We start from the raw sequence: 230,686 nt of genomic DNA, 5'->3' as shown, positions 1-230,686 counted from the left end.
CTTCGGGAATGTTCTCGTTGATAAAATGCTCAACCATACCTTCCTCGACTTGCTGCAGCATTGCACGAAGCTCAAGTGAATAATGCTTAACCGGAGTTTTGATATCTCCAATGAAGATCTCGCCGTAATCATGGCTGCTGGTGATCTCGTAAAGCTTTTTCCAATCGATGGCTACGCCGTTCTGCTCTTCAATATCCGCGAGCGTCTTGGCGTATTGCACGACTTTCCATGAATGTGCGGACACGCTGTGTTCCTCAAACTTGAATTTGCCTGGCGTTCGGATAATGCGTTCTAGATCATTGAGCGATCTGAAGTACGTGTGTATTCCCATATAAGCGATCATCCTTTGGTCGTTAGATATGTTAAGGCATGGTTCGACTATACGACTTCTATGTAAACGGGGGATTAACGCTGAGGTTGTGAAAGGTAAAAGGTCGTTAGGTAAATAAAGCCATGATATAAAAGACAAGTCGTCAAAGCTATCGTAAAAACATCACGTAAAAGCATAAAACATAACGTAAAAAACCATGCCCTCTGAGAGTCCAGAAAATGCATGGTGTATAGCATGAGTCATTGACGGGTTTTCTTTCTCACAGGTGAGACGAACCAATAGGCCATTCCGACAAACAAAGCGCCTCCTACGATGTTGCCGAGTGTGACTGGGATCATGTTATGGAACCAACCTGCCAGCGTGATGGTATCCGGATGGTTGGGTAACAACCAAGACAAGGAGAGTAATGTCATATTGGCAACGCTATGCTCATATCCACTGGCGATAAATGCATACAGACACCACCAGATCAGTACAAGCTTGGCAATGTCCTCTTTTGTGCGTGAAGACATCCAAATGGCTAGACAGACGAGCCAGTTACAGAGAATGCCGCGGAAGAATAGCTCAGTAACGGGGGCTGCCATCTTCTTAGCAGAAACGGCAAAGAGCAGATGCTCTGGTGTAGCTGTCTTGAACAAACCACTGCCTACAATGAGCAGACTCAGAATTACCGCGCCGATCAGATTGCCGAGGAAGACAAGTCCCCAGTTCTTCATCGTGTCTTTCACGGTAGTGCGACCTGCTAACGTACTCATGGTAAAAAACATATTGTTACCCGTAAACAGCTCCGATCCTGCAAAAATGACAAGGGTGAGCGCAAGCCCGAAGGACATGCCCATCAGGATCATTTGAAAAGGTGATTGCGTCGCCAGAAGCGGTGCACCGATACTGAAGATTAGAATAATACCAAGGCCTACGTATGCACCAGCCATCAAGGCAGATACCATATAACGTGCTAGGCCTGAATTCATTTGATCTCTTTTTTTGACCGCGGCTTCAATAATTCCTTCAACATTAGGTGTGTACATGTCGGTTTCCCCCATACTTAAGCATCAATCCCATGTGTTACCTGGACTGCAGCTATACTGCAATCCAGACCGTTCCATTTTCCACTTTAACCGAGTACATCTGAACCTGTCCTTGGTCGGGAGCTTGCACTAGACCTGTGCTAAGATCGATTTTCCAATCGTACAGCGGATCATAGAGATAATGACCTGAGACGATTCCTTCAGCAAGTGGCCCGCCTTTTGGATGAGGATTTCGATTATCAGCTGCGAAGATGGTGCCATCTGAGGCAAGAAATACAGCGAGCTGTTTGCCTTGAATCTCAACGACTCTACCAATGCGAGGTAGAAATTCATCTATCGTTCCGGCAGGGTAATAGGTACCGGCTGGTTTAGTTGTCATATTGAACTCTCCTTATCTGTAATGGTTTATCCTGCATGCTACGGACGAGCAGTTACTTCAATACCGTGAAATAGTTTGTTCTCACCTTGCTCATTTCGAATCGCCTTTTGCCAAGGTTCTTCCACGTGTCCAAGTGCGAATTCAATTCGTTCCATTAGCGCTTTACGTTCTTGAATATCGTCAACCACAACTGCACGTATCGATTCCAGACCCACACGTTCTACCCATTCCGAAGTCCGTTCAAGGTAGTTGGCAGTCTCCCGATAATGTTGCATGATGGCGCCGCACAGCTCGATCAATTCTTCGTCCGTTTTCACTTTGCAGAGGGAGTCCGCAAGTCTAGCTTTGATCCCGCCGTTACCGCCGATGAATATTTCCCAACCGCCGTCGTTTCCGACGATACCGATATCTTTCGTACATGCTTCTGCACAGTTACGTGGGCAGCCGTTCACGGCGTATTTGAATTTAGCAGGTAAGTCTAAGCGTTCGAATTTGCGTTCTATTAGGGCACCCATAGCCATCGAATCCTGTGTACCGAAGCGGCAGAACTGTGAGCCTACACATGTTTTGACGGTACGAAGTGATTTGGCATAAGCATAACCTGAAGGCATATCGAGCTCAGCCCATACGTTTTGCAAATCTTCTTTTTTGACACCAATCAAGTCTAGACGCTGTCCTCCAGTCACTTTAACGGCTTTTACATCGTATTTGACCGATACATCAGCGATACGTTTCAAGTCTTCAGGTGTTGTAACCCCACCATACATCCGTGGCACAACGGTATAGGTTCCGTCTTTTTGAATATTGGCGTTCATCCGTTCGTTGACGAAGCGGGATTCTTTCTCATCCTCATGTGTATCCGGTGCAATCATACCCAAGTAATAGTTGATTGCAGGACGGCATTTCGAGCAGCCCTCAGGCTGAGTCCATCCCAATACGTTCATCACTTCTTTGGTCGTTTGCAGACCTTTCTGTCTGATCTCCGCTACGATCTCATCACGGCTTAGGGAAGTACATCCGCAAATGCCCTGTTTGGCACCCGTTGTGAAATTATCACCAAGTACATATTGCAAGATTTGTTCAACGACCGGTTTACATCCACCACAAGAGCGAGTAGCCCCTGTACAAGCTTTGATTTCATCCACCGTTGTAAGGCCTTGATTCGTGATGACGTCCACAATGGTTCCTTTGGTTACTCCGTTACATCCGCAGACGATTTCATCTTCTGGCATCGTTTCAACAGAGGTTGTTTTTTTATGACCACCGCAGCCTGTGCCCATCAGGGAAGCATACAGATCATCGGTCATCTCCGTTTGTTGCTTGATCAGTTTTTGCAGCTCCGCTGAATCGGTGATGTCACCAAACAATACAGCGCCGACCATCACATTATCGCGAAGTAGAATTTTTTTGTACGTGCGTTTCCATTCGTCTTTGTGAGAGATAACGGTGTGCTCAGGACCATCGATAAACTCACCTGTCGAAAATACATCTACGCCCGAAATTTTCAATTTCGTGGATACTACAGAACCTTCATAAGGTGCAGTTTCAACACCGCATATATGTTTAGCCAGAATCATACCTTGTTCGAATAATGGAGCGACGAGGCCGTAACACACACCGCGATGCTCTGTACATTCTCCGACGGAATACACATTTTCAAGAGAAGTTTGCATGTAGTCGTCAACAATGATGCCTCGATTGACTTCCATGCCACTCTCGCGAGCAACAGTGATATTCGGTTTGATACCGACAGCCATAACAACAAAATCAACATCCAGTACCGATTCATCTGCAAAACGAATACCTTCAACACGCTCGCCGCCAAGCAATTCGGATGTCTGTGCGCCCATTTTGAATTGGATGCCTTGGCGCTCAAGTTCAGCCTTTAACATGGCAGAAGCTGTGGAATCTAGTTGACGTTCCATGAGATCCTGCATTAAGTGAACAACGGTAACCTCCATGCCGAGCTGAACCAGTCCTTTAGCTGCTTCTAGACCGAGCAATCCGCCACCAATGACAGCTGCTTTTTTGTAATTCTTCGCTGCATCCAGCATTGTATTACAGTCAGCGATATCCCGGAATCCAACAACGCCTTGTTTATCGTGTCCAGGCACAGGAAGAATAAAGGAATTGGAGCCTGTTGCAATGATGACCTTGTCATAAGGGACGCGCGAACCGTCTGTAGTCACCACTTCGCGTGTATTCGAATCGATTTTGGATACCGTTGTACCCATATGCAGCGTTATGCCGTATTCTTCATACCAATGCAGGTCATTGAGTACAATATCATCCAACGTTTTGCTGCCCTCCAGCACGTAGGACAACATAATGCGGTTATAGTTAGGGTAGGGTTCTGTACCAATAACTGTGATATCGAAGCGGGAGCTTAATTTTAAAATTTGCTCAACCGTACTAATTCCTGCCATGCCGTTACCGATGACGACCAGTTTTTCTTTATTTCCGTTCATGTGTATAAGCCTCCTTGGATAGACTGTACATTACTAACATTTTTAGTGGTTTATATTTTAATCATACAGATGATTGGCATCATCTAATGTGATAAATTTCACAAATAACGATAAACTCCTCACAAAATAAAAACTGTGGTCCCAGTCACAGAATTCAAAATTAATTTTGAAAATAAATAAGGATATACGAACTATTGTTCTCATTTTGAAATCAGTGTAATATCAGAAGTGGGTCAGTTATGTTCCCTATTTCGTCGAAAGGAAGTTTTTGCATCATGATGGGAAGATCCCACCTTATTATTGGAACAGGGGTATCACTTTCTGTTCTTCAATTCACAGGCCTGCCTGTAACAGCTCCAGCAGTAACGGTGGCGCTGATCGGTTCACTGTTGCCTGACATCGATGAACCCAACTCGCTATTGGTTTCGAAGGCTCTGCCAAACAGTCTCATTAGGCTGCTACAGACGATTTTGTTACCAACGGCGGTGTTTGTGTACTTCTATGTTCAGAGTCAACCTTGGAATCTGTTACTTGCTATCTTGATTGGTATGGTGTCATTTTTACCTTCAAGATCACTCCGTAAAGTGTTAATGTTTGCGATTGGCTTGGGGCTGGTTTTCTATGGTCATGTATTTGCACCTTGGAACTGGATTGCAGGTAGTTTGCTGATGTTATGTACAACGCTGACACACAGGGGACTAACGCATACAGTGTATGGAACTGCGGTGTGGGCAGGACTGCTGTATACTACGACTGCGCAACTGCAACCGGAGATCTGGATCGCTGGGGGTACAGCCTATGCTATGCATCTACTTGCTGATTCATTAACGAATCGGGGAATTCGTCCACTACCGCCACTTAAGTGGCGTATACGTGCGAATTTAATGAGTACCGGAACCAAGCATGGAGCCGTCGTTGAGAATGTGTGCATTGTACTTACGCTCATACTTGCCTGGATTGCATTTTCACCCCTATTTCTCTAACGATCCCAATAACGCCAGTCTGTACAATGAGGCTCAGACTGGCGTTTGTAGGGATACATATGATTTTTGTCCTGCATGCTAGGGTGGGGCTGTCGCCGACTCAGGCTTGGGAAGGGGCATCGGTTAGGCTATCAATATCTGAGGAACCATATACGAATAAAACAACAAGAATGACAATGATAATTAGCTCGGCGAATCCATTTCCATCGAAGTCAGACATGATCTCAACCTCATTTCTTGGTGTTAGGAATTGATTCTTTGTTGAAATGCCCGAATAACATCATTTAACGTCATATCGCCACCGATCTCATCTAGAAACTGCACAAGTTTGTCTTGATTCGATGGTGTAATCTGTTGTAGCGTTTTATATTGCCCGACCAATTCAACGACAAGTGTAGCTTCGCGAAACAACGTAACCGCATCCACTCTGAGCTTCCCGCTCACCAGTAATGCTGCCACAATAAGCTCCAGATTTCTTCCTTTAAGATTACCGCCAAGTAGGGAGTTGGCAGCATTCTCTTTTTTGGAGCCCTTATTAGACTTTCCATTCTTTCTTACTGCCATAGAAGCTCCCCCGCCGCTTGGTGTTTGATTCTTCTTCCGTTCTTGTATCTTATGTGTAATTTCCTATAATGTTCGACCTATTAATCTATCCTTTTTGACCACGCAATATTGGTGAAAACGTAAAAAAGAGACATCCCGACATAGTCAGGACATCTCTTGATATAAAGCGTACGTTCAGATGTTAAGCATTATTGATAATTGTATTCATCGTGGAGCGATCCAGCCCTTTGACAAGCTTCACAATCAATTCTTTCGCTGCATCATAGTCATCTGTATGGATGATGGAGGAAGAAGTGTGAATGTAACGAGCGCAGATTCCAATAACGGTGGAAGGGACACCAATACCGCTCAGATGAACCTGTCCTGCATCTGTTCCGCCCGGTGAGATGAAGTATTGCATCTTAATCTGGTTGGAGGATGCTGTATCCTGTACATACTCAACCATACCCCGGTGGGTGAACATGCCTGGATCAAAAATACGCAGCAATGCTCCTTGTCCAATGTGCCCAAAGGATTGCTTGTCTCCTGTCATATCATTGGCTGCACTGCAGTCGAGTGCGAAGAAGATATCAGGCTCAATGAGATTTGCAGCGGTACGTGCGCCGCGAAGACCCAATTCCTCTTGAACGGTTGCTCCGGAATATAGAATATTAGGCAATTTTTCTTTATGAAGTGCCTGAACGAGTTCCAGTGCAAGTCCAACGCCATAACGGTTATCCCACGCCTTAGCCATGATTTTCTTCGGATTCGCCATGGGTGTAAATTCACAAATAGGTACAATTTGCATGCCCGGATGGATGCCCCATGACTCGGCTTCCGCCCGGTTATCTGCACCAATATCCAGGTACATTGTGTTCAGATCCACCGGCTTGCTGCGCTGGGACTCATCCAATAGATGTGTAGGTGTAGAGCCTACAACCCCAGTGATTCGGCGCTCAGGTGTGATGATCTGAAGTCGTTGTGACAATACAGCCTGGCTCCACCATCCACCCAGTGGACGGAATTTAATCATACCGGTTTCTGTAATGCCAGTCGTCATGAAGCCTACTTCATCAAAATGCCCAGCAACCATTACTTTAGGGCCTGATTCATCCCCGCGTAATACACCAAACAGACTACCCAAGCGATCCTGAACAAATTCATCCGTGTAAGCGGAAAGCTGATCTTTCATCCAACCGCGAAGCTCACGTTCAAACCCCGAAGCAGAAGGGAATTCGGTCAGTGTGCGAAACATATCCATTGTTTTTTCATTCATATGTGGACAACTCCTCTGTTCTTATGTAGTTCAAGTCTCAGCAGAACGGCTGCTGGACATGAAATCCTGTTCATATCAGGATCAATTATTAACCACCGGTCATAACCAGTATGAACCTTGCGCACGTAATTGTCCATGTTTACGTCACGTATATCAGGCATATTGAGTTCTGATTTTCACTGCATATTTGTATGAAATCCGCACAAGCCCTGATCCACCGAATAGCTGTTTGAATAGGAATACATAGATAGGAATGGTTTACCTCTTAGGGAAACCACATCTCTTGTTCTATACGTTTGAGCAATAGGAAGGAGTTGCATACAACTAGATGAAGCCACCTGATGAAGGTAATGAAGCAGTTCTTTTCATCGTCTTATTTATTTTACTCGTTATCATCCTGCTTTATTTGTAAGAGCATGATTGTATACATTCAAGGAAGGCATAGAGGGAAAGCTTTATTAGAATGCAGTTTAGTTTGTAGCCCTATGAATAGAAATGATCCGGCGCTTATATCAGCAAATTCAAATCGTTAACACACTGGAAACATATGCTGCATTTCGCCGGATACATAACCTTCTGAACATTGACAAACAATGTATCTAGGATTACACACGTCCAACCATTGCATACAGGAATGAATTCGCGTTCTCATTCCATTTCGAAGGAGGTTCTGTACATTGCCAGCTCAGACGAAAGGAACCGGCAGCAAAAAATCACCATCACTGTCCATAAGTGAACAAGAATATAAAAAGGTAGCCAAAAAGCATGAACCCGCACGTCCTCTTGTGGCCAACTGTATCAAAGCGTTTTTTGTTGGTGGATTTATCTGCCTGATTGGACAGGCTATTCAAGAAGCTTTCATGGCGGGATTTGATATGACGTCAAAGGAAGCAGCAAGTCCCACCGTAGCGGTGATGATCTTTATTTCGGTCGTGCTCACTTGTCTTGGCGTATACGATAAAATCGCACAATGGGCAGGGGCAGGTACAGCAGTTCCGGTTACAGGTTTTGCCAACTCCATGTGTTCTGCGGCACTGGAGCATAGGGCGGAAGGGTTGGTACTTGGTGTAGGTGCAAATATGTTTAAACTGGCTGGCTCCGTTATCGTGTTTGGTGTAGTCGCAGCATTTATTATCGGGATCGTGTACGCCTTTCTCGGATATGGGGGAGGACATCTATGAAGCGATTAGGACGTCAAACCTGGAAATTTGAAAATCGTCCACGTATTGTCGGCAGGGCTGCTGTTGTGGGGCCTGACGAAGGACAAGGACCGCTCGCCTCTGACTTTGACTACGTATACGACAATCTGGAGATTGGCGAGAAAACATGGGAGAAGGGGGAGCGCAAGCTATTAGAGCAGGCGACTCAACTAGCGTTGATCAATGCGAATATTACCAAAGAAGAGCTTCAGTTTTTCATTGGTGGAGATCTCATGAACCAGATCATCAGTAGTTCGTTCTCGGCTCGTAAGCTAGGAGCACCCTTCCTCGGTGTATTTGGTGCATGCTCCACCTCGATGGAAAGTCTGGCACTGGCTTCTCTCATTGTAGATTCTGGTGGCGGTGACTACGTTCTTGCAGGGACGGTCAGTCACAACTGTACCGTAGAGAAGCAGTTTCGTTATCCGACCGAGTATGGGTCACAGAAGCCGCCTTATGCACAGTATACCGTCACAGGTGCAGGCTGCGGAGTTGTATCGCGTACAGGCGAAGGGCCTGTCATTACACATGCAACGATCGGTCGTGTTATGGATTTGGGCATTAAAGACCCATTTAACATGGGAGCAGCTATGGCACCTGCGGCTGCGGATACGTTGGTTTCCCATTTCCGTGATACAGGGCTTGAGCCGGGTTATTACGATCTTATTGTTACGGGAGATCTTGCTTCGGTCGGACTACCGATCACCAAAGAACTTTTGCATAAAGAAGGCATTCCAATGGAACAAACGGTGTTTAACGACTGTGGATTGATGATCTACGACCGTAAGAAGCAGCCTCAGGTTGTGGCAGGGGGAAGTGGCTGTGGCTGCTCCGCATCTGTAACCTATGGGCATATTCTAAACCGGATGCAAAAGGGCGATTTAAAACGTGTTCTGGTGGTAGCTACGGGAGCTTTATTGTCACCGCTGTCTTACCAGCAGGGCGAGAGTATTCCTTGTATTGCACATGCCGTTTCCATCGAGAAGGAGGGATAAAAATGCAATTTCTGTGGGCATTTATCGTTGGCGGCTTAATCTGTGTCATTGGACAGCTTCTTATGGATGGGGTCAAACTGACACCAGCACATACGATGAGTACGTTGGTAGTTGCAGGCGCTGTGGCTGATGCCTTTGGTCTCTATGATCCACTGGTGAAATTTGCGGGTGCAGGTGCTTCCATTCCCATTACGAGTTTTGGTAATTCCTTAGTCCATGGAGCATTAACCGAACTGGAGAAAGAAGGCTGGCTTGGTGTAATTACTGGTATCTTCGATCTAACTGCAGCAGGGATTTCCGCAGCGATTATCTTCTCATTTCTTGCGGCACTTGTTGTTCGTCCAAAAGGCTGATCGTTGTAGTGGTACAGGGGCAGTGTGGGCAGATAGAAGAAAAGAATTTCCAAAGAGGCTTCGGATAACTCTTATCCGGGTCTCTTTTTGTCGTATTCATGCGTGAATAGCGGTGAATCGGACGGCTGGAAACAAATTGTGATTCTCTTCGAGTGTACTCGCGCCCATGGATCATGTACAATAAAAGGAAATCTGTATGCTTTTTTAGGAGGTTAGACATATGCCTGTGCGCAAAGAGTCGATCCAAATCATTTCAGCAGTCCGTTCTAATCTAGAATCTTGCATAATGGGGAAATCCTTTGAAATTCAACTTCTGCTCACAGCTTTGCTTGCAGGCGGCCACGTTTTAATTGAAGACGTACCGGGAACAGGCAAGACACAACTGATCAAAGCCTTATCCAAATCGATGCGCGGCGAATACCGACGTATTCAATGTAATCCAGATATTTTACCGAGTGACATTACAGGTGTATCCGTGTTCCACCCACGTGATGAGCGCTTTTACTTCCGTCCAGGGCCAGTCATGACGAACATATTGCTGGCAGACGAGATTAACCGAGCTACAACGAAGACTCAATCGGCATTGCTTGAGGTTATGGAAGAACGCAGTGTAACGGTAGACGGAGATACGTACGATTTGCCACATCCGTTTATGCTCTGTGCTACGCAGAACCCGATTGATTTTGAAGGAACATATACATTGCCGGAGGCACAACTTGACCGGTTTATGTTGAAAATAAGCCTTGGTTATCCAGATAAGGATATCGAGAAAACACTGCTGAAGCAGCATCAGTCGGGTCAACCGGTTGACCGACTCGAGTCGGTGACTCACATGGATCAGATCTCTGCGATCCAGCAGGAGATCAAGGAAGTATTCATTGGTGATCCAGTGATGGATTATTTGCTGGATGTTGTTCGTACCACACGCTCCCATCCATCCGTATTGCTAGGTGCCAGCCCGCGGGCGGCCATTTCATTTATGTCAGCGGTAAAAGCCTTCGCCTTCTTACAGGAACGGGACTATGTGCTTCCGGATGATGTGAAGACGATGGCGCCATATGTCATCTCTCATCGGATTGTGCTACGTCCTGAGGCGAGACTGGATAGCATGAGTTCTGAAGCCGTTCTGAACTCTGTACTTCAGCAGATACGTGTGCCCGTTTCTATGGGGCAATAGTTTATGAAGCCGCTTTTGAGTACCATCAAAAGAGGGATACGGCACCCCCGCGTTTGGAGCATCGCGGCGGTGTGGATGTGCTGCCTTGCATATGTTCTATTTCAAGGTGGTAAGACATCCATCATGTTATTATCAATGGTTACCCTGCTCTGTCTGTACCTTGCCATTGCTGGTTTTAGTGGTGTAAGACGCGCTAAGGGAGCCAGGGCACTGTCATCAGGTCAGGATCATGAAGAATTGCTACATGCAGGCGATCAGGTTCAAGTTCAGCTTCGAGTGAACATTCCAGGATTTCTGCCACTTCCTTATGTGGTCGTGCGCGAGATGTTACATCGCCACAATGGTGAATCATGGTCGTTCCGTGAGAGCCTAATTCCCAATATGAGGGGCGTTGGTGAACTGTCGTTTCAGACACCGCCGCTCGAACGTGGAAAATATGTGTTTTCCGAAACGGAATGTTCAAGTGAAGATATTTTTGGACTGATTGAGCATCGCGGGACGTTTAAGGCCAAGGGTGAATTTCGAGTGTTACCACGAACTGTGTTTATCCCCTACTGGCAGTTATATGATCGCAAATCACGATTATCTGGGCCACAGACAGCACAGACACGCTCACGCCGAGAAACAACCCAGATTAATGGTGTCCGCGACTATGTATACGGGGATCGTCTCTCTCGCATTCATTGGAATGCCACAGCGAAGACCGGTTCATGGAAATCGAAAGAGTTTGAGCACGAATCTGTGCCCAAAACCGTTCTGGTTATCGATGCACTGGCAGCTAGCTATGAACAGAGTGAAACATTTGAATTAGCGGTGTCCACTGCAGCATCTTTATTGGAATATGGTTCAAGAGAGCGGATGGGGATGGGATTGATGACCTTGTCTGATAAGAACACATTCCTCGCACCTAGCGAAAGTCTCATTGACCGTCAGAAGATGATGCATCATCTGGTGGACGTTCAATACAACGGGCAGGATCGTCGCTTGCTTCCGGGTGTAGAGAAGCTTGGGCGTCAGTTGCCGCAAGGAGCTTATTTCGTTTTGATTTCACCTCAGAAGGATGAGAAGGCATTAGAATTGTTAAGATGGGCGGATACCCGGGGGATGACACCTTGTCATGTCGTGATCGATCCCCAAGGCTCTCGTCAGAGCGCAGAGTGGTCTGCCATGCTGCGTGGTAGAGGTACAAGATCCTTCACGGTTGCCCATCTTCAGGAGCTCCCAACGGTTATGGGGGGAGGTTCCGCATGAATACAACAGGCAAACAACTAGCATCTGGCAAAAGATCGTGGTATCAAGCCGCATCGCTACTATGGATCTTTCTGATCGCGATGCAGTGGCTGTCGTTTACCAAGGAATCATGGTATAACGAGACGACCTCTTTGGTATTGTGGACGCTGGCAGCTATGAGTGTACTTGAAGTGATTTTGCCATTTAAGCTTATCTATCGCACGATCATTAAAGCGATTGTTCTTATTTATATTTTGCATAAAACCTTAATTGATTACTCTGTGTATATTCCTTATGGTCCGTTTACGGAACGGATGGAGCAATTTATCTATAACTCTAATCCATATATCTGGTTTTCCCTATGTGCCTGGGTCATGCTTGAAGCTGCGTTACGCTTAGTAAACACAACTCGGCGCATTCTAGTATTCTTGGGTATTAATATTGTATCCATGGGTATTCTGGATTCCTTCACTCAGATTTCCCTATGGATTGAGGTTGCTTGGGTGATGTTTGCAGGAATGGGTTGGTTAGTATGTCAGCACTTCCGGAACTTTCAAGTTTATTATCCACAAGGCTGGAAGCGTCTCATTCGGTATCCATACAAAATCATTGCCAATATCGCCATCATTTTTTCTCTTATTATTGTAGCAAGTGTGAACATGCCGGAAGTACCGCCTACGCTGACAGATCCATATACAGCATGGCGTAACTATACCGGAACTTCGACCAGTCAGGCCGGCAATGGAACACTCGATATTCCAAATTCAACAGAGTCTGGATATAGTCGTGAAGATAATCAACTTGGCGGTGGTTTTAACTTTGACTACACACCTGTGATGTCTGTACAGACCAATGAGCGTAGTTACTGGCGTGGTGAGACTCGTGAAGAGTACACCGGAACAGGCTGGGATGACCGTAGACGGGCTTCGACTGAAGAGGTGCAGCCTGGCGAAACGTTGCAGAATGATGATGCAGGTAGTGGGAATACGAAACAAGTGACGCAAAAAGTAACGATGCTGAACGATACGGTTTATCCGATTATGTTTGGAGCGTACTCCATTGCAGAGGTCACTTCCATTGATGGACAGACGGAGTCTAATCGAATGCTCTGGAATCCAGAGCAGGCTGAGTTGCTGTTGATGACAAATCGACAACAACCTCAGTATCCCAAAACGTATACAGTCGTATCTGAAGCGCCAGTGGTTGTAGAGGATGAGCTTCGTACAAAATCTTTTGACGATCTGTACGGAAGTAATCCAGCCGACGATATGTATTTACAGTTGCCGTCCCGTTTCCCGGATCGAGTCACGGACTTAGCAAACGAAATTACGGCTTCTGCAAATACTCCGTATGAAAAAGTAGCATTACTGCAAAACTATTTACAAACCAATTTTGAATACACCAATAATCCGGACTTATCCCGGAAAGTGAGCAGTGACTTTGTCGAAGGATTCCTATTCGATGTAATGGAAGGTTACTGCGATTACTTCTCCACAGCTCTAGTTATGATGGCGCGTTCTGAAGGGATTCCGGCTCGTTGGGTTAAAGGTTATGCACCAGGACAATTGTCTCTCAACTCAGACATGCAGGCACCTCGTCAACCTGGCTCTGAGATTGAGACCACCTATACAGTAACCAATGCAGATGCTCACTCTTGGGCTGAAGTTTACTTTGGTGAGTATGGATGGATTCCAGTTGAAGCGACACCAGGCTTCGATATGCCTTTGTTAACAGAGGCACCTGATGTGCAGCCGGTTGACGAGCCTGAAGAGCAGCCAGAAGAAGAGCCGGTGCAAGAAGAAGAACAGACACCTGTATCTGAGCAAGCGACATCTGGTGTACCAACATTCGTCATTTGGATGGCTGTAGCCATCCTGATCGCATGGGTTGCCTACATGTTCTGGCGGAACCGCTTCTCTCTTCGTTTCTTGTTACTTCGTCTACGAACAGGCGAGCCGCTTACACCAGAGCAGAAGGTTGTAGCTGAAACGGAACGCTGGATTCGTTATGTGAAACGCAAAGGCTTAACCCGTAGTGGGGATGAAACGCTGCGTGAATCAGTTAACCGCTGGAGCCAGTCTGTACCAGCATCTGCAGCCACGCTGCATGAACTGTTAACATGGTTTGAACGCACGCGTTATAGTCCAGCATCTGTAACTTCAGATGATTGGAAGGCAGTGTATGAGACAGCCTTGAAGCTACGGAAGGAACTCAAAGCGGAACGGGCGTAATTATCGCCTGTCCCGTTTTTCCTTTTTTCCAGCGCATCAAGCGTTGTATGCATTTTCAGGAAAGACGGATTTGTGATATAGTGTGTCGTATGAAACTGAGGTGACTTCTTTGTTTAAAATGTTAATGCCCAAGCTGCGAGTAGACACAGTTTTTGACATTAATCTGGAAGAGCTGTACGCTCAAGGCTATCGTGGAATAATAACTGATCTCGACAATACGCTTGTTGGAGCTAAAGCCCCTGATGCAACGCCAGAATTGATTGAATGGTTTGCACGTGTGAAAAAGGCAGGCTTCAAGCTGATGATTGTGTCCAATAACAATTTGAATCGTGTATCCTTGTTTGCTACGCCACTGGATATCCAGTTTGTGCACAGTGCACGCAAACCATCGAATGCACCGTTTCGTAGAGCAATGAAAATGATGGAGTTAACTCCAGATAAAACGATTGTGGTAGGTGATCAGATGTTAACTGATGTATATGGAGGTAACCGGCTAGGGCTTCATACCGTGCTGGTATTACCCATCTCCATCGGTGATGAAGGATTCATGACCCGCTTCAATCGACGCGTGGAACGGATTGCTCTAACGAGTTTACGCAAGAAAGGCTTATGGCTTGAGGAGGAAAATAAGAAATGACAGACACGCATAACGGCAATCTTGCCGTAAGATGCAGCGGATGCGGGGTGCATCTGCAAACAGAAGATCAGGATAAACCCGGATTTATCCCTGAGAAGGCGCTGGATCGCGAACCGGTAATATGCCAGCGTTGTTTCCGTATCAAAAATTATAATGAATCGTCATCAGTCACCGTTGACCAAGACGAGTTCTTAGCATTGCTGAGCCAGATCGGGGATAAGGATGCACTTGTCATCCATATCGTTGATTTGTTTGACTTTGACGGTAGCGTGATCTCTGGCCTACAACGTTTTGTCGGTAACAATCCGGTATTACTTGTAGTAAACAAAACGGACTTGCTACCTAAAGTAACAAACTGGAATAAGGTTCGCAACTGGGTGCAAAAACAAGCTAAGGAGCAGGGACTGCGCACTGTAGATGTGTTGCTCGTTAGCGCTAAGCAAAATCAAGGCTTCGAACGTCTCCTTGAATTGGTAAGCACTTATCGTGAAGATCGTGACGTTTACGTGGTCGGGGGCACTAATGTGGGTAAATCTACATTGATTAACCGACTGATTCGTGACTACAGTGATCTGGAACAAGAACTGACAACATCCCGTTATCCAGGAACAACACTGGATATGGTGAACATTCCATTAGAAGATGGAAAGTTCATTATTGATACACCAGGGATCGTGTATCCATGGCGTTTCAGTGAGATCGTATCTCGCAAAGACTTAGCTGCAATTATGCCGGACAAGCCGCTTAAGCCTGCCGTGTATCAATTGAATGCAGGTCAAGCGCTGTTCTTTGGCGGTATGGCTCGTTTCGACTTTGTAGAGGGTGAACGTCAATCCTTTACATGTTTTATCAGCACAGCGTTGAATATTCACCGGACGAAGCTAGAACGCGCGGATGAATTGTACCGTGATCATCTTGGAGAATTGCTTACCCCGCCAACACGCGAAGGTGCTTCGGAGATGCCAGAATGGACTCGTCATGAATTCCGCATCAAACGTGGAAGTCAATCCGATATCTTTATCTCCGGTCTAGGCTGGGTTAAAGTGAACGGAGACAATGGGGCTCTCGTAGCTGTTCATGTACCTAAAGGTATCCGAGTACTCGTTCGTCCTTCTCTGATCTAACCAGGTCAGTAACATTTTCATCAGATCGGAGGTGGACGCGTTGTCTGAACAAAAGAAAACCACGACTTCACTTCCAGCGTTGCTGGGTGTTATGGGTGATCCTATTGCTCATTCCAAGTCTCCAGCTATGCAGAATGCAGCTTTAAAGGCTGCAGAAGTGAATGGAATCTATATGCCACTCCATGTTCATCCCGAACAATTGCAGGCAGCGGTTAGAGGCATTGTTGCTCTGGGGTATCGCGGTGTGAATGTCACCATTCCTCATAAGGAGCATGTTATGTCTTATCTGGATGAGATCGATGAGAGTGCACGGTTGATTGGTGCAGTGAATACCATTGTCAATAAGGACGGAAAGCTGATAGGCTATAATACGGATGGCATTGGTTATGTACGGTCACTTAAGGAAGAAGCTGTGCCTGACCTTGCAGGCAAACGGATCGCTGTGCTAGGTGCAGGAGGAGCTGCTAGAGGAGTCATATATGCGCTGGCTCTAGAGAAGCCTGAACGCATTCATATATTGAATCGTACAGCTGAGCGAGCCGTCGAACTCGCTTCGGATCTGCGGGCACATGGTTTAGGTGAGATTACAGGCAGTGGAATGGAGGAAGCGGCGGTTGTGCTTGCTTCCGCTGATATTGTCATTAATACAACGGCTGCTGGTATGCATCCCCACGTGGATGATGTTCCGGTGGATCCTACACTGATTCGTGTAGACGCAGCCGTAAGTGATCTCATCTATAATCCACTGGAGACACGTCTGCTGCGTGAATCACGCCTACGTGGATGTACAGTGCATGGTGGTCTGGGGATGTTTGTATACCAGGGCGCAGTGGCTTTTGAACATTGGTTCGGTATCCAGGCTCCTGTGGAGACAATGAGACAAGCGGTACTAGACAGCTTCGATAAGTAACAAGCAAAATTAAGTGAATAATAAATAATGACATTAAAATATAATTGAACAGCTAAGCCTGACAGAGATCTTCTGTCACATGTCTGCGCTGAGCATAAGGAGTATGGAATATTCATGTTAACAGGTAAACAAAAACGCTTTTTGCGTTCACAAGCACATCATCTAACCCCGGTGTTTCAGATCGGTAAAGGTGGCACAAACGATCATCTGTTCCGTCACATTGAAGATGCGATCGAAAAACGCGAGTTGATGAAAGTTCAAATTTTGAACAACAATCTAGATGATAAAAACGAAATCGCGGCAGAACTTGTTCGTGAGACTGGCAGTGAGCTAGTACAAGTGATTGGTAGCACGATTGTCCTGTATAAGGAATCACGCGACAACAAACAAATCGAACTTCCTTAGGACGGTGACATCATGAAGATTGGTATCATAGGTGGGACATTTGATCCAATCCATATGGGACATCTGTTGGCCGCTGAAGCTGCGAGGGATTCCCATGCACTGGATGAAATCTGGTTCATGCCCTCCCATGTTCCACCACACAAGCGTGGAGCCGGGGCTTCGGGGCAGCAACGTCTGGATATGACGGAAGCGGCGATCCAAGATGTACAGCAATATGAGATGCTGGATATTGAAATGGAGCTTGGTGGCGTATCTTATACGATCGACACGATGAAGGAGCTATGGAGTCGTTATCCAGAGCATGATTTTTACTTTATTATTGGTGCGGATATGGTGAACTATCTACCCAAATGGGAACAGATCGAGGAGCTTGCAGCACGCTTGACCTTTATCGGAGTAGGCAGACCTGGCTTTCAGCTTCATCTGGATGATTTACCCGATGAGCTGCAAGACAAAGTATTGCTGGCAGAGATGCCGCTCGTCGACATATCATCCACTGCCGTACGTAAACGTCTTGCGAAGGGACAATCGGTACGTTTCATGATTCCTGTTGCAGTTCATGAATATATTGTAAGGAGCGGTTTATATGGCACTAAGCCGTGAGGAACTCATCCAAGCTGTTTCGGGTCAAATGCCTGAGAAACGTTGGAAGCATACACTTGGCGTGATGCAATCTGCCGTAGTTTTGGCTGAAAAATATGGTGCAGATCCCGTAAAGGCGGATCTAGCCGCCATATTGCACGATGTTGCCAAGTACTGGCCTGTATCCGAGATGGAAGCAGTCATCCGTGACAATGGATTAAACGAAGACCTGTTGCAGCATGACAAGCAGCTCTGGCACTCAGAGGTGGGTGCTTTTGTAGCACAGCGGGATTACGGAATTGATGATCTGGAGATCATTAATGCTATTCGTTGGCATACCTCTGGGAGAGTGGGCATGAGTCTACTGGATAAAGTGGTATGTCTTGCGGATTATATTGAGCCGGGAAGAGATTTTCCGGGTGTGGATCGCATCCGTGAACAGGCTGAACACAGTCTGGAGGAAGGGTTAATTGCTGGTTTTGACTCAACGATTAGCTTGCTGTTATCACAGCGGAGAGTGATTTACCCTTTAACCATGTTTGCACGTAATGATCTGATTACACAATTATAAACTATGGAGGTTGGTTCATGACATTATCATCGAAAGAACTAATGAATATGGCGGTTACAGCCGCAGACGATAAAAAGGCATCCAACATTGTAGCACTGGATCTGGTGGGGATTTCACTGGTAGCGGACTATTTTGTGATCTGCCACGGTAACTCGGATACGCAGGTACAATCTATTGCAACAGAGATTCGTAAACAGGCTCACGCCGCAGGTGTAACGATTAAAGGTATTGAGGGTATGGATTCGGCACGCTGGGTTTTGATGGATCTAGGGGACGTGGTTGTTCATATCTTCCACCGCGATGAGCGTGAATATTACAACATCGAACGTTTATGGTCGGATGCTAAAGTGGTGGAAACAGTATGAGTTTGATTGCAGGAACTGTTGTCTCTTTGCGGGTTGAACGTGAAGTATCTCCGTTTGGCTACTTTTTGACGACTGGATCGGAAGATGTACTGCTTCACTATACAGAGCTGACACGTGATATCAAAATCGATGAGACGCTGGAAGTCTTTATCTTCTTCGATACGGAAGATCGTCTTGCTGCGACGATGAAGAAGCCTTATCTTACTCTTGGGGAAATGGCACGACTTGTTGTGGCTGACATACATCCACGGCTCGGTTGTTTTCTAGAAATGGGTCTGGGTCGGCAACTACTGCTTCCTATCCGTGAATTGCCTGAATTAGAAGAACTGCGTCCACATGTTGGGGACGAGGTTTTTGTTATCATGGAGCATGATAAGCAAGGTCGTCTTCGTGCGAAATTGGCTGGAGAACGTGAACTTGCACCGTTAGCCTTCCATGCACCGACATCATGGCTCAATGAATGGGTCGAAGCGACGGTGTACAAGCCATTGCAAATGGGTACTTTTGTGCTTGTGGAAGGTGGTGTGCTTGGTTTTGGTGCCATTGGCATGATCCATTCCTCCGAGCGTACCCACTTGTTGCGTCTCGGCGAGAAAGTGAAATGCCGGGTAACGCTGGTTCGTGAGGATGGACGTGTGAACCTGGCAACGTCTCTTCGCAAAGAGGTAGGTCGTAACGAGGATGCTGACAAGCTGCTCGCGTTTATGAAAGAGCGTCCAACAGGTGGTATGCCTTATTCGGATGCGACGCCACCGGATATTATTAAACAGCGTTTTGGCATCAGCAAATCCGCCTTCAAGCGTGCTCTAGGTAAGCTAATGAAAGATGGACTGGTGACCCAGAAAGAAAACTGGACCTATCTTACAGATGCTGCTTCGCAAGCTTCTGCTCCAGATTCGGACAAGAACTAGTAACGTTATTAACGTTGAACTTAAGCTAAACGAAGACTCATGTGAGTCCAATGTAAAAGCAGGGCAAGGCTGGGTGAACACCGGACGCCCCTGCTTTTTTCGTTTATAACAAATTTATATAAGCTCAACTAATTCTTTACACGAGAACGGAGAAGACAGAAATAACGTGAAGGAGCGAAGCGTTCGCCTGAAAGCTTTCTGAAAGAAAGCTGCATCGGAAGCATAAGCTATCCCCGGATTTTCCCTTTGGAAAAGGGAATCAAAAAAATCTGGGGATAACAGCGATCGGAAGGTTGTTCTGTCATCGGAGTGGCAAGTGTAAATATTTTTGAGTTATATAATAAAATGAATTGAAAGTGCGGTGCCTGACATGTCTTACCGTAAATTTGCCTATGTTTACGATGAATTAATGGAAGATATGCCTTATCCGGACTGGATAAGGTTCGCGAGAACAGCCTGGGAGCGGCACGGGATGCCCAAAAGCGTAGCAGAACTTGGTTGTGGTACAGGTTCGATTACGATACCCTTGGTTAACTCAGGATTCGAGGTGACAGGAATCGACCTGTCGGCGGATATGTTATCTGTGGCTCGCAGTAAGATGGAAGCTACTCCCCAAGGGCATCGTTTGTACCGTGAAGGCAGTGTACGGTGGGTACAGCAGGATATGTGCGAATGGAGAGTACCTGAGCCTGTAGACTCGGTTATCTCATTCTGTGACTGTATTAACTATTTGCTGGAACAGGACGATGTCATCCGCACCTTCCAACGAACGTACGAAATGATGAAGCCAGGAGGAACATTCCTGTTCGATGTGCATCATCCTAATACATTCATTCGATATGAAGAAGAACAGCCTTTTGTACTGGACGAACGCTCGATATCCTATATCTGGACAAGTGCGTTAGACTCGGAACGATGTGAGATCGAACATCATCTCAGCATTTTCTCGCGTGTTGATGATGGGGGTAAGGATCTCTATCAGAGGTTTGAAGAGGTGCATGTGCAGCGTGCATACGATCCGGAGTGGATGAAGCTGGAGTTACGGAAGGCGGGATTCCGTGATGTCAGCGTGTACGCAGATTTTGAATGGGAAGAAGCAGGGGAAGGCGCGCAGCGTCTGTTCTATGTTGCTATCAAATAATTAGTCTTGTTCATCGCCCTTGCATATTCTGAGGGCGTTTTTTTATTTTGATCAGAATAGGAGTATTGAAACGTGATCTAAGCTATTGCCAGTTAAGTGTGAGGGAGCCATAATAACACTAATAGAAAGCGTTTTCCTTTTTTGATAAGATGACGAACTTAAGAAGGACAGGTGATTATGGGGTGGAAAGTAAATACAAAACAAAGCTAACTTCAGAACAGTTAGAACGGATAGTAACCCAAACATTAAATAGTCGACTATCTGAATATCAGGAAATGAATGAAGGCTGGGCGAACCAGGCATATCGGATCCTGTTAAAAGATGGGCAGACGGTGGTGCTCAAAATAGCCCCTACGGATAAATCTAATCTGATGCGTTGTGAACAAGGGTTAATGAAGACTGAAGTCGAGGCGCTGCGCCTTGTGTCAGAGCTAACGGATGTACCAGTTCCCCGTGTACTTGCGTATGATGACTCGCTAACTCTTGCTCCCTCAGAATATTTTATTATGGAGCATATGACAGGTAAGCCGTATAACCAAGTGAAAGAGCACTGTAGTGTTGAAGAACAGGAAGCGATTGAGGAACAGATTGGGCGTTACAATCGAAGATTGAATGGAATCAAAGGCGAACAATTTGGTTATTTCTCAACGGGAAGACAACGTTATTCCACATGGAAAGAAGCTTTCCTACAACTGATGGATGATGTATTAATCGATGGGAAAAAGGCAGGGATTACGTTTTCGATGTCTTACGAGGAGTTGGAGCGTTTGATTCAGGCCAGAGCTGATGTCCTCGATGATGTACTAGAACCTGTGTTTATTAGCTGGGATCTGTGGGATGGCAATGTGCTGGTGGAGAAAGGACGAATTACCGCCATTATTGATTTTGAGCGATCACTCTGGGCAGATCCATTGATGGAGCATTATTTTAGTCATTTTAATTACACGACTGGCTTCTTGAAGGGTTACGGTACATCCATTACAACACCAAGTGAACGAAGCAGAAGAGCGTTATATGATCTGTATTTTGATCTATTACTTCGCATCGAATGTGCATACCGGCAGTTTGATGATCATAAACATATTCAGTGGACGATTCATAATCTGGAAGAAAGCATTGAACGCTTTCGGTTAGGCTGAGGTCTGTCATTGACTTTGGCGGTACTTTTTTATATAATGTTTCCGATATTGTATACATATTTCGATGATAAGGATCAGTAATGAATTCTGTACATGACAGAGAGTCGGCGGTTGGTGCAAGCCGATTGACAGTATTTCATGAACTCGCCTTGGAGAAATGCGGTGATTACACCATTCGATACTTAACCGATGTCTATTCGGTGGTTGCAGGAATGGAAATCCGCATCGGTTAACCGCCGTTACAGGTTTAAAGGGAGTGGATGACGAAGCACGTTCATCCGCTAACTAGGGTGGTACCACGGGAATTCAACCTCTCGTCCCTAGCGCTGCAAACGCTACGGGATGCTGAGGTTTTTTTGTTGTAATTTATGTGAATCAACCAGAGGAGGAACAATAGATGAGTGAGAATCACCAGCCGAAGCACGGCTATCAGCCGCAAGTGATGGAGAAAAGTTGGCAGCAATTTTGGGATGAGAATAAAACGTTCAAAACAGGCGAGGACCCGGCTAAACCGAAGTTCTATGCATTGGATATGTTCCCATATCCATCAGGCGCGGGACTGCACGTAGGTCACCCGGAAGGATATACAGCAACGGATATCGTTTCTCGTTACAAACGTATGCGTGGATACAATGTTTTGCATCCGATGGGTTGGGACGCTTTTGGTTTGCCTGCTGAGCAGCATGCACTTGATACGGGTGAACACCCACGTGAAATCACATTCCGTAACATTGACAACTTCCGTCGTCAAATTAAATCCCTTGGTTTCTCCTATGACTGGGATCGGGAGATCAGCACTACGGATCCGGATTATTACAAATGGACGCAATGGATCTTCATCCAGTTGTACAACAAAGGCCTCGCTTACGTTGACGAAGTGCCTGTAAACTGGTGCGAAGCATTGGGTACAGTACTGGCTAATGAAGAGGTCATTGACGGTAAAAGTGAGCGCGGTAATCACCCTGTTGTCCGTAAACCGATGCGTCAATGGGTATTGAAAATTACTGAATATGCTGAGCGTCTTCTGGAAGACCTAGAAGAGCTGGATTGGTCTGAGAGCATTAAGGATATGCAACGCAACTGGATTGGTAAATCCACAGGAGCAGAAGTGGTGTTTGCCATCGAGGGACGTGAGGAAGTAATCAAGGTATTCACGACTCGTGCGGACACTTTGTTTGGAGCTAGTTATGCTGTACTGGCACCGGAACATGAGCTGGTAGAAGCCATTGTGACTGCAGAACAACGCGAAGCAATCAAAGCTTATCAGGAGCAAGCTGGACGTAAGAGTGACCTGGAGCGTACGGATTTGGCCAAAGACAAAACAGGTGTATTCACAGGGGCTTATGCCATCAATCCAGTAAATGGAGCGAAGGTGCCTATTTGGATCGCTGATTATGTTCTGGCTGGTTATGGTACAGGTGCAATTATGGCGGTTCCTGGGCATGATGCACGTGACTGGGAATTTGCGAAGCAATTCGGACTGGATATCATTGAAGTTGTCGCTGGTGGGGATGTGACCAAAGAAGCGTATTCCGGAGACGGACCACACGTTAACTCTGATTTCTTGAATGGTCTGAATAACGAAGAAGCGATTGCGAAGATGATTGCATGGCTGGAAGACAACGGTAAAGGTGAAGGCAAAACGACATATCGTCTGCGTGACTGGTTGTTCAGTCGTCAACGTTACTGGGGAGAGCCGATTCCAATTCTGCACCTGGAAGATGGAACGATGAAAACCGTACCAGAGGATCAGCTTCCATTGTTGCTGCCAGATATCGATCAGATCAAGCCTTCGGGTACAGGGGAATCACCACTGGCGAATGTAACAGAGTGGGTGAATACGGTTGACCCTGAAACGGGAATGAAAGCACGTCGTGAGACAAACACGATGCCACAATGGGCGGGAAGCTGCTGGTATTACCTGCGCTTTATCGATCCACATAACGACAAGGAACTGATCTCTCAGGAGAAACAACAACAATGGCTGCCTGTCGATCTGTATATCGGGGGAGCAGAGCACGCTGTGCTTCACTTGCTGTATGCACGTTTCTGGCATAAAGTATTGTACGATCTGGGCGTAGTTCAAACCAAAGAGCCATTCCATAAACTCGTGAACCAAGGTATGATTCTGGGAACTAATAATGAGAAAATGAGTAAATCTCGTGGTAATGTTATTAATCCAGATGAAATTGTAAATGAATTCGGTGCAGATACTCTGCGTTTGTATGAGATGTTCATGGGGCCACTGGAAGCAACAAAACCGTGGAATGCTAACGGGGTTGAAGGCATGTACCGCTTCCTGTCACGTGTATGGCGTCTCTTCATCAACGAGGATACAGGCGCAATTAGTGATAAAATTACAGCGGATGGCGGTACAGAAGAATTCAAGCGTACTGCTCACAAAACAATTAAGAAGGTTACAGATGATCTGGAACATCTGCGCTTCAACACAGCGATCAGTCAGTTGATGATCTTCATCAACGATGCATACAAAGCAGATACGCTGCCACGTGAATCGATGGAAAACTTCGTGCAATTACTGTCACCACTTGCGCCGCATATGGCGGAAGAGCTGTGGAGCCGCTTAGGTCATGAAGGTGGAATTAGTTACGTAGCTTGGCCTGAATATGACGAAGCTATGACGGTAGACGCTGAGGTGGAGATTGTCGTTCAAGTGAATGGCAAAATTGTAACACGGGCAACTATTGCGAAGGATTTGGATGCACAGGGCATGCAAGACTTCACAATGGAGCTTGCATCTGTGAAGCAGGCTCTGGAAGGCAAGACCATTCGTAAGGTCATTGCCGTTCCAGGCAAACTGGTTAATATTGTTGCCGGTTAATCTCACTGGCTTGGAATAGTTCATTAAGCTTTACCAAATCTTCATCATATTTGTCGTGGGTGGTGTGAATGAGGCTATCAAACACACCGTCCAGACTAATCTTGAGTAGTGCCAAAGCTTGGGCAGTGATGCCACCGGGAACAGCAACTCGAGCTTGAAGTTCTTGAGGCGTATACCCTCCTTCAGTGAGAAGTTTACCTGTTCCAAGGAGCATCTCGCCTGCAAGAGCGCATGCATCTGCTCGTTTGATCCCTGTAAGCTTGACGGCACTCTCAATCCACTGTTCCAAAAAGAACGATATGAATGCAGGTCCGCAACTGGAAAAGTCGGATGTTATGCGTGTGCAAGCTTCATCCACTTGGTAAGGTTTGCTGAAATGACTCAGCAAGCCTTCCAACACAGTGCGATCTTCAGGTGTCATTCGTTCACCGTGTATACATAATGACGCTCCGCTGCCGACCTGATGTGTGACGCTTGGGATAACTTTGGAGACTTTGCAAGGAAGTGAAGATTCCAGATGACGCAGCTGCACGGGACTAGTGATCGAGACAATCATATGATTGGGATTCACGACGGGCAGGATCTCGTCAATAACATGTTTGAATTCCAGCGGCTTCACACAGAGGAAGATAATGTTGCTTCGGATAACGGTTTCCCGATTACTCTGTGATTCGTGCAGACCGGGATAACGGAGGGATAACTGACGCACTTTGGAAGGGGTACGATTGCTTGCGGCGATCTGCCGCGGCTCCAATGCTCCGGATTGGATCAGGGCATAGATCAGCAGGCTTCCCATGCTGCCGGTTCCGATAAATCCAACCTTCATTGTTTCAGGCCTCCTTTCATGCTTTACGGTACTGGCGTAGTTCGTTCCTTCTAGTCTATGCAGCATAACTTGTTTGACATGACATGAAAAAAGGAATATGTAGTTTGTAGTCCATTTATAGACGGTTCGGAAGCACCGCCCGTGTTCAAAATTGATCTATTTTGATAACAGGGAGAGGTGTAGACGAATGAGATGGAAACAAGGATGGATTATTGGTGCTGCGGTAATTGGAACAATACTTATATTATGGTCAGGCAAAAGTGAACAGCCGCCTTCTGGCTGGGAACCGATGCAGTTCGCCGCCCAAACGCCGACACTCAAACAGGAGCCTACTGTTGTAGAGTCGGCTGTTTTGGGTCAAAATAGTGAGTTGTCAACGCAAGCTGTAGTAGAACAAGCCACACCAGTCAATGCGGGGGTGAATCCTGCTGGAGGCAGTGAGGTTTCTTCTACGGTGCAGGGGAAGGTGTCAGAGGAGAAGAGTCCAGACGTGGTTAATACGGAATCTGCTACGTCTGCAGCTGTCGCGAATACTTCAAATGAAATAGAAATGAAGCCTGAGCAGCAGGTTGCAAGTCCACCAGAGCAACAGGTTGTCGATAATGGTAAGATTGATATCAATTCAGCACCTGTCTCTAAACTCACCGAGCTTCCAGGCATTGGAGAGAAGAAGGCGCAGGCCATCGTTGATTATCGAAACACACATGGGCCGTTTGCAAGAGTTAGTGATCTGACTAAAGTAAAAGGAATAGGTATGAAAATGCTGGAGAAGATGGCTCCTTATGTGCAGATTCGCTAATTTAGATTATTTCAATCGGGAGAGGATGCAAATATGAGTACAACAGATGTACGCAAAGACTGGGATACTTACTTCATGGATATTGCTTATATGGTCTCTACCCGCTCCCGCTGTTCGCGTCGGCATGTAGGTGCAGTGCTTGTCCAAGGGAAAAAACTGCTCGGAACAGCATACAACGGGGCACCTATGGGCGTACCTGATTGTTCAGAAGCAGGATGCATGATATCCGAAGAGTATGAACTGGTTGTGACAGATGGTCAAGAAGAAATGGTCAAGAAGCAACGGTGTATTCGCACCATTCATGCGGAGCAAAATTTGCTTCTGTTTACGGATCGAATCGATCGGGAGGGCTCTTCTGTTTATGTGACGGATGAACCTTGCTGGACCTGCTCTAACATGCTTGCGAACAGTGGCATTACAGAAATTGTTTTCCATCGCCCGTATCCTAAGGATACCGGTAAAGTAACACGTATGATGGCGCAAAAAGGGATCACATTCCGCAAGCTGGAGCAATATCAGCCTCCGCGTGAGACGATGATGACAATTAGTGATTAAACGGTTAGGCATGGGAAGGATTTAAAGACTTCGTTGTACTATCGTCTCTGTCACTAGGCATGTGTATTGTAATGTGTTATCACTTAACTAAATTACGCTTTAGATCGAGGAAGAACCTCCGGTTAGCTACGTTAGCTACCGGGGGTTTTTTTGCTTCTAGAGGTTGTTCAAAAAAGTTCACTTTTAATTGCTTTAGATAAGTTTCTGCAAAAAACGATAAGGGGGGATTAGGATGAAAGGTAGGCCGTTATTGCTATTTACAGTCTGTTGGTTATGCGGAAGTGTAGCGGGATGTGCATTATCAGGATGGACACTTATGTGGGGGTTGGTGGGAGTGCTGGCATGTATGCCTCTCCTTTTTCACTGGATGGATATTCGTGGCTGGACTCGTCTATTACTTGTTGCATCGCTTCTAGGTGGTCTTGCCCACTGGGAATGGAATGATCTGCGTAATGTCAGCGCCTTGCCGGAGATCACTGGAAGGAGTCATCAGGAGCTTGATGGATATGTAGTGAAGCTAGAAGGTACAATAGCGTCAGCTGTTCGTGTGGATGGAGATCGGGCCGATTTTGAGTTGTTACTTTCGACAATATATCCAGAATCAGACCCGTTATCTGGCACCGAAGAAAGGGCAGATCCGAAGCAAACGCAGATGCATGACGTAGGTGAGCGTTTGATGGTACAAGTCAAACTAGCTGAGGAAGAAGAGCAGGACATAGCGATGGCGTGGAGCCGCGGGGATACCATGATATTGACTGGCTCGTTCACAAGCCCGGGAGAAGCCCGGAATTATGGTGGCTTTGACTATCGTAATTATTTGCGGACACAGGAGATCCATTGGTTGTTTAAGGTCAAAGGTGCCAGCTCAATCACTACCATGCAGCCTGAGGGCTGGAGCCGTATTGATATTTTTCGTTGGAATGACAGGATCAGACACCAGTTAGGTACCGCATTAGAGGTATTATTTCCCGAACCTCATGCTGGATATATGAAGGGGTTAATCATAGGTATGGCTAAGGACATTGATCCGGATACATATGGTCACTTCTCACAGCTTGGGCTTACCCATATCTTAGCGATATCAGGCACACATGTTGCCGTGTATGTTGGTTCATTGTTATTTCTGATGTCTTGGCTGCGGTTAACTAGGGAAACGTCACTCACAATTGTGTTATTTCTTATCCCTGCATATGTCATGTTATCTGGTGGTTCGCCTTCAGTCATTCGTGCAGGCATTATGTCCATGCTTGGTTTATATATGGCTAGGCGAGGCTTGGCTAGAGATGGGTTGCAGATGATCAGTGCCGCAGCATTATTAATGATGTGGTGGAATCCATATTTTTTACTGAGTGTCAGCTTCCAGCTTTCTTTTCTAGTCACCGCTGGCTTAATGATCTACATGCCCTTTATTAACCGTCTGTTTAGAAAATTACCGAAAGCACTGGCTGCGACAGCCTCGGTGACTGTTACAGCGCAGCTCATTTCTTTTCCAGTGACCATATTGTATTTCAATCAGTTTTCAATATTGTCGTTTGTAGCAAATTTCCTCTTTGTCTCTCTCATAAGCGCTGTAGTCTTGCCCCTTGGGGCGGTTGCATTGCTGTTATCTATGATATGGCTACCTCTAGCCAAACCGTTCGCTTGGCTGGTGATCCTCCTAAATAAACTGACCTTTACAGGCATTGAATGGTTGAATAGTTTGCCTGGTTTTGTACTCATCTGGGCTACGCCTACCTGGCTGTGGGTTGGAGTCTATTACGGAGTTTTGTATGCACTATTACGGATATGGTTTCAAGGGAATGGTCAAGAAGCTCAATGGAGCAGTCATGTTGATGAAGAGACGAAACCTTTGAAGAGGGAAGATGCAGCATGGGCGACATCTAGGATGAATGGGAGACTTGCCTTCAAGTCCTCTCTTTTCCCATCGAATCAGAATCATATAGCGCAAGCAAAGCACAAGGGTTCGATGACAACACTCAGCGCAAGTATTGCCTGGCCAGAGTATACAAGTGCATTTCGGGCTAGAGGAGCGGGAGACGGTTCAGGAAAACAACGATCTGTTTATCAACGATGGTTATGCGGGTTGCTTGCGATTACTTTGATTGCAGGGTTATGGTGGGCCTATCAGACTCCACAACCTTCGCGGACGGGTGTAGTACAGTTTCTCGATATTGGTCAGGGGGATAGCACGTTAATTACAACGCCTGAGGGCAAGCATATTTTGGTTGATGGTGGGGGTACAGTTAGCTTCGGCAAACCTGATCAATCGTGGAAAACTCGGCGTGATCCCTATGAAGTTGGGGCCAAGGTGGTGGTACCCTTGCTGAAAAAACGAGGCATCCATCGGCTGGATGCCGTTATCGTGACCCATGCCGATCAGGATCATGCTGGGGGATTACAAGCTGTACTCGAACAGATTCCAGTAGAACGTTTTATGTTTAATGGCACAACAAGTGGTAAGAGCAATTTTGATAAACTACTGGATACAGCTATTGAGCGTAATATACCGTTATATGCCATTCGGCAAGGGCTGTCTTACGTAGCAGATAAGGAGACTACTTTACATTTTATTAATCCAGATCTGGATGTACTGCATACGGGAGCTAGGGAGGGTCTCCCTGTATCTGAGCATCAAAATCATGATTCGGTTGTCTTTTTATTAGATATGGCAGGGGCTTCGATGTTGTTCACAGGTGATATGGATGCAGCTGCCGAGCAAAATTTGCTCTACATGATTCAGGATGGATCGCTTGCTACCCAGTTTGAAAGACAGAATGTAAAAGGTGAAATTGTTAATAATGATGTTCCTCTGGAGCTTATGAAAATGATTTCGAGCAACAAAACGATGGGGAAAGTCACTGGTGATACAGAAGAGACGGCAGCAAAGGAGGGGGATGAGTCGATTTCCATTGACGTCCTGAAGGTGGCTCATCACGGTAGTAAAACGTCGTCAACCGAAGCATGGCTTCAATATTGGAATGCCAAAACCGCTGTAGTTTCTGCTGGAGTCAACAATACCTATGGGCATCCGAATGCGGGTGTGCTTGAGCGTCTTGAAGACACAGGGTCAGATATTTATCGAACAGATCTCATGGGTGAAATTCAGATGCGGGTGAAGGATGGGGAGATTAAGATACGCCATAAGTTAGAGCCGGAGAATTTGGGGGAATGATAAAAAGTTTGTTTTATGCATAGTGAGCGACGATAGAGAATAGGTCAAAATAAGCAAAAAATAAAGCCCGGCTTTCCGGTATCCGAGCTGGATACGGGAAGCGGGCTTTATTACATGGGCATGAGAATGAAAAGGATTATTCAACACCGTCTTTAAAATGTTTGTTCCAGTGCTTATCACCTTTATGCAGAAGGTCTTCTACTGTTTTCTCAAGCGTAAGCAGAAGCTGCTCACGAACATCAAGTACGGTTTCTCTGTACAAGCGTTCTTCCGATCCGACAATTTTATCGCCGTATAACGCTTGTGCAGCAGTGTATTTCCGATGTTCCTCTACCAAGGTATCAATGGATTCCAGTGCATGTTCTACAAAATGAGAAATGCTTTGATATTCCTTAGGCATTTGTTCTTTTAACAATTGAATTTTCGCTAGAGCTGGCATGCTCATCACCTCGTATTATGAATGTAAATTTACAATACACCATTTTCATGAAAATTGCATTAAAAAGAGCTTAAATTTGTACAAAATTCGACTTTTTTTATTTTTTGCTTCTGAAAGCCTGTTTGCTATAATATATGCTATTGCTCATCGATTGAATCGTGTAAGTACTGGAATAGCTTTTTACTGCTGTGATGACGCTTTATGCAATTTCTGTTATTCTAAGAGAAGATTTTGGGCGGCCCTAATACATAAGCCGTTATTTTATGGTGCCAATAAAAAAATACTTAACTTTGCAACAATTTTATTGATGGTCACGTCTGTAAGGTTGCAGGGAGAGGGGGATCCTTTGTGGTAGAGCCGGAACTCATCAGAGCCGCTCAATCGGGCGATCGCGACGCTCTAATTACCCTATTGCGGAACATTGAACAGCATGTTTTTCGATCCGCATTTTACATTTTAAATAATGAACAAGACGCTTTGGATGCTGCTCAGGAAGCGTTGATCCGAATTTACACCAAGATTAATTCATATGAAGAAAAAGCACAATTCAAAACATGGGTTCAACGCATTGTAACGAATATCTGTATTGATAAATTTAGAAGAACCAAGCCTTCTGTCTCGATTGACGAGCATGAGATGGTTTTTCAAGATAATCAAAATGTAGAATTTGAAGTCATGTCCACGTATGTGGCAAAAGATATTCAGGAGGCGATCAACAAGCTTCCAGAGCATCATCGAACCGTGATTGTTCTAAGATACTTACAGGATTTATCGTATAACGAAATTGCGGATTGTCTTGATCTTCCGTTGAATACGGTGAAATCTTATTTATTCCGAGCTAGACAACAATTGCAAAATCTATTACAGGAGTATCAGAAAGGTGGTGTGACAGGATGAAATGTGATGAGGTGGTGGAATGGATGCACCGGTATCTGGATCATGATCTGGGTGAGGTGGAGACCGAGCAGTTGCTACAACATGTGGCCAAGTGCCCGGAGTGCGCCGAGAATTTTAGCTTGCTCAGAGCTTTGTCCAGAGAACTGGAAGATTTACCCCAAGTAACCCCAAAGTTTAGTTTAGTGGATGCAATTATGCCTCAATTAGATGCGATCGACGAAGCGCGGAGGGAACAGAGCAGTACAATGCAAGAAATGAGTCCTGTCCCTGCTGCATTTGAAAATTTACAACGATCAAGTGAGCGGAAAGTTAAACCCTCATGGTTTAATTCTATGGTTGGTCGAATGTCTATGGGGGCAGCGGCAGCAGTCTTCGTATTAGGCGTAGCTATATTGGGCTATAAGCCTGAGAAAATTGAAAATGCAGAGTCAATGATGGGTGCAGGGAGTGCTCAAGAAAGCGGTAATGAGGATCAGAATGCTTTGAGAATGGAAATTAGCAACGAGGATTCCGCTGCTCCTACAGAAGGAGATAACAGTACAATGTCAGGGCTGTCCAAAGATCAGCCTGATACGCAGCCTGATACACAAGAATCTACTACGACAGTAACTCCTGAGGAGAATGAGTCGGAGAACGTGCAGGAAACTCAACCACAGGAAGATGTAACACCGAAACAGCCTTCGGCTGATGCTGGGGCAAAAGTCGATGCGCCGAAAGAAACACCTTCTGCGTCAACTCCTTCAGAGAATCAGGGGAATGCTAATCAAGTACAACCTGATCAACAAAAGAGTGTAGATCCGGGAAGTGCTGATGCTCCTCAAGGACGTTCAGATGATGGCGCTGGAACTGAGCCTGAAACTGGAGAGTCAGAGTCTTTTTCAACGCAAGATGTAGTGCCGCATGTAAATAATGACGAACCAGCAACGGGGATGGTCGCTCCTAATGCAGATCAGAGCCCTGAGCAGTCGACAGAAGGTAACAATGGATTGGTTGCTCCAGATCGTGGGTTTGCTGCTGCGGTGACTCCTCCTGCAACAGAGTGGAAGTCTCCGAATGGTTCTTATCTGGTCATACAGATCGGCAACCAGCTTAGTATCTATTCTAAATCTGCCAGTGATTCTGACGTTCTGAATCTAGTAGAACAACGTGATCTGGAAGGAACATTGAAATCGGCTAGCTGGTCCAAGGATAGCACTGTATTCAATTATGAGACAGAGAAGGATGGAGCAGCACTGAAAAAATCATTTAATGTAGTTCCAGCAGCAGACAGCGAGAATTCCGGGAAATAATCGTACCATGTTATGGTTATCAACTGTCCATGGAAGAACATTCTAGTTGCATCCGAATATAATGGAAGTAAACCACGTCCTATATCAGTTATAACAACTGACGTCGTATGACCGCGCATCAGCCTCTACTAGTTATGTGTTCAAAAAGGGCGATTTTCAGTACCGAGAAGATTGGATGAAGCTAGAAATGGAGTAGCGGAGCGTAGGCAACCTACGTGAGCAACGGACATTTCGGTTGAATTCTATGTTCGACGCTGAGATGCCGTTAGGCATCCTTCGTAATCAAAAGCGAACTTTTTTGAACAGCCTCTTCTAGAGTGGTTGGTGCTGCGTTTATATAGATGTAGGACTAAGGGGTCTTCATCCACATGGTGGATTGAAGGCCCCTTTGTTGTCTGTCACGTTTTCTGGTAGGATAAGAGGGATAAGGAGGCACCGTGATGGATGTGAAGAGTGCAACAAAAGCAATACGAAGTGGGGATACGGCTCCGATATATGTGCTGTACGGAACGGAGAAATACCAGATACAGCAATTTACGGATATGTTGAAGGAACAGGTTATTGAGGAGGAGCATCGAGATTTTGCGATTGTACCTTATGATCTCTCGGAGACGCCTGTAGAAGTTGTTATTGAAGAAGCGGAGACGGTTCCTTTCCTTGTGCCACGTAAACTAATTATTGTTAGAGATGCGAATCTGTTTACAGCCGGTAAGGATTCCAAAATTGAGCATCAAGTTGATCGCTTGCTGACATACATGGATAATCCTGCGGATTACAGTACAATCGTATTTTTAGCCCAAGGGGATAAGCTGGACGAGCGCAAAAAGTTAGTGAAAGCTGCGAAGAAGCAAGCCATTGTGCTTTCGTTTGCTCCACTTAGTGGGGAAGAGTTGTTGAACTGGATTGTGAAGCTGGCTAAACAACGTGAGGTTACCTTTGAGCCTGGAGCTCCAGATATTCTGGTTAGTTTTGCTGGAACAGGTCTACAGACGTTATCTGCTGAAGTAGACAAGCTCTGCCTTTTTGCTGGAAACGGTGGCATGATTAGACGTGCGGATATCGAATCGTTGGTTGCACGTAGCACGGAGCAGAATGTATTTGCTCTAGTGGAGGAATTGGCGAATCTAAGGCTTGAGAAGGCGTTATCTCTATTCTATGAGTTGTTGAAACAGCGTGAAGAGCCTATCAAAATTGCGGCATTGATCGCTAGACAGTTCCGAATCATGATTCAAGTGAAGGAGCTTGGGCAACAGAGCTATTCACAGCAGCAGATTGCAAGCCAGCTTGGACTTCACCCCTATGCAGTCAAAATTGCTGGGGAGCAGGCACGTAAATTTCAACCTGAACGTTTACGACTGATTTTAAGCCATCTGAGTGAGCTAGATTATCAAATGAAAACAGGCGCTGTAGACAAAGTGCTTGGTCTGGAGTTGTTTTTGTTAAAACTTGGTGCCTAAGAAATGTTGCGTGATGTGGTGTAATGTTAATCATTATTGCGAATCATTCATTAGGGCAAATGGACAAAAGCGGCTCTCATTCCGTTGATCATTGATCAACCGAGTGAGAGCCGCTTTTTGTTCTGATAGTACTCAACCGACCACATAGCTAAAAAATCCTGAAAGCACATGCTGTTCAGGATTTTTCCATTGGATCGTATAAGTAACGCTTCTTACGCTTGTGCGGAAAGAGCGTTCAGTTTTTTCGCCAAGCGAGACTTTTTGCGAGCTGCAGCATTTTTATGAACCAGACCTTTAGTTACAGCCTTGTCCAGCTTTTTGGAAGCAGCTTGAATTGCAGCTTTAGCAGTATCAACTTCGTTGCTTACCAGGGCAGCATCAGCAGCTTTAACAGCTGTACGAAGTGCAGATTTCTGGGAAGCATTGAGTGCGCGGCGCTTGTCGCTCGTTTTTACGCGTTTAACAGCGGATTTGATGTTTGGCATTACATTCACCTCCTGTAAGGCATTTGCATGAATACAAACGTTTCACAACTTAAAATATTCTAGCATGATGGCATGCAAATTGCAACAGAAATTCCTATCATATTCGGGCATGTTGCATAAAGTATCCCTTTTTCCCACACAATATGCTCAAATGCGGTAAGGGAGGCAAGAACGGATGACACTTGATTTACAAAACTATACAGTACGAACTGATTTGGCGATTGATTCAAAGGAAATGGTTCAAGGTGAACAAAAGCAAACGATCCCAGGTCTGCAAGAAGATGTAGAGACCAAAGAAGGAATTACGATTACGCGGATTGATGTTCTGAACGATGCTGCGGCACAAGCCATTGGACGTGTGAAGGGACATTACGTTACGTTGGAGGTTCCAGCCCTTCGCAATGGAGATACCGAACTACAGGAGCGTGTTGCTGCGGAGTTCACTCGAGAAATGGAAGACTTTATGACCAAAGCAGGCATTAACAAAGACTCCAAGATCTTAATTGTGGGATTGGGAAATTTAAATGTGACGCCTGATGCACTTGGCCCGTTAGTCGTGGAGAATCTCATGGTTACCCGTCAATATTTTGAATTAGTACCTGATCAGGTAGCACCAGGCTATCGAGAAGTGAGTGCTATTGCTCCAGGGGTACTCGGAACTACGGGGATTGAATCGAGTGATATCGTACAAGGTATCGTGGATCGAACCAAGCCTGATGCGATTATTGCAATTGATTCTCTTGCTTCCCGTTCATTAGAACGTGTCAACACGACGATACAAGTTGCAGATATAGGGATTCACCCAGGTTCTGGAATTGGGAATAAGCGGCGTGGCTTAACGAAGGATATTCTGGGTGTGCCTTGTATTGCAATTGGTGTCCCTACGGTATGTTATGCATCAACGATTGTGAATAACGCAATTGAAATGATGCGGAACCATTTCCGCCAGGAGACGGATCAAACGAAACAAATCATGGGCATGCTTGACGACATCAGTGAGCATGAGCGCCTCAGTTTGGTCAAAGAAATATTGGAACCACTGGGTCATGATCTGATCGTAACCCCTAAAGAGATTGATGAGTTTATAGAAGACATCGCTAATGTCATTGCAACAGGGCTGAATGCAGCACTACATGATGCTGTAAATCCTGACAATGTAGCCGCCTATACACATTAAATTGAAACTGGTGAAATTGGGTTTTGGTTTTATAAAAGTTAATCATTTTTAGCTACCTCCTATCTCCTCCTGGAAAAAGCAACCTCCAAGCCCTATTTAGAAGAGAGTCCGAATCTATCGGACTTTCTTTTTTTTGGAGATTGCCCTCTTCTAGTTCTATCAATTCTAACTAGCTCATAGAGTTGAAGTATAAGAGTTGTCCAGCAGGGAAGGAGACAGAGGCATGAACAAAATATTGGCCTGGAATATTGGTAAATGGAGAAAAAGATTTCTGCATGTACTGGCCATGGGTCGTACATTGCTGTTGCTTATGATTATATCGGTTCTATTTTTTATAGTACTCGGTCTAGGAGGAATGGCAGAGAAGCAATTGAATAACTCGCCTGTTTCTTCAATGAAAGGATTCGCCAGTACCGTGTCTAGTCGTTTTTTTGTAGATATGCTTGGTATGGAAGTACCACACTTAACTCAAAAGGAACAAACTTCTGCGTTTTCAGGTGAGAATTTAACTACGTTTGTTTTTCAACTGCTCACCAATGTTAATCCTCAGGATCCCAAAAGCTTAATTGCTAGAGAAATGCCAGGAATGGGTTCGAATCAGCCAGTGTTGCTTCGACCAGGCTCGGGCAATGAAAAGGCAGAAGCGCCAGAGGATTATCAACCCGGTCCCGGATTAACGGACACAGCTTCAACGAACGGTGGGAAAAGTGAGGGAGAACTGCATACTCCACCAGGGCAGGATGATACGAACTCACCAGATACGGACGAACCTGAAGATCCTGCAGATTCTAAAGATCCAGAAGGTCAGGAAGATTCGCCTACGAAGGAGCCTGAGAATAAGCCCAATCCTGTATCTGATAAAAAGACGGTTCTCATCTATCACTCTCATCCACGAGAAGGATACAATCCATTATTAGGAACCAAGAGTGATAATCCTTCTTCCGGTAAATCCACAGGTAATGTATTTCAAGTCGGGAGCTATTTAACAGATAGTTTGGAAAAGCTAGGAATAGGGGTCGAACATGCCAAAGACGATTACCCAACGAAGGTCAAGGATTACAACTGGAATTATTCCTATAAGTATTCACGCCAGACGGTAAAAGCTGCACTTGCCCAAAATGATGATCTTACCTATCTCATTGATATCCACAGGGATTCACAGCGCCATAATAAAACAACAACAACGATTGAAGGTCTTGGATATGCAAAAGTCTACTTTATCATTGGGCATGAAAATCCAAACTGGGAGAAAAATGAAGCCTTTGCGGCTAAGATTCACAAGAAGCTTGAGGCCAAGTATCCTGGGGTCTCTCGTGGGGTCTGGGGGAAAACTGGAGGAGGAGCGAACAATGGTGAATACAACCAGACGCTGTCTCCAAACAGTATCCTTATTGAAATCGGAGGCATCGATAATACGGCAGCTGAATTGGAGCGAACCTCTAAAATATTAGCTGATATGATTGCCGAAGTGTATTGGCAAGATCAGAAGGTAGATAAGGCAAGTGCGGAAACAAAAACACAAGGTGGTTAGCATTTAGTCAACGGAGAACATTTTAAATCATGTATCGAGGGGGCGAAGGGTGTGTCCAGATTCGGGAGAAAGCTGCTATCGGTTGCTGTTCTGATGTTACTGGGAATTCTGTTTGGGATGCAGCTGGCAGGCAGTAACTTTCAGCTTGGTGGAAATGATCAGCAGGAAAGTCCTACACTGGTAAAGTCAGAGCCAGTATCCGTCGCAGTTGAATCTGAGCCAGAGCAGCCTGTGGAGCAGGTCGAAAAAAAGGAACCGCCGGTTGTACCTGTCCAATCGCCGAGTCAGGTATTAGGAGCAGAACAGAGCCAAGCACCGGTTGATGTTCTTGCTGATAAAACGGCGGGCCTTCTACAAAACCTTTCTCATAGTGGAATTAAATGGGTGGTTTCCCTGTTTAGTGGCGTTGCTGAATAAAAAGCAATACATTCAAGGCAAAATATACCCTTGGCAGTTCTTCGTAGTGATAAATTATGATAAAGTTGAAACATCATGGGATTGATGCACCCTGCATCAACTGTTATAATGAAGTGATTGACACTAGGCTGTTTCTGGGGGTAAGGAATGACTGACATTCGGGCAAGACAACGTAAAATTCGTAACTTTTCAATTATTGCACATATAGATCACGGCAAATCAACACTTGCGGACCGGATCTTGGAGTACACAGGTGCGCTTACATCGCGTGAGATGCAGGAGCAAGTGCTGGATCAGATGGATCTTGAACGTGAACGTGGAATTACGATTAAACTGCAAGCTGTGGCTCTGACGTACAAAGCAGACGATGGTGAAGAGTATCTATTGAACCTGATTGACACGCCAGGACACGTAGACTTCACATATGAAGTATCACGGAGTTTGGCTGCTTGTGAAGGCGCATTATTGGTAGTGGATGCGGCTCAGGGGATTGAAGCGCAGACACTGGCTAACGTTTATCTAGCATTGGACAACAATCTTGAAATTTTACCAGTTATCAACAAAATCGATCTACCAAGCGCTGATCCTGATCGTGTAAAGCAGGAAGTAGAAGACGTGATTGGACTGGACACAAGTAATGCAGTGCTGGCTTCCGCCAAGGCTGGGATTGGTATCAAGGAGATCCTTGAACAAGTGGTACAGAGCGTACCTGCACCTGCGGGTGACCCGGATCAACCACTGAAAGCGCTGATTTTTGACTCGCACTATGATCCGTACAAAGGTGTAATCGTATACGTACGTGTTGTGGATGGTAAGATCAAATCCGGTTCGAAGATCAAAATGATGGCAACAGACAAGACATTTGAGGTTATCGAAGTGGGTGCCTTCAAACCACGCATGACCATTGTGGACGAGCTAAACGTGGGTGACGTTGGATTTATCGTAGCAGGTATCCGGCACGTAGGAGATACGCAGGTCGGGGATACAGTAACCGATGCCAAAAAGCCAACGGCAGAGCCTTTGCCGGGTTATCGCAAAATTAATCCAATGGTATACTGCGGTCTGTATCCGATTGAAACATCGGATTACGTGGATCTGCGTGAGGCATTGGAGAAATTGCAGTTAAATGATGCTTCACTGAGCTTTGAGCCAGAGACATCCAGTGCACTTGGATTCGGATTCCGTTGCGGATTCCTCGGATTGTTACACATGGACGTTATCCAGGAGCGGATTGAGCGTGAGTTCAACATTCCGTTGATCACTACTGCACCAAGCGTAATCTATCATGTCACTCTGACCAATGGTGAGATGATTCAGATCGACAATCCATCTAACTACCCTGAGGTAGGACGGATTGATTATGTTGAGGAACCATATGTTAAAGCAGCCATTATCGTACCGAATGATTATGTAGGTACCATTATGGAATTGTGCCAAAACAAACGTGGCGAATACGTTAATATGGAGTACTTGGACACTACGCGGGTTACGATTACGTATGAAATCCCATTGTCCGAGATTGTGTATGACTTCTTCGATCAATTAAAATCAAGCACTAAAGGTTACGCATCCTTCGACTATGAGTTGTCTGGTTATCGTCAGTCTAATCTGGCGAAAATGGATATTTTGCTCAATGGAGAACAGGTCGATGCTCTGTCCTTCATCGTTCACCGTGACCGTGCATATAACCGCGGCCGCATTATCTGTGAGAAGCTGCGTGAGCTGATTCCACGGCAAATGTTCGAGGTGCCGATTCAAGCATCCGTTGGAACGAAGGTAGTGGCGCGTGAAACGGTAAAAGCAATGCGTAAAAACGTACTTGCTAAGTGTTATGGTGGTGACATCTCGCGGAAACGGAAACTGCTTGAGAAGCAGAAGGAAGGTAAGAAGCGGATGAAGCAGGTTGGTAACGTTGAGGTACCACAAGAAGCGTTCATGGCAGTATTGAAAATTGATGATTAATAATTCAATTTCGGGTACAACACAGAATGTGTGTATCGAAATTGAATTGTAAGATAAGACGTTTGCTTGCAAACGTCATGTGAATAACGAAGTTTTGAGGTACAACGCTGAATGTATGTATTAAATTTGAATGATAATAGAGTATAGATTGAACTGACACCTACGAGTAAATTCAATTTATATAATGAAGCTGAGAGGGGAAGCCGGATGGCTTTCCTTTTTTCAAATAGAGGGGGACTTACCCATGACATTGACATCACAAAGCCGGAAAACAGGTTCACCCCAAGCGGTGTATCTTCACATTCCCTTTTGCACGAATAAATGTTTTTACTGTGATTTTAACTCCTACGTTCTGAAGGATCAGCCTGTCATGCAGTATTTAGAAGCATTGGAACGGGAAATGGAGCATACCGTTAAGGCGAATCCGCCGGGCGAGATTAAAACTATATTTGTAGGTGGGGGCACACCGACAGCCTTGAAGCCTGATGAAATGGCTTACTTCCTTCGTTCCGTCAAAACGTATTTCCCCAATTGGGCAGACGATATTGAGTTCTCAATGGAAGCGAACCCGGGCACTACAGATGCGGAGAAGCTTGCTGCGATGAAAGAAGGCGGCGTTAACCGTGTCAGCTTTGGTGTGCAGGCTTTCCAAAATGACCTACTCACTGGCATTGGTCGTATTCATAACACAGATGATGTATATCGTAGCTTGGAGAATGCGCGTAAAGCAGGATTGAGCAACTTGTCCATCGATCTAATGTTTGGTTTGCCAAACCAGACGGTAGAGATGTTGAATGAGAGTATCGACAGAGCGCTGGAGCTGGATCTGCCGCATTATTCAATCTACAGCTTGAAAGTGGAAGAGAACACTCTTTTCCATACACTGTATCAGAAAAATCAATTGCCGCTACCGCATGAAGATGATGAATTGCAGATGTATCTTCTATTAATGAGCCGAATGAAAGAAGCGGGCTATGAACAGTATGAGATTAGTAACTTTGCTAAACCTGGCTTCGAGAGTCGTCACAATATTACCTACTGGCGCAATGAGGATTATTATGGACTTGGAGCAGGTGCACATGGATACGTAGGACGCGAACGGCATATGAATATTAAAGGAATAAATCCGTATGTTGAAGCTGCCAAAACGGGACTGCCGCGTTTAGATCATTTTGAGATCAGTCGTCCAGAAGCGATGGAGGATTATCTCATGGTTGGACTCAGAATGCTGGAGGGTGCCTCGGCCTCTCGTTTCAGTGAGCAATTTGGTGAATCCATTGAAGAGGTGTTCGCAAAACCATTGGGCAAAATGTTAAACGCAGGATTACTTGAGCGGACGCCAGACGGCTTCCGGCTGAGCGAGCAGGGTATCCTGTTCGGAAACGACGTTTTTGCCGAGTTTATTGGCTCTATATCGCTAAATTCGTAGCTTGAAATTCTATACGCTCTGTTGTATATTTATTCATATTGATTTGACAGAGCGTGTAATTTAACAACTACGAAGTTGGCTTTCCTTCGGAAAGCTTGGTAATAGGAGGAGAGCAGAATGTCGGTAATATGCAGAAAAGCCGTGCCGGAAGATGTTGAACCGCTATATGAAATGATTAAGGGATACGCAGAGCGTGGGATCATGCTTCCGCGATCAAGGGAAGTACTGCATAGGCAACTGGAACACTTTGTCGTCGCTGAAGTGGATGGAGAGGTCGTGGGATGTGGGTCGCTTTGCCGTTTGGGCAACGATCTGGTGGAGGTTAGATCCCTTGGTATCTCAGAAGGACACAAAGGACTGGGAATAGGTTCCCGGTTGCTGGATCGACTGGTGGAAGAAGCTCAGAATCAGAAAATTCCTAAAGTGATGGCACTCACATATGAAGTTTCTTTCTTTGAGAAAAATGGCTTTGCCATTGTAGATAAAGAGATTTTTCCTGAAAAAGTATGGACGGACTGCGTGCACTGCAGCAAACAAAATTGCTGCGACGAGATTGCAGTATTGAAAGAACTAGAAATTTCCGCCTGATGCATAATGGGTCGCATGAACAGAGTCTTGAGTGAACAACTCTACTCACATGCGATCCTTTTTCATGCATATTATGTATAATGAATGTTGAGTGTTATGACTGACGGAGAATGGTCTATACTATTAGAGATATCGCATAATTTCTATCTTCTTCGTTCTAAACGTGTTCTAAAAAACATGTCAGATTGAACATACGTAACAAATTGATGAGCATCGTTATGAAACTGACTTGACAATGTTCATGTCAGTTTGGTATTTTTGTATTACCGCTTAGCACTCATCTAACCTGAGTGCTAACGACATGGGACATTGCAGTCAGAAGGAGGGATACTCACCATGTTAACAGAGCGTCAACGTATGATACTGAACGCTATAGTGGATGACTATATCCGTTCAGCTGAGCCCGTAGGGTCCCGAAGCATCTCCAAACGAGGAGATGTTGGATACAGTCCAGCGACGATCCGTAATGAGATGGCGGATCTTGAGGATATGGGATTTTTGGAACAGCCGCATACATCTGCTGGACGAATTCCTTCCCACAAGGGCTACCGATATTATGTAGATCATCTGGTTCCGTGGAATCAAGTGGAGCCTCAAGAATTGGACGATCTGAAGTCATTTTTTGCTGAGAAGTTAAACGTGATGGAACAGGTCATACAGCATGCATCAGTCATATTGTCACACATGACAAATTATACTTCGATCTTGTTGGGACCGGAAGTATTCCACACCTCGCTTCGCCATTTCCAACTGCTTCCGCTCAATGAACGGGAAGCTGTGGCGATTATTGTAACGAATACAGGCCAAGTCGAGAACAAAACTGTACAGATTCCACCAGAAATCTCGGTTGCCGAGATGGAGAATGTGGTACGTCTGTTAAATACCAAATTGGTCGGTGTACCTATTTATAAACTCAAATCACGTCTTTATACAGAGCTTGGGCAAGAGATGGAACGACATATTAATCGCTATGAAGAAGTAATGCAGGTGCTTAATAGCGCTTTTGATAATGAGCACGACAATCGTCTGTTCCTTAGCGGTGCTACAAATATGTTAACTCAACCTGAGTTTAAAGATGTTGAAAAGGTTAAAGATATTCTTGACCTGTTAGATGAGACACCAACACTGATGAAGTTAATGATGCCCGTGCCGGGTGGATCTGGGATTCAGGTACGGATTGGTACCGAGAATGATCATGAAGCCTTTGCCAATTGCAGCCTGATTACAGCATCCTACTCATTGGATGGAGAGGCCTTAGGTTCCATTGGTATACTGGGACCGACGCGAATGGATTACGCACGTGTCATTCATATATTAAATACACTCTCTCGTGACTTGACTTCGATGTTAACGCATCGTTTCAAATAAGGATTGTGTGGGTTATCTCGCATGATGCTTATCTGAACGGGAAATAAACCATTTCATTCTTATAAGGAGGTGAACATCTTGAAAGAGGAGCAATCATTCGCAGCAGAAGAACAGGAAACAACAGCGGCTGAAAGCCAGGAGCCTGTTAACGAAGCAGGTGCTGCAGAAGCACAGGCTGAGGAGATGGTAGATCAAGAGCAAGGTGAGATCGCACGTTTGACGGCAGAAGCTGAGGAACATCAGCAACGTTTGGTCCGTGCGCAAGCTGATTTTGACAACTTCCGTCGCCGCACTCAAAAGGAAAAAGAAGAACTAGCGAAATACGCTTCGATGAAGCTGATCACCGAACTCGTACCGGTTATCGACAATTTCGAGCGTGCTATGGCGACTGTACCTGAAGGTACAGAAAGTGAATCTTTTTCCAAAGGCATTCAAATGATCTTCCGCCAGTTGGAGTCCGTGTTGAACAACGAAGGTCTGACTGCAATGGAGACGGTAGGACAACCGTTCAATCCTGAATTCCACCAAGCGATCATGCAAGTGGAAAGTGACGAGTATGAAGAAGGTACCGTTGTTGAGGAAGTCCAAAAAGGCTATATGCTAAAAGATAAAGTGCTTCGTCCAGCTATGGTTAAGGTAAGCTCATAATTCCTCTTTGTGAGGGTATGATGCCCGCGAAGCTTCATATAGAGGTTTGCACACATAGAGCAAGAAAATAAATCATAATACAGCGAAGGATCGAAGGATTCTTCTCAATTGTCGAAGGAGGAAATTTTCCGATGAGCAAAGTAATCGGTATTGACTTAGGAACAACTAACTCATGCGTAGCGGTTATGGAAGGCGGCGAGGCTGTCGTAATTCCAAACCCAGAAGGCGCACGTACAACGCCATCCGTGGTAGGTTTCAAAAAAGATGGTGAGCGCGTTGTAGGTGAGACTGCAAAACGCCAAGCAATTACGAATCCAGATCGTACGATCATCTCGATCAAACGTCATATGGGTACTTCCCACAAAGAAACAATCGATAGCAAAGATTATTCTCCACAAGAGATCTCTGCAATCATCCTGCAAAAACTAAAAACTGATGCTGAAGCTTACCTGGGTCAAACGGTAACTCAAGCGGTTATCACAGTTCCAGCTTACTTCAATGACAGTCAGCGTCAAGCAACGAAAGATGCTGGTAAAATTGCTGGTTTGGAAGTTCTGCGTATCGTCAACGAACCAACAGCAGCAGCTCTGGCATATGGTATGGAGAAATCCGAAGATCAAACGATCCTCGTATATGACCTTGGTGGCGGTACGTTCGACGTATCCATCCTTGAACTCGGCGATGGCTTCTTTGAAGTTAAAGCAACTAGTGGTGACAACCAACTAGGTGGAGATGACTTCGACCAAGTCATCATTGATTACCTCGTAAGTGAATTCAAGAAAGATCAAGGTATTGATCTGAGCAAAGATAAAGCAGCGGTTCAACGTTTGAAAGATGCAGCGGAAAAAGCGAAAAAAGAACTTTCCGGCGTATTGACTACAACGATCTCTCTGCCGTTCATTACAGTGGCTGACGGCGTTCCTCAGCACTTGGAGCTTAACCTGAGCCGTGCGAAATTCGAAGAGATCTCTGCAAGCCTTGTTGAGCGTACACTTGAGCCGACTCGTCGTGCATTAAGTGATGCAGGCATGACTGCTAACGATATTGACAAGATCGTATTGGTTGGTGGTTCAACACGTATTCCAGCAGTACAAGAAGCAATCAAAAAACTGACAGGTAAAGAGCCTCACAAAGGCGTTAACCCGGATGAAGTTGTAGCTTTGGGTGCTGCTGTACAAGCGGGTGTACTGACAGGTGATGTGAAAGACGTCGTATTGCTCGACGTAACTCCATTGTCCCTGGGTATCGAAACTGCAGGTGGGGTGTTCACTAAAATGATCGAACGCAACACAACGATCCCTACAAGTAAATCTCAAGTGTTCTCCACTTATGCAGACAATCAACCTAGCGTTGAGATCCACGTCCTGCAAGGTGAGCGTGAGATGGCAGCAGGTAACAAATCCCTTGGACGCTTCATGTTGGGAGATATCCCACCAGCTCCACGTGGTGTTCCACAAATCGAAGTTAGCTTCGATATTGATGCCAACGGTATCGTTAACGTATCTGCAACAGATAAAGGTACAAACAAAACACAAAAAATCACAATCACTTCTTCCAGCGGTTTGAGCGATGCTGAAGTTGAGCAAATGATGAAAGATGCTGAGCTGCACGCTGAAGAAGATAAAAAACGTAAAGAACTCGTTGAAGCCAAAAACAGTGCAGACCAACTGATCTACTCTGTGGACAAAACGATTAAAGATCTTGGTGAGAAAGCTGACGCTGGTGAAGTTGAAAAAGCTAACGCTGCAAAAGAAAAATTGCAAGGTGTAGTAGCTACGGACAACTTGGAAGACATCAAAGCAGCTACAGAAGAACTGACAGAGATTGTTCAACAACTGTCCGTAAAACTGTATGAGCAAGCACAAGCACAAGAACAAGCGGATCAAGGTGCTGAAGAGCAACAAGGTTCTGCTAAACGTGATAACGTTGTTGACGCGGATTACGAAGTTGTAGACGAAGATAAAAAGCAAAACTAATTCGCGCATGTAGGCGAATGAACATCGGTGACGTTCGGATTAAAGGGAAAGTCATAGCCGGGGCTCCCGTGCTTTGACTTTCCTTTTGTCACGATGTGCGATATGGTGAATGTTATGGGGGTGGAAGAGTGGCTGAAAAACGTGATTATTATGAGGTTCTCGGCGTTGGCAAAAATGCAAGCGACGAGGAGATCAAAAAGGCATACCGTAAGCTTGCACGTCAGTATCACCCTGACGTAAACAAAGCGGATGATGCGGAAGCCAAGTTCAAAGAAGTGAAAGAAGCTTATGATGTTGTCAGTGACAGTCAGAAACGTGCACAGTATGACCAATATGGGCATATTGATCCGAATCAAGGTGGATTCGGTGGTGGCGGCGATTTTGGTGGCGGTGGATTTGGCGATATCTTCGATATGTTCTTTGGCGGTGGTGGTGGCGGACGACGTGATCCTAATGCACCGCAACGTGGGAACGATCTGCAATACACCATGACCATTGAGTTCAAAGAGGCTGTCTTTGGTAAAGAAACGGATATTACAATTCCGCGTACTGAAGGCTGTGACACTTGTCACGGTTCAGGTGCTAAACCAGGAACAAAACCAGAAACATGTACAGTCTGCAAAGGTAGTGGACAACAGGAAGTTGTTCAGAACACTCCATTTGGTCGTATGGTGAATCGCCGTGCATGCTCGAACTGTAGTGGTACAGGACAAATTATTAAAGAAAAATGTACAACGTGCAGTGGTAGCGGTAAAGTGCGCAAGCAACGCAAAATCCATGTTCGCATTCCAGCGGGCGTAGATGATGGTGCACAACTGCGTATGACAGGTGAAGGTGAAGGCGGTCTGCGTGGTGGCCCAGCGGGAGACTTGTATATTGTTATTCGTGTGAAATCACATGATTTCTTCGAACGCGAAGGAGACGATATTTACTGCGAGATTCCACTGACGTTTGCTCAGGCAGCATTGGGAGACGAGATTGAGATTCCAACGTTGACTGAAAAAGTGAAATTGAAAATTCCAGCAGGTACGCAAACCGGAACTTATTTCCGTCTTAAAGGCAAAGGGGTTCCACGCCTGCGCGGTATGGGTCAAGGGGATCAACATGTGAAGGTGGTTGTTGTTACACCTAGCAAGCTGAATGACGAGCAGAAAGATCTGTTACGCCAAATCGCTGCCCTAGATGGAGAACAAACCCACGAACATGAGCAATCCTTCTTTGATCGAGTAAAACGCGCATTCCGTGGTGACTAATAGATGGATGTTATCCAACAATTCGGTGTAAGGCATTAGCCGGAAAGATTCGCATATGTAGTTTGTTACAGTTATTGTAAATATAAAAGGACATCATTGCTGTTATTCGGCATGGTGTCCTTTTTTGTGCATAAATGGAGAAGCAATGCGGCAGACTAGCATAGCGAGAACGATAAGGGATAACCCATATACGAAAACTAGGGAAGCAGGTGTGACCAGATGAGTGAGAAAAACATTTTGGCGTACTTCCATAGCCCAGAGCAAGCAGAAGGCGCTGCCAAAAAATTGGAGGCGTTACGTGTGGAGGACCTGTCGATCAATCGTTTCAGCCGTTATGCAGGTGTAGGGCCGAGTGGAGCATCATACACACCAGGAGTTTCTGGTAGTTACTCTTCTTGGGTGCCTGGAGCGATGGGCATGAATGTAACTGCTGGAATTATGGCTGCTGCAGATCCTGCCGCAAGTGGGATGAGTGATGGCGGACAAGAAGGCCCAACAGGTAGGGATGTCTTGCTCACTGTAGTCGTAGATGAATCAGTACATCACCGCGCTTTATCGATTATCGAGCAAGCTGGTGGCATGATCTAGTTAGACCTCATCCATAATAGAGCACTGATATTAAAGGAGGAACATAACATGGCAGAACATGAACGCCCAGGCAAAATTTTGACGAAGACCGAGAAAATGAAACGATTGCAATCTGCAAAAAATGAAGATGTGGAATTTAGTAGTGAGGCAGCCGATCATGAAGACGTAGAGGCATTGCGTCGTAGTGAGGCAGCTGATCGTCGTCAAGGAAGAGAGCTGCATGACTGAAGACGTTCGCTCAACAGTAAGGATTGAGGCAGTCTTTACGAGTTGGTCTGACGCTGAATCTGCACGGAGAGCTCTCGAACTATTACACCCCAATCAATTGCGTATTGAGAGTCTTCCTCTGCAATCTGATAAACCGATTGCCAAACAGGATGAGGAGGGAGAATTCTCTCCCACGGCGGTGATTGGTGGATTTAGCGGAGAACTTAACGTTCTTTCGCTAATTAGCGATGATCCGGAAATGCTATCCAATGGTCAGGTATATGATATGCCTGAGACTACATCGACAGGGCAACCCAAACAAGGTATTTTATTGACCGTGTCGGTGACTAACGATTCGTTTCCACAGGCTGCCGAGATGATTACACAAAACGGTGGGCGTTTTTATTAACAAATGTAATAGAATAAGCCATTAGAACAGGATGCTCTAGCAATTGCTACGAGATCCTGTTTTTTTATTTCCATTAAGAAGTTGTGTAGATCCGTTAGTTATAGATGATGAGATATTAGCGGCGCCTCAACCGGCTATTCGAACAGGTACTTTTAATTACTGCATTTTGTATTCTGACTCGCTTGTGTAGTACAATGATGGGGATGTTTGAAAAATGAGGAGGAAAAATTACGTATGTTATGGCATGAACTAACAATACATACTACCGAAGAAGCGGTGGAGATGATTTCGAATTTTTTGCATGAAGCAGGTGCTGGAGGGGTTTCAATTGAAGAGTCCGGTACTTTAAATAAAAAGCGTGATGCACCCTATGGTGAGTGGTATGAGTTTCCTTTGAATGATATCCCTGAAGGTTTTGCTGAGATCAAAGGGTATTTTTCCGAAGACACAGACATGGAAGCATTACAGGCAGAAGTGCGCCCGAGAATTGAGCAACTTGCTGAATTCGATATTAATGTGGGTGACGTGCGTTATGAGACAAGAACGGTTGATGAGAACGACTGGGCAGATGCTTGGAAAAAGTATTTTAAACCTGTGCGTGTGTCAGAACGTTTGACAATTAAACCGACATGGGAGGAGTATACTCCAGAGAGCCCAGACGAAAAAATTATCGAGCTTGATCCAGGCATGGCTTTTGGTACAGGAACTCACCCAACAACTTCACTTTGTCTACGTACACTGGAAACGGTGATTCAAGGCGGGGAAGAAGTCATTGATGTCGGAACAGGTTCAGGTATTCTTGCTATTGGCGCGGTACAACTTGGGGCGAAGCATGTTCTAGCTTTAGATTTGGATCCAGTAGCTGTATCCAGCGCGAAGGAAAATGCACATCTGAACGGGCTTGATGACCGTATCACCGTGAAGGAAAGTGATTTGCTGTCTGTTCTGGGTAGTGAAGACCCAACACTAGGTGTAAAACTTCCAGTCAAAATCATTGTAGCTAATATTCTTGCTGAGATCATTATGCTGTTTGTGGATGATGTCTACAATGCTCTTGAATCAGGAGGCGTTTATATTGCATCAGGTATCTGGAAAAATAAAGAGCAGTTAGTTCATGATGGACTCATAGCTGCTGGGTTTGAAATAAGTGCCGTTCACCGTGATGAGGACTGGCTGGCGTACGTAGCTAGGAAGAGGTAACAGATGGATTTTCTAAATTCGCTCTTTCGTTACCCACTAGATCAGTTACCGTTTTTCTTGTTAACGATTCTAATTGCTTTTACTGTTCATGAATTTGCACATGCGTACTTTGCCAATAAATTTGGAGATCCAACAGCGAAACTGTTAGGGAGAGTAACGCTTAATCCGGTTGTGCATTTTGATCTATTGGGCGTATTAATGCTACTGATCGCTGGTTTTGGTTGGGCTCGGCCTGTACCCGTGAATCGAGCCAACTTCGATAAACCGCGGAGAATGAGTTTGATTGTCTCCTTGGCAGGCCCTTTGAGTAATTTGTTACTTGCGATCATAGGAACCATCGTATTTGCTACGCTTGTGGGTACTGGTGTTATGCACAACATTGAAAATGAACGATTGTATACAGCGATTGCAACCTTCTTCTTCATGTTCAACCTCACGAACTTTTTCCTGTTTTTATTCAACCTGATTCCATTACCACCTTTGGACGGTTATCGGGTTCTGGAAGAGTTATTACCGCCCTCCATTAGTCGCAAGTTACAGGGTGTGGAGCAATGGTCTATTTTTATCTTCTTGCTTATTCTTATCGTGCCCCCGTTACGGGATGTAACGATTAATCCGTTATATATGTTGGCATACAGTATGTATGACGATTTTGGAAATCTAATTAAGGGTCTATTTTAGAGACCTTTTGAACTCGCATTTCTAGCAAACGAGTGATAACGTTTTGGACTGAAATACTGGTCAGAAGGACATAAAAGTTGTATGATCATCTGTGGCGTATGGATTCACGCCTGCTTGTGAGCAGGGTGAATTCCATTCATAACAGGATAGAATGGTGGACAGACCTATGCAGCGTTATTTTGTATCTGAAGAACAATTCCAAGAGCGTTCGGTTGTGATCACAGGGGATGATGCGCGACATATCAGTAAGGTTATGCGTGGCAAACCTGGTGATAAACTGATTGTCAGTGACGGACGTACCAGAGAAGCTCTGGTGGAGATTGAAGGCATAGAAGCCGGTGAAGTGACAGCGAATATTGTGCAGTCTCTGGAGATGGATCATGAGGCTCGTATTCGTGTAACGGTAGCTCAAAGTTTGCCTAAAGGTGACAAGATGGAAACGGTCATTCAGCGATGTACTGAGATCGGAGCGGTAGCGTTTGTTCCTTTTCTCTCGGAGCGGACGATCGTGCAATATGATGCCAAGAAGGAAAGTAAACGACTAGAGCGATGGGGGAAGATTGCCAAGGAAGCTGCTGAACAGAGCCATCGCAACCGTATTCCGTCCATTGAGCAGCCGCTTTCCTGGAAAGGGCTGTTGTCTTCTTTTGAGGGATATGATCTGGTATGCTATTGTTATGAAAAAGAAAACGGCAAGCAACTGCGCGATGCGCTTAAACCGTTCGTAGAAAAGCTTGCGCCTGATGAGACGGCTAATGTGTTGATCGTGGTAGGCCCAGAAGGCGGGTTCTCAGAGAAGGAAACACTGGAAGCTGATCAGGCTGGCGCCGTATCGGTTGGACTGGGGAAACGGATTTTGCGTGCAGAGACGGCTGGAATGGCCGCGCTGACTTGTGTTTTATACGAATCTGGAGAAATGGGGGGAATGTAATTATGCCATCCGTGGCGTTTTACACCTTAGGCTGCAAAGTTAACTTTTATGATACAGAAGCAATCTGGCAACTGTTCAAGAACGAAGGATACGATCAAGTGGACTTTGATGAACAGACGGCCGATGTATACTTAATTAATACTTGTACAGTGACGAATACGGGTGACAAGAAAAGCCGTCAAATTATTCGTCGTGCCATTCGTCGGAATCCGGATGCCATAGTGGCAGTAACTGGCTGTTACGCTCAGACCTCTCCTGCCGAGATTCTAGATATTCCAGGAGTAGACCTGGTTATCGGAACACAAGATCGGGATAAAATTTTGCCATATGTTAGAGAAATTCAGGAATCACGTGAGCCGGTAAACGCTGTACGCAACATTATGAAGACACGTGTGTTTGAAGAAATGGATGTGCCTGATTTTGCTGATCGTACTCGTGCTTTCCTGAAAATTCAGGATGGATGTAATAACTTCTGCACATTCTGTATCATTCCGTGGTCGCGTGGTCTGTCTCGTAGCCGGGAATCAAACAGTATTGTTCAACAGGCGCATCAATTGGTGCATGCGGGGTACAAAGAAATTGTGCTTACAGGTATCCATACTGGTGGATATGGTGACGACATGGAAAATTACGACTTAACCGATCTGCTCTGGGATCTGGATAAAGTCGAAGGCCTGGAACGTATTCGTATTAGCTCCATTGAAGCTAGCCAGATCGATGATCGTATGCTGGATGTGATTAAACGTTCGGATAAATTGGTTCGTCACTTCCATATTCCGCTGCAAGCAGGTGACGATGCAGTATTGAAACGGATGCGCCGTAAATATACAACCGAAGAGTTCTACAATAAAATGCTCCGCATTCGTGAAGCAATGCCGGATGTAGCCATTACGACAGATGTTATTGTGGGCTTCCCGGGTGAAACGGATGAGATGTTCCGTAACGGCTATGAACTGATGAAGAAGATCGGTTTTTCCGAAATGCACGTATTCCCTTATTCTAAACGTACCGGAACGCCGGCAGCACGTATGGAAGATCAGGTGGATGAAGAAGTGAAAAATGCTCGTGTACATGAATTGATCGATCTGTCTGAACAGATGCAGCTGGCTTATGCACAGCAATTCGTGGGACAAGTATTGGATGTTATTCCTGAAGGAGAAGCCAAAGGTCGTGAAGGCAGTGGTAAACTCCAAGGATACAGCGATAATTACATTCAATTGGTATTTGATGGTTCTCAGGATATGATTGGTAAAGTATGCCGCGTGAAGCTCACTGAAGCTGGCGTCAATGAGAGCCAGGCTACGTTGGTTCGTGTATTGGAAGATCAACCGAAGTCTGCGGCGATGTAATCGAGATGACAAAACAAGGATTTCATTTCCTTGGGGAACGTACCCGGGCGATGAAATCCTTCTTTTGCAATAAAGTGGCTAAAAAGTTGTAAACAGACCATAAGCATTCCGTGATTGGGGGAGAACAAAATGAACAAAAAAGAAATTTCAGCAGGTGGCGTTGTTTATCGCAAAGACGATGACGGAAAACTACAGATCCAATTAATTGTGGATCGTTACGGGAAAACGACATTGGCTAAGGGCAAAATGGAACCAGGCGAAACGATCGAGCAGACAGCGCTGCGCGAGATATTAGAAGAGACAGGCATGGTTGGACGAATTGTTGAACCTGTCGATGTTATCGCCTATACGTACCAACATGCAGAGTTCGGTCCGGTAGACAAGGAAGTTCACTATTATTTAGTGGAGGCAGAGAGCGGCGATATGCAGCCTCAGATTGAAGAAATTAAAGGCGTAGATTGGTATACACCTGAGGAAGCATGGTCAAGACAGGAAAGTAACGGCTATGACAACAATGACAGCATTCTACGTGACGCACTGAGCAAACTGGGCATTAACGTTTAAAAAGACGAAGGAGCAGTCCTGAGGAATCGGATGAAGCTAGTAATGGATTCGCTGGACTTTTTAAATAACCATTACTTGTGACGCATCTTTAATTATGGTTGTGAGCACTATGCCACGGGTGATTTCGCCGAAGGGGCGGTAACCGGTGGTTTTTTGTGCCAGATTGGTAAATAACATAAGGGTAGAGCTAATAGGGAGCAGATGACGTTAAACAAAGTCTGTGCATGGGCGATCTGTGCTCCGTGATCCGCGGACAGCCAAGCTGAAGCTGCATGAAGCTGATCAATGAGTGGCATGAAAAGTAGTGCACCTGCCACGTTTAATATGACATGCGCGGCTGCGACGAATTTGCCTGCGGATGCTCCACCAGCGGCAGCAAGAACGGCTGTGATGCATGTGCCCACATTGGAGCCGATCACAATGGCAATGCCAATCTCTACGGGCAACACACCTGTTGCGGCAAGTGTTATAGCCATGCTGATGACAGCTGCACTGCTGTGAATTAGTGCTGTCAGACAGGCTCCTGCAAGGAATCCCCACCATAGGCTATCCGCGGAGCGATCCAAAAACCATTGGAATACACCCATGCTTCGTAGTGGAACTGCAATGGATTGCATGACCTGAATGCCTGTCATGACGAGTGCGAATCCTGCTGCTGCCAAAAAACTGCATTGTATTTGGAAAAGCGTTAGCTTGGTTTCTTCGGAAGCCGCCCGATTGCGTTCTGCAAGGACAACAAAAGTAGCCCAGCCAAGCAGGGAAAGAACGAGTAGAGGTAGTGCAGCGCGTCCAATCTGCAATCCAACAAGTTCGGTGGTTAAACAGGTCCCGATATTTGTACCTAAAATAATCCCAAGCGTGCGCCCATAGGTGATGATTCTTGCATTGGCAAGACCAATGGTGAGCACGGTAACAGCGGTACTGCTCTGAAGCAGTGCAGTTGCGCCTGCACTGAAAGCCATCCCTTTCCAGGGGGCAGAAGTGGCGCGATTAAGCCACCCGGCGAGCATAGGTCCAGCCATGCGCTGTAGCGACATTTCCATGACCTTCATGCCAGCAAAGAAGATAACAAGCCCATATAATAAAGGAAACACAACTTCTCTGAACATCCGTAACCTCATTCCTTCCTGCATTGCTCTTACCTTCATCTTATGAGGAAGGAAGGACAACCATGACAAGCATGAGAAATTACAGTGTGAAGAGATCAAAAGACCAAGTCGCTGGTAGCAATATTTTAGTGGTTTGCTACGGCACAGCTATTCCAAAGATACGGAGTCCGTACAATCGGAGCGAAACAGACGAAAAGGTACTAAAATAAGCGAAGCGAGCGCCTTTTCTTTATCAGTTCCCTTTTAAAAAAGGGGAACTGATAAAGAAAACAGCCATCAGTCAAGGGTCTACCCATACGTACCGCCATATTCAAAAGATACGGAGATATGTGCAAACGGAGCGGAGGGGACGGAATCGGATCTGAAGAAGCGAAGCGCTCGCCTAAAAGCTTTCTATAAGAAAGCTACATCGGAAGCATAAGCTTATCCCCGGATTTTCCCTTTTGAGAAAGGGAATTCAAAAAATCTGGGGATAACAGCGATCGAAAGACCGATCCGTCCCCGGAGCGTCTCCCTTTGCACTAAACCTATCTTTTCAACAACTAACTAATAAGGAAGTGGATTTACCTTGCCATCGGTTACCCTAGAACGCAGTCGCAAAAAGCGGCTGGAACATGCACATCCATGGATCTTTAACAATGAAATTGCCTCAGTTGACGGAAATCCAGAGCCTGGAGATCTAGTTAATGTATTAAATCATCAAGGTCGCTACCTGGCGACAGGGTATTACAATCCTGCATCACAAATTACCGTACGGGTTGTATCCTACCAACCATTAGATTTTGCTCAGATGGATACGGCGTTCTTTACAGCACGTTTCCAGGATTGCTTACGCCATCGTGAACGTTTCATCCAAGACGGAGAAGCGTATCGCTTGGTTTATGGTGAAGCGGACTTTTTACCTGGGTTGATCGTTGACCGCTTCGGCAGCGTACTTGTGGTACAGCTATTGACACTCGGGATGGATCGTTGTCGTGAGGCGATTGTCCAAGCTCTGATTGAAGTGATGCAGCCTGAAGGCATTTACGAGCGGAGCGATGTGTCTATTCGTGAGCTAGAAGGCTTGGAGCAGACCAAAGGTCATCTTTATGGAGAGTGCCCACGTCATGTGACTGTAACAGAGAACGGTTTGCTCATTAAAGTAGATATCGTGGAAGGTCAGAAAACAGGCTATTTCTTCGATCAGCGTGAGAACCGTGCAGCGATCGAACCCTTAATGAAGGGCTGGGGCTACAAAAGCGGTATCCGTCTTGAACAAGTGGAGCAGGATGGAAGTGAACAATGGTTGCCTGTTAACAAAAGTGGTAAAGTTGTAACATTCCCTTACTGGGATGGTGCGACGGTACTGGAGTGTTTCTCTCATACAGGCAGCTTCACGTTGAATGCTTGTAAGTATGGAGCGAAGAAAGTAACTTGTCTGGACATTTCAGAGCATGCGATCGAAAGTGCTAGAACGAATGTGGAGTTGAACGGATTCACTGATCGAGTTGAATTTGTCGTAGCGGATGCTTTCCAATACCTGCGTGAACAGGTTAAAGGACTTGAAGATCGGAATGTCCGTGCACGTGCAGGCGAGCAAAAAGTAGACACTTCCAAAGCAATCGCTGCTGGCGGAGGTAAATCGTTTGACGTGGTTATCCTTGACCCACCGGCGTTTGCCAAAACGAAATCAGCAGTCAAAGGTGCATGCCGTGGATACAAGGACATCAATCTTCATGGTATGAAACTCGTCAATGAGGGTGGATATCTTGTAACGGCGAGCTGTTCATATCACATGCGTCCAGACCTTTTCCTCGAAACCATCGCAGATGCGGCTGAAGATGCTGGCAAAGTACTTCGCCTCATTGAGTGGAAGGCAGCAGGCAAGGATCATCCACAGATTTTGGGTGTAGATGAAGGACACTATCTAAAATTTGCGATCTTCGAGGTTCGCAGTAAAACAAAGTAATGTAGTCAGTCACATGAGCATTTAAACGACCAATTATTTTGTATCAACAATCATATCAACATCAAGTTGGAGGTCTGCAGTTATATAGCTGTAGGCCTTTTTGTTATGCTTATGGAGATGTTTCCGATGCTGCCGAATAGTGGCAAACGTATGTTCCGAACCGAGTCAGGTATGGTATACTGAGAATTAAAATCTTGTTCGTGATGATTTGGAGGATTAGACATGTCCGTACGCTTCGTTATTGGCCGGGCAGGCAGTGGCAAGAGTGCCCTGGTTACCCGGGAAATTACTACCCTGCTTCAACAGGAGCCACAGGGGAATCCCCTTATTTTACTAGTACCTGAACAGAGTTCATTCCGTACAGAGCAAGCACTCGTCTCTTCTGGCATGATCAAAGGATCTATGCGCGCTGAAGTGCTTGGTTTCCGAAGACTAGCTTACCGTGTCATGCAGGAGGCTGGTGGTTCGGCGCGTATTCCAATCGGTGCTGAAGGTAAGAAGATGCTGCTCTATAAAGTACTGCAACGGCGTAAGGAAGAGTTGAAATTATTTGGTGCTTCAAGCAGCCAATTAGGCTTTATTAGTCATCTGAACAACCTATATGGTGAATTTAAACGTTATGAGCTTGATCCTGCATCGCTGGGAGACGGAGTTTCCATGTGGAATGCCTCTTCGTCAGCACCGATATTGGGAGATAAGCTTCATGATCTGCTTTTAATATATCGTGATTATGAACAGGAATTAACGGATCTCTACATTGATGATGAAGATACGCTTAGCGAATTGACTGAACGGTTATCTGAAGGCACGATGCTGCAAGATTCTCAGATTTGGATTGATGGATTTCAGGGATTCACTCCACAGGAACTGAGTGTGATTGGAAGACTGATGTTGCAGTCTTCTAATGTTACGATTGCATTGACGTTAGATCGCCCATACGAGCATGGTGCACTTCCTAACGATTTGGATCTGTTCTATCCCACAGCGAGTGCTTATGCACGTCTCAAAGGTATGGCTGATGATTTAGATGTGCCAAGCGAAACGTTGATTCTTCAGCCAGAGGTTGCTCCAAGATATGAAGGAAGCCCGGGATTAGCGCATTTGGAAGCGGGGTTCGATCGTAGAGTTCGCTGGAGAAGTGACGGGCGCGATTCTGGTATTAAGTTGTACGCAGCCGAGAACCGTCGTGCAGAACTGGAAGGTGCGCTACGGGAAATGAGACGTTTGGCTCAAGATGAGGGTGCTCGTTACCGTGAGATGGCTGTGTTGGTTCGTCAGTTAGATGCTTATGCAGATATTGCCGAGCCGTTGTTCCGAGATTATAACATCCCTGTCTTCTTGGATCGCAGACGAAGTGAGCTGCATCATCCGCTCGCAGAGTTTATTCGTTCAGCACTGGATGTTGTTCGTCGTCGCTGGCGATACGAAGATGTGTTTCGTTGTGTCAAAACAGATCTCCTCCTGCCTCGTGATGGTTCAGTGAGCCGTGAGGACATGGATCAACTCGAGAATTACATCCTAGCTTGTGGTATTCACGGATACCGCTGGACAGACGGCAAACCTTGGAAGTATGTGCCTAGCTTGTCGCTGGAGGACAACGGTCAGGATAATCGGAGCCGCGGACGTGAACAAATGTTATCGTTGATGGAAAAGTGCCGCACGGTTATTACAGATCCAATGGGTGCTTTTGAGAAGCGAATGAGCAAGGCAAAGACAGCCAAGGAACAGTGTGCTGCATTATACCATTTACTTGAAGATGCGGAGATTCCATGGAAGCTGGAGTCGATGTCCACCGAGGCCACCGCTCAAGGTGATCCGGAACGTTCACGCGAGCATCGACAAATGTGGGGAGCCGTTCTAGATCTGCTTGATCAGATGGTCGATATGATGGGAGCCGAGCGACTGGACTTGGATTTGTTTGCTGGATTAATTGAGACAGGACTAACGGAGCTTAAATTGGGTCTGGTTCCACCTGCATTGGATCAGGTGTTGGTTGGTTCGATGGATCGGACGCGTCTGCAGGATATCAAGTATGTATTTATTCTTGGGGCAGTGGATGGAGAACTACCGGCTGTACCTCAAGAGGATGGTGTATTGACTGAGCAGGAGCGACTTTTGTTAACAGAAAGAGGTCTGCCTCTGGGACCTGGAGCAACCAGACAAATGCTGGACGAGCGTTTTCTGATCTATACAGCCTTAACATCAGCTAGTGACCAACTGTGGCTAAGTTACCCTGTCGCGGATGATGAAGGGAAGTCGCTGCTTCCTTCGGAGATTGTAAGACATGTGCGGAACATGTTTGGCAAACAGGAGCAGCCTCTTCTGACTGAACCTCAGGGATCAGTAGCTTTACAGAATCATTGGGCCTATGTTCGTCATCCGGAACAGAGCTTATCTACGTTAATTGGACAATTGCGCAGATGGCGCCGCGGTGAGGACATTCCAGAATTATGGTGGGCAGTGTATAACTGGCATGCTTCGCAAGAGCGCAGCAAACCGCTATTGAATCGCTTGCTGGGATCCGTCTTTTATCGCAACCGGGCGTTACCGCTTCGTACATCCACAAGTCGGAGATTGTATGGTACGGAAGTTCGCACAAGTGTCTCCAGGATGGAACGGTTTGTAGCATGCCCATTCTCTCACTTTGCTTCTCATGGATTACGCTTGAAGGATCGCCAGCTTTACCGTCTTCAAGCGCCAGATATCGGTCAATTATTTCATGCTGCACTCAGTCAGTTGGCGATGCGCTTGCGTGAAGAAAATCGTAGCTGGGGGAGTTTATCGCCAGAGCAATGCCGACACGAGGCAGAGCAGACGGTGGAGCAGATTGCTCCACAGCTTCAAGGAGAAATTTTGCTTAGCACCAAACGGTATGGTTACATTTTCCGGAAGTTGAAGGAGATTGTCAGCAGAGCTTCCGTTATTCTGGGAGAACAGTCTAGACGAGGAAGTTATGAACCGATCGGGCTGGAGCTTGATTTTGGACCAGGCAAGCCTTTGCCGCCGTTACGTTTTGAGCTGGAAAATGGCTGTGTGATGGAGATTGTCGGTCGAATTGACCGTGTAGATGTTGCTGAAGGGGAAAATGGACTTCTACTACGAGTCATAGACTATAAGTCAAGTCAGACGGATCTCAAACTACACGAAGTGTATTATGGTCTATCACTACAGATGCTTACGTATCTGGAAGTGTTGCTTAGTGCGGCTGAAGAGTGGCTTGGTGAATCTGCCATGCCGGGCGGCACGCTGTATTTCCATGTGCATAATCCGCTACTGCAATCTTCCAATGGCATGACCTCGGAGCAAGCAGGACAAGAGCTGCTGAAACGCTTCAAAATGAAAGGACTATTGCTCGCAGACCGAGATAACATTGCTCAAATGGATCATACCCTGGAAAAAGGGTATTCTGCGATTATTCCTGTTGCACTGAAAGCAGATGGTAGTTTTTACAGCAGTGCAGCTGTAGCTACACCCGATCAATGGGACACATTACTTGCAACAGTACGAAACAACATTCGAGAGATTGGTACACGGATTACGGACGGGGACGTGGGCATCGAGCCTTATCGTATCCAACAGGAAGTCGCATGTACTTTCTGTCCGTATAAGCCAGTCTGTCAGTTTGATGAGAATATAGAAGGTAATGAATATAATCTGTTATCCAAACCAGGCAAACAGCAAATATGGGAGTTGTTATCCCACAACAAGGGAGGGGAAACGTTATGACGAATATGCCAAAACCAGAAGGTAGCTTCTGGAGTGATGACCAGTGGAGTGCAATCTCGCAGAGTGGAGAAGACATTCTAGTTGCCGCCGCTGCGGGATCGGGTAAAACGGCTGTATTGGTCGAACGGATTATTCGCAAAATTGCCGACCCTTCTCAGGGATTCAGCGTAGATCGTTTGCTTGTAGCAACATTTACAAAAGCAGCCGCGGCCGAGATGAAGCAACGTATACGGGAAGCATTGGAACGTGCGCTGGAAGATCAGCCTGGAGAAGAGCATCTGCGTAAGCAGCTTTCGCTTCTTGGACGTGCGTCCATCACGACACTGCATTCATTTTGTATGGAGGTCATACGGCGTTATTATCAGCAGATTCCGCTGAATCCTGCCTTCCGGATATTGAATGAAAATGAAGCTGAAATGATGCGGCAAGAACTGCTGGAACAGCTTTTCGAAGAAAAATATGGGGAGCAGGATGAAGGCAGTACATTCCGCAAATTAGTGGATTGGTTCAGTGGCGAGCGGAACGATGATGCCATGCATCGGCTCGTACAACGGCTGTATGACTTTTCTCGCAGTCATTCTTGGCCAGATCACTGGCTGGCAGAAATGGCGTCTGCTTTTCAGGTGGAGAGTGTAGAAGCACTTGGACGTACGGTCTGGGTACAGAGTATTTTACGTGATGCCTCACTTACGTTAAGTGGTGCCGCTGGGGTGTTGCGCCAAGGGATTGAAATTGCTATGCAGCCAGAAGGGCCGGCACCTTATGCGGATACGCTCAAGGAAGATCTGGTGATGGTAGAGGAGCTCCGTTCTGCCGTTCAGATCATGCCATGGGACAAGTTGCCAGACGTCTTTCAATCAGCGGCATTTGGCAAGCTCAAGCCTTGTAAGAAAGATCAGACAGACCCGGGGCTTCAAGAGCAAGTTAAGGAGCTGCGCGAAGCAGCCAAGAAAGCAGTAACGGATCTGAAAGGATCATTGTTCGGGAGAACTGCTTTTTCATTCTGGCAGGAATTAGAGCAAGCCGCACCACTTATGAACGAGTTATCTAAACTCGTCAGTGAGTTTGGAGCACGATACCAACAGGCGAAGCAGGAACGTGGACAGGTCGATTTTAGTGATCTGGAACATTACTGTCTTCAAATTTTGCGTCATGAGGATTCTACACCAGCTGTGTCCATGCCTTCAGATGCAGCGATGGAATTCCGTGCACGTTTTGATGAAGTGTTACTGGATGAATATCAGGATACCAATACAGTACAGGAAGATATCGTAAGACTAATTTCTAGAGAAAATCCTGGTAACCGATTTATGGTTGGTGATGTAAAACAGAGTATTTATCGTTTTCGTCTGGCCGAGCCGGGACTGTTCCTTAACAAATATCGTCAATATGCTTCAAGTGCTGAACTGGATCAGGACGAAGACTTCGGCGAGCGCACGGGCAGACGTATTGATCTAGCACGTAACTTTCGAAGCCGTGAAGAAGTTGTTCATTCGGTCAATATGCTCTTCCGGCAGATTATGAACGAAGGTGTGGCGGAGATTGCGTATGATGAACGAGCCCAGCTTGCTTATGGAGCATCATTCCCGTCAGAGACGGAAAGAGATGAGGCGTATACACCTGAGGTCATATTAATTGATCGTCAAGGTGGTGGGCCTGATCTGTCTGAAAGCACAGAGGAGCAGGGAGATACACTGGCTACTGCTGAACTGGAGAGTGCTGAGTTAGAGACTGCTCAACTGGAAGCACGTGCAATGGCTAGACGTATTCGAGAGATTGTGGGCGACACAGATCAGCCTGCATTGCAGGTGTATGATAAAGCGCTGAAAACGATGAGACCGGCAAGGTACGGTGACATTGTCATTTTGCTGCGTTCTGCTCAGATGTGGGCACCGCTTATGATCGAAGAGTTTAGACAACAGGGCATTCCTGCTGGTGGTGAGCAGAGCAAAGGGTATTTTCAGGCAATAGAAGTGGAAGTGATGTTGTCCCTGCTTCAGATTGTTGATAACCCAAGACAGGACATTCCTCTTGCTGCGGTACTTCGGTCACCGATTGTTGGTCTAGACGAAGAGGAACTGGCACAGATTCGTCTCGGGGATAAAACTCAATCCTTCTATGATGCTGTAGTTTTGGCTACAGGAGATATAGATCATTCAGGGCATGACCACAGCTTAGATCAGCAACGCATGCAAGTAAATGGTGATGATCAAGCCGTTCAGATGAATTGGCCCGAAGCGTGGACAGAGCTGGAGCAGGCACGACGAGAGACGGCGGTTACTGCTGAGTTAGATCGTGTAGAAGATATGGCACAATCCAGCAGTGATGTTGATGCGGCTCACTGGGCGGGACTGGTCAATCTTGTAAGTGATAAGGACAATGTCGTTCAGCCTGACGAGGGTGTAACATTACAGCAAAAATTGATTCAGTTTGCACGTCAATTGAAGCAATGGCGATTGGAGGCCCGTCAAGGCAGTCTGAGCGAATTAATCTGGCGGATCTACCGGGAGACGGGGTACTTGGACTGGGTAGGTGGTCTCCCCGGTGGCATGCAGCGTCAGAGCAATCTTAAGGCGTTATATGACCGGGCGCGTCAATATGAGGAAGCAACGGCCAATCGAGGTTTGTTCCGCTTTTTGACCTATGTCTCTAGACTGCGTGAGAACGGTGGAGATTTAGGAACAGTCGGCGGTGCTGCTGAGCAAGACAACGAAGTAAGGATTATGACCATTCATCGAAGTAAAGGACTGGAATTCCCAGTAGTCTTTGTGGCGGGTTTATCCAAAATGTTCAATCAGCAGGATCTGAACGCACCTTTTCTCATGCATAAGGAGCTTGGATTCGGCCCAAGGTTTGTGGATCAAGAGAATCGTGTTGCGTACCCGACACTTGCCAATCTAGCGATCCGCCGCCGGGCTCAATTTGAGCTGTTAGCCGAGGAGATGAGAGTGCTGTATGTGGCACTCACACGTCCAAAGGAGAAAATGATACTCATTGGAACAGTGAAGGATGTTGCCAAGAAGGCAGCCGCTTGGTCACAGGTGAAGGACAGTTCGGAGTTGTTATTGCCAGACTACTTACTTGCAGCAGGACGTAATTATTTGGACTGGATCGGCCCGTCCCTCATTCGTCACCCAGCAGCGGCTTCCCTTCGTGAATTGGCTGGAGGAAGTGATTCCTATTCATCTTGCTTAATGGACGACGAGTCGCGCTGGAATATCACCGTGGTTTCTGCAGATCAGGTTTCGCGGGACATGGTTCTTGGGCATCTCAAGGACGAGGAAGAAGCGATATCAGAAGTTCGGAAGGAACGAATTGCTGCGTTGCAAGCAGTACAGCCTGTTCAGTTACGTATTTCTGAAGAGAGAAGCGATGAAGCTGCTGACTTGTTAGAATTAGCTCAGCAAGTTAACGGTGATGGTGATGAAGTTACTGAAGATGGGCATGCAGATGTCTCGCTTATGGAGCAAGTCAATCAACGATTATCCTGGGCATATCCACACACAGCGGCAACGCAGGTTGCGGCAAGCACATCCGTGTCTGAACTCAAGACATTGCTCGCCAAGCAGGAATACCAGCCGCTACAAGTGATGGAAGAGATGGAAAGAAGGCTGGAAAGTAACACTTTGCCTACAGATGATGCGCCCGATGAGAAGTTGAATCCAGTAGTACAGCTTGATAATCGTAGAAGCCATGATTCAGATTCGTCCTTCAAATTGCATCTGCGTCGTCCTAAATTCATGGAAGAGAAAAAACTAACAGGTGCAGAAAGAGGAACCGTGTACCATACATTGATGCAGCATCTTCCTATGGATGGAACAGGGGTTGATGTCGAGGTTGTAGAAAACACGCTTGCGCGCTTGCTGCAACTGCAGATTGTGCTACCTCATCAGGCAGAGGTCGTTGATGCTATGCAACTCGTTGCTTTTTTTGATACTGAGCCTGGATTGGAACTTGTGCGCGCAGACTGGGTAAAACGGGAGATTCCATTTATTTACGGATTGCCTGCACATCATTCTCCTGCTGAGTGGTTGCGAGATATAACGCCACATGAGGGGATGCAGACAGTAGATGAAGGCGAAGGACTCCAGGCATCACTGGTAGATGAGACGGTATTGGTTCAAGGGATCATAGACTGCCTCTATGAGGTGGAGGGCAAACTTGTGCTGCTCGATTATAAAACGGATCGTGTCTGGAATGAAGCACAAGGGTTAAACGATTTAACTGCAAACTATCGTTTCCAGCTAGAGTTATATAGCCAGGCAATTGAAGATATTTTGGGACGTAAGGTTGACCACCGGTGGCTCTATTTCTTTGATGGTGGACATGCTGTGAAATGTTAGGATAGGGATTCATTTAATATAGCTTTAGCTACCTTAATTAGGACGAGATATAGTTCAGAACGGTTAATTTTGTCTATATCTCGTTACATATATCATGTTTAGTGAGTTATGAGATGGATTCATGGGCAGTACTTTGAAATGTTCTTGGAGAGGGGATGAACGGACAATGCGTATTTTGCATACAGGAGACTGGCACTTGGGGAAAACACTCGAAGGTCGGAGCCGTCTGCGGGAACAGGAAGACTTTATTGATGAGCTTGTGAAACTAGCAGACGATCAGCAGGCAGATGCTATTCTAATGGCTGGCGATGTGTATGATTCAGTAAACCCTCCAGCTTCTGCGGAGCAATTATTCTATGAAGCAGCCGCAAGGCTTACCGAGCGGGGCAGACCACTTGTGGTCATTGCGGGAAACCATGATCAGCCCGAACGGGTTGCATCGGTAACTCCGCTTGTGAATAGACAGGGTATCACCCTTGTAGGAATGCCTACTGCTGAAGCGGTGACCTTTCATGCAAAGCGTACAGGTGAGACGGCAAACATTGCGGCATTACCTTATCCATCTGAAGCTAGATTGAACGAACTACTGACAACAGATGGGGATGAGAATGTACTTCGTCAAGCGTACAGCCGGCGTGTAGGGATGCTGATGCAGCATTTGGCGGCATCATTCCAACCAGATACAGTGAATCTAGCCATGAGTCATATCTATGTGCTTGGCGGCGTAGAAAGTGATTCCGAACGTCCAATTCAGGTTGGTGGTGCCTACACTGTAGATCCTTCAGCGCTGTCTATAGGTGCCCAATATACAGCACTTGGACATCTGCATCGTGCACAGGCGGTAAAGGGAGACGGTATTATTCGTTATAGCGGTTCGCCATTAGCCTACAGTTTCTCAGAAGCTGGACAGAGTAAATCGGTGACGATGGTGGATCTAGCACCTGGTGGTGTTCCACATGTGGAAGAAGTGCTTCTAACCTGTGGTCGTCCCCTTGTTCGCTGGAAGGCGCGAGGAGGGCTTGCTGAGGTGCATCGTTGGTTAGAGGAAGGACGAGATGCTCAGGCCTTTGTGGATATGGAAGTATGGCTAGAGGATGCGATGTCTTTAAAAGAGATACAGCAGCTTCGAAGATCCCATGACGGTATTATTCACATCCGTCCGGTGTATCCCGAGATGGCTGCTGCGGGTCTGTTAGAGCAACGCTCTGAGCTGCCTGTGCATGAATTGTTCCGAAAGTTCTATCAGCGGCAGACCGGTGGGGCAGAGCCTGAAGAGAAGCTTGTACAGCTATTCTTGGAGCTTGTCGATGAGGACGAGCCAGGTGTTCGTGAGGAGGCTGAGGCAAAATGAAGCCGATTTCGTTAAAAGTGGCTGGTCTACAGAGTTATCGTGACACGCAGGAGATTGATTTTACCGTGCTGACAGAGACAGGGTTGTTCGGTATTTTTGGACCTACGGGAAGTGGGAAATCCTCGTTGCTTGACGCCATTACACTAGCGATGTACGGAAAAGTAGAACGTGCGGTGAATGGTACGCAGGGAATTATGAACCATGCCGAGGATGCATTATCGGTTGCATTTACGTTTGAATTATCATCTGCGGAAGGTACGCGTAGATTCCGCGTAGAGCGGCGGTTCAAGCGAAATAATGAAGTATCTGTAAGCAATACGGTTAGTAAATTTATTGAGACCATTGACGGGGAAGATCACGTACTTGCGGATAAGTTAGCCGAGGTTAACCGCTCTGTAGAGGATGTAATTGGGCTCAAAATGGATGATTTTACGCGTGCGGTTGTGCTTCCACAAGGGAAATTTGCCGAATTCCTGTCTCTGAAAGGCAGTGAGCGACGCCAGATGCTGCAGCGGCTTTTCCATCTAGAGAAATACGGAGACCAGCTTGCCATCAAGTTGAGCAGGCGAGTGAAGAATAATGATATGGTTCATCAGTCCCTAGTTGCGGAGCAGCAAGGGTTAGGCAATGCAAGTAAGGAGACTCTTGAAGAGACGGCTCGGCTTCTTGAAGAGACAGTTCGTGCTGCAGCTTTGTCCCGTAAAGCGTTAGAAAAGGCCACGGAGGAAGCCGAACAGCTGGGCAAAATTCGTGAATGGAGTCATGAACGTCAATCTCGCTTAGAGGAACAGCGTAAGTTAAAAGCACAGGATGCACACATTGTTGCAGGTGAAGAACGGTTGAAACAGGCTAGTGCAGCAGATGTGATCTTACCTGCATTACAAACGATGCGTGAAGCTATGGCAGAGCAGCAGTTGCGCCAGCAGGTATCTGAGACTGCACATCAGCAAGCGATAGAACATGAGAAGCAGTCTGTACTTGAAGCGGAAAAGGCAGAGGCTACCCGAGTCCAACTGTCTGAGGAAGAGCCCAAATTAATACTGCGCCTGGAGCAATTGGAACAGGCAAAAGAACTGCAAAAGGAACGTGACGGGCTTAGAGAGGATGCTTCACGTCTGAAGTATTTACTTGAGCAAGGTCAAGCAGAGCAGACGGTTGTGGGTCAACAATTGGAAAAAGAGCAAGAGTTGCAGCAGCGTGGACGTAAACGGCGAGAAGAATTACAGGAGAGCCTGAAGCCCAACGAAGTCAAAGCCGATGAGCGGAGACAGCTACAGTCTGCGTTAGAGCTTCAGCACCGGATGGACACGGTAGCAGAGCAGTTACGTCAGAACAAGGTGGAACTGGAGGCGAGCCAGCAATCAGCTATACAGGGAGCCAATAAGCTGCAGGCGAGCACTGAAGAGGAAAGCCGCCTGAGCATACAGCGTGAGCAATTAATTCAACAGGCGGCTGCAGGTCTTGAAGCCTTGCTTGCATGCGAGCAGGACATCGGACGCGAGCAGAGCATGCTGGCTGGGGCGGAGGAACAGCTTCGAGGCACGATGCGTGAGCAGGAGCTGCATCGGCTATCCTCCGCCTTGCGCGCCGAGCTGAAGGGCGGCGAGCCTTGCCCGGTGTGCGGCTCCGCACACCACCCGCTCCCGGCTGCGCCGGCGGGAGAAGGTCCGCACGCAGACGATGCGGACCTGGAACTGCTGCGCAGCCTGCACGCGGAGCTGCAGGAGCTGCGCTTTGGGCTGCGCCAGCAGCTGCACGAACGTCGCAGCCTGCTGACGCAGCTTGGCGCTGCGGCCGGCGAAGCTCCGTCCGCAGCCGAGGCCGCGCCTGCGGCAGCGGAGCCCGAGCCCGCCGCGTCGCCCGTGAACGGGCGCTCCTCGGCGGACTGGGCAGCGCGTACCGCCGCGCTGCGCGAAGCCGCGCGGGCGCTGGCTGACGCTGCAGCGCCGCTGCAAGCGGAGGCCGCTGCGTTGCAGCAGGCGTCCGTAAGCGCACAGCAGCGCCGCATGGAGGCGGCGGCTGCGCAGGAAGCCGGCCGTGCCGGGCTCGCCCAGGCGGAGCGCAAGCTGGCCGAGAGCGAGGCTGCAGCGACAGCGCTGCGCGATCGCTGGGCCGTGGAACTGCCTGACATCGCCCCAGAACAGGCCAAGGCCTTATATCAGGCGATGCAGGAGCGTGATGCACGCGCCGAGGACATCAAGGAACGTCTGAACAAAAGCGTGACGTTCCTTGAAGAGAAGCAAGAGATCGTTCAATCACTTCAGCGCAAGCTGGTCGAATTGGATAAACAATTAATCCAGTGGCAGACAGAGTGGCAGGGCAACAGCAAACAACTTGCCGAGAAGGAAGACCGGTTACGGCAATGGGTTGGTGAACAACGAGTAGAAGACCTAATTGCTGCTGCGCAGGCTCAGCTGAATCGTTTAAGAACATCTGCAACCGAGGCAGCACAGCGTTTCAAGGAAGCCGATGGCCTGAAACAAGATTCTGCGAAGAAAGATGTTATCGCTCATCAAGCCGCTGTCTCTGCTGGCGAGCATCTGCAGCAAGCGCAAGAGCGCTGGAAGCAACTGCTGGATCAATCACCATTTACTTCGGAGGAAGTTGTTATACAGGCAGCCATTGCTTCCGAGGAGGCAGAACGACTGGCTGCGGCCATCCAACAGCACCGCGAACAGGAACGTGAGCTGGCATCGCAGTTACGAGAACTGGAGCAGAAACTTGCGGGAGCTGAGGTGACCGAGGAACAGTGGATGGCTTGCACGGAACAGTTACGGCTGAGACGGGCTGAGGATGAAGCGGCACTGAGTGCCAAAGCTCGGACTGAGCGGGACTTGGAAGATGTTCAACAGCGTCACGTACGCTGGACTGAACTGGAGAACCAACGAGTGGACGTTAGTCGAGAAGGCGAGCTGCTGAGTAAGCTACAAGCTGCTTTCCGCGGGAATGCATTCGTAGAATACATTGCTGAAGAGCAATTGATGCAGGTTAGCCAGGCAGCATCCCAGCGATTACGCTTCTTGACCAAACAGAGATATTCGCTTGAAGTCGATTCAGGTGGTGGGTTTGTCATATGTGATGATGCCAATGGAGGGGTGAAACGCCCAGTGTCCACCTTGTCGGGCGGTGAGACCTTCCTAACCTCTCTGTCGCTAGCATTGGCGTTGTCTGCACAGATTCAGCTTCGAGGACAGTACCCACTGCAATTCTTTTTCCTGGATGAAGGGTTCGGCACACTTGATCCTGAACTGTTAGACACGGTCATAACCTCACTGGAGAAATTGCATGACGATCGTCTAGCCGTTGGTGTCATTAGCCACGTACCTGAACTGCGGGCACGTCTAGCACGTAAGTTGGTTGTCATTCCGGCAAGTGAGGCTGGTGGCGGCTCTCGAGTTGTTCTGGAGACATTGTAGATATAAATCTATGCCTGAATTCATTTAATCACAAAGTGAGTTACATCACAGATACAGGTTCATCGCATTGTTATACTACAGTTAAGCCGACAAACTTGATGTAAGTACCCCGGCGGACGTTTGATCAGGAATGATCCTGAATAGACGTCCGCAAGCAGTGACTTCCTTTAGGAAGCTACACACGGGGTGCTTCTTTTTTTTTACCTGTTATTGCAGTGTCAATTCGCCCAGAGCTGAATACGATGAAAGGGTGATGATGAGCAATGATCAGGGAGGCGTTAAGAAGTGGAAAAGGTGGAAGCGAAGAAAATCTGTAAAGAGCACATGCATCGGTACGTATGTGTGCAGATGCAGGATGGCAGTCACTATGACGGGATTATGGAAAATGTGGATGATGAAATGATCTATTTGGCTGTTCCTGTTGGACCAGAAGCAGCGATGCACCATGCGAACTGGGCACCTAATGCAATGCCTGGAGCGAACTATCCATTAGCACATGCGCGTGGATTTTACCCAGGTTACGGTTATCCTACGCCATATCCTTATTATGGCTACGGACGTAGACGATTTAATCGGCTTGTACTCCCGCTGTTTGCCCTTACTGCATTGACCTTGTTACCGTACTATTAAGACCAGAAGTTAGTATAGATCTGCGGCAAAGTTACTTTTCATATATTTGAAGGGTTCGTTCTAATTGAACACATAGATGATATAGTGTGTGCATTGCGCTAATAGATGCCTCGAATGGATCAGTACTTACGTCCTTATCTTAAGGAGTGCTACATCTGGCAGTTGAGGAATCCAACATTATTGATTAGCCAAAAAACTACAAAATCATGCCTCACAGAAGGTTTGCTTCTGAAAAGGCATGATTTCTTTAATATCCTTTATAAACCGGATTCACTTAATGCAGAAGTCAGATCCTCGATTAAATCTTGGGCATCCTCAATGCCAATCGAAATACGTATCAACCCATCCGTAATCCCCAATTCTTGCCTACGTTCATATGGGATGGAAGCATGTGTCATCCGAGCAGGAACAGAAATTAAACTTTCAACCGCGCCTAGACTTTCAGCCAATGTGAAATAACGGACTTTACTTAATACTTCATCGACCTTTGCGGAACCACCTACGTCAAAAGATACCATCCCGCCAAACCCTCTTGCCTGGGTGGAAGCGAGAGTATGCTGCGGATGATCGGACAAGCCAGGATAATAAACCTTGCTCACGACTGGATGTTGGTTTAGAAAAGCCACAATTTGCTCGGTATTGCGTTCCTGTGCCTCCATCCGCAACCCTAATGTTTTGAGTCCACGCATCAATAACCACGAATCCATCGGTCCTAAGACTGCGCCAATTGCGTTTTGTATGAAATGAAGTTCTTCACCGAGCTGTTCACTGTTCACGACCGCAAGCCCGGCAACGACATCACTATGGCCGCCGATATATTTTGTTGCTGAATGTAACACAATATCCGCGCCCAGAACGAGAGGAGTTTGCCAATACGGTGTACTGAAGGTGTTATCCACGATGAATAATAGTTCGTTAGCTTTAGACCATTTTGCAACGGCAGCAATATCAGTCACCTTAAGTAGAGGGTTCGTTGGTGTCTCAACATAAATAGCCTTTGTATTCGATTGAAGAGCTTGTTCCAGTGCTTGCAGTGAGGTTGTATCCACGAAGGTAGATTCAATACCTAGACGATGGAGCACTTTGGTGAAAATGCGATATGTCCCACCGTACACGTCATCGGTTAGAATAACGTGGTCGCCACTTTTCAACAGAGACATTACGGCATGAATGGCAGCCATTCCTGAACTGAAAGCGAAGCCCCGAACGCCATCTTCCAGCTCTTTAATCACTTCTTCCAATGCATGACGAGTCGGATTGCCTGTGCGTGAATATTCATAGCCTTTATGCACACCAACAGCTTCTTGTTCATACGTGCTTACTTGATAGATCGGCACACTCACGGCTCCCGTATGAGGATCACCAACAATGCCAGCATGGATTAACTTTGTTTTTGGTCTCATATTATTATCCTCCATTATAGATGTTTTGGCTCAAATAACGCTCACTGCTATCTGGGAATATCACCACAATGTTACTTCCAGGCGCGGCATGATGGGCTTCATTTAATGCAGCTTGCATCGCTGCTCCAGACGAACTTCCTACCAACAAACCTTCCAAGATTGCCAGATCTTTAACCCGAGCAAAGGCATCCTCATCTGAGATGGTATGGATAGCATCAAAATAACTCACGTCCATGAATGAAGATAATGTTTCGACTCCGATGCCCTCTGTGCGATGTGATCCTGGTGAACCACCAGCAAGGATTGAGCCTTCGGGCTCTACAATGCAGGTCTTAATGGAAGGATTCTGTTCCTTTAAGAAGCGTGAGCCGCCCATAAAAGTCCCGCCAGACCCAGCTCCGGCGACATATATATCTACGTTCCCGTTCAGATCACGCCAAATCTCAGGACCCAAATGTTCATAATGTGCTCTAGGATTATCCGCATTAGAGAACTGACCAGGAATGTAGGAACCCGGTATCTCGGTTGCTAGTGTTTCTGCTTTGCGTATAGCGCCTGTCATTCCATCTGATGTAGGTGTGTTGATGACGGTAGCGCCTAGTGCACGCATCAATTGCTGTTTCTCCACACTGAACTTCTCGGGAACGGTGAAAATAACGTTTAAGTTCAGCCCTATGGCTGCCATGGCGAGACCTATGCCCGTATTACCCGCGGTAGCTTCAATGATTGTTCCACCTGGCTTAACATCTCCCCGTGCCAAGGCTTGCTCCAACAAATACTTGCCGATCCGGTCTTTCACACTGCCTCCAGGATTTATGAATTCCAACTTGGCATACAAGCGAACACCTTGAGGTAAGGGATAACGAGATAATTCAAGTAAAGGCGTATTGCCTATAAGTTCTTGTACATGTTGATAAACAGTCAAATTAACCAATCTCCTTTTGCGCTCTCATTAACCATATATACTTATTCAAATGGGAGAAGTTTGTTCTAAAACCAAGTTTCGATAATATGCGTTCTAAATAACCTTAGTGCTTGTATAGTACTCCATTCGTAGCTCGGCATATATGGGACTGCTTGTTCCTTCTCTGCTCATTAATGCGATATCCTCCTTGGTAACGTCCAGATAATAACAACTATATCAATGGGAGTTATATACTATAAAAATGTTAATTAAAATAAAAATATGGAATTTTATGGCTCTAAAACAGTATTCCTGCATCTCAGTACTTGAGTGATTAACGAAAGTTTATATACTTTGATTCGCTGCAAAGATAAAACATAAATTCACCTTGGCTATGATTGGATCGTTATTTTAAGTTGTTCTTAAATCCCCATAATTGTCCTTGAAATTGGACGTTGCGTAGCACATCCGGTATGATAGGAAGGTATACATAATTACTGTTTAAAGGAGGGTATGAACAATGGATTGCTTGTTTTGCAAAATTGTAGAGGGCAGCATTCCCTCCAACAAAGTGCTGGAGAATGACCATGTTGTCGTCTTCCATGACATACAGCCTGCTGCGCCAACACATGTGTTAGTGATTCCTAAGAAACATATTGCTTCCATGAATGAAGTGACGGCAGAGGATCTGCCTTTAATTGGACAAGTTCATTTGGCTGCACAGGAAGCTGCAAAACGCTTAGGCGTTGACGAGTCTGGTTACAGACTAATTAATAACTGTGGCCAGGATGGCGAGCAAACGGTGCATCACTTGCATTATCATCTGCTTGGAGGCACAAGACTCGGAGCTTTGACTAGCCTATCTGATTCGCACAAATAAACAGTTGAAGTGCTGAAAATCAACGTTATTTTTTGGCACTATTGAACAATGTAAGGCATCTTGCTTGTTTAAATTAAATGATCATTTTACGTTGAGGTTGACACGTTTATTACCTTTCGCCTATAATGAAAGGTGATGAACCGTGTTATTGCTCTTGGACGGTCTGGTCGGAGGGAGGGAAAACTGGTGTCTGAAACTAAAGTTCGCAAAAACGAGACTATTGATGCTGCACTTCGTCGCTTTAAACGTTCCATCGCTAAAGATGGCGTCTTGGCTGAGGTGAAGAAACGTAAGCATTATGAGAAGCCAAGCGTGAAGCGCAAGAAAAAGTCCGAGGCTGCTCGTAAGAGAAAGTTTTAGGAGGATTTTAACTACATGAATCTTAGCGAACGATTGAACGAAGATATGAAGCAAGCGATGAGGAGCAAGGACAAGTTCAAGCTCTCCACCATTCGGTTGATTCGTTCGACGATCAAGAATCTTGAAATAGATTTGAAAAGAGATTTGGATGACAACGAAGTGCTTGATATCCTAAGTCGTGAAATCAAACAGCGCAAAGATGCCCTCCAAGAATTTGAAAAATTGGGCCGTGAAGACCTCGCGGCAAATGCAAAAGCGGAAATTGATATAATCGGTCAATACCTTCCCGAACAGCTTACCGAAGAAGAAATTAAAGTTATTGTACAGCAGACCATCCAGGAAACCGGTGCTTCTTCGAAAGCCGAGATGGGGAAAGTTATGGCGGCCCTTATGCCGAAAGTCAAAGGCAAAGCGGACGGCAAGCTGGTTAACCAAGCAGTTCAACAATTTCTGCAATAAAGCAATCAATAAACACTTCCTGACTTGTCAGGGAGTGTTTTTTCCTTTGTTAAGATCTCTTAGTGAATGCTATGAGCGAGCATAGAAGTTTTTCGAAGCAGGAATGGGTTTGTGTTTTGACATGGACAGGTGGACAAAACGTGAATAAATACATCACATTTTTTCTTTAAATTGGATTTTTGGCATGAAAATGGATTATGAATGTTGCAATTGTTGCAAGATTCAAATATAATTTTAAGATTTTGAAACGAAATGCTGATTTGTACGTAATAACAACCATAAGCTGGACAGTATAACGATATTGGAAAAGGGGGGATTATTGGTGAAGGGAAAGCACCGGAAGATGCTTACAGGGCCATTCATGCTCTTAATGCTGCTGACGCTGTTGCTTCCTGTTTGGATTGGATCGCCTTCAGCACATGCGGCTGAGAAGAGCGGCGCCGTATACATTATTCCGGTTGATAAACCAATCGAGCAGGGGCTTGGCAAATTTATGGAGCGTGGCTTCAAAGAAGCTGAGAACATGAACGCAGGCCTGATCGTACTGGACATTAATACGCCGGGAGGACGTGTTGATACTGCCGAGGCACTGGGAATTTTGATTAAAGATAGCCCAATTGAGACCTTAGCTTTTGTGCGTGGTGACGCTGCTTCTGCAGGGAGCTTTTTGGCTTTGAATGCGGATAAGATCGTAATGTCGCCAGGTAGCATGATTGGTGCGGCAGCGATGGTGGACAGTACAGGTAAACATGTAGATGATCCAAAACTCGTTGCCTTCTGGAAAAGCAAAATGCAAGGAGCGGCCGAAAAAAGTGGTCGCGATGGCAAAATTGCTGCTGGAATGACGGATGTTAATATGGTGGTGGAAATGCCAGAGATTAATAAAACCAAGCAAAAAGGTGAAATTATTGCACTCTCGGCAGAAGAAGCGTTAAAAGTTGGATATGCAGACCATATTAGTAACACTCCAGAAGAGGCAGCTACCTGGTTAGGATACAGTCAGGATGATGTGTTCAAGGTGGAAAGAACCACAGCTGAGAACATCTCTACATTCCTTACGAACCCAGTGGTTATGACTGTGCTCTTGTTCCTCGGTATTGCAGGGGTGATCATCGAATTAATCGTTCCTGGTTTCGGGGTACCTGGTATTGTTGGTATCGTATGTTTTGTACTTTATTTCTCCGGAAACTATATTGCTGGTTTTGCCGGAGCAGAGACATGGGTATTATTTACTGTTGGTCTCATCATGATGATTCTTGAGATGTTTATACCGAGTTTCGGTATACTGGGTATTCTCGGATCTATCGCACTCGTTGCCGGTGTTGTGCGAGCAGCGTACGACACAAGCGATGCGTTTGTATCACTCGGTATCGCCTTTGGAGCAGCGCTCGTAGTTATCGCGATCGTTGTCATTCTGTTTAAGGATAAGGGCATATGGAATCGATTCATATTGAGTGAGAAGCTGTCTGCTGATCGTGGGTTCTCATCAGCGACAGAACGCAAGGAACTGATTGGAATGCAAGGAATCAGTCTTACTCCGCTGCGTCCGTCTGGAACCGCTATGCTGAATGGGGAACGGGTCGATGTTGTATCAGATGGTGATTTTATTCCAATCGATACACCGATCATCGTCATTAAGGCAGAAGGTACTCGAATTGTAGTGCAACAATCTCTGCCTGTGTAACCTTTTTCCATTGCCGGAGCCGATGAGGTCTTCGGCAAAGTACATATCCATTCTGTGAGGCTGTTGCCAGAGTGGGGAACAAAATAAACAGCGGAGTTAAGCTGGGTTTGTTATGCTGTATGATGGTACAAAATTAAAAATGCAAATGGAGGAATTTTGACTATGGAACCAACCTTGATTACGGTTTTGCTCGTTGCGGTAGTTGCGATTATCGTACTTAGCGTATTCTTCAGCTTTTTCCCGGTAATGCTCTGGATCTCAGCGATTGCATCCGGTGTGCGTGTCGGAATTATTACACTGGTAGCTATGAGACTGAGACGTGTAACACCTAGTCGGATCGTAAACCCGTTGATCAAAGCAACAAAGGCGGGACTTGGATTGAATATCAACCAATTGGAAAGTCACTTCCTTGCTGGTGGTAACGTAGACCGCGTTGTTAATGCTTTGATTGCTGCACAACGTGCAAACATTCCATTGGAGTTTGAACGTGCTGCTGCAATCGACCTTGCAGGTCGTGACGTATTGCAAGCCGTGCAAATGAGCGTTAACCCTCGTGTAATCGAGACACCAATTGTATCCGCTGTAGCAAAAGATGGTATCGAAGTTAAAGTTAGAGCGCGTGTTACGGTTCGTGCAAACATTGATCGCCTCGTGGGTGGTGCTGGTGAAGAGACAATCATTGCCCGTGTCGGCGAAGGTATCGTAAGTACGAACGGTTCTTCCAATTCCCACAAAGACGTATTGGAAAATCCGGATCTGATCTCTCGTACGGTATTGTCTAAAGGTTTGGATGCAGGTACGGCTTTTGAAATCCTGTCCATTGATATCGCGGACGTAGATGTAGGTAAAAATATTGGTGCATTCTTGCAAACGGAACAAGCAGAGGCAGATAAGCGTATTGCCCAAGCAAAAGCCGAAGAGCGTCGTGCAATGGCCGTAGCCCAAGAGCAAGAGATGAAAGCGCGCGTTGTAGAGATGAGAGCACGTGTAGTTGAATCCGAATCCCAAGTACCTTTGGCAATGTCCGAAGCGCTTCGTAGTGGTAAAATCGGTGTTATGGACTACATGAACCTGAAAAATATTGAAGCAGACACTCAAATGCGTAACACATTAGGAAAACCTGGTGAAGGCTCCAATTCCAATGATCAGGGTGATTCCAAAAACGGAAGATAGGCGGTGAATGCACATGAGCCTATTAGATTGGGTATTTGACAATCTGTACATTGTAGCGGTTGTTGGCTTTATGCTATTTTCATTCCTCGGGAAAGCCGCCAAATCGGTTGATCCGAACAAAAAGCGTCCGAGCAACGGGATGCCTACCTTTGGTGGTAGTGGTGACTCTGATCAAAATGGACGTTCTTCTGAGGATACAAAAACGCAACCCCAAGGGTCTTCTAATCATGGAGACACTCGTTATGATGAGCAATACGATGATCGTTATGATGATAGAAGGTATGATGAGGAAACGTATGATGATCGCTATGAACCCATGTACTCTGAGCCTGCGCCAAGTTCTAGGCAATCTGACGAATATGGCGGCCAGAGTACAGTAAGTGCGATGAGTAGTTCACTTGAAGAGCAGATGAAGCAGATGGAACAGCAACAACGTGTAATTCAAGAACGTTTGAATCGTATTTCATCAGCGAATACTCCGGTTGTCTCTGATTCTAGTTGGGATGAAACCACAAACGAATCTGGGCAGTCTATGCTTCGCAGGGAAGATATTCGTACGGGTGTTTTATGGGCTGAAGTATTGGGTTCCCCACGTTCGAAACAACCGTTTGGGACTCGAGGTAAGCTGTAATAATTTCTAAATGAATGAGGAAAAGGGTCGTCTCTGGTGAGTGTTTGAGCCAGATGACGGCTCTTTTTTTGTTTTTATAATTCTTTTATCCGTTTCTAACTCAACCTTTACCATAGTTCTCATATATTCAGGCTTAACCGCATAAGTTGAATTGTAGAGGAAGGGGGAAGACCTTCAAATGACTCGAATTAGTCGCAAGCTGCGCAGATGGACTAGTGAGGTGCTAGATCTGCCGCAGGATGTGCTTTATGATATGCCACGGTTAACCCTGATTGGCAATAAGCAATTGTATATAGAGAATCATCGAGGTGTCATCCATTTTACACCGGATCGCATCGTTCTTGCTCTATCCCAAGGTGAACTGGAGATTAGAGGGGCTGAGCTGATGATCCGTAATATCTTACCAGATGAGGTGGCTGTGGAAGGCACGATTCTAGATATTCATATGAATGGAGCGGAGGGGAACGGATGAAGCAGCCCAGTCTGTACAAACTGCGTGGAGCGGTCCGAATCACGGTTACTGGGGGAGACATTGAGGGGTTAATTAACTTGCTGGCAGTGCAGGGACTGGAAGTTTGGAACCTGCGTGCCAGGGATGGACGACGGGCAGATATGAACATTTTGCTGCCTGATTTCTTCAAGTTGCGTCCGTTACTGAAACGGACAGGCTGCAAGGTGAAGGTGACTCATCGTAGAGGATTCCCGTTTTTTGTTGCCCGACTATTGAAAAGGAAGTTTTTCCTTGGTGGAATGTTATTTTTTATCGCAGCTTTGTTTGCGTTAACGTCTATGGTCTGGAATGTAGAAGTGAAGGGCAATGTGAAGATTCCAGAAGACGAGATTCTTGCGGCTGCCCAAAAAGAGGGGTTATATCCTTTTCAGTGGTCATTTCGTCTTCCCAGCCAGGACAAGCTCTCTAGACAGCTTGCGTTGACGCTGCCAGATGTAACTTGGGTTGGGGTAACCAAGGAAGGCACGAATGTCACCATTCAAGTTGTAGAGTCAGCACAACCGAAGCGAGAGCCTTTAATGAACCCTAGACATCTAATAAGTAAGTCCGACGCGGTGGTCACTCAGATTTACGCGGAGCAGGGGCGGCCGGTTGTACAGGAAAACATGCGTGTGAAAAAAGGACAAGTGTTGATCTCAGGTATACTAGGAGATGAAGAAAATACGGAAAACGTAGTGGCGAAAGGTGACATTCGCGGTTTAGTGTGGCGTGAATATCAAGTTGAAGTGCCACTTATACAAAAGCTCAATACGATGACTGGTGAGAGCAAAGAGAGATTTTACATCGTGCTAGGGAAATGGGCAGTACAGCTATGGGGGTATGGTAAGGTTCCTTTTAACTCATATGAAACATCCAGCAACCATGATCCGCTCACTTGGCGCTCCTTTACTCTTCCTATGGGGTGGTTAACGGAGACAGATAGGGAAACCCGTGCACATGAAGTACAGCAGAGTGTAGAATGGGCGAAAAGCAAAGGATTGGAAGGGGCTAGAAACGATATTATCGCTAAAAATGGGAAAGAAACTAAAATTATAAGTGAAAAAATTTTGCATGAGAAGAAAGAGAATGGTAAAGTTTATATGAAAGTATTATTTGAAGTAGAAGAAAGTATTGCGGAAGAACTTCCGCTAGTCCATAGTCAAGGAGAATGAGGCTATTTGTCAGAACAAACACGCAGCATACGAATCTCCCTCCAAAGTGCGGGAGAGGGTCAATCTCTGTTTGGACCCCAAGATATTTTTCTGAAATTAATTGAAGCTGAGATTCCTGCTCAGATCTCATCCCGTGAAGCGGAGATCGTGATCTTCGGGAATGCACAGAACGTAGAATCGCTAGAACAGTTATTTGATGTGTTATTGCAATTGGTACGTAATGGATATGTGTTAACTGAGAGGGATGTTAAATACGCGATTGAGCTAGCTAAAGAACTGCGTGCAGACCAGCTTCTTGACCTGTTCAAGGGTGAGATTACAACGACCTATCGAGGGAAGCCGATCCGGGTAAAAACGATTGGACAGAAGCACTATGTAACTTCGATTAAGAAACGGGACGTTGTATTTGGTATTGGTCCTGCAGGTACAGGTAAAACCTATCTGGCAGTCGTGCTCGCTGTGGCAGCGCTCAAGGAAGGTAGTGTAAAGCGGATTGTGCTTACAAGACCTGCGGTTGAGGCTGGTGAAAGTCTAGGCTTCCTCCCGGGTGATTTGCAAGAGAAGGTAGATCCTTACTTACGTCCACTGTATGATGCACTATATGATGTGATGGGACAAGAGCAGACAGCAAAAGCGCTAGAGCGAGGGTTGATAGAAATTGCACCTTTGGCATACATGCGTGGACGTACGCTTGATGATTCATTCATTATTTTGGATGAAGCCCAGAACACGACGCCTGAACAAATGAAAATGTTTTTGACCCGTCTTGGTTTTGGCTCCAAAATGGTCATTACCGGCGATGTTACACAAATTGATTTACCCCGCGGCAAGAAATCCGGATTAGTGGAAGCGAAAACGATACTGACTGAAGTGGAAGAAATCGGATTTGTGTTCTTTGCAGAGCAAGATGTTGTAAGACACTCTCTCGTTCAGAAAATTATCGTTGCATACAACCACGCCGCAGAAAATCAAGAATAGAAAGGGATTGTCTAAGGTGACCTCTAAGGAACTGTCAAAAGGCAAATCTTTTCAGAATAGAGCTACAGGATGGAAGTATAGCGTGTGGGCACGCTATCTTCTGTTTTTGTTTCTGGTGATTCTCTTCTTCGTGAGCCTAGCTCCCAAGCTGCTTCCTGAGCGGTACGATATTCAGGAAGGGACACGGAGTGAAGTGGATATTGCTGCACCTATGCAGATTCCGAACAATAAAGCTACGCTAAAAGCGCAAGAAGAAGCCGCTGAACGTGTGCAGCCTATTTATCAAATTGTTCAGATGCGCAATGAGAATCTAATGACGACATTACTTGATCGTATTGACCGATTGAATCAGGATGATCAGATATCAAGTCAAGATAAGATTGACATTTACCGGGAAGAAATTCCGCAGCGTCAGAAGGATTTTGTGTCCAATTTTATCAACAATAACCGGAAGTCAGGTACATACTCCGAAACGTTACTGGAAGAAATCAGAAATGTAGTACAGGAGCAAAGCTACCGGATCCCGGAAGAGACATATATCAAAATATCTCGTCTCACGTCGGATGATATTCAGGAGATGAAATCTGTTGCCAGGGATATTGTCTCTAGACTGATGACGGATCAGATCAGTGATGCAACAACGGCTCGTGCGAAAGTCGCCGAGATGGTTAGTGTCAGCTCGCTTAGCAAACGTACACAGCGTGAAGTTGTGCAGGAGCTAGGACGACTTGTTCTGACGTCCAATCGTTTCTACGATGAAGAGGGCACAAAAGAAGCGAAGGTACAGGCTCGTGAGAACACGCAAACCGTGTTTATCAAGCAAGGAGACACTCTAGTAGCCAAAGGAGAAATAATCACCCCAGAGATGTATGCACTGCTGGATGAGAATGATTTGTTGAAAAATGAAGTGAATTATTGGCCGCAACTTGGATTGCTCATGCTGTCCTGTCTGTTATCAGCGGCGATTCTCATGTATATTCAGCAATGTAGCGGCACACATTTTAAATACAACAATGCACAGCTGCTAATGCTTGTCCTTATATTCATCATTACGATTGTAGTTATGCATGTGACCGCATTCATCCAGACAAACGAACAGTCGTATGTAGGATTCCTTGCACCGGTTGCTGTGGGTGCGATGTTGATTGCTTTGCTACTGGATACTTCGCTTGCTTTTGTATGTTCCATAATCATTGGCATGCTCTCAAGTATCATTCTTAATACGCATCAGGGTCAGATTTTTGACTTCGAATTTGGCTTCTTCGCTGTATTGGTTTCCTTTGTTGCTATTTTTGCAACCCATAAGGCGAGTCAGCGCTCAACGATCTTAAAGGGTGCTATTATGGTCTGTCTCTTTGGCTCCATTGCTGTTTTCACACTCGCTTTAATCGACACAGGTGACTGGAACCGCACAACGACATTATATGGTGTAGGTTTCGCCTTTGCTGGTGGTGTGTTAACCGCTATACTTGTCATTGGACTTATGCCATTCTTTGAAACATCGTTTGGCATCTTGTCTGCTCTCAAACTTGTGGAACTATCCAATCCAAACCATCCGTTGTTACGCAAGCTGTTGACGGAGACGCCAGGTACGTATCATCACAGCGTCATGGTGGGTAATCTGTCAGAGGCTGCGGCGGAAGCGATTGGAGCTAACGGACTGCTCTGTCGTGTCGGATCGTATTATCATGATATCGGGAAGACGAAGCGACCTATTTATTTTATTGAAAACCAAAATAATATGGAGAATCCTCATGATTCCATTGATCCAAAGCTGAGTAAGTCGATCATCGTTGCTCATGCTAGAGATGGAGTGGAAATGCAAAAGGATTATAAGCTACCCAGACCGATTCGCGATATAGCGGAACAGCATCATGGGACAACATTCCTGCACTTCTTCTACCATAAGGCGTTACGACAGGCTGAAGAAGCGGGGATCGAACCTGATTTTACGGAAGAGGATTTCCGTTATCCAGGGCCGAAAGCTCAATCTAAAGAGTCTGCCATTGTTGGTATAGCAGATAGTGTGGAAGCGGCTGTTCGTTCGCTGCGTAAGCCAACGGTTGAGCAAGTGGAGTCCATGATTGAGAAGATTATCAAAGGTAGATTGGACGATCATCAGTTTAATGATTGCGATCTAACAATGCGGGAACTTGATATTGTTGCCAAAACTTTGAAAGAAACGGTAATGGGCATTTTCCACTCCCGGATCGAATATCCAGAGGAAATGAAGAAACCAAAACCTACTTCACCCGAAGCAGGTTGATTGAATAAAACCTCTAATAATCAGTAGACAGGAGTTATGAAAGAATGAGTCTTAACCTGGCATGGAATAATGAACAACAGGATAAAGAAATTACAGAGCCTATGATTGCGATGCTGGAGCAATTGCTCAACCTTGCAGGGGAAGCCGAAGGTGTTGCTGAAGGAGAAGTAGCTCTGACATTTGTAGATGATGAACAGATCCATGAATTGAACCGGGATTATCGTGGTATCGACCGTCCAACAGATGTATTGTCATTCGCGATGAATGAGACTGTGGATGAAGAACTGGATATCATTTATGAACTCGACGAAGATGAGGAAATGGAAGAAATGCCAGATGTACTCGGCGACATTATCATCTCTGTTCCGCGTACGATTCTGCAAAGTGAAGAGTACGGGCATTCCTTTGAACGCGAACTAGGCTTTCTGTTTGTCCACGGATTTTTACACCTGCTAGGCTATGACCATCAGGATGAGGCTAGTGAGGCTGAGATGATGGGTAAGCAGGAAGCTGTATTGGCTCAGGCCGGGTTGACACGATAATGAAGCGGCGCTCCTGGGGTCTGGTGTTCCGCAATGCAGCGGAAGGAATTGCATACGGCTTCCGAACTCAGAGGAATGTAAGAGTCCATACAGGAGTAGCTCTCATCATGTGTGCAGCTGGATTTTTTTTCGGGATTTCCAGAACAGATTGGCTGTTTGTTTTGACGGCCATTTTTTTGGTACTGGTGACCGAATTAATGAACACGGCTGTAGAAGCTGCGGTTGATCTCGCACATCCGGATATTCACCCGCTTGCCAAAGCGGCGAAGGACACCGCGGCTGGAGCAGTACTTCTGGCTGCGGTATTCGCTGTCATTATTGGGTGTGTTGTATTCTTTAAACCGGTACTGAACTGGTTAGGATTGTATTAATTTTTTAAATGTAGTTGAATTTAATTTATAGAGCCTAGCTTTATATGACCTAAGGGAGAGAATGTAGTATGGATAACGGACTGCTGATGCAGGAAGCGATTAAGGCGCGTACCAAAGCGTACATCCCTTATTCGCATTTCGGTGTAGGCGCGGCATTACTTGATCATGAAGGTAATGTGCATCACGGATGTAATATTGAAAATGCTGCGTATACACCTGGCAACTGTGCTGAAAGAACAGCTTTGTTTAGTGCGATTGCAGGTGGCCAGCAGCCGCGGAGCTTCAAAGCCATTGCTATTGTAGGTGACACGGATGACCCGATTGCGCCATGTGGAGTATGTCGTCAAGTAATGTTCGAATTGTGCGAACCAGACATGAAGGTTATTCTTGGAAACATGAAAGGTGACCTGCGCGAGACTACGGTTGCAGAATTGATTCCATATGCTTTTGGACCGTCTGATCTAAATTCGTCTCAAAAATAAACTATTACATTCCAGGCCTAGGCGCCTGAGGAGGAACATATGAAAAAACAAGCATTTAAATCCGGATTTGTAGCCATCGTTGGACGCCCCAATGTAGGCAAATCGACGTTAATGAATCAAGTTATTGGTCAAAAGATTGCTATTATGTCGGACAAGCCGCAAACGACACGTAATAAAATTCATGGTGTATATACTTCTGAGCATCAACAGATCGTTTTTCTAGACACACCTGGTATCCATAAGCGTCAGTCTAAACTAGGTGATTACATGAATCAGACTGCACTGAACACACTTCACGAGGTTGAAGCTGCGCTATTCCTGATTGATGCTTCTGAGGGCATGGGTGGAGGCGATCGTTACATTGCAGAACAATTGAAAAATGTGCGCACTCCAATCATTTTGGTGATGAACAAAATAGATAAAGTTGAACCTGAAGCATTACTTCCTTTGATTGAGGAATATCGTAAACTTCACGATTTTGCTGAGATTGTTCCTGTATCCGCTAAGCTTGGCAATAATGTGAATACATTGCTGGAGCAGATCAGTAAATACTTGCCAGAAGGTCCGCAATACTACCCTGAGGATCAGGTGACAGATCACCCAGAGCAATTCGTTTGCGCTGAGCTGATTCGGGAGAAAATTCTGCAAATGACTCGTGAAGAAGTGCCGCACTCCATTGCGGTAACGATTGAAGACATGAAAGTGCAGGATAATGGCGTTGTCTACATTTCGGCAGTTATTTTTGTAGAACGTGATTCACAAAAAGGGATTATTATCGGCAAGCAAGGCGCCTTGCTCAAAGAAGTCGGTAAACGTGCTAGGCAGGACATTCAAAACCTGTTAGGCTCCAAAATTTTTATGGAACTGTGGGTAAAGGTGAAAAAGGACTGGAGAAATCAGGATCGTGTGTTGCGTGACCTTGGTTTCGGTCGTGAGTAATCATCTGAGAGGTATCCAGTAATTGCAACGCATAGTTTACCTTGCAAGACTCCATCCTATCTTCTAGATGCACACGTCATTTCCGAAGAGAGGATGAAATTCCGATGCGAGATTTTTCGTGGAAGGTTTTTGCGATGACGGGGGATGTAGAATCCTACTTACTGTACGCTGAGGCATGCAGCTCATTGGAGCAAGAGTCGGATCAGGCAGGGGAAGTGATTGAAGATGAAGAAGCCGAGCATTGATTGGCGGATTCAAGAATGGTTAGGTGACGAGGCATGCTATACAGGGTGGAAGGGATTGTCATCCGCAGCATGGACTATGGCGAGGGAAACAAAATTATTACGCTTTGCACCGAAAGCGGCGGAAAAGTAGGTGTACTTGTCCGTGGTGCCAAAAAGCCCAAAAGTCGACATGCTGCACTTGTGCAGCCGTTTACGTTCGGTCAGTACGTTTACTTTCGGAACACGGGTTTGGGAAACTTGAATGCAGGCGAAATTATTGAGTCATACCATGAGCTGCGTGAGGATCTGGTCAAAGCTGCATATGCGTCTTATGCTTGTGAGCTGCTTGATCGCGTGCTACAGGATGAGGAGACAGGTACCTTCTGGTTTAAACAACTAAAAGCCTGTCTCCAAGCATTAAAGGAAGATAAGGATCCAGTCGTCATGACTAGTTTATATGAAATGAAAATTTTGCAATCGGCTGGTTATGGGCCTGCACTGGATGATTGTATCTCTTGTGGTCAGGAACGACCGGATGAGCAATTGTTCGTGAGTCCTAGACTTGGGGGCGTATTATGCCGTGCATGTAAGCATTTTGATCCGTCTGCCATGTCAGTAAGCCCTAAGGCGCTGAAATTGCTGAGATTGTTCGCACAGTTTGATCTGCAACGGCTGGGTAACATATCTGTAAGCGAAGGAACCCGAGCTGAGATCAAAAAAATCATGCGCGCGTTTATGGATCACCAATTAGGTTTGAATTTGAAGTCCCGTTCTTTTCTTGATCAAATGGAGAAGTACGGGATTTGAGTTGTTTGTAGAAGTGATGAAATACAACTTGACTTCATTCTTATTTTTATATATGATGGACTATAATTTCTCTTTTGGAGACATGCATTGAACGAGAGAGTAGTAGACAGAATTTTATAATTTATGATTTAGGGCATTAGCTCTAATATCATAATAGAGCGAGCCGGGGATGGTGGAAGCCTGGATGAATTGGTCTATGAAAGGGCACTCGGGAGCATGAATGGACACGGAAAAGTGGGCTTAGGTTTAGCAGGTTATCCTGTATTCCTTGAGCCAAGTAGGGTGGAACCGCGGGAATAGCTCTCGTCCCTACGTCTGGACAACAGGCGTAGGACGGGGGCTTTTTATTGTCTAAACCGTTCTAGGCTTGCCAACAAACCATTGAAAAGGAGCATGATTATGAATTTTCAGCAGATGATTTTAACGCTGCAACAATTCTGGGCTGAGCACAACTGCATTATTGTCCAGCCGTATGATACGGAAAAAGGGGCAGGTACGATGAACCCAATGACCTTTTTGCGTTCGCTTGGACCTGAGCCGTGGAAAGTAGCTTATGTGGAGCCTTCCCGTCGCCCATCGGATGGACGTTACGGTGAAAATCCAAACCGTCTGTATCAGCATCATCAATTCCAAGTCATTATCAAACCTTCTCCAGACAATATTCAAGAGATCTATTTGGAGAGCTTGAAACGTCTAGGTATTGATCCGCTCAAACATGATATTCGGTTTGTTGAAGACAACTGGGAGAATCCGTCTCTTGGTTGCGCAGGTTTAGGTTGGGAAGTATGGCTGGATGGTATGGAGATCACCCAATTTACGTATTTCCAACAGGTAGGCGGAATCGAGACGAATCCGGTTGCTGTTGAGATTACGTATGGTATGGAGCGTCTTGCTTCTTACATTCAAGATAAAGAAAATGTGTTTGATCTGGAATGGGTTGAAGGCATTACCTATGGTGATGTATTCCGTCAACCAGAATTCGAGCATTCTAAATATACATTTGAAGTATCAGATGTGAAAATGTTATTTACGCTTTTCAACATGCATGAAGAAGAAGCGAATAAAGCAATGGCACAAAACTTGGTATTCCCTGCATATGACTATGTGCTGAAATGTTCGCATACGTTCAATCTGCTGGATGCTCGAGGCGCAATCAGTGTAACAGAACGTACAGGTTACATCACACGTGTTCGTAATCTAGCTCGGCAAGTGGCTGCCACATACATGGAAGAGCGTGAGAAGCTTGGCTTCCCGCTGATTAAGAAAGGGGGAGCTGAGCATGTCTAAGGATCTATTATTTGAAATTGGTCTTGAAGAAGTTCCAGCTCGTTTCATGTGCGGTGCAATTGAGCAGCTGCAGGAGCGCGTTGTGAAATGGTTGGACGCATCTCGTATCTCTTACGGTGAAGTGAATGCCTATGCAACGCCACGCAGATTGGCAGTATTGATTCAAGGAGTAGCTGAGAAGCAAGAGGACGTGGAGGAAGAAGTCAAAGGTCCTTCGCGTAAAATTGCACTGGACGAGAGCGGCAACTGGAGCAAAGCAGCTTTAGGATTCGCTCGTAGCCAGGGTGTAGACCCAGAACAATTCACGTTTAAGGAACTTAGTGGCGTGGAGTACATCTATGCAACGAAGAGCAGTAAAGGGGTAGAAACCTCCTCTGTAATCGGTGAAGGCCTGTTGTCTATCCTGCATGCGATGACGTTCCCTAAATTCATGCGCTGGGCTTCCTACGATTTCAAGTTTGTCCGTCCAATTCGTTGGATTGTTGCTTTGTTCGGTAGCGAAGTCATTGAGCTTGAAGTAGCGGGTGTGCAGTCTGGAAATGTTACTCGTGGACATCGCTTCTTGGGCAAGGATACCGTAATCAGCAGTGCTTCTTCTTACGTAGAGACTCTTCGTTCTGAGCATGTCATTGTAGACATTGCTGAACGTGAACAGATGATTGTCTCCCAAATCGAAGCGCTCGCTGCTGAAAAAAAATGGAGTATTGGCATCAAAGAAGATCTTCTTGAAGAAGTACTGTTCTTGGTTGAGACGCCAACCGTGCTGTTTGGTACATTCGACTCTTCATTCTTGAATATTCCTCAGGATGTTCTGATTACATCTATGAGAGAGCACCAACGTTACTTCCCTGTGCTTGACAGTGAGGGACAATTGCTGCCGTATTTCGTTACGGTTCGCAATGGTGGTGCGGATTCACTTGAGATCATTGCCAAAGGAAACGAAAAAGTATTGCGTGCAAGACTTTCGGATGCAAAATTCTTCTATGAAGAAGATCAAAAGCTAGAGATCAAAGATGCACTATCTAAGCTCGAAACGATCGTGTTCCAAGAAGAGCTAGGTACTGTTGGTGATAAAGTTCGCCGTATTCGCAAAATTGCAGATGCTCTGGCATCTAAGCTTCAGGTGTCGAATGCTGTAGCAGAATCGGTTAGCCGTGCTGCGGATATCTGCAAATTCGATCTCGTTACCCTGATGGTTGGTGAGTTCCCAGAATTGCAAGGTGTCATGGGTGAGGATTACGCACGCAAAGCTAACGAAAAAGAAGATGTGGCCAAAGCCGTATTTGAACACTATCAGCCACGTTTTGCTGGAGATCAATCCCCGGCTTCCCTGATTGGTGCGATTGTGAGCGCTGCGGACAAAATGGACACGATTGTAGGTTGTTTCTCCATCAACATCATTCCTACAGGTTCACAAGATCCGTACGCACTTCGTCGTCAGGCTGCAGGAATCGTGCAGATTTTGCTTGATCATCAGCTTCCATTGACATTGTCAGACGTATTCGGAGTTGCACTTGAAGTACACGCTCAGATGAACCTGTTGAAACGTGCAGACGAAGAAGTACGTAAAGACTTGCAGGACTTCTTCGGACTTCGTGTGAAAAAATTGCTGTCCGAGACGGTAAGATACGACGTAGTTGATGCAGTGATCTCTTCTGGCTTCGATGATATTAGTGCTATTGTTCCTAAGGGTGAAGCGTTGATGGCGGCTGTTCAAACCGGAGATGCATTCAAAACAACGGTCGAATCGTTCAACCGTGTGGGGAATTTGGCTGCCAAAGCATCTAATGCTTCCGTACATCCTGAATTGTTCGTAGAAGAAGGAGAGCGCCAGCTGCATGAAGCTTGGAGCAAAACGAGCGAAGAGTACAACCAAGCGTTGTCTAAACATGCGACTGCTGAGGCACTTGCGATTGCTTCTGGATGGAAAGAGGCAATTACCATATTCTTCGATTCCGTTATGGTAATGTCCGAAGATGAAGCGATTCGAGCTAACCGTTTGGCGCTACTTGCCACGATTGATCGTGACCTGAAACAATTCGCTGATTTCTCTAAATTAGTGTGGTAATTCTTCTTCTGACCGCTTAGACCAAGTGGTTCAGAGACAAAGCGCAATTTCAGTATTAAAGCGGGATATAACAGGGTATAAATATACGGAACGGGTTGTGAAATTTATTTTAGACACCTGTTCCGTATTTTAGCCTTTGAATTACGTTGACTCGTCAGAAGGATTTCGCCTAACTAAGGTCGTATATAACAATATGCAGTTTATTTTGTGCATTTTGCATCTAGACATGATGACAACATGCGAACTTTATGAAGCTGGGTGGTCTGGGATTGAGTGAGTTGAATGTACGCCACATTGTTGTGGATGGCGATGCTTGCCCGGTTAAGGCCGAGATTGCGGAAACGGCTCGCCGTTTCAAAATCCCTGTGCTGCTGGTTTCTTCTTTTGACCATCTGCTTCAAGGTGGAGAAGGGGTACGAACGGTGCAGGTAGATCGTAGTGACCAAAGCGCTGACCTATATATTGCTAATCATATTAAGCCTTGCGATGTGGTCATTACACAGGATTATGGTTTGGCTGCGCTCGCTTTAGGCAAGCGTTGTTATGTTTTATCATTTCGTGGTCGTGAGTTTAACGATCGTGACATTGATTTCATGCTTGATTCCCGCCACACTGCGGCTAAAGCACGAAAAAGAGGTCACTATGGGAAAGGGCCAAAGCCTTTCACAGAGCAGGATCGTGAAATATTTCAACATAAACTGACAAAACTTTTAAAAGATTTGCAGGAGAATGTGTAAGTTTATCGAATTATATTTACGTGCTAAAGAGATGAAGGTGGCCAGAGATGAGTACCGGACAAGGCAGTATACCCGAAAGTATTATTGAATCGGTGTTACAGCAGAATGATATTGTCGATACGGTGAGCCGATTTGTGCATCTGACCAAACAGGGGAAATATATGAAAGGCCTCTGCCCTTTTCATTCTGAGAAGACGCCTTCGTTTACAGTTACACCAGAGAAACAAATTTTCTATTGCTACGGCTGCGGCACGGGTGGAAATGCCATCAAATTTAGGATGGAAATCGAAGGGTTATCCTTTCCCGAGGCTGTTAAGACGATGGCAGAAGAAAGCCATATTTCTATGGGTGACTGGCAAGGGCGTGAATCTGCTCATGTGAATCCGGAGACTGAGCGTCTGCTGGAGGCATACGAGCTTACCGCGAAGCTGTATCACTTCTTATTGAAAAATACAGAGCATGGCAAAGTGGCTATGGATTATTTACGCTCACGGGGCTTCAATGACAAGCTGATTGACCATTTCCAGATTGGTTATGCACCTAATCGCTGGGATACCGTGGTTCAATTTTTGGAGAAACGCAATTTTCCGCTTGAAGAGATGGAGAAGGGTGGTCTTCTGTCACAGAGAAACGAAGGTCAAGGTTATGTCGATCGATTCCGTGACAGAGTCATGTTCCCGATTAATGGCAGGAGCGGTAAGCCAATTGCATTTGCGGGTCGCATTTTGGGAGACGGACAGCCTAAGTATCTTAACTCTCCGGAAACCCGGTTGTTTAACAAAAGTCGAGTGCTCTACAATCTGCATCATGCCAAGAATGCAATTCGTAAACAAAGGCAAGCCATACTATTCGAAGGATACGGTGACGTTATCTCCGCTTGGGATCAAGACATCCAGAACGGTATAGCAGCTATGGGAACCGCACTTACCGAGAATCAGGCTTTAATGCTGAAAGGCATGTGCGATGAGGTTATTATCTGTTATGACGGCGATCGAGCTGGACAGGCTGCGGCGCTCAAAAACTTCCCTATTCTTGAGGAAGCAGGGCTGCAAGTTAAGGTAGCACTCATTCCCGAAGGGCTTGACCCGGATGATTTCATCCGCAAGCATGGTGGCGAACGATTCCGGAATCAGATTATAGATGGTGCCGTAACGACAACAAAATTTAAGCTTATAAACCTTAAGAAAAACCATATACTGCTAGAAGGTGGCGGACAAATCGCTTATTCAAAGGAAGCCGTGAAACTCATTGCGCCTTTGCCTTCCCCAACAGAACGGGAAGTTTACCTTCGTGAGCTTGCTGCAGAAGTCGACGTTTCGTTTGAAACATTGAAGCAGGAGTGCAACGAAGAGCGAGAAGCCATGAAAAATAACGAGCAGTTTGGGGATAATAATTCGAAAAGGTGGAATAATGGTAGGCAACAAAATAGGCAGGTGCCTACACCTAATCTGTTGCCAGCTTATCACGCTGCTGAGCGTAAGCTACTCGCCTGGATGCTTCAGGACGACGAGGCTGCACAGTACGTTAACGAGCATCTTGGTGAAGCTTTTAACTTGGATGATCATGCAGCTATTGCTGCTTATCTATATGCCTACTATGCGCAAGGCAAACCGCCGGATACGAGCCGCTTCATGTCTTCGCTGCAGGATGACCGCCTTGAGAAGACAGTCAGTTCAATCTCGATGATGGATGGTCCTGGTGAATGGAGTGTTCAAGTACTCGACGATTGCATCAGAGAAGTGCTGAAGTATCCGCGTAAGAAAGAGTACGACTTGAAGAAAGAAGAAATGATTGCTGCAGAGCGTGCAGGTGATTCAGTACGTGCGGCACAAATTGCAATTGAAATGATTGCCCTAGAGAGACAGTGAACGTCTGAGTATTGGATGTTTCTAGGGAGGAGGGAGTCGAATTATGGCGAATGATCAGCATACTGAACTAGAGACAGAATTGACGCTGGATCAGGTTAAAGATCAATTGATTGAATCAGGTAAGAAAAGAGCTTCGCTAAATTACAAGGAAATTATTGAAAAACTCTCCCCGTTTGAGCAGGATGTAGAGCAAATGGATGAGTTCTATGAGCAATTGAGCGATCTCGGCATTGATGTTGTTAACGAGAATAACGAAGAGGTAACACTTCGTCCGAGCGAGGATTCGGAAAACAACAACAGAGAAGAGGGCGATGAGTTCCACTTTGATGATGATCTGAGCTTGCCTCCAGGCATCAAAATCAATGACCCTGTCCGTATGTATCTCAAAGAAATTGGTCGTGTCCCGCTATTGTCCGCAGACGATGAGGTAGAACTCGCTAAACGGATTGAGAATGGGGACGAGGAAGCGAAGCGTCGTTTGGCTGAAGCCAACTTGCGACTCGTTGTCAGCATAGCTAAACGTTATGTTGGACGCGGCATGTTGTTCCTCGATCTGATTCAAGAAGGTAACATGGGTCTGATCAAAGCGGTTGAGAAGTTCGACCACAAAAAAGGTTACAAGTTCAGTACGTACGCGACATGGTGGATTCGCCAAGCGATTACTCGTGCCATTGCTGACCAGGCACGGACAATTCGTATCCCTGTACACATGGTAGAAACGATTAATAAGCTGATCCGGGTATCCCGTCAGCTACTGCAAGAGCTTGGGCGTGAACCAACACCAGAAGAGATCGCTGCTGAAATGGATCTGAGTGTTGAGAAAGTGCGTGAAATTACGAAGATTGCACAAGAACCGGTTTCCCTTGAAACACCAATCGGTGAGGAAGATGATTCCCATCTGGGTGACTTCATCGAGGATCAGGAGGCATTGGCTCCTGCTGATGCTGCCGCGTATGAACTGTTGAAAGAGCAACTTGAGGATGTTCTGGATACATTGACTGAACGGGAAGAAAATGTACTACGTCTACGCTTCGGTCTCGATGATGGACGGACGAGAACACTCGAAGAAGTCGGCAAAGTATTTGGCGTTACGCGTGAGCGGATTCGTCAGATCGAAGCCAAAGCTCTTCGTAAGTTGCGTCACCCGAGTCGCAGTAAACGACTCAAGGATTTCCTCGAATAACAACCTTTGGGAGACTTTCCGCAAGACGCTAACGCGGCTGCGGGGTCTCCTTTATTTTTAAATTGAACGTCTTAATTTCTTGGTTTTGGTAATTCATCCTTGAAATGTTTGATTGGATTTTATTTTATCGCTTTTCGTTGTTCAATGCAAATCAATAAATTAAATGAATGGTGTAGGTGTGTCATGAAACTTTCGAATCGTTTAGAGCAAATACATGTACAAATTCCGAAGGGAAGCCGTTTAGCGGATATTGGTTCAGACCATGCGTTGTTACCTGTAGCAGCTGTTCGCAGTGGTAACGTTATCAGCGCAATAGCTGGTGAAGTAAATCCTGGACCTTATGAAGCAGCGCGGAAACAAGTGAGTGATGCAGGTCTGCAAGAGAAAATTACGGTGCGTCGCGGGGACGGTCTTGATGTAATCGAGCCCGATGAAGTGGACGTGATTACAATTGCTGGTATGGGCGGAGCATTAATTGCGTCTATTCTGGATCGCGGTCTGTCCAAGTTAGAAGGGGTTAGCCTGCTTGTGCTGCAACCCAACGTAGGCGAGGATATCTTGAGACGTTGGCTTCTAGCTCACAACTGGGTGGTCGTGGCGGAGAAACTGCTCGAGGAAGATGGGAAGGTCTACGAAATTATCACGGCTATGCCACAAGCGAGTAGTCCTATTGCGAATGAAGAAGTATACAAGCCTCGTCCCCTCATAAATGGTGTAGAGTTGACAGAGGAAATTTTGCTTCGCATGGGACCATATCTGGTCGATCAACCAACAGACGTATTTTTCGCCAAATGGGAAAGTGAAATCGTTAAGCTACAGGGCGTAGTACAGTCGATCATGAAATCCGATCAAGAATCTGCTCGAGAGAAGGCTGCGGATGTTGAACGACTGATTGCGAATTTGAAGGAGGTATTGGCATGTTTGCCAAAGGTCAAACTGTAATTCAATTGATGGAGCAGCTGGCTCCCAAACATTTAGCTGTACCTGATGACCGGATCGGTCTGCAGCTGGGAAGTCTACAAAAGGAAATTAAACACGTTCTTGTTGCATTGGATGTCACTGATGAAGTGGTCGAGGAAGCGATTCGCTTAGGTGCCAATCTCATAATTGCGCATCATGCCATTATATTCCGTCCAGTCAAATCACTAACAACAGATACACCTATGGGAAAACTGTACGAAAAGCTGATTAAGCATGACATTGCTGTGTACATCAGTCATACGAACCTAGACGTAGCAGAGGGTGGTATGAACGATTGGATGGCAGAAGCGATCGGAATCGATAGCAGAGAGTCATTGGAAGATGTACATACGGATCATCTTTTCAAGCTGGCGGTATTCGTTCCTCGTACACATCATGAACAAGTGTTGAATGCTATTCTAGAAGCTGGTGCTGGCAGCATTGGACAGTATAACAAGTGTAGCTTCAATACGGAAGGCACAGGTACATTTGTACCTGGAGAAGGCACGCAGCCTTTTATTGGTACACAGGGGCAGATGGAACGTGTAGAGGAAATGCGCATCGAGACGATTGTGCCACAAAGTCTGCGCAGTCAAGTTATACAAGCGATGTTGAAGGCACATCCATATGAAGAAGTGGCATACGATCTATACCCTATGGATTTAAAAGGGCGCACGCTTGGTCTGGGGCGCTTAGGACCACTCAAACAATCAATGACACTCGGTGAGCTGGTTGACGTCGTGAAGGCCCAACTGAACGTGTCTCACGTCCGAGTGGTAGGAGACTTGAACCGTAAAGTGAAAAAAGCAGCTGTTCTTGGTGGCTCAGGGAGCCGTTATACACTTACGGCACGTTTCAAAGGAGCAGATGTCATCGTAACTGGGGATATTGATTATCATACGGCTCACGATGCGTTAATGGCAGGCATGTGTATCATTGATGTTGGACATAATGCCGAGAAAATTATGAAGCCAAAAACAGCCGATTGGCTGCGGGAGCGCTTAGACCATAAACGTTATGAAACACAGGTAACAGCATCGGAGGTAAATACAGAAGTATTCCGTTTCCTCTAAACGTGCCTGTTCCCAATGCTTCCATTAATATTAAGCTTGTTTGTAAACTGAAATCCTTGTATACTATGTAATGTTGTTTCGGAAAGCTTGACAGACAATCGCTGGTGGCCTTGTTGCCACGAGAGGAAAGTCCGGGCTCCACAGGGCAGGATGCTGGATAACGTCCAGTCAGCGCGAGTTGAAGGATAGTGCCACAGAAATGGACCGCCGATGGCCGGATTTTCCGGCACAGGCAAGGATGGAACCGAGGTGTAAGAGACCCCGAGGAACGCTGGTGACTTCGTTCCTGGTAAACCCCATCTGGAGCAAGACCTAATGGGACACAGTCGACTCTTTGGAGGAGGCAGCCTTAGCCCGAGGTGTGTCTAGGTTGGTCGCTTGAGCTGTACAGCAATGTATGGCCTAGATAGATGATTGTCGCTTGTGGTGGGAGGGTAGTTCCCGTATGAACCACGAAGAGCACAGAACCCGGCTTACGGTAAGCTTTCCTAACTACAACAACAGCTAGTCATTTGGAATTCATTCATGTGAATGGTAATTCTCATGATGAACATAGCATAATTTTAGTGTTATAAACAGAGATGGCGTCAGAATCCGATCTATACGGAATCTGACGCCATATTTATTTGCTATTGATAAAGTAAGCAATAATCGCAGTTATATTGCAATATAACTGCGATTATCAAAAATTACATGGTCACTGTAGCATCGGATTGTACTGAAGCATGCCAGCGTTTAATGGCGCGATCCATACGTTCTACAGCCTCAGGGAGTAGTTCTGGATCGGTGTGGGTAAAGTTAATCCGCATCCGGTTCAACTCAGGCGTGCCTGCGTAGAAGGAATCACCAGGAACGATACATACTTTTTCCTGAATGCCGTAAGTGAACAGATTGCTGGCAGACATCGATTCAGGTAATTCGAGCCAGAGGAACATTCCCCCTTGTGGTGAATTCCACGAGATGCCTTCCCATGCCTTTTTCGTCATCAGCTCAGTCATTTTCTCCATGCGCTGTTTATAATCAGCGGAAATTCCACGAATGTGCTCATCGAGATCAAACGTCTCCATCAGGGCATGAAGCGCTCTTTGGTCAATACTGCTAGAGTGCAGATCCGCACCCTGTTTAGCTCTTGCTGCGATTTTAACAATATCCGGTGCAGCCAGGATCCAGCCTGTACGAAGTCCAGGAGCAACCGTTTTGGAGAAGGTACTGGTATAGATCACGTTGGAAGGTCCTTCATAAGCAGCGTCCAATTCAGTAAGTGCGGGCGCGTCCAGCTCTTCCGGATTAAAACGAATTTCGCCATACGGGTCATCTTCCAGAATCAGGACGCCGTATTTCCGGCAAAGATCCACCGCTTTCTGACGTCTTTCACGGCTCCACACTTTACCCGAAGGATTGGAGAAGGTTGGGTTGATGTAGACCAATTTTGGACGATGCAATTGAAGCAGTTCTTCTAATGATTCAGGTAGCATTCCTTCGTCATCACAGCTTACACCGTGCGATATCGCCTGGTAGGAATGAATCACTTGAAGCGCAGCCAGATAGGTTGGTGATTCAACGAGTACGCAATCACCTGGATCAAGCAGGATGCGACATACAAGGTCAATGGATTGCTGAGATCCTGTAGTCAGCAGCATATGATCTGGAGAAGCAGGTATGCCTTTGGATTCGAGGCGCTCCGCGATTTTGGCGCGAAGTGGACGATATCCTTCCGTTTCTGCATATTGAAGAGCGGATGCTCCGGACGCAAATACTTTTTCATAAGCGACACGAATCGCTTCCAGAGGGAATGATGATTGTGCGGGTAAACCTCCAGCTAATGAAATCATGCCCGGAGCCTGCGCTGCTTGCAACATGTCGCGAACGACAGAGGACGGTGTGTTTAGTGCCATTTTAGACCAAGGGATATTCATTGTGTTCTCATCTCCTGTTATTCACTGTTATAGAGGTGCTTCATAAAGTTCGTTTTGCAGCTTTTTCCATCGTCTTCGTACTAAAAACGAACCTTTGAACACGAACTTATAGTAATGTTATATTCTATAATAGACCGAAACTGTATAACAGTAAAATGTAGATCATAACAGTTGGGAGGACGGGAACAATGCATATCGAACTGAAGCGGGGAAGTCGTACCAAATTGTACATACAGATTGCACTTACTCTTGCAGATCGTATCCGATCTGGGCTTATTGAACCAGGAACCCGTCTGCCATCCGTCCGAAAGCTTACCTCAGACCTTGGTGTAAGTTTAGTGACGGTGTCCAAAGCATATGCGGAGCTTGAAGCGATTCAATTAATTACGTGTTCTCAAGGCAAAGGTTGTTATGTGCGGGGAGTGCAGGAGTCCGAGAGAAGCGAAAATATAGATAAGATGTATCCAGTGCAAGGAAACGGGGAGAAAAATACACCGTGGAACTGGCAGATGGCATTGGTTGATTATTTGCCTCGGGCTCAGCTTTGGCGACACTTCGACACTTCTCCACAAGTGCGTTATGAGCTCCATATGTCTGCTATTCAGCCTGAATTGTTGCCTACACGAGAGATTATTGAGAGTGCTTATCGTCTCTCCTCAGATCATCCGGAACGGATGGCTGCGTATGGTTCTTTCCAAGGAGACCGTGAGCTTCGCCAGACGTTTGCAGATCATTTTGCAGAGAGAGGTTCGCAGGTGATGCCTGAGCGCATGTTAATTACTAGCGGCACGCAACAGGGAATTGATTTGGTGGCTCGGACGTTTGTGGGGCCTGGTGATGTGGTTTACATGGAAGCCCCGACGTATACGGGAGCCATCGATGTATTTACGAGCAGAGGCGCCAAAATTATTACCGTACCGATGGATGACGAGGGGATGCGCATCGATCTGTTGACCCGGTTATGCGATACCCATCCGCCGAAGTTAATCTATACCATTCCAACGTTTCATAATCCCACAGGTATCACGCTGAGTGCTCAAAGGCGAGCACAGTTGCTGAATTTGGCTCAGAGCTACCATTGCCTCATTCTGGAGGATGATCCGTTCTCTGATCTTTATTTCCGCGACCCGCCTCCAGCCTCCATTAAGTCAATGGATTCAACCGGGCATGTCGTATACCTCAAAACGTTCAGTAAAGTATTATCACCAGGCTGCCGTGTGGCCTGTGCTATCGCAGATGGAAGTGTTCTTACGCGGCTGGTGGCTGCGAAATCTACTGCAGATCTAGGCAGTCCTCTGTTAACTCAAAAAGCGTTGCAATCCTTCATTCAGCATCAGTATAGCGCGTATATCCGCCAGCTTCGAGATGAGCTGTACACTAGATTGAGCGCAGCATCGGCTGTCTTAGAAGCGCATGCACCACCAGGGATGTTCTGGGTCTTACCGGACGGAGGGTTGAACCTGTGGCTGCAAATGCCCGATGGTATAGATATGCGTGAACTACATAGACACGCGCTGGCTGCAGGCGTTTCCTTTTTGCCTGGTTCAGCTTGTTATGTGGGGGAACCAGACACTTCAAATTTGCGAATTTGTTTTACGGTGACGGACATGGAACGATTGTGTGAAGGTCTGCGTGTCTTATGTAATGTGATCGCAAACGAAGCCCTACTTAAGGGAGGGGCGGCTGCGGACAGGCTCCCGCTTATTTAATTTCTCAAAAATGGACATACATCCAATCCACTTTCGTCCTAATGCAATACGTTATAGTATCACTTGAAAGGGAGTTGGTTTTGAAATGAACCATTTCTGTCCACCGGTTTGCCCGATTGTCTGTGATCCTATCCAGGTTGTGCAAGACTACTACATTCCACAAATCGTACCTGTAATTCATCCGATTGAAGTTATCAAGAAGCACCACTGTGTGCCAATCCCTCACCATATGTACCCAGTCGTTATAAGAGAAGAAGAAACAGGTTATGTATCCAGCCACAACGGCAAGAAAAAATCCGCCAAAAAATCAAGCAAATCCCGTACAACTTCACGTAAACGTTAAGCGCAGCCTAAGCCCCCGGGAATGATAATTTGATACGATATCAAAAAGCAGCATACGCCCGGGGGCGCAGCTGCTTTTGTTGTTGTCGAACATAAATAACCACTACTTCGTATATTTCTTCATCGTATTGTCCATTTGCTGTCTCACATGTTGTGGCCAAAATTGCAGAGGAGCACTATTGCTCGAAGCGGCTTGAAGCGCTTTGTAGACATCCACTTGACCGTATCCATAATATTTATCGTGCCCAGGATCGCCGAGATCGATCACGCTCTGACGCATGAGATCCATCACTTCAGTATTCGTTAAGTCAGGGTTGATCGAACGAATTAATCCTGCAAGTGCGGCCACGTGGGGACTGGCCATGGATGTTCCCGACAAAGCAGCATACTGGTTGTCAGGATAGGTGCTCGCAATGCTGGTGCCTGGTGCCATAACATCAACGTAGTCACCATAGTTGGAGTAGGAAGCTTTATTCATATCAGGGTCAGTAGCAGATACGGCGAATACTTCGGGATAGGCAGCCGGATATCCAGGACGTTCTGTATTATCGTTGCCTGTAGCGGCTATCAATACAATATCGCGGTCAAACGCATATTTGATTGCATCATGAAGAAACTGAGCATCTGCATAGTTTCCCAAGCTCATGTTAATGACCTTGGCTCCATGGTCTGCTGCCCAGATAATCCCTTCAGCAACAGCATAAGTCGTGCCTGAACCCGAGCTATCCAAAACTTTTACTGGGAGTACATTATTGTACCAGCTCATTCCTGCTACACCCTCATTGTTGTTAACAATCGCCCCGATAATTCCAGCAACGTGCGTACCATGACCGACATCATCTAGAGGTTCGCTAGTAGGGTCGATCACATTGTATCCCTTAAGCAGCTTTCCTTTGAGATCAGGGTGATTGATGTCTACCCCAGTATCCACCACGGCAACAATAACATCCTTGTTCCCTTTTGAAATATTCCACCCGCGGTTGGTTTCAATTGCAGGCAGGTTCCATTGGTAATCGCTAAACAAAATATCATTAGGAACGGTGACCTCAGTCGAATTGTCCTTTTCAGTCAGTGTCTCATTGGTTAAATACATGTAGTGGGGCTCTATATAAAGTGGATTCCATTTGCGCTCAAAATAGGAATGCAGTTGTTCATAATTCATATGTTCTGAACGGAAAACATACGTGTATCCCAATTTGCGAGCAGACTGTGTTCGCAAGTCAGATTTAATGATACGCATGTCACGTTCGCCCGGCTCCTGTCGGAAACGAATTACGATTTCATTTTCATAAAAATGGCTGGCATTTGCGTTATCATGTCCTGTTTTGACCGTAATTTCGTTTAAGGTATCTGGATGTACCGATTCAATTTTGAACTTGCCTTCCCGAGGGTAAGGAATCATACGCAGATTTTTACGTTGATGCTGTTCTACCGCGTTAAGCACGTTTTGGCTGAATAAGGCGATGACAGCTTGCTTGCCATCCTTGGAAGGCTGACCTAACACAAAATACTTTTCTTTACCCATGGCAAATGAAGAAGACTCGAAGCTTTGACGTTTCATAACGGCTTTTTTGGCTAGGCTAAGAGAATGATCGAAGCGTTGTTGCTCCAATTTACTTCCTTTTGGCAGGTCTTGGCCGAACCGATGGCGCTGTGAACCTGATTTATTGTCCATGAACATGAGAGAATGGATGTGTTTGTGAGATTGTTGAAGGTCTTGCACATACTTACGCAATTCTGAATCTGACATGCTGGAGGTTTTCTCTAACATGGTGCTTAGATGCTGTTTCGCATCCATTCGGGTGAGGAGATCCGTAGCTTTCACGTCTTGAACTTTCAGGCGCTGTTTATTCCCTTGCTCCACGTGAGGAGCATCAGGTAATGCACTATGCTCTGGCAGCGTGCGATTGGATGTTGGTAGTAGCAGGGTTAGAGCAAGCGTTCCTACACCTGCGGCAATAACCCAGTTAATCCATTTTGGTTTAGACATCGAGATGATAACCTCCTCTGTAATTGGGACAATAATCTGAACCGTGCTCAGGCCTCATCGTTGTCCGTGCATAGTTCTATCGTTAGGAAAAGCAGATATTTTTATGCAGATCTAGACTATGCGTAGCATTTTGCAATTAAGATCGTCGAACACTTGTAGAGACCGGTTGGATTATGGGATACCGCTCGTCAGCTTTTTATGGTAGGATAGTACCTGAGAATTGAAGGTCAGGTGAAATTCACCGCCCGACCTACCTATATGTAAGGACTTATTTAAGGGGGAGCTACCTTTATGTCAGCAGCCAATGTACAGAAAATTTGTGAGTCAACTAGGGAAAAGTTAAAACCTGCTATCGACCGGATTGAACAATTTTTGAACGAAAATGCTTTGCCTGAACTGGATCAGAATCAGACGGAAGAATCAACTACGTTCTACAAAGGATTTCTTTCGGATCTCCGTCATCTGCTTGTTTTTTCTGAAGTTTCTTACGAAAAACTTGGCGTTGTGCTGCGTCGTGCTAATTTCGATGTCGATTTTGCGGAAAAGGCGCTTTATAATACGTACCACCAAAGTGTAAATAGCTTTTTCTATCCCAAAAATGAATGTTACTCTGAAGACGGTAGATATGCTTACACAGGGCAAGATGCAATTCGTTTCCGTGACAAGCCTATCCGTGCAGTGCGTGACGTCATTCTTGAGATTTCCAAAACGTATGAAGAATTGCGCGACGACTTGGCTTTCTATGAGAGTGATTATTTGACTCAGCGTCGGATGCAGAATCAACGTAACCACGCCTAAGCGTAGACTACATGTAGACTAACTATATCAATGAATGAAACCGCCGATTTTGGCGGTTTTTTTGCGTTCTCACTATATAGCTGCGAGAGGGGAATTCATGTCATCATCTGACATTTAGAACGGGAATAGCTGATTATTACCGTGGAGACAATAGGTGCGAGGTGATAAATAATGAGTCAAGAAAAGCCAATCGTTAAATGCAGTGTCTCTAACTGTAACTACTGGGGCGAGAATAACTTCTGTCAGGCGGATGCCATCATGATTGATATCGATCAGCATGCTACCCGCCGCCTACATGAGGAATTCGCTGGAGAGACGTTTGATTCCGATCATCACGATCATGCACGAACATCTTCTGCCACATGCTGTCACACATTCAAACCCAAATGAGCAGTCATTCCCATTCTTAATGGAGGTGCTTAGTAATGAAAAATGATTATAAAGATCTTCTGCTTAAGCGCTCTGAATCTGAGGACAAGAAGTCTCGTGAACGCGTTGATTATCCAAGACGTGAACATCGAGAAGAATACGGTGCTGAGGTTGCTCCTCCAACGGCTGTGCGTACTGAGCGTTCTGAACGTCCAGTAAGTACGCAGGAGAATCATGAGGCAGATGCAGTGATGGAGTCCACAGGCAGGGTTGCAGGTTATGTTGGATTGGCCTCAGGAATCGCATCATTATTCATGTGGTCTATCGTGCTTGGACCCGTCGCGGCTGTACTCGGTTATTATGCTTTTGTAAATGGCCGTAAAACGGCAGGTGCGTGGTCTATGGGTCTAGGTATTGTAGCTACACTCAGTTATTTCTTCATGATTCCTTTCGCGCGGTAAGAGCGGAGGGTTATGCTTCTTGCAGCTTCTTGAACGAACACAGTACTTTAATATGATGACCTTTTCCGTTCCCTATTCGGGGAATGGAGAAGGTTTTTTTCGTCTATGTGCAAAAGAGAGCATTTATGCGTTTATTTTTTTGAAAATGATGGCAGATTCATGTAAAACGATGTAGAATAAAGGCAGAATCTAGTTTTAAATTACGGGAGTGGATATACACATGCAGATTGATCCCAATGGGTCACGGCAGTTGCTTGAACTGCAATTGTCCAACGTTGCCAATCCATCAAGCGGGTCAGCCGGAGCGGCCAATTCATCTGTAGATTTTGCTAATATGATGGACGGGCTATTAGGCACTGGAAACCGTGGAACAAGCAGTAGCGATGCATCTTCAGCATCTCTTGGTTTGTCCAAACGATCCAATGACGGGTTATTATGGTTACAATTGGGCAGCCAGTACAGTTCAGATTCGGGTACACTTTTAACTGCCTCCACAAGCAGCAGTCCATCCGTATCTCTTTCATCTCTGTTGGATGCAGTGTCAACGAATGGGGAAGAGACTGTGCCTACCGATTATGATTCCTTAATTGCGGCAGCGAGTGCCAAGTATGGCGTTCCTGAGTCGTTAATCAAGGCAGTTATCGATACAGAATCCAATTTTAATCCAAACGTTGTTTCCTCAGCAGGAGCCAAAGGCTTAATGCAATTGATGGACGGAACGGCTGCTGGCCTCGGAGTAAGCAATTCATTCGACCCTGCGCAGAATATTGATGGGGGAACGAAGTATCTTTCTCTTCAGCTTCAACGTTTTGGTGGAGAAGTGAAGATGGCTCTCGCCGCGTACAATGCAGGACCTGGACGTGTATCACGCTTGGGCGTATCCAATGACACTGAACTGATGAATGCACTGAAGCTTCTGCCTACCGAGACGCAAGCTTATATCTCAAAGGTAGAGAAAGCACAAGCGAAATATACGTTGTAACTTTGAATGAAATGCATATACAGTGAGTCCAGCCAAAAGATCAATTCAGGAACTTGAAGGGGCGTTTTTACCTGTTTCTGTTTGGTCTTTTTGTGTTGGAGCGGTATCGTGTTACAATGCTCACTGTACAATCATGAAGTTTGAATGCACATGATAAGGAGGTTTAACCTCGTTTTGAAATATTTTGATTATGCAGCGACGACGCCTCCAGATCCAGATGTCGTAAGAACCATAACTGAAGTGATGGAGGCTCAGTATGGTAATCCTTCATCCATCCATGGTTATGGTGAGCGGGCACACCAACTATTACGGCGAGCAAGAGCTGGTTGTGCTACAGCAATCGGGGTTAAGCCTGACGAGATCATTTTCACCTCGGGTGCAACGGAAAGCAACAATCTCGCGCTTAAGGGGGCGGCATTACGCTACCAATCACGAGGCAAACACATCATTACCACGGCTACCGAACATGCATCAGTGTATGAGAGCGTCCTCCAATTGCAACAGTGGGGATGGGATGTCACATGGATTCCTGTGGACTCACTTGGGAGGGTTACCGCACAGCAGGTTATCGAAGCGTTAAGACCGGATACTGTCCTTGTAAGCTTAATGCATGTCAACAATGAGACAGGTGCTATTCACCCGATTGCTGAGATCGGTAAACGTCTCAAGAGAGAAGCTCCCCGTGTTTTGTTTCATGTAGACGGTGTGCAGGGCGTTGGCAAGCTGGAGGCTAAGCCTGCTTCCTGGTACGCTGACCTGTATAGCTTATCTGCTCATAAATTTCGCGGCCCTAAAGGAGCTGGACTCTTGTACGTGCGTAGTGGGATTGAACTGACTCCACTATTATCCGGGGGTTCACAGGAAAACGGGATGAGAGCAGGGACGGAAAATGTAGCATTGCTCGTAGGTATGGCGAAGGCGATACGTCTTGCTGTAGAGCGTCAACCTCAATTTGCTGAACGCGTGACGGTGTATCGTGACCAGATCATGGCGTTTATTAAGGAAATTCCGGGTCTAGTGCTGAATAGCGATCAACAGGGAGCACCTCATATTATTCATTTCTCATATCCTGGCATGAAAGCCGAAGTGGTGCTTCATACATTGGAGCAGCTCGGGGTTACGGTATCGACCCAGTCAGCATGTTCTTCCCGTTCTGCTGAACCAAGTCGTGTACTGCTTGCGATGGGCAAAGATTCGGCTTGTGCAGCTGGAGGATTACGCATTAGTCTTGGTGATGAACATACAGAAGAAGATGTAACCCTGCTGAAGCAGGCTATACATCAGATGATGGCGCAATTGCGCCCGTTGGAAAGGCGGATGTAAAGTCAGATGAAATACGATATGTTACTTCTCCGTTTTGGAGAATTTATGTTAAAAGGAAAAAATCGTGCACGTTTCGAGAAAACGATCATTACTCAAGTGCGTTCCTTGCTCAAGCCTTACCCTAGTGCGAGTTTGCGAAAAGAGTTTGGTCGCCTGTATGTAGATCTTGGTAATGAATCTTATACAGATCTGATCCAGGTATTAAAAAGGGTTTTCGGCGTGATGTCGATTAGTCCTGTTAAAGTGACTCCTTCTGAGCGGGATGCCATTGTGGAGACTTCGGTTGCTTTTATGGAGGAGAGAAAGCACGAGTTCGAAGGCGGTATGACTTTCAAAGTAAATGCTCGCCGTGTATGGAAAGAGTTCCCGCACTCCTCGCATGAGATGAACCATATGGTGGGATCGCCCATTCTCAGAACCTTTCAGGATCTTAGCGTGGATGTGCGTGAGCCGGATATCGAGCTGCGTGTAGAGATTCGTGAGCAGGGCACTTATATTTTCAATGAGGTAATCCCTGCTGTAGGAGGATTCCCTTTAGGTACAAACGGAAAAGCTATGCTTCTGTTGTCCGGTGGTATCGATAGTCCTGTAGCGGCTTGGTCTTCGATGCGTCGTGGACTCGAAGTAGAATGTGTACACTTCTACAGCTATCCATTCACAAGTCAGCGTGCCAAGGAGAAAGTTATTGACCTTGCCCGTGCACTCGCAGATCATGCGGGAACGATTAAGCTGCATCTTGTTCCTTTTACCGAGATACAAACGGCATTCACGCAGCTCGGACAGGACAACTTAATCATTACGCTAATGCGGCGCTCTATGTTGCGGATTGCAACCAAACTGGCTGAACGTGAACGGGCGCTTGCATTGATTACAGGCGATAGCCTAGGTCAGGTGGCCAGTCAGACACTTCCAAGCATGAACGTAATTGGACGTGCAACGGATCTGCCGTTGCTGCGACCGCTAGTTATGATGGACAAACAAGAAATTATTACGTTGTCCAAGCAAATTGGAACGTACGATATCTCCATTTTGCCTTATGAGGACTGCTGTACCCTGTTTGTGCCAAAATCGCCAACGACGAATCCTAATCTCCGCATTGTGGATAAAATTGAGGCAACGATGAGTCATCTGACTGCATGGGTCGACGAAGCTGTAGCACAGACCGAAACGATTGTGTTACATGCAGGTGAACCTGTCACTGGAGCAAGTTCTATTGATGACTCTGAAATCAAAGAAGACTGGTTTTAATCAACGAGTCATTTAATCTTCATAGTGACCTCAAGTGGATGGAAAGACATAACAAGGAATATGTTTACCCGCATCTTAAAATATGACAAAGTTAAACAGAAAAAGGACTGGTCGACATTAATCGACCAATCCTTTTTTTTGAAAATAATAGCATTTAAAGTTTTCAGCAGAGCTGAGCAATTCGATTATCGCAATCCTTTTTACGAATAGGAGCGCTCATGCTTTTTGACTGCTTTGTCATGACTTACTCGTTTTCGATAACCTGCCAATACGATGCCGGCAACGACAAGAACGATGAACAATATTCGCAGTGCCGGATGCTCAGTGAAGAAAGGCACAAGCTGATGTTCCTCCGTGATCATGTTGGTAGCCGTGTAACCTAAGACAATCGCGCCAAGATAGATAATCCATGGAAAACGATTAATCAGCTTAATGAACAGCGTACTGCCCCACACGATAATAGGTACGCTAATCAGAAGTCCAAGGATAACGAGTAGGAGATGCTGCTCGGCTGCGCCCGCGACAGCAATGACATTATCCAGTCCCATGGCCGCATCGGCAATCACGATAGTGCGAACTGCAACCCATAATGAGTTACCTGCCTTAATATCGCTGTGCTCTTCTCCTTGATCTGCTAACAATTTATAGGCAATCCAGACGAGAAGCACGCCTCCAGCTAGGAGCAACCAAGGCACTTTAAGGAGCCAGAGTACAACAACGGTTGCTACAATTCGTATGAGGAGTGCACCTGCTGTTCCGTAAAGAATCGCTTTTTTCTGCACTGAGGGATGAAGATTACGTGCAGCTAAACCAATGACGATGGCATTGTCCCCAGCTAACATGAGATCAATAAATACAATTTTAACTAAAGCAATCCAAAAAACAGCGCTAAATATGTCCATTTGCTGTCACTCCTTCATTTACATGCCTGTCTAAAATAAGCTTGTTCAATCGATAAGAATAGCATGGACAACTTTGACATACAAGTTAGAGTGGGGGGATGATTATGGATACTTTATGGCTGTTGACTGAAATATTAATGATCAATCTGGTTTTGAGTGGAGATAATGCGGTTGTTATTGCGCTTGCTAGTAAGGATCTACCTGTGAGGCAGCGTAAGCAAGCCGTTTGGTGGGGGGCATTTGGAGCGGTAGTATTACGCTGTGTATTGACCTTTGCCGCCGTTTTATTATTGGGGATTCCGTTTATCCAAGCAGCAGGTGGACTGATGTTATTCTGGATTGCCATGAAGCTTTTGCTTCAAAATGAGGATACTGTACATATTCGTGAAGCAAAGACGACGTGGAAAGCGATTCAAACGATTCTGATCGCCGATTTTGTCATGAGTTTAGATAATGTTCTAGCTATTGCTGCATTAGCCAAAGGTGATCTAGCGCTTATTGTTATTGGTATTGCCATTAGTATTCCTATCGTCGTATGGGGAAGTGGTCTGATCGTTGGATTGTTGAAGCGATACCCAATCTTGGTGTTTGTGGGTTCTGGAATTTTAGCTTTTACCGCGGGTGAAATGGTTATGAATGATCCAAAGCTTGGGCAATGGTTAACCGGGTTGACAGCCGAAGCACATATGCTGCTCCCAGCAGCCATGGCTTGTCTGGTTCTTGCTGTTGGAGGAGCAAGCAAGTTTGTAAGGCGGAACATTTAATATACTTTCTGAAGAGAGAAACATCTCATCTCCAAAAGAAGTCCAAGCCGCTCGGTTAGAGCGGTTTTTTTGTTGAGTTTGGTTTGCTTAAGAAGGTTACTGAGAAGAATAGGAAGTGTATCCCTATCATCGGATGACATCGAGATCCAAGAATATGGAGTAGCAGCAGCGTATGACATAAAGGATAGTGTTTTGCCGAAACTTCAGCTACACTAGATACCATAGATGCATGTCTGGCATCGCGAAAAAGACTGTATGTTAGCCAGGCGAGGTACATAGCCAAATGGGATAAGAGGTGACTTGCAGAAGTGAGAATGAGAAATGAAAAAGCCATCGGAATTTTTATAGTTGTTGCAGGTGTGATTATTTTGCTCGGTAAGTTAGGGGTGTTTGGATTCATTGGGCGCCATTTCTGGCCGTTGTTGATCCTTCTGCCGGGTATTGCTCTTCATGCGCTGTATTATGCACGACTCTCGCCTTCATGGTCACTGGTTCCTGCGGGAATTCTTACGGTATACGGCGTGTTGTTCGGCATAACGAACACATGGGGAGCGGGACTGATGACAAGCTTGTGGCCGGTTCTTTTGTTAGGTGTAGCTGTAGGTTTATTGGAATTCGGACTAGCTGAACGTCGAAGACCTCAATATGTGTTACCTGGCGGAATGATTATAGGAGCTGTAGCTGTCATATTGCTCGGATTTACCTTGCTGCAGACGGGAATCATCTATGTACTTGCTGTTCTGTTAATCTTAGGTGGAGTCTGGTTATTACTAGGACGGGGACGTCGCGGTACGGGCTGGTAATAATCTCAGTGCTACTTTCAAGCGAAATATCTTGATTTTTACCTATGATAAACTATAATATAAGGGATATAGACATGCGTCGGGTTATCACCGACGCTTATTTTGTGAGTAACCTGCGATTTTGCGGGAAGTTTAGTAGATAAGATAAGAATTGAAATTGGAAAGGATATGGATACAAACCATGCATTCAAGAGAACACATTCGCAATATTGCGATTATTGCCCACGTCGACCACGGGAAAACGACACTCGTCGACAAGTTGCTCCAGCAATCCGGTACATTCCGTGATCACGAGACGGTACAGGAGCGCGCAATGGACTCCAACGATTTGGAGCGTGAACGCGGTATTACGATTTTGGCCAAAAACACGGCTATAACTTATAAAGATTTCCTGATCAACATTGTAGATACACCTGGTCACGCCGACTTCGGTGGTGAAGTAGAACGTATCATGAAAATGGTTGACGGCGTATTGCTCGTTGTTGATGCTTATGAGGGCTGTATGCCACAAACGAAGTTCGTACTTCGTAAAGCACTTGAGCACAACCTGACTCCAATCGTTATTGTAAACAAAATTGACCGTCCAGCGGCTCGTCCGGCTGAGGTTATTGATGAAGTACTTGACCTGTTCATCGAACTGGGTGCCAACGATCAACAACTTGAATTCCCTGTCGTATATGCTTCCGCATTGAACGGAACATCCAGCATGGAAGACGATCCTGCCAAACAAGATGACAACATGATGGCAATCTACGATACCATCGTAAGTCATATCCCTCATCCAACAGAGAACGTTGAAGAGCCACTGCAATTCCTCGTTACGCTGATGGACTACAATGAATACCTCGGACGTATCGCTATCGGTCGTGTAAACCGCGGCGTGATTCGTCAAGGCCAATCCGTTACTGTTATTATGCGTGATGGCAAAAGCAAAACAGCTCGTATCGAGAAACTGTTTGGTTTCCAAGGTCTGAAACGTGTTGAGACAGAGGAAGCTGGAGCAGGTGACATCGTTGCGATCGCGGGTATTAAGGATATCAACATCGGTGAAACGATTGCTGACCCGAACAACCCTGAAGCTTTGCCGGTTCTGAAAATTGATGAGCCAACACTGCAAATGACATTCCTCGTAAACAACAGTCCATTCGCAGGCCGTGAAGGTAAATGGGTAACTTCCCGTAAACTGCGCGAGCGTTTGTTGAAAGAATTGGAAACTGACGTATCCCTTCGTGTTGAAGAAACAGAGAGCCCAGATGCATTTATCGTTTCCGGACGTGGTGAGCTTCACTTGGGTATCCTGATTGAAAATATGCGTCGTGAAGGTTATGAGCTTCAAGTATCCAAACCAGAAGTTATCATCAAAGAAATTGATGGTAAGAAAATGGAACCACTTGAGCGCTTGTTGATTGATATCCCTGAAGAAAGCATGGGTTCCGTAATGGAGAGCCTGGGCGCACGTAAAGCAGAGATGGTTAACATGGTCAACAATGGTAGCGGTCAAGTTCGTCTGGAGTTCCTGATCCCTGCACGTGGTTTGATTGGATACAGCACCAACTTCCTGACATTGACTCGTGGTTATGGCGTAATGAATCATGCATTTGACAGCTACGCTCCAGTAGTATCCGGTCAAGTGGGTGGACGTCACCAAGGTGTACTGATCTCAACTGAAACGGGTACATCTACGTTCTATGGAATGATGGGTGTTGAAGATCGTGGTACGCTCTTCCTTGAGCCAGGAACAGAAATTTACGAAGGTATGATCGTTGGTGAGCATACTCGAGACAATGATATCGTTGTCAACATTTGCAAAGAAAAACAACTGACTAACGTTCGTTCTTCTGGTAAAGATGATACGGTTAAAATTAAAACACCAATTATCTTCTCGTTGGAACAGGCGCTTGAATATCTGAATGAAGATGAATATTGTGAGATCACACCGAAATCTATTCGTCTTCGTAAAAAGCTTTTGAACAAATCCGAGCGTGAGCGTTCAGAAAAACAACGCAAAATGGCTCAAAATAACGCTTAATCTTAACTAACAAAAAAATAATATGTATAAGTTAACGTTTGATGATGTAAACCGCACTGTCATACGTTTGAGTTCAAACCGCTCAAAGTAGTGTAGGATCGGAATCGATTCTGTAGAAGCGAAGCGTTCGCCTTTGTCTCCGGGTTTTAACCTTTGAAGAATTATTCAGGAAATCCGGAGACAACAGCGATCGAAAGAACGATCCGAATCCGGAACGGTCTCATACGACGGTTTTGTAATCAACTTGGAAGTGTTGTTTCATCAACCAGTTTACTTATACAAGCATGATCACGAAAGGAGCTGGCTGTGCATGCAAGCATGGTTTGCGTCAAACCCGATCGTAGCCTATATCGTCATCTTTGTGCTAATAACTTACGTATACAACAAGGTGTTTCGGGTACGTCAGAAGTTACCACTCGTTAAGGAAATTTTCCTCTATCTGTTGATGGCGATGGGCACATTCATGCTTCTTATTTTTCAGATCGATAAGCTTCCCATCATTCAATGTTTGCTGGTAGCGGTTGGTTTGATGTTGTTAGTACGAGTGCGCTATTTTATTGAAGGTCGTCAAAAGAAAAAAGCGGAAGCTTCCGCACGAAACTCATAAATGTTGTCTTGTACAAACCATCCGTTTTCCCTCGGGAAAGCGGTTGTCTTTTATTTAGACAAAAAAACAGATGTGATAAAGGTGTTGAAGATATGAATTCGAACGGCTTACCTCCACGGAGACAGGCACCGACGAAATCCAGTACTTCTGGATCGAAGAATAGCAAGGGTCAACCTAAGAAAAAGAAAAAAGGGTTGCGAGCATTTGCGAAGATCGTACTCAGTTTGTTCGTCATCGGCATATTGGTGGGGGCTGGATATATCTACTGGGTGTACAACCAAGTAGCTGATACAGGTATTGATAAACCGGTACCTGCAGGGATGTCGGCTAAAACCAAACCGATTACGATGCTACTTTTAGGTACGGATAATCGTCCTGAGACAGGAACCTATCTTTCCGATGTAGTGATGGTGGCTTCCATGAATCCGGAGACCAAAACGGCAACGATTGTGTCGCTACCACGCGATACACGAATTACATTGGATGGATATAAATCGAATAAATTGAACTCATATTATCCAAGATTTAAGGCACAGGAAAAAACCTCCGGTAAAAAAGCGGAAGATCAGATGAAAGAAATGATGGGCAAGTATCTTGGTGTGGACATCAATTATACAACCGTCTTGAATTTCCAAGCCTTCCGTGATGCCGTCAATGCGGTTGGCGGGGTAGATGTAACTGTTGACAAAAATATGTGTTACCGAGATAAAGCAGATGGTACAGATATTAATCTCATAGCAGGCCCACAGCATCTCGATGGTAAAGAGGCGCTTGACTTCGTTCGTTACCGTAAATCGAATTGTGATCCCAAAACACAAGAATCCAACGATTTTGACCGAAATAAACGCCAAAACCAAGTGTTGAATTCCATGTTAGATCAGATGAAGTCACTAGGTGGTGTTACCAAAATCGGTAAGGTCATTGGGGCAGTGGATGACAATATGACCACAGATGTGGAATCAGAACAAATGAAAAATTTCATTTCCACGTATTGGGATATATCTAAATCGGATGTACACTATACTCCAGTGACAGGTGAGTGGAGAAGTCCATATGTATATATCAACGAGACAGAGCTAGCGAATGCGAAGCAAGCTCTGCAGGATACGTTATCCGGTAAAGTGACTGCGTCTCCAGCAGCAGAATAACTCTCATTCTTTGGGGATTGGAAGCAAGCTTAGCGGTATGCTATAATGACTTAAGCAGTGAAGCAAGTCTTGCCTAAAGAAGATTAGGGGGCTGGTTGAATGTCCGAAGCCGTCACACAATTAACTGAATCTCTTTTGCAACAGTTCAAACATGAGACATTTGTCCTCCTGAACACCGTTGATTTGGAATTCGGAGGCCCTACATCTACTGCGATTTCATGGATTTATGCAGAGAATGCTTCGACTCTTCGTGTTGCACTGGATCATCGTTCACGTCTCGTGAAGAATATGATGCATAATCCATTAATAACGGTCACTGTATTTGGAGAAGAGATGGTATATGCCATTAACGGTCGTGCTTCGGTACGCCAAGATCCACTACAGGATGTTCCATTTAATATGTGCTGTTTCGACATTTCAATTGAAGCTGTGCGAAATGCGTTGTTTTATGGAGCTCAGCTATCCTCTGTGCCTCAATATGTCAAAATATACGATCAGCGTGCTGCTGAAAAATTAGATGAGCAGGTCTTTGCTGCGATGAAAAAAGCCTAGTGAGAAATCACTGGGCTTTTTGTTGTCTTTTGTCTGTAGAATGTTGTTGCTGCTGTTGTTGCATTTGAGGTTCCTGCTCATTTTGTTCGTCGGGATTTTGTCGAACCTGAACATCTTTTGGCAGCTGCGGGATGATTCGTCCCACCATATCAGCAAGCTCTGAGGCAAAACCGGAGATCGGGTGTCCTTGACGGATATGCTCACCAATTTCTTTGATTCGTTCAGTGACATCGGCATCTGCCGTAACAATAGAATCTACACCTTCAGGGTCTTTACGAAGAGCCTCGGCAACAGCGTATTTAATGGTTCCAACGCGTGCACGCTCAAGCTCGCCATCAACATCGATACCAACCACTGCAGTATTACCTAGAATGACACAATTGGCATCCTCTACACCTTCCACTTGCTTAGCGAGTGCTTTGAGGTGATGAATTCGTTGATCATTAGGCATCCGGCCTGTTTGTGCATCATCTACGATGTTTGTATCATGGACTTCACCTGTATTTTCAGGGATTTCTTCCAATCCTGAAGGGTTATTAAGATCATCTTGTGCGTCCAGCATATGAGATCCTCTCTGCCCGTCTTGCTGAGTTGTAACATTGCCTCCATAACCTCTAGCATGCTGACCTTGCTGCTGCGAAGCGTTATGCGAAGTACTGTTACAGCCTGTAAGTATAAAGATCAGAAGCAGCGTGCATATCCCAAATTTCATAAATGTTCATCCTTTCCTGGAGTTTTTCAGAATGGTTGACAATTATTTTGTCCTAGTCGAATACATTTATGTATGGGAGCATGATTGTCCATGCCGCTGCTGAAAGATCGCACTTATCCATGCCTTTAACGACGCCGCTTTGGAGGGGATTGAATGAAAAAGATTTTTGTATTGGATACCAACGTGCTTCTGCATGACCCCAATGCCATATTTGCCTTTGAGGAACATGAGGTAATCATTCCCGCGGTTGTACTGGAGGAGATCGACTCCAAGAAAAGAAATGCCGATGAAATAGGCCGCAATGCCCGCAACGTATCAAGGCTGCTTGATGGACTACGTGAGTTAGGGCATCTGCATAGTGGTGTGCCTCTTGCCAATGGAGGGAACCTAAAAGTTGAGTTAAATCATCGCAGTTTCGTAAAGGTACAGGAGATGTTTGGTGAAGTATCCAATGATAATCGTATTTTGGCTGTCGCTGTGAATTATCAGATTGAAGAAAATGAAAAAGAGGTCGCAGAACGACAGGTCGTTCTGGTCAGTAAAGATGTCCTTGTTCGGATCAAAGCTGATGTACTTGGTTTGGTTACACAAGATTACTTATCAGATCGGACAGCAGGGCTGAGTGAACTGTATCCGGGTTATACTGCCTTGAAGGTGCACCCATCCGTTATTGATGAGTTCTACACCTATCGCTTTCTCCCGATCAAGCCATTACAACTATCCTATTCACTCTATCCTAATGAATTTGTCATTCTCAAAGATGAGATGGGTACGAATAAATCAGCGTTACTCAAGGTAAATACAGAAGGAACCAAGCTTGAGCCGCTTTTCCTTAGTAATGATAATGTGTGGGGAATTAGTGCACGTAACGCACAACAACGTATGGCTCTTGAACTGCTGCTGAATGATGATATCCCTCTTGTGACGATAACGGGAAAAGCGGGAACAGGCAAAACGTTACTGGCACTTGCGGCAGGATTGTTAAAAGTGGAAGATGATCATAAATATAAAAAGCTATTGATTGCTCGTCCTGTAGTTCCAATGGGAAAAGATATCGGTTATCTACCTGGTGAGAAAGAAGAGAAGCTACGCCCGTGGATGCAACCGATCTATGATAATCTGGAGTTTCTGTTTGATACCAAAAAAGCAGGCGATATTGATAAAATCCTAATGGGTCTAGGTAGTATTCAGGTCGAAGCACTCACGTATATCCGCGGACGCTCCATCCCAGGACAATTCATTATCATTGATGAAGCGCAGAACCTCTCCCGTCATGAAGTGAAGACGATTGTATCAAGGGTTGGTGAAGGCAGTAAAATCATTCTGATGGGCGACCCTGAGCAGATTGACCATCCTTATCTGGATTCTGCGAGTAATGGTCTAACGTACATCGTAGAGAGATTCAAACAAGAAGGAATTAGCGGACACATCATGCTCGAAAAAGGAGAACGATCCAAGCTTGCACAATTAGCTGCAGACTTGTTGTGATTCATGGGAATAGCAGGGATATTTCCCGGAAAATGTTTCTAGCATAACCGGCTCAATAGAGCCGGTTTTTTATTGCGAAAAAACCGAACATCACATAATGTTCAGAACTCGATATGCTCAAATTATGCAAAAGTTAGAAAAACAGTTTTTAGGCAGATTAGGACAAGAGCCCTATGAATTTGTTACAATGGACATCGCAGGAAATAATTAGAAAGTAAGGAGGAGAGGTAATGAAGCGGAGACATCAGATCGTATTGTTTGCAGTGTTGCTGCTTTCGTTAACTATACTTTCTCCAAGCTTTGACTTTGGTGGCTCACAATCAAGTGAAGAGGGTAACCCGGATCGTACTACATTTCCAAACCAAACATCCCGTGGAGAAGATCAACATGCACCTGTGGAAATTGTTGTTTCCATGACTCCAGAGGAGTTTCTTATATTTCAAACAATTGCTAATCAAGTTGCGGATTCCTCTAGCGTAAAAATTCAGTTACGTAATTTGGAGCAGAACACATTCGAAAGTGTGCTTGAATCTGAGTTTGCGGTTGGAGATAGTGGAGATGTTATTCTGCTAGAGGGTACCGAGATTCAGAATTATGCCAAAAGAGGATACTTGTATCCCTTAAATGGGACTACGTTGTCCAAGTCACTTGGAGAAACAGTCATTCCTTTGCGGGAAATGACTGAATGGAATGGCTACCAATGGGCAATGCCGTTTGATTTTGATACTTACGTGCTTGCGGCTCGTTCTGCATTTCTTACTAAAGCTGGTTTAGATACATTGCCACAACGGGAAGATCAGTGGATTAAGCTAATACAGCAGGCAAGTAACGCGGGGACGAAACTGTTATCAATCGACAGCGATGATATCTACGCAACGAGTGCATGGTTGAATCATTTCGAGCCTGGTCTTGCAATGGACGGCATGATGAATGGGGAACAAGGTAGTCTTTTAGAGGGAGATTACCAACAGGAGTTACAGTTAATAGAACAGATTCAACCATACCTGCAATTGAACGCGGAGAGTGCTGGATTTTCAGAGGCATTTCAACAAAATATAGTTCCGATGACGGTCATATCACTATCCAGACTTCTACAAGAGAACAAGACAATAGTGGATGACAAGGGTTCATTTAACCGGATAGCGCTTACAGCTCTGCTGCCAGTAAAATCGCGAAGCTTTGTCATTACAACCGGCTCTTCTGAGACCGACGGAGCCAGTCGATGGATTGAAGGCATGACATCCGCCTCTGTGCAATTGGAATGGTTCCAACGAGCGCGTTATTTGCCAGCTAAACAAGATCAGGTGAATGTCCAGTCTGGCAAATTGGCTTCTCTTTTTGGGAAAATGGACATTAAAGCTTTATTGGCTACAAAGACTGTACCTTCCGAAACTGAGATAACGTATGTGCCAACGGGAAAGCTTCAACAGAAGATAAAGCAATTTATCCAAGGTCAGATCTCAGCGATCCAGTACATGAATAGTATTGTTGAAATACGAGATTTATCAAAATGAAATAGCTAATTTCACTTCCAGCACACCTTCACTTGTAGATACCTCTGTCGCTTTTACGAAAGATAGAATCTTCTGTGGATAAAACCCGAGATCGAATTCCTTTTCCAGCATCCGGCGTGTTGTATCAGGCAACTCCAATTGGTTAAATAACAGCTTGTCAACATGGAATCGAATGGAATTCTGAGGCTCGTTCTCCACCGTATAATGACCTTCAATGCTTAACTCCAATTGATCACGTTTACCCGATGCTGTGATTCGATCTTCTTCAAATTGAAATGCAAAATCATTAAAAATAGGATTCTGCTCTCGCAAAAATTGATTAAGCTCATTCTGTCCAATTCGAATCGTGTATGTTGTTCCCGTTGTAGAAATTCCACCATTCTGATTTTGAATAAAGTCGGGTAGATTTTGCATGGCTGATGCCAAAGCTTTGAAATACCGTTTAACCTCGTATATACCGATATTCTCCCAATAGATTGTAAGTTCGTTCATTAGCTTCTGAATGGCATCTGCATTTCCGCTAGCTGCTACTTGCCCATCCACTTCTTTTTGTAATGTGATTACACGCTCCCGTTGATTCTGCAAATTAGATTTTAGTTCATCGAGCTCTTGAGCCGTTTGAGCAATGCGAGTTGACGTTTGCTGCATGCTTCTATACCTCTCCTGAAACTTATCCAACACAGCCTGGTCTCTGCCAATAATAATCTGATAGTAATCATAAAGAATAAATAGATCTTTGAATGATCTGGCACCAAGGACGGTCATGAGGAGGCTGTCACGTTCACCTGTATAATAGGATCGTACAACCGAACCTGCCCGTTCTTGTTGAATATGTATTTGTTCCTTTTGCTCCTGAAGCTGACTCGTCAACGTAAGTTGCTGCTGATCCAATTCATTCTGTCTTTGTGTGATCCGTTCAATCTCATGGTCGATCTCAACGATGGACAAGCTTTTTTGCAATATCTCACGTGTTTCCTCAGGAGAGGGCTCGGCATAAACGGAAGTCGATGAAAGTTGGACAAAAAGTAGGATGGATACGAGTAGAGCAATGATGTTATACCGACGTTTCACCAATATCATTCTCCTTTCCTTAGTCATATCTATTGTACAGGCTTCTCTCTTTCAAACAATATATGAAACAAACCTGTGAAATATCCTTAGTGGTTACATAACGCGATAAACCATACTTCAATCATCAGATTCATCATAGATTTTGAACGACAAAAAAAGCAATCCGGAGTAAACTGGATCGCTTTTTTGCTGTTGGCGGATTAGAGCGGCAAATCCATTTGGAATACGGTCCAGTAACTGAACCCCGTAAAGGTAACGATCATATAACCCCAGAAGAGCAATATGTACGTTCTTTCGGTAAATTTCAGATATCCCAAAATGACGAAAAACGCAGTCTGCAAGAAAAAAAGCAAGGCCATCTCGACCAAATTCCCTGCAAAAGCCATCAGGCCAATCGTGAGTGTGAAGAACCCGAGTACTCGAAACATGCGTGCCACGGTAAGTCCTCCTCTCTATGTACGATCATAGATTGTCTACACAACATTATACCGGGAAAGGAAAAAGGTGTAAACAGAATTGGATATGAAAGCGAATTCTTTTTTTTGCCCTAAAGCGCACAATTATGCTTTCTTTTACACATGTGACGTATGAGTGCACTTAAATGTGGAAATACATTTTAGTATGAAATCAATTCTATGAACTCTATGAGAGGCATAAGAATGAATGAAGCAGCTTTTATACCTCATTCACAAGCCGAGAGATCGGTAAGGTGAACGGTTATTTTAGGATGTTGTTAGGAGGGTATTATAGCATGACTGCAGTGAGACAGGATGCTTGGAGTACAGAGGACGATTTGATTTTGGCTGAGGTTACATTACGTCATATTCGGGATGGAAGCACGCAGCTCGCTGCATTTGAAGAAGTAGGCGATAAAATTGGCAGAACGTCTGCCGCTTGCGGATTTCGCTGGAACAGTTTTGTCCGGAAAAAGTATGAATCTGCGATCAGCAATGCCAAAGCACAACGCCAAAAACGTAGTTATCTTAGAAAACAACCTGCATTGCTTGGTCCACAAGTGGCGGCACTCTCTACATTAGAAACGGAAGAAAGCTTGTATAAGTCAGATGGAATCTTGGAAGAGACTCTCTCCATCGATGCTGTGATCCGTTTTTTACGTCAATGGAGAGGAACAGTGCAAGAAAATGGACGTCAGCTTAAAATGCTGGAAAAAGAATTGCGAGAAAAAGAAGACGAACTTCACGAGCTTCGTTGTGAGAATGATCGTTTATCGAAGCAAGTAAATGAAGTTCAAACCGATTACCGTGTAGTGAACGACGATTACAAGGCATTGATTCAGATTATGGATCGTGCAAGAAGACTTGCATTTTTGTCAGAAGAAGAAGAAGAGCTCAAAACACGGTTTAAAATGGATGCTAACGGAAATTTGGAGCGAATTGAGTAGTACAGATCCGTGCTTAATCTTCGATATAGGAATGAACCCGTCACATTTCCGTTAGATACGGCAGCGTGCACGGGTTTTTTGTTTAATCGTTTTGTTCTATGATATATAGATCTAATCTAAGGTATGATAATGGCGAGAGGAGGGTGTCGTATGATTATTGACATTATAGGCGCAGGATCACTTGGATTATTGTACGGAAGTAAACTGCAGGCTGCTGGTCACCAGGTACGTTATTGGACTCGAACTTCTGAGCAAGCATCCAACATGAAGAGGCTTGGTTTGCAAATTACAGAGCCTAACGAAGCAGAAGCACTGAGCATAAGCGGAGCTGATATTCAGGCCCATTGCATTAAGAAGTTGGCCGAAACATGGGCACATTCACCTGGGAGTTGGTTACTCCTGATGGTGAAGCAGACGGCAATGGATGATATTATCCATGACATTAAGTCTATAAGTAAGGAACCACTCAATATCATATGTTTCCAAAATGGGATTGGACATGTGGCAAAATTACAAAAAGCTATGCAAAGAGCTACTATACATAGCGCAATCACTACAGAAGGAGCCAAAAGAGTAGGTAACGAGGTAATCCGTGCAGGTGAAGGACAGACTTGGATTGGTCTAAGTGAGGAGGCTTCACCGCGTCATATAGGACATGCAGGAGAGAATGGACTAATAAGTTTGGTGCACACTATACAACAGGCAGGATTTGACTGTACAGTGTCGAATCAAATCGATAAGCTGATATACAGGAAGTTGATTATCAATGCAGTCATTAACCCACTTACGGCAGTCTGGCGAGTACCGAACGGCGAATTACTTCTAAATAAAGAACGCACCACGATTATGCGCCAGCTATATGATGAGGCAATCACAATATACAGAGCAAGCGGAATTACGGCGGATGCAGATCTGTGGGAACAACTGTTGAACGTATGCCAGACGACAGCTTCGAATACCTCTTCTATGCTTGCGGATGTTCTGGAAGGACGTCGTACTGAGATTGACTCCATCAATGGGCAAGTCGTAAATTTGGCGCATCAGTGTGGACTGACTGCTCCGTTGCATGAAACATTGCTGCATTTAATCAAAGCTATGCATCCGGAAGGAGTGAATTGATGAGCTTTTTTATCACGTTGAGTATACTGCCCTTCTTTCCTTTCATTATTGTATATTGGGTTATGTATGCTTGGAAAAAGGATAAACGGGTTGCGGTTCGAAAAGCTATGGATGTTACAACGCTATTTCTAATTTTCTCTGTATCTGCGTTATTCAACTTAACATTCGAGATGAATTTTGGTTTTTATTTGACGCTTATTTTCATACTAATAGCACTTGGATTGGTAGGAGGGGCGCAAAATCGACTAAAAGGTAAGGTCGATGGGGGACGAATGTTCCGGGCAGTTTGGCGTATGGCATTTGTAATGATGAGTTTTGGTTATGTTTTGTTTACTATATTTGGACTATTTAGATATTTCATGAAACAGATGTGAGGTTACATAACGCAAAAGGGTTAAAAAATGTGTCGATTTTGTCGAAAAATGAAAAAAACATTACTTTCTGAAAAAGTAATGTAGATTTTTTTGACCGGTGGTTGTATAATCTATAAACATAAACCACATCAATTTAGGGGGAAAGTGTTAGATGAAAAGGAAAAGTCTATTAGTCCTTTTGACGCTGATCTTGGCGTTCGGTACCGTACTTGCAGCGTGCGGATCGAAAAATGAAGGCACAGGTAACAACACCGATACTGGTTCTGCAAGCGAAAGTAATGGTCTTGCAAAAGATCAAGTGCTGAAAATCAACCTGACAGCTGAACCTCCTACGTTGGACCCGGCTCAAGCAAAAGACAGCCAAACCAACACAGTTTTGAAATTCTTGTATGAAGGTCTTGTACGCATCGATGCTGATGGTAAAGAACAAGCTGGCGTTGCAACTGACTGGAAAATTTCCGAAGATGGTTTGAAATATGTTTTCAACCTGAACCCGGAAGCAAAATGGAGCAACGGTGATGCAATCACTGCTGAAGACTTTGTTCGTTCTTGGGAGCGTGCATTGAAACCAGAAACTGCTTCTCCTTACGCTTACCAATTGTACTACATCAAAGGCGCTGAAGGTTACAACCGCAGCTCTGATGAAACATTCGAAGGTACTAAAGTTACAGACTTCGCACAAGTAGGTGTTAAAGCAACAGACGAGCATACGCTTGAAGTTACTTTGGAAAACCCTACACCTTACTTCTTGGGTCTGACAGCATTCTATACGTACTACCCAGTACACCAGTCTGCTGATACAAATGACAAATTCTTCACAGACTACAAAAACATGATCGTTAACGGACCATTCACTATGGATACGTACGCTAAAGGTCAAAAAATCGTAGTTAAGAAAAACGATGGCTACCATGCAGCATCTGATATTAAATTGACACAAATCGATATGTCCCTGACAAGCAGCAGTGCTTCTGAACTGCAAGCTTACAAATCCGGACAATTGGATTACACAGGTGCACCTAACGGTGAAATTCCAACTGACCAAATTCCTTCTGTGAAAGCAGAATTGCCAGATGAGTTCAAAGCTACTGGTATTGCAAGTACGTACTACTATCAATTTAACGTAAATGAAGCTCCATTTAACAACGTTAAAATCCGTAAAGCTTTTGCAATGTCGATCGACCGTCAACCAATCGTTGACAAAGTAACACAAGGTGGACAAATTCCAGCATTCGGTTTCGTACCTCCAGGTATCCGCGGTGAAAACGGCGAATTCCGTGATGAGCACAAAGATGACTACTTCACTGAAAATGTAGAAGAAGCTAAAAAATTGCTTGAAGAAGGTATGAAAGAAGAAGGTTACACTACGTTGCCTGCAGTTACTTTGATCTACAACACAAGTGACAACCATGCGAAAATCGCTTTGGCTATCGCTGATATGTGGAAGAAAAACCTTGGTGTTGATGTGAAAACTGAAAACCAAGAGTGGGGCGTATTCCTTGAGAACCGTCAAAATCAAAACTTCCAAGTCGCACGTGCAGGTTGGTCTGCAGACTATAATGACCCGTACAACTTCTTGGAAATGTGGACTACTGGAAACACAAACAACGATTCCAAGTTCAGCAATGCTCAGTATGACAAAGATGTAAAAGACACTGTAAAATCTGCTGATGCAGCTGCTCGTATGGCTGCTTTCGCTGACGCTGAAAAAATCCTGGTTCAAGATGAAATGGCTGTAATGCCAATCTACTACTACACTAACGTATCTTTGACTAAGCCTTACCTGAAAGGCGTACAACTTGATTTCAGTGGAGCAATTGACTTCACTCGTGCATATCTGGAAGAGAAATAAGTTGTTCTGAAGTCTATATGATTACTTCGGGATATATATGTGGAATTCCATATATATCCCGATTTTTTTGTATGTGAACTGATTTTCCTTATAATTCTTGAAATTTCCGATAAATGGATTGGACTTTATTGTTGTCTAATTCTACAATCGATTTGTATACAAAATATTGTTTTTGGAGGTGTGCAAGGGTTGGTTAAGTACGTGCTGAAAAAACTGTTATTTATGCTGCTATCGCTTTTCATACTCGCATCAGCAACCTTCTTCCTAATGAAGGCCATTCCGGGTGACCCTTTTACATCCGAGAAAAAAGTAACGCCTGAAATTCGGGCACTACTAGAAGTGAAGTATGGATTAGACAAGCCTATGTTTGTTCAATACTTGAAGTACATGGGTGGTATCATTCAAGGGGATTTCGGGGTTTCTATGAAATACCTGAACCAAGAAGTAAGCGACATGATTACTCAAACGTTTACAGCGTCACTTAAACTGGGTGTTTTTGCAATTATTATCTCAGTTATAGTGGGTGTACTGCTTGGTCTAATCGCAGCAGTATATCACCGTAAACTCATTGATGATGTCACGATGGTGCTTGCTGTTATTGGGATCGCGGTACCAAGCTTCTTGTTAGCGTCCCTATTGCAATACATTTTTGCATCCAAACTCGGATGGTTTAACGTAATGGGCTTCGACGGACCACTCGACTATGTGCTCCCGGTTGCAGCTCTATCTGCATCTCCGATTGCCTTTATCGCACGTTTGACACGCTCAAGCATGCTGGAAGTTCTTCATGCTGATTACATCAAAACAGCAAAAGCTAAAGGTCTGAAATGGCCTGCAATTATGTTCAGACACGTTGTACGTAACGGTATTCTCCCGGTCGTAACTTATGTAGGTCCAATGACAGCGAATATCATTACAGGTTCTGTTGTAATTGAGCAAATCTTTAACATTGGTGGTATTGGTAAAGTATTCGTAGAAAGTATCACAAACCGTGATTACACAATGATCATGGGGATTACGATCTTCTATGGTATTCTCCTGATGTTAGCACGTTTCTTCACAGATATTGCATACGTGCTAATTGATCCTAGAATTAAGCTGGAAAGCCGGAAGGGGGCATAACGTTGTCTGGCACGAACAATAAAAAAAATGAAACGGCTAACACTGACCTGAACAGTCAGGCAGCGGTTAAGTCGCAAGAAAGCATATCTCTTTTTAAAGATGCTATGTATAGACTTGCAGCCAATAAAGCCGCAATGATTAGTCTAGGTATCTTAATTCTTGTCGTGATTTTCTCTATAATTGGTCCAACTTCGTTGTTTACTCAGTATAACTATTATTCCAATGATCTGATGAATTCCAACTCAGCACCGAGTGCGGAGCACTGGTTCGGAACGGACGAGCTTGGTCGTGACGTTTGGGTAAGAACTTGGGTCGGCGCACGTGTATCCCTTACTGTAGGTTTGGCAGCAGCCTTGATTGACCTTATTATCGGTGTTATTTATGGGGCGATCATGGGCTTCTACGGTGGACGTGTAGATGGAATTATGAACAAGTTTTCCGAAATTCTTTATTCCTTGCCGTACATGCTGGTAGTAATCCTGTTGTTGGTTGTATTGGAGCCAAGTTTGACTACCATTATCATTGCACTCACCATTACGGGCTGGATCAGTATGTCATGGATTGTCCGTGGAGAGATTATGCAACTCAAGAACAGAGACTTTATTCTCGCGGCACGTTCCATGGGTGCAAGTACTACTCGTCAATTGTTCCGTCATTTGCTGCCTAATGCAATCGGGCCAATTCTCGTAACATTGACGTTGTCTATTCCAAATGCGATCTTCGCCGAAGCTTTCTTGAGCTTCCTCGGACTAGGTGTATCTGCACCGAGATCTTCACTAGGTTCAATGATTAATGATGCATTGACAGGTTGGACACTGTTCCCATGGCGGATGTGGTTCCCAGCAGGTTTGATGGTTATGACGATGTTAGCATTTAACTTGCTCGGTGATGGTCTACGCGATGCACTTGATCCGAAATTACGTAAATAGAAATAGGAGGTGGGAATAATGGAGCCGATTTTAACTGTCAAAGATTTGAGCGTGTCCTTTACGACACGTTCTGGAGAATTTGATGCCGTTAAAAATGTAAGTTTTGAACTTGGCAAAGGAGAGACGTTGGGAATCGTTGGTGAATCGGGTAGTGGTAAGAGTGTTACCGCTCAAACGATCATGAAGTTGATTCCCTCCCCGCCTTCGAAGGTCAAAAGTGGAGAAATTACTTTTCACGGGCAAAGCCTATTAAATAAAACAGACAAACAAATGGAAGCCATTCGTGGTAAAGATATCGGTATGATCTTCCAAGATCCAATGACTTCATTGAATCCTACAATTAAAATAGGTAAACAGATCACTGAAGTTCTGCGTAAGCACCAGAATATGTCCAAGAAAGAAGCACAAAAACGCGCCCTGGAAATGTTGGAGCTCGTGGGAATCAAAAATGCGGATATTCGTATGAACCATTATCCACACCAATTCTCTGGTGGTATGCGTCAACGTGCGATGATCGCGATTGCGCTGGCGTGCCGTCCATCTCTTCTCATCGCGGATGAGCCAACAACAGCACTCGACGTTACGATTCAGGCGCAAATTCTGGATGTTATGAAGGATATGCAGCAAAAACTCGGAACATCGATCATGCTGATTACCCATGACCTTGGTGTAGTTGCTGGTATGTGTGACCGTGTCGTTGTTATGAAGGAAGGCGAAGTGGTTGAGACAGGAACAACTGCCGAAATCTTTAGCAATCCTCAACATCCATACACGATCAAGTTGCTGAACGCTCTACCACGCTTGGATGAGCCTAAGAAAGAAAAACCTGCACCGGCTGGTATTATCAAAGGTGCCAACAAGCCGCTAGTTCAAGTGAAGAACTTGAAACAATACTTCAATTTGGGTAAAGGTAACATTCTTAAGGCGGTTAATGATGTTAGCTTTGATATTTTTGAAGGCGAAACACTTGGTGTTGTAGGCGAATCTGGTTGTGGTAAATCTACAACAGGTCGTACTATTCTGCGCCTTTATGAACCAACTGGCGGAAATGTTAACTTTAACGGAACAGATATCTACAAGCTGTCTCCACGTAAGATGAAAGAAATGCGTAAAGACATGCAGATGATCTTCCAAGATCCTTATGCATCCTTGAACCCTCGTTTTAACGTTATGGATATTATTGGTGAATCCCTAGATATCCACGGTTTGGCTTCCAGCCGGGCTGAGCGTAAGAAACGGGTTGAAGAGTTGCTTGATCTGGTAGGCTTGAATCCTAGCCATGCGCTTCGTTACCCACATGAATTCTCTGGTGGTCAAAGACAACGGATCGGGATTGCCCGTGCCTTGGCTGTAGACCCTAAATTCATCATCTGTGACGAGCCACTGTCAGCATTGGATGTATCGATCCAAGCGCAAGTCGTTAAACTGTTGGAAGAGCTCCAACAACGTCTTGGCTTGACGTATCTCTTTATTGCGCATGACTTGTCTATGGTTAAACATATCAGTGACCGCGTAGCGGTTATGTATATGGGTAAAGTGGTTGAGCTTGCTGAAAGTGAAGAGCTCTACGCTAATCCGATCCATCCTTATACGAAAACGTTGCTGTCAGCAATTCCGGTACCTGATCCGGAAGTTGAAGCAAACAAACGTCGTATTTTGTTGCCGGATGAGCAAGCTGGCCCAATCCAGAATGCAGGTAATGGCCCTGTAAACGATCCTTATAACCTGGAAAATGCTCAATTAATTGAAGTTTCCAAAGGTCATTGGGTTTCAGAGCCTTACGTATAAACCAATCGTAACTGGACTTATCTATGTATCTTAAACCGTCGACTTGTTCGGCGGTTTTTTTGTAGTTTTTGTGACTTTCTTTTGACGAAGAGGCATTGGATTCGGTACAATCAAGAAAGGCTTTGAAGCAGAATAGGAGGCAGACCTCATGAAAGGTGTTACAGAGGCGCTCCGCAGCGGATCACGGCTTGCAGAAGACTACATCTGTTCACGTGATGCTGCGCGTGGCCTTTATGAGTATGACATTCACTGGGAATCTGAACTGGATAGACGTGCCGGATGGCTCGACCAATCGGAAGACACACGTATTAACCGTCAGGACTTAGTAGAATATCTACGTATATATAATAAGCGATTAAACCCTGATGATGCTGTGCAACGATCACTCGATCGTTTAGCTGACGAGAATGCGCTGGTAGTCACAGGGGGTCAGCAGAGTGGATTGTTGACAGGACCCTTGTTCGTTATTTACAAAGCAGCCACTGTAGTAGCAGCTGCGCGTGAAGCTGAGACTAGATTACAGCGCCCGGTTGTACCCGTCTTCTGGATTGCGGGAGAAGATCATGACTGGGATGAGGTTAACCACACCTATTTACCGGATACCCAAGGCGATATCGTGAAGCTGAAGCTGCATGGACGCTTTGAAGGGCGTGATTCGGTCAGTAACGTGAAGGTTGACACAGAACAATGGATGGCTTCAATTGAGCAGGTAGAGCATCTATTACCTGACACGGTACATAAACCGAGCTTAATGAAACTGCTCGTTGATATCCATAACTCAAGTTCCAACCTTAGTGACGCTTTTGCTCGATTGATCGCTGCGTTGTTTGGCAAAAGTGGACTTATCCTGATGGATGCTGCTTCGCCGGATCTTCGCCAATTAGAGCAACCCGTTTTTGAACGGATCATCCGTGAAAATGATATATTGCGTGAGGCTTATCTTCACGGAGCTTCATTAGTGAAAGAAGCAGGCTACGACATGCCAGCAGAAGTAGCAGACGACGGTGCCAACTTGTTTTACATTCATGGAGGAGCACGCCTGTTGTTGCTTTTGAAGGACGGTCTATACACGGATCGGAAAGGTCTGGTTTCCTTCTCAGAAGAACGCTTGTTACAAGAACTGGCGGAACACCCCGAAAGATTCAGTAATAACGTACTTACCCGTCCGTTAATGCAGGATTCGATTCTGCCTGTTGTCGCTGTTATTTTGGGGCAAGGTGAGATCTCCTATTGGGGTTTGACACGCACTGCATTTACACAGTTTGGTCTTCAGATGCCGATTCTGTTACCACGTTTGTCATTTACCATCCTTGAGGATGTTCATCAGAAACATATGAATCAGTACGGGCTTTCTTTCCAAGATGTGCAATACCATCTCGAAGAAAAACGTGATCAGTGGCTTGCTGGTCAAGAGACGTTTCAGGTAGAGGAACAATTCAGCCAGGCTAGTCAGGCGATTGCTGATATCTATCGTCCTTTGCTTGACCAAATTACTGCAATTCATCCCGGTTTGGATCGAATCTGTGATACGAATTTAAGAAAAATCAACGAACAAATTCAGTATTTGCAAAACCAGACGAACAAAGCGATTTCACTTAAACATCAGGTTGGGCTTAGACATTGGAATGGCATACAAAATGCTCTGTTCCCAATGAATAAACCACAAGAACGCGTACATAATGCGCTCTATTATCTGAACCGCTACGGAACCGAGTGGATTGAAGAATTGATTCAAGATCAGCGTGAATTCCGGGGGCAACATCAAGTGATCTCACTGTAACGCTCTTTATAATAGAAGGAATATAAACTAAGGAGGATCTGTAATGACAACACCCGCTTTGCAAAATAGTATTGTGAAAGACATGGGGCTTGCTCCAGAAGGACATTTGAAAATTGATTGGGTCGAGGCACATATGCCTGTGCTCAACCGGATTCGTCGTCAATTTGAGCAGGACCTTCCATTTAAAGGACTAAAAGTTGCGATCTGCTTGCACCTTGAAGCCAAAACGGCTTATCTTGCTAAAGTCATTCAGGCTGGTGGGGCAGAAGTGACGATTACCCACAGTAACCCATTGTCCACGCAGGATGATGTGTGCGCCGCTCTTGTTGAAGACGGTGTAACGGTATATGCAAAATACAATCCAGAGCCTGCGGAGTTCAAACAACTTCAACTTCGCGCTCTTGAAGTGAAGCCTGATCTCATCATAGATGATGGTGGCGACTTTGCTACGATTATTGCATCAGAACGTCCTGACCTTGCTGCCACGATTCGTGGTGGTGCAGAGGAAACGACAACAGGTATTATCCGTTTGAAAGCATTGGCGAAAGAAGGTCAATTGCAATTCCCGATGGTTGCAGTTAATGACGCTTATTGCAAATACTTGTTCGATAACCGCTATGGCACGGGTCAGTCTGCATTTGATGGAATTATCCGTACGACCAACCTGGTCGTTGCAGGCAAGAACGTCGTGGTTGCAGGTTATGGCTGGTGTGGAAAAGGTGTAGCTATGCGTGCCAAAGGGCTCGGAGCGAATGTTATCGTAACCGAGATTGACCCAATCAAAGCAGTAGAAGCGCACATGGATGGGTTCCGCGTGATGACAATGGTGGAAGCAGCTAAGATTGGTGATTTCTTCATCGCAGTTACAGGAAACAAAGACGTAATCACAGGTGAGCATTATGATGTAATGAAAGATGGTGCAATCCTAAGTAATGCAGGTCACTTTGACGTCGAAGTGAATAAGCCTGAGCTTGCTAAACGTTCCGAGTCTATTCGCACGGTTCGTCGTAACATTGAAGAATATCGCTTCAAAGATGGACGTAAGATGTACTTGTTAGCAGAAGGTCGTCTTGTGAACTTGGGAGCGGCTGATGGCCATCCGGCTGAGATCATGGATACTACGTTCGCACTTCAAGCGCTCGGTTTGCGCTATGTGAGTGAAAACTATGCAAGTCTTGGGAAAAATGTGGTTAATGTACCGTATGAAATCGATCAACAAGTGGCTAGCTATAAGCTTGAAAGCCTTGATATTACGATTGATTCACTCTCCGCGGAGCAAGAAAAATATCTGGACAGCTGGAAATTCTAGACGTTTCCCAGTAATTACAAGCTGAATAACTGATTCAAACGGTCTACAATAGTGTATTGATGATATGGCTCATAATCGGGTAAATATTCATTTGCCCGTAGAAGGAAACGTCTTTGATCCTGAGTTGCAGGGTCAGAGGCGTTTTTTTACTTGCTGAAATTAAAAAAAATCAAGCAAGTAAGAAGGGTTTTGATTTTTTAGTGCGAATCTATTATGCTTAGGTGGTGGAAAGTGGGGCAAAGTGGGAGAAACGGGTGAGGAGTGAGTGGGCCAATGTTTATGGGGGAGTTCCAACATAGCATTGATGATAAAGGGCGGGTTATTATCCCTGCCAAATTCCGCGAATCTCTAGGATCGTCTTTCGTTGTCACACGGGGGTTGGATCAATGTCTTTTCGTGTACCCTATGGAAGAGTGGGGGGTCATGGAACAGAAACTCAAAGCACTACCTTTAATGAAGTCAGATGCGCGTGCATTTACTCGATTTTTTTTCTCTGGTGCGACTGAATGTGATTTAGACAAACAGGGTAGGGTAAATTTGCCGGGCAATCTAAGGGAATATGCCAAACTAGACAAAGATTGTGTTGTAATTGGTGTATCGAACCGGGTAGAGATCTGGAGCAAAGACATCTGGGAGAATTATTTTAATCAATCAGAAGAAGTATTCAACGACATTGCCGAAAAGCTAGTCGATTTTAATTTTGATTTATAAAGTCAGGAGGGGTGCAGGTTGTTTCACCACATAACCGTACTCAAAGAAGAGGCAACAGAGGGATTAAACATCAAGCAGGACGGTATATACGTGGACTGCACTTTAGGCGGTGGCGGACATAGTGCCGTAATTGCTTCCAAGCTTGGTCCAGGGGGACGTCTGATCGCACTGGATCAGGATGATTGGGCTTTGGATAATGCACGTGAGAAGTTAGCTGCTTATGGAGACCGTATAACGTTGGTCAAAACCAACTTCCGTGATTTGGAACAAGTTCTAAAGGAACTGGACATTCCACAGAAGGATGGCGTACCACAGGTCGATGGTATTTTGTACGATTTAGGTGTATCCTCACCGCAGTTTGATGAAGGAGAACGTGGATTTAGTTACAATCATGATGCTCCACTCGATATGAGAATGGATCAGGATGCATTTTTGACTGCCAAAGAAATCGTAAATGAGTGGCCAGAGAATGAAATTGCTCAGATCCTATATCGTTATGGTGAAGAGAAGTTCTCAAGAAGAATCGCACGTGTCATTGTAGATAAGCGAAGTCAATCGCCTATTGAAACTACAGGTGAGCTTGTCGAGTTAATCAAGGAAGGGATCCCTGCGGCGGCTCGTCGTACCGGTGGACACCCTGCTAAGAGAAGTTTTCAGGCTCTACGAATTGCAGTTAACGATGAGTTAGGTGCATTTGAGGAAGGCTTGCATCAGGCCGTTCGATGCCTAGCACCAGGTGGACGTGTATCTGTCATAACCTTTCACTCGCTTGAAGATAGGATATGCAAACAGATTTTTAGCAGTTATCTGGAGAAGTGTACATGCCCTCCCGATTTCCCTTTATGCGTGTGTGGCGGTAAGGGAACGTTGCGTTTAGTCAACAGGAAGCCTATGATTCCGACGGAATCAGAATTAGCTGAAAATTCCCGTGCACGCTCAGCCAAACTGCGCGTAGCAGAGAAATTGTAAACTTAAAGAGTGAAGGAGGAGCCTATGCATGGCATATACACGTGGTAATCTGGCTGTAAAAGAAAAAGCGTCTCAACAGCGTGTGACCCAGCAACGGTACAAAGAAACTACGAAAGTAGTGACGCGTCGTACCGGACTTCCCGCACGTGAAAAATTTCTATACTTACTCACTTTGTTGGCAGTAATCGTTGTAGGCGGTTTAATGATGTCACGTTATGCTCAGATCTATGATCTGAACAAACAAGCACAATCAACGTTATCCGAGGTAAGAGAAGCTGAGAAAACGATTGCTGATTTACAAGTGGAACGTGAGAAATTAAACAATTTGGTAATCGAACATGCACGTGAACTTGGTTACGTTGAAGCGACGGACAAAAACGTAATTTATGTACCACGTTCAACCAACGCAGGATCTTCTTCGGATACAGCAAAGTAAGTAAAGAGGTGTACCGATGGTAAAAAGAATAAAAATGCGCACGCTACTTATAGGGGGATGTATTACCCTCTTTTTTCTTGTACTGGTGATTCGAATCTTCTTCATTCAAATTGTGAATAAAGAATTCTGGACAGAGGAAGCTTCCGGATTGATTGAACGTGAACAGACAATTAAAGCCAGTCGAGGTTCGATAACAGATCGAAACGGTAATGTACTGGCAACGGATGCGCCTGCATACACCGTATCTGTAAACCCTCTACTGATTAATGAGCTGGGTATTGAGGATGAAGTTACAAGTAGACTCTCTTCTATACTAGGTAAAAATGAAAGTGAAATGCGTGCGATCGTCACAGCGAAGAAACCAGATAATGGCGGATTCTATGCCCAACGTGAAGTGCGCAGTGAGGGGTACAAGATTGGACCTGACCTCCAAGCGAAAGTAAATGAGTTTCGGGAAGAGTTGCAGGAAAAGTATAAGGCAAGAAATGCTATTGTAATGACACAGGAATCGAAGCGCTATTATCCAGAGGAGACACTTGCTTCACATCTGCTAGGTTATATGAATCGTGATGGAAAAGCGGTCAATGGGCTCGAAGTGTCTTATGATGATGTATTGACAGGTACTGACGGGCATTTGAATTACCAAAAGGATGCCAAAGGAATTAAACTTCCGGGCTCTGAGGACACGTATCTGCCACCGAAGAATGGTAAAACGTTGAAACTTACGATTGATGATACGATTCAATATTATATTGAAGATGCCATGAAAGAAGCTGTGGCTAAATACAATCCGCTGAGTATGACTGTCATTGCAGCAGATCCTAATACGATGGAAATCTTAGGTATGGCTAACTGGCCAACCTTTAACCCGAATACGTATGGTGAAACACCGGATCAGAAGAACTTTATCAACCATGCGACGCAATCCATCTATGAGCCAGGTTCCACGTTCAAGATTGTTACTTTAGCAGGCGCAGTTGAAGAGAAGTTATTCGATCCGAATGCGACCTTTGAATCGAAACGGGTTTATATTGGCGGTTATCCGATCAGTGATAATGGTCATGCATATGGCTGGATTTCATATTTGGAGGGTGTAAAACGCTCAAGTAACATTGCGTTTGTTAACCTCGGTTATAACATGCTGGGCGGTGATCGGTTACGTCACTACATTGACCAGTTTGGCTTCGGTAAGAAGACGGGGATTGATCTTCCAAGTGAGTCGGCTTCACCAATTAAACCACTGGTGTATAAGTCAGAGATTGCAACGGCTGCTTATGGTCATGGTCTTGTACAAGTTACACCAATCCAACAGGTGGCAGCTATTTCAGCGATTGCCAACGGTGGGAAACTACTGACACCTCATCTGGTTAAAGAGATCATTAATCCGAATGATGGAACGACAGAGGTTATTAAACCGAAGGAAGTTCGTCAAGTTATTTCGAAAGAGTCTTCCAAACTTGTGAGTGGTTATTTAGAACAGGTTGTGGCAGACCAAACGATTGGTACAGGACGTAACGCCTATATCGAAGGATATCGAGTAGCTGGTAAAACAGGTACAGCAAGAAAATGGGATGGCAAGGAATATAGCAAATCCAAGGACGTCGTTTCCTTCATTGGTTTCGCTCCTGTGAACAATCCCAAAATCGCGATGTTGGTTCTTATTGACCAACCAAGCGGTGCTAACATTGGAGGCGGAACTGCTGCCGCTCCGGTATTCAAGAAAATTGTTAGCCAAACCCTTCAATATTGGGGAATTCCCAAAGAAACAGTTTCAACGGGGAACAGTAAAACTAAAGCCGCTCCTGTCATTCAATCCAAGGCTCCTGATCTGATTGGCAAAACAGCGAAGCAAGCTAGAAGTCAATTGCTGAATGCTGGTATTGCCTATGAAACATTAGGTCAAGGCGAGAATGTAATTCGTCAGTATCCAGCTGCTGGTTCTTTAATGAATCCTGGACAACGCATCTACCTGCTGACGGAAGAAAGCAGTAAGATGAAGATTCCGGATCTGAAGGGTTCTTCTCTCCGAGATGCACTTGAAGTTCTCTCTTTAATTAAAGTAGGTGTAACCGTTAAGGGAGAAGGCTTTGTGGTGAAACAGACGGAGCAGGTATCAGGTGAACAGCGTACAGTTCAGTTGGTACTTCAAACGGCCAAGGCGGCTGTCACGGGTATTGCAGATGATGCTCCTGATTCTTCGGACGCGGCAGTCGATAAGAATGCCGAAGATTCAAAATCAGATGCTACTGGGCAGGGCGAAGAGGCGAATCAGTCCAATCAGAACGATGCATCTTCAAGTGACACCGAATCGTCCGAAGGTAAGCAAACGGACAGTTCACTTCCATAACGCGATAGCATTTAAAATAGAGCTTGTTCTAACCCCTGGTTGTCCCGAATATTCATGAATGTAAGGAAGGTCATGATTTTGGGACGAGTGGGGGGATCTTTTTCGTGAAGGGATCAAGTGTAAATTTACGGCGCAGGCTGTTATGGAGTTTAGTTGTTTTAATCTTTTTGTTTTCGGCTCTGGTTATACGACTGGCTTATGTACAACTCGGGAAGGGACCAGAATTGTCGGCTAAGGCGGAGGAATCGTGGCGTCGGAATATTCCATATTCGGCAAAACGGGGAGAGATTCTGGATCGGAATGGAACCTCGCTTGCTTATAATGTGACGAGCCCAACTATTATGGCTATTCCTGCCCAGGTGAAGGAAGCAGAGGTCACCGCAAAAGCACTCGCTCCACTGCTAGGCATGACGGAAGAGAAAGTGCTGGCAACCATCAAGAAAAGAGAACTCATTGTCAGACTACAGCCCGGCGGCCGCAAAATTACGATGGATAAAGCTCAACGCATCCGTGATTTGAAGCTTCCGGGTATCGTTGTTGCAGAAGACAATAAACGCTTTTATCCTTATGGTGATTTGGCTGCTCATATTCTTGGGTTTACTGGGATCGACAATCAAGGTTTAACTGGGGTAGAGAAAAAGTATGATGATAAGCTCAATGGCTTGAACGGCAGCGTGTCCTACTTGTCCGATGCGGCCGGAAGGCTAATGCCGGGCTCATCTGAGAAGTATGTGGAACCGAGGGACGGGCTGAATCTGGAGTTGACGATTGATAAATCCATTCAGTCAATCATGGAGCGAGAGTTAGATCAGGCAATGGTCAAGTTTCAAGCAAACTCCGCACTTGCCATAGCGATGAATCCCAAAACGGGTGAAGTGTTAGGGATGGCAAGTAGACCAGGATATGAGCCTGCTGACTATCAACAGTATCCTGCTGAGATTTATAACCGCAATCTGCCAATCTGGATGACATATGAACCAGGTTCAACGTTTAAGATCATCACATTAGCAGCAGCGCTGGAAGAGAAGAAAGTGAATCTGCAGCAGGATCAGTTTTTTGATCCAGGCTATGTAGAGGTTGGCGGTGCAAGGTTACGCTGTTGGAAGAAGGGTGGGCATGGGAGTCAGACATTCTTACAGGTTGTCGAGAACTCTTGTAACCCGGGATTCGTAGCTTTGGGTCAAAAGTTAGGGAAGGAATCTCTTTTCTCGTATATTAAAAACTTTGGATTCGGAACCAAAACGGGCATCGATCTTAGTGGTGAAGCGAGTGGTATTCTATTCAAGCTCTCACGCGTAGGGCCTGTAGAGCTGGCAACTACTGCATTTGGTCAAGGTGTATCCGTGACACCGATCCAGCAAGTTGCAGCAGTCTCTGCTGCAATTAATGGCGGTAAGCTCTACAAGCCTTATGTTACCAAGGCGTGGGTTCACCCTGAGACAGGTGAAGTGATAGAGGAAGCCAAGCCAGAGCTAGTGCGACAAGTCATTTCGGAGAACACGTCCAAACAAGTGCGTGAAGCATTAGAGAGTGTTGTGGCAAAAGGTACTGGTCGGCCAGCTTTTATTGATGGCTATCGTGTAGGTGGTAAAACAGGAACGGCGCAGAAGGTTATAAATGGTCGTTATTCTTCGAGTGAACATATTGTATCATTCATTGGCTTCGCCCCAGCTGATGACCCACAGATTGTTGTGTACACTGCGGTAGATAATCCTAAGGGGATTCAATTTGGTGGTGTCGTCGCGGCGCCGATCGTACAGAATATTTTGGAGGATGCGCTTCACTATATGAAGGTTCCTGTGCGTAAGGATCAAGTTGCCAAAGAATATAAATATGGTGAAACAAAAATCGTGACCGTACCTGATCTAACAGGCGCGACCGTTGAAGACTTGTATGAGGATCTGAACATGAACTTCATGCTCGCGAAGTCCGGCAGCGGAAAATATGTAATTAATCAAGCACCCAAGCCTGGAGCACGTGTTGATCAAGGTTCAACGATACGAATTTATATGGGCGATGTCCTCAACGATGCTCATAATCATTCAGCAGAAGAAGGTCAGGAGCCTTGAGTCTCAATCAAGGCCTGACCGCAACAAAATTGATCGAGATGCGTTTCATTAATTGGTTATAATGACGATAGTATAATAAAGACATATACAGAAGTAGTAAACTTTGAGAAGTGAGGTTATCCATGTGCTCTTAAAACAACTTGCATCAAAACTTATAACTGCTCGTCTGAATGGTGAACCCAATACAGAGTGCTTAAACTTGCAGACAGATTCTCGTCAGGTGCAACCGGGAGATCTGTTTATCTGTCTTCCGGGACATACCGTGGATGGGCATGAATATGCAGAGAAGGCTGTACAGGCAGGAGCTGTAGCTCTAGTTGTGGAACGTCTACTCGATCTACCTGTACCACAGCTTCTTGTGAGAGATAGCCGAGTAGCGATGGCTGTGCTTGCTGATTTCTTTTTTGACTCGCCAAGTCAAAAGATGAATATGATTGGAGTAACAGGAACGAATGGTAAAACAACGACCACGTACTTGATCGAAAAAATCATGAGCGACTATGGGCAAAATACAGGATTGATTGGTACGATCCAAATGCGTTATGCCGGTCGTACTTATCCAATGTCAGGCACAACACCTGAAGCACTTGATTTGCAGCGGAGTTTGAATGATATGGTACAATCGGGTACGCAGTGCTGCGTCATGGAGGTCTCTTCTCATGCTCTTGAACAGGGGCGTGTAAAAGGGACAGAATTCCGCACAGCGGTGTTTACCAATTTGACACAGGATCATCTAGATTACCATCATTCCATGGAAGAATATCGCGCAGCGAAAGGTTTGTTCTTTGCCCGCCTAGGCAATGGTTATGCCGAAGAAGCTTCCAAACGGAAATTTGCGGTCATTAACGCGGATGATCCGGCAGCGGCTTATTTCATTTCTGTTACGGCGGCTGAAGTGATTACATATGGTATGGGCGACAATGCAGACGTACGTGCATCCCAAATTTCGATTACTTCTCAGGGTACAGCATTCCATGTGGATACATTTGCAGGCAGCACGGACATTTCGCTACGTATGGTTGGTAAATTCAATGTGTATAATGCTATGGCTGCAATTGCTGCAGCACTCATTGAGGGCATTCCTCTTGAAGAAATTAAACGTAGCCTGGAGACTGTGCCAGGGGTAGATGGACGTGTAGAGGCAGTTGATGAGGGACAACCGTTTGCAGTCATTGTCGACTACGCACATACACCGGATGGACTGGAGAATGTGTTAAGAACCGTCAAAGAATTTGCTGAAGGACGTGTAATCTGCGTATTTGGCTGTGGGGGCGACCGGGATCGTACGAAACGGCCGTTGATGGGCAAAATTGCTGCTGAATATAGCGACATCGTTTTTGTTACTTCTGATAATCCACGGACAGAAGATCCTGACCTGATTCTTAAAGACATTGAGCAAGGGCTGATTGAGGAATCCGTTCCTGCGGATCGCTATGTTATGATTGTTGATCGACGTCAGGCTATTCATGAGGCTATTGAAATGGCAAGCCCAGCCGATGTAGTATTGATTGCGGGCAAGGGACATGAAACCTACCAGATTATCGGCACAACCAAAACCGATTTTGATGATCGAATCGTAGCCAAAGAAGCGATAAGGGGCAAATCCAATTGATAAAAAGAACATTGGCACAATTGGCGGAGATGTGCGGAGGAACGTTGTGTGACGCTGCCGCATATGGTGAGACGCTTGTAGAAGGCGTATATACAGACTCACGTAAGCGAGCGGTCGGCAGCTTGTTTATTCCGCTTGTGGGTGAGAGGTTTGACGGGCACGAATTTGTGCCAACCTGTTTAGAGACAGGAGCTGCAGCAGCGCTATGGCAAAAGGATCATGGGGCTGCTCCTCAAGGAGCGATCATCCTTGTTGAAGACACGCTGCTCGCACTACAGGCGCTTGCTTCAGCTTACCTGAACGAGAGTCGTGCATCCGTTGTAGGCATTACCGGCAGTAATGGTAAAACCACAACAAAAGATATTGTGGATGCGGTTCTGTCTACGACCTATAAAGTACACAAAACGCAAGGTAACTTTAATAATCATATCGGTTTGCCTTTAACTGTTCTATCCATGAACGAGGACACCGAAATTATTATTTTGGAAATGGGCATGAGCGGACGGGGAGAAATTGAGGTACTATCCAAGATCGCCCAGCCTGATGTGGCAATCATTACGAATATCGGAGAATCTCATCTTCTTCAGTTGGGATCTCGTTTGGAGATTGCTAGAGCCAAAGTTGAAATTGCGGCAGGTATGAAGTCGAGCGGTGTGTTGATCTACAACGGAGACGAGCCGTTGATTGCTCAAGTGCTGGCTGAACCATCAACGATACAGCCAAATAACATGCAGCGAGTTACATTTGGACTTCAAACCGATAACGATGATTATCCAACAGGCATCATGAATGCTCCGAGTGGCGTTGTGTTTACGAGTAAACAATCGGGAGAAGCAGCCTATACGCTTCCACTGCTAGGTACTCATAATGTGGTGAATTGTCTGGCAGCTCTTGCTGTCGCGCGTCACTTCGAAGTGAAATCGGAGCAGATTGCTGAGGGGTTATCTCGATTAAAGCTCACAGGTATGCGTATTGAGGTACTCCAGTCCTCCAGTGGACTCACGATACTTAACGATGCCTATAACGCTAGTCCAACCTCGATGAAAGCAGCGGTGGACGTTCTTGAAGGTTTACGAGGATATCGTTTCAAAGTCGCTGTACTAGGAGATATGCTTGAACTAGGACCACAAGAGAAAGAGCTTCACTATGGCATTGGTGCGTATGTGACTCCAGATAAGATGGATATGGTACTGACATATGGCTCGCTTGCTGCAAGTATCGCTGAAGGGGCTAAGCAGCATATGCCGGCGGAAGCCGTTCTAGCTTTTGATAATAAAGAGGAACTGACCCGTTACCTTATGGAGAAGCTCCAGCCAAGAGATGTTGTCTTGTTCAAAGCTTCCCGGGGGATGAAACTTGAGGACGTGGTCGAAGCACTAAAAATAGCACCATTACAGAAATGAAGTAGACTAGAGGGGTGAACCCATGGATTTCCAGGTATTACTGTTAACAATCGGCGTTTCATTTATTCTGGCGGTGATTGCCGCACCGCTCCTGATTCCATTGCTGCGTCGTATGAAATTCGGGCAGCAGGTAAGGGAGGATGGCCCACAGAGCCATCTCAAAAAAAGCGGAACACCTACAATGGGCGGAGTCGTGATTTTGCTCGCGTTCACATTGGCATTTTTGAAATTTTCAGCAGTTAAGAATACAGACTTTTATGTCCTGCTTGTAGCTACACTGGGCTTTGGTCTGATTGGATTCTTAGATGATTACATCAAAATCGTATTTAAACGTTCGCTTGGACTGACAGCTAGACAAAAAATGCTTGGTCAGTTGTTCTTCAGTGCAGTGATGTGTTACTTGTTAATTCAAAATGGACACAGCACGGCGATCTCTATCCCAGGGACATCGGTTTCCTTCGATTGGACCGGATGGTTCTATTATCCGTTTGTAGTGTTCATGATGCTGGCGATCACCAATGCGGTTAACTTTACCGATGGACTAGATGGGTTGTTATCCGGAATTAGCGCCATAGCTTTCGGAGCATTCGCCATTGTTGCAATGCAAGCCACTTCAATGCCTGCTGCGGTGTGTGCGGCTGCTATGATTGGTGCTGTACTTGGTTTTCTTGTATACAACGCACATCCTGCTAAAGTATTTATGGGAGATACCGGTTCTCTTGGGATCGGTGGAGCCATTGGTGCAGTAGCTATTGTAACCAAGACAGAACTGCTTTTCGTCATTATCGGCGGTGTGTTCGTGATTGAGATTCTATCTGTTGTTATTCAGGTGATATCTTTCAAGACACGAGGCAAACGTGTGTTCAAAATGAGTCCCATTCATCACCACTTTGAATTAAGTGGATGGTCTGAATGGAGAGTTGTTATTACCTTTTGGGCGGTAGGCGCAATTCTGGCCGCTCTTGGACTTTATCTCAACAAGGGGTTGTAGATCATGAACCATCCTGAATCGTATCGCGGACAACAAGTTGTAGTACTAGGACTTGCCAAGAGTGGTGTGCAGGTAGCTAAAGTACTGCATCACGTTGGGGCAATCGTCACAGTGAATGATAAAAAAGAAAGACAACAGTGTCCCGAAGCATCCGAATTGGAGGCTTTGGGAATTTCTGTTGTATGCGGAGGGCATCCGGATGATCTGATTCACAGCGAGGTGAAGCTAGTGGTCAAGAATCCTGGGATTCCTTATCAAGCCCCACCAGTTCAGCAAGCACTGAATTTAGGTATTGAGGTCGTGACAGAAGTTGAGGTTGCCTATCACTTGTGTGCTGCTCCGATGATTGGAATTACAGGCTCCAATGGGAAAACCACCACGACAACATGGGTAGGTAAGATGCTTCAGCACGCGGGCTTGCAGCCTATCGTTGCTGGCAATATCGGAACCCCGCTTTCCGAGGCAGCGCAACAAGCCACTGCCGATAATTGGATGGTCGTGGAGCTCAGTAGCTTCCAACTCAAAGGTACCACCGATTTCCGTCCGCGGATTGCTAGTCTACTCAATGTAGCCGAGACTCACCTGGACTACCATGGGGATATGGATGATTATGTGGCTTCCAAAGCCAAATTGTTCTCCAATCAGCAATCGGATGATATCGCCATTCTGAACTGGGATGATCCGGTATGTCGTGGACTTGTACCCTACATCAAGAGCAAACTGCTTCCTTTCTCCATGACCGAGACGCTAGAAGTAGGTGTATATGCTGAACCTCCTTATGTGGATGGCGAAGAGGATGATGTGAAGCGTCAAGTGATCTATGCGGATGAGCAAGGTAATCGTCATGTGATTGTTGATGTGGAGAACATCGGTATTCCCGGCAGATTCAATGTAGAGAACGCGCTGGCAGCTGTAGCTATAGCGGTATCCGCTGGAGCCGATCCTGCTGTGCTTGCAGCTCCTCTTACGGAGTTCAAGGGAGTGGAACATCGACTGGAATATGTATTGCAGCATGACGGTGCTACATACTTCAATAACTCCAAAGCAACCAATTCCAAAGCTACGGTTATGGCGCTGAATTCTTTTAAAGAGCCCGTTGTTCTTATAGCGGGGGGACTCGATCGGGGTTCAGATATGATGGAGCTCTTACCACTTTTCCAGGAACGAGTAAAGGCAGTTGTTGCACTCGGTGAGAATCGTGCAAAAATCGCTCATGTAGCTGAATTGGCTGGGTTAAAGCAAATTAAGGTCGTCGATAATGAGGAGGACGCTGCCAAGACGTTAACCGCTGCAGTGCAGGAAGCATCTCGCCTTGCGGCTCCAGGTGATGTAGTTCTTTTGTCACCAGCATGCGCAAGTTGGGACATGTTTGCATCCTATGAAGAGCGGGGACGCATTTTTAAAGAGGCGGCGCATAACTTGTAAGTAGGGGGGTGGAAAAGCCCCTACTTCCATGCAAGGGGTGGCCTCCTGATGAAACAGTCGCGACCGGCGCCAGATCTCTGGCTCCTGATTTGTATTATGGCATTGCTTGCCATCGGCATTATTATGGTATACAGTGCAGGTTCGGTGCTTGCTTTCCACGACTATGGGGATTCGTTTTACTTTGCCAAAAGACAACTTCTGTTCGCAGGACTTGGACTTGCCGCTATGTTGGTAACGGCAAATGTGGATTACCGTGTTTGGAGAAAGTATGCGAAGCCGATTTTGATTGCCTGTTTTATTATGCTGATTGCTGTACTGATTCCGGGCATTGGTGTTGTTCGCGGTGGAGCGCGGAGCTGGCTTGGCATTGGTTCGTTCGGTATTCAGCCTTCCGAATTTATGAAGCTAGGCATGATATTATTTTTGGCACACTGGCTTAGTAAAGACCCTGGGAAAATCAAGACCTTCACTACCGGTTTGTTACCACCGCTTGGATTGATGGGGTTGGCATTTGGGATTATTATGCTGCAGCCCGATTTGGGGACAGGCACAGTTATGATGGGTGCATCCATGTTAATTGTGTTTACGGCAGGTGCACGCATGAAACATTTAATGTTCCTTGCTCTCGGTGGTGTGGCTGGATTCGCGGCATTGATCGCGGCGGCACCTTACCGTTTGAAACGGATTACAGCCTTTCTAGATCCATGGTCTGACCCACTGGGCGCAGGTTATCAGATTATTCAATCGTTATATGCGATTGGGCCAGGGGGACTCGCGGGTCTTGGATTAGGTATGAGCCGTCAGAAGTACAGTTATGTGCCTGAGCCACAAACGGACTTTATTTTTTCTATTTTGGCCGAGGAGTTAGGCTTTATCGGTGGATTAATTGTTTTGCTTTTATTTCTAGTATTAGTCTGGAGAGGTATGCGTGTAGCAATGACTGTTCCTGATGCTTTTGGCAGCTTGCTCGGTGTAGGGATTGTAGGTATGGTTGCTGTTCAGGTGATCATTAACATCGGTGTTGTTATTGGGCTCATGCCTGTTACAGGGATTACACTACCATTAATCAGTTATGGTGGGTCGTCTCTAACACTCATGCTTACTGCTCTAGGCATTTTATTAAACTTATCCCGTTATGCGAGGTGAATACGATGCGAGTCGTTCTAAGCGGCGGCGGTACGGGTGGACATATCTATCCGGCTGTTGCCATAGCAAGGCAATTGGAGGCGGAGAATCCCGACTCGACATTTTTATATATTGGAGGAACCCGAGGTTTGGAAAGCAAACTGGTGCCTCAAGAAAATATTCCGTTTCAATCCATCGACATTACAGGTTTCCGTAGGAAACTGTCGATTGACAACTTGAAGACCGTCATGCGATTTATTCAAGGTGTAAGCAAATCCAAAAAAATGCTCAAGGAATTTAAGCCTGATGTCGTTATTGGTACGGGTGGATATGTATGCGGCCCAGTCGTTTACGCTGCGGCCAAGCTAGGCATTCCATGTATTGTTCACGAACAGAATGCCATTCCAGGTCTGACTAACAAGTTCCTCACACGTTATGTGGATACCGTAGCGGTTAGCTTTGAAGGTGCTGAAAAAGCATTCTCTGGCGCTAAACGAGTTATCTATACAGGTAATCCGCGTGCAACGACAGTTGCTAAGGCAAGCCGTAACCGCGGTTTTGCTACGTTAGGTGTTCCGATGGATAGTCGCGTTGTCCTTGTTGTAGGGGGCAGTCGCGGAGCCAAGGCAATCAATAAAGCAATGGTAGATATGGCGCCTAGGTTAGCTGAGCTGGATGATGTTCATGTCGTATACGTAACGGGCGATACCTATTTCGATGAAACAAGAGAAGCGATCCGAAGTTCACTCGGCACGATGCCTAATCATCTGCATGTATTGCCTTATGTACACAATATGCCAGAAGTGCTTGCTTGTACTTCCCTGATTGTGAATCGTGCAGGGGCGTCATTCCTTGCGGAAATTACGTCACTTGGCATTCCATCTATTCTTATCCCTTCGCCGAATGTAACGAACAATCATCAGGAAGCGAATGCTCGTACGCTTGAAGGTGGAGGAGCATCAATAACGATGTTGGAAAGGGATCTAACGGGTCTAAAACTCTATGAAACGATTGCTGGCATCATGAATGATGAAGGAGCTCGCAGGAAGATGGCTGCAGCATCCAAACAGCTTGGCAAACCCGATGCAGCCGAGGTGCTTGTGAATGAAATTCGGCGACTCGCTGTGCACCGCTAAAGTGTGTTCTGGGCGATTGTCACATACCTGCCGGGACTGACATAAGATACCGTATAAATCGTGACAATCGTTCCACAGCGTCGTAGCCCAGCCTGTTGAAACAGCAGCAGGCTTGCTCATCGGTTCGAAGTAAAGGAGGTTTTCAACATGCAGCAGTGGATATCGGTACTATCCCAGAATAATGTCGGCAAAGTTCTTGAAAACGAGCCGCTCGCAAAATATACGACATGGAAAATCGGCGGTTCTGCGGATGCGCTAGTCATACCGGAAAATAAAGAGCAGATGGTCAATCTAATTCAGTTGTTACAGAAGCATCAGATCCCGTGGATGCAACTTGGACGTGGATCAAACATGCTAGTATCTGACAAAGGAATACGCGGTGTTGTCGTGAAACCAGGAGAGGGCTTTGACTTTGCGGAATTTCACGAAGATGGTGTAACAGCCGGAGCTGCATTTTCTTTTGTTAAACTGAGTGTGATGGCTGCCAAAAAAGAATTTACCGGTTTGGAATTTGGTAGCGGCATTCCTGGAACTGTTGGTGGAGCTGTGTATATGAACGCGGGAGCCCATGGATCGGATGTGTCACGGATATTTCAATCCGCTGAGATTGTGCTGGAGACAGGGGAATTGGTACGTTACAGCAAGGAGGACATGAACTTTGCCTACCGCCACTCTGTATTGCATGATCAGAGAGGTATTGTACTTGAGGCTACGTTTGCTCTACAGCAAGGCGAGCGCAAGGTGATTTCGGAAGCGATGGCAGCCTATAAGGATCGCAGACGGCGCACACAGCCACTGCAGATGGCTTGTGCAGGTAGTGTTTTCCGGAATCCACCTGGTGATTATGCAGCTCGCTTGATTGAAGCAGCAGGGCTAAAGGGTAAGACACAGGGAGGCGCACAGGTATCCACCATGCATGCCAATTTCATTGTTAATACCGGCCAAGCAACAGCAGAGGACGTCATCACCCTTATGCAGCAGATTCAGAGCACTATATCATCTCAAAACGGTATTGACCTGGTACCGGAAGTCTTCGTAGTGGGTGAGCGGTAAACCCCGGAGGTGATACATTGGACAAATTGGTGATTGAAGGCGGGAAACCCCTCTCAGGATCCATACGCATCCATGGAGCAAAAAATGCCGCTTTACCGATAATGGCCGCAAGTTTGTTGGCAGATGGGGAAGTCACCCTGCATAACGTACCACACTTGCTGGACATTGAAGTAATGCTGTATATCCTGGAACGGCTTGGATGCACGTGTCGGCATGAACAGGGAACAGTGACGATTAATACGTCGTCCATTCAGTCTTATGATGTGCCTGAGGAGCTTATGAAACAGATGCGCTCTTCCATTTTCTTAATGGGACCACTGCTCGCTAAATTCGGGCAAGTATCCGTGTATCAGCCTGGTGGCTGTGCGATTGGAGAACGTAAGATTGATCTTCACCTCCGGGGCCTGGAAGCGCTCGGAGCAACAATCGAGGAACAGGATCAACAGATCATCTGTCGTGGTCGTTCGTTGGTTGGAACGGATATTCATCTGGATTTCCCGAGTGTGGGAGCCACGGAGAATATTATGATGGCAGCTGTGGTAGCTAAGGGCACAACAACCATTTTTAATGCAGCACGTGAACCTGAAATTCAGGATTTGCAGCACTTTCTGAATGCTATGGGTGCGAGTATCATAGGTGCCGGAACAGATACCATTACGATTAATGGTGTGGAAAAGCTGGTACCATGCTCATACGAAATTATTCCTGATCGCATCGTGGCTGGAACGGTGATGATCGCAGCCGCAGCTACGCGAGGGAATGTAACGCTTACACACTGCAATCCGGCACATCTTACTTCTCTTATACATGTGTTGAAGCGCACTGGTGTTCAAATTACAGTATGCAATGATATAATGACGGTGAGCTGTATGAGCCGTCCAAAATCAGTAGATCGAATTGTAACTTCACCTTATCCTTCGTTCCCCACAGACCTGCAGTCGCAAATTATGGTTCTGCTTAGTCTAGCGGATGGTTTTAGTGTAATGAAGGAGACCGTGTTTGAAGGTCGATTTAAACATGTGGATGAGCTGAATGTAATGGGAGCCGACATATCGGTGGATCTAAATGCAGCCTTTATACGTGGTGTTCCCCGTTTATATGGAGCCACAGTGGAAGCAACCGATTTGCGCGCAGGTGCGGCTTTGGTTATTGCTGGTTTAGCAGCACAAGGCAAGACGGTTGTAGAGCAAGTTCATCACATTGACAGAGGGTATGATTGTATCGAAAAGTTGTTCCAGAGTCTCGGAGCTTCCGTTGAAAGACAATCTCCCGTTTCGAAACAGCTCGATTTTGCCAATTAACGTCCTTTGAGTCCCCTTCTTCAAGGGAAGGGGGCCGAAGGCTTTGTGGAGCGCGATCTATGCCAAAAAGTCAAATTCCGGTTCTCAAAAAGAATCGGCCTAAACGAAACACAAGCCGTAAAATTGTATTTATTTTGTTACTTCTTTTTGTTGCATTACTTGCAGTATTGTTCTTTCGCTCTTCAATGAGCCGGATTTCGGAGATTGAGATCACGGGTAATGTGTACACATCAACTTCGGAATTGTTGGAGAAGAGTGGTCTGAAGGTGGGCGAACAATTTTTTGGGACAAGCTCGTCAGAGATCATTGAACAACTGAAGACAGATAAGGCGATTTCCAATGTGACAGTGGACAAGCAATTCCCTGGCACAATTCATATCAAGGTCGAAGAATATTCTACGGTTGCATATGAACTTGCCGCGGACGGAGCACTTAAAGCGATACTTGCCAGTGGAACAAGCTTGATTGTTCCACCTAACATTGGAGTTGCTGTAGAGAAACCTATTCTGACGCAGTGGAAGACAGACGATCCGCTCAAGGCCAAATTGAGTGAAGTCTTAGCTATCATTCCCAATGAGCTTACGACGGACATCTCGGAGATCATTCCGAATCCGACGCCCTCATTTCCGGATCAGATTAGGATCTATACAAAATCGCAGTTTGAAGTGATTACAACGGTGTCTATGTTGCCGGATAAGGTGGAATACCTTAATCAGGTTATTGAGACGGAACGACCAGGAAAGATAACGATGTTGGAGGCCGATACCTATGTACCTTTTATCGCCGACAACCCTGAGGATGATGTTGAACCAGGAGCAAGTCCCTGATTCCGGATCGTTGGGCTTGAAAAGAATTTAAAATGCCTACGGAGTCGGGGTTTGCCCACGTCTAACCTGTGAAAGTTGTTCTTTCTGAGATGAAGAAAAAATGATACACTTGAACTTATGGCACTAGAGTTGCCTCCTTCTTTTTTCTTCAAGGTTTTATGTCTCGCAACCAGATCTTGGCACCCAAAAAAATTGTAGAAAAAAGAGGGAAAGCCTAAAGTGTGTTGAATATGTTTTAAGAGTGTTTAAACCCGAACGTATTTTACTATTGGAGTCAGGAGGTGCCACAGACTTGAGTAACAATGACATCATTGTTAGTTTGGACATCGGTACATCCAAAATTCGCGCTATTATTGGGGAAATTAATAATGGAACCTTTAATATTATTGGAGTTGGATCTGCCGACTCGGAAGGAATTCGCAAAGGTGTAATCGTAGATATCGATCAGACCGTGCAGTCGATTCGCAATGCTGTGGATCATGCTGAGCGTATGGTAGGTATTCAAATATCCGAAGTATATGTTGGAATCTCGGGAAATCATATCGGGCTGATGAGCAGTCACGGCGTCGTGGCAGTATCTAATGAGGATCGTGAAATCGGAGAAGAAGACATGGAGCGGGTGTTGAAAGCAGCCGAAGTTATTGCGGTTCCACCGGAACGGGAAATTATTGATGTTGTCGCCAAGCAGTACGTTGTTGATGGCTTGGAAGGCATACAAGATCCCCGTGGTATGATTGGTGTTCGTCTGGAAGTGGAGGCGACCATCATTACGGGTGCAAAAACCGCGATACATAATCTTTTGCGCTGCGTAGAGAAAGCGGGTCTGAAAGTAAGTGATTTGGTACTCATGTCACTTGGTGCAGGACAATTGGCTTTATCTAAAGATGAAAAAGCAATGGGATCTGTGCTTGTTGATGTTGGAGCAGGTGCTACAACGATTGCTATCTTTGAAGAGGATAGCCTTGTGGCAACTTCAACGTTACCAATTGGCGGTGAGTTCGTAACGAATGATATCGCTTATGGTTTGCGTACTCTAACGGATCAAGCTGAAAAGGTGAAGCTGAAATATGGCTGTGCTTGGCTGGATGATGCTGCTGCGGATGTCATGTTCAAAGTGACACGAATCGGTAGCAATGTGGATAAAGAATTCTCGCAAGAGGATTTGGCAGCCATTATCGAACCAAGAGTTCAGGAAATATTCCAGATGATCTCTCAAGAAGTGAAGCGACTTGGTTACACGGAGCTTCCTGGAGGTTATATACTAACGGGAGGAACCGTCTCCATGCCAGGTGTTCTGCAGGTAGCTCAGCATGAGCTTGCTGCATCGGTGCGAGTAGCCGTTCCGGATTATATCGGTGTACGTGACCCAGGCTTCACTAGTGGGGTTGGGATTCTGCACAATGTAATCCGTAGTTTGCGTCTTCGTCCATCGAGTAGCAACGGCGGTGGCAGCAACAATAATAACAATAACAACAAGAAACCGACCAACCGTGTTAAGCCGAATACGTCTCCGGAATCGGAGCAAAAACCGGGTTTGTTCGAACGGCTGAAAAATATGTTCAGCGAATTTATATAACAGGTTGAATCTTTTTCATACTTATTGAAGCCGTCTGAATGCGCTGAAACTAACATAAACGCTTTCGTTCGTCGATATATGAAATTGATTCGGTTCAATCAAAAATTGGACGAGCCATCCATGCACATTGAGGGGGAGATGGAATAATATGTTGGAATTTGATTTCGAGATGGAGAGCTTGGCTCAAATAAAGGTCATCGGGGTAGGCGGCGGCGGAAGCAATGCTGTGAACCGAATGATCGAAAATGGTGTACAAGGTGTGGAATTTATAACGGTAAATACAGATGCTCAAGCATTGCATTTGGCTAAATCCGAACATAAATTGCAAATTGGTGACAAACTAACACGTGGTCTTGGCGCAGGTGCTAATCCCGATGTTGGTAAAAAGGCAGCGGAAGAGTCCCGCGACCTGATCATGAATACGCTCAAAGGTGCAGACATGGTATTTGTTACAGCCGGTATGGGCGGTGGTACAGGTACAGGAGCGGCTCCAGTTATCGCTGAGATCGCTAAAGAATGTGGTGCACTTACAGTCGGCGTAGTAACACGCCCGTTTACTTTTGAAGGACGTAAACGTTCTAGCCATGCAGAGCAAGGCATTGAAGCTCTGAAGGAAAAAGTAGATACGTTGATCGTTATTCCTAATGATCGTTTGCTTGAGATTGTAGACAAAAAGACACCAATGTTGGAAGCATTCCGTCAAGCAGATAACGTATTGCGTCAAGCGGTACAAGGTATTTCTGACCTGATCGCTGTTCCGGGTCTAATCAACCTTGACTTTGCTGACGTCAAAACGATTATGCATGAACGCGGATCTGCGCTGATGGGTATCGGTGAATCTACTGGTGAAAATCGTGCGGCTGAAGCAGCTCGTAAAGCGATCATGAGTCCTTTGCTTGAAACGTCTATTGAAGGTGCTCGTGGTGTAATCATGAATATCACAGGTGGCATTAACCTGTCGCTATATGAAGTTAACGAAGCAGCAGAAATCGTCACATCTGCTTCCGATCCGGAAGTAAACATGATCTTCGGTGCTATCATTGATGAGAACCTGAAGGAAGAGATCAAAGTTACGGTGATTGCTACTGGCTTTGAAGATAAGCCTGTATCGCCGCCACCTGCTCGCAAAACTGCTCCAGCTAGTGAACCTACGGATAACCGTGCGCCTAATCTGCGTCCGTTCGGCAATCAGCCAAGCGGTGATCAGTTGGACATTCCGACATTTTTACGCAATCGTTCACGTAATACAAATAACGACTAAGCAACATATAGTTTGTAATCTAAACCCGGTTCTCCTTCATGGAGTTCCGGGTTTTTTATATTTTTTTGCACCCTGTATACATAGCTTGAGCTAGACCATAGAGCAATCAAATTAACTGTATCATACGGTAATGAACAAATTCTGAACAATCCGAAGCGTAATCCGACAAAAATAGTTGAGCCCATCCCCCCATGATTAGACAGACTTTGAAGAGGGGGCTGCGTATACTTGTGAATATCCTGATAGGTGTATAGCGGTGCATTATATCGAATTCTGATATGGATGTAGGCAGGTGAAGAGTTGGTTGTTTATGTGGATCTTATCTTTTTGACGAACTTGTGTATTGACGGTGCACTCATTGGTCTTACGGCATGGATGCGCAGCATCAAGTTAGTGTGGTGGAGATGGCTACTGTCAGCAGTGGTGGGTGCGCTATATGTGGTTATGATGTTTGTGCCAGAGCTTGAGTTCATGTTCACCTTTCTGATCAAGTTCGGCTTATCACTGGTGATGCTCAGCATCGCATTTGGCTTTAAAGGTCTTCAGACTTTTGTACGAACCTTGGGTACCTTCTACGTCATTAATTTTGTGGCTGCTGGAGGCATTCTAGGTATGCACTATATGTTACAGAATTCAGGTGAGATATTTAATGGGATCTGGTTTACCACCTCTGGCGGGATGTCCTTTGATCTGAAAATTGCGTTTTGGTTTACATTTATCGTATTCTTTACAGTTTTATTTCTATTCAAAGTTGTTCAGAACTCCAAACGTAAAACAGATCGTATGACCACCTATTTAGGCAGAGTCGAGGTTGTGATTGACGAGGTGAGCATTACTTGTACAGGCCTTGTGGATACCGGTAATCAGCTGACTGATCCTCTTTCCCGCTTACCGGTCATGGTAATGGAAGTCTCGTTGTGGCAAGACCTGTTGCCTGAGGCTTGGAAAGGTAGGTTGAAGGATGAGACACCGGACAACCTTATTATGGAACTGGATCAAGAGCAGTTTCGTTGGCAAGATCGTTTAAGGCTTGTCCCATTTCGCGGGATTAACAAAGGAACTGCCTTTATGCTCGCGATAAGACCTGATCTCGTTCGAGTGAGTTTGGGTGAAATATGCTATGAAACAACGAAGGTATTGGTAGGTCTGGATGGCGGCGTATTGTCTTCAGAGGGCAAATATCGTGCTGTGATTCATCCTGAACTCGTGTCAGAAGCTGTTAGCACACAGTCTACGGCTCTCACTGTGGGAGCAACAGAAAAGCCGCTGAATGTGGTATAGGAGGGACGAACATGCTTGTAAAATGGAAATTGGTAGCTCAGTTGCAATACTATCGTGTGTTGTTTTTGTTCGGTCTGAAGAGTGAAGAGATTTATTATATCGGTGGAAGTGAAGCGCTGCCACCTCCATTAACCCGTGAAGAAGAGGAATTCTTACTTCAAAAGTTATCCTCAGGAGACGCTGCAATTCGAGCGATGCTAATTGAACGCAATCTGCGATTGGTCGTTTACATTGCCCGCAAATTTGAGAATACGGGCATTAACATTGAAGACTTGGTCTCCATCGGAGCCATTGGACTTATTAAAGCGGTGAACACATTTGATCCGGAAAAGAAAATTAAACTGGCAACCTATGCATCACGTTGTATTGAAAATGAAATTTTAATGTACTTACGGCGTAATAGTAAGATTCGCACAGAAGTTTCTTTTGACGAACCACTCAACATCGATTGGGATGGGAATGAACTATTATTATCCGATGTACTCGGTACTGAGAACGATACAATCTATCGAAATATTGAAGAGCAAGTAGATCGTAAGCTGCTGCACAAAGCATTGGAAAAATTAACGGATCGTGAACGAATGATTATGGAGCTTCGTTTTGGGTTGACCGATGGGGAAGAAAAGACACAAAAAGATGTTGCAGATTTACTCGGAATCTCGCAATCCTACATCTCTCGTCTCGAAAAAAGAATCATTAAAAGACTCCGCAAAGAGTTTAATAAAATGGTCTAAATAGAGTGAAATGCAAAGTTGGGTATTAATGGCAAGGTTGCCAAGGACGAATAAAAAAGCCTGCCCCGGAGATAATGTACATTAATGTTTCTCCTTGGGAGGTAAATCACGATGACCCGAAACAAAGTCGAGATTTGTGGCGTGGACACCGCAAAATTGCCTGTTCTCACCAACACTGAAATGAGGGAGTTATTTCACTCTCTTCAGCAACATCACGATCGCTCAGCAAGAGAAAAATTAGTGAATGGCAACCTGCGTCTAGTACTTAGCGTCATTCAGCGCTTTAACAATCGAGGGGAGTTTGTCGATGATCTGTTCCAGGTTGGATGTATTGGCCTGATGAAAGCCATTGATAATTTTGACTTATCCCAAAATGTTAAATTTTCAACGTATGCGGTTCCGATGATTATTGGGGAAATCCGTAGATACTTGCGCGACAATAACCCGATTCGGGTATCTCGCTCCTTGCGGGACATTGCTTATAAAGCACTTCAGGTTCGTGACAGCCTGACGAATAAAAATTCCCGTGAACCGACGATATTCGAAATTTCTGAAGCACTGAATGTGCCGAAGGAAGATGTCGTGTTTGCACTAGATGCCATTCAAGACCCGGTTTCACTCTTTGAACCGATTTATCATGATGGTGGAGATCCGATCTATGTGATGGATCAGATCAGTGACGATAAAAACAAGGATGTATCATGGATTGAAGAGATTGCTCTTCGAGAAGCGATGCATCGTCTTGGGCAGCGTGAGAAAATGATATTGTCCATGCGGTTTTTTGAAGGGAAAACGCAAATGGAAGTGGCTGATGAGATCGGCATTTCTCAAGCGCAGGTATCGCGTCTAGAGAAGTCGGCCATACAACAAATGCAAAAGCATGTTAAATCGTAATATGGATTAGAGCCAAGAAGGCGATCAGAGGAAAAAAAACCTAGGATCGCCTTTTTGCTTTGATCCGAGATATAGGACATTTTTCGCAGCAGGCACATATAATTATATATAAGTGCGTGTTCAAAAAGGGTGGTTTTCAGTACCGAGAAGATGGGATGAAGGTAGAAATGGAGTAGCGGAGCGTAGGAAAAACTACGTGAGCAACGGACATTTCGGCAGAATTCCATATTCGACGTTAAGATGCCACAGGGCACCCTTTGTAATCAAAAGCGGACTTTTTGAACAACCCCTATAAGTGATGGTGGGCAAAGGCGGGAGGAAGCCGAATGAAGGGAAATACAGGAGAATCCGTATCAAGAGGTGTGAAGATCTCTGATTTTCAAACAAAGGAAGTTATTAATATTACCGATGGTAAGCGGTTAGGTCAGATAAGTGACTTGGAGCTGGATCTTAAGCAGGGGCGTATTGAAGCCATTGTGGTGCCGGGGTATAGCCGCTTCATGGGGTTATTTGGGGGTGGAACTGATCTGATTATCCCATGGAGAAATATTGTGAAGATTGGCTCGGATGTTATTTTGGTCAAAATGGATGAGGTGAAGGAAACGGTTCTGGATGATCGTGACCGGGAAGCGCGGATGTACGATGAACAGCAGGGGCGTACACAACGTGAAGAACGAATTGAGCGGTTAGAGCGTAGCCAGCGGCGAACGATATAGTCAAGACAGAATGCGCTACATTTGGTAAACTGGAAGTTGTGAGGTGAGAAGATGGAACCTTTTATTTTAGATCGAAATTATACAGAACAAGATATAAAGCAGGCAGGACAAACAGATACTGAACCGAGGTTGTTACATCTGGAGCCGTGGAGACGGCAATTTAGTCAGATGACTGCAGGATTTACTACGAGGCAGGGAGGCGTTGGTATTGCTCATTATGCCAGTCTGAATTGTGCCTATCATGTGGGAGATAACGCAGACGATGTTCTTCATAATCGGAAGCTTGTTGCTGAACAACTCGGCTTCTCGGTAGATGCATGGACTTGCGGAGAACAGGTACATGGCAAACATGTAGAGGTAGTCACCGCCGAGGATCGAGGCAGAGGTTTGAAAGATCGACAGTCTGCTATTCAGGATGTCGATGGATTGGTTACGAATGTACCAGGTGTGTTGTTAACGTCATTTTATGCAGACTGCGTACCTCTTTATTTCTATGATCCTGTTCAACAAGCGGTTGGGCTTGCCCATGCGGGGTGGAAGGGTACTCTTGCTGGGATTGCTCAGTCGATGGTAGAAACAATGGAAAAGACTTATGGAAGTCGCAGCCAAGACATTCGATGCGCCATTGGGCCTTCTATTGGGGACTGTTGTTATGAAGTGGACGAAAACGTTATGCAGCATGTACGGGTTTGGCTAGATGATGCTACGGGTAATGATGAATACAAGGAATCTGCTCCTAATCGCATCTATCGACCTGCCAATCATGGTAAAACGATGTTAAACTTGAAAGAATGTAATCGACACATTATGATGAAAGCAGGAATATTGCCGGATCATATCGAATGTACAAGTTGGTGTACAAGCTGCCACACGGAACTGTTTTTTTCTTATCGCAAAGAAAATGGAACAACCGGGAGAATGGCGAGTTGGATTGGGCTGGAAGAGAGGTGACCTCTGTGTCATTGGGGGAGCGTATACAACAGGTAAATCAGAAGATTGAAGACGCGTGTCAGCGCAGTAACCGTGTACGTGAGGAAGTGAACGTAATTGCAGTTACCAAATACGTCTCGCTTGAAACGACGGGAGCAGTGTTGCAGCATGGTCTTGAGCATATTGGAGAAAACCGCTGGCAGGATGCGCAGGCAAAATGGGAGGCTTTTGGCCAACAAGGCACATGGCATTTTATTGGTCACCTGCAGACGAACAAAGTGAAGGACGTTATTGGAAAATTCCGCTACATACACTCCCTGGATCGTTTATCCCTAGCGAAAGAGCTAGATAAAAAGGCGGCTGCACTGGGTATCCAGGTGGAGACGTTTCTACAAGTTAACATTTCGGGTGAAGAGAGCAAGTATGGATTACAGCCCGAACAGGCACAACCATTTTTACGTGAGATCAGTTCATTTAGCAACCTAAAAGTTGTCGGGCTAATGACGATGGCGCCTCATGAGGAAAACCCTGAGCTTACCCGTCCTGTATTCCGTGGACTTCGTGAGCTTAGAGACGACTTAAATGGACAAGCCTTGACCTCAGAACCAATAACCCAGCTCTCTATGGGCATGTCTAATGATTTTGAAGTAGCCATTGAAGAAGGGGCAACATGGGTTCGGCTGGGTTCAATTCTTGTAGGAAAAGAGGAGGGTTCACGATGGGCGTAATGAATAAATTCATGAATTTCCTAGGGCTCCAGGAAGAAGAAGAGATTGTGGAGCGTGAACGTTTGGCAGCGCAAGAGGAAACTGAGGCAGAACATCAAGAAAATGAAACCTCCAGTCTGGATAAACGTAGAAACCAAAGGGGGAATAATGTCGTGAGCATTCATTCCCAGAAAAATGTTAAAGTTGTCCTTTATGAACCGCGTTCATATGACGAAGCTCAAGAGATCGCCGATCATCTTCGTTCCCATCGCACGGTTGTTGTTAACTTACAGCGAGTGCGTCAGGATCAGGCATTACGCGTGATCGATTTTTTGAGTGGTACAGTATATGCCCTGGGCGGCGGAATTTCTAAAATTGGCGGCAACATTTTTCTCTGTACGCCAGATACAGTTGAAATTCAGGGAGCAATTTCGGAAATACTGGCTGACAGCGAGCAAGATTATAACAGAATGAGGTGAGCCGTTTTTGAGTCCGATGATTTTTAGTTTGTTGGATACACTGTTTAACATTTATTATTGGATGATTATTGCGTATATTCTGATGTCCTGGCTACCTAACGCTAGAGAGAGTTTCATCGGTGAGATGTTGGGTAAATTTGTAGAGCCATACTTAAGTCCGTTTAGAAGGTTTATACCTCCTCTATTCGGGACATTGGATATCTCTCCAATCGTAGCGCTCTTTACGCTGACGTTAGTTCGTATGGGGCTATTCACAATTTTGGGCTATTTATTGTAGGCAGGGTGAGCACAGATGAGTGGTGAAATTTACGAGCATTTTAGTCATGACGAGCGAGACTTTGTGGATAAAGCCTCCGATTGGATAGAACGTGCAGGTAAGTATCATGATATGAAGCTTACTGATTTTCTTGATCCAAGACAGGTTTTTATTTTGCAAACGCTTGTGAATCGCCGTGATGATGTACAGATTCGTTTGGACGGTGGTTATGAAACGGCTGAACGTAAACGCGCGTTGATCGCACCTGACTATCGTTATCTGGATGATGAAGACATGGGTATGCAGGTGATGAGTATCACATCGGATGACCAGAAGATTAGTGAGCTAGAGCATGGGGACTATATGGGTGCCCTGCTCGGGCTTGGGATGAAGCGGGGTAAGATTGGAGATATCCAAGTGCTGGATGACGGATGCCACACTGTAGTGGCTGCGGAGACCGGCGCTTTTTTATCGCTTCAATTGAATCAGGTGCACCGTGTACATGTCTTCACAGAATTGTTGCCGATCGATCAGATGAAATGGTCAGAGAGCAAGCTGGACACGATGGACATCACGGTCGCTTCGCTGCGTCTGGATGGAATCTGTGCAGATGTTTATCGTTTAAGTCGCAGTAAAGTCCTGGTGCCTATTAAGGCAGGGCGTTGCCGTGTGAACTGGAAGGTGGAAGAGGATCCTTCCAAGTCATTGAAGGCTGGCGATGTGGTCTCGATCCAAGGCTTTGGCCGTTTCAAGGTGATGGAGCAGGATGGTATGACCAAAAAAGGACGCTGTCGCGTAAAAATCGGCAAATTTGCCTAGATGTGTTGCAGGAAAACAAGCTTTCTTGTCGAAATGTTTAAAATAAAGGTGTAAAAAACATTCGATGTTTCCGATATACATTGGAGTGCAAAGGGTTATCCTAACCGATACAGATCACAAGGTGGTCTAGCCGTATACTCGTATAGATCTCTAGGGGACTCTGCATACGGATTTTTGGGTTGAACCCATATGCTGCAAACCTTCTCAAGGGAAGGAACTTTTACAGGAGGTGGACAGCATGCCATTAACGCCGCTGGACATACATAACAAGGAATTTTCCCGACGCTTGCGTGGGTATGACGAGGATGAAGTCAATGAGTTCCTGGATCAAGTCATCAAAGATTATGAAGGCGTCATTCGCGAAAACAAAGAACTGAGCAATCAGTTGCTGTCCGTTCAGGAGAAACTGGATCATTTTGCAACAATTGAGGAAACGCTCAGCAAAACAATTATTATCGCGCAGGAAGCTGCCGATGATGTGAAGAATAACGCGAAGAAGGAAGCACAGTTGATCGTGAAGGAAGCAGAGAAAAATGCGGACCGCATCGTCAACGAATCTTTGGCTAAATCGCGTAAAATTGCTTTAGAAGTTGAAGAGCTCAAGAAGCAAGCTTCCATCTATCGTGCTCGTTTCCGTACACTTGTTGAAGCACAGCTTGAATTGTTGTCTCAAGATGGTTGGGAAGCGCTGGAGAGCCGGGAGCAGGAAGTCCGTGATCGGGAGCGGGAAATGAAGGAAATTTATTAGTCCACGTGCCTGGTTGACTTTTGTCTGCAAAGAGGCTATAACTATATTCATAATGAATAGTGATTCCATGACGGGTTCAGTACGTTATGATCTCATCCCTCAGAGAGTTGGCATATCGGTGCAAGCCAATGGATGAGTTATAGCCGAATATCTCCCCGGAGAAGTGACGCTGAAGCGGTGACTATGCCGTGCGTAAGCGAAACCGTGAGCCGAACGTTATATCGGCACCCTGCTGAAGTTAGCGGGGCATAAGCGCTGTTGATGACAGAGCATACCCAATTTTATTGGATGTGGTTTGTGATGAACAGAATTAGGGTGGTAACGCGAGCACAACCTCGTCCCTTTCCAGGGATGAGGTTTTTTTGTGTCTAAAAAAAGGCGAACGTCCATGAGCCCCGTAGGGAGCTCAAGGAGAGAGCCAGCGCCGTCCGAGCGAAGCGGACGGCAAAGGGGTTCGCTAAGGCGAACGTCCATGAGCCCCGAAGGGAGCTCAAGGAGAGAGCCACTCGCCGTCCGAGCGAAGCGGACGGCACAGGGGTTCGCTAAGGCGAACGTCCATGAGCCCCGTAGGGAGCTCAAGGAGAGAGCCACTCGCCGTCCGAGCGAAGCGGACGGCAACCGAACCCACGCAGTGAGGCTCTGCGGCGTTCACGCAGGGAACGAGCCGCATTAGAGCTGCCGCAGCGCACGAACACACATCCCATAGCGCCGTAGACTCTCCCAAGACAAACCCATCCCGGGTGTCCAGAGGGCGGAGCGCCTATGGGGTCCCCCTTGGCAAGGGGGATTTAGGGGGATTGAAACGCTTTTGTGGACGGTCCACAATTTAACAGCTGAAAGGAAGATGATCATCATGCAACGAGTTGATGTCAAAGAAAAAGCGCGGGCTAGAGAGCTACGCATGTTAAACAAATGGAAAACAGAGAACACATTCCAGAAATCGATTGAGAATCGTGAAGGTAAGCCCAACTTTGTATTTTACGAAGGACCACCAACAGCCAATGGTAAGCCGCATATTGGGCACGTATTGGGTCGGGTCATCAAGGACTTTGTGGGACGTTACAACACGATGAAAGGGTACCGTGTCGTTCGTAAAGCAGGTTGGGATACACACGGTCTTCCAGTTGAATTGGGTGTACAGAAGAAACTGGGTATCTCTCACAAATGGGAGATCGAGGATTACGGTGTCGAGAAATTCATCAATGAATGTAAGGCCAGCGTATTTGAATATGAACAGCAATGGCGTGACCTGACAGAAGGAATCGGTTATTGGACAGATATGGATCATCCATATATCACGCTGGATAACAACTACATCGAGAGTGTATGGAACATCTTGGCGACAATCCATGAGAAGGGGCTGCTCTACCGCGGTCACCGCGTTAGTCCGTATTGCCCATCTTGTCAAACAACGCTTAGTTCTCACGAAGTTGCACAGGGATACAAGGATGTTAAAGATCTAAGTGCTACAGCGAAATTTAAGCTGGATGACAGTGGTGAATTTGTCCTTGCTTGGACAACAACGCCTTGGACACTTCCTTCTCACGTTGCACTTGCGGTGAATCCGGATATGGACTACTCCCGTGTGCGTCAGGATAACGAAGTATATATCTTGGCGACCAACCTTGTAGAAAAAGTAATGAAGGACTCCAAAGGGGAGTATGAAGTGATCGGAGCATTGAAGGGTTCTGATCTGGTTGGTCAAACCTATAGCCCTCCGTTCAACTACGTACAGGCTGAGAAAGCAAACATTGTCCTTGGAGCAAGCTTCGTAACAGATGCAAGCGGTACGGGTATCGTACACATGGCCCCTGCACATGGTGAGGATGACTACCGTGTATGCCGTGAGAATGGAATCAGCTTCGTGAACATGGTGGATCTTGAAGGTAAGTTTGTAGCAGAGGTTACAGACTTTGCCGGACGTTTCGTGAAGGACTGCGATATTGATATCGTACGTTATCTGTCAGAGAATGGGCGTTTGTTTAGCAAAGAAAAATATGAGCACAGCTATCCATTCTGCTGGCGTTGTGATACACCACTTCTGTACTATGCAATGGACAGTTGGTTTATCCAAACGACAGCGATCAAGGATCAACTCATCGCAAACAACAGTGATGTAGAATGGTATCCAGGTCACGTTCGTGAAGGCCGTTTCGGTAAGTTCCTGGAAGATCTGGTGGACTGGAACATCAGCCGTGATCGTTATTGGGGAACTCCGCTCAACATCTGGGTATGTGAAGAGACGGGAGAACAATTCGCTCCACATAGCATCGCTGAATTACGTGCTCGTGCGGTAGGGGACGTGCCTGAGAATTTGGAGTTGCATAAGCCGTATGTAGACGATGTAAAGGTGTTGAGCTCTTGTGGTAAATACGAGATGACACGTACACCAGAAGTCATCGACGTTTGGTTTGACAGTGGATCGATGCCGTTTGCTCAACAACATTATCCGTTTGAAAATAAAGAAACCTTTGAACAGCAATACCCAGCAGATATGATCTGTGAAGGTATCGACCAAACTCGTGGCTGGTTCTACAGTTTGCTGGCGGTTTCTACACTTCTGACAGGCAAAGCGCCTTACAAAGCGGTTATGGCAACAGGCCACGTATTGGATGAGAGTGGACAGAAAATGTCCAAATCCAAAGGTAATGTCATCGACCCATGGGAAGTTATCGAAGAATATGGTACAGATGCATTCCGCTGGGCATTGTTGTCTGACAGTGCACCATGGAATAGCAAACGTTTCTCCAAAGGGATTGTCGGTGAAGCTAAATCCAAAATGGTGGATACACTTGTCAACACACACGCATTCCTAACGTTGTATGCCACGATTGATGGATTTGATCCACAGGAGCATCCGTTCAAGCTCTCTTCACACAAGCTGGATCGTTGGATTTTGTCCAGACTGAACAGCCTGATCCTAGTTGTAGAAAAAGCGCTCGCTGTGAATGATTACTTGAATTCTTCCAAAGCGATCGAAGCGTTTGTGGATGAGCTGAGCAACTGGTACATCCGTCGTTCCCGTGACCGGTTCTGGGGAGCTGGATTAACAGAAGATAAACTGGATGCCTATCGTACACTTACTGAAGTGCTCGTGACTACAGCGAAGCTGGTGGCTCCATTTACACCGATGCTGGCAGAGGATATCTATCTGAACCTGACTACGGGTGAGAGTGTGCATATGGAGGATTATCCGGTAGCTCAAGAGGCATGGATTGATCTGAAGCTGGAACAGGATATGGAAACAGCACGCCGGGTCGTTGAATTGGCTCGTAACGTACGTAACGAAACAGGCATCAAGACACGTCAGCCATTGTCCGAGTTGATCGTATCACTAGATAAAGGCTTCGACTTGGATAGTTATGAAGAGATCATCAAGGAAGAGATCAATGTGAAGGCAATCCGTACAGAGAATGATGATGCGGAATTCGTTGACTTCTCATTGAAACTGAACTTGAAAGTCGCAGGGAAGAAGTATGGTAAAAATGTTGGATTCCTGCAGAATTTCTTCAAAGGCATGTCCGCTGACGAAACTCGCAAAGTTGTTACGGAAGGTGTACTGAATGTGGTTTCTCCAGAAGGAGAAGAGCTGCAAGTGACTCAAGAGGAACTGCTGGTAGATAAGCATGCCAAATCAGGTTTTGCTTCTGCGTCTGGTTATGGTTTGACGGTAGCGCTCAATACGGAAATCACAACAGAGCTGGAACAAGAGGGCTGGGTTCGTGAAGTGGTTCGTGCTGTTCAGGATACTCGGAAGAAGCTGGATCTACCGATTGAGAAAAGAGTCCGTTTGACACTGGACGTAGATGCGGAGCTTCAAGTAGCCATCCAGGCATTTGATGATGTACTGCGTGAGAATGTCCTCGTAACTGAAGTTACATTTGCTAAAGTGGATAACATGGTACAGATCGAAGCTGGTGGCAAAACGTTCGGTGTTTATATCGAGGCGTAATGTCCTGATCTGAAGCTTGAGTACAGGTTGAATGAGTCATGATCTCAGTTACGATGGAGTAGCCCCATTTTAAATGGGATAGAATATACCTTAAAGCGCATGTTCAAAAAGGACGGTTTTCAGTACCGAGAAGATGGGATGAAGCTAGAAATGGAGTAGCGGAGCGTAGGCAGAACTACGTGAGCAACGGACATTTCGGCTGAATTCCATCTTCGACGCAGAGATGCTCTTAGGCATCTTTCGTAATTAAAAGCGGACTTTTTGAACAACCTATTAAAGACAAAACGAGCCTTAGATGCAAGGATAAAAATCCCTGTATCTTGGCTCGTTTGGTTTTTCGGCAAATGGGCAATGATTGCTATTGTGCAGTCACTCTATTCTAAAGGACTGAGCGAAACATGAACGATAACGAGAAACAAGGTGCTTCACCTTTGTCAGCAACGAACGATGCAGATGATAAAATCGGAGAGCTTCATACGTTAACCAATCGAATTGCTAATGAGCTCGAACGGTCACGTATTGCTCAATATACAGAGCTGTTGAACCGACCGTGGAAATTAATCGGACTTAACCTGTTATCTGGAACTGCCCGGGGTGTAGGAATTGCCATTGGCTTTACCTTTTTTGCAGCAACCATCATTTATGTGTTACAGGTACTGGGAGCACTTAATCTACCTATTGTAGGTGATTACATTGCGGATATCGTCAGAATCGTACAACGCCAGCTCGAACTGAACTGAGCACCTATTAAAAGAGGGTAGAAGTCAGTACAGATCGTCCGAAGATGAGTCAGGCTCTAGAAGGTCATCGCCTTCTCGATTTTCTAGATACTGTCGATATTGCCGATTACGGACGATGGACACGTCATGACCATAGATGTCGGTTGCAACAAAGCTCTCGTAGGCTTCAACACAACCTTCAATCTCATCCGTGGCCTCGATTGCCATGACGTCATAACTATCAATGTCTCGTCCTTCAGCCATCGCCGGTGAATTAGAGCTTCCCCAGCTTTCAACGATCTGCCAAGCATCTTCTCCATCGAAGCCATTTTGATCATCTCGTTCATCCAAGCTGGTTCGGCCAAAAGCAGGAGCAAGAAATTCCTCCTCCACCGGTCGATTCTCAGAAACAACGGTCTCGGGTTGATGTTTTTTGCAGTATTTGGTGTAAGGAACTGCCTGCATGCGTTCAAAATTAATGGGTTGCTGACAGACAGCGCATATGCCGTAATGTCCCTCTTGAATGGCATGAAGAGCAGAATCAATTCGTTCCAATTGGAACTCATCGTGCTCCAGCAAGGAAATATCTTTTTCACGGTCGTACATTTCGGTAGCTAGATCACCGGGATGATTATCGATTGGCGATAATTCACCTGTCTGAAATCGCATTGAATCACCCAGACCATAATGTTCGTTCTGCTTGAGCCTGTGCTCAATATCCTGCTTCTCGGTAATAAGCTGAGATTGAAGGGATTGTAGTTGTTTGGCTGTAAAATGTGACATCATGTTCCCCCTTTCTGCTCCATGCATAAGCCGGATGTGGACTCTACTGTAGGATGTACCATTGCGTGCGGGAATACAGAAGGGAATTGTTATCGTTTTTACCAACCGATTTGCAGCACAGCGCGCCCGTGGACGATTTCTAAACAGCTGTGCTACAATGAACAAGTCTGGCGTTAAGCCTGGTATCGTTTGGAAAAGACAAGATCGGAGTGACAAACAAACGTGGTGTATTATATCCTCGCTTTTATCGTATTTTTGGTGGATCAGGGAACAAAATTCTTAATTGCAACTCGGATGGAACTAAGAGAAGAAATCCCAGTGATCGGCAATTTCTTTGTCATCACATCACATCGCAACTCGGGTGCAGCCTTTGGCATATTACAGGATCAACGTTGGTTCTTTATTGTCGTTACTTTGGTTGTCGTTGTTGCATTGGTCTGGTATTTGCAAAAGGTAAAGGATACCCCGCACAAATTGCTGCCTATAGCGCTTAGTTTAGTGCTTGGTGGAGCAATTGGAAACTTCCTTGATCGCGCATTAACCGGAGAGGTTGTCGATTTTATCCAGCTTAATTTTGGAACGTATACGTTCCCTATCTTTAATATCGCTGACTCGGCAATCTGTATTGGTGTAGCACTGATCATCATCGAAACCTTGCTTGAGGGACGTCGAGAGAAAGCTGCTGCACAGACTGAAAGGAATGAACAACATGAGTAATTTACACAAGGAAGAACACAATAACGAGAACACATCAACTGAGGAACTGCGTATGAATGTTGATGATGAGATCACGAACGATGAACGTATGGAATGGATCATTTCTCTTGAGCATAAGAAGGAACGAATCGACAAATATATTACTGAATCTATAGATAATGTATCGCGTTCTCAAGTACAGCTATGGATATCAGAGGGAAATGTTACTGTGAATGGCGCTGTGGTCAAAGCAAATACGAAATTAGCAGAAGGTGATCTTGTTGTACTGCAGATCCCTGAGCCGAAAGCAGTAGAGATCATTCCAGAAGATATTCCACTTGAAGTTGTATACGAGGATAGTGACGTTATCGTCATTAACAAACCTCGGGGGCTTGTTGTACATCCCGCACCTGGACATACATCGGGTACGCTCGTGAACGCGCTGATGCATCATTGCAAAGACTTGTCCGGGATTAACGGAGAACTGCGTCCAGGCATTGTGCATCGTATCGATAAGGATACATCGGGTCTACTCATGGCTGCCAAAAATGATCGGGCGCATGCCTCATTAGCTGCACAGCTTAAGGATCATAGCGTCAATAGACGGTATATCGCGCTTGTTCATGGCCACTTAAGCCATGATCAGGGTACAATTGATGCACCCATTGGACGAGACACCAATGACCGTAAAATGTTTACGGTAACAGAGCGAAACAGTAAGCATGCTGTTACTCATTTCAACGTGACGGAGCGGATCAACGACTATACCTTGTTGGAACTGAAGCTGGAGACAGGACGAACCCATCAGATTCGTGTGCATCTGAAATTTATCGGACATCCACTTGTTGGAGATCCGGTATATGGACGAAACAAAGGCATCAAAATGCAAGGACAGGCCTTACATGCTGCGATCTTGGGTTTTGTTCATCCGACCACAGGAGAGTATCTGGAGTTCTCTGCTCCGATCCCGCAGGATATGGAAGATGTTCTCTCCTCACTACGTAGCCGCTGACTTCTCGTGAAAGTACAAATGTTCAGATACTTTGTCCATGGCTAAGCCTCCGCAAATGCTTCATATTAAAGTGTAGAAATTTGCGTCAAACGAGGAGATGAACACGTAATGAGTATCGATAAATATCAAGAAACGTACATTCAAACTAATTTTGCCGACCGCATTGGCGGCTCCAACTATGGTAAAGACACAAACATTTATAAATTCGAGAAAATTAAGCGCGCTAAAGCGTCAGCCAAAAAGGATTTCCCTGATGTAGAGCTGATTGACCTTGGTGTAGGCGAGCCTGATGAAATGGCAGATGCAGGTATCGTAGCTGCACTGGCGCAAGAAGCTTCCAAACCGGAGAACCGTGGTTATGCTGACAATGGTATTCCTGAATTCAAGGAAGCTGCTGCAGCTTACCTGAAGAACGTATTTAACGTGGATGGTATTGATGCAGATACGGAAATTGTGCATTCTATCGGTTCGAAGCCAGCACTGGCAATGATGCCTTCTTGCTTCATTAACCCAGGCGATGTAACGATTATGACGGTGCCAGGATATCCAGTAATGGGTACGCACACGAAATATCTTGGTGGAGAAGTGTTCAACATTCAGTTGACGAAAGAAAATAACTTCTTGCCTGATCTGACAGCGATTCCTGAAGACATCGCCAATCGTGCAAAATTGCTTTATCTGAACTACCCAAATAACCCAACGGGTGCAAGTGCAACGGTAGAGTTCTTCACCGAGGTTGTTGAATGGGCGAAGAAATACAATGTAGTGGTTGTCCATGATGCTCCTTATGCAGCCCTTACGTATGATGGCAAAAAACCATTCAGCTTCTTGTCTGTACCTGGTGCAAAAGACGTTGGGGTTGAACTGCATTCCTTGTCTAAGTCCTACAATATGACAGGCTGGAGAATTGGTTTCGTAGCAGGTAATCCGCTTGTTGTCAAAGCATTCAGTGATATTAAAGACAACAACGATTCCGGTCAATTCATTGCGATCCAGAAGGCTGCTGCTTATGGATTGAATCACCCGGAAATCACTGAAAAAATTGCAGAGAAGTATTCCCGTCGTCATGACATGCTTGTTGCTGCATTGAACGAACTGGGCTTCCAGGCTGAAAAACCTAAAGGTTCATTCTTCCTTTATGTTGAAGCGCCAAAAGGTGTAGTTGGTGGACGTCGCTTTGAGTCTGGGGAAGATTTCTCCCAATTCTTGATCCGCGAAAAATTGATTTCTTCTGTACCTTGGGATGATGCAGGTAATTTCGTTCGTTTCTCCGTTACTTTTGTAGCGCAAGGAGAAGAGGAAGAGAAACGTGTTATTGCTGAAATCAAACGCCGCCTGAGCGATGTACAGTTTGAATTTTAATTGTAACTTTTAATTCAACACAAACATTTGTATGAATAAGATAGATCACAGAAGAGACCGGTAACGGTCTCTTTTTTGTGTTTTAGGATAAATTTCCCTTTACAAAAATATACAAGCAACATATTATAAAGTCTTTACGTTGTTTTTAAAGACAGAAGTTGTTATTGAAGGGAGTTATGGAAATTGTTATCTTCACGTACAAACACAGTGTCTAGTTCTGTAGGAACTGGCAACACGCTATCGGGATTATTACGATTGTTAAGGCCTAAACAATGGACTAAAAATGGATTATTATTTGCAGCATTACTGTTTTCTTTTGAAGAAATTCGCACCGAAACGGTTCTAACGACGATACTTGGTTTTATTTTATTTAGTCTGGTTGCAGGCTGCGTTTATATTCTGAATGATTATGTGGACAGAGAAAGGGATCAGCAACATCCGGTGAAGAAATTTCGCCCTCTTGCCTCAGGGCAGGTGAATCCGACGCATGCCCTTCTATTTGGTGCCTTGCTGTTGATTGGCTCAGTAGGAACAGCATTTGTGGTCAACTCGATATTCGGCGTATTGTGTATCGTGTACTTTATATTGAATGTATCTTATTCATTTGTGCTGAAACATCTTGTGATATTGGATATGATGACCATTGCTGCTGGCTTTGTGTTACGGGCAATTGCAGGTGGAGTGTTAATTCATGTTCCTTTTACACCATGGTTTCTAATCTGTACGCTGTTACTTTCGCTTTTTCTGGCCATTGGGAAACGGAGAAACGAACTTACTTTGCTTGAAGGCAATACTGGCTCCCATCGCAAGGTTCTTGATAACTATTCGATTACCTTGTTGGATCAGTTTAATACTATTGTTACAACAGCAACCATTATCAGTTACTCGTTATTTACATTTACGTCGGATCGAACAATACACCTCATGTGGACGATTCCTTTAGTTATTTATGGTATGTTCCGTTACCTGTATTTGATTCATATGAAGAACCAGGGTGGTTCACCGGATCGGGTATTATTTGAGGACAAGCCTATACTTATTACCGTGATACTGTATGTGATTAGCGTAATCTGCATTTTTGCTATTTTCGAATAAGGCGTTTGTGATTTCTAGAGCGTAAGGGGGATCAAAGTGAGAAGTACAAAAATTGCGATATTTGATATTGATAAAACGATTATACGTACCGATTCCATGTTTCAATTCGTGCATTATGGTGTTCGGCGTTACCCAGAACAATCGTGGAGATTACCTGTGATTGCTCTACACACACTGATGTTTAAGGCAGGGCTTATGAGTGTTGAACGAGTCAAACGCTCGTATTTTAAAGGGATTGAACGTATGACGGAAGCAGATCTAAGTCATTTTTTTGACTCCAAATTGCGGAAAGCCATCTTTGCTGAAGCCAGTGTGGAGATGCAACATCGCAAGGAGGCGGGGTATCATGTTTTGCTCGTTACAGCATCTCCACATGCGTACATGAAGTATTTTGAGAACTTCCCTTGGGTCGATCACGTAATTGGAACAGAACTTGTTCGCCATGATCAAGGATATACGTGTATCGTTGAAGGCTTGAATTGCAAAGGTGAGGAGAAGGTACGACGTATACAAGCATATCTCGATCAGAAGGGCATGGTCATTGACTACGATCAGTCCTGCGCTTACTCAGATTCCTTGTCTGATATGCCGGTGATGCAGCTCGTGGCACAGCGGTATTTTATCAACAGACATGTGCCGGAGACGGAGGCGTTATCGTGGGGGAAATAAGAAGTCGCCATACGGGAAAACTGCTAATGCTTATCTCTGCTTTTCTTACAGCGACAGGTCAACTGTTCTGGAAATGGGGACTGACGGACTGGTTTTTCTTGGGTGCCGGCTTCCTATGTTACGGATTGGGTGCAATTTTGATGATCAAAGCCTTCGCGTTGGAAAAGTTGTCAGTTGCTTATCCCTTGATGTGTGCCAGTTACATTTTTGCACTGATCTATGGATATTTCCTACTTGGTGAGGATATTACCGTCCAAAAGCTGGCAGCCGTTGTATTGCTCGGAATTGGGGTGACATTGACTAGTGTTGATCGATAGCTGGATGATTGTTGTGCTCATTGTGATGACGTTATGCGGGGCGATGGGGGGAGCAGGATTGAAAGCCTATGCGACCAGCCGCAGACGAATACATGTATTGATGGGACTCGGCTTCTATGGTACAGGAGCACTGCTTAATATTTTATTATTGAAGTTTCTGCCACTGACGGTGGTATTACCTGCCAATGCACTCACCTATGTGTGGACGCTGTTCATCGCTCGATTTGCATTTAAGGAAAATGTCGGCAGACTGCGCTGGCTAGGCGTCATTTGCATCATGGGTGGGTTATGTTTTCTCGTACTGTAGTCCGGGCGAGGCTACTCTACCTACAGCTTGGTCTTAAGTTCATAACATGTTTGTAATCAAAGAAATTGGATGTGAGTGCATGAAATTTTCTGAATACATATTTTACAATCGCAAAACGAATTGGGCAGCACTATACTTGTTCGTTGGTTTTGCCCTTTTTTACGGTGTCATGAATCTGGCATACGTAAGTTATATTTCGGAAAATGCAGATCGCTTGGCAGTCTACTCGCCATTCAGTACACATCTTTTTCCGCTTAATTTATTCAATTTCGATCCATCGATGTATTACGGAACCAATAGCTCATCTATCATTCATCCGCTAATTTCGTTTATGGCTCTTGCTCTGGGCGCTGGAGCGCAGTTGTTAGGTGGCAATGGATTCTTTCTCGTCCTGCAATCCTTTATAAATGCTGCTTCTGTTGTATTGGTATTTGTTTTTCTAAGTAAGAAAGACAGAACGATCACGATACCGTTACTTTTTGCGCTTTTATTTGGTTTTAGTTCATATCTGATGTTCACGGCTTTAATTCCTGATTCCTACCCATATGTGCAATTTGTAATCTTGTTATCTGTGGTATATCTGCAATATTCTCGGGAACAGAATGAAGTTCGTGTTGTACCTCATGCTGTTCTGGCCACTGTGAATTTTGGGTTAACATCAACCAATATTGTTCCATTTGCTGCTGCATTATTTGGCAATATGCGAACGTGGAGAAGTAAGGCTGGATGGACAAAATTTATCGGCATTATGTTATTGGCAGGTGCCTTGATTGTAATATTTACCGTTATTCAATATGTATCCCTCGGTGGACGAAGCTGGGTAACCAATTGGCTGCTGGGTATTCAAAACGGAGGAACGAGTTATGCAACACCTTTTCAGTTCGCCGTTCACTGGAAAGCACTGAATTTATTAACCATTAATCCGATCTTAACGCCAAAAGTTATTTTGCTTGACCCGAGTATGGTTGCGTTTGTCACGGATCTCACACGATCCAACCCAATATATGTGCAAATTACAGGTGTGTTCATCTTGCTTATTGCTCTTACCGGAGCAATCAAAGGTATTCGGGAACGTGAAGTCTGGACACTGCTTCCTTATGTTATATTTGCGTTTTTGCTTCATATTGTCGTTGGTTTTGGACTCGCTGTATTCCAATATGACATGTATCTGTATGCTGGGCATTATTTGTTTGCTTTCTTCCTATTAGGTGGAGGATTTGTTACTGGTTTACGTCAGGGAACGGGAAAAAAAGTGCTGGTTGGTTTATTGATCGTAAGTATACTCATAACAGCAGGCAATAATATATATCGTCATGTTGAGACACTCACAACCATTAAACAGTCCTACGAGCAATTAGGGAAGAAGGCTGTTGTTGAGTAGCAGAGTTGGAATTAATCCGTCGATTGTTCTACTCGTGATAACAAATAATGATGTGCCTATTCATGAAAAAATATCTTATCGTAATGGTTCATTAAATACATTCACGAAACCTTTTATAACCCTTTACCGCATTATTAATGTGGGAAAAGGGTTATTTTGGTGTACAGCCTTGAATAATTACCTATGGATAAATATACAGATTTATTGTATAATTATGAATGACGAATGAAATGTAGTGTGCATGGATGTTTTTCAGCCCTAATGCTGATTCTAAGAGAATCACAGCAGAGGAATTTCGCCTGTTATGGTGAGGTGTTGACAGGGGGTTGTCTTTCTGTCATAATTCATGAAGATAAAACGACCTGATGGATAATAGCACCCTGTGAGGTACTGCCAGATGGACGTCATGAATAGCACCTTTAAATCAGTCCCGTGAGACTGGCAAGGTAACGTGAACGATACATCGTTTATTTGCTGCGGCAAATGAGATGATGCATCCCCGAGAGTAAACTTTCTTCAGCGTAGACTGAAGTTTGGAGACTCCTTGCCATTAAACACGGCAAGGAGTCTTTTTTGTTCTCCTCGTCACGGGGCCATGATCTGAAAGGAATCCTGAGGAGGCTGAACGCATGAGCACAGAAACACATGTCATTATGGATGAAACGGCGATCCGTCGCGCTTTAACAAGGATTGCCCATGAGATATTGGAGAAAAACAAAGGCATTGACGGATGCGTACTTATTGGAATTCGAACGCGGGGTGTGTATCTTGCGGAACGAATTGCAGCCAAGATCGAAGAGATCGAAGGTACGCCAATCCCCTGGGGAGAACTGGATGTAACCCCTTATCGTGATGACCGCCTTGATGTAGCTGGCGAGACACGGAAGGAACTTTTGATTATGACACCTGAATCACTTTCCATTCATAACAAAAAAGTGATTTTGTTCGATGATGTGCTGTATACCGGCAGAACGATTCGCGCAGCAATGGACGCTCTGATGGATTGCGGAAGACCGCAAAACATTCAACTGGCCGTTCTTGCGGATCGCGGTCACCGCGAGCTTCCGATTCGCCCTGATTTTATCGGCAAAAATGTACCGACTTCCAAATCAGAGGAGATCGAGGTTGCACTCATGGAGACGGATGGACAGGACGAAGTCAAAATCATTCAGAACCGGGGGGAGCAAGCATGATGATTACACAACCAGCATTGAAAGATCGCAGCCTGTTAGGACTTAAAGAATTAAGTCGTGGAGAGATAGAATCAATCCTAAACAGAGCGGCTCACTGGGAAGCTCAACAAGAGAAACTTGTCCCTGTTCTAGAATCACGATTTGTCGCTAACATGTTCTTCGAGAACAGCACACGCACTCGTTTCTCCTTCGAAATGGCAGAGAAACGACTAGGTGCTCAAGTGCTGAACTTTACTGCGGCGGCGTCTAGTGTAGAGAAAGGCGAGTCCATCTACGATACGGTGCGAACCCTCGAATCCATGGGCATTGATGCAGGGGTTATTCGCTTGAAGCCATCAGGAGTTCTGCAACAGTTGGCGCAAAAAGTGAATGTGCCGCTGGTGAACGCGGGAGACGGCAATAACGAGCACCCGACACAGGCTTTGTTGGATCTGTACACGATGCGCAAAGCGTTCGGTGAGCTAAAAGGTCTGCGTGTTTCCATCATCGGAGACATTAAGCATAGCCGGGTCGCTCGATCCAACCTGTGGGCGTTGCAGAAGTTTGGTGCAGATGTACGCTTCTGTGCTCCAGAAACGATGCAGGCACCTGAACTTGCAGAGCATGCTCCATATGTAGAGCTGCCAGATGCTTTGGATGCGGATGTAGTCATGATGCTTCGGGTTCAACTCGAACGTCACAAGCAAGGAATTATTACCTCGGCAGAGGATTATCGCGAACACTACGGATTGACGGAAGAACGGGCGGCAAGCCTTAAACCAAGTACCATCATTATGCATCCAGCACCTGTAAACCGTAACGTCGAAATTGACGACGCGGTTGTCGAAAGTGCGGCATCGCGGATTTTCCCGCAAATGGCAAATGGAGTTCCAATCCGCATGGCGGTTATGGAACGTGCGATGAAGCTGTAGCAACGTTGGGCTCAAGGGCATAGGCTTACGGATGAGAGTTCTTATAGAGCAATAAGAGGGTAAACGATAAACCAAATCATCCGGCTTCTAGGAAGTCGGACAGAACCGAAGCGGAGGGCAATCATGGTACAGATTATTAAAAATGCAAATGTCTTGAATCAAAAAGGGGAACTTGAACGGAAAAGCATCATTATAGATGAAGGAAAGATTCAAGCTATCGCTGGAGTGGAAGACGAGGCCGTACAACTTGCAGAAAAGTCAGCTGAGCGTATAACGGACGCTTCAGGCAAACTGGTTATCCCAGGGCTGATTGACATGCATGTGCATCTGCGCGAACCGGGATTCGAGCACAAAGAGACGATTGAAACAGGCGCGCGGTCAGCGGCACAAGGCGGTTTTACTACGATTGCATGTATGCCAAATACTAGACCTGTAACCGACAATCCGGATACCGTGAAGCTGGTACTGGATAAAGCGAAGGAAGCTGATCTGGTTAAAGTACTGCCGTATGCGGCGATCACTAAAAATGAACTTGGCCGTGAGCTTACCGATTTTGCCGCACTGAAAGAAGCGGGTGCGATTGGATTCACGGATGACGGAGTAGGCGTACAAAATGCTCAAATGATGAAGGACGCGATGACTCTTGCAGCAAGTATGGATATGCCGGTTATTGCCCACTGTGAAGATGATTCATTAGTTGTGGGTCGCTATGTGACCGAAGGGGAATTCTCCAAACGTCACGGTATCAAAGGTATCCCGAATGAATCTGAAGCGATTCATGTTGGGCGGGACATCCTGCTAGCCGAAGCAACGGGAGTTCACTACCATGTATGCCATGTCAGCACAGAACAATCGGTTCGCTTGATCCGCTTGGCGAAGTCCATTGGGATCAAGGTAACTGCTGAGGTATGTCCGCACCATCTGCTCTTATCTGATGAAGATATTCCGGGGATGGATTCTAACTGGAAAATGAACCCACCGCTACGCTCACCACGCGATGTGCAGGCTTGCATTGAAGGCTTGCAGGACGGAACGCTGGATATGATCGTAACGGATCATGCACCGCATAGCGAAGAAGAGAAAGCAAAAGGAATGGAACTTGCACCATTCGGAATCGTCGGTTTCGAAACAGCTTTCCCACTTCTCTACACGAAGTTTGTGGAGACAGGAATCTGGACACTCGACTTCCTGGTTAAACGAATGACTGCTGATCCAGCACGAGTATTCCGACTGGATACAGGTAAGCTTGAAGAGGGCGCTCCAGCCGATATCACGATGATTGATCTGAATCAAGAAAAAGCAGTTGATCCATCTACATTTGCCACTAAGGGAAGAAACACACCATTTACAGGATGGAAGCTAAAAGGCTGGCCTGTGCAAACGTGGGTAGATGGCAAAAGCGTATGGAATAACACGGTACAACAGTAAATTGGTAAATTACTAACTCGAGGCAGCTATGCCGAGAGTCCAATATAAGAAACAACCACGTTGAATGCAGACTTTTGAACTTGGACGCTGAAGTAACTGCGGAGCGGGCAGAAAGAACCCGAAGAAGCAGAGCGCTCGCCTTTATCACCGGATTACATCAATTGAAAAATTGATAAAAAGTAATCCGGGGATAACAGCGTTCGCAGGGCTTTCTGTCCGTGGAGCCGCTCAAACTTAAGCTAAGTTCAACCTAAATGACATTCAACGTTGATAAACACAGAGGAGTGAGATGGGATGGCACAGGCGAGATTATTGTTGGAAGACGGCACACTGTTCACTGGTAAAGCGTTCGGAGCTGAAGGTGAAACAACGGGTGAGGTCGTTTTTAATACGGGAATTACAGGCTACCAAGAGGTGCTTTCGGATCCTTCTTATTGCGGTCAAATCGTAACCATGACGTATCCGTTAATCGGTAACTACGGAATTACACGTGATGACTTTGAGTCGATTCGTCCATTTGTACACGGCTTTGTGGTACGTCGCCATGAGCCAACGCCAAGTAACTGGCGTGCAGAGTACAGCGTAGACAATCTGCTCAAAGAATACGGCATTGTAGGTATCAGCGAAATTGATACACGCATGTTGACTCGCCGGATTCGCCACCATGGCACGATGAAGGGAATTCTCACAACAGGATCGAAACCTGTGGAAGAACTGCTGGAGATGATGGGCGATACAACAATCGCTGAGCTGCGTAACCAAGTTCCACTGACATCGACTCCTCATGTGTACAATAGCCCCGGAACGGCTGAACGCATTGTGTTGGTAGATTACGGTGCAAAAACAGGGATCTTGCGCGAACTTAGCAAACGTAACTGTGACGTAGTTGTTGTTCCTCATGATGTAACTGCAGACGAGATTCGTCGCTTGAACCCAGACGGCATCCAGTTGTCTAACGGCCCTGGGGATCCAAAAGATGTACCTCACGCAGTCAAAATGATCAGTGAGTTGCTCGGCGAATATCCGATCTTCGGCATCTGCCTTGGTCACCAACTCTTTGCGCTTGCAGCAGGAGCAGACACAGAGAAACTGAAATTCGGACACCGCGGCGGAAACCATCCGGTGAAAGAGCTTGAAAGTGGGCGTTGCTTCATCACTTCTCAGAACCATGGTTACACGGTAAATGAGGATTCTGTGAAGAACACAGATCTGGAAGTAACACATATCAATAATAACGATAAGACCATTGAAGGTCTGAAACATAAAACATTCCCAGCGTTTTCGGTACAGTACCACCCGGAAGCAGCGCCAGGACCTTACGATAACAGCTATCTGTTCGATCGTTTCATCGAGATGATTCGTGAGCACAAAATCACTAACCCACCACAGCCACGTCAAGCCGTATTGGCAGCTGCAGTGAAAGGAGCACAATAACATGCCGATTAACAAAGACCTCAAAAAAATCCTGGTGATTGGTTCCGGACCAATCGTCATCGGTCAAGCGGCCGAGTTCGACTATGCCGGTACGCAAGCTTGCCAGGCGTTGAAAGAAGAAGGTGTGGAAGTTGTCCTCATCAACAGCAACCCTGCAACGATCATGACCGATACAAACATGGCTGACAAAGTATATATCGAACCAATCACATTGGATTTCGTAACTCAAATCATCCGTCAAGAGCGTCCAGATGGATTGTTGCCAACACTGGGTGGTCAAACTGGTTTGAACATGGCGGTAGAACTTGCGCGTGCAGGTGTACTGGAACGTGAGAACGTGAAATTGCTGGGTACACAGCTAACTTCGATCGAAAAAGCAGAAGACCGGGACTTGTTCCGTGACCTGATGCGTGAACTGGAGCAGCCTGTACCTGAGAGTGTAATTGTAACAACACTGGAAGAATCGCTGGATTTTTCCAATGAGATTGGCTATCCGATCATTGTTCGTCCTGCCTACACTCTGGGTGGAACAGGCGGCGGAATCTGTGCAAATGAAGAAGAATTGCGCGAAACAGTAGCAGCAGGTCTTCGTTACAGTCCAATCGGGCAATGTTTGGTTGAGAAAAGCATTGCTGGCATGAAAGAAGTCGAGTATGAAGTTATGCGAGACAAAAACGATAACTGTATCGTAGTCTGCAACATGGAAAACTTTGACCCAGTTGGCGTTCATACAGGCGACAGTATCGTAGTGGCACCAAGTCAAACGTTGTCTGATCGTGAATACCAAATGCTGCGTTCGGCTTCCTTGAAAATCATCCGTGCCCTCAACATCGAAGGTGGATGTAACGTACAATTCGCTCTGGATCCACACAGCTTCCAATACTATGTTATCGAAGTTAATCCACGGGTAAGCCGTTCATCCGCGCTTGCTTCCAAAGCAACGGGCTATCCAATTGCCAAAATGGCTGCCAAAATTGCTATGGGATACACATTGGATGAGATCGTAAACCCGGTAACAGGTCAAACTTACGCTTGTTTTGAGCCTACACTCGATTACATCGTAAGCAAGATTCCTCGTTGGCCGTTCGACAAGTTTACATCAGCTAACCGGAAGCTTGGTACACAGATGAAAGCAACGGGCGAAGTTATGGCGATTGGACGGACGTTTGAAGAATCCATTCATAAAGCTGTTCGCTCCCTCGAAATCGGCGTACACCGTCTCTATTTGAAAGAGGCAGAAACGCTTGATGAAGCAACGCTGAACGAGCGTCTGATCAAAGCGGACGATGAGCGTATGTTCTTGATTGCTGAGGCGTTCCGCAGAGGATATACTCTGCAACAACTTCAAGATTTGACGAAGATTGACTGGTGGTTCTTGGACAAAATTGAAGGTCTAATTAAATTCGAGGATACTATTCGTGAAGAGTCCGAACTATCATCCGAAACGTTATACCAAGCGAAACGCCTTGGATTTACGGATCGTGCGATTGCTGAATTGCGTGCTCAGGGTCAACCTGGAGGCACATTGACAACAGAAGCAGAGGTTAGAGCGCGCCGTGAAGAAGAAAACCTTCGTCCGGTATACAAAATGGTAGATACATGTGCGGCCGAGTTCGAAGCAACAACGCCTTACTATTACTCGACTTACGAAACAGAGAATGAAGTCCTTCCTTCGGACAAGAAAAAAGTAGTTGTACTTGGTTCCGGTCCAATCCGGATTGGTCAAGGGATTGAGTTTGACTATTCCACAGTACATGCGGTGTGGGCTCTGCAAAAAGCGGGCTACGAAGCAGTTATTATCAATAACAACCCGGAGACGGTGTCTACGGACTTTAATACATCAGATCGTCTGTACTTCGAGCCACTGTTCTTCGAGGATGTTATGAACGTAATCGAACAAGAACAGCCAGTGGGCGTAATCGTACAGTTTGGTGGCCAAACGGCAATCAATCTCGCAGCACCACTGCGTAATGCAGGTGTAACCATCCTGGGTACGGATCTTGAAAGCATCGATGAAGCGGAAGACCGTAAGAAGTTCGAGCGCCTGCTCTCTCGTCTAGAGATTGCACAGCCGAAAGGTAAAACAGTTACTTCAGTGGATGATGCAGTAGAAACAGCTCAAGGTCTGGGATATCCAGTACTCGTTCGTCCTTCGTACGTGCTTGGTGGTCGAGCAATGGAGATTGTATACTCCGATGCTGAATTGCTGACATATATGGAGCAAGCGGTTAAGATCAATCCAGAGCATCCGGTACTAATTGACCGTTATATGTTGGGTAAAGAGGTAGAGGTAGACGCGATCTGTGATGGTGAAACGGTTCTCGTTCCAGGAATCATGGAGCATATCGAACGCGCAGGGGTACACTCTGGTGACTCCATCGCGGTTTATCCGCCACAACACCTGTCCCAAGATCTGAAAGAGAAGATTGTAGAAATTACAATCAAAATTGCGAAAGAATTGAAAACCATTGGCCTGGTCAACATCCAGTTTGTCATCCATGATGGCCAAGTGTATGTCATTGAGGTGAATCCACGTTCATCCCGTACGGTACCGTTCTTGAGCAAAGTAACGAACATTCCGATGGCTAACTTGGCAACACAAGCTATTCTTGGTGTGAAACTGAAAGACTTGGGTTATGTGGATGGTCTCTGGCCTGAAACAGATCATGTATCGGTTAAGGTTCCAGTGTTCTCCTTCGCGAAGCTGCGTCGTGTAGAACCAACGCTTGGTCCTGAGATGAAATCTACAGGTGAAGTCATGGGCCGTGATCCGAATTATGCCAAAGCGTTGTTCAAAGGTCTCATCGGAGCAGGTATGAAAATTCCGGCTACGGGAGCCATTGTAGTTACTGTAGCGGACAAAGACAAAGATGAAGCAGTGCCTTTGCTCGAAGGCTTCTACAGATTGGGTTACAAAATTATGGCTACAGGCGGAACAGCGGCAGCTCTCGAAGCAGCCAACATTCCGGTAACGAGAGTAAACAAATTAAGCGAAGGTTCACCAAACATTTTGGATATGATCCGCAGTGGTGAAGCGAACTTCGTGTTCAACACATTGACCAAAGGTAAAACACCACAGCGTGACGGATTCAGAATCCGCCGTGAAGCGGTAGAGAACGGTATTGTGTGCATGACTTCATTGGATACGATTAGTGCCCTGCTGAAAATGCTGGAAACAATTAACTTCTCTTCTGAGGCTATGCCAGCCTTTGTAAACTAAAAGTGCGAGTTCAAAAAGGATGGGTCTCAGTACCAAGAAGAAGCGGACTTTTTGAACAACCTCTAATAAGACGATTTGTCACTGATGAAGGACATCAGTCAACCTCTGGGTTGGCGGGATGTCCTTTATATCGGGCAAAAACAACAAAAATAAGCCTTACAGGCAGAGGAGTTGCTGCGAAATGAACCATCCTGATTTCAACCAAATGGCAGGACGTTTAATGGTTGCACTGGACTATCCTGGAGCGGAGCAAGCTAAGGAACTTGTACAGGCGCTTGAGGGAATTCCCTGCTACCTCAAAGTTGGTATGCAGTTGTTCTACGCAGCAGGACCAGACTTCATTCGAGAGTTGAAGGCCAAAGGATACTCCGTATTCCTTGATGTCAAAATGCACGACATTCCGAATACTGTGCGTGGAGGTGCGGAGAGCATCACTCGTCTTGGGGTGGATATGTTCAACGTTCACGCTGCCGGAGGAACGGCCATGATGCGAGCAGCTCGTGAAGGTGCAGAAGCTGCACTGTTGGCTGACGCTTCGCTAACTAGACCAGAGATCATTGCGGTTACGCAGCTTACCAGTACAAGCCAAGAAACGATGAACACGGAAATCGGCATTGACGGCTCAGTGGAAGCGACGGTTGTCCGTTATGCCAGTCTCGCCCATGAATCAGGGTTAGATGGTGTTGTAGCTTCTCCTTTGGAAGTACCAGCGATTCGAGCGGCGTGTGGAAGTGAGTTTCACACCGTCACTCCGGGTATTCGCCCAGCAGGAAGCGGTCTCGGAGATCAGACACGTGTGTTGACTCCTGGAGAAGCGATTGCTAGAGGTAGTCATTATATCGTCGTAGGAAGACCGATTACAGCTGCCTCGAATCCGCGTGAAGCGGCAGAGGCTATTTTGAAGGAGATGTTAAACGCATGATTACACTTAATGAGATTCCGAATCATATTGCTTCCCAATTGTTGAAAATCAAAGCGGTAGCACTGCGTCCGCAGCAACCTTTTACATGGACGTCTGGCATCAAATCACCAATCTATTGTGATAACCGTCTGACGATGTCCTATCCCGAGATTCGGGAGGACATCGCTGAAGCTTTTGCAACGATCATTCGTGAACAGTATCCAGAAGCAGAAGTGATTGCCGGAACAGCTACAGCAGGTATTCCTCACGCTGCATGGGTAGCCCAGAAGCTGAACCTGCCAATGGCCTACATTCGTGATAAAGCCAAAGGACATGGTAAAGAAAACCTGATTGAAGGTCTGATCCAGGAAGGGCAGAAGGTCGTAGTCATCGAAGATCTGATCTCAACAGGCGGAAGCTCCATTAAAGCTGCACAAGCTGTACAAGCCGCTGGCGCAACACCGCTCGCCGTGCTCGCTATTTTCAGCTACCAGTTGGATAAGGGTATAAAAGCCTTTGAGGAAGCAGGGATTCCACTGCAAACTCTGTCCAATTATACAGCATTGATGGATGTGGCTTTGGCTCAAGGAACGATTCAAGAAAGTGACTTTGCCTTGCTTAAATCTTGGCGTGAAGATCCTTCTTCATTTGGTAAATAATATCATACAGGCATAAATATGCAGTCCTTGCATGAACGGTATCAAAATTGTAACGATTGTTGATGTACAGGCAAATTCCACCGTTTAGTATGAAGCATCCCGCACTTTGGGGTGCTTTTTTGTTGTTCTCTATAGAATATTAACTTTTTCTCCGGAACGTTGTAAAAAGCTTGTAACTTTTAGTTGTGATTCGTCGTTTATAATGCAGTGTAGTATGGAATAGATTTCTAGTTTTAGAGTCTTAATGAAATGAGCGGAATGTAAAGAGAGGATGAGTGTGATTGCTGGCATGAAGAAGTTATTTTCCAAAATTAAATCTGCCAAAAGTCAGCCAGGGGATAAGCATGATATTGAGGGAGGAGAGCAGCCGGAGTCTGCCCAGCAGCAGGATCAAACATACATAAGCGAAGCGAAGATTCCGGTGGGGGAGAACCTCTCAGATGAGACTCTCACTGAACAGAACGAATCTAGCTCCGACGAACTGGCAGTTGCTGCTCAAGACAAGAAGCCGAAACCTGTGAAGAAGCGGGATCTGTTGCCTCCATATGATGGACCCGTGCTGGAAGTACGTAATGTGCATCGTAGTTTTCAGACAGGTAGCCGAATTATACATGTGCTCAAAGGCATTGACATGGAAGTTAACCCACAGCAGCTTGTGATGTTAAAAGGTCGTTCTGGCTCTGGTAAAACAACACTTCTTAATATGCTTGGTGGGCTGGATCAGCCTTCTAGCGGTGATATCCTATTCTCCGGGCAGCCTCTGCAGGATTGGGGTGACAGGCGACGGACAGCGTTACGGCGTAGGGAAATCGGATTTATTTTTCAGGCGTATGCCCTTATGCCGTTATTATCTGCTTGGGAAAATGTAGAGCTGTCGCTAAGAATGGCAGATGTGCCTCGCTCGGAATGGAAAGAACGAGTAGGTCATTGTTTGGATCTAGTTGGTCTGACCAAACGGGTGAAGCACAGACCATTTGAGATGTCCGGGGGGGAGCAGCAGCGGGTCGCGATTGCTAAAGCGATTGCACATCGGCCGAGATTGTTGCTTGCGGATGAGCCGACAGCTGAACTGGATTCCAAGATGGGTGCACAGGTTATGGCTGTATTTCGCAATATTATTGAAGTAGAACAAGTAACGATATGTATGACTACACACGATCCTACAATTCTGGAGGTTGCGGACCATGTTTATGAAATGGCGGACGGCAGATTTATTAAGTAAAGCTGCCGCTACGAAGAAGGGGAAACGTGCAGCGCTTATCGTGCTGAGTGCGATAGTTGTTGCAACGATGTCGGGATGTTCTTTGTTACCGGCAGAGACAGAGGAGGAAGTACTTCCGCCAATTACACCGCCAACGATCTCCAAAAAGCCGGAATATGAAGTCCGGACCGAGACACTGGAGAAGAAAGTAAGCGGTAGCGGTAAAATGATGAGTCAGAGGGAAGAAAAGGTGTATTTTACGCTGGACGGTATGCATGTGAAAGAGCTGAATGTGAAACTAGGGGATAAAGTCAAAAAGGGTCAGCTCCTTGCTGTGCTTGATGTGGAGAGCGTGGAGAAGGAAATTCGGGCGAAGAACCTTCAGATTCGCAAAGCTGAGGTACAGATGAAAGAAACGCTGCGTAAGCGGGATGAGATGGATCCAGTGGAATTCGAAGAAGCGACGATTGCTTTTGAAGAGCTGCGTCAGGAATTGGCTGATCTGGAGGAGCAGTTGGGGAAAGCGACTCTAACAGCTCCATTCGGGGGAACAGTCATTGCCGTTCAGGTGGAAAAGGGTGCTGCTGTCAAGGCGTATGATCCGATTGCCACGATTGCTGATACTTCGAATCTCGTCGTTGCAGCTACGTTTGCCAAAGAAGATCTTGAGAAATTCTCTGTAGGCATGAAAGCAGACGTTGATATTAATGGCGCAGGTAAGGTCTCTGGAGTTATTAAAGTTATGCCAACTGCGCAATCTTCAGACAGCGGAAGTGGTAGTGGGGGAAGTTCAGGAGACGCCAATACACCTCCGGCAAAAGAATCACTTGATCAATATGTGATCGTTTCCTTGGCGAAAATGCCTAAGGGCGTTGAACGCGGTACACCGCTTACAGTATCCATTGTAACGCAGCGTACCAAGGACGCAGTTGTTATTCCAGTGTCGGCTCTTCGTTCCATTGGATCAAGAACCTATGTCCAGGTTGTAGAGAACGATGGCAGCAAACGAGAAGTGGATGTTGAGGTTGGCCAGCAGACGTCTACAGATGTAGAGATTCTGAAAGGTCTTACCGTTGGACAGAAAGTAGTGGGTCGCTAATGGGGCTGCCATTGCTTCGGCTGCTGTTCCGCAAAATGTGGAACACTCGCTGGATGACTTTCAGCACATTGATTGGATTAATCGTGGCGGTTGCGTTCACCGTCAGTATTCCGATGTATGCCGACGGTGCGCTGAAGCGAGTTGTAGCCCAAACCTTACAGGACAATAGCGAAGGTTTGCCAGCAGGTTCATTGCTGATGAGTTACCAGGCTCCTGGTGGAGTGAAGACAGATACACTTGGTTTGGAAGAAGTGGATCGGTATATCCGTGAGGATGTGCCGCGTGATATTGGTTTTCCCTTCCATACCTATGTGAACTCTCGTTCTATCCGCAGTACGGAGGTTAATCCAGAGGATCCAACGAAGGTAGATGCAAGCCGGGTCCGTAGCATGAGTCTGGGAACGATGTCTGGCTTGGATTCGCAGGTCAGCTATTCGACAGGACTTAAGCCTGGTAACCAGGTGAAGGATGGGATCATTGAAGCGGTAATGCTGGAAGAGGGCATGTATCGAAACGATCTACACATTGGAGATATTATTGAATATCCCGTGTACAGTGGTTTGGACATTACGCTCCGCGTGAAGATTACGGGTGCCTTCACAGCAGACGATACAAGCAGTCCGTATTGGGTGCAGGGATTCGATAGCATGATGAATGGACTTTACATCGATGAATCCGTATTTAATGACGTTTTGCTCAAGGAAAAAGGAATTCCGCTTCAGAACTCACGATGGTATTATGCGTTTGATCTGAAAGACATTCAGACCAGCCAGATCTCGGGGCTTTCTTCTGTGCTGGAGAGACTTGATATTGATCTGTATCAACGGTTAAAGGATACAAAGGTAGATATCACCTTTGGTGATTTGCTGAAGCAGTTCCGCAGTCAGAGCCTACAGTTGCAGACGATGCTGTTCACTCTTGCGGCACCCATGATTGCAATGGTCTTTTACTTTATTGCAATGAATGCAAGACAATCGCTCCAGAAGCAGGAAAGTGACATTGCTGTTCTTCGCAGTCGTGGTGCTTCAGCAAAGCAGATTTTCTCTTTATATCTGTTAGAGGGAATATTCCTTGGCGCTATTGCCTTAATTGTAGGTCCATTGCTGGGCTGGTTTATGGCGAAGAGTATTGGTTCGGCAAGTGGTTTCCTCTCCTTCGTAGATCGGAAGTCAATCCCGATTGGTGTATCGAAGGAAGCGATTCTCTTAGGACTTGTGGCCGTCCTTGTGGCAATCATTGCGTCTCTAATTCCTGCGATTACGTATGCGCGCGCTACGATTGTGTCAGCGAAGAGAAGGCAGGCGCGGACGGATCGTGCCCCAGTCTGGCAGCGCTGGTTCCTTGATGTTGTTCTGCTTGGGCTTGCCGGATATGGATATTATCTGTTTTATGAACGACAGATGTTGACCTTCCAGACGGGCATGACCACAGATCAACTGCAAGTGCAACCGTTTTTATTCTTTGTGCCTGCACTTGCCATTTTTGCGCTGGGTCTGTTCTTCCTACGGATATTCCCGTGGATCTTGAAGCTGATTCAGTGGATGGGTAAGAAATTTTTACCGGTTCCACTATATCTGACGCTGACGCAACTCTCGCGCTCGTCGTCTTCCTATTATCCGTTGATGATATTGCTCGTTCTGACCTTGGGACTTGGCGTATATAATTCTGCCGCAGCCAGAACCATTGACCTGAACTCTACTGAACGTACACTATACCGATACGGAACAGATGTCATCATGCAGACGGTATGGGAAGGTTCTCCTGAAGTGACTCCACAAGGTTCCGGCCAAAGTGGCGGTTCAGGTGGAGGGCAGCAAGGAGGCGGCAACAGTGGCGGAGGCTCTGCTGGTGGAGGTGCGCCAGGTGGAGGTGGTGGCGCTGGTGGGGGTGGAGGTGCTCCTGGGGGAGGTTCACAACCGACCAAAGTGATCTATTCTGAGCCACCCTTTGAAGTGTTCCGCAGTTTAGACGGAGTAGAGCATGCAGCAAGGGTGATGCAGACCAAGGGGAACATCATCGTGTCTGGAAAATCAGGTGGACAGGGGATGCTCGTAGGGATTGATAATGTGGATTTTGCCCAAGTAGGCTGGTTCCGTAACGATCTTTTCCCAGCACATCCTTATAAGTATCTTGATTTGCTCGGTAAATATGAAGGAGCTGTACTGGTTTCCTCCAAATTTGCTGATAAGTATAAGCTCAAAACCGGGGATTTAGTCTCCATTGGTGTGCAAGGTCAAGCGATTGAATTTGTTATATTCGGCATCCTTCCATACTGGCCTGCACAGTATCCAGATCAGACACCGTTCTTTATTGCGAATCTGGATTATATCTATGATCAAGTACCACTGATTCCTTATGAAGTCTGGCTGAAGATGAAGCCGGATGCCAAAGTTGCACCACTGATGGAAAAACTTGCGGCAGAAGGTATCGAGCTATCATCTGTCCGTGACGTGCGTACCGAACTGGTAACGCAGGGGAAACATCCATCACGGGGCGGCGTATTCGGTATATTGAGTCTGGGCTTCCTTGTATCGGTCATTATATCTTTGATCGGTTATATTCTGTACTGGTTCTTCAATCTCTCAGGACGGGTCGTACAGTTCGGCGTTCTGCGCGCCATGGGTTTATCTCGGGCTCAATTAAGTGGGATGTTGTTACTGGAGCAGGTGTTTACTGCGGGCTTGTCGATCCTTCTCGGCATTGGAATTGGTCAAGTATCAAGTCGTCTATTCTTACCATTTCTACAAACGACAGATAATGTATCTGCACAGGTGCCACCATTCCGAATTGTGTTTGAAGAGAAGGACATGCTGCAACTGTACGGCGTGACCGTCGTTATGCTCATTATTGGGGCTACGATGCTGCTGTGGCAGATTCGTAGACTACGGGTACACCAGGCGGTCAAAATGGGAGAGGAGAGGTAACCGTGATCCAGTGCGAAGGACTTGTGAAAATTTTTAAATCCAGCGATGTGGAAGTCGTTGCCCTTCAAGGTCTCAATTTGACGGTCAACCAAGGTGAGATGATGGCGATCATCGGTAATAGTGGTAGCGGGAAATCAACGTTGCTCAATATTCTGGGTGGACTGGATCGTCCAACAGCAGGCACAGCCGTTGTAGGCGACTGGGATCTGCTTAAGATGACAGATGCGCAACTCGTTGAGTACAAACGTCATACGGTAGGTTTCATCTGGCAAAACAATGGTCGAAACCTACTGCCTTATCTCACGGCACTCGAAAACGTGGAAACACCTATGATTCTTGGTGGTAAGCGTGATCGTGCCTATGCCATGCAATTATTAGAGTGGGTAGGACTCAAGGATCGGATGCACAACAAGCTGCATCAGTTGTCAGGTGGAGAGCAGCAGCGGGTTGCTATCGCGATATCTCTATCAAACCGACCTAAGCTGCTGCTTGCCGATGAACCTACGGGATCAGTGGATTCCGAGACTTGTGACACCATTATGGGAATTTTCCGCAAAATGAACAAAGAACTAGGCGTCACGATTGTCATTGTTACGCATGACTTAACGCTTGCAGGTAAGGTGGATCGCATCGTTGCGATCCGTGATGGACTGACGAGTACGGAGTTTGTGAAACGTAACCCGAACTTGGATGATGATCAAGGCTTATCGCAGATGGGTGCTCAGGATATACATGAAGCATTTGTCATTATTGACCGAGCAGGACGTCTGCAGGTACCTAAGGAGTATCTGGAGGCCTTATCCATCGACAATCGGGCTACATTGGAATTTGACGGTGAACGTATTGTGATTACACCGCCAAGATAATGAATAGGGGGAATTGGGAGATGAAGAACAGGTTGTGGGGAAAACGGGTGCTCGCTGTCTTGGCGACTGCGAGTTTAGCTTTGCCATTGTTAGCAGGCTGTACGGCAAGTGAGGCTAAGGACACGGAACAGCGTGTTTTACGCGTAGCAACACTATGGGGCGGTCAAGATGACAGTTACTTCCGTCAACAGTTTACAGATGCGTTTGAATTGACACATCCGAATATCACGGTTGAAGTCGTTCCTGCTGTCGAACAGAGCAGTTATGGTTTTGGAACGCAGGGGGAGAATCAAGAGATCCCTGATACGGTTGAGAGCCTGAAGAAAATTATGACTGGTGATAATCCTGTTGATGTTATTGTTGCGGATACAGCTACCGTTAAGTCCTTGATTCAGGAAAACATGCTGAAGCAGTTGGATCCGTTGATGCAAGAAGACAAATTCGATACCACGGATATTGTACCAAGTGTACTAGAAGGCATTAAGGACCTGGGAGACCAAAGTATCTACGCATTGACGCCAACGTTCTCCTCTTCTGCGCTGTTTTATAACAAGGGAATGTTCCAGAAGGCAGGCGTAGAGCCACCGACAGATAACATGACTTGGGATGATATTCTGAACCTAGCGACTCGTATGACCAAAGGTGAGGACAAAGACCATGTGTTTGGCTTCTCCTTCAGTACGTATCAAGGTGGCTCACCATACTATTCCATGCAGCAGTATTACAATTCTCTACAACTGAAAATATTTGATGATAAAGCAGAGAAAATGACGGTTGATTCACCACAATGGGAAAAAGTATGGAGTACAATTAGCAAGCTGGCTATCGACAAAATCATTCCTAAAGGCGATGAACCTCAGGATCAGGATCCAAACGGAAGATATAATCCGCTTCAGGGCGATCTGTTCCTCAGCAGCAAAGCAGCGATGGTTATTGGGGACTACAGCTATATTAACCAACTCATTGATGCCAACAAAAATGCGGATAAAATGGAAGGATTCACAAAGGTAGAATGGGATGTGGTTACACCACCGGTTCACCCTGAAGCTCCTGAAATTGGAGGCAACATCTATTTGAGCAGTTTGATGTCCATCAATAGTTCGGCTCAAAATCCGGATGATGCCTGGGAATTAATCAAGTATATGAACAGTGAGGACTGGGCAAAAATCAAAGCACGCAGCAGCTACGAGATGGTATCCCGGAAAAGCTTTATTAAACCGAAAGAAGGTTTAGACTATAATATCCAAGCGTTCTACACGTTGAAGCCTGTTCCACCAACGAATAACAACCTGGATAAACTGTATCAAAAGATGCCTAATCTCTGGCAGGTAAGTGACAAAGGAATGGAGTACTTCAATCAGGTTCTCGATAACAAGAAAACACCAAAAGAAGCGCTTGGTGAGTGGGCAGCCAAAGGTAATGAAATGCTTGAGAAGCTGAAGAAAGATCCAAAAGCAACATTCTAACGCTCGTCGCTTGTTCTGAAGAATGTGTAAGCTAACTTCATGAGCATGCCTTCCTTAAATAGCCGCTGAAGAATAATTTCTTCGGCGGCTATTTTTACTTGAATTGGGGCAACCTACAAGAAGAGGTGCAGGATACATCACAACGAAGAAAGGACGAGCAGCATGCATTGGATATATTTCAGTAAGTTATATGCAACCAAGTTTCAGGCAGGCTGCCTTGCCAAACGTTTAGAGCAGGATGGATGGATCTATGGTCACAATGAACCTGCTGAAGTGGAGGTATACCGTTCCCGTAAAGGTCGATATGGTGTACGATTTATTCCCTAACATTACCCCTTGACTTATTGGGTAGATATGATGTATATTAATTAAGTCGCTGTTTTACATTTTAACTGACGCGGGGTGGAGCAGCCCGGTAGCTCGTCGGGCTCATAACCCGAAGGCCGCAGGTTCAAATCCTGCCCCCGCAATTTAATTTTTACTAGATGATTTACAGCCATCATCTGAACGTTATACATTATGTCGAGGGCCCTTAGCTCAGTTGGTTAGAGCGGTCGGCTCATAACCGATTGGTCACAGGTTCGAGTCCTGTAGGGCCCATACTTTTGAAACCTTGCTTATATGGCAAGGTTTTTTTCTTTTCAGTTGTGATTTAATTAGGGTGGGTGTAAGGTGGGATAAGTTCCCTCCCAAATATGCTGAAGTTGTTTATATTAATTGATGTGAGAGGTGAAGTTGGGGAATGAGCAATAAGCGCTGTACTATATTGATAGCGGTTACTTCGATGTTCTTACTAATCTGTATGCTTCTTTTGTATAAAACTGTTCAGGAGAATCAAAGATATGAACAATTTATATCTACACAGCTAAGTGAATCTTTATCGGCATTGGTTACAGCGATTGTGGCCAATGATGAGATACTCCAGCAATATCATTTAAGTGAAGGGGAGAACCTCTTACCAGAACATGCAACCAACCTATGTGCCAATTTCACAACTGTGAGTACAAAATATAATCATTTACTGAACGCAGCGTTACATCTAAATAAAGTGAACAATGCGGATATCAATCCTGTGCTAGGAAATGTTGCTCAGGATATAACCTTTTTTCTGGCACGATCTGTTATTGGCAATGATCTCCTCGGGGACTGCAGCCTAATCGAAACAACCATTTCACTAGATGCGGTGCAAAGTCAGAAGATAGCAGAAATACGAGAACTGAACAACCAGTGGTCAGGTATAGTAAAAAAATACGTACCTGAAGCGACAGCAAGGGGTGTCAGTGATGTTGATTGGAACGATATGATTAACGATAAAATGTGGATTCAATTGTTAGAGGAACTTTCTGTAGATGCGGGTCAATCGGGGATTAATCATTTTTTTAACTAACCTTGTTCATTTATAGGCCTACACACCAAAAGAACACTGGCATATCTGACCAGTGTCCACCTTGGAACAAGTGAATGGATTCCTTTTATAGTAAAGGCAATAAAATGGCGATCACACCGATCATGATGAAGATAACACCTGAGCTTATGCCTATGATTCCACTTGTTTGGGAGTTATGTACGTTGCTTTCTGTACGTGAAATACGACTGAAAAACTGTGATATTTTGGAGTTAGGGTTTTTATAGTCGTATAGGGAGAGTGCAATGACGATCACGCCCAATATAATCATTAATATTACGGTCACCCCCTCGGTAGTGATGTATATTTTATATACGGGAATTATTTGAAATAGTTCCAATTATAAAGTCATTACCTTTTGAAAGAGCCTAGATGATGGAGACTAATAACTATAATTATTGAGATATATGATATAATTGTTATAATTTAGCATGAAGTGGGGTTGGATACATGAACAGCGGTGGTGCAAGTGCAGTAGGTTTGCCAGGATTATTACTTTTAGTATTGTTTGTCGCAGTCATTGTATTTATAGTCTATTTAATCATTTCAAGAGTTAGGAAGAGCTCGGGTAGTGTACAAAAAGAAATCTCTAATCTTCGTAAAGATATCCAAGTTCTGCAGGATAAAATGGATAGGAATAACGGTCATACAGGTGACAGAAACGAAGGACAAGAAAAGGTTTATACACCCAAGTAACAAAGAACATCACGACAGGAGCGCCTGTAAAAGTGCAAGTTTGCTGCTGGGGTAGGGATGAATTTCTTAATCTGCTTCGGTGTGGTTACTTCAAAAGGATTAGGGACGATACGGAGGGTCATTGGGTGATAAGCCCGATGATCTTTTTATTTATGCAAACTAGTAACAGTGTCCATGCCATATTATAAATCTCGCATATATTATCGTATCCCAGTATTAGGAGGTAGATTTAATGAGTCAATTTATTGATGCGAGAACTTCGCAGAATGCAAGTTTGGCGAACTCGATTGCTATTCCAATTTTGGTTCTGAATACGCCCCAGTTATTTGGTCAGATTGGACTGGTAACCACTGCAGGCATTGGTGCTAATCCGCGGGTGCAATTCAAGGGTACAGTATCGGTACAGCTGCCATTGGCACTTGTAGGGATCACGATTACAATTGTCAGAGGAACTCAGCCAACTGATCCGGTTATATATTCGGCTACTTCTACGTTTAGTTTAAGTGTATTGGCTCCTCAAATTATCACCTTCTCCGCGGATGACTACAACCCACCGATCACACCCCAGTTGACTTATACTGCATTTGTAAGTTCGAACTTGTTAGGATCGGTTCGTGTAGGCCCTGAAAACTTTGATGGGGTATTGTATTCAGACTAATGTACAGCTATACGCCATACGTTTGCGGGTACGAATACTCTGTGTTAATGATTGATCCTGCCTTGATATAGGCAGGTTTTTTATTTGGTATAGCTGAAGTTTCTGCATATGAGGATCGATTTGGTTTATTTAAGAGAGACCTTAACATGGGGCAATTCTGGTTATGATATAATGCATAACAGTGTGTAACGTTTACATGACTGGGATTTGCTTGATTGGCTTAGACTGTGTGAAGTCTTGGAACGTTAAGAATTATGGATAAAAGGCGGTTTATAATTAATGATGCATAATGAAGGACAACGGTTCCGTTTCAGTGAAGCACCTGTGTGGGAATGGCAACGTGCTTACTATGAAGAGCGTGGGCTTGATGCGTGGACGGAAAATCAAGTTCCGCAATATATCACTAGTAACCCGATGATCGCAGCGGCGTACGCCGAAATGATATTTGGCTTTTTGCAAGACTTGGCAGCGAAGGGTAAGACATCGGAGCCAGTTACGATTCTGGAACTAGGCGCTGGAGTAGGTCGTCTAGCGTTTCAGATACTTACGAAATTGATTGAATTGCGGGATTATGCAGCAACGGAGTTGCCTGCTTTTCGTTACGTGATGACAGATTTAGTGATGGAGAATGTAGTGGGGTGGAGAAATCATCCGTCCATGGAGCCTTATATTCAGCAGGGAGTGTTGGATTTTGCTCTGTTTGATGCAATGAAGGATACTGCGCTGGATCTAGTGGTTGCAGGTGAAACAATTCAGCCGGGAGATCTGCAGCAGCCTTTGCTCATTATCGCAAATTATTTTTTTGATAGTATCCCACAGGAATTGCTATATGTAGGTGAAGGACAGATTTATGAATGTGATCTCATTCTCTCTAGTGCCGAAGAACACGTCAATCTTGCACCTTCAGAGAAATTAAAGGCGATGGAAATCAGTTATGCTTACCGCCTTGCACCTCAGTATAGTGCGGAATCGTCCCCTTATCGCGATGTTGTTTCATTGTATGAGGACGAGTTGGAGGATTCACACATTCTGTTTCCAGAAGCTGGACTGTCCTGTCTTGAACGACTGGGGACTTTATCTAGTGCAGGGTATATGCTTATTACAGCAGATAAAGGTGATCACCGGCTAGAGTACTGGAAATTCGCTGAGCCGCCTGAATTTGTTCTTCACGGCAGTTTCTCGTTGACGGCGAACTATCATGCGATTCGGTATACGTTGGAGCAGCAAGGAGGCCTAGCTTGTTTTACAACGCATCATTATAAGGATATCAATGTCGGCTGTATCCTGATGGTCGCAGAGCCTAAAAGTTATGTGAATACCCGTCTGGCTTACCTGCGAGAGGTTGAACGTTTTGGGCCAGATGACTTCTTTAGTTTGAAAGAATGGTTCGATCAGCAGGTAACTAGAATGGAGCTCAAACAAATTCTGCCTTTTTGGCGTCTAGGTGGTTATGATGCAGAGTTTCTAATTCTATGTGCGGAGCGTATTTCTGATCTGCTACCAGATGCAACCGATGAAGAAATGATGGATATGCAGCACGGAATGCATTCCATGTGGTCTTCATACTATGTGATGGATAAGCAAGGGGAATTGTCATTTATAACAGGTCAGTTGTTCCATGCGATGTACATGTACGAGGATGCAAAGTATTTTCTAGAACGATCAATGCTGTCAGACAAGGACAAGTTCAACACGGATGTATTGTATGATCTGGCTGTTTGCTGTTATGAGCTTGAGATGGAAGAAGAAGCTCTAGCGTATACACGTAAAGTGCTGGCATTGGAGCCAGACCATGAAGAGGCTGGTTCGTTGCTTGAAAGTCTGGAAGGCTGATGATTACGTTCTGTCTAAGGTGCAAAGGATACACTAGTTAGAACCCAATAGAAGAAAATTAAACCAACGAGGAACAGGGCACTTAGTCCTAAAAGAACACCAATAATTAGTTTGTCCCACTTTCCAATTTTTCGCATATTAACCCTCCTAAAATATAAGTGTGTTATGGAGTGAATTGACTTTTGTAGATATAAGTTGATGGAACAAGTATACATTATTGTCTGCTATAGGAGGAAGATGGAGAATGAGGATTATTATTGGGCAACCCAACCTTGAGCCCGGATTAATACAATTAGAAAAAGAGCTTAGGGAATACGCGAATGCGGATATTTTGTTGTATCCCGAAGGGTACTTGAACCAGAATGTAGAAGAGGCTTGCAGGCTTGCGGCTACATACGGAACGATGATTGTATCGGGACACTGCAGATTAGATGAGCGTCCCAAGGATCGAACCATTATCATCGACCAGCACGGGCAGGTTGTGATGGAGAAAGCGAAGTACACACCTGCCGTAGTTGTCAAGCAACAGGATGTGGCGATCAGTACTCTATTATGTGATGAGATTGTTTTACAGGGGTTTCAGCATGATGAGGAGCGGGTTGATCTACTCTTACATTCAATCGGGGTAGGGATGTTCAGTGAGGAGCAGTACAATGAATGGCTGGAGGTGGCTCGCGCGATCGCTATTCGCAATCAATGTATGGTGATGGGTACCAGTCATGCGGATGGATCGTATCGCGACAGTGACACCTCTATTCCAATTGCTTACTGTATATCCTCCGATGGTGAGGTTGTATTTGCATCGCATAATGATACTCGAACCCGAGTCGTTCTAGTGGAGCGTAAAGGAACTGACGAGGTCACTACACCGAAGCAAGGACGTTTTTTGATAAAAGTGGAGGGGTTAGAGTGATCCCATGAGGATTGGGCGTTGCATATAGGGAGAAGCCCGGTCATTTACTCAGCATTGGCATATGTTATCTCATACCTTTTAAATCAAAGGAGGCCAATCACATGAGTCATGTTGGATACGGTTGTGGAAATGTCGGAGGAATCGGACAGGGAATGTGTACTTCTACTGCTGCAATTCTGGTGCTTTTCATCCTGCTCGTCATCATCACGAAGTCTTTCTGGTGTTAGTTTATAACTAAGCTAAATGGACGGTTACACCAAGCTCTGCTGAGATCTCAGTGGAGCTTTTCCTTATGATTTACAGTAAACTATAGAAAGTCTGTCATTTGACAATAGAAAACAATGTACTTAAAATCACATAAGTAACTAAATTTAAAGATTGAAGGGATTGCAATGCCGTTTATTCGCTTCAGAGGCTTTACAGGTCATCAGTTAGAAGAAGTTGTACCTAAAATCACAGAGCAGATGTCGCTCACTTCTAATATTCCGCAAGAAAGAATTAAGGCTGAGCGTTATGATGTACAAGCACTCACTCCTTCTCCAGCTTCTATAGAAATTGTTATGTTTCAGCGTGATCAGGAAATCCATAATCGAATGGCCTCTTCCATATACGTCATTTTGGTCGAAGCAGGTTTGCCGGATGTACACATATTTTTTAGTGTTTTGGAGCCTACTCTATATTACAAGCAGGGGAAACCATTAACGGATTACCCTCTGAATTGAATGAGATGTGACCCAGTATATAAGTTGATCAAATAAAAAATCTGATCCAATTGTGCTTGGATCAGACACAGACGAGCAAATGCTGCTCGTCTTTTTTATTTATAGTGAGATCTGATTATAAGGTAAGACAGTTAGAATAAAATTCATTCTTGCATGCATAAATGCCTGTTTCTCCGACATATACATGATCGATTGTAACTGTGGTATCATGCCGCCACGAGTGAAAATGCAATTAATAACATCACTAAACTAGTCATACGAACAAAGACCATATACGGCTTGCTAGGCTCGGATTCCCCCTTCACAATCCAACCGTAACGTAGGAACCATCCGAACTTTGGGAAACAAAGATTGATAATGCACAGTATCATGAAAATAAAAAAGAGGGTTCTCATGCTCGATCTTCCTTCCTCGTTCAGGAATGGCCTCAATCCACTTATCGACGACGTCTATTGAAAATGAATAAGATCAGAATAACGATGATGAGAATGAACAGAAACTTCATGTGTATTCCTCCTAAGTTTATGAAAACATTAACCTTTCCGGCACCGTTTGAACAACTATGTTACAATTAATGATATTGAATTAGTATGATCACATACCAAATTGATGACATGCAACCATTTATTATTGATCATTGTTGAAGGCAGATAGAAGCAGGAGGGAAGCATGACCATTCAAAATCAGTATTCCATGCCCATTCAGTGGGAGTTTTTAATTTCTAAGCTTAAATCTTCCGTAACTGTGGTCGACGCAACCTCACCAGAACTGCCCCTGATCTATGTAAACGAGCACTTTACAACATTGACAGGATATTCGTTAGAAGAGTCTATTGGGCAAAATTGTAGGTTTCTTCAAGGGCGTGATACCCTCCCAGAGACAGTAACTAAGATTCGTGAAGCACTCAGAGAGCAGAAGTCAATTAAGATAGATATTCTGAATTACACCAAAAGTGGACACAAGTTTTGGAACGAGTTGAATATAGATCCGATCTTTAATGACGAGGGAGAATGCCTCTTTTTTGTTGGGATACAATATGATATCTCAGAGCGGAAATATGCCGAAGAACAGCTTCGCATGGCAGCGAACATGGCTGAATTGAATAGCCGAGGACAACTAGAATTTATCGGCAAACTGAATCATGAGTTGCGAACGCCGCTCAATGGAATTATGGGAATGATTGAGCTGGTGGGAATGGAAGAAACCAGTATCGAGCAAAAGGAATACCTGGAGCTTGCTCGTCAATCGGGAGAGGCCATGCTGAACATTGTAAACAAGAGCTTGGATATGGCAAAGTTAGGTCGTGGGAAAATGAAGGTAGAGCAGATTGAGTTTCAGCCTTCTAAACTAATTCAGCAGATCATTAAGACGCATGAACTCGCTGCTATACAGAAGCAGATTTGCTTAGTCTGCCATGTTGATCTTGAAGTGCCAGAAGTGCTCGTTGGAGATCCATTGCGCTTACGACAGGTGCTGGATAACTTAATAAACAATGCGATTAAGTTTACGGAGCAAGGTGAAGTGCATATTAAATTGGATGTAGAAGAGACATTGGAGGATGTAACGACGCTGGTCTTTAGCATTCAAGATACAGGGATTGGGATTCCACAAGATCAGATGAATCAATTATTTGAAGCCTTCACTCAGACAGATGTGTCTCATGCACGGAGGTTTGGGGGCAGTGGTCTTGGATTAACGATCTGCAAAGAGTTGCTGGAATTGATGCAAGGTGAAATCACGGTGGAAAGTCAAGAAGGTCAGGGTACACAATTCCAGGTCACTGTACCATTAAAGCGGCAACCGGTGATGCCAAGTATGGGTCATGTAGGTTAAAGGATTATTATATGATCGGAAGAGGGCAGTTCGGGAGAGATCCGGGCTGTTTTTTTTCTGTGCATTCACGTTGTTCCGCGAACGAATGTTCTGATATAATGTAATGGTGAATGGGGGAGAGACAGCATGACGCGTAAACGCACAAGGAAGAGAAGAAATAAAGGAACAGCCAGGTTGAAGAAGCAATGGGTCACCTTGGTCACCCTTGCTTTAGTCGCCTGTTTAGCATGGTTTAATGGAGAATATAAGCTGGGGGATTGGACTTCTATATTTAATGGGAGTAGTAGCCAAGGTGTAGATCATACGCTGATCTTCCCTTCTGAACGCTACCCAGAGACAGCTAATCATATTCGATCGGCCGTTAAGGCAGGTCATTCTGATGTGTGTACAATCGATCGTGATGGTGCTGAGGCGAATCGGGATCTTTCGCTGAAGGGAGTGCCAGTGAAGAAGGGGAAGGATCGAGACGAGTGGCCGATGGCTATGTGTGCAGAGGGTGGTGCTAATGCGGATATCCAATACATTACGCCAAAGGACAATCGCGGAGCAGGTTCATGGGTTGGCAATCAACTTAGTACATATCCAAATGGAACACGAGTGAAGTTTGTTGTTGAATAGCGAGATCTAAGACAGTTCCTAGTGATAGAGTAATGAAGAACGCCAGACTCCTCAAAGTCTGGCGTTCTTCATCGTCCAATGATTCACTTGATTCACTGATGGCTACAAACGGCTGTTCACAGTGCCATACTGCTTAGATGATGCGAACGAATGCTTAACAGGCGTGTGACCTGCTCAACTTCCTCAAACGGAATCCAGAGATTCCCTTGTACTGTACGTAGAAGGAGGATGGAGGAATCGGCAGAGCGTTCTGGAAATCCGGTTACAGATTCACCACTTGTATTACGAACCACAATTTGTTGATTACGACGGATGGCAATTTCTACCTCTTTGTTCATATGTCATTTCTCCTGGTTATGAGATTAGAATCGATATGTCAATAATTTCAATGGTTAATTTGTCTTCTTTATCTAGTCTATCAGAACTAGGTATGAATTTCCAGAAGAGAAGTGATTTTGTGGGTTAGGTGATTCGCCTTATCGCATGATTAGCGTTTGTTTCTTTCAGTTAGAGGGTTATAAAGGGTACTGAAGCTAAAGTGTATGTTAAGGAGGATTCCGTATGACAAAGTTATTGATTGGAATGGTGCGTACTGAGAACGAAGCCATTTTAATGTTGAATCAGCTTCGACAGGCAGGAGTTGATTCCGATTCACTGGGCGTAGTCGCTAAAGAACAGCTTAATTTGGAGTTGATTAGTGAGAAGGCAGGTTTACCTAAACCACTTAAGGGTGCAGGTACGGATGGAGCATTAGGAGCCTTTAAGGGGGTGCTGGCTGCGCTAGGTAAACGTAAAGATCACACGATGTCTGCTGGGAAGGCTGTTCGCCGGCTTGCTGGTAATGAAATCGGTGAAGAGACCGATGATTTTGTACTTACCCTGACGGAAGCCGGTATCTCTGAGGATGACGCAAACTATTATGAGCAATGGCTTATGCAACAACATTTGCTTGTGATTGTGGAAACCAGTGAAGACGAGATTGCTCGGATCACGCCTATTATCATGAAGCGTGACTAATACATGTGAGCTTATTTTCTTTTTTAGCTTAATTTAATCCTGATTTTAGGTTTCTTTAATGTTGGGGAGGTATTCTTACCTTACACCTCCCTTAATATAGATGGTTTATAAGAAAGTTCGAGACCGCAACTCGACCTTTCTAGGCACTGCCGGCTTACGCTGGTGGTGCCTGTTTCATTTCTAAAATATTTTTTTTAAAAAAAGTGTTGCATAATAATAAAATACATGATAAGATATTTCTTGTCGCCACATTTGATTGAGAAATACATAATCATGCCGGGGTGGCGGAATTGGCAGACGCACAGGACTTAAAATCCTGCGGTAGGTGACTACCGTACCGGTTCGATCCCGGTCCTCGGCATACGAATTATCAAGAAAATTAAGGGTTTCAGCTCAAATGAGCTGAAACCCTTTTTCGTTTAATGAGCGAGTTTGCTAACGGAGCTTCTCTTTTGTCTCTTTTCTGGTTTTCTGATACGCTCAAATGCATCCGTAATGTTTTTGTAGACAATTTATTTTTTTGTTGCTTGGTCGTCCTGATGTTTGGTTCCATGATATTTTTGCAGATGCATCGGTTGCACTTCTTGCAAGAGCATATCGTTTCTACTCTTAAAATAAGGGTATACAATTTGTTACGACCTCTCGTACCTTTCGCAAGTAGTTTCCGCAACCTGCTTTAAATGACTTTTTGAAGCCAATCCAGCATTAAGTCTGTGAAGGTAATTCGCTGTGGCAATACGAAACTATTGTTGTCTAAGTGTCTCAAGAAGAAACTTCTCTGCCTCCGATCTCCAGCATCATCCTTCAGTTCTATGATGATAATGTACCAGTATTACTGAGTTTATTCAAACTATCCTTCCTAAGGTTCCACCTCCGCCCGACTGCCAGACTCCTTCTCACCAACCCAGCAAGCTACGAAGACAAATGAGGATGTACATGTGGAAACAATGGAAAAAGCTTCGAATGAAGGTGCAATACCTACGAAAGTTGGGGATACCGGAATGGCAGGCCTACCAATGGAGAATCACCAGCTGGGCTATAGGCGAATAAACGGAAGAGTAGTGCTGAATCGCCCTGTAACAAACATAAAGCTCGCATAGGTAGGTTGCATGGCTTCCCTGCACAGTACAAGTGCTTGCGTCAATGTACTCAAATGGTTGAAATGCTGCATTTAACGGTCCGTACAGTGATGTATAAGGTCGACTACTCAATTAATGGGTAGCCGCCTTTTCAATTAGAAACTTTCAGGACCTATTTTGGATAGGTATCAGGGATTAATATGTATTCATCTTTACTAATATTACGTTTGAATAGAACATTTGTTTGGAAGGAGATGGAAGGAGTCGTGGAGAATTATGTTGAAAGTTGTAGTTTTAAGTCACTGCTAAATGAATTGTGTCTGAGGTTAAAGGATTCATGCCATTGTAACATACGCTTCAAATAGCAAGAGTTGCACCGTTGAGGGTGTTCTGTCTATAGTAGAGCGCCTTCGACATAATTAAGCCCGAGAATTGGAGCGTAGCAATCTGCTACTTGAGAACCGAAAGTCTCTGATTCTTCAAGATTCGATGCTTCATAATCAAAAACGGACTTTTTGAACAATCTTTGTTAGTCATAAAAGAGCTAGGTCGGTGAGATATGTCAACCAATATTCATTCTGCTAGACCTTCTATGTAAGGATATCGCTTTCAGCCACTTTATGGACTACTGGTGCTTTGGAACGAATCAGAGGATGATTTTGATGAAATGAGCGTTGAAACAGAAGATGATATTACATTAAAGGGAAGTGGTTCCATAAACCTTTAGCGTAAGAAATGAGGGTTGGCTGGCATCCATTCTTTAAAGAAAAATTAACTCAATAGTACAAAGAAGGGATGCTGATGATTTCGATGTTTTCTCAATTACTAAGTCCTGCACTAGGCTCTGAGAAAGATTGAAGAATCGAAATGACAAATAAAGAGGGGGTGGACTGTATTCCAATAAAATAACACTTGGGATTTTTATGAAAAATTATATTTTTACCCCGTTTACCCGAAGTGATATGGATAAGAATAGCTAAGAAGCCTACTCTGATTCATTAAAAGATGACTACTAAATAAGCATAAAGATGAGGGACATTATTATATGACTTATGATAATATGGATAGAAGAGATCTTATTGATATTTCTGCAAACAAAATAAACAAAGAGCTATATGATGTATTTAATGGCTCGGATAATAATACTGTTCGCAGATGGATTTGGGAGCTGATTCAAAATGCTTGTGACACTTCCAGTATTCCGGTCGATATCTATGTCAAACATGATATCGAAAAGAAGATAGTCTCATTTTCTCATACTGGTGATCCTTTTGATAATAAGTCGCTTAGAGGCTTAATTCTACAAAAATCATCTAAAACCGAAGATATTGAAAAAGGCGGTCAGTTTGGTACTGGCTTTATTACCACGCACTTATTGTCAAAGAAAATAAATATTACAGGGACTTTCATTAATAAAAATCAAGAACGCATACCTTTAGATTTTAATTTAGATAGAAGCAATTGGAAAAATAGTCTTATATATAAAGAAGCCATACCAATACTCAAAGCTCATATTTCAGAAGCACTAGAAGAGTTGGATAAGATAGATGAAACTCCGGCTTCAAGCAGTAATCTTGCTAATATTACAACTTTCAGATATACTTTGGAATCTTTATCAGAACATCCTGACGAAAATAAATCTCCTGTTGTACAAGGAATCATGGATTTAGAAAAAAATATTCCACTATTATTATCTTTTAGCCGAAAAATAAATTCTATTGATATAAATGGCGTTAAATATATCCGTAATCGTGAGGATGATTATTCAAAAAACGATTTTTTTAGCTATAGAAAAGTTCGGATAAATGATAACCCAGAACAAATTCTTTTGATTAAGCATTTAGAAATGAATTTTGAGATAGCAGTTATTTTGAAAAATAAAACAGTAATGAGATATCCTGAAAATAGTTCGCGCATTTACTGTCGATACCCTTTGATAGGAAGTGAATACTTCGGGTTACCGTTTGTAATAAACGATGAATCCTTTCAAGTCACAGATCAACGTGATTCATTACAGATACATAATAAAAACAACACTATTTTGGATGCAGCTATTCTTTTATACGATAAGATTATTGATATTTTGATTAACAATTCTTTTAGCGATATACATAATATCTGTTATATGGAAGAACAAAATAACACTGATAATCTTAGTCAAAGATATTATATCGAATCGAAAAAAATATATTGCGAGAAATCTATTATCGAAACTGCCAATGGCGGAAAGAAATCGCTGAAGGAAATTAAGTTCCCATTTATTTTTATCAGTAATTTCAATGATGAAATAAAACAAGAAGTGAATACTGACTCTAAGAAAAATGTCATAAAAGACTGTCAGAAAGATTACTATGATTTGATGTTGAATTGCAGCAATATTGATTTACCAAAGTATGAACTCTGTGAAACTCTTTATAAGATTTATAAGGAATCACATCTTTCTATTCAAAAGGTCATAGAGTTTATCTCGAAAGGTGAAGGACTACTCAACAATTTAAAAGTTGATACCTTTGAATGGTTGAATCAATTTATTGAGTTGTTACAAAAGTTAGATATTTCCATTTGGAAGGATAGAAAAATATTTGTTAATCAAAGAAATCACTTTTGCACCCTAAGCAATCATTTTATTGATGAAATGGATGTAACGCTAAGAGATGTATATGCGGGTTTGTTGAATGAAAATGAAAATAAGGCTGGCGATTTGGAAAATAAATTAATTAATAAAAATATAGATTTATCAAACTCTATATTTGTTGGTCTAATTGATAAATTCGGTAATAAAGAAATTGCAGTACAAATTACAAATATCATAACGAAGAAACTATCTGAGGAAAAATCAAGAGGCAGTTTTGAAAGAGAAAAAAAACTTCAAAGCGCCTATGACAAATTGTTTTTTTGGATGTTAAAATATGAAGAAGATTCTAAAAATATATTCCCTTTATTATTTGGAATGAGAATGGATCTATGTTCAAATAGTGAGCATATAGATAACTACAATGCACGACTTGAAAAAGATAAATTCTTAGAGGAAACGAACAGTGATTCATTAGATGCAGCCAAGACTAAAATCATAGATTTGAAAAAAGAATTAAGTGAAATGCAAGAAAAAATAAATATATTAGGAAATGTAGTGGGAATTGAAAGTAATATTGATTTAAAATTAATGAATGAATTTGAGAGTATGGATGTTGCGGAAATATTTGAAAATCTGGCTAAGCTGGCAATTTATAATGAAACAGATATGCTACGATATCTAGATTATACAAAACAAACCCCTGAAAGAAAAACGGCATTTCTAAAATATATTAGTACTGGGCTCTCCGAGTATTATCAAAAAGTTCAAAAGATGCTGAGCATATCCGAACAAAGAGTTTCGAGTTATTTAATATCAAACGGATATAATTTAAAGAGTAAGAGAAAAATTGCACCAACTGCTTATGATACCATTAAAAATAAAGATGGCGATAATATTATATTGATTATTCGTCCAAGCAATAAGAAAAAAGTGATTTTTTATTATGACAGTGAACCTAATTTTTTAAGAACTAATAGTGAATTATGGGTTGTTGACACTGATAATCCGACGGATATTCCGAAACAATTAACTTTAGGAGATATATTGTTAGTTACACAAATAAAAGTTATACCTTTAAAAAATTTATTTGTATAAAGGAGAACCGATATGTTTTACATGGATGATATTTTTAAAGAGAAAATTCAGAAAAAGGAAACTAGAAATGTTAAATACTATTTTACAGTGCAACCCGCTGATAAAATGGCAGAAGAGATGGTGGCATTTGCTAATACTGAAGGTGGTTACATATTTTGGGGAATAAACTTTAAGACTGAATTTGAATTAGTCGGAATTACAGGGGTATGGATTGAAGAAAGATTGCAAGAAATTGTTAATCAAATTCCTAAAGAATTGAATTATTGCATGAGTAATTTTCATGTGGAAGGGAAAATGATTTTTGGGATTAGAATTTTCAAATCAAAGGATTGTTTGAAGTTTAATGGGAAAAAATATATTATGAATGGCAATATTAGCGAGCAAGTTAACTCTAAAATATTTATCAGCCATGCATCGAAAGATGAGAAGTATGGCGCTGCTCTTGTGGGGCTTCTCGAGGACATTGGAGTTAAAAGTAAAGATATTATTTTTACAAGTGATGATGAACATGGTGTTCCTTTGGCAGCAAATATTCCTGACTATTTAAAAAATCAACTTGATAATAATTGTTTTATGATTTATTTATTATCTGACAATTACTTTGATAGCCCAGCCTGTTTAAATGAAATGGGCGCGGCTTGGGTAAAAACAAATGACTATATAAGTATTGGTGTTCCGAGTTTCTCTTTTGGAAATAATAAATTTAATGGCGCTTTTGTCGATACAAGAAAATTGGGTTTAAACATGGACAATAGAACTAAACTAGTGAGTTTTAGAAATTTAATTCAAGAAAAATTTAATATTGAAAAGATGGATGATGAAAGATGGAGCAGAAAACTAGAAGAGTATCTTAAAAAAATCGAGGAATAACTTAATTTTATTGGATATTATTAAACAATTGAAAATAAAAGGCATGCTTTAACGAATTTATTAACCTCTTGTAACACAAGGTTTCATGCCTTAATTTCCGCTATCTCCTTAACCCTATAAAATTCCTGGAATTTCGGAACCTACGCCCCTGGCGGGGTTCTTTTTCATTCTTGAAAGTAAGGTGTTTTTGTCACACTAGCAAGAATGGAGAGCAATTTCATACCAAGGGGAACAGAAGTACATTGCTTTTACTTGAAGATTTTTTCTAACATTTTTGCTAACATAAATCTACTCGACATCTCTATAATTTTGAATGACTGCTCAGGACTTAAAATCCTGCGGTAGGTGACTACCGTACCGGTTCGATCCCGGTCCTCGGCATCCATTTAAGAAAAAGGAAACTCCTTGATATACCAGGGAGTTTCCTTTTTTTTGTGACTTTTTAATAGAGTCTTGATCTGATATGTCTAAACATCTTTTTTCTCTGTTGGGGGCGAGTTGGGGACGCCTAACCATTACATCACAGCTCCTTAATGAAAGGCAACATTAGCAAGTAATGAAACAATCCGTGGTGGTCGTTATGAAGACAAGGGATGTTGGTGTATACTGGCTATAGGCATATATTACCTTTATCTTGCGGAGCTCAAAGTTAACCAAATACATTTTTAATGGAGGACTCGACATATGTTGAAACAGCTTCAGTCTTATCAAGTAATCCAGGAACGCAGGATGGAGGAACTGAAATCTGACGGCTACTTGCTGGAACACAAAAAGTCAGGCGCCAAAATTGTCCTTATGTCCAACGAAGACGACAATAAAGTATTTAGTATCGGTTTTAGAACACCACCTAGCGATAATACAGGCGTACCTCATATTCTGGAGCATTCCGTATTATGCGGATCTAAGAAGTTTCCAGCGAAGGATTCCTTTGTTGAATTGTTGAAGGGTTCACTCAATACGTTTTTGAATGCAATGACGTACCCGGACAAAACGATCTATCCTATTGCAAGCCGTAACGAGCATGATTTTCATAATTTGATGGACATCTATCTGGATGCGGTGTTAAATACGAATATTTATGAGAACGAAAAAATATTTTTGCAGGAAGGTTGGAATTACAAATTACCTTCTGCAGAGGATGAATTAACATATAACGGCGTTGTTTACAACGAAATGAAAGGTGCTTTTTCTTCACCTGAACGGATTGTTCGCAGAGCGGTGCTCAACTCTCTATTCCCAGATACAACGTACTCCAAGGAATCGGGAGGTATCCCGGACGAGATTACAGATCTAACCTATCAAGGACTTTTGGATTTCCATACGAAGTATTATCATCCCTCTAATAGCTTTATTTATTTATATGGAGACATGGATATGGAAGAGAAGCTTAAGTGGTTGGATGAAACGTACCTGAGTCAATACGATCGGATGGTGACGGATTCGGAGATTGAGCTGCAGCCTTCATTTGGTGAGCGTGTCGATGTGGTACAAACGTATTCAGCTGGAACGACAGAATCGGAAGTGGACAACAGCTTCTTAACCTATAATGCAGTTATTGGAACAAGCTTGGATCAAGAGCTGAATATCGCCTTTCAAATCTTACAGTATGCGCTTCTGAATGCCCCAGGTGCGGTATTGAAGCAGGCGTTACTCGACAAAGGAATTGCCAAGGACGTATATGGCTCATATGATGATAGCTTGTACCAGCCGGTCATGACGATTGGGCTGAAGAAGAGTAATTTGGAGAGTAAACAGGAGTTCCTCGATACGGTTCACGAAGTGCTTGAGCGCGTTGTGCGCGAAGGGATCGATCCAAAGGCACTTCTAGCCGGAATTAATTCATATGAATTTAATCATCGGGAAGCAGACTTTGGAAGAATGCCTAAAGGGCTGATCTACGGCTTCTACACGCTACAGAGCTGGTTATATGACGACAAGGCACCGTTTACCCATTTGGAGGCCAATGCTGTATTTGCTTCGCTCAGAACGAAGATGAACGAAGGGTATTTCGAGCAATTGATTCAGCAATATTTATTGCAAAATACACATACGTCATTTGTGGCCGTGACTCCAGATAAAGGGCTCAGTTTGCGTAAGGAAGAGGCATTGAAATCTCGTTTGAAATCACTCCAAGCCAGTCTGAGTACGGAAGAGATCGAACAATTGGTTCAACGTACCAAGGAACTCGCGGATTATCAGAATGCACCTTCAACCAAAGAACAACAGCAGGTCATTCGAACCTTGTCGATTGAAGATATCGATCCGCAAGCGTCCAAATTATCGAATACATTAAAGTCCGTCGATGGAACAACGATTGTACATCACAATCTGTACACGAACGGAATTGGATATCTGAAATTATTGTTTAATGTGAAGGAAGTTCCGGAGCATCTACAGCCTTACTTAGGACTTTTGAAAAGTGTGTTAGGTTACGTGGACACCGCAAACTTCAAATTCAATGGTCTGTCTAATGAAATTCACATCCATTCCGGTGGAATCAGTGCCAGCGTAGGTGCGAGCGCCGATGCTCGTCAATATAATACGTATAAAGCTCATTTTGAGATTGAAGCTAAAATTTTATACGATAAGCTGGATTTTGCTTTTGATATGATTGAGGAGATTGTACTGACTTCGCAGTTCCATGATACGAAGCGGTTGTACGAGATCATTTCCCAATTGAAGGGCAGACTGCAGCGTAGCTTAATCAATAGTGGACACTCAGCAGCAATGGGCAGATCCTCTGCCAAGCATTCAGCCGTAGCTGCTTTTCGTGAAGCGGTAAGTGGCGTAGCGTTCTATCAGTGGCTTGAGGAGCTACAGGCAAATTATGAAGATCGCAAAGAAGAACTAACGAACCGTCTGAAAGAACTGACGGGAATGATCTTTAGACCTGAGAACCTACTGGTAAGTTATACGGCTGATGATCAAGGATATGCTAGTCTAGAGCAACACGTATCGAAACTAAAAGCGAAGCTATATACGCAAGAGGTTGTTAAAGAACATACTGAGTTCCAAGCAGTCCATCACAACGAGGGCTTCAAGTCTCCATCAGAGGTTCAGTACGTCGTGCAGACAGGCAACTTCATCCATAAAGGATTCGAGTATACAGGCTCACTGCGCGTATTGCAGGGAATTCTGTCACTGGACTATTTATGGACAAATATTCGCGCTAAAGGTGGCGCATATGGCTGTATGACAGGTTTCAGACGGAGTGGCGACAGCTATATGGCATCCTACAGAGACCCTAACCTAGAGAAAACCTATAATGTGTACGAAGAGATGCCGCAGTATTTGCAAAATTTCAAAGCAGATTCGCGCGAAATGACACGTTATATCATTGGTGCAATTCAAGACCTCGATGCGCCTAGAACTCCATACGCAGAGGGAACCTTCTCATTGGAGTGTTACTTGTCTAATGTGACGGAGGCAGACCTCCAGAAAGAAAGAGATGAAGTGCTGAGCACCACAGAAGGACACATCGTTAACTTTGCTCCGCTGATCTCTGCAATCCTTGAGGAGAAACATCGGTGCGTTATTGGTAACGAGAGCAAAATTGAGGAACAACGTGACTTGTTCGACGAAACGCTTGATTTGATCAAGTATTAATCATAAGCATCCAGAGGCATTTGACTTGACTTGTGATTACTTGACTTGAATGGTACAAACTAGCGCCTTCTCCGGTGGATAACACCTTGGAGAAGGCGTTTTTGCTTATGTGCATATGTGTTTGTATTTCGATACCATTGTGGCTCAATATCAGATAGGTTTAACAACTAAAATACGGTTCGTACGGCACATAGTACACTAGCAGAGAGAGGCTCAAATTGCAGGTGGTGTGCAGATTTCTAGCCTGTGGTCTTCGGTTATGTTAAAATGATGGATAGTCTATGAGCCGATGGTAGCGGCTCACACAGCTAGCAGCCAGCTAGATGGCTGCAAAGGTACGTATTCATCCAGGGGAAGGAGCCTACATCTATGTTTGGAAATGATTGGGATTCGGTGTTGCATGAAGAAGTGAATGCCGAGTACTTCAATAAAATTCGTTATGCGCTGGCGGCAGAGTACAAAACTCAAACTGTATATCCGTCTAAGGAAAATTTGTTCTCAGCGCTAAAGCTCACCCCGTATCATCAGGTGAAAGCAGTCATTATTGGACAAGACCCTTATCATGCTGAAGGCCAAGCTCATGGGTTGAGTTTTTCAGTTATGCCAGGTGTACGCATTCCGCCATCTTTGAGAAACATCTATAAGGAAATGCATGCTGATCTGGGTCTTCCTATCCCTGAACATGGTTATTTGGTTCATTGGGCCAAACAGGGGGTATTGCTGCTTAACAATGTGTTAACTGTACGTGAAGGTCAACCTAACTCACATCAAGGTCTAGGCTGGCAGACATTTACGGATGCCGTTATACGGGAATTGAACGAGCGTTCGGAGCCTATGGTGTTTATGCTATGGGGCAGTCATGCCCAGAAGAAGGGTGCCTTTATCCATCGAGATAAGCATCTGGTGTTGGAGTCTACACATCCAAGTCCACTTGCTGCCCATCGCGGATTCTTTGGCAGTCGTCCCTTCTCTAAGGCCAATGATTTCTTGACCTCCAAAGGTATTGAACCGATCGACTGGAATATACCGCAAAACTAGACAAATGAGGGTGAGGACATTGCGACATTGGGTGGGACGAAAAGTAGCTGTATACCGAGCGACTGGCATTCGAGAGCCGTTAAAAGGAACGCTGGTCGATTGGGACGAAGAATCGGGTTGTGTACGAATTGGGCCTAAACGTATCAAAGTATCGTTCGATAATATCGCAATGATCAGACCCTTGCCCGAGGAGAGCCTGCCTTTGAAGAAGGCGCGTTCTGAGGTGCATAAGGTTGGATATGTCATGAAGAAGGCGATACAGTTTGATAATGCGATTTACTTTAAATCAGAAGTGATGATATGGAGAAGAGCCAAAATTGTAGCTTTATCCACCACCATCCTCCGCCATGACGAAGACCAGGTTGAGATTGCAGATGGGCGATTTCTTCGTAAGGACAAGTATATGTTTGTCGTGCGTTCACGACGAGGAATTCGTTAAACATACGAATATATTTAATATTCATTTCATGTACAGATCATCTGGATTTAATCTTTAGTCGTTATATTAAGTGTAACAACCCCTTCTAAATGATGTGTAATAACATGGGAGCCCGACCGGCTGCAAACGGTCGGGCTTTTCTGGTCTTGTGGGAATGTAAATTGGAGTAACATAGCAATGACATTTGTGATATATACTAGTGAGATCAACAACAAGAGACAAGGAGTGAAGACGTTTGAAACGTATATGTGTTTTTGCAGGTTCTAATCCAGGTCATCAGCCGGAATATACACAGCAAGCTATTGAATTAGGCAAACGAATTGCTACAGGCGGGTTTACTCTCGTCTATGGTGGATCATGTATGGGACTTATGGGTGCGGTGGCCGACGCAGCGCTGCAGCATGGTGGTGAAGTGATTGGTGTTATGCCTACAGGGCTGTTTCGGGGAGAAATTGTACATGGAGGTCTCACACAGCTGATTGAGGTAGGCACAATGCATGAGCGGAAAGCTACGATGGCTGAGCTATCGGATGGGTTCATCGCTCTACCTGGGGGTATGGGCACGTTTGAGGAATTGTTCGAAGTATTATGCTGGGCTCAAATTGGTATTCACCGTAAACCTGTAGGTCTATTGAATGTGAAAGGGTACTACGAACCCCTTATGAAGATGGTGGAACATAGCGTGCATGAAGGATTTTCGAATACTTCACATCTTAGTCTATGGAGTTTGGAATCAGATCCAGCAACATTGTTAGAACACATGTCTGCCTATGTTCCAGCTGAATTATCTCAAAAGTGGTCCCAGCTAGATAAAAAGTGACAAACGGGGTGCTGTAGCCATTGTGGGAAACTTTCCGTTCTGCCCAAGCAAATTACAGTCTTAGACATAGTCTATAGTGTACTTTCTTACAGAAGGGAGTGTCACTCATGAGCGGACTTAAAGGTGCAGGCTATGGTTATTGCGGAGGTTTCGGCGGCGGAGCATGGACATCTACAGGCGCGATTTTAGTATTGTTCATTTTGCTGGTTATTATCTCCAGTGCGTTCATTCTGTAATTTCGTCAGCCATTCTAAGATTGGGCGGGGCACAGACGTGTGACCGAACCCGGCAGGTAAATGGCCCTTCCAAGGAACGCCGGGGATGTTCCGGCGTTTCAGGGGAAAGGTTTTTTTGCTTTTTCACCAAGAAATGAGTCGATTAGAAAAAGATAAATCCTGCCTCCAATGGAATAGTTAGAAGCAGGACTAATCATCGCTAATGTAAAACGTTTGAGTTTGCACAGTTTATACCACAACAGCAGTCTGATCTGGGATACTTAAGGATTTCCAGGCGATATACAGCCCGATGGCAGCCGCGATCAAGGAAAGTATTGCCGCGATAACTGCAAGCTGATCCAACGTCCTGCTTGTGATGGGAGTGAAATTGCGCTGATTGGCTGAATTAGTGGATTTGTTTTTAATGTGCGCAGTAGGTTTGGAAAGCCTGGAAGCCGACTGTGATTGTGATGTGCGGTGGCGCTGGCTAGATGGAATTTTCGTTGAAGGCTTCAATAGTCAACCTCCTTATGGTGCAGTGAGAAACATCTATCGTTCATACTATGTTATGTCAAATTCACAGATTGAGTTCGCAAAAATGAGTGAATCCCCAGCCTGCTGGATGTTACCCTATATCTTTACCTTAGACGATGAGCAAGTACATAAGTAAACGCTCTGTTAATACTGGAATGACAAACGATATGTATAGTGAGGAGATAGAGGGATCGTAATGTGAGGAGGCTACGGAAGTGAAAAAGTTAGAGATTATTGCCCATCGAGGAGCATCGGCAGTGTGCCCAGAAAATACAATGGCAGCATTTGAACATTGCTTGGAGCTGGGTGCTACAGGTATTGAGACGGATGTGCAGATGACAAGCGATGGTCGACTCGTGCTTATCCATGATGAGTCATTAACGCGGACAGCGGGTGCAGCGGGCTGGGTCAAAGATAAGACTTATGAGGAATTGCGAGAACTTGATGCAGGCTCATGGTTTCATACAGCGTTTGCAGCGGAACGCATTCCCTCTTTAGAGCAACTATTTGGACTAATTCGAGGGAAAAATATTCTGCTGAATCTTGAACTGAAAAATGGGATTGTTAGTTACAAAGGAATGGAAGAGAAGATCGTACAGGTCATTCGAGATTGGGATCTCGAGCAACAGGTCATTCTCTCTAGCTTCAATCACGCTTCCTTAGTAAGATGTAAACGTCTGGCGCCCGAGATTCAAACAGCGCTTCTATACATGGAAAAGTTGTATCGTCCTTATGATTACGCGGTTAAGTTGGAGGCATCCGCATTGCATCCTTATAAATTCGCTGTAACTCGAGAAGAGGTTGCTGCTTCAATCGCGCAAGGGGTGGCGACTCATCCATTTACCGTGAATGATCCTGAAGAGATGAAAGCGATGATTGAGATGGGGGTTCAGGGTATTATTACGGATGTACCTGATGTATTGGTAGCATTGACTGCTGCACATACGCGTTGATGATCTAATGTTTCATACATGTATTGACTAAATAGAGAGAGGGTTAACACATAACACGTAAACATCATGCGGACACATGATGTACATATAGCCATACTGGGTTTTTGCCAGTGTGGCTTATTTTTCGTATTAGAGAAAAAGCTGTAGAACTGCTGATTTTCAGGTTTTTTTGCTCTAAATGGGCTATCCAATAAAATAAGTGCAACAAACTTGTCCATTTTGTCCATTGCGAGAAATCGTTCATTGACATACAATGTTGTATGGGAATGAGAATCAATATCATTAAAGTTCGGCATTTACAGAGAGGTGATTGTTATGTACATAGAATCGGTTTGCACTCATAACGAAGGTGGCAGCATATGATTCCTCAAGATTCATCAGCAACTCAGAATACAGATTCGCCGACAGCCAAAATACATACTCGTCCCTGGGCTGCAACGCTAATTTTGATCGGCGGAACCATATTACTTGTTTTGAGCATGGCGTTATCCGTTTCCTTCGGAGCTGCAAGTATCAAGTTGAGTGTGGTATGGGAAGCCATCTTCAACTTTAACCCAGATATTAACCAACATCAGATTATTTGGGAAATTCGGTTACCCCGAATTCTAGGTGGTGCAATGGTCGGTGCTTGCTTCGCCGTAGCTGGCGCAATCATGCAAGGGATGACGCGGAATCCGCTTGCGGACTCGGGATTGCTCGGACTGAACGCAGGTGCAGGGTTCGCGCTTGCGATCTGTTTTGCATTTTTTCCAGGTCTACCGTATATGTACATCATTATGTATTGTTTCCTCGGTGCAGGGCTTGGGGTTTTGCTCGTCTACGGCTTCGGCGCATCGTCCAAATCGGGTCTCACACCTCTGCGACTTGTCCTGGCTGGTGCTGCGGTAACCGCAATGTTGTCCGCTTTTAGCGAAGGGATTGCTTTGTATTACAGAGTTGGACAAGATATTGCCTTCTGGACAGCAGGTGGTGTTGCAGGAACCAAGTGGTCTCAATTGGAGATTATGTTCCCTTGGGTTTTGATTGCACTTATTGGAGGTTTGATTATCGCTCGCTCGATTACCCTGTTAAGTCTCGGGGAAGAAATCGCTATGGGATTAGGTCAACGTACAGGTCTCATTAAGCTCGTTGGTCTTGTTGTTGTACTTATTCTGGCAGGAACAGCAGTATCCATTGTTGGCGCTGTTGGTTTTGTTGGACTTATCATTCCCCATCTTACGCGTAAGCTGGTTGGAGTCGATTATCGTTGGATTATTCCTTGTTCGGCCATCTTGGGAAGTCTGCTTATCGTATTTGCAGATCTGGCTGCACGCATGATTAACCCGCCATACGAGATGCCAATAGGCGCTCTGGTTGCCCTGATCGGGGTACCCTTCTTCCTGTATCTGGCGCGGAAAGAAAGGAGAGCTCTGTAAAGATGGCATCCTCAAGTATGGTTGGAACAGAGCGTAAGAAGAGACTGAAAAGCACAATTGTGCTATTTGTACTTGGTGCGCTAATTATATCTGCATTTATCATAAGCATGAACACAGGGTTTACCAAGCTGTCAGCAATTGAGGTATTAAAAACACTGTTTGGAGCCGGCACGCCTAAGCAAGAGCTAATCCTCTTTGAATTTCGTTTACCGCGGATTGTAATTGCCGTGTTGGTTGGGGCTGGCCTTGCTTTATCAGGTGCGATTTTGCAGGGGGTATCCCGCAATGCTTTGGCAGATCCGGGTATCCTTGGGATTAATGCTGGAGCTGGACTTGTCGTGATGTTGTTTGTTTCATTTTTTCCAACAACTACAGCCGCTCCGATCTTTTTGCTGCCTATTTTGGCTTTGATCGGCTCAAGCTTTGCTGCATTCCTTATCTACGTACTCTCTTATAAAAAGGGAGAGGGCATCATGCCTACGCGTATGTTGCTTACAGGTATTGGGGTAGCCGCAGGGATTAGTTCCGCAATGATCGTGCTAACCCTTAGACTAAGCCCAGAGAAATATCAATTCGTAGCTACTTGGATGGCGGGTAGTATCTGGGGTTCCAACTGGAAGTTTGTGTGGGCGCTACTACCGTTTATCGTCATTTTGGTACCGTTGGTACTGTATAAGGCTCGTGTACTTAATGTACTTAATCTCGGGGATCAGACAGCAACCGGTCTTGGTGCACCGGTAGATCGGGAACGATTGATTTTGCTGGCTGCTGCGGTAGGGCTTGCTGGCTCATGTGTATCCGTTAGTGGTGGTATTGGGTTTGTTGGACTCATTGGTCCACATCTGGCTCGTCGTCTGGTTGGGCCCAAACATCAATTTTTGCTGCCTGCATCTGCATTGATCGGTTCGTTGTTGGTTCTGGTGGCAGACACTGTAGGACGCGTTATACTACAGCCTTCTGAGATGGCAGCCGGCATTCTAGTTTCAATTATTGGTGCACCATACTTCCTGTATCTCTTGAGCAGGACGAAATAGAAAGTGATCATAATGGAGTGGTTGCTATAAGGGGGAAATCTGTATATGCTTCGCCGTTTTATGGCCTATTATAGACCTTACAAAAAACTATTTATTCTAGACTTCAGCTGTGCGATTTTCGTAGCAGCTTTAGAGCTTGCTTTTCCGTTAGCTGTAAATAAAGTTGTGGATGAACTGCTGCCAGGAGGGCGCTGGGACTGGATTTTATGGGCATGTCTTGGATTGCTCGGTGTGTACTTTCTCAGTTCTTTCATGAACTATGTGGTAACCTATTGGGGGCATAAACTGGGGATTAACATTGAGACGGATATGCGCAAAAAATTGTTCGATCATGTGCAGAAGTTATCATTCCGTTTCTTCGATAATACAAAAACCGGTCATTTGGTCTCCCGAATGACGAATGACCTGATGGATATTGGCGAGATTGCCCATCACGGGCCAGAGGATGTATTTATCGCCGTGATGACATTGGTTGGTGCATTCAGTATCATGATGAGCATTAATGGTAATCTCGCTATATTAACGTTTATCATTGTGCCATTAATTATTTATATATCCTTATACTTCGGCAGTAAGATGTCCAAAGCGTTTAGCCGAATGTTCGGAGATATCGCCGATTTCAATGCTCGCGTTGAAAACAATGTAACAGGAATTCGTGTTGTTCAAGCTTTTGCTAATGAAGAGCATGAGAAAGCACAATTTGCAGTTAACAACAGTCGTTTCCGTCAAACCAAGTTAATTGCTTACAAGATTATGGCGTGGAATTCGTCCATCAGTTATATGTTAATGAAGCTTGTTTCTCTCTTTGTACTTGTATGTGGAACGTGGTTTGTCATTCAGGGAAGCATGAGTTACGGTCAATTTATTGCATTTATTATGTTATCTAACGTATTCCTAACGCCAATCCAGAAAATTAATTCCGTCATTGAGACCTATCCAAAAGGAATGGCAGGCTTCAAACGGTATACAGATCTGCTTGATATGGAGCCTGATGTAGAAGATCGTCCTGGTGCAGTGAAAGTGTCGCAGCTACGCGGGGATATCCGTTATGAGCAAGTGACTTTTGGATATTCGGAAGAGCCGGATCAGAAGCCTGTGCTGAAAAACGTTAATTTAAGTATTCGAGCAGGTGAAACGGTTGCGCTTGTGGGGCCTTCAGGAGCGGGCAAAACAACACTGTGCAGTCTGCTTCCTCGGTTCTATGATGTGTTGGAAGGACGCATCTTGATCGATGGACAGGAGATCCGGAATATGACGCTGGATTCATTGCGTAGCCAGATCGGTATCGTTCAACAGGATGTATTCCTGTTCGATGGCACGATTCGTGAGAATATCGCGTATGGGAAATTGGATGCGAGTGAAGAAGAGATCTGGATGGCGGCTCGTCGCGCCCAGATGGAGAGCTTGATATTGTCCATGCCAGAAGGTCTAGATACGTTAATTGGGGAGCGCGGTGTGAAGTTATCAGGAGGACAGAAACAGCGTTTGTCCATTGCACGTATGTTCCTGAAAAACCCGCCAATCCTGATTCTCGACGAAGCGACATCTGCACTGGATACTGAAACAGAAGCAGCGATCCAGCAATCTCTTGCTGAATTGTCTGAAGGTCGGACAACACTTGTCATTGCTCACCGATTGGCTACGATTAAGAATGCTGATCGCATAATCGTCGTAGCTGAGCAGGGTATTACTGAAGAGGGACGTCATGATGAATTGCTTGCCGCAGGAGGCGTGTATAGTCGTCTGCATTACGCTCAGTTTGGGGCATAACTTGTGACGTAGTTTTAAGAATTGTTCAGAGGGAATTCTATATGTGCCATCGCCTTGACTTGGAAGGAGTCGGGTGATGGCTTTTTTTGTTATGAATGAAATAAGACTAGCGTATTGTAGATGATAGGATACCAGCAGTAACGCTTATTTAATGAATTGCTCTGAACCGCTTTGAATGAAATGAACGTATACAAAGGAGTGGGAAGTGGAGAGGAAGAGGGCACATGGAATAGGAGGAAGAGGGTTTGTGGTATCTGCATGCCAAATGGGTAATTTTAAGTATCGGCCTTATGTAATATGTCATTACCATCGTTCATGAATATATCCAAAATATAAAGAGATGGATTGCCATTATTCGTCCTGATCTTGAAGAAGGAGGTAATGAAAATGTTGAAAATTCTGATGACCTGCGCTGGATTTATTTTAATTCTAATGTTTCTAATACAAGGCATTCGTAAGCTCTCCGGCGGTGGAACCGGCTGGGAGTCAAAACGCTGGGGTGCTGGACTGATTGGACTGTTTATCGTGGGAGCGGTACCACTTGGATTTGCACTGTATACGGAGATGTTTGATCAACGTCTGGATGCTAATATCGGATTGGGACTTGCCATGCTATTTGTGTGGGCATACTGTCTTATTTTGTTGTGTGTGACCTTGGTGATCTGGGGAAGATACATGTATAAAAAGGCAAACAGTAAGTAATCCGATAGAATCAATCTCATAATATTTACAAATGCAAGAAGCCCTCAATTCCATGCAAAGAGCAGGAACTGAGGGCTTTACCTTATCTATATTCGTTATTGGTGATCAAACTTTATCACACAAGAAGTCAGCTTAATCTGTAATATTGCCAGCCATTTTGAGGCGACGTGCAATTTCTTTGAAATCCTCTTGTGAAATGCCTGGAGCAAACTCTTCCTCGACCGGAGGAGCTTCAGGAATAGGAACACCTTCTGGTGCACCTTGAATGACCTCTAAAGGCAGCCCATCTTCAGGATGAGTTCCTTTCCAGATCTGGTTGATCGCATTGAAATCATTATCACTCCACGTATATAGCTTGGTGTGTACGCCTTTGTCTTCATATTTGCGAGTTTCATTAAAGGCTTTATTGTTCAAGGAAGGAATCGGAACCAGCTTTGTTACGTTGACGCCGGTTGCAATCTCCAATGCTTTGGCATAAGCCACAACATGAACGCCGCCGCGAACTAGCAGGAAACCAACAACTTCTCTTGCTGCAGGATGATCTGTCATTTCATACACTTTCATCTTATGGGTACGTGCGCCACATTCAAGGAAGAAATTGTGTAGCAAATCCTCGACGAGATTGCCGCTATTGAAGACGTTAGCACCTGTCCATGGATTCCCCATTGAATCAAAAGGCATAGCTCCTTGTGCCCCTGCCAAGTAGTGATACGAGAGGCGAGCATCCTTCACGGAACCTAGCGGGGTGTCATCAGGCTCTTTGTACTCCGTTGAGCCTCTAAGACATTTGTTAATGCCGTGTGACACAAGCTCAACATGGCCTAGTTCTTCCGCAGTAATACTCATCACCAGGTCATAGAACGGCTTTAACTTCTCTTTGGAGCGGAAATTAAAGGACTGATAGAGGTAGTTGTTCAATGTTGACATTTCTCCGAATTTGCCACCCAACAATTCTTGTATTGCTGCGGCTGCATTCGGATCCGGCTTCTCGACATCAGGAATTTCAATTGCAATTTCATCCATGCGTTTGAACATTCAAATGTAACCTCCTCTAGAATAAGTGCTAGATCAGTGAAGTCGTTCTGTCACTTGCCTATTACACTGGATTGGAGGTGCTCAAACAGTTTTATACATAAATGGTTCTTTTGTGGGGGTAAGGGCTTCTAGTTTTTTTTATTTTCCTTTTAAGTGAGATTTAAGTAGAATCAGTAATCATCCTAATGTAGTGTCAGGTGATTGGGGGATGAGCCTCGATCCTTCAACAACTAGGTATGAGATCATCTTAAGTATGATTCTGTGGGTTAGGCATCCAATCATCATAATTGTAAGCTCTTGGTGTAATTGGAGCCCTTGCGGGGCAGGCTAACGGGAAACAATCCCAAGGAGTGAGTAATATGAAAATGCTCATCGTTACTTTCATGTCGGTGATTCTCAGTTTTACGGGAGTTTTTGCAACAGGTAATGGAGCGACAATGCCGGATTATGCGAAGTGGGGAATCATTGCGGTTAAGGAAACCCAGACTAAGTATAATGTTGATATTGTAGATTATAAACATATTGGTCGTACCTCTCTTACAGCTAATCAGTCTAGGGAACAATTCAAGTTATGGGTACGAGCCAAAGACGGTAGAGAATTCGCGGTGTATGTCAATGTTGATTTTAATCCTTCAACTCAGCAATTAAAAAACGTACAATTTACAGAATCAGATCGACACTGAGTGCAAAGCTTGTTATAGCGGATTGCGAACTATAGAAACCAGGCAGCCCTGAGCAGAGGATGTCTGGTTTTATTTTTTATCCAAATCCTTTTTTTAGTTGTTGAATAAAGAACTTATGTTCGCATATAATAAATAACAAACGTATGTTCTTATATAGGGGGAGTCGTTAATGTTAGGTAAATACATCGGACAGATGGTTGAGCTTGTATACATGGATCGTGCAGGGCACATTACACAGCGGCAGATTCGAATTAACAGTGTACGAGGTGGATTGATTAAAGCATCCGCAGGAAAAGATGGGGCACCCCGAACATTTCTTGAACAGGGTATCCTAGCCTGGCGGCCAGTACTTCAAAAGGAAGGGAAGCTGGACTATGCTAAATGATTTTGATCGTAAAGTCTTACGAATTATTGTGAATTACGCGGGACAGCGCCGTCGTATGCCTCGTATGGATGAGCTGGAGACCAAGACAGGCAGAAGTAAAACGCTCATCCAAGAGTCCTTGCAGGAGCTTGAGCGCAGACAATATATTTACTGGGAGAACAAGTCAACACTTGAAGGTATTCAAATATTGCAGGCATGGGAGCAGGTGCCTACACCGATTCAAAAGCCCAAACCCAAAGTGGATGCCCTGAAATATTTTACGGAATATTAAACCGGCAATAAGAGTAATATCAAAAACGCCAACCCGTTAACACGGATTAGCGTTTTATATATCAGATCGATGATCTCAACTTAGAAGCTTGGCAATTGGTCGAGATTATTGGATGGATCACCATCGGCATCACCACGGATATACATCTCCCCATCCTTGCCCTTGAATACATTGACACCAGCAATCGCGCCAGCCTGTACTTCTGTCAGCGCCTGTTGATAATCTAACACCCGACCTGTTGAAGTTTGAAAGGCAGTTAGATCACCATCTCCATTCTTCTGCACGGCGGTGAAGCTTTCACGAGTTGTCTGATCCATGTTGTCACACTCTCCTTATCTGAACAAGTAGGATTCTGGTTTCAACCTTATCCTGTCCGGAACAGTAGAAAGTATGCATTGGAGAAGAGAAGTATAAGCCGTAAGTATTGATTATAATGCTTTTCTCATGCGAACATGCAGAATACCTGCATCGTAAAAAGGTTCATCCGAAATCACTTCATACCCTAATTTCTCATAGAACTTCTGAGCCTGACATTGTGCATCCAGTAGAGAATACGTTAAGCCTAGTTCACGTGCCCGCTCTTCCATCGCTAACAAAAGCACACGTCCATAACCAAATGAACGGTGGGATTGAAGTACAGCAATACGCTGCATTTTGGCGGTATCCTTGCTGTAATAGAGAAGACGTCCTGTTGCTACCGCTTGTCCATCCGCATACAATAATACATGGTGTGCATCGGGACTAATAACATCATATTGATCAATCTCCAGATCGGCGGGCACCTGTTGTTCGATTACAAAAACCTGATTGCGTATATCCAGAGCTTCTTGGAGCTGAGCCTCTGTTGTTACATAACTAATTTCCGCTGCCAATTCCATTCCTTCTTTCTGCTCTTGCGCGACGTGTAAGAATGCATTATACAAAAAAATGCATTTCCTGTATAGTTAAAGTGGAACATAATGGAAAGGGGTGTTGATGATGGGTATGGTAGGGGTTATGACCATAACACTCTTGTTATCTGCCGGCATGTTTGCTTTATTATATTATGTCACCAAGAAGGCGTATTCTAAGAAGTGGGATGAAGATGAGTAGTTGCGAGTTACACGATTAATGCAGAACTTAAGGTAGAATCTCACTATTTCCCTGCGGAGAATATACGTCCTGAATAACCGATTTGGAATATACATCAAGCCAGACCGGAAGTGCTTCAGTCCCACTTGGGCTCTGTAACTGTTGAAATTGTACAGTATGCTCATCCCGTTCCAAACTGCAGCCAGAAGCTACAATAATGACTAGGGAGGCACCGAGCAGAGCCACTAGTTTGGCAGTAACGTACTGTACGTTGCGTAATTGTATGTGCTTCATAGAGAATCACCTCATTATTCAATTGGGAATCATTCCTTTATTGTTCTCCAATATGGTGGTAATCTAACCACAAAACAATTGACAATGTACGCGGTTACTTGGTATGATACTGTTACTTGATTTACATATATATGTACATGATCTGTTAGCTCAGCTGGGAGAGCACTATCTTGACAGGGTAGGGGTCAGTGGTTCGAGCCCACTACAGATCATAGCTAAAAGCCCTTGGTTATCAAGGGCTTTTTTAATTGTTTGACCGTCAGCAGGAAGATGAAAAATGATTTTGGGGACGAATTGGGAATCACCATCTCATTTCAAATTAAAACATTCTCTCCTACTACGCTCAACTTCACATTTTAGTTCGTAGTCGCCCCAAATCCTTGACCCACTCACGATCTTTCCAGATCTCAGGATTATCAATCACCTGGTCTTCCCCGCGGATCATAGAATCATAGCTATCCTTCCCGCTAGTATACCAATCCACGATAACTAAATTTCCGCGTGAGTTCTGGATGAGAAATTCAGTAGGCTCGGCATAACTTCCCACATCCTTAATGACCTCTGCGTCTATTTTAAGATAGAAAAAGTCACCTTCATCATGAAACTCTGCTTTCTCAACACCTGCTTTAAGACCTGTTACTGTATTATCCGTAAGGTTATTTTGCAGAAATAATTCATGCTGGGAATCAATTTTCGCTTGCATATATTGTTTTAAGTTATCGTTGTCGAAATAAGTGTTCACATCAAATTCCGAGTCATTCCAAGTGGCTTTGTAATACGTTGTCAGAGCAGATACACACATGGCATAAGCCGATTCGAAATCTCGTACAGACAGACTATTCTGATCTAATGCTACAAACGTGGATGGTGTATTCGGAGTGTTCTCGGTAATCGTAGTCGTTTTGTTCTCTGGATTTATAACTTCTTGCTGAACATCTGTAACAGGGCGGACTAACTCTTCGTTATCCTCATTAACATTCGTACATGCACTAAGCATGATTAAAAGTAAAAATAACAAGTAAACTTGCTTCATCTACTCTCCCCCAAACACCAATCATTTGTAAAATGATATATTTATTCCATATTATGTAATCCTATATAGGCTGTCAAATCTGTTACCAACAAATGGGGCTTCCTAACTTTGATCAATATACTTCTCTTTTAAACGAAATACCGCCTTTTTTTAAACCAAAATTAAAGAAAACACAAATTCAACATAAGGTTCTTCTTCTAAACTTAAATCAACATTCAACATAACGTAGAGGAGAGAACATATGAAACATTCCAGATCATTCAAGTCCAAGTTTGCCAAAACCGGGATTACAGGTGCACTTGCCCTCATGTTTGCAGCGTATCCACTTGTGAACACCGATTATGCTATCGCACAGTCGGTATCTGCAACGATCCCAACTACAGGGTTAACGCAAACGATCCAAGACAATGTTAAGCAGCCGCAGGCATCGATTCAATACCACATTCAAGCTAAATTGAACGAGAAGGACATGACCTTGGAGGGTAGTGAGCGAATTACGTATCTCAACACAAGTAAGGATACATTGGAGCAATTGGTTCTTCATACATATGCGGATGCGAACCGCTCAGCATCCACGCAGGCAGACACGTTTGAACAGTCTAATGAGCAGATCAGCCAGAATAGTCCGGATAAAACAGCGCAAGATTTTCTCGGGGGGATCGACATCAAGCAAGTGGCACTGGCGGGAGGTCAAGCTCTGGATTATAAAAATGAAAATCAGGCGTTAACAGTGCAATTGCCAGATCCGATCCAACCAGGGGCATCCGTATCCCTACAAATTGATTTTCACTTGAAGATACCTTATGGATTGCAACGAATATCCTATTACAAGGACATCATCAATGGAGCACATTGGTTCCCTGTCATGTCAGTCTACGATGAAGGTAAACAAGTATGGAATACAGCACCATATAGCCGCACTTTCGAAAGCGATTATTACACCTCATCCGATTTTGACGTGCAACTGAGCGTGCCAGAGGATTATGAGGTAGCAATGCCTGGTGTCATGACAACAAGGGATGGTGCAGAGCAAGGCCGAAAAATCATATCCGCTCAGGCGAACAATACGCGGGAATTTGTTTTGTTTGCCAGCCCGAATTACACAGTGGCCAGCGTTACCCGCAATGGTTTGACGGTTGAATATTATTATTTGGACGACGAGCCTGGGAAGAAAGAAATTGCTGAACAATATATCGATCAGGCTTTCAAAGCTATGAATTTCTTTGGCAAGAAGTATGGACAGTATCCTTATCCAGAATTCCGAATTGTTGAATCGTATGTGGAGAATGTAGCTGTGGAGTATTCAAGACTGATTCAGATGGGACAGATGTCATCGGACTCTTTGCCAGAGAAAGACACCACGTTCATACATGAAATCGCGCATCAGTGGTTTCATGCGTTAATTGGTAATGATTCAGAGAACGAGTCGTTCTTAGATGAGGCGTTTGCTGACTTTTCGATGGTATATTTTCAGGAGAAGCAGGGAGATAAGCTCAACGGCTTTAACGCTTTACGTTTCGATAATGAACCTGTAGACTTAGCGATCGCTTCAACGAATGAAGAGGCAGGAGACATGGCAGGACTGTTGTACTATCAAAAAGGACGCCAAGCCATCTACCAGCTATTCCGCTCTGTCGGCGAAGAGAAATTTGATACTTTTATGCAAGCCTATTTCAAGCGATATGTCTACCAGAATGCGACGATTGATGGACTGCTTCGGACCATTGAAGATGTCTTAGGTAATGAACAGCGCAAGGAGATGGAAACTGCCTTATTACAGCCTAATTTTGTGTTAAAGCCTGAATTTCAGTTATCGCTTGAAGAGAGAACCGCCTATTTTCATGATATTTTTCAATTACAATATCAACAATCCTTAGATCTGGTTTCCGATCTTCCTGTTGAAGTGATGAATCGTCTGATGGCCAAGGTTCTTCAGGATGAGCCATTAACTATTGTCCTCAGTGATCAGCTAAGTAAACAAGCGGATAAGCAGCAAGAGGCGATAATGGGTCAATTAACGGCTTTTTTCAATACAAGTGGTGTGAAATATGATGTGGTGAAAGACCGCGGGGATTTGAAGCAAAAGATGAAGAGTGAGATATCAACAAGCAACTTGATTGTCTTTGGTAACGCGAAGAACAATGGATTCGTGCAAGCATTGAAACCCAGCATTATGGATCGAGCGAAGCAGATTGGTTTTGCTTGGAAAAATATGATGGAACAGCCTCATGCCTCAGGAGCATATATCATTAAACATCCGTATAACCAGAATCGGTTGATGCTGCATTATTTCTGGAATGAGGATCATCTGAGTGAAGAGGCCGCCCAAGCTTACCTGTTACAAATGCAGAACACAATTGGATTTACTAACGACTACTATCAGTACTATGTGATGGATGAGAAAGGTAAAGAGATGGCTGTCAAAAAAGTGAAAAATCCAATTGCGCATTACTTCTCTGAGGAATAACCCTGAAATTTTTGATAAATGACCTAAGATTGACACCAAACTGGGCGAACCCCCATATGATGCACTACATCAGTAAGCACTTGGGGAAATGGGGAATCCAGGATGGCAAAAGCAAAAGGCAAAAAGACGGCTGCATTAAAGAGTGACAAAGTGCGTGTATCCATGAAGCTGGTTACATCGGATGTATGTGAACGCTGTAAAACGCCCTGTACCCGGGGTATGGGCTATGCAGCCAGAATGCGGGTGGATGGAGCAATCGGTAAAGGTGTGCCTTGCATTTTAACCCGTCATACGTCATCTTGAACCCAATAGATGGAAATAACAAGCGACATGTAGCAGCTGCGTATAATAGTGCATTCATAAGAAACATATTATAGAAGCATTTCCTTTTAGGGAGTGCTTCTTTTTGAACGTTCCAAGGCGTGGAAAAAATTCTGGATAAAAAATGAAAAATGATGAAAAACAGCGCAACTTTGTGGCTGAATCTGGAGTATAAATGTACAACACCTAGCAGCGGGGAGGGAATATGACGGGATGAAATGGAAGAGAGTTTTGCTGTGTGTCACGGTTTTTTCCTTGCTCGGCGGATCCTTATTGTTTGCGGATTCAGTGAATGAGAAAATCCGAGTTCTAATTAATGGCAAGGAAGCGGCCGATGGCGGTTATTTAATTGATGGAACGACATATGTACCTGTTAGAGAAGCTGGCGGTATCGCCAGATGGGATAGTAACAACAAGAGAGTCACGGTGATCAAGCCGAATGTACATATTTTTCTGTTCAAAGGAGACACTGTGTTTGGTAACGTCAACGTAGGCAAACTGAAATTTAACGTGTTTTCTCAAGTGGACAGTCTAACAGCAGATGTGGCTGCCGTTAAAGTAACCATTACGAATCCAAATGGTCAGGTGAAAGATATTCAGTCACAGGAGCTTACAACGCAGAAAGACAACTTCTGGTTCCGCACCTATGATTTTACGTATGACTTCAACCGTGCTGGTAAATACCAAGTCGGATTTCATATTAAAGAAAATGCAAACAGTAACTATGTTCTGGTAGCTGAGAAAATCATTACCGCTCTGAACGATTGAACCAAAAATAACCTAGCTGGGTAAATTGACCTGGATTCATGAACATGTTACGATATGCAAGGTTACACTATTACTATTTACAAAGCGAGGTATTTCAATGAGCGATCACACACATGAACACGGCGCTGACTGCGGATGCGGTCACGACCATGACCACGACCACGAGCATGAAGAAGTTCTTCTGACACTAACAGACGAGAACGGAAACGACGTGGAGATGGTTTTGGTGGAGACGTTTGACGTGGAGAACCATGTTTATGCGCTCCTGCTGGAACGTAATAATCCTGAAGCTGACGGCATCATTCTGCGTATGGAAGAAGAAGACGAAGAAATGGTGCTCTACAATATTGAAGACGAAGCCGAGTGGGGCCGTGTTGAAGCGGCGTACAACGAACTCGTTGCAAGCCAAGAATAGTCATTCTTTCGGAATAATAACAAGACTCCTTGATATCAAGGGGTCTTGTTGTTTTGTTTGTTCTTTTGCACAAAAAAAAGAACCAGGCGGGCAAGCCTGGCTCTTGGTCTAAGCATTTATATATGACTGCAGCAAGATCTTCTAGAAGATCGCATCTGCTTCCACGATTACTTTTACATTCGTCACGCTTCGGTCTTCAGGGCCTTTAACGGGCAATCCAACCTCAACATGGTCGATAATGTAGTCAATATTCTCTTGAGTAATGACTTCACCTGGAAGTAGAATTGGAATGCCTGGTGGGTATACATAGATAAACTCCGAGATAATACGTCCTGCAGATTCTCTGAAAGGAATGACTTCCGTATCTCCGTAGAAAGCATCACGCGGCGTGAGCATCAATTGCGGAATATCTGGAACTTTAACAACAAGCTCATGAGCTGGATTAACCTGATAATAGGTTCTGGACAGATCCTGCAAGGCATTGAGTAAGATTCCTACAGAGTCGTCTGTATCACCTGGCGTCACAAGGCACAGAATATTGTACATATCACTGAGTTCGACCTCAATGTTGTAATGTTCACGTAACCAGTTTTCCGTTTCGTAACCTGTAATACCCAGGTGGCGAACATGAATCGTAACTTTGGTTGGATCATAATTAAACGTCGCTTCCGTACCCAGCAGTTCCTTGCCGAAGCAATACAATCCATCGATATCATTAATGGTTCGTCTGGCGAATTCAGCCAAGTCAATTGCTTTCTGTGCAATCTCATGACCATGCAGAGCCAGATTGCGTCTAGATGTATCAAGTGAAGCAAGCAAAATGTATGAAGTTGATGTCGATGTGAGCAGGCTCAGGATTGTCTGTACACGCTGTGGATTCACGAATCCATTCTTCGTATTCAGATTGAGTACGGAACTCTGTGTCATGGAACCACCGAGCTTGTGGACACTTGTTGCAGCCATATCAGCTCCTGCTGCCATTGCAGACAAGGGAAGATCCTCATGAAAATGAATAAGCACGCCATGTGCCTCGTCTACAAGGACAGGAACCTGGTAGCTGTGTGCCAGCTCAACGATTGATTTTAGATCTGTACATACGCCGTAGTAGGTTGGATTAATGACGAGTAACGCCTTAGCATCCGGATGGCGCTCAAGAGCGCGACGTATGGATTGAATCGTTACTCCGTGATCGATACCAAGATTCACATCTTGTGCAGGAGAAACGAAGACAGGTTTCGCGCCTGAGAAAATGATGGCAGACAGTACCGATTTGTGCACATTACGGGGCACAATAATTTTGTCGCCAGGTCCGCAGACCGATAGAATCATCGTCATAATCGCACTGCTTGTACCTTGTACACTAAAATAGGTATAATCTGCTCCGAAGGCATCGGCAGCCAGCATCTGAGCTTCCTGGATCACACCTGTCGGCTGATGCAGGTCATCCAGTGGTGCGATGTTGATTAAATCTATGGAGAAGGCATTATCGCCAATAAATTCACGGAATTCGGTATCCGCTCCCAATCCTTTTTTATGTCCCGGAATATGAAACTGTACCGGATTGAGTGCCGCATGGTTTTTTAAAGCGGTAAACAGCGGCGTACGGTGGTGATTCATCAGTGCTGTCACAACCCTTCCTAATAAAATTGGTAAGCAAAGATGAGTATAGCAAATTAAGAACCGAATGCAAGCGGTATGAGCGACAAATTTTTGAATTGCCGAGATTTGGTCACATTCCCCGCGGTTACACTAAGGTTAAGGGAAGGGCAATGAAGCGTCGAAAGGAGAAAAAAGAATGCAAACCAACACGAAACCTGCCAAAATTTTGCGGTCACCTTTTTTTATCGCAATGTGGCTGACGCTTTTCTTAGTCGAAATTATCAAAGGAGCCTTGCTGGTCGCTGTTTTACCTGTGTATATGGACAACATTTTGGGATTGTCAGCAGGTGTGATTGGTGTAGCATTTGCCCTTCAATATTTAGGTGACAACCTATTCCGAGCGCCCTCGGGCTGGGCAGCTGAACGAATTGGGTTTCGTGCAACGATGGTGACTGCTTTAATCTGTACGTTGATTGCGGTCATTATGATTATATTTTTCAAAAGTGCCTTCGGTCTGGCTATGGCTTGTCTCGTTCTGGGCATAGGTACTTCACCTCTCTGGCCTTGTGCCATGACAGGTGTGACGGCGATGTCAGGCCCACAGAACAAAAATGGAACAGCGATGGGTGCACTGGAGATGGCCGCTCTTGGAGGAACAGGGCTTGGACCTGTCGGTATGAACTGGATGCTGGAACGTACTCATCATGATTACCGTATGGTGTTTTTAGTGTTAATGGGTTGTGCCATTCTCGTCATTCTGGTTGCCTTAATTTTGCCAGGACGTGTCGTTGTGGAAGGGGAGCATGCGCATGCAGAGGCAACAAGCACGCCTGTACCTTATCCACCTAAGCCTAACCTGCTTACACCGTTTATTAAGCTCAAAAGAAGCATTCAAGCCACCTTACAGCGTGTGCGAAGTACACTAAATGTGAACCCGCTCGTATATCCTGCATTGTTCATGCAATCGTTCGTTATTGGGTTACTCAGTCCAGTCATTACACTTTATACGCGTACCGATCTGCATATCTCACCCAATCTCTACAGCTTGTTACTAATTGCGGGTGGAGGCATTACCGTGATTGCATTGCTGCCCGTAGGGAAAATGGTGGATCGGTTTGGAACATCCGTGTTTTTGCACATCGGTTTTTTGATGGCGTCCGCAAGTTTGTTCGCGTTCGCTTCTATTACCGCCATCCCGGTGGTCTTTGGAATTGTAATGCTCGTTGGGGTTAGTTACGCTATGATTTTGCCGGCGTGGAACACGTTCGTAGCCACACTTATTCCCAAAGGAGAACGGGGCGCCATTTGGGGCTTTTTCCTTACATTACAGGGGTCGGGCATGGTGGTTGGACCGATCGTCTCCGGGTTGTTGTGGGATCATATCAGCCACCCAGCACCGTTTATCGGTAGCGCGATTGTGATGGCTGGACTTGCGATAGTGCATTTTATATTGTCGCGCAATCCATATCGTACAGCACCTGCCAAATAGCGTATCTTAATGAATAAAGGGTTCAATGCAAAAAAAAGGGAGTGTCGTCAACCAGATCGGTTGTGACATTCCCTTTGTTATTATTTAGAAAGACATTCTGTATAACGGTAGTAACGTTTTGAAGGTGGAACGAATCGTTTTGAGTAAATGTTCCCCATCTGCAGCAAGTGGATCATCTCGCTCAATACGAAGACCACACATAACCTCAGCTTTTTTAACCGTCTTAAGCTTAGTGATGATCTTGTCATAATCCTCAGACTTCATATCCTTATGAAATGTACCCTGTGGATCCATATGATCCATCGACCAATAGAACTCTCCAGGCAGATTGCGGCGCACCTCATCCAACTCACGCTCCAGTGCTTCTGCAAACGTAATTTTGTTCGGACTTTCGTAGATGACAGCGAAAATGACAAACATATGTGTATCGAACATGCCCACCTCAAAGTGAGGCAGTGCTTTATATCCCCGTTTGGAAGATCCCCAGGCAACCCATGTATCTATGGGAGGATTAACGGTACGACGTGCGTGTTTGGCGACATGCACAAACATCTCTTCCCCGCACAATTCAGTGAGGTAAGGTGCTAGCTCTGCACCAAGTGCTTCTAGCTTCGGACGAACTCGTTCAATCAGCATCTCCATACGTGGCTCTAGCCCAGGAACTTGAAATACATCAAAATCGCGACTGTTAAAACCGGAAAAATTCATCTGTATTCCTCCATTTCGCGTCTATTATATCATGAAAATCAGGGGGCTTGCCCCTGTGCGCTTGCGGAAAGGTTCGATCACTGGGTTGATTCAGTGAAAAATAGTCAAATAACCAAGTACCCTTACATAAAATGAAGTATAAAATAGGGTAAGCCGATGTAGAAGAAGCGATGTAAGAAGCGAACCGGTGTAGATCCGGTACAGATGGAGGGGAGTGCCGTGAATAAGAGTTATGAAGTTGAATATTGCAATCTGGAGCTGCGGTTCAACCGTCGGCATATCCAAAATTTGATCAAAGACCTTATTCGTGAGGGCTATTCACTATATTGGAGCGAGGACGAATCCTTCTTTATCTTGTCAGTCCGTACTGGGCGTAAGCTGGTAAAGCTCCGTTTTCAACAGACACGCAGTGGCAACTACAAAATGACGGGTGATTACATCATCAAAGATGCGAAGCTAGCGGAATGGCTGGAGAAGCTTATTGGTGACACACGAGGGCATGCCGTTGTAAAACGATTCAAGGATCAGCAGATGACGGTAGAGAACATTTTATTTGGTGAAGTGATTCGTTTGGTGGAGGTATCTGGGTTCAAGCAACGTGTTATTTTTCAAAAGGAACCTGCGCCTACGGCGGAAGAGATGGAAGAAATGTTCCTCTCGCGTGAAGGAGAGGAGCGACTAATGCTGTTGCGCATGGAAGTGGACGATGAACTGGAACGTTTGCATAACGCTATACAGCTCAATAACATGGAAAAGGCAAACGCTTGCCGCGAAGTATTACAGCGGTTATCCGGACATCTGCTGATGCTGGAAGCATGAAACATACCCATTCTAGACTACATCTGTAAACAAAGCCCCGGCACACGCCAGGGCTTTTATTGCTGTATAAAAAAAATCCTCGTGAAAGGGACAATGGTGACGTTACGAGCGACAAGGGTCGATAATAGAGAAGTGCGAGCTTTCAACCAAGACATCAAAGTTCTTCTATCCCTTGATTCAGGATCAGGTCAGCTTCATATGGAGTAATCGGTACGACCCACAGCAGGGGAATCGTCTCTTGGCCTACCTGGATTTGTTCCAAAGATTCGCTTTCTCCACGTAATTCATCAATAAGTAGAGCAGTTGCATTCCAACCAGTGGGTGCAATGTTGCTTGGTGGTAATTATGAAAATACAATGACACCTTGAAGGATTGGGGCATTTTCTCGTTGTGTAGGCGCTCTGCGGGGTTCACTTCTATACATAAAACCGTTAAAATGAGAGTGTTGTTGAGAGACAATATCATTAAAAATCAATTGGAGTAAAGGATGGGAGACCAGATGACTAAACAACAGATCGGCGTAATCGGACTGGCTGTCATGGGCAAGAATTTGGCCCTTAACATTGAAAGCAGAGGTTTCACGGTGTCGGTATATAACCGTTCCCGAGAGAAAACAGAGGATCTTCTGAAAGAAGCCGAGGGTAAAAATTTGACAGGTACGTTCTCGATTGAAGAATTCGTAGCATCCCTGGAATCCCCGCGCAAAATTTTGATCATGGTTCAAGCAGGTAAAGCGACAGACGCAACCATTGAACAATTGCTACCTCATTTGGATGAAGGCGACATCATCATTGATGGAGGAAATGCATACTTCCCTGATACCCAACGTCGCAGCAAAGAGCTGGAAGATAAAGGTATTCGTTTCATCGGTACAGGCGTATCTGGTGGTGAAGAGGGTGCATTGAAAGGTCCTTCCATTATGCCAGGTGGACAAGAGAGTGCTTACAAATTAGTAGAGCCGATTCTGACAGCAATTTCAGCTAAAGTCGGCGATGATCCTTGTTGTACATATATCGGACCAGATGGCGCAGGACACTATGTCAAAATGGTTCACAATGGTATCGAATACGGTGATATGCAATTGATTGGCGAAGCATACCACCTGCTCAAATCCGTACTTAACGTTTCCGTAGAAGAGTTGCATGAAATCTTCACAGAATGGAATCAAGGTGAGCTGGATAGCTACCTGATCGAAATTACAGCCGACATCTTCTCCAAATACGATCCAGAAACCGGCAAACCAATGGTAGACGTGATCTTGGATGCAGCTGGACAAAAGGGAACAGGTAAATGGACAAGCCAAAGTGCGCTTGATCTCGGCGTGCCATTGTCCATGATTACCGAATCCGTATTCTCCCGTTTCTTGTCTGCGATGAAAGACGAGCGCGTAGCTGCAAGCAAAATTCTGAATGGCCCTGCGACAGAAGCATTCTCTGGCGACAAAAAAGCATTCATCGAGAACGTGCGTAAAGCACTCTTCGCAAGTAAAATCGTATCCTATGCTCAAGGCTTCGCTCAGATGCGTGCCGCATCCGATGAGTACGGCTGGGATCTGAAATACGGTAACATCGCTATGATCTTCCGTGGTGGCTGCATCATCCGTTCACAGTTCTTGCAAAACATCAAAGAAGCATATGATAAAGATGCAGCGCTCAAAAACCTGCTCTTAGATCCATACTTCCAAAACATCGTTGAATCTTACCAAGGCGCATGGCGTGAAGTCGTAGCAGCAGCTGTACAACAAGGAGTTCCGGTTCCTGGCTTCTCCAGCGCACTGTCCTACTACGATAGCTACCGTACTGAGCGTTTGCCTGCAAACCTGTTGCAAGCACAACGTGACTACTTCGGTGCACACACGTTCAAACGTTTGGACAAAGAAGGCAGCTTCCACCACAACTGGATGGAGTAGTCTGGAAGGGCGAATCGCTTGCGATTACCTCTAACAAGAAGACCCACAATTTCGGCAATGCCGAGTTGCTGGGTCTTTTTTATTTCATACAGAAGGCCATAGATGGCTCTGACCTCTGCCGTCGGCGCTCTAGCCTTCCCCAGTTAGCAGGCCTGTGTTATGATAGGACAAAAGTGCTCAAGAAATGCTTGAAATGCGAATTCAAAATGCTGTTTCGTCATCCAAAGCGAACTTTTTGAATAACCTCTTGAAATAAAGGAGTGTACCTTTTGAGCAAGGCTAACAATATTATACTCATCGGTATGATGGGAACCGGCAAATCAACAGTTGCTGATCTGCTTGCACGCGAACTAGGCTATCGACTGGTTGATGTGGACGCCGCAGTGGAGAAAGAAGAAGGTTGCACCATTCCTGAATTGTTCACAGGTAAAGGTGAGACTTACTTCCGGGATGCAGAGAGTCGGGTGCTGTGCTCTATACTAGAGAAGAAGGCACAGGTCATTGCAACTGGAGGCGGTGTTGTACTGCGTGCTGACAACTGTGATGTGATGTCCAAGAATGGCTGGGTCGTTGCGCTGACTGCAAATCCCGCAGTGATTGTAGAGCGTGTGAGTGGTTGTGACAATCGTCCATTACTGGCAGGCAATGCGGAGGAACGGATTCAGACGATTATGGAGGAACGCAAAGACGCATATCGGTTTGCACATTACACGGTGGATACCACGTCGTTATCCGCGGCAGAAGTGACTCGTTTAATTTTAGCGCATTACCGCGTCTAAGCCTGTAATCGTTGCGTGTTTTCGATAGAGGTGTGAGAAGTAAAGGTTTAAGAAAAAAACGAGCCGATCGGCTCGTTCAATTAGTCTTCCTGTTGCCATTGCAGCATGCCGCCAACCATGTTGGTGCAGCCTTCGTAGCCGAGTTGTTGCAGATATTCAGCAGCACGCTCGCTGCGGTAACCACTGCGACAGATGAGGACAATCTCACCAGACTTCTCAATCTCAGATAATCTGTCCGGGATTTGACCTAGGGGGATGTGCTTCGCTCCCTCGATCATGCCTTGTGCGACCTCTTCGTCCTCGCGGACGTCTATCATCTGCAACTTCTCGCCAGCCTGTAAACGACGGCGTAGCTCAGACGTTTCAATTTCAGCAATTTGCGTCATATTCAGATCCTCTTTTCTGTATCGACTTAACGCTTATAATGATACCCAAGCGATGCAGGGAATGTCAATTTAGGCAAGATACCCTCGGGTATGATTCTAGTGATTAATTAATTTGAATAATGAAGGAGA

211 protein-coding genes, 4 tRNA genes, 1 other RNA gene and 2 other annotated features (1 of these 218 cut by a window edge) are annotated in these 230,686 nt (G+C 45.0%); of the genes, 183 read left to right on the top strand and 33 right to left on the bottom strand.

The genetic code is table 11. From position 1 onward, the window contains the following. From MH215_RS03455 to nirB, 4 genes are all read right to left on the bottom strand, one after another. Nucleotides 1-331, bottom strand: partial view of a YfbR-like 5'-deoxynucleotidase gene (locus MH215_RS03455; RefSeq protein WP_239288131.1) — the 5' portion only. 299 nt of this gene lie to the left of the window's left edge; the window shows 331 of its 630 coding nt (coding positions 1-331); the start codon lies at nt 329-331; its stop codon lies beyond the left edge, outside the window. 239 nt (nt 332-570) lie between these two features. Next, entirely contained in the window at nt 571-1,359 is a 789-nt protein-coding gene (locus tag MH215_RS03450; RefSeq protein ID WP_239288130.1) for a formate/nitrite transporter family protein, read from the bottom strand. Nucleotides 1,360-1,411: 52 nt separating this feature from the next. Continuing rightward, entirely contained in the window at nt 1,412-1,738 is a 327-nt protein-coding gene (gene nirD / locus MH215_RS03445) for a nitrite reductase small subunit NirD (RefSeq protein ID WP_056695881.1), read from the bottom strand. 38 nt (nt 1,739-1,776) lie between these two features. Next, on the bottom strand, nt 1,777-4,206 hold the full coding sequence (gene nirB / locus MH215_RS03440; protein WP_239288129.1) for a nitrite reductase large subunit NirB: 2,430 nt from the start codon (nt 4,204-4,206) through the stop codon (nt 1,777-1,779). 275 nt (nt 4,207-4,481) lie between these two features. On the opposite strand from nirB, the gene MH215_RS03435 reads away from it, so the two are divergent. After that, nucleotides 4,482-5,189 carry a metal-dependent hydrolase gene (locus MH215_RS03435; protein ID WP_239288128.1) on the top strand — a complete coding sequence of 236 codons (708 nt, stop codon included), beginning with the start codon at nt 4,482-4,484 and terminating at the stop codon, nt 5,187-5,189. A 243-nt stretch (nt 5,190-5,432) separates the two neighbouring features. Here MH215_RS03435 and MH215_RS03430 read toward each other — a convergent pair whose 3' ends face one another. Then, on the bottom strand, nt 5,433-5,753 hold the full coding sequence (locus tag MH215_RS03430) for a hypothetical protein (protein ID WP_128102949.1): 321 nt from the start codon (nt 5,751-5,753) through the stop codon (nt 5,433-5,435). Nucleotides 5,754-5,934: 181 nt separating this feature from the next. Further along, a complete protein-coding gene (locus MH215_RS03425; protein WP_239288127.1) occupies nt 5,935-7,008 on the bottom strand; it encodes a M42 family metallopeptidase in 1,074 nt (357 codons plus the stop codon). A 677-nt stretch (nt 7,009-7,685) separates the two neighbouring features. Between MH215_RS03425 and spoVAC the strand changes: the two genes are divergently transcribed. The 17 genes from spoVAC (at nt 7,686) to leuS (ending at nt 24,820) form a co-directional block, all read left to right on the top strand. Further along, the gene (gene spoVAC, locus MH215_RS03420; RefSeq protein ID WP_056695899.1) at nt 7,686-8,189 is read left to right on the top strand and encodes a stage V sporulation protein AC; all 504 of its coding nucleotides are present in this window, start codon (nt 7,686-7,688) and stop codon (nt 8,187-8,189) included. Then, nucleotides 8,186-9,202 (top strand): stage V sporulation protein AD, encoded by a 1,017-nt coding sequence (gene spoVAD / locus MH215_RS03415; protein WP_056695901.1) that lies wholly within the window; start codon nt 8,186-8,188, stop codon nt 9,200-9,202. Before spoVAC ends, spoVAD begins: the two co-directional genes overlap by 4 nt. A gap of 2 nt (nt 9,203-9,204) precedes the next feature. Beyond that, nucleotides 9,205-9,555 (top strand): stage V sporulation protein AE, encoded by a 351-nt coding sequence (spoVAE, locus tag MH215_RS03410; RefSeq protein ID WP_056695903.1) that lies wholly within the window; start codon nt 9,205-9,207, stop codon nt 9,553-9,555. 220 nt (nt 9,556-9,775) lie between these two features. After that, entirely contained in the window at nt 9,776-10,732 is a 957-nt protein-coding gene (locus MH215_RS03405; RefSeq protein WP_056695906.1) for an AAA family ATPase, read from the top strand. 3 nt (nt 10,733-10,735) lie between these two features. After that, nucleotides 10,736-11,983 (top strand): DUF58 domain-containing protein, encoded by a 1,248-nt coding sequence (locus tag MH215_RS03400; protein ID WP_239288125.1) that lies wholly within the window; start codon nt 10,736-10,738, stop codon nt 11,981-11,983. Next, nucleotides 11,980-14,193 (top strand): transglutaminase TgpA family protein, encoded by a 2,214-nt coding sequence (locus MH215_RS03395; protein WP_239288123.1) that lies wholly within the window; start codon nt 11,980-11,982, stop codon nt 14,191-14,193. The genes MH215_RS03400 and MH215_RS03395 overlap by 4 nt, the downstream gene beginning before the upstream one ends. Nucleotides 14,194-14,302: 109 nt before the next feature. Continuing rightward, nucleotides 14,303-14,830, top strand: coding sequence for a YqeG family HAD IIIA-type phosphatase (locus MH215_RS03390; protein ID WP_056695911.1), 528 nt, complete (start codon nt 14,303-14,305; stop codon nt 14,828-14,830). Then, nucleotides 14,827-15,954, top strand: a complete 1,128-nt coding sequence (yqeH, locus tag MH215_RS03385) for a ribosome biogenesis GTPase YqeH (protein ID WP_056695914.1) — start codon at nt 14,827-14,829, stop codon at nt 15,952-15,954. Before MH215_RS03390 ends, yqeH begins: the two co-directional genes overlap by 4 nt. 40 nt (nt 15,955-15,994) lie before the next feature. Then, nucleotides 15,995-16,864 carry a shikimate dehydrogenase gene (aroE, locus tag MH215_RS03380; RefSeq protein WP_239288121.1) on the top strand — a complete coding sequence of 290 codons (870 nt, stop codon included), beginning with the start codon at nt 15,995-15,997 and terminating at the stop codon, nt 16,862-16,864. Between the two features lie 114 nt (nt 16,865-16,978). Next, the gene (yhbY, locus tag MH215_RS03375) at nt 16,979-17,269 is read left to right on the top strand and encodes a ribosome assembly RNA-binding protein YhbY (RefSeq protein ID WP_056695918.1); all 291 of its coding nucleotides are present in this window, start codon (nt 16,979-16,981) and stop codon (nt 17,267-17,269) included. 12 nt (nt 17,270-17,281) lie between these two features. Then, on the top strand, nt 17,282-17,872 hold the full coding sequence (locus MH215_RS03370; RefSeq protein WP_239288119.1) for a nicotinate-nucleotide adenylyltransferase: 591 nt from the start codon (nt 17,282-17,284) through the stop codon (nt 17,870-17,872). After that, nucleotides 17,856-18,422, top strand: a complete 567-nt coding sequence (yqeK, locus tag MH215_RS03365) for a bis(5'-nucleosyl)-tetraphosphatase (symmetrical) YqeK (RefSeq protein WP_239288117.1) — start codon at nt 17,856-17,858, stop codon at nt 18,420-18,422. The genes MH215_RS03370 and yqeK overlap by 17 nt, the downstream gene beginning before the upstream one ends. Before the next feature lie 17 nt (nt 18,423-18,439). Further along, nucleotides 18,440-18,787: a ribosome silencing factor gene (gene rsfS / locus MH215_RS03360; protein ID WP_056695926.1), complete on the top strand. Its 348-nt coding sequence runs from the start codon at nt 18,440-18,442 to the stop codon at nt 18,785-18,787. Further along, complete coding sequence (locus MH215_RS03355) at nt 18,784-19,698, top strand: CvfB family protein (protein WP_239288111.1); 915 nt, start codon at nt 18,784-18,786, stop codon at nt 19,696-19,698. Before rsfS ends, MH215_RS03355 begins: the two co-directional genes overlap by 4 nt. 370 nt (nt 19,699-20,068) lie before the next feature. Beyond that, complete coding sequence (locus MH215_RS03350) at nt 20,069-20,839, top strand: class I SAM-dependent DNA methyltransferase (RefSeq protein WP_239288108.1); 771 nt, start codon at nt 20,069-20,071, stop codon at nt 20,837-20,839. A 182-nt stretch (nt 20,840-21,021) separates the two neighbouring features. Then, nucleotides 21,022-21,978 carry a phosphotransferase family protein gene (locus MH215_RS03345; RefSeq protein ID WP_239288107.1) on the top strand — a complete coding sequence of 319 codons (957 nt, stop codon included), beginning with the start codon at nt 21,022-21,024 and terminating at the stop codon, nt 21,976-21,978. A gap of 55 nt (nt 21,979-22,033) precedes the next feature. Next, nucleotides 22,034-22,303: a binding site (T-box leader), on the top strand. Between the two features lie 72 nt (nt 22,304-22,375). After that, nucleotides 22,376-24,820 (top strand): leucine--tRNA ligase, encoded by a 2,445-nt coding sequence (gene leuS, locus MH215_RS03340; protein ID WP_239288106.1) that lies wholly within the window; start codon nt 22,376-22,378, stop codon nt 24,818-24,820. Here the strand turns inward: leuS and comER are convergent. Continuing rightward, a complete protein-coding gene (gene comER / locus MH215_RS03335; RefSeq protein WP_056695937.1) occupies nt 24,801-25,646 on the bottom strand; it encodes a late competence protein ComER in 846 nt (281 codons plus the stop codon). The genes leuS and comER overlap by 20 nt on opposite strands. Before the next feature lie 187 nt (nt 25,647-25,833). Between comER and MH215_RS03330 the strand changes: the two genes are divergently transcribed. The 3 genes from MH215_RS03330 to MH215_RS03320 all read left to right on the top strand — a co-directional run bounded on the left by MH215_RS03330 (nt 25,834) and on the right by MH215_RS03320 (nt 30,172). Then, on the top strand, nt 25,834-26,445 hold the full coding sequence (locus MH215_RS03330; RefSeq protein WP_239288101.1) for a ComEA family DNA-binding protein: 612 nt from the start codon (nt 25,834-25,836) through the stop codon (nt 26,443-26,445). Nucleotides 26,446-26,478: 33 nt separating this feature from the next. Continuing rightward, complete coding sequence (locus tag MH215_RS03325) at nt 26,479-27,000, top strand: deoxycytidylate deaminase (protein ID WP_239288099.1); 522 nt, start codon at nt 26,479-26,481, stop codon at nt 26,998-27,000. 232 nt (nt 27,001-27,232) lie between these two features. After that, nucleotides 27,233-30,172: a ComEC/Rec2 family competence protein gene (locus MH215_RS03320; protein ID WP_239288094.1), complete on the top strand. Its 2,940-nt coding sequence runs from the start codon at nt 27,233-27,235 to the stop codon at nt 30,170-30,172. A 136-nt stretch (nt 30,173-30,308) separates the two neighbouring features. Here MH215_RS03320 and MH215_RS03315 read toward each other — a convergent pair whose 3' ends face one another. Then, nucleotides 30,309-30,611 (bottom strand): hypothetical protein, encoded by a 303-nt coding sequence (locus MH215_RS03315; protein WP_056695947.1) that lies wholly within the window; start codon nt 30,609-30,611, stop codon nt 30,309-30,311. A gap of 348 nt (nt 30,612-30,959) precedes the next feature. Between MH215_RS03315 and MH215_RS03310 the strand changes: the two genes are divergently transcribed. From MH215_RS03310 to holA, 3 genes are all read left to right on the top strand, one after another. Further along, nucleotides 30,960-31,508, top strand: a complete 549-nt coding sequence (locus MH215_RS03310) for an RNA polymerase sigma factor (protein WP_239288086.1) — start codon at nt 30,960-30,962, stop codon at nt 31,506-31,508. Continuing rightward, nucleotides 31,505-32,797, top strand: a complete 1,293-nt coding sequence (locus MH215_RS03305) for a zf-HC2 domain-containing protein (protein WP_239288085.1) — start codon at nt 31,505-31,507, stop codon at nt 32,795-32,797. Before MH215_RS03310 ends, MH215_RS03305 begins: the two co-directional genes overlap by 4 nt. Nucleotides 32,798-33,237: 440 nt before the next feature. After that, a complete protein-coding gene (holA, locus tag MH215_RS03300) occupies nt 33,238-34,254 on the top strand; it encodes a DNA polymerase III subunit delta (RefSeq protein WP_056695958.1) in 1,017 nt (338 codons plus the stop codon). Nucleotides 34,255-34,466: 212 nt separating this feature from the next. Here holA and rpsT read toward each other — a convergent pair whose 3' ends face one another. Then, the gene (rpsT, locus tag MH215_RS03295; protein WP_024628504.1) at nt 34,467-34,739 is read right to left on the bottom strand and encodes a 30S ribosomal protein S20; all 273 of its coding nucleotides are present in this window, start codon (nt 34,737-34,739) and stop codon (nt 34,467-34,469) included. Nucleotides 34,740-34,914: 175 nt separating this feature from the next. Here rpsT and gpr point away from each other — a divergent pair, with 175 nt between their 5' ends. The 18 genes from gpr (at nt 34,915) to MH215_RS03205 (ending at nt 53,017) form a co-directional block, all read left to right on the top strand. Beyond that, the gene (gene gpr / locus MH215_RS03290) at nt 34,915-35,916 is read left to right on the top strand and encodes a GPR endopeptidase (RefSeq protein WP_239288084.1); all 1,002 of its coding nucleotides are present in this window, start codon (nt 34,915-34,917) and stop codon (nt 35,914-35,916) included. Nucleotides 35,917-36,139: 223 nt separating this feature from the next. Next, the gene (locus tag MH215_RS03285; protein ID WP_239288083.1) at nt 36,140-37,447 is read left to right on the top strand and encodes a stage II sporulation protein P; all 1,308 of its coding nucleotides are present in this window, start codon (nt 36,140-36,142) and stop codon (nt 37,445-37,447) included. Nucleotides 37,448-37,498: 51 nt separating this feature from the next. After that, nucleotides 37,499-37,864, top strand: a complete 366-nt coding sequence (locus MH215_RS03280; protein WP_239288082.1) for a DUF3679 domain-containing protein — start codon at nt 37,499-37,501, stop codon at nt 37,862-37,864. Nucleotides 37,865-38,011: 147 nt separating this feature from the next. Next, complete coding sequence (gene lepA / locus MH215_RS03275) at nt 38,012-39,826, top strand: translation elongation factor 4 (protein WP_239288077.1); 1,815 nt, start codon at nt 38,012-38,014, stop codon at nt 39,824-39,826. Between the two features lie 244 nt (nt 39,827-40,070). Next, a complete protein-coding gene (gene hemW / locus MH215_RS03270) occupies nt 40,071-41,255 on the top strand; it encodes a radical SAM family heme chaperone HemW (protein ID WP_056695966.1) in 1,185 nt (394 codons plus the stop codon). A 117-nt stretch (nt 41,256-41,372) separates the two neighbouring features. Continuing rightward, nucleotides 41,373-41,843, top strand: coding sequence for an N-acetyltransferase (locus MH215_RS03265; protein WP_056695968.1), 471 nt, complete (start codon nt 41,373-41,375; stop codon nt 41,841-41,843). Nucleotides 41,844-42,179: 336 nt separating this feature from the next. Further along, on the top strand, nt 42,180-43,211 hold the full coding sequence (hrcA, locus tag MH215_RS03260) for a heat-inducible transcriptional repressor HrcA (protein ID WP_056695970.1): 1,032 nt from the start codon (nt 42,180-42,182) through the stop codon (nt 43,209-43,211). 78 nt (nt 43,212-43,289) lie between these two features. Continuing rightward, entirely contained in the window at nt 43,290-43,859 is a 570-nt protein-coding gene (grpE, locus tag MH215_RS03255; protein WP_056695972.1) for a nucleotide exchange factor GrpE, read from the top strand. A 131-nt stretch (nt 43,860-43,990) separates the two neighbouring features. Further along, the gene (dnaK, locus tag MH215_RS03250) at nt 43,991-45,835 is read left to right on the top strand and encodes a molecular chaperone DnaK (protein ID WP_239288074.1); all 1,845 of its coding nucleotides are present in this window, start codon (nt 43,991-43,993) and stop codon (nt 45,833-45,835) included. Between the two features lie 128 nt (nt 45,836-45,963). Then, nucleotides 45,964-47,088: a molecular chaperone DnaJ gene (dnaJ, locus tag MH215_RS03245; protein WP_056695975.1), complete on the top strand. Its 1,125-nt coding sequence runs from the start codon at nt 45,964-45,966 to the stop codon at nt 47,086-47,088. 219 nt (nt 47,089-47,307) lie between these two features. Continuing rightward, nucleotides 47,308-47,676 carry a hypothetical protein gene (locus MH215_RS03240; protein ID WP_056695977.1) on the top strand — a complete coding sequence of 123 codons (369 nt, stop codon included), beginning with the start codon at nt 47,308-47,310 and terminating at the stop codon, nt 47,674-47,676. A gap of 48 nt (nt 47,677-47,724) precedes the next feature. Then, entirely contained in the window at nt 47,725-47,904 is a 180-nt protein-coding gene (locus tag MH215_RS03235; protein WP_056695979.1) for a YfhD family protein, read from the top strand. Next, entirely contained in the window at nt 47,897-48,292 is a 396-nt protein-coding gene (locus MH215_RS03230) for a hypothetical protein (protein ID WP_239288069.1), read from the top strand. The genes MH215_RS03235 and MH215_RS03230 overlap by 8 nt, the downstream gene beginning before the upstream one ends. A 234-nt stretch (nt 48,293-48,526) precedes the next feature. Beyond that, nucleotides 48,527-49,492 carry a 50S ribosomal protein L11 methyltransferase gene (prmA, locus tag MH215_RS03225; RefSeq protein WP_239288066.1) on the top strand — a complete coding sequence of 322 codons (966 nt, stop codon included), beginning with the start codon at nt 48,527-48,529 and terminating at the stop codon, nt 49,490-49,492. A gap of 3 nt (nt 49,493-49,495) precedes the next feature. Next, nucleotides 49,496-50,173 (top strand): site-2 protease family protein, encoded by a 678-nt coding sequence (locus MH215_RS03220; RefSeq protein ID WP_056695987.1) that lies wholly within the window; start codon nt 49,496-49,498, stop codon nt 50,171-50,173. A gap of 166 nt (nt 50,174-50,339) precedes the next feature. Next, nucleotides 50,340-51,104: an RsmE family RNA methyltransferase gene (locus MH215_RS03215; protein ID WP_239288060.1), complete on the top strand. Its 765-nt coding sequence runs from the start codon at nt 50,340-50,342 to the stop codon at nt 51,102-51,104. Between the two features lie 2 nt (nt 51,105-51,106). Next, the gene (gene mtaB / locus MH215_RS03210) at nt 51,107-52,453 is read left to right on the top strand and encodes a tRNA (N(6)-L-threonylcarbamoyladenosine(37)-C(2))-methylthiotransferase MtaB (RefSeq protein WP_239288058.1); all 1,347 of its coding nucleotides are present in this window, start codon (nt 51,107-51,109) and stop codon (nt 52,451-52,453) included. A gap of 129 nt (nt 52,454-52,582) precedes the next feature. Next, nucleotides 52,583-53,017: an NUDIX hydrolase gene (locus MH215_RS03205; RefSeq protein ID WP_056695997.1), complete on the top strand. Its 435-nt coding sequence runs from the start codon at nt 52,583-52,585 to the stop codon at nt 53,015-53,017. A gap of 107 nt (nt 53,018-53,124) precedes the next feature. On the opposite strand, the gene MH215_RS03200 is transcribed toward MH215_RS03205, so the two are convergent. Beyond that, complete coding sequence (locus MH215_RS03200; RefSeq protein WP_239288052.1) at nt 53,125-54,126, bottom strand: Na/Pi cotransporter family protein; 1,002 nt, start codon at nt 54,124-54,126, stop codon at nt 53,125-53,127. 568 nt (nt 54,127-54,694) lie between these two features. On the opposite strand from MH215_RS03200, the gene MH215_RS03195 reads away from it, so the two are divergent. The 6 genes from MH215_RS03195 to MH215_RS03170 all read left to right on the top strand — a co-directional run bounded on the left by MH215_RS03195 (nt 54,695) and on the right by MH215_RS03170 (nt 69,540). Beyond that, the gene (locus tag MH215_RS03195; RefSeq protein WP_239288051.1) at nt 54,695-56,074 is read left to right on the top strand and encodes a class I SAM-dependent rRNA methyltransferase; all 1,380 of its coding nucleotides are present in this window, start codon (nt 54,695-54,697) and stop codon (nt 56,072-56,074) included. A 222-nt stretch (nt 56,075-56,296) separates the two neighbouring features. Then, nucleotides 56,297-59,800 (top strand): helicase-exonuclease AddAB subunit AddB, encoded by a 3,504-nt coding sequence (gene addB / locus MH215_RS03190; protein ID WP_239288050.1) that lies wholly within the window; start codon nt 56,297-56,299, stop codon nt 59,798-59,800. Continuing rightward, nucleotides 59,797-64,143 carry a helicase-exonuclease AddAB subunit AddA gene (addA, locus tag MH215_RS03185; protein WP_239288049.1) on the top strand — a complete coding sequence of 1,449 codons (4,347 nt, stop codon included), beginning with the start codon at nt 59,797-59,799 and terminating at the stop codon, nt 64,141-64,143. The genes addB and addA overlap by 4 nt, the downstream gene beginning before the upstream one ends. 166 nt (nt 64,144-64,309) lie before the next feature. Beyond that, the gene (locus MH215_RS03180; RefSeq protein WP_239288048.1) at nt 64,310-65,494 is read left to right on the top strand and encodes an exonuclease SbcCD subunit D; all 1,185 of its coding nucleotides are present in this window, start codon (nt 64,310-64,312) and stop codon (nt 65,492-65,494) included. Continuing rightward, nucleotides 65,491-68,910, top strand: coding sequence for an SbcC/MukB-like Walker B domain-containing protein (locus MH215_RS03175; protein ID WP_239288047.1), 3,420 nt, complete (start codon nt 65,491-65,493; stop codon nt 68,908-68,910). Before MH215_RS03180 ends, MH215_RS03175 begins: the two co-directional genes overlap by 4 nt. A gap of 285 nt (nt 68,911-69,195) precedes the next feature. Continuing rightward, nucleotides 69,196-69,540 (top strand): hypothetical protein, encoded by a 345-nt coding sequence (locus MH215_RS03170; protein ID WP_056696007.1) that lies wholly within the window; start codon nt 69,196-69,198, stop codon nt 69,538-69,540. Nucleotides 69,541-69,797: 257 nt separating this feature from the next. On the opposite strand, the gene MH215_RS03165 is transcribed toward MH215_RS03170, so the two are convergent. Further along, nucleotides 69,798-70,943, bottom strand: a complete 1,146-nt coding sequence (locus MH215_RS03165) for a bifunctional cystathionine gamma-lyase/homocysteine desulfhydrase (RefSeq protein ID WP_239288045.1) — start codon at nt 70,941-70,943, stop codon at nt 69,798-69,800. Nucleotides 70,944-70,947: 4 nt separating this feature from the next. Continuing rightward, complete coding sequence (locus MH215_RS03160; RefSeq protein ID WP_239288044.1) at nt 70,948-71,868, bottom strand: PLP-dependent cysteine synthase family protein; 921 nt, start codon at nt 71,866-71,868, stop codon at nt 70,948-70,950. A 499-nt stretch (nt 71,869-72,367) separates the two neighbouring features. Here MH215_RS03160 and MH215_RS03155 point away from each other — a divergent pair, with 499 nt between their 5' ends. The 24 genes from MH215_RS03155 (at nt 72,368) to rnpB (ending at nt 94,972) form a co-directional block, all read left to right on the top strand. Further along, a complete protein-coding gene (locus MH215_RS03155) occupies nt 72,368-72,727 on the top strand; it encodes a histidine triad nucleotide-binding protein (RefSeq protein ID WP_239288042.1) in 360 nt (119 codons plus the stop codon). A 186-nt stretch (nt 72,728-72,913) separates the two neighbouring features. Further along, nucleotides 72,914-73,087 (top strand): 30S ribosomal protein S21, encoded by a 174-nt coding sequence (gene rpsU, locus MH215_RS03150; protein WP_005547957.1) that lies wholly within the window; start codon nt 72,914-72,916, stop codon nt 73,085-73,087. Between the two features lie 15 nt (nt 73,088-73,102). After that, on the top strand, nt 73,103-73,546 hold the full coding sequence (locus MH215_RS03145) for a GatB/YqeY domain-containing protein (protein WP_128102905.1): 444 nt from the start codon (nt 73,103-73,105) through the stop codon (nt 73,544-73,546). A 343-nt stretch (nt 73,547-73,889) separates the two neighbouring features. Continuing rightward, nucleotides 73,890-75,230, top strand: a complete 1,341-nt coding sequence (locus tag MH215_RS03140; RefSeq protein WP_056696899.1) for an NfeD family protein — start codon at nt 73,890-73,892, stop codon at nt 75,228-75,230. Between the two features lie 162 nt (nt 75,231-75,392). After that, nucleotides 75,393-76,403, top strand: a complete 1,011-nt coding sequence (floA, locus tag MH215_RS03135; RefSeq protein WP_162248950.1) for a flotillin-like protein FloA — start codon at nt 75,393-75,395, stop codon at nt 76,401-76,403. A 13-nt stretch (nt 76,404-76,416) separates the two neighbouring features. Next, on the top strand, nt 76,417-77,034 hold the full coding sequence (locus tag MH215_RS03130) for a hypothetical protein (RefSeq protein WP_239288040.1): 618 nt from the start codon (nt 76,417-76,419) through the stop codon (nt 77,032-77,034). A gap of 178 nt (nt 77,035-77,212) precedes the next feature. Further along, the gene (gene yqfC / locus MH215_RS03125; RefSeq protein ID WP_056696021.1) at nt 77,213-77,506 is read left to right on the top strand and encodes a sporulation protein YqfC; all 294 of its coding nucleotides are present in this window, start codon (nt 77,213-77,215) and stop codon (nt 77,504-77,506) included. Continuing rightward, the gene (gene yqfD / locus MH215_RS03120) at nt 77,503-78,696 is read left to right on the top strand and encodes a sporulation protein YqfD (protein ID WP_239288038.1); all 1,194 of its coding nucleotides are present in this window, start codon (nt 77,503-77,505) and stop codon (nt 78,694-78,696) included. The genes yqfC and yqfD overlap by 4 nt, the downstream gene beginning before the upstream one ends. A 6-nt stretch (nt 78,697-78,702) precedes the next feature. Continuing rightward, entirely contained in the window at nt 78,703-79,674 is a 972-nt protein-coding gene (locus tag MH215_RS03115) for a PhoH family protein (protein WP_239288036.1), read from the top strand. A gap of 16 nt (nt 79,675-79,690) precedes the next feature. Further along, nucleotides 79,691-81,940 carry an HD family phosphohydrolase gene (locus tag MH215_RS03110; protein WP_145045686.1) on the top strand — a complete coding sequence of 750 codons (2,250 nt, stop codon included), beginning with the start codon at nt 79,691-79,693 and terminating at the stop codon, nt 81,938-81,940. Between the two features lie 44 nt (nt 81,941-81,984). Continuing rightward, nucleotides 81,985-82,482 (top strand): rRNA maturation RNase YbeY, encoded by a 498-nt coding sequence (gene ybeY / locus MH215_RS03105; protein WP_128102898.1) that lies wholly within the window; start codon nt 81,985-81,987, stop codon nt 82,480-82,482. After that, nucleotides 82,482-82,853 carry a diacylglycerol kinase family protein gene (locus tag MH215_RS03100; RefSeq protein WP_239288034.1) on the top strand — a complete coding sequence of 124 codons (372 nt, stop codon included), beginning with the start codon at nt 82,482-82,484 and terminating at the stop codon, nt 82,851-82,853. The genes ybeY and MH215_RS03100 overlap by 1 nt, the downstream gene beginning before the upstream one ends. A 68-nt stretch (nt 82,854-82,921) precedes the next feature. After that, the gene (locus MH215_RS03095; protein ID WP_239288032.1) at nt 82,922-83,335 is read left to right on the top strand and encodes a cytidine deaminase; all 414 of its coding nucleotides are present in this window, start codon (nt 82,922-82,924) and stop codon (nt 83,333-83,335) included. 39 nt (nt 83,336-83,374) lie between these two features. Next, complete coding sequence (era, locus tag MH215_RS03090; protein WP_056696046.1) at nt 83,375-84,274, top strand: GTPase Era; 900 nt, start codon at nt 83,375-83,377, stop codon at nt 84,272-84,274. Nucleotides 84,275-84,378: 104 nt separating this feature from the next. Beyond that, the gene (locus MH215_RS03085; protein WP_239288030.1) at nt 84,379-84,519 is read left to right on the top strand and encodes a YqzL family protein; all 141 of its coding nucleotides are present in this window, start codon (nt 84,379-84,381) and stop codon (nt 84,517-84,519) included. A 33-nt stretch (nt 84,520-84,552) separates the two neighbouring features. Beyond that, nucleotides 84,553-85,305 carry a DNA repair protein RecO gene (gene recO / locus MH215_RS03080; RefSeq protein ID WP_239288028.1) on the top strand — a complete coding sequence of 251 codons (753 nt, stop codon included), beginning with the start codon at nt 84,553-84,555 and terminating at the stop codon, nt 85,303-85,305. A gap of 399 nt (nt 85,306-85,704) precedes the next feature. After that, a complete protein-coding gene (glyQ, locus tag MH215_RS03075; protein ID WP_056696050.1) occupies nt 85,705-86,592 on the top strand; it encodes a glycine--tRNA ligase subunit alpha in 888 nt (295 codons plus the stop codon). Beyond that, nucleotides 86,585-88,660, top strand: coding sequence for a glycine--tRNA ligase subunit beta (glyS, locus tag MH215_RS03070; protein WP_239288026.1), 2,076 nt, complete (start codon nt 86,585-86,587; stop codon nt 88,658-88,660). Before glyQ ends, glyS begins: the two co-directional genes overlap by 8 nt. A gap of 269 nt (nt 88,661-88,929) precedes the next feature. Next, nucleotides 88,930-89,397, top strand: a complete 468-nt coding sequence (locus MH215_RS03065; RefSeq protein ID WP_397349601.1) for a YaiI/YqxD family protein — start codon at nt 88,930-88,932, stop codon at nt 89,395-89,397. A 47-nt stretch (nt 89,398-89,444) separates the two neighbouring features. Further along, on the top strand, nt 89,445-91,265 hold the full coding sequence (dnaG, locus tag MH215_RS03060) for a DNA primase (RefSeq protein ID WP_239288025.1): 1,821 nt from the start codon (nt 89,445-89,447) through the stop codon (nt 91,263-91,265). 43 nt (nt 91,266-91,308) lie between these two features. Next, a complete protein-coding gene (gene rpoD / locus MH215_RS03055) occupies nt 91,309-92,448 on the top strand; it encodes an RNA polymerase sigma factor RpoD (RefSeq protein ID WP_056696059.1) in 1,140 nt (379 codons plus the stop codon). Nucleotides 92,449-92,631: 183 nt separating this feature from the next. Continuing rightward, nucleotides 92,632-93,390, top strand: a complete 759-nt coding sequence (locus MH215_RS03050; protein WP_239288024.1) for a tRNA (adenine(22)-N(1))-methyltransferase — start codon at nt 92,632-92,634, stop codon at nt 93,388-93,390. Continuing rightward, nucleotides 93,366-94,481 carry a Nif3-like dinuclear metal center hexameric protein gene (locus tag MH215_RS03045; RefSeq protein WP_239288023.1) on the top strand — a complete coding sequence of 372 codons (1,116 nt, stop codon included), beginning with the start codon at nt 93,366-93,368 and terminating at the stop codon, nt 94,479-94,481. The genes MH215_RS03050 and MH215_RS03045 overlap by 25 nt, the downstream gene beginning before the upstream one ends. Before the next feature lie 82 nt (nt 94,482-94,563). Then, nucleotides 94,564-94,972: RNase P RNA component class A (gene rnpB / locus MH215_RS03040), an RNA gene on the top strand. A 198-nt stretch (nt 94,973-95,170) separates the two neighbouring features. Here the strand turns inward: rnpB and MH215_RS03035 are convergent. Continuing rightward, nucleotides 95,171-96,397, bottom strand: a complete 1,227-nt coding sequence (locus tag MH215_RS03035) for an aminotransferase-like domain-containing protein (protein WP_056696065.1) — start codon at nt 96,395-96,397, stop codon at nt 95,171-95,173. Nucleotides 96,398-96,585: 188 nt separating this feature from the next. On the opposite strand from MH215_RS03035, the gene pdxR reads away from it, so the two are divergent. Together pdxR and MH215_RS03025 are read left to right on the top strand one after the other, a co-directional pair. Further along, a complete protein-coding gene (gene pdxR, locus MH215_RS03030; RefSeq protein WP_239288021.1) occupies nt 96,586-98,106 on the top strand; it encodes a MocR-like pyridoxine biosynthesis transcription factor PdxR in 1,521 nt (506 codons plus the stop codon). An 85-nt stretch (nt 98,107-98,191) separates the two neighbouring features. Further along, nucleotides 98,192-98,449, top strand: a complete 258-nt coding sequence (locus MH215_RS03025) for a hypothetical protein (RefSeq protein WP_056696069.1) — start codon at nt 98,192-98,194, stop codon at nt 98,447-98,449. 102 nt (nt 98,450-98,551) lie between these two features. Here MH215_RS03025 and MH215_RS03020 read toward each other — a convergent pair whose 3' ends face one another. Continuing rightward, nucleotides 98,552-100,438, bottom strand: a complete 1,887-nt coding sequence (locus MH215_RS03020) for a S8 family peptidase (protein WP_239288020.1) — start codon at nt 100,436-100,438, stop codon at nt 98,552-98,554. Nucleotides 100,439-100,729: 291 nt separating this feature from the next. Here MH215_RS03020 and MH215_RS03015 point away from each other — a divergent pair, with 291 nt between their 5' ends. From MH215_RS03015 to thiI, 6 genes are all read left to right on the top strand, one after another. Further along, nucleotides 100,730-101,236 (top strand): YpuI family protein, encoded by a 507-nt coding sequence (locus MH215_RS03015; RefSeq protein ID WP_056696072.1) that lies wholly within the window; start codon nt 100,730-100,732, stop codon nt 101,234-101,236. A gap of 171 nt (nt 101,237-101,407) precedes the next feature. Next, the gene (locus tag MH215_RS03010; protein WP_082560385.1) at nt 101,408-101,626 is read left to right on the top strand and encodes a DUF1540 domain-containing protein; all 219 of its coding nucleotides are present in this window, start codon (nt 101,408-101,410) and stop codon (nt 101,624-101,626) included. Between the two features lie 35 nt (nt 101,627-101,661). Beyond that, nucleotides 101,662-102,066: a hypothetical protein gene (locus MH215_RS03005; protein WP_056696076.1), complete on the top strand. Its 405-nt coding sequence runs from the start codon at nt 101,662-101,664 to the stop codon at nt 102,064-102,066. Between the two features lie 220 nt (nt 102,067-102,286). After that, nucleotides 102,287-103,048, top strand: coding sequence for a lytic transglycosylase domain-containing protein (locus tag MH215_RS03000; protein WP_239288019.1), 762 nt, complete (start codon nt 102,287-102,289; stop codon nt 103,046-103,048). Between the two features lie 174 nt (nt 103,049-103,222). Next, complete coding sequence (locus tag MH215_RS02995; RefSeq protein WP_239288018.1) at nt 103,223-104,371, top strand: cysteine desulfurase family protein; 1,149 nt, start codon at nt 103,223-103,225, stop codon at nt 104,369-104,371. 6 nt (nt 104,372-104,377) lie between these two features. Beyond that, nucleotides 104,378-105,619 (top strand): tRNA uracil 4-sulfurtransferase ThiI, encoded by a 1,242-nt coding sequence (thiI, locus tag MH215_RS02990; protein WP_239288017.1) that lies wholly within the window; start codon nt 104,378-104,380, stop codon nt 105,617-105,619. A 200-nt stretch (nt 105,620-105,819) separates the two neighbouring features. On the opposite strand, the gene MH215_RS02985 is transcribed toward thiI, so the two are convergent. Continuing rightward, nucleotides 105,820-106,521 carry a TerC family protein gene (locus MH215_RS02985; protein WP_239288009.1) on the bottom strand — a complete coding sequence of 234 codons (702 nt, stop codon included), beginning with the start codon at nt 106,519-106,521 and terminating at the stop codon, nt 105,820-105,822. A 104-nt stretch (nt 106,522-106,625) separates the two neighbouring features. Here MH215_RS02985 and MH215_RS02980 point away from each other — a divergent pair, with 104 nt between their 5' ends. The 6 genes from MH215_RS02980 (at nt 106,626) to MH215_RS02955 (ending at nt 112,424) form a co-directional block, all read left to right on the top strand. After that, nucleotides 106,626-107,285: a TerC family protein gene (locus MH215_RS02980; protein ID WP_239288007.1), complete on the top strand. Its 660-nt coding sequence runs from the start codon at nt 106,626-106,628 to the stop codon at nt 107,283-107,285. Between the two features lie 314 nt (nt 107,286-107,599). Continuing rightward, nucleotides 107,600-108,088 (top strand): hypothetical protein, encoded by a 489-nt coding sequence (locus MH215_RS02975; RefSeq protein WP_275445996.1) that lies wholly within the window; start codon nt 107,600-107,602, stop codon nt 108,086-108,088. 181 nt (nt 108,089-108,269) lie between these two features. Next, entirely contained in the window at nt 108,270-110,117 is a 1,848-nt protein-coding gene (gene typA, locus MH215_RS02970) for a translational GTPase TypA (protein WP_239288003.1), read from the top strand. Between the two features lie 310 nt (nt 110,118-110,427). Beyond that, nucleotides 110,428-110,724 carry a YlaH-like family protein gene (locus tag MH215_RS02965; RefSeq protein ID WP_056696092.1) on the top strand — a complete coding sequence of 99 codons (297 nt, stop codon included), beginning with the start codon at nt 110,428-110,430 and terminating at the stop codon, nt 110,722-110,724. 92 nt (nt 110,725-110,816) lie between these two features. After that, a complete protein-coding gene (locus tag MH215_RS02960) occupies nt 110,817-111,872 on the top strand; it encodes an LCP family protein (RefSeq protein ID WP_239287994.1) in 1,056 nt (351 codons plus the stop codon). A gap of 99 nt (nt 111,873-111,971) precedes the next feature. Next, nucleotides 111,972-112,424, top strand: coding sequence for a PNPOx family protein (locus MH215_RS02955; protein WP_056696096.1), 453 nt, complete (start codon nt 111,972-111,974; stop codon nt 112,422-112,424). A 7-nt stretch (nt 112,425-112,431) separates the two neighbouring features. Here MH215_RS02955 and MH215_RS02950 read toward each other — a convergent pair whose 3' ends face one another. Then, complete coding sequence (locus MH215_RS02950) at nt 112,432-113,136, bottom strand: YhcN/YlaJ family sporulation lipoprotein (RefSeq protein WP_239287992.1); 705 nt, start codon at nt 113,134-113,136, stop codon at nt 112,432-112,434. 153 nt (nt 113,137-113,289) lie between these two features. On the opposite strand from MH215_RS02950, the gene MH215_RS02945 reads away from it, so the two are divergent. Both MH215_RS02945 and MH215_RS02940 read left to right on the top strand, forming a co-directional pair. Beyond that, entirely contained in the window at nt 113,290-114,624 is a 1,335-nt protein-coding gene (locus MH215_RS02945; RefSeq protein WP_239287981.1) for a PhoH family protein, read from the top strand. Nucleotides 114,625-114,854: 230 nt separating this feature from the next. After that, on the top strand, nt 114,855-116,138 hold the full coding sequence (locus MH215_RS02940; RefSeq protein ID WP_239287971.1) for an extracellular solute-binding protein: 1,284 nt from the start codon (nt 114,855-114,857) through the stop codon (nt 116,136-116,138). On the opposite strand, the gene MH215_RS02935 is transcribed toward MH215_RS02940, so the two are convergent. Together MH215_RS02935 and MH215_RS02930 are read right to left on the bottom strand one after the other, a co-directional pair. Next, the gene (locus tag MH215_RS02935) at nt 116,130-117,218 is read right to left on the bottom strand and encodes a coiled-coil domain-containing protein (protein WP_239287961.1); all 1,089 of its coding nucleotides are present in this window, start codon (nt 117,216-117,218) and stop codon (nt 116,130-116,132) included. The genes MH215_RS02940 and MH215_RS02935 overlap by 9 nt on opposite strands. A 191-nt stretch (nt 117,219-117,409) precedes the next feature. Next, nucleotides 117,410-117,646 carry a DUF2626 domain-containing protein gene (locus tag MH215_RS02930; protein WP_056696109.1) on the bottom strand — a complete coding sequence of 79 codons (237 nt, stop codon included), beginning with the start codon at nt 117,644-117,646 and terminating at the stop codon, nt 117,410-117,412. Between the two features lie 314 nt (nt 117,647-117,960). On the opposite strand from MH215_RS02930, the gene MH215_RS02925 reads away from it, so the two are divergent. From MH215_RS02925 to MH215_RS02755, 35 genes are all read left to right on the top strand, one after another. Then, nucleotides 117,961-118,611 carry an RsfA family transcriptional regulator gene (locus tag MH215_RS02925; protein WP_056696111.1) on the top strand — a complete coding sequence of 217 codons (651 nt, stop codon included), beginning with the start codon at nt 117,961-117,963 and terminating at the stop codon, nt 118,609-118,611. Between the two features lie 150 nt (nt 118,612-118,761). Then, nucleotides 118,762-119,730, top strand: a complete 969-nt coding sequence (locus MH215_RS02920) for a ketopantoate reductase family protein (protein WP_239287959.1) — start codon at nt 118,762-118,764, stop codon at nt 119,728-119,730. Then, complete coding sequence (locus MH215_RS02915) at nt 119,730-120,104, top strand: DUF3397 domain-containing protein (protein ID WP_056696115.1); 375 nt, start codon at nt 119,730-119,732, stop codon at nt 120,102-120,104. Before MH215_RS02920 ends, MH215_RS02915 begins: the two co-directional genes overlap by 1 nt. A 151-nt stretch (nt 120,105-120,255) precedes the next feature. Further along, a complete protein-coding gene (locus MH215_RS02910; protein ID WP_239287957.1) occupies nt 120,256-121,956 on the top strand; it encodes a peptide ABC transporter substrate-binding protein in 1,701 nt (566 codons plus the stop codon). A 189-nt stretch (nt 121,957-122,145) separates the two neighbouring features. Further along, on the top strand, nt 122,146-123,078 hold the full coding sequence (locus MH215_RS02905; RefSeq protein ID WP_239287955.1) for an ABC transporter permease: 933 nt from the start codon (nt 122,146-122,148) through the stop codon (nt 123,076-123,078). A gap of 47 nt (nt 123,079-123,125) precedes the next feature. After that, nucleotides 123,126-124,007 carry an ABC transporter permease gene (locus MH215_RS02900; RefSeq protein WP_397339269.1) on the top strand — a complete coding sequence of 294 codons (882 nt, stop codon included), beginning with the start codon at nt 123,126-123,128 and terminating at the stop codon, nt 124,005-124,007. An 18-nt stretch (nt 124,008-124,025) separates the two neighbouring features. Further along, nucleotides 124,026-125,795, top strand: a complete 1,770-nt coding sequence (locus MH215_RS02895) for an ABC transporter ATP-binding protein (protein ID WP_239287951.1) — start codon at nt 124,026-124,028, stop codon at nt 125,793-125,795. A gap of 148 nt (nt 125,796-125,943) precedes the next feature. Further along, nucleotides 125,944-127,575, top strand: a complete 1,632-nt coding sequence (gene bshC, locus MH215_RS02890) for a bacillithiol biosynthesis cysteine-adding enzyme BshC (protein ID WP_239287949.1) — start codon at nt 125,944-125,946, stop codon at nt 127,573-127,575. Nucleotides 127,576-127,618: 43 nt separating this feature from the next. Next, nucleotides 127,619-128,884, top strand: a complete 1,266-nt coding sequence (locus tag MH215_RS02885) for an adenosylhomocysteinase (RefSeq protein ID WP_056696126.1) — start codon at nt 127,619-127,621, stop codon at nt 128,882-128,884. 273 nt (nt 128,885-129,157) lie between these two features. Continuing rightward, nucleotides 129,158-129,595, top strand: coding sequence for a division/cell wall cluster transcriptional repressor MraZ (gene mraZ / locus MH215_RS02880; protein ID WP_056696128.1), 438 nt, complete (start codon nt 129,158-129,160; stop codon nt 129,593-129,595). A gap of 18 nt (nt 129,596-129,613) precedes the next feature. Continuing rightward, nucleotides 129,614-130,564, top strand: coding sequence for a 16S rRNA (cytosine(1402)-N(4))-methyltransferase RsmH (gene rsmH, locus MH215_RS02875; protein ID WP_239287939.1), 951 nt, complete (start codon nt 129,614-129,616; stop codon nt 130,562-130,564). A gap of 28 nt (nt 130,565-130,592) precedes the next feature. Beyond that, nucleotides 130,593-131,000, top strand: coding sequence for an FtsB/FtsL family cell division protein (locus MH215_RS02870; protein ID WP_056696132.1), 408 nt, complete (start codon nt 130,593-130,595; stop codon nt 130,998-131,000). A 16-nt stretch (nt 131,001-131,016) separates the two neighbouring features. Continuing rightward, the gene (locus tag MH215_RS02865; RefSeq protein ID WP_239287927.1) at nt 131,017-133,347 is read left to right on the top strand and encodes a penicillin-binding transpeptidase domain-containing protein; all 2,331 of its coding nucleotides are present in this window, start codon (nt 131,017-131,019) and stop codon (nt 133,345-133,347) included. Nucleotides 133,348-133,451: 104 nt separating this feature from the next. Then, nucleotides 133,452-135,416: a stage V sporulation protein D gene (locus MH215_RS02860; protein WP_056696136.1), complete on the top strand. Its 1,965-nt coding sequence runs from the start codon at nt 133,452-133,454 to the stop codon at nt 135,414-135,416. A gap of 124 nt (nt 135,417-135,540) precedes the next feature. Next, complete coding sequence (locus MH215_RS02855; protein WP_239287915.1) at nt 135,541-137,028, top strand: UDP-N-acetylmuramoyl-L-alanyl-D-glutamate--2,6-diaminopimelate ligase; 1,488 nt, start codon at nt 135,541-135,543, stop codon at nt 137,026-137,028. Then, nucleotides 137,028-138,431, top strand: coding sequence for a UDP-N-acetylmuramoyl-tripeptide--D-alanyl-D-alanine ligase (locus MH215_RS02850; RefSeq protein ID WP_343224516.1), 1,404 nt, complete (start codon nt 137,028-137,030; stop codon nt 138,429-138,431). Before MH215_RS02855 ends, MH215_RS02850 begins: the two co-directional genes overlap by 1 nt. A gap of 22 nt (nt 138,432-138,453) precedes the next feature. Then, a complete protein-coding gene (gene mraY / locus MH215_RS02845) occupies nt 138,454-139,422 on the top strand; it encodes a phospho-N-acetylmuramoyl-pentapeptide-transferase (protein ID WP_056696140.1) in 969 nt (322 codons plus the stop codon). Between the two features lie 3 nt (nt 139,423-139,425). After that, nucleotides 139,426-140,847, top strand: a complete 1,422-nt coding sequence (gene murD / locus MH215_RS02840) for a UDP-N-acetylmuramoyl-L-alanine--D-glutamate ligase (RefSeq protein WP_239287904.1) — start codon at nt 139,426-139,428, stop codon at nt 140,845-140,847. A gap of 48 nt (nt 140,848-140,895) precedes the next feature. Next, nucleotides 140,896-141,993 (top strand): stage V sporulation protein E, encoded by a 1,098-nt coding sequence (gene spoVE, locus MH215_RS02835; RefSeq protein WP_056696147.1) that lies wholly within the window; start codon nt 140,896-140,898, stop codon nt 141,991-141,993. A 5-nt stretch (nt 141,994-141,998) separates the two neighbouring features. Beyond that, a complete protein-coding gene (gene murG, locus MH215_RS02830; protein ID WP_239287893.1) occupies nt 141,999-143,108 on the top strand; it encodes an undecaprenyldiphospho-muramoylpentapeptide beta-N-acetylglucosaminyltransferase in 1,110 nt (369 codons plus the stop codon). Between the two features lie 147 nt (nt 143,109-143,255). Beyond that, the gene (murB, locus tag MH215_RS02825; RefSeq protein ID WP_239287891.1) at nt 143,256-144,161 is read left to right on the top strand and encodes a UDP-N-acetylmuramate dehydrogenase; all 906 of its coding nucleotides are present in this window, start codon (nt 143,256-143,258) and stop codon (nt 144,159-144,161) included. Nucleotides 144,162-144,178: 17 nt separating this feature from the next. Next, complete coding sequence (gene murA, locus MH215_RS02820; protein WP_145045596.1) at nt 144,179-145,462, top strand: UDP-N-acetylglucosamine 1-carboxyvinyltransferase; 1,284 nt, start codon at nt 144,179-144,181, stop codon at nt 145,460-145,462. Nucleotides 145,463-145,521: 59 nt separating this feature from the next. Beyond that, nucleotides 145,522-146,289, top strand: coding sequence for a cell division protein FtsQ/DivIB (locus MH215_RS02815; protein WP_239287889.1), 768 nt, complete (start codon nt 145,522-145,524; stop codon nt 146,287-146,289). Between the two features lie 292 nt (nt 146,290-146,581). Continuing rightward, entirely contained in the window at nt 146,582-147,865 is a 1,284-nt protein-coding gene (ftsA, locus tag MH215_RS02810; protein ID WP_056696157.1) for a cell division protein FtsA, read from the top strand. A 148-nt stretch (nt 147,866-148,013) separates the two neighbouring features. Further along, nucleotides 148,014-149,126 (top strand): cell division protein FtsZ, encoded by a 1,113-nt coding sequence (ftsZ, locus tag MH215_RS02805; protein WP_239287880.1) that lies wholly within the window; start codon nt 148,014-148,016, stop codon nt 149,124-149,126. Between the two features lie 300 nt (nt 149,127-149,426). Beyond that, nucleotides 149,427-150,407 (top strand): sigma-E processing peptidase SpoIIGA, encoded by a 981-nt coding sequence (gene spoIIGA / locus MH215_RS02800; protein ID WP_056696159.1) that lies wholly within the window; start codon nt 149,427-149,429, stop codon nt 150,405-150,407. 11 nt (nt 150,408-150,418) lie between these two features. After that, the gene (sigE, locus tag MH215_RS02795; protein WP_056696160.1) at nt 150,419-151,141 is read left to right on the top strand and encodes an RNA polymerase sporulation sigma factor SigE; all 723 of its coding nucleotides are present in this window, start codon (nt 150,419-150,421) and stop codon (nt 151,139-151,141) included. 111 nt (nt 151,142-151,252) lie between these two features. After that, nucleotides 151,253-152,035: an RNA polymerase sporulation sigma factor SigG gene (gene sigG, locus MH215_RS02790; protein WP_056696161.1), complete on the top strand. Its 783-nt coding sequence runs from the start codon at nt 151,253-151,255 to the stop codon at nt 152,033-152,035. A gap of 326 nt (nt 152,036-152,361) precedes the next feature. After that, nucleotides 152,362-152,751, top strand: a complete 390-nt coding sequence (locus tag MH215_RS02785) for a YlmC/YmxH family sporulation protein (RefSeq protein ID WP_239287869.1) — start codon at nt 152,362-152,364, stop codon at nt 152,749-152,751. A gap of 51 nt (nt 152,752-152,802) precedes the next feature. Next, nucleotides 152,803-153,702 carry a peptidoglycan editing factor PgeF gene (pgeF, locus tag MH215_RS02780; protein WP_239287867.1) on the top strand — a complete coding sequence of 300 codons (900 nt, stop codon included), beginning with the start codon at nt 152,803-152,805 and terminating at the stop codon, nt 153,700-153,702. Nucleotides 153,703-153,707: 5 nt separating this feature from the next. Continuing rightward, nucleotides 153,708-154,409 (top strand): YggS family pyridoxal phosphate-dependent enzyme, encoded by a 702-nt coding sequence (locus MH215_RS02775; RefSeq protein ID WP_056696164.1) that lies wholly within the window; start codon nt 153,708-153,710, stop codon nt 154,407-154,409. Then, on the top strand, nt 154,400-154,867 hold the full coding sequence (locus MH215_RS02770; RefSeq protein WP_128102843.1) for a cell division protein SepF: 468 nt from the start codon (nt 154,400-154,402) through the stop codon (nt 154,865-154,867). Before MH215_RS02775 ends, MH215_RS02770 begins: the two co-directional genes overlap by 10 nt. Nucleotides 154,868-154,883: 16 nt before the next feature. Then, nucleotides 154,884-155,144 (top strand): YggT family protein, encoded by a 261-nt coding sequence (locus tag MH215_RS02765; RefSeq protein ID WP_056696907.1) that lies wholly within the window; start codon nt 154,884-154,886, stop codon nt 155,142-155,144. Between the two features lie 15 nt (nt 155,145-155,159). Beyond that, nucleotides 155,160-155,942, top strand: a complete 783-nt coding sequence (locus tag MH215_RS02760; RefSeq protein WP_239287858.1) for a YlmH family RNA-binding protein — start codon at nt 155,160-155,162, stop codon at nt 155,940-155,942. A gap of 238 nt (nt 155,943-156,180) precedes the next feature. Continuing rightward, complete coding sequence (locus MH215_RS02755) at nt 156,181-156,690, top strand: DivIVA domain-containing protein (protein WP_056696170.1); 510 nt, start codon at nt 156,181-156,183, stop codon at nt 156,688-156,690. Nucleotides 156,691-156,748: 58 nt separating this feature from the next. Next, nucleotides 156,749-157,036: a binding site (T-box leader), on the top strand. Between the two features lie 229 nt (nt 157,037-157,265). Here the strand turns inward: MH215_RS02755 and MH215_RS29005 are convergent. After that, nucleotides 157,266-157,394, bottom strand: a complete 129-nt coding sequence (locus tag MH215_RS29005; protein ID WP_275445950.1) for a hypothetical protein — start codon at nt 157,392-157,394, stop codon at nt 157,266-157,268. A gap of 149 nt (nt 157,395-157,543) precedes the next feature. Here MH215_RS29005 and ileS point away from each other — a divergent pair, with 149 nt between their 5' ends. Together ileS and MH215_RS02745 are read left to right on the top strand one after the other, a co-directional pair. Next, a complete protein-coding gene (gene ileS / locus MH215_RS02750) occupies nt 157,544-160,642 on the top strand; it encodes an isoleucine--tRNA ligase (RefSeq protein ID WP_239287847.1) in 3,099 nt (1,032 codons plus the stop codon). A 398-nt stretch (nt 160,643-161,040) separates the two neighbouring features. Next, nucleotides 161,041-161,382 carry a DUF5665 domain-containing protein gene (locus MH215_RS02745; RefSeq protein WP_239287837.1) on the top strand — a complete coding sequence of 114 codons (342 nt, stop codon included), beginning with the start codon at nt 161,041-161,043 and terminating at the stop codon, nt 161,380-161,382. Between the two features lie 24 nt (nt 161,383-161,406). On the opposite strand, the gene MH215_RS02740 is transcribed toward MH215_RS02745, so the two are convergent. Continuing rightward, nucleotides 161,407-162,144: a TraR/DksA C4-type zinc finger protein gene (locus MH215_RS02740; protein ID WP_239288672.1), complete on the bottom strand. Its 738-nt coding sequence runs from the start codon at nt 162,142-162,144 to the stop codon at nt 161,407-161,409. Nucleotides 162,145-162,366: 222 nt separating this feature from the next. Between MH215_RS02740 and lspA the strand changes: the two genes are divergently transcribed. From lspA to MH215_RS02620, 24 genes are all read left to right on the top strand, one after another. Next, a complete protein-coding gene (gene lspA, locus MH215_RS02735) occupies nt 162,367-162,861 on the top strand; it encodes a signal peptidase II (protein ID WP_239287828.1) in 495 nt (164 codons plus the stop codon). Between the two features lie 88 nt (nt 162,862-162,949). Then, complete coding sequence (locus MH215_RS02730; protein WP_397339267.1) at nt 162,950-163,852, top strand: RluA family pseudouridine synthase; 903 nt, start codon at nt 162,950-162,952, stop codon at nt 163,850-163,852. Between the two features lie 108 nt (nt 163,853-163,960). Beyond that, nucleotides 163,961-165,214 (top strand): LL-diaminopimelate aminotransferase, encoded by a 1,254-nt coding sequence (locus tag MH215_RS02725; RefSeq protein WP_239287816.1) that lies wholly within the window; start codon nt 163,961-163,963, stop codon nt 165,212-165,214. Between the two features lie 183 nt (nt 165,215-165,397). Then, nucleotides 165,398-166,309, top strand: a complete 912-nt coding sequence (locus MH215_RS02720) for a decaprenyl-phosphate phosphoribosyltransferase (RefSeq protein WP_275445949.1) — start codon at nt 165,398-165,400, stop codon at nt 166,307-166,309. A 36-nt stretch (nt 166,310-166,345) separates the two neighbouring features. After that, nucleotides 166,346-166,978 carry an HAD family hydrolase gene (locus MH215_RS02715; RefSeq protein WP_239287814.1) on the top strand — a complete coding sequence of 211 codons (633 nt, stop codon included), beginning with the start codon at nt 166,346-166,348 and terminating at the stop codon, nt 166,976-166,978. Nucleotides 166,979-167,004: 26 nt separating this feature from the next. Continuing rightward, complete coding sequence (locus MH215_RS02710; protein WP_275445992.1) at nt 167,005-167,295, top strand: EamA family transporter; 291 nt, start codon at nt 167,005-167,007, stop codon at nt 167,293-167,295. Continuing rightward, nucleotides 167,282-167,602: a permease gene (locus tag MH215_RS02705; protein WP_239287810.1), complete on the top strand. Its 321-nt coding sequence runs from the start codon at nt 167,282-167,284 to the stop codon at nt 167,600-167,602. Before MH215_RS02710 ends, MH215_RS02705 begins: the two co-directional genes overlap by 14 nt. 79 nt (nt 167,603-167,681) lie before the next feature. Further along, nucleotides 167,682-168,983: a DUF6080 domain-containing protein gene (locus tag MH215_RS02700; RefSeq protein ID WP_239287808.1), complete on the top strand. Its 1,302-nt coding sequence runs from the start codon at nt 167,682-167,684 to the stop codon at nt 168,981-168,983. A 629-nt stretch (nt 168,984-169,612) separates the two neighbouring features. Further along, a complete protein-coding gene (pyrR, locus tag MH215_RS02695; protein ID WP_145045564.1) occupies nt 169,613-170,176 on the top strand; it encodes a bifunctional pyr operon transcriptional regulator/uracil phosphoribosyltransferase PyrR in 564 nt (187 codons plus the stop codon). Further along, a complete protein-coding gene (locus tag MH215_RS02690; protein WP_145045883.1) occupies nt 170,176-171,087 on the top strand; it encodes an aspartate carbamoyltransferase catalytic subunit in 912 nt (303 codons plus the stop codon). The genes pyrR and MH215_RS02690 overlap by 1 nt, the downstream gene beginning before the upstream one ends. Nucleotides 171,088-171,210: 123 nt before the next feature. Further along, nucleotides 171,211-172,515: a dihydroorotase gene (locus MH215_RS02685; RefSeq protein WP_239287806.1), complete on the top strand. Its 1,305-nt coding sequence runs from the start codon at nt 171,211-171,213 to the stop codon at nt 172,513-172,515. Between the two features lie 294 nt (nt 172,516-172,809). Then, nucleotides 172,810-173,949, top strand: coding sequence for a glutamine-hydrolyzing carbamoyl-phosphate synthase small subunit (gene carA / locus MH215_RS02680; RefSeq protein ID WP_056696192.1), 1,140 nt, complete (start codon nt 172,810-172,812; stop codon nt 173,947-173,949). Between the two features lies 1 nt (nt 173,950). Continuing rightward, on the top strand, nt 173,951-177,169 hold the full coding sequence (gene carB, locus MH215_RS02675) for a carbamoyl-phosphate synthase large subunit (RefSeq protein WP_239287796.1): 3,219 nt from the start codon (nt 173,951-173,953) through the stop codon (nt 177,167-177,169). Between the two features lie 181 nt (nt 177,170-177,350). After that, a complete protein-coding gene (pyrF, locus tag MH215_RS02670) occupies nt 177,351-178,091 on the top strand; it encodes an orotidine-5'-phosphate decarboxylase (RefSeq protein ID WP_275445947.1) in 741 nt (246 codons plus the stop codon). Continuing rightward, a complete protein-coding gene (gene pyrE / locus MH215_RS02665; protein ID WP_239287785.1) occupies nt 178,088-178,729 on the top strand; it encodes an orotate phosphoribosyltransferase in 642 nt (213 codons plus the stop codon). Before pyrF ends, pyrE begins: the two co-directional genes overlap by 4 nt. A 289-nt stretch (nt 178,730-179,018) precedes the next feature. Next, complete coding sequence (locus MH215_RS02660) at nt 179,019-179,951, top strand: ABC transporter ATP-binding protein (protein ID WP_239287783.1); 933 nt, start codon at nt 179,019-179,021, stop codon at nt 179,949-179,951. Next, the gene (locus MH215_RS02655; protein ID WP_239287781.1) at nt 179,914-181,029 is read left to right on the top strand and encodes an efflux RND transporter periplasmic adaptor subunit; all 1,116 of its coding nucleotides are present in this window, start codon (nt 179,914-179,916) and stop codon (nt 181,027-181,029) included. The genes MH215_RS02660 and MH215_RS02655 overlap by 38 nt, the downstream gene beginning before the upstream one ends. Then, the gene (locus MH215_RS02650; protein WP_239287779.1) at nt 181,029-183,953 is read left to right on the top strand and encodes an ABC transporter permease; all 2,925 of its coding nucleotides are present in this window, start codon (nt 181,029-181,031) and stop codon (nt 183,951-183,953) included. The genes MH215_RS02655 and MH215_RS02650 overlap by 1 nt, the downstream gene beginning before the upstream one ends. A gap of 2 nt (nt 183,954-183,955) precedes the next feature. Further along, the gene (locus MH215_RS02645; protein ID WP_056696203.1) at nt 183,956-184,819 is read left to right on the top strand and encodes an ABC transporter ATP-binding protein; all 864 of its coding nucleotides are present in this window, start codon (nt 183,956-183,958) and stop codon (nt 184,817-184,819) included. 20 nt (nt 184,820-184,839) lie between these two features. Continuing rightward, entirely contained in the window at nt 184,840-186,285 is a 1,446-nt protein-coding gene (locus tag MH215_RS02640; RefSeq protein WP_239287777.1) for an ABC transporter substrate-binding protein, read from the top strand. 162 nt (nt 186,286-186,447) lie between these two features. Then, on the top strand, nt 186,448-186,612 hold the full coding sequence (locus MH215_RS02635; RefSeq protein ID WP_186380839.1) for a hypothetical protein: 165 nt from the start codon (nt 186,448-186,450) through the stop codon (nt 186,610-186,612). A 69-nt stretch (nt 186,613-186,681) separates the two neighbouring features. Continuing rightward, nucleotides 186,682-186,755, top strand: a tRNA-Met gene (locus MH215_RS02630). 56 nt (nt 186,756-186,811) lie between these two features. Beyond that, nucleotides 186,812-186,885: transfer RNA gene (locus tag MH215_RS02625), tRNA-Ile, on the top strand. A gap of 142 nt (nt 186,886-187,027) precedes the next feature. Continuing rightward, nucleotides 187,028-187,672, top strand: coding sequence for a hypothetical protein (locus MH215_RS02620; protein ID WP_239287768.1), 645 nt, complete (start codon nt 187,028-187,030; stop codon nt 187,670-187,672). An 85-nt stretch (nt 187,673-187,757) separates the two neighbouring features. Here the strand turns inward: MH215_RS02620 and MH215_RS02615 are convergent, their stop codons facing one another. Next, nucleotides 187,758-187,961: a hypothetical protein gene (locus MH215_RS02615; RefSeq protein WP_056696207.1), complete on the bottom strand. Its 204-nt coding sequence runs from the start codon at nt 187,959-187,961 to the stop codon at nt 187,758-187,760. 179 nt (nt 187,962-188,140) lie between these two features. On the opposite strand from MH215_RS02615, the gene MH215_RS02610 reads away from it, so the two are divergent. From MH215_RS02610 to MH215_RS02600, 3 genes are all read left to right on the top strand, one after another. Next, on the top strand, nt 188,141-188,386 hold the full coding sequence (locus MH215_RS02610) for a hypothetical protein (protein ID WP_239287766.1): 246 nt from the start codon (nt 188,141-188,143) through the stop codon (nt 188,384-188,386). A 232-nt stretch (nt 188,387-188,618) separates the two neighbouring features. Beyond that, complete coding sequence (locus MH215_RS02605) at nt 188,619-189,044, top strand: hypothetical protein (RefSeq protein WP_239287764.1); 426 nt, start codon at nt 188,619-188,621, stop codon at nt 189,042-189,044. A gap of 279 nt (nt 189,045-189,323) precedes the next feature. Then, nucleotides 189,324-190,877, top strand: coding sequence for a tetratricopeptide repeat protein (locus MH215_RS02600; RefSeq protein WP_239287762.1), 1,554 nt, complete (start codon nt 189,324-189,326; stop codon nt 190,875-190,877). A 14-nt stretch (nt 190,878-190,891) separates the two neighbouring features. On the opposite strand, the gene MH215_RS29000 is transcribed toward MH215_RS02600, so the two are convergent. Further along, nucleotides 190,892-191,014: a hypothetical protein gene (locus MH215_RS29000; RefSeq protein ID WP_275445946.1), complete on the bottom strand. Its 123-nt coding sequence runs from the start codon at nt 191,012-191,014 to the stop codon at nt 190,892-190,894. A 107-nt stretch (nt 191,015-191,121) separates the two neighbouring features. Here MH215_RS29000 and MH215_RS02595 point away from each other — a divergent pair, with 107 nt between their 5' ends. The 3 genes from MH215_RS02595 (at nt 191,122) to MH215_RS02585 (ending at nt 192,512) form a co-directional block, all read left to right on the top strand. Beyond that, nucleotides 191,122-191,790, top strand: a complete 669-nt coding sequence (locus MH215_RS02595; protein ID WP_239287760.1) for a hypothetical protein — start codon at nt 191,122-191,124, stop codon at nt 191,788-191,790. A 101-nt stretch (nt 191,791-191,891) separates the two neighbouring features. Next, nucleotides 191,892-192,017 (top strand): YjcZ family sporulation protein, encoded by a 126-nt coding sequence (locus tag MH215_RS02590; RefSeq protein ID WP_082560390.1) that lies wholly within the window; start codon nt 191,892-191,894, stop codon nt 192,015-192,017. Nucleotides 192,018-192,182: 165 nt separating this feature from the next. Then, nucleotides 192,183-192,512 carry a DUF1904 family protein gene (locus tag MH215_RS02585; protein WP_239287758.1) on the top strand — a complete coding sequence of 110 codons (330 nt, stop codon included), beginning with the start codon at nt 192,183-192,185 and terminating at the stop codon, nt 192,510-192,512. A gap of 206 nt (nt 192,513-192,718) precedes the next feature. Here MH215_RS02585 and MH215_RS29305 read toward each other — a convergent pair whose 3' ends face one another. Continuing rightward, the gene (locus MH215_RS29305) at nt 192,719-192,907 is read right to left on the bottom strand and encodes a DUF6199 family natural product biosynthesis protein (protein ID WP_145045538.1); all 189 of its coding nucleotides are present in this window, start codon (nt 192,905-192,907) and stop codon (nt 192,719-192,721) included. A 274-nt stretch (nt 192,908-193,181) separates the two neighbouring features. Between MH215_RS29305 and MH215_RS02580 the strand changes: the two genes are divergently transcribed. Further along, on the top strand, nt 193,182-194,345 hold the full coding sequence (locus MH215_RS02580; protein WP_239287756.1) for a sensor histidine kinase: 1,164 nt from the start codon (nt 193,182-193,184) through the stop codon (nt 194,343-194,345). 126 nt (nt 194,346-194,471) lie between these two features. Next, the gene (locus tag MH215_RS02575) at nt 194,472-194,963 is read left to right on the top strand and encodes a NucA/NucB deoxyribonuclease domain-containing protein (RefSeq protein ID WP_239287746.1); all 492 of its coding nucleotides are present in this window, start codon (nt 194,472-194,474) and stop codon (nt 194,961-194,963) included. Nucleotides 194,964-195,079: 116 nt separating this feature from the next. Here MH215_RS02575 and MH215_RS02570 read toward each other — a convergent pair whose 3' ends face one another. Further along, nucleotides 195,080-195,301: a hypothetical protein gene (locus MH215_RS02570; protein ID WP_239287735.1), complete on the bottom strand. Its 222-nt coding sequence runs from the start codon at nt 195,299-195,301 to the stop codon at nt 195,080-195,082. A gap of 223 nt (nt 195,302-195,524) precedes the next feature. On the opposite strand from MH215_RS02570, the gene MH215_RS02565 reads away from it, so the two are divergent. The 9 genes from MH215_RS02565 (at nt 195,525) to MH215_RS02525 (ending at nt 207,738) form a co-directional block, all read left to right on the top strand. After that, entirely contained in the window at nt 195,525-195,980 is a 456-nt protein-coding gene (locus MH215_RS02565) for a general stress protein (protein ID WP_239287733.1), read from the top strand. Nucleotides 195,981-196,255: 275 nt separating this feature from the next. Further along, a tRNA-Leu gene (locus MH215_RS02560) sits at nt 196,256-196,341 on the top strand. Between the two features lie 1,763 nt (nt 196,342-198,104). Then, the gene (locus MH215_RS02555) at nt 198,105-200,729 is read left to right on the top strand and encodes a sacsin N-terminal ATP-binding-like domain-containing protein (RefSeq protein WP_239287731.1); all 2,625 of its coding nucleotides are present in this window, start codon (nt 198,105-198,107) and stop codon (nt 200,727-200,729) included. 12 nt (nt 200,730-200,741) lie between these two features. Further along, nucleotides 200,742-201,599, top strand: coding sequence for an RNA-binding domain-containing protein (locus MH215_RS02550; protein WP_239287729.1), 858 nt, complete (start codon nt 200,742-200,744; stop codon nt 201,597-201,599). Nucleotides 201,600-202,283: 684 nt separating this feature from the next. Next, a complete protein-coding gene (locus MH215_RS02545) occupies nt 202,284-205,205 on the top strand; it encodes an insulinase family protein (RefSeq protein WP_239287715.1) in 2,922 nt (973 codons plus the stop codon). Nucleotides 205,206-205,574: 369 nt separating this feature from the next. Beyond that, complete coding sequence (locus MH215_RS02540; RefSeq protein WP_239287706.1) at nt 205,575-206,243, top strand: uracil-DNA glycosylase; 669 nt, start codon at nt 205,575-205,577, stop codon at nt 206,241-206,243. Nucleotides 206,244-206,262: 19 nt separating this feature from the next. Beyond that, the gene (locus MH215_RS02535; RefSeq protein WP_056696236.1) at nt 206,263-206,682 is read left to right on the top strand and encodes a hypothetical protein; all 420 of its coding nucleotides are present in this window, start codon (nt 206,263-206,265) and stop codon (nt 206,680-206,682) included. A 235-nt stretch (nt 206,683-206,917) separates the two neighbouring features. Beyond that, nucleotides 206,918-207,502, top strand: coding sequence for an LOG family protein (locus MH215_RS02530; protein ID WP_145045531.1), 585 nt, complete (start codon nt 206,918-206,920; stop codon nt 207,500-207,502). Between the two features lie 107 nt (nt 207,503-207,609). Next, on the top strand, nt 207,610-207,738 hold the full coding sequence (locus tag MH215_RS02525) for a sporulation protein YjcZ (RefSeq protein WP_200956152.1): 129 nt from the start codon (nt 207,610-207,612) through the stop codon (nt 207,736-207,738). A gap of 228 nt (nt 207,739-207,966) precedes the next feature. Here MH215_RS02525 and MH215_RS02520 read toward each other — a convergent pair whose 3' ends face one another. Then, complete coding sequence (locus MH215_RS02520) at nt 207,967-208,233, bottom strand: hypothetical protein (RefSeq protein ID WP_239287704.1); 267 nt, start codon at nt 208,231-208,233, stop codon at nt 207,967-207,969. A gap of 233 nt (nt 208,234-208,466) precedes the next feature. Here MH215_RS02520 and MH215_RS02515 point away from each other — a divergent pair, with 233 nt between their 5' ends. The 5 genes from MH215_RS02515 to MH215_RS02495 all read left to right on the top strand — a co-directional run bounded on the left by MH215_RS02515 (nt 208,467) and on the right by MH215_RS02495 (nt 214,125). Beyond that, complete coding sequence (locus tag MH215_RS02515; RefSeq protein ID WP_239287702.1) at nt 208,467-209,204, top strand: glycerophosphodiester phosphodiesterase; 738 nt, start codon at nt 208,467-208,469, stop codon at nt 209,202-209,204. Between the two features lie 359 nt (nt 209,205-209,563). Beyond that, a complete protein-coding gene (locus MH215_RS02510) occupies nt 209,564-210,619 on the top strand; it encodes a FecCD family ABC transporter permease (protein ID WP_239287700.1) in 1,056 nt (351 codons plus the stop codon). 2 nt (nt 210,620-210,621) lie between these two features. Further along, nucleotides 210,622-211,653 carry a FecCD family ABC transporter permease gene (locus tag MH215_RS02505; RefSeq protein ID WP_056696245.1) on the top strand — a complete coding sequence of 344 codons (1,032 nt, stop codon included), beginning with the start codon at nt 210,622-210,624 and terminating at the stop codon, nt 211,651-211,653. A 45-nt stretch (nt 211,654-211,698) separates the two neighbouring features. Further along, complete coding sequence (locus MH215_RS02500) at nt 211,699-213,423, top strand: ABC transporter ATP-binding protein (protein WP_239287698.1); 1,725 nt, start codon at nt 211,699-211,701, stop codon at nt 213,421-213,423. A 387-nt stretch (nt 213,424-213,810) separates the two neighbouring features. Continuing rightward, nucleotides 213,811-214,125 carry a hypothetical protein gene (locus MH215_RS02495; RefSeq protein ID WP_239287696.1) on the top strand — a complete coding sequence of 105 codons (315 nt, stop codon included), beginning with the start codon at nt 213,811-213,813 and terminating at the stop codon, nt 214,123-214,125. A 132-nt stretch (nt 214,126-214,257) separates the two neighbouring features. Here the strand turns inward: MH215_RS02495 and MH215_RS02490 are convergent, their stop codons facing one another. Continuing rightward, nucleotides 214,258-215,160 (bottom strand): manganese catalase family protein, encoded by a 903-nt coding sequence (locus MH215_RS02490; protein WP_056696252.1) that lies wholly within the window; start codon nt 215,158-215,160, stop codon nt 214,258-214,260. Between the two features lie 359 nt (nt 215,161-215,519). On the opposite strand from MH215_RS02490, the gene MH215_RS02485 reads away from it, so the two are divergent. From MH215_RS02485 to MH215_RS02475, 3 genes are all read left to right on the top strand, one after another. Then, complete coding sequence (locus MH215_RS02485) at nt 215,520-215,843, top strand: DUF3889 domain-containing protein (RefSeq protein WP_239287694.1); 324 nt, start codon at nt 215,520-215,522, stop codon at nt 215,841-215,843. Between the two features lie 169 nt (nt 215,844-216,012). After that, on the top strand, nt 216,013-216,228 hold the full coding sequence (locus tag MH215_RS02480; protein WP_056696260.1) for a hypothetical protein: 216 nt from the start codon (nt 216,013-216,015) through the stop codon (nt 216,226-216,228). After that, nucleotides 216,218-216,499 carry a hypothetical protein gene (locus tag MH215_RS02475; RefSeq protein WP_056696263.1) on the top strand — a complete coding sequence of 94 codons (282 nt, stop codon included), beginning with the start codon at nt 216,218-216,220 and terminating at the stop codon, nt 216,497-216,499. The genes MH215_RS02480 and MH215_RS02475 overlap by 11 nt, the downstream gene beginning before the upstream one ends. Before the next feature lie 80 nt (nt 216,500-216,579). Here the strand turns inward: MH215_RS02475 and MH215_RS02470 are convergent, their stop codons facing one another. The 3 genes from MH215_RS02470 to MH215_RS02460 form a co-directional block, all read right to left on the bottom strand. Continuing rightward, nucleotides 216,580-216,816, bottom strand: a complete 237-nt coding sequence (locus tag MH215_RS02470) for a DUF3892 domain-containing protein (RefSeq protein ID WP_056696265.1) — start codon at nt 216,814-216,816, stop codon at nt 216,580-216,582. Between the two features lie 111 nt (nt 216,817-216,927). Continuing rightward, nucleotides 216,928-217,371 (bottom strand): GNAT family N-acetyltransferase, encoded by a 444-nt coding sequence (locus MH215_RS02465; protein WP_239288669.1) that lies wholly within the window; start codon nt 217,369-217,371, stop codon nt 216,928-216,930. Between the two features lie 247 nt (nt 217,372-217,618). Beyond that, the gene (locus tag MH215_RS02460; RefSeq protein WP_239287692.1) at nt 217,619-217,864 is read right to left on the bottom strand and encodes a hypothetical protein; all 246 of its coding nucleotides are present in this window, start codon (nt 217,862-217,864) and stop codon (nt 217,619-217,621) included. Between the two features lie 139 nt (nt 217,865-218,003). Here MH215_RS02460 and MH215_RS02455 point away from each other — a divergent pair. Next, nucleotides 218,004-218,076 (top strand) — tRNA-Val (locus MH215_RS02455). A gap of 137 nt (nt 218,077-218,213) precedes the next feature. On the opposite strand, the gene MH215_RS02450 is transcribed toward MH215_RS02455, so the two are convergent. Then, nucleotides 218,214-218,897 carry a hypothetical protein gene (locus MH215_RS02450; protein ID WP_239287690.1) on the bottom strand — a complete coding sequence of 228 codons (684 nt, stop codon included), beginning with the start codon at nt 218,895-218,897 and terminating at the stop codon, nt 218,214-218,216. Between the two features lie 241 nt (nt 218,898-219,138). On the opposite strand from MH215_RS02450, the gene MH215_RS02445 reads away from it, so the two are divergent. The 4 genes from MH215_RS02445 to MH215_RS02430 all read left to right on the top strand — a co-directional run bounded on the left by MH215_RS02445 (nt 219,139) and on the right by MH215_RS02430 (nt 222,868). Continuing rightward, complete coding sequence (locus MH215_RS02445; protein ID WP_239287688.1) at nt 219,139-221,364, top strand: M1 family metallopeptidase; 2,226 nt, start codon at nt 219,139-219,141, stop codon at nt 221,362-221,364. A gap of 102 nt (nt 221,365-221,466) precedes the next feature. Next, entirely contained in the window at nt 221,467-221,667 is a 201-nt protein-coding gene (locus tag MH215_RS02440) for a hypothetical protein (RefSeq protein WP_056696274.1), read from the top strand. Between the two features lie 231 nt (nt 221,668-221,898). Next, nucleotides 221,899-222,453, top strand: a complete 555-nt coding sequence (locus MH215_RS02435) for a hypothetical protein (protein WP_056696275.1) — start codon at nt 221,899-221,901, stop codon at nt 222,451-222,453. 97 nt (nt 222,454-222,550) lie between these two features. Then, nucleotides 222,551-222,868, top strand: coding sequence for a DUF1292 domain-containing protein (locus tag MH215_RS02430; protein WP_056696285.1), 318 nt, complete (start codon nt 222,551-222,553; stop codon nt 222,866-222,868). Between the two features lie 141 nt (nt 222,869-223,009). Here the strand turns inward: MH215_RS02430 and MH215_RS02425 are convergent, their stop codons facing one another. Beyond that, on the bottom strand, nt 223,010-224,485 hold the full coding sequence (locus MH215_RS02425) for an aminotransferase class I/II-fold pyridoxal phosphate-dependent enzyme (RefSeq protein WP_056696922.1): 1,476 nt from the start codon (nt 224,483-224,485) through the stop codon (nt 223,010-223,012). A gap of 178 nt (nt 224,486-224,663) precedes the next feature. On the opposite strand from MH215_RS02425, the gene MH215_RS02420 reads away from it, so the two are divergent. Further along, nucleotides 224,664-225,956 carry an MFS transporter gene (locus tag MH215_RS02420; protein WP_239287686.1) on the top strand — a complete coding sequence of 431 codons (1,293 nt, stop codon included), beginning with the start codon at nt 224,664-224,666 and terminating at the stop codon, nt 225,954-225,956. A gap of 84 nt (nt 225,957-226,040) precedes the next feature. Here the strand turns inward: MH215_RS02420 and MH215_RS02415 are convergent, their stop codons facing one another. Then, the gene (locus MH215_RS02415) at nt 226,041-226,664 is read right to left on the bottom strand and encodes a YktB family protein (protein ID WP_239287684.1); all 624 of its coding nucleotides are present in this window, start codon (nt 226,662-226,664) and stop codon (nt 226,041-226,043) included. Nucleotides 226,665-226,883: 219 nt separating this feature from the next. On the opposite strand from MH215_RS02415, the gene MH215_RS02410 reads away from it, so the two are divergent. From MH215_RS02410 to MH215_RS02400, 3 genes are all read left to right on the top strand, one after another. Further along, nucleotides 226,884-227,483: a hypothetical protein gene (locus MH215_RS02410; RefSeq protein WP_056696292.1), complete on the top strand. Its 600-nt coding sequence runs from the start codon at nt 226,884-226,886 to the stop codon at nt 227,481-227,483. Between the two features lie 499 nt (nt 227,484-227,982). Beyond that, complete coding sequence (gndA, locus tag MH215_RS02405; protein WP_239287682.1) at nt 227,983-229,392, top strand: NADP-dependent phosphogluconate dehydrogenase; 1,410 nt, start codon at nt 227,983-227,985, stop codon at nt 229,390-229,392. Between the two features lie 269 nt (nt 229,393-229,661). Beyond that, entirely contained in the window at nt 229,662-230,171 is a 510-nt protein-coding gene (locus tag MH215_RS02400; RefSeq protein WP_239287680.1) for a shikimate kinase, read from the top strand. 80 nt (nt 230,172-230,251) lie between these two features. Here the strand turns inward: MH215_RS02400 and MH215_RS02395 are convergent, their stop codons facing one another. Then, complete coding sequence (locus tag MH215_RS02395; protein ID WP_056696298.1) at nt 230,252-230,557, bottom strand: rhodanese-like domain-containing protein; 306 nt, start codon at nt 230,555-230,557, stop codon at nt 230,252-230,254. Nucleotides 230,558-230,686: the final 129 nt, after the last annotated feature.

Source organism: Paenibacillus sp. ACRSA, from assembly GCF_022346845.1.
Taxonomy (GTDB): Bacteria; Bacillota; Bacilli; order Paenibacillales; family Paenibacillaceae; genus Paenibacillus.
This window is presented reverse-complemented; position numbering and strand designations above follow the sequence as displayed.

Coding starts and splice junctions, on each gene's coding strand:
- MH215_RS03450 (WP_239288130.1), bottom strand. CDS start 1,359: ATGTACACACCTAATGTTGAAGGAATTATTGAAGCCGCGGTCAAAAAA.
- nirD (WP_056695881.1), bottom strand. CDS start 1,738: ATGACAACTAAACCAGCCGGTACCTATTACCCTGCCGGAACGATAGAT.
- nirB (WP_239288129.1), bottom strand. CDS start 4,206: ATGAACGGAAATAAAGAAAAACTGGTCGTCATCGGTAACGGCATGGCA.
- MH215_RS03435 (WP_239288128.1), top strand. CDS start 4,482: ATGATGGGAAGATCCCACCTTATTATTGGAACAGGGGTATCACTTTCT.
- MH215_RS03430 (WP_128102949.1), bottom strand. CDS start 5,753: ATGGCAGTAAGAAAGAATGGAAAGTCTAATAAGGGCTCCAAAAAAGAG.
- MH215_RS03425 (WP_239288127.1), bottom strand. CDS start 7,008: ATGAATGAAAAAACAATGGATATGTTTCGCACACTGACCGAATTCCCT.
- spoVAD (WP_056695901.1), top strand. CDS start 8,186: ATGAAGCGATTAGGACGTCAAACCTGGAAATTTGAAAATCGTCCACGT.
- spoVAE (WP_056695903.1), top strand. CDS start 9,205: ATGCAATTTCTGTGGGCATTTATCGTTGGCGGCTTAATCTGTGTCATT.
- MH215_RS03405 (WP_056695906.1), top strand. CDS start 9,776: ATGCCTGTGCGCAAAGAGTCGATCCAAATCATTTCAGCAGTCCGTTCT.
- MH215_RS03400 (WP_239288125.1), top strand. CDS start 10,736: ATGAAGCCGCTTTTGAGTACCATCAAAAGAGGGATACGGCACCCCCGC.
- MH215_RS03395 (WP_239288123.1), top strand. CDS start 11,980: ATGAATACAACAGGCAAACAACTAGCATCTGGCAAAAGATCGTGGTAT.
- yqeH (WP_056695914.1), top strand. CDS start 14,827: ATGACAGACACGCATAACGGCAATCTTGCCGTAAGATGCAGCGGATGC.
- yhbY (WP_056695918.1), top strand. CDS start 16,979: ATGTTAACAGGTAAACAAAAACGCTTTTTGCGTTCACAAGCACATCAT.
- MH215_RS03370 (WP_239288119.1), top strand. CDS start 17,282: ATGAAGATTGGTATCATAGGTGGGACATTTGATCCAATCCATATGGGA.
- yqeK (WP_239288117.1), top strand. CDS start 17,856: ATGGCACTAAGCCGTGAGGAACTCATCCAAGCTGTTTCGGGTCAAATG.
- rsfS (WP_056695926.1), top strand. CDS start 18,440: ATGACATTATCATCGAAAGAACTAATGAATATGGCGGTTACAGCCGCA.
- MH215_RS03355 (WP_239288111.1), top strand. CDS start 18,784: ATGAGTTTGATTGCAGGAACTGTTGTCTCTTTGCGGGTTGAACGTGAA.
- MH215_RS03350 (WP_239288108.1), top strand. CDS start 20,069: ATGTCTTACCGTAAATTTGCCTATGTTTACGATGAATTAATGGAAGAT.
- leuS (WP_239288106.1), top strand. CDS start 22,376: ATGAGTGAGAATCACCAGCCGAAGCACGGCTATCAGCCGCAAGTGATG.
- comER (WP_056695937.1), bottom strand. CDS start 25,646: ATGAAGGTTGGATTTATCGGAACCGGCAGCATGGGAAGCCTGCTGATC.
- MH215_RS03330 (WP_239288101.1), top strand. CDS start 25,834: ATGAGATGGAAACAAGGATGGATTATTGGTGCTGCGGTAATTGGAACA.
- MH215_RS03325 (WP_239288099.1), top strand. CDS start 26,479: ATGAGTACAACAGATGTACGCAAAGACTGGGATACTTACTTCATGGAT.
- MH215_RS03320 (WP_239288094.1), top strand. CDS start 27,233: ATGAAAGGTAGGCCGTTATTGCTATTTACAGTCTGTTGGTTATGCGGA.
- MH215_RS03315 (WP_056695947.1), bottom strand. CDS start 30,611: ATGCCAGCTCTAGCGAAAATTCAATTGTTAAAAGAACAAATGCCTAAG.
- MH215_RS03305 (WP_239288085.1), top strand. CDS start 31,505: ATGAAATGTGATGAGGTGGTGGAATGGATGCACCGGTATCTGGATCAT.
- holA (WP_056695958.1), top strand. CDS start 33,238: ATGGATGTGAAGAGTGCAACAAAAGCAATACGAAGTGGGGATACGGCT.
- rpsT (WP_024628504.1), bottom strand. CDS start 34,739: ATGCCAAACATCAAATCCGCTGTTAAACGCGTAAAAACGAGCGACAAG.
- gpr (WP_239288084.1), top strand. CDS start 34,915: ATGACACTTGATTTACAAAACTATACAGTACGAACTGATTTGGCGATT.
- MH215_RS03285 (WP_239288083.1), top strand. CDS start 36,140: ATGAACAAAATATTGGCCTGGAATATTGGTAAATGGAGAAAAAGATTT.
- lepA (WP_239288077.1), top strand. CDS start 38,012: ATGACTGACATTCGGGCAAGACAACGTAAAATTCGTAACTTTTCAATT.
- hemW (WP_056695966.1), top strand. CDS start 40,071: ATGACATTGACATCACAAAGCCGGAAAACAGGTTCACCCCAAGCGGTG.
- MH215_RS03265 (WP_056695968.1), top strand. CDS start 41,373: ATGTCGGTAATATGCAGAAAAGCCGTGCCGGAAGATGTTGAACCGCTA.
- hrcA (WP_056695970.1), top strand. CDS start 42,180: ATGTTAACAGAGCGTCAACGTATGATACTGAACGCTATAGTGGATGAC.
- dnaK (WP_239288074.1), top strand. CDS start 43,991: ATGAGCAAAGTAATCGGTATTGACTTAGGAACAACTAACTCATGCGTA.
- MH215_RS03240 (WP_056695977.1), top strand. CDS start 47,308: ATGAGTGAGAAAAACATTTTGGCGTACTTCCATAGCCCAGAGCAAGCA.
- MH215_RS03235 (WP_056695979.1), top strand. CDS start 47,725: ATGGCAGAACATGAACGCCCAGGCAAAATTTTGACGAAGACCGAGAAA.
- MH215_RS03230 (WP_239288069.1), top strand. CDS start 47,897: ATGACTGAAGACGTTCGCTCAACAGTAAGGATTGAGGCAGTCTTTACG.
- prmA (WP_239288066.1), top strand. CDS start 48,527: ATGTTATGGCATGAACTAACAATACATACTACCGAAGAAGCGGTGGAG.
- MH215_RS03220 (WP_056695987.1), top strand. CDS start 49,496: ATGGATTTTCTAAATTCGCTCTTTCGTTACCCACTAGATCAGTTACCG.
- MH215_RS03215 (WP_239288060.1), top strand. CDS start 50,340: ATGCAGCGTTATTTTGTATCTGAAGAACAATTCCAAGAGCGTTCGGTT.
- mtaB (WP_239288058.1), top strand. CDS start 51,107: ATGCCATCCGTGGCGTTTTACACCTTAGGCTGCAAAGTTAACTTTTAT.
- MH215_RS03205 (WP_056695997.1), top strand. CDS start 52,583: ATGAACAAAAAAGAAATTTCAGCAGGTGGCGTTGTTTATCGCAAAGAC.
- MH215_RS03200 (WP_239288052.1), bottom strand. CDS start 54,126: ATGTTCAGAGAAGTTGTGTTTCCTTTATTATATGGGCTTGTTATCTTC.
- addB (WP_239288050.1), top strand. CDS start 56,297: ATGTCCGTACGCTTCGTTATTGGCCGGGCAGGCAGTGGCAAGAGTGCC.
- addA (WP_239288049.1), top strand. CDS start 59,797: ATGACGAATATGCCAAAACCAGAAGGTAGCTTCTGGAGTGATGACCAG.
- MH215_RS03180 (WP_239288048.1), top strand. CDS start 64,310: ATGCGTATTTTGCATACAGGAGACTGGCACTTGGGGAAAACACTCGAA.
- MH215_RS03175 (WP_239288047.1), top strand. CDS start 65,491: ATGAAGCCGATTTCGTTAAAAGTGGCTGGTCTACAGAGTTATCGTGAC.
- MH215_RS03165 (WP_239288045.1), bottom strand. CDS start 70,943: ATGAGACCAAAAACAAAGTTAATCCATGCTGGCATTGTTGGTGATCCT.
- MH215_RS03155 (WP_239288042.1), top strand. CDS start 72,368: ATGGATTGCTTGTTTTGCAAAATTGTAGAGGGCAGCATTCCCTCCAAC.
- MH215_RS03145 (WP_128102905.1), top strand. CDS start 73,103: ATGAATCTTAGCGAACGATTGAACGAAGATATGAAGCAAGCGATGAGG.
- MH215_RS03140 (WP_056696899.1), top strand. CDS start 73,890: ATGCTTACAGGGCCATTCATGCTCTTAATGCTGCTGACGCTGTTGCTT.
- floA (WP_162248950.1), top strand. CDS start 75,393: ATGGAACCAACCTTGATTACGGTTTTGCTCGTTGCGGTAGTTGCGATT.
- MH215_RS03130 (WP_239288040.1), top strand. CDS start 76,417: ATGAGCCTATTAGATTGGGTATTTGACAATCTGTACATTGTAGCGGTT.
- yqfC (WP_056696021.1), top strand. CDS start 77,213: ATGACTCGAATTAGTCGCAAGCTGCGCAGATGGACTAGTGAGGTGCTA.
- yqfD (WP_239288038.1), top strand. CDS start 77,503: ATGAAGCAGCCCAGTCTGTACAAACTGCGTGGAGCGGTCCGAATCACG.
- ybeY (WP_128102898.1), top strand. CDS start 81,985: ATGAGTCTTAACCTGGCATGGAATAATGAACAACAGGATAAAGAAATT.
- MH215_RS03100 (WP_239288034.1), top strand. CDS start 82,482: ATGAAGCGGCGCTCCTGGGGTCTGGTGTTCCGCAATGCAGCGGAAGGA.
- MH215_RS03095 (WP_239288032.1), top strand. CDS start 82,922: ATGGATAACGGACTGCTGATGCAGGAAGCGATTAAGGCGCGTACCAAA.
- era (WP_056696046.1), top strand. CDS start 83,375: ATGAAAAAACAAGCATTTAAATCCGGATTTGTAGCCATCGTTGGACGC.
- MH215_RS03085 (WP_239288030.1), top strand. CDS start 84,379: ATGCGAGATTTTTCGTGGAAGGTTTTTGCGATGACGGGGGATGTAGAA.
- recO (WP_239288028.1), top strand. CDS start 84,553: ATGCTATACAGGGTGGAAGGGATTGTCATCCGCAGCATGGACTATGGC.
- glyQ (WP_056696050.1), top strand. CDS start 85,705: ATGAATTTTCAGCAGATGATTTTAACGCTGCAACAATTCTGGGCTGAG.
- glyS (WP_239288026.1), top strand. CDS start 86,585: ATGTCTAAGGATCTATTATTTGAAATTGGTCTTGAAGAAGTTCCAGCT.
- dnaG (WP_239288025.1), top strand. CDS start 89,445: ATGAGTACCGGACAAGGCAGTATACCCGAAAGTATTATTGAATCGGTG.
- rpoD (WP_056696059.1), top strand. CDS start 91,309: ATGGCGAATGATCAGCATACTGAACTAGAGACAGAATTGACGCTGGAT.
- MH215_RS03050 (WP_239288024.1), top strand. CDS start 92,632: ATGAAACTTTCGAATCGTTTAGAGCAAATACATGTACAAATTCCGAAG.
- MH215_RS03045 (WP_239288023.1), top strand. CDS start 93,366: ATGTTTGCCAAAGGTCAAACTGTAATTCAATTGATGGAGCAGCTGGCT.
- MH215_RS03035 (WP_056696065.1), bottom strand. CDS start 96,397: ATGAATATCCCTTGGTCTAAAATGGCACTAAACACACCGTCCTCTGTC.
- pdxR (WP_239288021.1), top strand. CDS start 96,586: ATGCATATCGAACTGAAGCGGGGAAGTCGTACCAAATTGTACATACAG.
- MH215_RS03025 (WP_056696069.1), top strand. CDS start 98,192: ATGAACCATTTCTGTCCACCGGTTTGCCCGATTGTCTGTGATCCTATC.
- MH215_RS03020 (WP_239288020.1), bottom strand. CDS start 100,438: ATGTCTAAACCAAAATGGATTAACTGGGTTATTGCCGCAGGTGTAGGA.
- MH215_RS03015 (WP_056696072.1), top strand. CDS start 100,730: ATGTCAGCAGCCAATGTACAGAAAATTTGTGAGTCAACTAGGGAAAAG.
- MH215_RS03010 (WP_082560385.1), top strand. CDS start 101,408: ATGAGTCAAGAAAAGCCAATCGTTAAATGCAGTGTCTCTAACTGTAAC.
- MH215_RS03005 (WP_056696076.1), top strand. CDS start 101,662: ATGAAAAATGATTATAAAGATCTTCTGCTTAAGCGCTCTGAATCTGAG.
- MH215_RS03000 (WP_239288019.1), top strand. CDS start 102,287: ATGCAGATTGATCCCAATGGGTCACGGCAGTTGCTTGAACTGCAATTG.
- thiI (WP_239288017.1), top strand. CDS start 104,378: ATGAAATACGATATGTTACTTCTCCGTTTTGGAGAATTTATGTTAAAA.
- MH215_RS02985 (WP_239288009.1), bottom strand. CDS start 106,521: ATGGACATATTTAGCGCTGTTTTTTGGATTGCTTTAGTTAAAATTGTA.
- MH215_RS02980 (WP_239288007.1), top strand. CDS start 106,626: ATGGATACTTTATGGCTGTTGACTGAAATATTAATGATCAATCTGGTT.
- MH215_RS02975 (WP_275445996.1), top strand. CDS start 107,600: ATGAGAAATGAAAAAGCCATCGGAATTTTTATAGTTGTTGCAGGTGTG.
- typA (WP_239288003.1), top strand. CDS start 108,270: ATGCATTCAAGAGAACACATTCGCAATATTGCGATTATTGCCCACGTC.
- MH215_RS02965 (WP_056696092.1), top strand. CDS start 110,428: ATGCAAGCATGGTTTGCGTCAAACCCGATCGTAGCCTATATCGTCATC.
- MH215_RS02960 (WP_239287994.1), top strand. CDS start 110,817: ATGAATTCGAACGGCTTACCTCCACGGAGACAGGCACCGACGAAATCC.
- MH215_RS02955 (WP_056696096.1), top strand. CDS start 111,972: ATGTCCGAAGCCGTCACACAATTAACTGAATCTCTTTTGCAACAGTTC.
- MH215_RS02950 (WP_239287992.1), bottom strand. CDS start 113,136: ATGAAATTTGGGATATGCACGCTGCTTCTGATCTTTATACTTACAGGC.
- MH215_RS02945 (WP_239287981.1), top strand. CDS start 113,290: ATGAAAAAGATTTTTGTATTGGATACCAACGTGCTTCTGCATGACCCC.
- MH215_RS02940 (WP_239287971.1), top strand. CDS start 114,855: ATGAAGCGGAGACATCAGATCGTATTGTTTGCAGTGTTGCTGCTTTCG.
- MH215_RS02935 (WP_239287961.1), bottom strand. CDS start 117,218: ATGATATTGGTGAAACGTCGGTATAACATCATTGCTCTACTCGTATCC.
- MH215_RS02925 (WP_056696111.1), top strand. CDS start 117,961: ATGACTGCAGTGAGACAGGATGCTTGGAGTACAGAGGACGATTTGATT.
- MH215_RS02920 (WP_239287959.1), top strand. CDS start 118,762: ATGATTATTGACATTATAGGCGCAGGATCACTTGGATTATTGTACGGA.
- MH215_RS02915 (WP_056696115.1), top strand. CDS start 119,730: ATGAGCTTTTTTATCACGTTGAGTATACTGCCCTTCTTTCCTTTCATT.
- MH215_RS02910 (WP_239287957.1), top strand. CDS start 120,256: ATGAAAAGGAAAAGTCTATTAGTCCTTTTGACGCTGATCTTGGCGTTC.
- MH215_RS02895 (WP_239287951.1), top strand. CDS start 124,026: ATGGAGCCGATTTTAACTGTCAAAGATTTGAGCGTGTCCTTTACGACA.
- bshC (WP_239287949.1), top strand. CDS start 125,944: ATGAAAGGTGTTACAGAGGCGCTCCGCAGCGGATCACGGCTTGCAGAA.
- MH215_RS02885 (WP_056696126.1), top strand. CDS start 127,619: ATGACAACACCCGCTTTGCAAAATAGTATTGTGAAAGACATGGGGCTT.
- mraZ (WP_056696128.1), top strand. CDS start 129,158: ATGTTTATGGGGGAGTTCCAACATAGCATTGATGATAAAGGGCGGGTT.
- MH215_RS02870 (WP_056696132.1), top strand. CDS start 130,593: ATGGCATATACACGTGGTAATCTGGCTGTAAAAGAAAAAGCGTCTCAA.
- MH215_RS02865 (WP_239287927.1), top strand. CDS start 131,017: ATGGTAAAAAGAATAAAAATGCGCACGCTACTTATAGGGGGATGTATT.
- mraY (WP_056696140.1), top strand. CDS start 138,454: ATGGATTTCCAGGTATTACTGTTAACAATCGGCGTTTCATTTATTCTG.
- murD (WP_239287904.1), top strand. CDS start 139,426: ATGAACCATCCTGAATCGTATCGCGGACAACAAGTTGTAGTACTAGGA.
- spoVE (WP_056696147.1), top strand. CDS start 140,896: ATGAAACAGTCGCGACCGGCGCCAGATCTCTGGCTCCTGATTTGTATT.
- murG (WP_239287893.1), top strand. CDS start 141,999: ATGCGAGTCGTTCTAAGCGGCGGCGGTACGGGTGGACATATCTATCCG.
- murB (WP_239287891.1), top strand. CDS start 143,256: ATGCAGCAGTGGATATCGGTACTATCCCAGAATAATGTCGGCAAAGTT.
- MH215_RS02815 (WP_239287889.1), top strand. CDS start 145,522: ATGCCAAAAAGTCAAATTCCGGTTCTCAAAAAGAATCGGCCTAAACGA.
- ftsZ (WP_239287880.1), top strand. CDS start 148,014: ATGTTGGAATTTGATTTCGAGATGGAGAGCTTGGCTCAAATAAAGGTC.
- sigE (WP_056696160.1), top strand. CDS start 150,419: ATGCTTGTAAAATGGAAATTGGTAGCTCAGTTGCAATACTATCGTGTG.
- sigG (WP_056696161.1), top strand. CDS start 151,253: ATGACCCGAAACAAAGTCGAGATTTGTGGCGTGGACACCGCAAAATTG.
- MH215_RS02785 (WP_239287869.1), top strand. CDS start 152,362: ATGAAGGGAAATACAGGAGAATCCGTATCAAGAGGTGTGAAGATCTCT.
- pgeF (WP_239287867.1), top strand. CDS start 152,803: ATGGAACCTTTTATTTTAGATCGAAATTATACAGAACAAGATATAAAG.
- MH215_RS02770 (WP_128102843.1), top strand. CDS start 154,400: ATGGGCGTAATGAATAAATTCATGAATTTCCTAGGGCTCCAGGAAGAA.
- MH215_RS02765 (WP_056696907.1), top strand. CDS start 154,884: ATGATTTTTAGTTTGTTGGATACACTGTTTAACATTTATTATTGGATG.
- MH215_RS02760 (WP_239287858.1), top strand. CDS start 155,160: ATGAGTGGTGAAATTTACGAGCATTTTAGTCATGACGAGCGAGACTTT.
- MH215_RS02755 (WP_056696170.1), top strand. CDS start 156,181: ATGCCATTAACGCCGCTGGACATACATAACAAGGAATTTTCCCGACGC.
- MH215_RS29005 (WP_275445950.1), bottom strand. CDS start 157,394: ATGGGATGTGTGTTCGTGCGCTGCGGCAGCTCTAATGCGGCTCGTTCC.
- ileS (WP_239287847.1), top strand. CDS start 157,544: ATGCAACGAGTTGATGTCAAAGAAAAAGCGCGGGCTAGAGAGCTACGC.
- MH215_RS02745 (WP_239287837.1), top strand. CDS start 161,041: ATGAACGATAACGAGAAACAAGGTGCTTCACCTTTGTCAGCAACGAAC.
- MH215_RS02740 (WP_239288672.1), bottom strand. CDS start 162,144: ATGTCACATTTTACAGCCAAACAACTACAATCCCTTCAATCTCAGCTT.
- MH215_RS02730 (WP_397339267.1), top strand. CDS start 162,950: ATGGAATGGATCATTTCTCTTGAGCATAAGAAGGAACGAATCGACAAA.
- MH215_RS02725 (WP_239287816.1), top strand. CDS start 163,961: ATGAGTATCGATAAATATCAAGAAACGTACATTCAAACTAATTTTGCC.
- MH215_RS02710 (WP_275445992.1), top strand. CDS start 167,005: ATGCTTATCTCTGCTTTTCTTACAGCGACAGGTCAACTGTTCTGGAAA.
- MH215_RS02700 (WP_239287808.1), top strand. CDS start 167,682: ATGAAATTTTCTGAATACATATTTTACAATCGCAAAACGAATTGGGCA.
- pyrR (WP_145045564.1), top strand. CDS start 169,613: ATGAGCACAGAAACACATGTCATTATGGATGAAACGGCGATCCGTCGC.
- MH215_RS02690 (WP_145045883.1), top strand. CDS start 170,176: ATGATTACACAACCAGCATTGAAAGATCGCAGCCTGTTAGGACTTAAA.
- MH215_RS02685 (WP_239287806.1), top strand. CDS start 171,211: ATGGTACAGATTATTAAAAATGCAAATGTCTTGAATCAAAAAGGGGAA.
- carA (WP_056696192.1), top strand. CDS start 172,810: ATGGCACAGGCGAGATTATTGTTGGAAGACGGCACACTGTTCACTGGT.
- carB (WP_239287796.1), top strand. CDS start 173,951: ATGCCGATTAACAAAGACCTCAAAAAAATCCTGGTGATTGGTTCCGGA.
- pyrF (WP_275445947.1), top strand. CDS start 177,351: ATGAACCATCCTGATTTCAACCAAATGGCAGGACGTTTAATGGTTGCA.
- pyrE (WP_239287785.1), top strand. CDS start 178,088: ATGATTACACTTAATGAGATTCCGAATCATATTGCTTCCCAATTGTTG.
- MH215_RS02660 (WP_239287783.1), top strand. CDS start 179,019: ATGAAGAAGTTATTTTCCAAAATTAAATCTGCCAAAAGTCAGCCAGGG.
- MH215_RS02655 (WP_239287781.1), top strand. CDS start 179,914: ATGTTTATGAAATGGCGGACGGCAGATTTATTAAGTAAAGCTGCCGCT.
- MH215_RS02650 (WP_239287779.1), top strand. CDS start 181,029: ATGGGGCTGCCATTGCTTCGGCTGCTGTTCCGCAAAATGTGGAACACT.
- MH215_RS02640 (WP_239287777.1), top strand. CDS start 184,840: ATGAAGAACAGGTTGTGGGGAAAACGGGTGCTCGCTGTCTTGGCGACT.
- MH215_RS02635 (WP_186380839.1), top strand. CDS start 186,448: ATGCATTGGATATATTTCAGTAAGTTATATGCAACCAAGTTTCAGGCA.
- MH215_RS02620 (WP_239287768.1), top strand. CDS start 187,028: ATGAGCAATAAGCGCTGTACTATATTGATAGCGGTTACTTCGATGTTC.
- MH215_RS02615 (WP_056696207.1), bottom strand. CDS start 187,961: ATGATTATATTGGGCGTGATCGTCATTGCACTCTCCCTATACGACTAT.
- MH215_RS02610 (WP_239287766.1), top strand. CDS start 188,141: ATGAACAGCGGTGGTGCAAGTGCAGTAGGTTTGCCAGGATTATTACTT.
- MH215_RS02605 (WP_239287764.1), top strand. CDS start 188,619: ATGAGTCAATTTATTGATGCGAGAACTTCGCAGAATGCAAGTTTGGCG.
- MH215_RS02600 (WP_239287762.1), top strand. CDS start 189,324: ATGATGCATAATGAAGGACAACGGTTCCGTTTCAGTGAAGCACCTGTG.
- MH215_RS29000 (WP_275445946.1), bottom strand. CDS start 191,014: ATGCGAAAAATTGGAAAGTGGGACAAACTAATTATTGGTGTTCTTTTA.
- MH215_RS02595 (WP_239287760.1), top strand. CDS start 191,122: ATGAGGATTATTATTGGGCAACCCAACCTTGAGCCCGGATTAATACAA.
- MH215_RS02590 (WP_082560390.1), top strand. CDS start 191,892: ATGAGTCATGTTGGATACGGTTGTGGAAATGTCGGAGGAATCGGACAG.
- MH215_RS02585 (WP_239287758.1), top strand. CDS start 192,183: ATGCCGTTTATTCGCTTCAGAGGCTTTACAGGTCATCAGTTAGAAGAA.
- MH215_RS29305 (WP_145045538.1), bottom strand. CDS start 192,907: ATGAGAACCCTCTTTTTTATTTTCATGATACTGTGCATTATCAATCTT.
- MH215_RS02580 (WP_239287756.1), top strand. CDS start 193,182: ATGACCATTCAAAATCAGTATTCCATGCCCATTCAGTGGGAGTTTTTA.
- MH215_RS02575 (WP_239287746.1), top strand. CDS start 194,472: ATGACGCGTAAACGCACAAGGAAGAGAAGAAATAAAGGAACAGCCAGG.
- MH215_RS02570 (WP_239287735.1), bottom strand. CDS start 195,301: ATGAACAAAGAGGTAGAAATTGCCATCCGTCGTAATCAACAAATTGTG.
- MH215_RS02565 (WP_239287733.1), top strand. CDS start 195,525: ATGACAAAGTTATTGATTGGAATGGTGCGTACTGAGAACGAAGCCATT.
- MH215_RS02555 (WP_239287731.1), top strand. CDS start 198,105: ATGACTTATGATAATATGGATAGAAGAGATCTTATTGATATTTCTGCA.
- MH215_RS02550 (WP_239287729.1), top strand. CDS start 200,742: ATGTTTTACATGGATGATATTTTTAAAGAGAAAATTCAGAAAAAGGAA.
- MH215_RS02545 (WP_239287715.1), top strand. CDS start 202,284: ATGTTGAAACAGCTTCAGTCTTATCAAGTAATCCAGGAACGCAGGATG.
- MH215_RS02540 (WP_239287706.1), top strand. CDS start 205,575: ATGTTTGGAAATGATTGGGATTCGGTGTTGCATGAAGAAGTGAATGCC.
- MH215_RS02525 (WP_200956152.1), top strand. CDS start 207,610: ATGAGCGGACTTAAAGGTGCAGGCTATGGTTATTGCGGAGGTTTCGGC.
- MH215_RS02510 (WP_239287700.1), top strand. CDS start 209,564: ATGATTCCTCAAGATTCATCAGCAACTCAGAATACAGATTCGCCGACA.
- MH215_RS02505 (WP_056696245.1), top strand. CDS start 210,622: ATGGCATCCTCAAGTATGGTTGGAACAGAGCGTAAGAAGAGACTGAAA.
- MH215_RS02500 (WP_239287698.1), top strand. CDS start 211,699: ATGCTTCGCCGTTTTATGGCCTATTATAGACCTTACAAAAAACTATTT.
- MH215_RS02495 (WP_239287696.1), top strand. CDS start 213,811: ATGTTGAAAATTCTGATGACCTGCGCTGGATTTATTTTAATTCTAATG.
- MH215_RS02490 (WP_056696252.1), bottom strand. CDS start 215,160: ATGTTCAAACGCATGGATGAAATTGCAATTGAAATTCCTGATGTCGAG.
- MH215_RS02485 (WP_239287694.1), top strand. CDS start 215,520: ATGAAAATGCTCATCGTTACTTTCATGTCGGTGATTCTCAGTTTTACG.
- MH215_RS02480 (WP_056696260.1), top strand. CDS start 216,013: ATGTTAGGTAAATACATCGGACAGATGGTTGAGCTTGTATACATGGAT.
- MH215_RS02475 (WP_056696263.1), top strand. CDS start 216,218: ATGCTAAATGATTTTGATCGTAAAGTCTTACGAATTATTGTGAATTAC.
- MH215_RS02470 (WP_056696265.1), bottom strand. CDS start 216,816: ATGGATCAGACAACTCGTGAAAGCTTCACCGCCGTGCAGAAGAATGGA.
- MH215_RS02460 (WP_239287692.1), bottom strand. CDS start 217,864: ATGAAGCACATACAATTACGCAACGTACAGTACGTTACTGCCAAACTA.
- MH215_RS02450 (WP_239287690.1), bottom strand. CDS start 218,897: ATGAAGCAAGTTTACTTGTTATTTTTACTTTTAATCATGCTTAGTGCA.
- MH215_RS02445 (WP_239287688.1), top strand. CDS start 219,139: ATGAAACATTCCAGATCATTCAAGTCCAAGTTTGCCAAAACCGGGATT.
- MH215_RS02440 (WP_056696274.1), top strand. CDS start 221,467: ATGGCAAAAGCAAAAGGCAAAAAGACGGCTGCATTAAAGAGTGACAAA.
- MH215_RS02435 (WP_056696275.1), top strand. CDS start 221,899: ATGAAATGGAAGAGAGTTTTGCTGTGTGTCACGGTTTTTTCCTTGCTC.
- MH215_RS02430 (WP_056696285.1), top strand. CDS start 222,551: ATGAGCGATCACACACATGAACACGGCGCTGACTGCGGATGCGGTCAC.
- MH215_RS02425 (WP_056696922.1), bottom strand. CDS start 224,485: ATGAATCACCACCGTACGCCGCTGTTTACCGCTTTAAAAAACCATGCG.
- MH215_RS02420 (WP_239287686.1), top strand. CDS start 224,664: ATGCAAACCAACACGAAACCTGCCAAAATTTTGCGGTCACCTTTTTTT.
- MH215_RS02415 (WP_239287684.1), bottom strand. CDS start 226,664: ATGAATTTTTCCGGTTTTAACAGTCGCGATTTTGATGTATTTCAAGTT.
- gndA (WP_239287682.1), top strand. CDS start 227,983: ATGACTAAACAACAGATCGGCGTAATCGGACTGGCTGTCATGGGCAAG.
- MH215_RS02395 (WP_056696298.1), bottom strand. CDS start 230,557: ATGACGCAAATTGCTGAAATTGAAACGTCTGAGCTACGCCGTCGTTTA.